The 230,686-nt window shown below is 65.1% G+C and carries 214 protein-coding genes, 1 tRNA gene and 3 pseudogenes (2 of these 218 only partly in view); 139 read left to right on the top strand and 79 right to left on the bottom strand.

The window, feature by feature from the left end; all coding sequences use genetic code 11:
- A protein-coding gene (locus BRW65_RS01360) for a cytochrome P450 (protein WP_244167949.1) crosses the window boundary here: on the bottom strand, nt 1-1,309 show its 5' portion. The gene continues 32 nt to the left of window position 1, outside the view; the window shows 1,309 of its 1,341 coding nt (coding positions 1-1,309); its start codon is at nt 1,307-1,309; its stop codon lies off the left edge, out of view.
- 435 nt (nt 1,310-1,744) lie between these two features.
- Here BRW65_RS01360 and BRW65_RS01355 point away from each other — a divergent pair, with 435 nt between their 5' ends.
- The 3 genes from BRW65_RS01355 to BRW65_RS01345 all read left to right on the top strand — a co-directional run bounded on the left by BRW65_RS01355 (nt 1,745) and on the right by BRW65_RS01345 (nt 4,442).
- Nucleotides 1,745-2,509 (top strand): SDR family oxidoreductase, encoded by a 765-nt coding sequence (locus BRW65_RS01355; protein ID WP_073870328.1) that lies wholly within the window; start codon nt 1,745-1,747, stop codon nt 2,507-2,509.
- A gap of 125 nt (nt 2,510-2,634) precedes the next feature.
- Nucleotides 2,635-4,143, top strand: a complete 1,509-nt coding sequence (locus BRW65_RS01350) for a class I adenylate-forming enzyme family protein (RefSeq protein WP_073870326.1) — start codon at nt 2,635-2,637, stop codon at nt 4,141-4,143.
- Nucleotides 4,140-4,442: a hypothetical protein gene (locus BRW65_RS01345; protein WP_073870323.1), complete on the top strand. Its 303-nt coding sequence runs from the start codon at nt 4,140-4,142 to the stop codon at nt 4,440-4,442. The genes BRW65_RS01350 and BRW65_RS01345 overlap by 4 nt, the downstream gene beginning before the upstream one ends.
- A gap of 107 nt (nt 4,443-4,549) precedes the next feature.
- Here the strand turns inward: BRW65_RS01345 and BRW65_RS01340 are convergent, their stop codons facing one another.
- Nucleotides 4,550-4,741 (bottom strand): ferredoxin, encoded by a 192-nt coding sequence (locus BRW65_RS01340; protein WP_073870320.1) that lies wholly within the window; start codon nt 4,739-4,741, stop codon nt 4,550-4,552.
- Nucleotides 4,742-4,825: 84 nt separating this feature from the next.
- Entirely contained in the window at nt 4,826-6,025 is a 1,200-nt protein-coding gene (locus BRW65_RS01335; RefSeq protein ID WP_073870318.1) for a cytochrome P450, read from the bottom strand.
- Nucleotides 6,026-6,653: 628 nt separating this feature from the next.
- Between BRW65_RS01335 and BRW65_RS01330 the strand changes: the two genes are divergently transcribed.
- The 10 genes from BRW65_RS01330 (at nt 6,654) to BRW65_RS01285 (ending at nt 16,676) form a co-directional block, all read left to right on the top strand.
- Entirely contained in the window at nt 6,654-7,925 is a 1,272-nt protein-coding gene (locus BRW65_RS01330) for an amidohydrolase family protein (protein WP_073870315.1), read from the top strand.
- Nucleotides 7,926-7,956: 31 nt separating this feature from the next.
- Nucleotides 7,957-9,117, top strand: a complete 1,161-nt coding sequence (locus BRW65_RS01325; RefSeq protein WP_073870312.1) for an amidohydrolase family protein — start codon at nt 7,957-7,959, stop codon at nt 9,115-9,117.
- Between the two features lie 42 nt (nt 9,118-9,159).
- Nucleotides 9,160-10,206 (top strand): dihydrodipicolinate synthase family protein, encoded by a 1,047-nt coding sequence (locus BRW65_RS01320; RefSeq protein WP_073870310.1) that lies wholly within the window; start codon nt 9,160-9,162, stop codon nt 10,204-10,206.
- Between the two features lie 33 nt (nt 10,207-10,239).
- Nucleotides 10,240-10,641: a Zn-ribbon domain-containing OB-fold protein gene (locus BRW65_RS01315; protein ID WP_073870307.1), complete on the top strand. Its 402-nt coding sequence runs from the start codon at nt 10,240-10,242 to the stop codon at nt 10,639-10,641.
- Nucleotides 10,642-10,683: 42 nt separating this feature from the next.
- Nucleotides 10,684-11,886 (top strand): thiolase family protein, encoded by a 1,203-nt coding sequence (locus BRW65_RS01310; protein ID WP_073870304.1) that lies wholly within the window; start codon nt 10,684-10,686, stop codon nt 11,884-11,886.
- 363 nt (nt 11,887-12,249) lie between these two features.
- Complete coding sequence (locus BRW65_RS01305; protein WP_073870956.1) at nt 12,250-13,695, top strand: aldehyde dehydrogenase family protein; 1,446 nt, start codon at nt 12,250-12,252, stop codon at nt 13,693-13,695.
- Between the two features lie 140 nt (nt 13,696-13,835).
- Nucleotides 13,836-14,963: an ABC transporter substrate-binding protein gene (locus BRW65_RS01300; RefSeq protein WP_073870301.1), complete on the top strand. Its 1,128-nt coding sequence runs from the start codon at nt 13,836-13,838 to the stop codon at nt 14,961-14,963.
- A gap of 72 nt (nt 14,964-15,035) precedes the next feature.
- Nucleotides 15,036-15,800: a hypothetical protein gene (locus BRW65_RS01295; protein ID WP_073870298.1), complete on the top strand. Its 765-nt coding sequence runs from the start codon at nt 15,036-15,038 to the stop codon at nt 15,798-15,800.
- Nucleotides 15,801-15,877: 77 nt separating this feature from the next.
- Complete coding sequence (locus tag BRW65_RS01290; RefSeq protein ID WP_244167948.1) at nt 15,878-16,393, top strand: cytochrome c oxidase subunit 3; 516 nt, start codon at nt 15,878-15,880, stop codon at nt 16,391-16,393.
- A gap of 1 nt (nt 16,394) precedes the next feature.
- Nucleotides 16,395-16,676 carry a cytochrome C oxidase subunit IV family protein gene (locus tag BRW65_RS01285; RefSeq protein ID WP_073870293.1) on the top strand — a complete coding sequence of 94 codons (282 nt, stop codon included), beginning with the start codon at nt 16,395-16,397 and terminating at the stop codon, nt 16,674-16,676.
- A 76-nt stretch (nt 16,677-16,752) separates the two neighbouring features.
- Here the strand turns inward: BRW65_RS01285 and BRW65_RS01280 are convergent, their stop codons facing one another.
- The 7 genes from BRW65_RS01280 to BRW65_RS01250 form a co-directional block, all read right to left on the bottom strand.
- Complete coding sequence (locus BRW65_RS01280) at nt 16,753-17,706, bottom strand: SDR family NAD(P)-dependent oxidoreductase (RefSeq protein ID WP_167373974.1); 954 nt, start codon at nt 17,704-17,706, stop codon at nt 16,753-16,755.
- 201 nt (nt 17,707-17,907) lie between these two features.
- A complete protein-coding gene (locus BRW65_RS01275; RefSeq protein ID WP_073870290.1) occupies nt 17,908-18,681 on the bottom strand; it encodes an SDR family oxidoreductase in 774 nt (257 codons plus the stop codon).
- A 37-nt stretch (nt 18,682-18,718) separates the two neighbouring features.
- The gene (locus BRW65_RS01270) at nt 18,719-19,789 is read right to left on the bottom strand and encodes an NAD(P)H-dependent amine dehydrogenase family protein (protein WP_073870288.1); all 1,071 of its coding nucleotides are present in this window, start codon (nt 19,787-19,789) and stop codon (nt 18,719-18,721) included.
- On the bottom strand, nt 19,786-20,874 hold the full coding sequence (locus BRW65_RS01265; protein WP_073870285.1) for a hypothetical protein: 1,089 nt from the start codon (nt 20,872-20,874) through the stop codon (nt 19,786-19,788). The genes BRW65_RS01270 and BRW65_RS01265 overlap by 4 nt, the downstream gene beginning before the upstream one ends.
- Complete coding sequence (locus tag BRW65_RS01260) at nt 20,871-21,908, bottom strand: Rieske 2Fe-2S domain-containing protein (RefSeq protein ID WP_073870282.1); 1,038 nt, start codon at nt 21,906-21,908, stop codon at nt 20,871-20,873. The genes BRW65_RS01265 and BRW65_RS01260 overlap by 4 nt, the downstream gene beginning before the upstream one ends.
- A 126-nt stretch (nt 21,909-22,034) precedes the next feature.
- Nucleotides 22,035-23,333, bottom strand: a complete 1,299-nt coding sequence (locus tag BRW65_RS01255) for an amidohydrolase family protein (RefSeq protein WP_073870279.1) — start codon at nt 23,331-23,333, stop codon at nt 22,035-22,037.
- Nucleotides 23,334-23,637: 304 nt separating this feature from the next.
- Nucleotides 23,638-24,960 carry a cytochrome P450 gene (locus BRW65_RS01250; protein ID WP_244167947.1) on the bottom strand — a complete coding sequence of 441 codons (1,323 nt, stop codon included), beginning with the start codon at nt 24,958-24,960 and terminating at the stop codon, nt 23,638-23,640.
- A gap of 274 nt (nt 24,961-25,234) precedes the next feature.
- Between BRW65_RS01250 and BRW65_RS01245 the strand changes: the two genes are divergently transcribed.
- Nucleotides 25,235-26,464, top strand: coding sequence for a CaiB/BaiF CoA transferase family protein (locus BRW65_RS01245; RefSeq protein ID WP_347876608.1), 1,230 nt, complete (start codon nt 25,235-25,237; stop codon nt 26,462-26,464).
- A 42-nt stretch (nt 26,465-26,506) separates the two neighbouring features.
- On the opposite strand, the gene BRW65_RS01240 is transcribed toward BRW65_RS01245, so the two are convergent.
- A complete protein-coding gene (locus BRW65_RS01240) occupies nt 26,507-27,049 on the bottom strand; it encodes a TetR/AcrR family transcriptional regulator (protein ID WP_073870276.1) in 543 nt (180 codons plus the stop codon).
- A 315-nt stretch (nt 27,050-27,364) separates the two neighbouring features.
- On the opposite strand from BRW65_RS01240, the gene BRW65_RS01235 reads away from it, so the two are divergent.
- The 14 genes from BRW65_RS01235 to BRW65_RS01170 all read left to right on the top strand — a co-directional run bounded on the left by BRW65_RS01235 (nt 27,365) and on the right by BRW65_RS01170 (nt 39,162).
- Nucleotides 27,365-28,237, top strand: coding sequence for a mycofactocin-coupled SDR family oxidoreductase (locus BRW65_RS01235; protein WP_208611735.1), 873 nt, complete (start codon nt 27,365-27,367; stop codon nt 28,235-28,237).
- A 143-nt stretch (nt 28,238-28,380) separates the two neighbouring features.
- Nucleotides 28,381-29,244: an ABC transporter permease gene (locus tag BRW65_RS01230; protein ID WP_073870272.1), complete on the top strand. Its 864-nt coding sequence runs from the start codon at nt 28,381-28,383 to the stop codon at nt 29,242-29,244.
- A gap of 89 nt (nt 29,245-29,333) precedes the next feature.
- Nucleotides 29,334-30,113, top strand: a complete 780-nt coding sequence (locus BRW65_RS01225) for an ABC transporter permease (protein WP_073870269.1) — start codon at nt 29,334-29,336, stop codon at nt 30,111-30,113.
- A 15-nt stretch (nt 30,114-30,128) separates the two neighbouring features.
- On the top strand, nt 30,129-31,172 hold the full coding sequence (locus BRW65_RS31120) for an MlaD family protein (RefSeq protein ID WP_073870947.1): 1,044 nt from the start codon (nt 30,129-30,131) through the stop codon (nt 31,170-31,172).
- A complete protein-coding gene (locus BRW65_RS01215) occupies nt 31,166-32,230 on the top strand; it encodes an MlaD family protein (RefSeq protein ID WP_073870266.1) in 1,065 nt (354 codons plus the stop codon). The genes BRW65_RS31120 and BRW65_RS01215 overlap by 7 nt, the downstream gene beginning before the upstream one ends.
- The gene (locus tag BRW65_RS01210; protein WP_208611734.1) at nt 32,218-33,186 is read left to right on the top strand and encodes an MlaD family protein; all 969 of its coding nucleotides are present in this window, start codon (nt 32,218-32,220) and stop codon (nt 33,184-33,186) included. The genes BRW65_RS01215 and BRW65_RS01210 overlap by 13 nt, the downstream gene beginning before the upstream one ends.
- Entirely contained in the window at nt 33,186-34,283 is a 1,098-nt protein-coding gene (locus BRW65_RS01205; protein ID WP_084187678.1) for an MlaD family protein, read from the top strand. Before BRW65_RS01210 ends, BRW65_RS01205 begins: the two co-directional genes overlap by 1 nt.
- A complete protein-coding gene (locus tag BRW65_RS01200; RefSeq protein WP_208611733.1) occupies nt 34,280-35,284 on the top strand; it encodes an MlaD family protein in 1,005 nt (334 codons plus the stop codon). The genes BRW65_RS01205 and BRW65_RS01200 overlap by 4 nt, the downstream gene beginning before the upstream one ends.
- Before the next feature lie 38 nt (nt 35,285-35,322).
- Nucleotides 35,323-36,228, top strand: coding sequence for an MlaD family protein (locus BRW65_RS01195; RefSeq protein WP_139272808.1), 906 nt, complete (start codon nt 35,323-35,325; stop codon nt 36,226-36,228).
- 48 nt (nt 36,229-36,276) lie between these two features.
- Complete coding sequence (locus tag BRW65_RS01190; RefSeq protein WP_139272807.1) at nt 36,277-36,966, top strand: hypothetical protein; 690 nt, start codon at nt 36,277-36,279, stop codon at nt 36,964-36,966.
- Nucleotides 36,967-37,092: 126 nt separating this feature from the next.
- Nucleotides 37,093-37,638, top strand: a complete 546-nt coding sequence (locus BRW65_RS01185) for a hypothetical protein (protein ID WP_244167946.1) — start codon at nt 37,093-37,095, stop codon at nt 37,636-37,638.
- A gap of 67 nt (nt 37,639-37,705) precedes the next feature.
- Nucleotides 37,706-38,137, top strand: coding sequence for a hypothetical protein (locus tag BRW65_RS01180; protein WP_073870256.1), 432 nt, complete (start codon nt 37,706-37,708; stop codon nt 38,135-38,137).
- 12 nt (nt 38,138-38,149) lie between these two features.
- Nucleotides 38,150-38,533 carry a hypothetical protein gene (locus BRW65_RS01175; protein ID WP_139272806.1) on the top strand — a complete coding sequence of 128 codons (384 nt, stop codon included), beginning with the start codon at nt 38,150-38,152 and terminating at the stop codon, nt 38,531-38,533.
- A gap of 59 nt (nt 38,534-38,592) precedes the next feature.
- Nucleotides 38,593-39,162: a hypothetical protein gene (locus BRW65_RS01170; protein WP_073870253.1), complete on the top strand. Its 570-nt coding sequence runs from the start codon at nt 38,593-38,595 to the stop codon at nt 39,160-39,162.
- A gap of 280 nt (nt 39,163-39,442) precedes the next feature.
- Here the strand turns inward: BRW65_RS01170 and BRW65_RS01165 are convergent, their stop codons facing one another.
- Genes BRW65_RS01165 through BRW65_RS01155 form a run of 3 tightly spaced genes read right to left on the bottom strand, consistent with a single transcriptional unit; the run spans nt 39,443 to nt 42,205 of the window.
- Nucleotides 39,443-40,264, bottom strand: coding sequence for an SDR family NAD(P)-dependent oxidoreductase (locus tag BRW65_RS01165; protein ID WP_073870251.1), 822 nt, complete (start codon nt 40,262-40,264; stop codon nt 39,443-39,445).
- A gap of 10 nt (nt 40,265-40,274) precedes the next feature.
- Nucleotides 40,275-41,300, bottom strand: coding sequence for an NAD-dependent epimerase/dehydratase family protein (locus BRW65_RS01160; RefSeq protein WP_208611732.1), 1,026 nt, complete (start codon nt 41,298-41,300; stop codon nt 40,275-40,277).
- A gap of 2 nt (nt 41,301-41,302) precedes the next feature.
- Nucleotides 41,303-42,205 carry an enoyl-CoA hydratase gene (locus tag BRW65_RS01155; RefSeq protein WP_073870245.1) on the bottom strand — a complete coding sequence of 301 codons (903 nt, stop codon included), beginning with the start codon at nt 42,203-42,205 and terminating at the stop codon, nt 41,303-41,305.
- A gap of 202 nt (nt 42,206-42,407) precedes the next feature.
- Between BRW65_RS01155 and BRW65_RS01150 the strand changes: the two genes are divergently transcribed.
- The 5 genes from BRW65_RS01150 to BRW65_RS01125 all read left to right on the top strand — a co-directional run bounded on the left by BRW65_RS01150 (nt 42,408) and on the right by BRW65_RS01125 (nt 47,478).
- The gene (locus BRW65_RS01150; RefSeq protein WP_073870244.1) at nt 42,408-43,538 is read left to right on the top strand and encodes an acyl-CoA dehydrogenase family protein; all 1,131 of its coding nucleotides are present in this window, start codon (nt 42,408-42,410) and stop codon (nt 43,536-43,538) included.
- A complete protein-coding gene (locus BRW65_RS01145; RefSeq protein WP_347876607.1) occupies nt 43,499-44,803 on the top strand; it encodes an acyl-CoA dehydrogenase family protein in 1,305 nt (434 codons plus the stop codon). The genes BRW65_RS01150 and BRW65_RS01145 overlap by 40 nt, the downstream gene beginning before the upstream one ends.
- Before the next feature lie 138 nt (nt 44,804-44,941).
- Nucleotides 44,942-45,364: a hypothetical protein gene (locus BRW65_RS01140; RefSeq protein ID WP_073870242.1), complete on the top strand. Its 423-nt coding sequence runs from the start codon at nt 44,942-44,944 to the stop codon at nt 45,362-45,364.
- A gap of 525 nt (nt 45,365-45,889) precedes the next feature.
- The gene (locus BRW65_RS01130; protein ID WP_084187636.1) at nt 45,890-46,315 is read left to right on the top strand and encodes a Zn-ribbon domain-containing OB-fold protein; all 426 of its coding nucleotides are present in this window, start codon (nt 45,890-45,892) and stop codon (nt 46,313-46,315) included.
- On the top strand, nt 46,312-47,478 hold the full coding sequence (locus BRW65_RS01125; RefSeq protein ID WP_073870239.1) for a thiolase family protein: 1,167 nt from the start codon (nt 46,312-46,314) through the stop codon (nt 47,476-47,478). Before BRW65_RS01130 ends, BRW65_RS01125 begins: the two co-directional genes overlap by 4 nt.
- Nucleotides 47,479-47,606: 128 nt before the next feature.
- Here BRW65_RS01125 and BRW65_RS01120 read toward each other — a convergent pair whose 3' ends face one another.
- Complete coding sequence (locus tag BRW65_RS01120) at nt 47,607-48,473, bottom strand: oxidoreductase (protein WP_073870237.1); 867 nt, start codon at nt 48,471-48,473, stop codon at nt 47,607-47,609.
- 198 nt (nt 48,474-48,671) lie between these two features.
- Here BRW65_RS01120 and BRW65_RS01115 point away from each other — a divergent pair, with 198 nt between their 5' ends.
- From BRW65_RS01115 to BRW65_RS01020, 19 genes and pseudogenes are all read left to right on the top strand, one after another.
- A complete protein-coding gene (locus tag BRW65_RS01115; RefSeq protein WP_073870235.1) occupies nt 48,672-49,874 on the top strand; it encodes an amidohydrolase family protein in 1,203 nt (400 codons plus the stop codon).
- Entirely contained in the window at nt 49,871-52,471 is a 2,601-nt protein-coding gene (locus BRW65_RS01110) for a CaiB/BaiF CoA transferase family protein (RefSeq protein WP_073870232.1), read from the top strand. The genes BRW65_RS01115 and BRW65_RS01110 overlap by 4 nt, the downstream gene beginning before the upstream one ends.
- 59 nt (nt 52,472-52,530) lie before the next feature.
- Nucleotides 52,531-53,388, top strand: coding sequence for a mycofactocin-coupled SDR family oxidoreductase (locus BRW65_RS01105; protein WP_073870229.1), 858 nt, complete (start codon nt 52,531-52,533; stop codon nt 53,386-53,388).
- Between the two features lie 163 nt (nt 53,389-53,551).
- The gene (locus BRW65_RS01100; RefSeq protein WP_073870226.1) at nt 53,552-54,184 is read left to right on the top strand and encodes a TetR/AcrR family transcriptional regulator; all 633 of its coding nucleotides are present in this window, start codon (nt 53,552-53,554) and stop codon (nt 54,182-54,184) included.
- Between the two features lie 301 nt (nt 54,185-54,485).
- Nucleotides 54,486-54,938, top strand: a complete 453-nt coding sequence (locus BRW65_RS01095; protein ID WP_167373972.1) for a Zn-ribbon domain-containing OB-fold protein — start codon at nt 54,486-54,488, stop codon at nt 54,936-54,938.
- Nucleotides 54,939-54,940: 2 nt separating this feature from the next.
- Nucleotides 54,941-56,110 (top strand): thiolase C-terminal domain-containing protein, encoded by a 1,170-nt coding sequence (locus tag BRW65_RS01090; protein WP_073870220.1) that lies wholly within the window; start codon nt 54,941-54,943, stop codon nt 56,108-56,110.
- Between the two features lie 66 nt (nt 56,111-56,176).
- The gene (locus BRW65_RS01085; protein ID WP_073870217.1) at nt 56,177-57,670 is read left to right on the top strand and encodes an aldehyde dehydrogenase family protein; all 1,494 of its coding nucleotides are present in this window, start codon (nt 56,177-56,179) and stop codon (nt 57,668-57,670) included.
- 23 nt (nt 57,671-57,693) lie between these two features.
- The gene (locus BRW65_RS01080; protein WP_073870214.1) at nt 57,694-59,493 is read left to right on the top strand and encodes an acyl-CoA dehydrogenase; all 1,800 of its coding nucleotides are present in this window, start codon (nt 57,694-57,696) and stop codon (nt 59,491-59,493) included.
- 173 nt (nt 59,494-59,666) lie between these two features.
- Entirely contained in the window at nt 59,667-61,010 is a 1,344-nt protein-coding gene (locus BRW65_RS01075; RefSeq protein ID WP_244167945.1) for a cytochrome P450, read from the top strand.
- Nucleotides 61,011-61,061: 51 nt separating this feature from the next.
- Nucleotides 61,062-61,509 (top strand): annotated as a pseudogene (locus tag BRW65_RS30835) (phosphotransferase); the annotation flags it as partial.
- 238 nt (nt 61,510-61,747) lie between these two features.
- Nucleotides 61,748-62,959 carry an acyl-CoA dehydrogenase family protein gene (locus BRW65_RS01060; protein WP_073870926.1) on the top strand — a complete coding sequence of 404 codons (1,212 nt, stop codon included), beginning with the start codon at nt 61,748-61,750 and terminating at the stop codon, nt 62,957-62,959.
- Between the two features lie 87 nt (nt 62,960-63,046).
- Nucleotides 63,047-65,437 carry a CaiB/BaiF CoA-transferase family protein gene (locus tag BRW65_RS01055; protein ID WP_073870208.1) on the top strand — a complete coding sequence of 797 codons (2,391 nt, stop codon included), beginning with the start codon at nt 63,047-63,049 and terminating at the stop codon, nt 65,435-65,437.
- Entirely contained in the window at nt 65,434-66,690 is a 1,257-nt protein-coding gene (locus BRW65_RS01050) for a CaiB/BaiF CoA transferase family protein (protein ID WP_073870206.1), read from the top strand. Before BRW65_RS01055 ends, BRW65_RS01050 begins: the two co-directional genes overlap by 4 nt.
- Nucleotides 66,691-66,759: 69 nt before the next feature.
- Nucleotides 66,760-67,962, top strand: a complete 1,203-nt coding sequence (locus tag BRW65_RS01045; protein ID WP_073870203.1) for an FAS1-like dehydratase domain-containing protein — start codon at nt 66,760-66,762, stop codon at nt 67,960-67,962.
- 58 nt (nt 67,963-68,020) lie between these two features.
- On the top strand, nt 68,021-69,190 hold the full coding sequence (locus BRW65_RS01040; protein WP_073870200.1) for a thiolase C-terminal domain-containing protein: 1,170 nt from the start codon (nt 68,021-68,023) through the stop codon (nt 69,188-69,190).
- Nucleotides 69,187-69,624, top strand: a complete 438-nt coding sequence (locus BRW65_RS01035) for a Zn-ribbon domain-containing OB-fold protein (protein WP_073870197.1) — start codon at nt 69,187-69,189, stop codon at nt 69,622-69,624. The genes BRW65_RS01040 and BRW65_RS01035 overlap by 4 nt, the downstream gene beginning before the upstream one ends.
- Nucleotides 69,621-70,427, top strand: coding sequence for an enoyl-CoA hydratase-related protein (locus BRW65_RS01030; RefSeq protein WP_073870194.1), 807 nt, complete (start codon nt 69,621-69,623; stop codon nt 70,425-70,427). The genes BRW65_RS01035 and BRW65_RS01030 overlap by 4 nt, the downstream gene beginning before the upstream one ends.
- Before the next feature lie 16 nt (nt 70,428-70,443).
- Nucleotides 70,444-71,505 (top strand): NAD(P)H-dependent amine dehydrogenase family protein, encoded by a 1,062-nt coding sequence (locus tag BRW65_RS01025; protein ID WP_073870192.1) that lies wholly within the window; start codon nt 70,444-70,446, stop codon nt 71,503-71,505.
- Nucleotides 71,506-71,543: 38 nt separating this feature from the next.
- Complete coding sequence (locus BRW65_RS01020; protein ID WP_073870189.1) at nt 71,544-72,008, top strand: nuclear transport factor 2 family protein; 465 nt, start codon at nt 71,544-71,546, stop codon at nt 72,006-72,008.
- Nucleotides 72,009-72,038: 30 nt separating this feature from the next.
- Here the strand turns inward: BRW65_RS01020 and BRW65_RS01015 are convergent, their stop codons facing one another.
- From BRW65_RS01015 to BRW65_RS01000, 4 genes are all read right to left on the bottom strand, one after another.
- Complete coding sequence (locus BRW65_RS01015; RefSeq protein ID WP_084187634.1) at nt 72,039-72,524, bottom strand: SRPBCC family protein; 486 nt, start codon at nt 72,522-72,524, stop codon at nt 72,039-72,041.
- Between the two features lie 252 nt (nt 72,525-72,776).
- A complete protein-coding gene (locus BRW65_RS01010) occupies nt 72,777-73,643 on the bottom strand; it encodes a mycofactocin-coupled SDR family oxidoreductase (RefSeq protein ID WP_073870184.1) in 867 nt (288 codons plus the stop codon).
- Nucleotides 73,644-74,233: 590 nt separating this feature from the next.
- Nucleotides 74,234-75,064, bottom strand: a complete 831-nt coding sequence (locus BRW65_RS01005; RefSeq protein WP_073870182.1) for an acyl-CoA thioesterase domain-containing protein — start codon at nt 75,062-75,064, stop codon at nt 74,234-74,236.
- Between the two features lie 107 nt (nt 75,065-75,171).
- Nucleotides 75,172-75,981 (bottom strand): thioesterase family protein, encoded by an 810-nt coding sequence (locus BRW65_RS01000; RefSeq protein ID WP_073870923.1) that lies wholly within the window; start codon nt 75,979-75,981, stop codon nt 75,172-75,174.
- A gap of 143 nt (nt 75,982-76,124) precedes the next feature.
- On the opposite strand from BRW65_RS01000, the gene BRW65_RS00995 reads away from it, so the two are divergent.
- The 12 genes from BRW65_RS00995 to BRW65_RS00940 all read left to right on the top strand — a co-directional run bounded on the left by BRW65_RS00995 (nt 76,125) and on the right by BRW65_RS00940 (nt 88,832).
- Nucleotides 76,125-77,054 carry an alpha/beta hydrolase gene (locus tag BRW65_RS00995; RefSeq protein ID WP_073870179.1) on the top strand — a complete coding sequence of 310 codons (930 nt, stop codon included), beginning with the start codon at nt 76,125-76,127 and terminating at the stop codon, nt 77,052-77,054.
- A 145-nt stretch (nt 77,055-77,199) separates the two neighbouring features.
- On the top strand, nt 77,200-78,105 hold the full coding sequence (locus BRW65_RS00990; protein ID WP_073870920.1) for an SDR family NAD(P)-dependent oxidoreductase: 906 nt from the start codon (nt 77,200-77,202) through the stop codon (nt 78,103-78,105).
- A gap of 124 nt (nt 78,106-78,229) precedes the next feature.
- Nucleotides 78,230-78,814: a histidine phosphatase family protein gene (locus BRW65_RS00985; protein WP_073870176.1), complete on the top strand. Its 585-nt coding sequence runs from the start codon at nt 78,230-78,232 to the stop codon at nt 78,812-78,814.
- A 201-nt stretch (nt 78,815-79,015) separates the two neighbouring features.
- On the top strand, nt 79,016-80,785 hold the full coding sequence (locus BRW65_RS00980) for a thiamine pyrophosphate-binding protein (RefSeq protein WP_167373971.1): 1,770 nt from the start codon (nt 79,016-79,018) through the stop codon (nt 80,783-80,785).
- Nucleotides 80,786-80,787: 2 nt separating this feature from the next.
- Nucleotides 80,788-81,867, top strand: coding sequence for a ketopantoate reductase family protein (locus BRW65_RS00975; protein ID WP_073870170.1), 1,080 nt, complete (start codon nt 80,788-80,790; stop codon nt 81,865-81,867).
- An 18-nt stretch (nt 81,868-81,885) separates the two neighbouring features.
- Nucleotides 81,886-83,379: an aldehyde dehydrogenase gene (locus BRW65_RS00970; protein WP_073870167.1), complete on the top strand. Its 1,494-nt coding sequence runs from the start codon at nt 81,886-81,888 to the stop codon at nt 83,377-83,379.
- A gap of 62 nt (nt 83,380-83,441) precedes the next feature.
- Nucleotides 83,442-84,077, top strand: coding sequence for a TetR/AcrR family transcriptional regulator (locus BRW65_RS00965; RefSeq protein ID WP_073870164.1), 636 nt, complete (start codon nt 83,442-83,444; stop codon nt 84,075-84,077).
- A 129-nt stretch (nt 84,078-84,206) separates the two neighbouring features.
- Entirely contained in the window at nt 84,207-85,238 is a 1,032-nt protein-coding gene (locus BRW65_RS00960) for a phosphotransferase family protein (RefSeq protein ID WP_167373970.1), read from the top strand.
- A gap of 162 nt (nt 85,239-85,400) precedes the next feature.
- On the top strand, nt 85,401-86,543 hold the full coding sequence (locus tag BRW65_RS00955; RefSeq protein WP_084187632.1) for an amidohydrolase family protein: 1,143 nt from the start codon (nt 85,401-85,403) through the stop codon (nt 86,541-86,543).
- Nucleotides 86,540-86,956 carry a Rieske (2Fe-2S) protein gene (locus BRW65_RS00950; protein ID WP_139272803.1) on the top strand — a complete coding sequence of 139 codons (417 nt, stop codon included), beginning with the start codon at nt 86,540-86,542 and terminating at the stop codon, nt 86,954-86,956. Before BRW65_RS00955 ends, BRW65_RS00950 begins: the two co-directional genes overlap by 4 nt.
- Nucleotides 86,934-88,019 carry an amidohydrolase family protein gene (locus BRW65_RS00945; RefSeq protein ID WP_073870159.1) on the top strand — a complete coding sequence of 362 codons (1,086 nt, stop codon included), beginning with the start codon at nt 86,934-86,936 and terminating at the stop codon, nt 88,017-88,019. Before BRW65_RS00950 ends, BRW65_RS00945 begins: the two co-directional genes overlap by 23 nt.
- Complete coding sequence (locus BRW65_RS00940) at nt 88,020-88,832, top strand: SDR family NAD(P)-dependent oxidoreductase (protein WP_244167943.1); 813 nt, start codon at nt 88,020-88,022, stop codon at nt 88,830-88,832. It begins immediately after the preceding gene.
- 57 nt (nt 88,833-88,889) lie between these two features.
- On the opposite strand, the gene BRW65_RS00935 is transcribed toward BRW65_RS00940, so the two are convergent.
- Nucleotides 88,890-89,357, bottom strand: a complete 468-nt coding sequence (locus BRW65_RS00935; protein WP_073870155.1) for a nuclear transport factor 2 family protein — start codon at nt 89,355-89,357, stop codon at nt 88,890-88,892.
- Nucleotides 89,357-90,346 (bottom strand): LLM class flavin-dependent oxidoreductase, encoded by a 990-nt coding sequence (locus tag BRW65_RS00930; protein WP_084187630.1) that lies wholly within the window; start codon nt 90,344-90,346, stop codon nt 89,357-89,359. The genes BRW65_RS00935 and BRW65_RS00930 overlap by 1 nt, the downstream gene beginning before the upstream one ends.
- A gap of 249 nt (nt 90,347-90,595) precedes the next feature.
- On the opposite strand from BRW65_RS00930, the gene BRW65_RS00925 reads away from it, so the two are divergent.
- Together BRW65_RS00925 and BRW65_RS00920 are read left to right on the top strand one after the other, a co-directional pair.
- Nucleotides 90,596-91,321 (top strand): hypothetical protein, encoded by a 726-nt coding sequence (locus BRW65_RS00925; RefSeq protein ID WP_139272802.1) that lies wholly within the window; start codon nt 90,596-90,598, stop codon nt 91,319-91,321.
- A gap of 16 nt (nt 91,322-91,337) precedes the next feature.
- Nucleotides 91,338-92,024, top strand: a complete 687-nt coding sequence (locus BRW65_RS00920; RefSeq protein WP_073870152.1) for a hypothetical protein — start codon at nt 91,338-91,340, stop codon at nt 92,022-92,024.
- On the opposite strand, the gene BRW65_RS00915 is transcribed toward BRW65_RS00920, so the two are convergent.
- Nucleotides 92,010-93,152, bottom strand: a complete 1,143-nt coding sequence (locus BRW65_RS00915; RefSeq protein ID WP_084187629.1) for a zinc-binding dehydrogenase — start codon at nt 93,150-93,152, stop codon at nt 92,010-92,012. The two genes, BRW65_RS00920 and BRW65_RS00915, sit on opposite strands and share 15 nt — an antisense overlap.
- A gap of 173 nt (nt 93,153-93,325) precedes the next feature.
- On the opposite strand from BRW65_RS00915, the gene BRW65_RS00910 reads away from it, so the two are divergent.
- The 7 genes from BRW65_RS00910 to BRW65_RS00880 all read left to right on the top strand — a co-directional run bounded on the left by BRW65_RS00910 (nt 93,326) and on the right by BRW65_RS00880 (nt 102,273).
- Nucleotides 93,326-94,990 (top strand): flavin-containing monooxygenase, encoded by a 1,665-nt coding sequence (locus BRW65_RS00910; RefSeq protein WP_073870909.1) that lies wholly within the window; start codon nt 93,326-93,328, stop codon nt 94,988-94,990.
- 44 nt (nt 94,991-95,034) lie between these two features.
- Nucleotides 95,035-96,216, top strand: coding sequence for an acyl-CoA dehydrogenase family protein (locus BRW65_RS00905; RefSeq protein ID WP_139272801.1), 1,182 nt, complete (start codon nt 95,035-95,037; stop codon nt 96,214-96,216).
- Nucleotides 96,213-98,261, top strand: a complete 2,049-nt coding sequence (locus tag BRW65_RS00900; protein ID WP_073870148.1) for a CoA transferase — start codon at nt 96,213-96,215, stop codon at nt 98,259-98,261. Before BRW65_RS00905 ends, BRW65_RS00900 begins: the two co-directional genes overlap by 4 nt.
- Nucleotides 98,258-99,409 (top strand): acyl-CoA dehydrogenase family protein, encoded by a 1,152-nt coding sequence (locus BRW65_RS00895; protein ID WP_073870146.1) that lies wholly within the window; start codon nt 98,258-98,260, stop codon nt 99,407-99,409. The genes BRW65_RS00900 and BRW65_RS00895 overlap by 4 nt, the downstream gene beginning before the upstream one ends.
- Before the next feature lie 351 nt (nt 99,410-99,760).
- Nucleotides 99,761-100,840, top strand: a complete 1,080-nt coding sequence (locus tag BRW65_RS00890) for an NAD(P)H-dependent amine dehydrogenase family protein (protein ID WP_073870144.1) — start codon at nt 99,761-99,763, stop codon at nt 100,838-100,840.
- A gap of 41 nt (nt 100,841-100,881) precedes the next feature.
- Complete coding sequence (locus BRW65_RS00885) at nt 100,882-101,790, top strand: NAD-dependent epimerase/dehydratase family protein (protein ID WP_084187627.1); 909 nt, start codon at nt 100,882-100,884, stop codon at nt 101,788-101,790.
- Between the two features lie 33 nt (nt 101,791-101,823).
- Complete coding sequence (locus BRW65_RS00880) at nt 101,824-102,273, top strand: nuclear transport factor 2 family protein (protein WP_073870142.1); 450 nt, start codon at nt 101,824-101,826, stop codon at nt 102,271-102,273.
- 40 nt (nt 102,274-102,313) lie between these two features.
- On the opposite strand, the gene BRW65_RS00875 is transcribed toward BRW65_RS00880, so the two are convergent.
- Together BRW65_RS00875 and BRW65_RS00870 are read right to left on the bottom strand one after the other, a co-directional pair.
- Complete coding sequence (locus BRW65_RS00875; RefSeq protein WP_073870140.1) at nt 102,314-103,126, bottom strand: SDR family NAD(P)-dependent oxidoreductase; 813 nt, start codon at nt 103,124-103,126, stop codon at nt 102,314-102,316.
- A 70-nt stretch (nt 103,127-103,196) separates the two neighbouring features.
- Nucleotides 103,197-104,384, bottom strand: a complete 1,188-nt coding sequence (locus BRW65_RS00870) for a cytochrome P450 (protein ID WP_073870905.1) — start codon at nt 104,382-104,384, stop codon at nt 103,197-103,199.
- 369 nt (nt 104,385-104,753) lie between these two features.
- On the opposite strand from BRW65_RS00870, the gene BRW65_RS00865 reads away from it, so the two are divergent.
- The 10 genes from BRW65_RS00865 (at nt 104,754) to BRW65_RS00820 (ending at nt 117,091) form a co-directional block, all read left to right on the top strand.
- On the top strand, nt 104,754-106,277 hold the full coding sequence (locus BRW65_RS00865) for an aldehyde dehydrogenase family protein (RefSeq protein ID WP_073870138.1): 1,524 nt from the start codon (nt 104,754-104,756) through the stop codon (nt 106,275-106,277).
- 149 nt (nt 106,278-106,426) lie between these two features.
- The gene (locus BRW65_RS00860) at nt 106,427-106,876 is read left to right on the top strand and encodes an FAS1-like dehydratase domain-containing protein (protein ID WP_073870136.1); all 450 of its coding nucleotides are present in this window, start codon (nt 106,427-106,429) and stop codon (nt 106,874-106,876) included.
- A complete protein-coding gene (locus BRW65_RS00855) occupies nt 106,873-107,355 on the top strand; it encodes a MaoC/PaaZ C-terminal domain-containing protein (RefSeq protein ID WP_084187626.1) in 483 nt (160 codons plus the stop codon). Before BRW65_RS00860 ends, BRW65_RS00855 begins: the two co-directional genes overlap by 4 nt.
- A 52-nt stretch (nt 107,356-107,407) precedes the next feature.
- The gene (locus BRW65_RS00850) at nt 107,408-108,520 is read left to right on the top strand and encodes a thiolase domain-containing protein (RefSeq protein ID WP_244167942.1); all 1,113 of its coding nucleotides are present in this window, start codon (nt 107,408-107,410) and stop codon (nt 108,518-108,520) included.
- Entirely contained in the window at nt 108,517-108,948 is a 432-nt protein-coding gene (locus BRW65_RS00845; protein ID WP_073870132.1) for a Zn-ribbon domain-containing OB-fold protein, read from the top strand. Before BRW65_RS00850 ends, BRW65_RS00845 begins: the two co-directional genes overlap by 4 nt.
- The gene (locus BRW65_RS00840) at nt 108,945-109,781 is read left to right on the top strand and encodes an enoyl-CoA hydratase-related protein (protein ID WP_073870130.1); all 837 of its coding nucleotides are present in this window, start codon (nt 108,945-108,947) and stop codon (nt 109,779-109,781) included. Before BRW65_RS00845 ends, BRW65_RS00840 begins: the two co-directional genes overlap by 4 nt.
- Nucleotides 109,782-109,797: 16 nt before the next feature.
- The gene (locus BRW65_RS00835) at nt 109,798-111,729 is read left to right on the top strand and encodes a flavin-containing monooxygenase (protein ID WP_073870128.1); all 1,932 of its coding nucleotides are present in this window, start codon (nt 109,798-109,800) and stop codon (nt 111,727-111,729) included.
- Nucleotides 111,726-114,041 (top strand): hydantoinase B/oxoprolinase family protein, encoded by a 2,316-nt coding sequence (locus BRW65_RS00830; RefSeq protein WP_073870126.1) that lies wholly within the window; start codon nt 111,726-111,728, stop codon nt 114,039-114,041. The genes BRW65_RS00835 and BRW65_RS00830 overlap by 4 nt, the downstream gene beginning before the upstream one ends.
- Nucleotides 114,038-116,161 carry a hydantoinase/oxoprolinase family protein gene (locus BRW65_RS00825; protein WP_073870124.1) on the top strand — a complete coding sequence of 708 codons (2,124 nt, stop codon included), beginning with the start codon at nt 114,038-114,040 and terminating at the stop codon, nt 116,159-116,161. The genes BRW65_RS00830 and BRW65_RS00825 overlap by 4 nt, the downstream gene beginning before the upstream one ends.
- Nucleotides 116,162-116,173: 12 nt before the next feature.
- Nucleotides 116,174-117,091 (top strand): SDR family NAD(P)-dependent oxidoreductase, encoded by a 918-nt coding sequence (locus BRW65_RS00820; RefSeq protein ID WP_073870122.1) that lies wholly within the window; start codon nt 116,174-116,176, stop codon nt 117,089-117,091.
- 6 nt (nt 117,092-117,097) lie between these two features.
- Here the strand turns inward: BRW65_RS00820 and BRW65_RS00815 are convergent, their stop codons facing one another.
- Complete coding sequence (locus tag BRW65_RS00815) at nt 117,098-117,994, bottom strand: amidohydrolase family protein (RefSeq protein WP_073870120.1); 897 nt, start codon at nt 117,992-117,994, stop codon at nt 117,098-117,100.
- Between the two features lie 194 nt (nt 117,995-118,188).
- Between BRW65_RS00815 and BRW65_RS00810 the strand changes: the two genes are divergently transcribed.
- Both BRW65_RS00810 and BRW65_RS00805 read left to right on the top strand, forming a co-directional pair.
- Nucleotides 118,189-118,449 (top strand): hypothetical protein, encoded by a 261-nt coding sequence (locus BRW65_RS00810; RefSeq protein ID WP_073870118.1) that lies wholly within the window; start codon nt 118,189-118,191, stop codon nt 118,447-118,449.
- A gap of 338 nt (nt 118,450-118,787) precedes the next feature.
- Nucleotides 118,788-119,990: a nuclear transport factor 2 family protein gene (locus BRW65_RS00805; RefSeq protein WP_208611731.1), complete on the top strand. Its 1,203-nt coding sequence runs from the start codon at nt 118,788-118,790 to the stop codon at nt 119,988-119,990.
- Here the strand turns inward: BRW65_RS00805 and BRW65_RS00800 are convergent.
- Complete coding sequence (locus BRW65_RS00800) at nt 119,984-120,877, bottom strand: TIGR03619 family F420-dependent LLM class oxidoreductase (protein WP_084187625.1); 894 nt, start codon at nt 120,875-120,877, stop codon at nt 119,984-119,986. The genes BRW65_RS00805 and BRW65_RS00800 overlap by 7 nt on opposite strands.
- A 192-nt stretch (nt 120,878-121,069) precedes the next feature.
- Between BRW65_RS00800 and BRW65_RS00795 the strand changes: the two genes are divergently transcribed.
- The 3 genes from BRW65_RS00795 (at nt 121,070) to BRW65_RS00785 (ending at nt 125,096) form a co-directional block, all read left to right on the top strand.
- Entirely contained in the window at nt 121,070-122,332 is a 1,263-nt protein-coding gene (locus BRW65_RS00795; RefSeq protein WP_208611730.1) for a cytochrome P450, read from the top strand.
- 215 nt (nt 122,333-122,547) lie between these two features.
- Nucleotides 122,548-123,474, top strand: a complete 927-nt coding sequence (locus BRW65_RS00790; protein ID WP_073870115.1) for an alpha/beta hydrolase — start codon at nt 122,548-122,550, stop codon at nt 123,472-123,474.
- Nucleotides 123,471-125,096: a flavin-containing monooxygenase gene (locus BRW65_RS00785; RefSeq protein WP_073870113.1), complete on the top strand. Its 1,626-nt coding sequence runs from the start codon at nt 123,471-123,473 to the stop codon at nt 125,094-125,096. The genes BRW65_RS00790 and BRW65_RS00785 overlap by 4 nt, the downstream gene beginning before the upstream one ends.
- Before the next feature lie 5 nt (nt 125,097-125,101).
- Here BRW65_RS00785 and BRW65_RS00780 read toward each other — a convergent pair whose 3' ends face one another.
- Both BRW65_RS00780 and BRW65_RS00775 read right to left on the bottom strand, forming a co-directional pair.
- A complete protein-coding gene (locus tag BRW65_RS00780; RefSeq protein WP_073870111.1) occupies nt 125,102-125,296 on the bottom strand; it encodes a ferredoxin in 195 nt (64 codons plus the stop codon).
- Nucleotides 125,293-126,525: a cytochrome P450 gene (locus tag BRW65_RS00775; RefSeq protein ID WP_073870109.1), complete on the bottom strand. Its 1,233-nt coding sequence runs from the start codon at nt 126,523-126,525 to the stop codon at nt 125,293-125,295. The genes BRW65_RS00780 and BRW65_RS00775 overlap by 4 nt, the downstream gene beginning before the upstream one ends.
- A 94-nt stretch (nt 126,526-126,619) precedes the next feature.
- Here BRW65_RS00775 and BRW65_RS00770 point away from each other — a divergent pair, with 94 nt between their 5' ends.
- Nucleotides 126,620-127,093, top strand: coding sequence for a VOC family protein (locus BRW65_RS00770; RefSeq protein ID WP_073870107.1), 474 nt, complete (start codon nt 126,620-126,622; stop codon nt 127,091-127,093).
- A gap of 24 nt (nt 127,094-127,117) precedes the next feature.
- The gene (locus BRW65_RS00765) at nt 127,118-127,855 is read left to right on the top strand and encodes an SDR family NAD(P)-dependent oxidoreductase (protein ID WP_073870105.1); all 738 of its coding nucleotides are present in this window, start codon (nt 127,118-127,120) and stop codon (nt 127,853-127,855) included.
- Nucleotides 127,856-128,026: 171 nt separating this feature from the next.
- On the opposite strand, the gene BRW65_RS00760 is transcribed toward BRW65_RS00765, so the two are convergent.
- From BRW65_RS00760 to BRW65_RS00745, 4 genes are all read right to left on the bottom strand, one after another.
- Nucleotides 128,027-128,842, bottom strand: a complete 816-nt coding sequence (locus tag BRW65_RS00760; protein ID WP_244167941.1) for a GGDEF domain-containing protein — start codon at nt 128,840-128,842, stop codon at nt 128,027-128,029.
- Nucleotides 128,843-129,418: 576 nt separating this feature from the next.
- Nucleotides 129,419-130,858, bottom strand: coding sequence for an aromatic ring-hydroxylating oxygenase subunit alpha (locus tag BRW65_RS00755; RefSeq protein WP_073870103.1), 1,440 nt, complete (start codon nt 130,856-130,858; stop codon nt 129,419-129,421).
- Between the two features lie 19 nt (nt 130,859-130,877).
- Complete coding sequence (locus tag BRW65_RS00750; protein WP_244167940.1) at nt 130,878-131,789, bottom strand: SDR family NAD(P)-dependent oxidoreductase; 912 nt, start codon at nt 131,787-131,789, stop codon at nt 130,878-130,880.
- A gap of 76 nt (nt 131,790-131,865) precedes the next feature.
- A complete protein-coding gene (locus BRW65_RS00745) occupies nt 131,866-132,762 on the bottom strand; it encodes an enoyl-CoA hydratase/isomerase family protein (RefSeq protein ID WP_073870099.1) in 897 nt (298 codons plus the stop codon).
- A gap of 76 nt (nt 132,763-132,838) precedes the next feature.
- On the opposite strand from BRW65_RS00745, the gene BRW65_RS00740 reads away from it, so the two are divergent.
- From BRW65_RS00740 to BRW65_RS00705, 8 genes are all read left to right on the top strand, one after another.
- The gene (locus BRW65_RS00740) at nt 132,839-133,270 is read left to right on the top strand and encodes an SRPBCC family protein (protein WP_073870097.1); all 432 of its coding nucleotides are present in this window, start codon (nt 132,839-132,841) and stop codon (nt 133,268-133,270) included.
- A gap of 42 nt (nt 133,271-133,312) precedes the next feature.
- On the top strand, nt 133,313-134,623 hold the full coding sequence (locus BRW65_RS00735; RefSeq protein ID WP_084187622.1) for an amidohydrolase family protein: 1,311 nt from the start codon (nt 133,313-133,315) through the stop codon (nt 134,621-134,623).
- A complete protein-coding gene (locus BRW65_RS00730; RefSeq protein WP_073870095.1) occupies nt 134,620-135,813 on the top strand; it encodes an acyl-CoA dehydrogenase family protein in 1,194 nt (397 codons plus the stop codon). The genes BRW65_RS00735 and BRW65_RS00730 overlap by 4 nt, the downstream gene beginning before the upstream one ends.
- Nucleotides 135,803-136,888 carry an acyl-CoA dehydrogenase family protein gene (locus tag BRW65_RS00725; RefSeq protein ID WP_073870093.1) on the top strand — a complete coding sequence of 362 codons (1,086 nt, stop codon included), beginning with the start codon at nt 135,803-135,805 and terminating at the stop codon, nt 136,886-136,888. The genes BRW65_RS00730 and BRW65_RS00725 overlap by 11 nt, the downstream gene beginning before the upstream one ends.
- Nucleotides 136,889-136,920: 32 nt before the next feature.
- Nucleotides 136,921-139,020 (top strand): CoA transferase, encoded by a 2,100-nt coding sequence (locus BRW65_RS00720; protein WP_073870091.1) that lies wholly within the window; start codon nt 136,921-136,923, stop codon nt 139,018-139,020.
- Nucleotides 139,010-139,240: a hypothetical protein gene (locus BRW65_RS00715; RefSeq protein ID WP_073870089.1), complete on the top strand. Its 231-nt coding sequence runs from the start codon at nt 139,010-139,012 to the stop codon at nt 139,238-139,240. Before BRW65_RS00720 ends, BRW65_RS00715 begins: the two co-directional genes overlap by 11 nt.
- Nucleotides 139,237-140,355: a thiolase family protein gene (locus BRW65_RS00710; RefSeq protein ID WP_073870087.1), complete on the top strand. Its 1,119-nt coding sequence runs from the start codon at nt 139,237-139,239 to the stop codon at nt 140,353-140,355. The genes BRW65_RS00715 and BRW65_RS00710 overlap by 4 nt, the downstream gene beginning before the upstream one ends.
- Nucleotides 140,356-140,419: 64 nt before the next feature.
- The gene (locus tag BRW65_RS00705) at nt 140,420-141,634 is read left to right on the top strand and encodes a cytochrome P450 (protein WP_073870085.1); all 1,215 of its coding nucleotides are present in this window, start codon (nt 140,420-140,422) and stop codon (nt 141,632-141,634) included.
- A gap of 211 nt (nt 141,635-141,845) precedes the next feature.
- On the opposite strand, the gene BRW65_RS00700 is transcribed toward BRW65_RS00705, so the two are convergent.
- The 4 genes from BRW65_RS00700 to BRW65_RS00685 are packed head-to-tail and all read right to left on the bottom strand — an operon-like array spanning nt 141,846 to nt 146,598.
- On the bottom strand, nt 141,846-143,192 hold the full coding sequence (locus BRW65_RS00700) for a phosphotransferase (protein ID WP_139272799.1): 1,347 nt from the start codon (nt 143,190-143,192) through the stop codon (nt 141,846-141,848).
- 8 nt (nt 143,193-143,200) lie between these two features.
- Nucleotides 143,201-144,058 (bottom strand): mycofactocin-coupled SDR family oxidoreductase, encoded by an 858-nt coding sequence (locus BRW65_RS00695; protein ID WP_073870083.1) that lies wholly within the window; start codon nt 144,056-144,058, stop codon nt 143,201-143,203.
- Between the two features lie 53 nt (nt 144,059-144,111).
- Entirely contained in the window at nt 144,112-145,332 is a 1,221-nt protein-coding gene (locus tag BRW65_RS00690) for a CaiB/BaiF CoA transferase family protein (RefSeq protein WP_073870081.1), read from the bottom strand.
- Between the two features lie 60 nt (nt 145,333-145,392).
- On the bottom strand, nt 145,393-146,598 hold the full coding sequence (locus BRW65_RS00685; RefSeq protein WP_073870079.1) for a cytochrome P450: 1,206 nt from the start codon (nt 146,596-146,598) through the stop codon (nt 145,393-145,395).
- A 107-nt stretch (nt 146,599-146,705) separates the two neighbouring features.
- On the opposite strand from BRW65_RS00685, the gene BRW65_RS00680 reads away from it, so the two are divergent.
- The 6 genes from BRW65_RS00680 to BRW65_RS00655 are packed head-to-tail and all read left to right on the top strand — an operon-like array spanning nt 146,706 to nt 153,020.
- Nucleotides 146,706-147,941 (top strand): CaiB/BaiF CoA transferase family protein, encoded by a 1,236-nt coding sequence (locus BRW65_RS00680; RefSeq protein WP_084187673.1) that lies wholly within the window; start codon nt 146,706-146,708, stop codon nt 147,939-147,941.
- Nucleotides 147,938-149,140, top strand: coding sequence for a CoA transferase (locus tag BRW65_RS00675; protein ID WP_073870075.1), 1,203 nt, complete (start codon nt 147,938-147,940; stop codon nt 149,138-149,140). Before BRW65_RS00680 ends, BRW65_RS00675 begins: the two co-directional genes overlap by 4 nt.
- Complete coding sequence (locus BRW65_RS00670; protein WP_073870073.1) at nt 149,137-149,586, top strand: VOC family protein; 450 nt, start codon at nt 149,137-149,139, stop codon at nt 149,584-149,586. The genes BRW65_RS00675 and BRW65_RS00670 overlap by 4 nt, the downstream gene beginning before the upstream one ends.
- A 46-nt stretch (nt 149,587-149,632) precedes the next feature.
- The gene (locus tag BRW65_RS00665; protein ID WP_073870071.1) at nt 149,633-150,832 is read left to right on the top strand and encodes a cytochrome P450; all 1,200 of its coding nucleotides are present in this window, start codon (nt 149,633-149,635) and stop codon (nt 150,830-150,832) included.
- Nucleotides 150,833-150,834: 2 nt separating this feature from the next.
- Nucleotides 150,835-151,878, top strand: coding sequence for an acyl-CoA dehydrogenase family protein (locus BRW65_RS00660; protein ID WP_073870069.1), 1,044 nt, complete (start codon nt 150,835-150,837; stop codon nt 151,876-151,878).
- A 2-nt stretch (nt 151,879-151,880) separates the two neighbouring features.
- Complete coding sequence (locus BRW65_RS00655) at nt 151,881-153,020, top strand: acyl-CoA dehydrogenase family protein (protein ID WP_073870067.1); 1,140 nt, start codon at nt 151,881-151,883, stop codon at nt 153,018-153,020.
- A 9-nt stretch (nt 153,021-153,029) separates the two neighbouring features.
- On the opposite strand, the gene BRW65_RS00650 is transcribed toward BRW65_RS00655, so the two are convergent.
- Nucleotides 153,030-153,248, bottom strand: a complete 219-nt coding sequence (locus BRW65_RS00650) for a hypothetical protein (RefSeq protein WP_073870065.1) — start codon at nt 153,246-153,248, stop codon at nt 153,030-153,032.
- 117 nt (nt 153,249-153,365) lie between these two features.
- On the opposite strand from BRW65_RS00650, the gene BRW65_RS00645 reads away from it, so the two are divergent.
- The gene (locus tag BRW65_RS00645; RefSeq protein WP_073870063.1) at nt 153,366-154,661 is read left to right on the top strand and encodes an amidohydrolase family protein; all 1,296 of its coding nucleotides are present in this window, start codon (nt 153,366-153,368) and stop codon (nt 154,659-154,661) included.
- A gap of 21 nt (nt 154,662-154,682) precedes the next feature.
- On the opposite strand, the gene BRW65_RS00640 is transcribed toward BRW65_RS00645, so the two are convergent.
- The 6 genes from BRW65_RS00640 to BRW65_RS00615 form a co-directional block, all read right to left on the bottom strand.
- Nucleotides 154,683-156,176, bottom strand: a complete 1,494-nt coding sequence (locus BRW65_RS00640) for an adenylate/guanylate cyclase domain-containing protein (protein WP_084187621.1) — start codon at nt 156,174-156,176, stop codon at nt 154,683-154,685.
- Nucleotides 156,173-157,120 (bottom strand): SMP-30/gluconolactonase/LRE family protein, encoded by a 948-nt coding sequence (locus BRW65_RS00635; RefSeq protein ID WP_073870061.1) that lies wholly within the window; start codon nt 157,118-157,120, stop codon nt 156,173-156,175. The genes BRW65_RS00640 and BRW65_RS00635 overlap by 4 nt, the downstream gene beginning before the upstream one ends.
- The gene (locus tag BRW65_RS00630; protein ID WP_073870059.1) at nt 157,117-157,653 is read right to left on the bottom strand and encodes a nuclear transport factor 2 family protein; all 537 of its coding nucleotides are present in this window, start codon (nt 157,651-157,653) and stop codon (nt 157,117-157,119) included. The genes BRW65_RS00635 and BRW65_RS00630 overlap by 4 nt, the downstream gene beginning before the upstream one ends.
- A 5-nt stretch (nt 157,654-157,658) precedes the next feature.
- Nucleotides 157,659-158,474: an SDR family NAD(P)-dependent oxidoreductase gene (locus tag BRW65_RS00625; protein ID WP_073870057.1), complete on the bottom strand. Its 816-nt coding sequence runs from the start codon at nt 158,472-158,474 to the stop codon at nt 157,659-157,661.
- A gap of 144 nt (nt 158,475-158,618) precedes the next feature.
- Nucleotides 158,619-159,416 (bottom strand): enoyl-CoA hydratase/isomerase family protein, encoded by a 798-nt coding sequence (locus BRW65_RS00620; RefSeq protein WP_073870055.1) that lies wholly within the window; start codon nt 159,414-159,416, stop codon nt 158,619-158,621.
- The gene (locus BRW65_RS00615) at nt 159,413-160,609 is read right to left on the bottom strand and encodes a cytochrome P450 (protein ID WP_073870890.1); all 1,197 of its coding nucleotides are present in this window, start codon (nt 160,607-160,609) and stop codon (nt 159,413-159,415) included. The genes BRW65_RS00620 and BRW65_RS00615 overlap by 4 nt, the downstream gene beginning before the upstream one ends.
- A gap of 101 nt (nt 160,610-160,710) precedes the next feature.
- Between BRW65_RS00615 and BRW65_RS00610 the strand changes: the two genes are divergently transcribed.
- Nucleotides 160,711-161,523 (top strand): enoyl-CoA hydratase/isomerase family protein, encoded by an 813-nt coding sequence (locus tag BRW65_RS00610; RefSeq protein ID WP_073870053.1) that lies wholly within the window; start codon nt 160,711-160,713, stop codon nt 161,521-161,523.
- Between the two features lie 2 nt (nt 161,524-161,525).
- Entirely contained in the window at nt 161,526-162,728 is a 1,203-nt protein-coding gene (locus BRW65_RS00605; protein ID WP_073870051.1) for an acyl-CoA dehydrogenase family protein, read from the top strand.
- 2 nt (nt 162,729-162,730) lie between these two features.
- On the opposite strand, the gene BRW65_RS00600 is transcribed toward BRW65_RS00605, so the two are convergent.
- The 5 genes from BRW65_RS00600 to BRW65_RS32745 are packed head-to-tail and all read right to left on the bottom strand — an operon-like array spanning nt 162,731 to nt 167,389.
- The gene (locus tag BRW65_RS00600) at nt 162,731-163,489 is read right to left on the bottom strand and encodes an enoyl-CoA hydratase/isomerase family protein (protein ID WP_073870049.1); all 759 of its coding nucleotides are present in this window, start codon (nt 163,487-163,489) and stop codon (nt 162,731-162,733) included.
- Nucleotides 163,486-164,286: an enoyl-CoA hydratase/isomerase family protein gene (locus BRW65_RS00595; protein ID WP_073870047.1), complete on the bottom strand. Its 801-nt coding sequence runs from the start codon at nt 164,284-164,286 to the stop codon at nt 163,486-163,488. The genes BRW65_RS00600 and BRW65_RS00595 overlap by 4 nt, the downstream gene beginning before the upstream one ends.
- A 6-nt stretch (nt 164,287-164,292) precedes the next feature.
- On the bottom strand, nt 164,293-165,144 hold the full coding sequence (locus BRW65_RS00590) for an enoyl-CoA hydratase/isomerase family protein (protein ID WP_073870045.1): 852 nt from the start codon (nt 165,142-165,144) through the stop codon (nt 164,293-164,295).
- Nucleotides 165,141-165,374, bottom strand: a complete 234-nt coding sequence (locus BRW65_RS00585; RefSeq protein ID WP_073870043.1) for a lipoyl domain-containing protein — start codon at nt 165,372-165,374, stop codon at nt 165,141-165,143. The genes BRW65_RS00590 and BRW65_RS00585 overlap by 4 nt, the downstream gene beginning before the upstream one ends.
- Entirely contained in the window at nt 165,371-167,389 is a 2,019-nt protein-coding gene (locus BRW65_RS32745) for an alpha-ketoacid dehydrogenase subunit alpha/beta (RefSeq protein WP_073870041.1), read from the bottom strand. Before BRW65_RS32745 ends, BRW65_RS00585 begins: the two co-directional genes overlap by 4 nt.
- A gap of 113 nt (nt 167,390-167,502) precedes the next feature.
- On the opposite strand from BRW65_RS32745, the gene BRW65_RS00575 reads away from it, so the two are divergent.
- Nucleotides 167,503-168,777 (top strand): serine hydrolase domain-containing protein, encoded by a 1,275-nt coding sequence (locus tag BRW65_RS00575; RefSeq protein ID WP_073870039.1) that lies wholly within the window; start codon nt 167,503-167,505, stop codon nt 168,775-168,777.
- Between the two features lie 80 nt (nt 168,778-168,857).
- Here the strand turns inward: BRW65_RS00575 and BRW65_RS00570 are convergent, their stop codons facing one another.
- Genes BRW65_RS00570 through BRW65_RS00550 form a run of 5 tightly spaced genes read right to left on the bottom strand, consistent with a single transcriptional unit; the run spans nt 168,858 to nt 173,377 of the window.
- On the bottom strand, nt 168,858-169,256 hold the full coding sequence (locus tag BRW65_RS00570; protein ID WP_244167939.1) for a nuclear transport factor 2 family protein: 399 nt from the start codon (nt 169,254-169,256) through the stop codon (nt 168,858-168,860).
- The gene (locus BRW65_RS00565) at nt 169,253-169,648 is read right to left on the bottom strand and encodes a Zn-ribbon domain-containing OB-fold protein (protein ID WP_073870037.1); all 396 of its coding nucleotides are present in this window, start codon (nt 169,646-169,648) and stop codon (nt 169,253-169,255) included. The genes BRW65_RS00570 and BRW65_RS00565 overlap by 4 nt, the downstream gene beginning before the upstream one ends.
- Nucleotides 169,645-170,811, bottom strand: coding sequence for an acetyl-CoA acetyltransferase (locus tag BRW65_RS00560; RefSeq protein ID WP_073870035.1), 1,167 nt, complete (start codon nt 170,809-170,811; stop codon nt 169,645-169,647). Before BRW65_RS00560 ends, BRW65_RS00565 begins: the two co-directional genes overlap by 4 nt.
- Complete coding sequence (locus tag BRW65_RS00555) at nt 170,808-172,307, bottom strand: class I adenylate-forming enzyme family protein (protein ID WP_073870033.1); 1,500 nt, start codon at nt 172,305-172,307, stop codon at nt 170,808-170,810. The genes BRW65_RS00560 and BRW65_RS00555 overlap by 4 nt, the downstream gene beginning before the upstream one ends.
- On the bottom strand, nt 172,304-173,377 hold the full coding sequence (locus BRW65_RS00550) for an LLM class flavin-dependent oxidoreductase (RefSeq protein WP_073870031.1): 1,074 nt from the start codon (nt 173,375-173,377) through the stop codon (nt 172,304-172,306). The genes BRW65_RS00555 and BRW65_RS00550 overlap by 4 nt, the downstream gene beginning before the upstream one ends.
- Nucleotides 173,378-173,480: 103 nt before the next feature.
- Here BRW65_RS00550 and BRW65_RS00545 point away from each other — a divergent pair, with 103 nt between their 5' ends.
- From BRW65_RS00545 to BRW65_RS00515, 7 genes are all read left to right on the top strand, one after another.
- Nucleotides 173,481-174,308 carry a MaoC/PaaZ C-terminal domain-containing protein gene (locus tag BRW65_RS00545; protein ID WP_073870029.1) on the top strand — a complete coding sequence of 276 codons (828 nt, stop codon included), beginning with the start codon at nt 173,481-173,483 and terminating at the stop codon, nt 174,306-174,308.
- Nucleotides 174,305-174,949 (top strand): TetR/AcrR family transcriptional regulator, encoded by a 645-nt coding sequence (locus BRW65_RS00540; protein ID WP_244167937.1) that lies wholly within the window; start codon nt 174,305-174,307, stop codon nt 174,947-174,949. Before BRW65_RS00545 ends, BRW65_RS00540 begins: the two co-directional genes overlap by 4 nt.
- Complete coding sequence (locus tag BRW65_RS00535; protein WP_073870027.1) at nt 174,939-175,688, top strand: SDR family NAD(P)-dependent oxidoreductase; 750 nt, start codon at nt 174,939-174,941, stop codon at nt 175,686-175,688. Before BRW65_RS00540 ends, BRW65_RS00535 begins: the two co-directional genes overlap by 11 nt.
- 70 nt (nt 175,689-175,758) lie before the next feature.
- Nucleotides 175,759-176,526: an enoyl-CoA hydratase-related protein gene (locus tag BRW65_RS00530; protein ID WP_073870025.1), complete on the top strand. Its 768-nt coding sequence runs from the start codon at nt 175,759-175,761 to the stop codon at nt 176,524-176,526.
- A gap of 15 nt (nt 176,527-176,541) precedes the next feature.
- Entirely contained in the window at nt 176,542-178,182 is a 1,641-nt protein-coding gene (locus BRW65_RS00525; protein ID WP_073870023.1) for a class I adenylate-forming enzyme family protein, read from the top strand.
- On the top strand, nt 178,179-178,820 hold the full coding sequence (locus BRW65_RS00520; protein ID WP_073870021.1) for a nuclear transport factor 2 family protein: 642 nt from the start codon (nt 178,179-178,181) through the stop codon (nt 178,818-178,820). The genes BRW65_RS00525 and BRW65_RS00520 overlap by 4 nt, the downstream gene beginning before the upstream one ends.
- 1 nt (nt 178,821) lies before the next feature.
- Nucleotides 178,822-179,949 carry an acyl-CoA dehydrogenase family protein gene (locus tag BRW65_RS00515; protein WP_244167936.1) on the top strand — a complete coding sequence of 376 codons (1,128 nt, stop codon included), beginning with the start codon at nt 178,822-178,824 and terminating at the stop codon, nt 179,947-179,949.
- Nucleotides 179,950-179,954: 5 nt separating this feature from the next.
- On the opposite strand, the gene BRW65_RS00510 is transcribed toward BRW65_RS00515, so the two are convergent.
- Nucleotides 179,955-180,764, bottom strand: coding sequence for an SDR family NAD(P)-dependent oxidoreductase (locus BRW65_RS00510; protein WP_084187619.1), 810 nt, complete (start codon nt 180,762-180,764; stop codon nt 179,955-179,957).
- A 152-nt stretch (nt 180,765-180,916) separates the two neighbouring features.
- Between BRW65_RS00510 and BRW65_RS00505 the strand changes: the two genes are divergently transcribed.
- The 3 genes from BRW65_RS00505 to BRW65_RS00495 are packed head-to-tail and all read left to right on the top strand — an operon-like array spanning nt 180,917 to nt 183,695.
- The gene (locus BRW65_RS00505) at nt 180,917-181,528 is read left to right on the top strand and encodes a TetR/AcrR family transcriptional regulator (RefSeq protein ID WP_073870019.1); all 612 of its coding nucleotides are present in this window, start codon (nt 180,917-180,919) and stop codon (nt 181,526-181,528) included.
- Between the two features lie 51 nt (nt 181,529-181,579).
- Nucleotides 181,580-182,392 carry an SDR family oxidoreductase gene (locus BRW65_RS00500; RefSeq protein ID WP_244167935.1) on the top strand — a complete coding sequence of 271 codons (813 nt, stop codon included), beginning with the start codon at nt 181,580-181,582 and terminating at the stop codon, nt 182,390-182,392.
- Nucleotides 182,393-182,414: 22 nt separating this feature from the next.
- A complete protein-coding gene (locus BRW65_RS00495) occupies nt 182,415-183,695 on the top strand; it encodes a DUF427 domain-containing protein (protein WP_073870017.1) in 1,281 nt (426 codons plus the stop codon).
- Between the two features lie 23 nt (nt 183,696-183,718).
- Here BRW65_RS00495 and BRW65_RS00490 read toward each other — a convergent pair whose 3' ends face one another.
- A complete protein-coding gene (locus BRW65_RS00490; protein WP_073870015.1) occupies nt 183,719-184,318 on the bottom strand; it encodes a TetR/AcrR family transcriptional regulator in 600 nt (199 codons plus the stop codon).
- A gap of 233 nt (nt 184,319-184,551) precedes the next feature.
- Here BRW65_RS00490 and BRW65_RS00485 point away from each other — a divergent pair, with 233 nt between their 5' ends.
- From BRW65_RS00485 to BRW65_RS00470, 4 genes are read left to right on the top strand one after another with little or no spacing between them, the layout of a single operon-like run.
- On the top strand, nt 184,552-185,349 hold the full coding sequence (locus tag BRW65_RS00485) for an SDR family NAD(P)-dependent oxidoreductase (RefSeq protein ID WP_073870878.1): 798 nt from the start codon (nt 184,552-184,554) through the stop codon (nt 185,347-185,349).
- Nucleotides 185,350-185,380: 31 nt separating this feature from the next.
- Nucleotides 185,381-185,797 carry a Zn-ribbon domain-containing OB-fold protein gene (locus BRW65_RS31965; protein WP_073870013.1) on the top strand — a complete coding sequence of 139 codons (417 nt, stop codon included), beginning with the start codon at nt 185,381-185,383 and terminating at the stop codon, nt 185,795-185,797.
- A complete protein-coding gene (locus BRW65_RS00475) occupies nt 185,797-186,972 on the top strand; it encodes a thiolase family protein (protein WP_073870011.1) in 1,176 nt (391 codons plus the stop codon). The genes BRW65_RS31965 and BRW65_RS00475 overlap by 1 nt, the downstream gene beginning before the upstream one ends.
- Before the next feature lie 46 nt (nt 186,973-187,018).
- Complete coding sequence (locus BRW65_RS00470) at nt 187,019-187,891, top strand: NAD(P)-dependent oxidoreductase (RefSeq protein ID WP_073870009.1); 873 nt, start codon at nt 187,019-187,021, stop codon at nt 187,889-187,891.
- A gap of 156 nt (nt 187,892-188,047) precedes the next feature.
- Here BRW65_RS00470 and BRW65_RS00465 read toward each other — a convergent pair whose 3' ends face one another.
- Nucleotides 188,048-188,392, bottom strand: coding sequence for a metal-sensitive transcriptional regulator (locus BRW65_RS00465; RefSeq protein ID WP_073870007.1), 345 nt, complete (start codon nt 188,390-188,392; stop codon nt 188,048-188,050).
- Nucleotides 188,393-188,509: 117 nt separating this feature from the next.
- Between BRW65_RS00465 and BRW65_RS00460 the strand changes: the two genes are divergently transcribed.
- Both BRW65_RS00460 and BRW65_RS00450 read left to right on the top strand, forming a co-directional pair.
- Nucleotides 188,510-188,827, top strand: coding sequence for a hypothetical protein (locus BRW65_RS00460; RefSeq protein WP_073870005.1), 318 nt, complete (start codon nt 188,510-188,512; stop codon nt 188,825-188,827).
- Between the two features lie 313 nt (nt 188,828-189,140).
- Nucleotides 189,141-189,701 (top strand): hypothetical protein, encoded by a 561-nt coding sequence (locus BRW65_RS00450; RefSeq protein ID WP_073870001.1) that lies wholly within the window; start codon nt 189,141-189,143, stop codon nt 189,699-189,701.
- 135 nt (nt 189,702-189,836) lie between these two features.
- Here the strand turns inward: BRW65_RS00450 and BRW65_RS00445 are convergent.
- From BRW65_RS00445 to BRW65_RS00410, 8 genes and pseudogenes are all read right to left on the bottom strand, one after another.
- A pseudogene (locus BRW65_RS00445) lies at nt 189,837-190,148 on the bottom strand (helix-turn-helix domain-containing protein); the annotation flags it as partial.
- Between the two features lie 110 nt (nt 190,149-190,258).
- Nucleotides 190,259-190,334, bottom strand: a tRNA-Arg gene (locus BRW65_RS00440).
- Between the two features lie 40 nt (nt 190,335-190,374).
- A complete protein-coding gene (locus BRW65_RS00435; RefSeq protein ID WP_084187618.1) occupies nt 190,375-191,199 on the bottom strand; it encodes an LLM class F420-dependent oxidoreductase in 825 nt (274 codons plus the stop codon).
- 21 nt (nt 191,200-191,220) lie between these two features.
- Complete coding sequence (locus tag BRW65_RS00430) at nt 191,221-192,276, bottom strand: poly-gamma-glutamate hydrolase family protein (RefSeq protein WP_073869999.1); 1,056 nt, start codon at nt 192,274-192,276, stop codon at nt 191,221-191,223.
- Nucleotides 192,277-193,518: an Nramp family divalent metal transporter gene (locus tag BRW65_RS00425; RefSeq protein ID WP_139272797.1), complete on the bottom strand. Its 1,242-nt coding sequence runs from the start codon at nt 193,516-193,518 to the stop codon at nt 192,277-192,279.
- Nucleotides 193,519-193,823: 305 nt separating this feature from the next.
- Nucleotides 193,824-193,949: a hypothetical protein gene (locus BRW65_RS32600; protein ID WP_279627609.1), complete on the bottom strand. Its 126-nt coding sequence runs from the start codon at nt 193,947-193,949 to the stop codon at nt 193,824-193,826.
- Between the two features lie 93 nt (nt 193,950-194,042).
- On the bottom strand, nt 194,043-195,116 hold the full coding sequence (locus tag BRW65_RS00415) for an NAD(P)H-dependent amine dehydrogenase family protein (protein ID WP_073869992.1): 1,074 nt from the start codon (nt 195,114-195,116) through the stop codon (nt 194,043-194,045).
- 24 nt (nt 195,117-195,140) lie between these two features.
- Nucleotides 195,141-195,932 carry an SDR family oxidoreductase gene (locus BRW65_RS00410; RefSeq protein WP_073869990.1) on the bottom strand — a complete coding sequence of 264 codons (792 nt, stop codon included), beginning with the start codon at nt 195,930-195,932 and terminating at the stop codon, nt 195,141-195,143.
- 308 nt (nt 195,933-196,240) lie between these two features.
- Here BRW65_RS00410 and pstS (BRW65_RS00405) point away from each other — a divergent pair, with 308 nt between their 5' ends.
- The 4 genes from pstS (BRW65_RS00405) (at nt 196,241) to pstA (ending at nt 200,551) form a co-directional block, all read left to right on the top strand.
- Nucleotides 196,241-197,347, top strand: coding sequence for a phosphate ABC transporter substrate-binding protein PstS (gene pstS, locus BRW65_RS00405; RefSeq protein WP_073869988.1), 1,107 nt, complete (start codon nt 196,241-196,243; stop codon nt 197,345-197,347).
- Between the two features lie 184 nt (nt 197,348-197,531).
- Nucleotides 197,532-198,647 (top strand): phosphate ABC transporter substrate-binding protein PstS, encoded by a 1,116-nt coding sequence (gene pstS / locus BRW65_RS00400; protein ID WP_073869986.1) that lies wholly within the window; start codon nt 197,532-197,534, stop codon nt 198,645-198,647.
- 6 nt (nt 198,648-198,653) lie between these two features.
- Nucleotides 198,654-199,652 (top strand): phosphate ABC transporter permease subunit PstC, encoded by a 999-nt coding sequence (pstC, locus tag BRW65_RS00395; RefSeq protein WP_073869984.1) that lies wholly within the window; start codon nt 198,654-198,656, stop codon nt 199,650-199,652.
- On the top strand, nt 199,649-200,551 hold the full coding sequence (gene pstA / locus BRW65_RS00390; RefSeq protein ID WP_073869982.1) for a phosphate ABC transporter permease PstA: 903 nt from the start codon (nt 199,649-199,651) through the stop codon (nt 200,549-200,551). Before pstC ends, pstA begins: the two co-directional genes overlap by 4 nt.
- Nucleotides 200,552-200,563: 12 nt before the next feature.
- On the opposite strand, the gene BRW65_RS00385 is transcribed toward pstA, so the two are convergent.
- The 5 genes from BRW65_RS00385 to BRW65_RS00365 form a co-directional block, all read right to left on the bottom strand.
- Nucleotides 200,564-201,472 (bottom strand): Ku protein, encoded by a 909-nt coding sequence (locus tag BRW65_RS00385; protein ID WP_073870874.1) that lies wholly within the window; start codon nt 201,470-201,472, stop codon nt 200,564-200,566.
- An 89-nt stretch (nt 201,473-201,561) separates the two neighbouring features.
- Entirely contained in the window at nt 201,562-202,473 is a 912-nt protein-coding gene (locus tag BRW65_RS00380) for a carbohydrate kinase family protein (protein ID WP_073869980.1), read from the bottom strand.
- Nucleotides 202,470-203,882, bottom strand: coding sequence for a mannitol dehydrogenase family protein (locus tag BRW65_RS00375; protein WP_084187669.1), 1,413 nt, complete (start codon nt 203,880-203,882; stop codon nt 202,470-202,472). The genes BRW65_RS00380 and BRW65_RS00375 overlap by 4 nt, the downstream gene beginning before the upstream one ends.
- A 74-nt stretch (nt 203,883-203,956) precedes the next feature.
- Nucleotides 203,957-204,814 carry an HAD family hydrolase gene (locus BRW65_RS00370; protein WP_073869978.1) on the bottom strand — a complete coding sequence of 286 codons (858 nt, stop codon included), beginning with the start codon at nt 204,812-204,814 and terminating at the stop codon, nt 203,957-203,959.
- The gene (locus BRW65_RS00365) at nt 204,811-206,319 is read right to left on the bottom strand and encodes a mannitol dehydrogenase family protein (protein WP_208611729.1); all 1,509 of its coding nucleotides are present in this window, start codon (nt 206,317-206,319) and stop codon (nt 204,811-204,813) included. The genes BRW65_RS00370 and BRW65_RS00365 overlap by 4 nt, the downstream gene beginning before the upstream one ends.
- A 135-nt stretch (nt 206,320-206,454) precedes the next feature.
- Between BRW65_RS00365 and BRW65_RS00360 the strand changes: the two genes are divergently transcribed.
- Nucleotides 206,455-208,710 carry an ATP-dependent DNA ligase gene (locus BRW65_RS00360; RefSeq protein WP_073869974.1) on the top strand — a complete coding sequence of 752 codons (2,256 nt, stop codon included), beginning with the start codon at nt 206,455-206,457 and terminating at the stop codon, nt 208,708-208,710.
- Nucleotides 208,707-210,656 (top strand): fumarylacetoacetate hydrolase family protein, encoded by a 1,950-nt coding sequence (locus BRW65_RS00355; protein WP_073869972.1) that lies wholly within the window; start codon nt 208,707-208,709, stop codon nt 210,654-210,656. The genes BRW65_RS00360 and BRW65_RS00355 overlap by 4 nt, the downstream gene beginning before the upstream one ends.
- A 95-nt stretch (nt 210,657-210,751) precedes the next feature.
- On the opposite strand, the gene BRW65_RS00350 is transcribed toward BRW65_RS00355, so the two are convergent.
- Entirely contained in the window at nt 210,752-211,669 is a 918-nt protein-coding gene (locus tag BRW65_RS00350; RefSeq protein WP_073869970.1) for an SAM-dependent methyltransferase, read from the bottom strand.
- Nucleotides 211,670-211,754: 85 nt separating this feature from the next.
- On the opposite strand from BRW65_RS00350, the gene BRW65_RS00345 reads away from it, so the two are divergent.
- Nucleotides 211,755-212,552, top strand: coding sequence for an enoyl-CoA hydratase/isomerase family protein (locus BRW65_RS00345; protein WP_208611743.1), 798 nt, complete (start codon nt 211,755-211,757; stop codon nt 212,550-212,552).
- A 20-nt stretch (nt 212,553-212,572) separates the two neighbouring features.
- On the opposite strand, the gene BRW65_RS00340 is transcribed toward BRW65_RS00345, so the two are convergent.
- The 4 genes from BRW65_RS00340 to BRW65_RS00325 form a co-directional block, all read right to left on the bottom strand.
- Entirely contained in the window at nt 212,573-213,439 is an 867-nt protein-coding gene (locus BRW65_RS00340) for an LLM class flavin-dependent oxidoreductase (protein ID WP_073869966.1), read from the bottom strand.
- Between the two features lie 87 nt (nt 213,440-213,526).
- Nucleotides 213,527-214,291 (bottom strand): STAS domain-containing protein, encoded by a 765-nt coding sequence (locus BRW65_RS00335; protein WP_073870870.1) that lies wholly within the window; start codon nt 214,289-214,291, stop codon nt 213,527-213,529.
- Nucleotides 214,292-214,736: 445 nt separating this feature from the next.
- Entirely contained in the window at nt 214,737-215,726 is a 990-nt protein-coding gene (locus BRW65_RS00330) for a DUF4873 domain-containing protein (protein ID WP_432206392.1), read from the bottom strand.
- Between the two features lie 236 nt (nt 215,727-215,962).
- Nucleotides 215,963-216,868 carry an AurF N-oxygenase family protein gene (locus BRW65_RS00325; RefSeq protein ID WP_073869964.1) on the bottom strand — a complete coding sequence of 302 codons (906 nt, stop codon included), beginning with the start codon at nt 216,866-216,868 and terminating at the stop codon, nt 215,963-215,965.
- A gap of 120 nt (nt 216,869-216,988) precedes the next feature.
- Here BRW65_RS00325 and cobF point away from each other — a divergent pair, with 120 nt between their 5' ends.
- The 4 genes and pseudogenes from cobF to BRW65_RS00310 all read left to right on the top strand — a co-directional run bounded on the left by cobF (nt 216,989) and on the right by BRW65_RS00310 (nt 219,436).
- Nucleotides 216,989-217,732 carry a precorrin-6A synthase (deacetylating) gene (cobF, locus tag BRW65_RS00320; RefSeq protein ID WP_073869962.1) on the top strand — a complete coding sequence of 248 codons (744 nt, stop codon included), beginning with the start codon at nt 216,989-216,991 and terminating at the stop codon, nt 217,730-217,732.
- Between the two features lie 5 nt (nt 217,733-217,737).
- A pseudogene (locus tag BRW65_RS32090) lies at nt 217,738-217,980 on the top strand (DNA-formamidopyrimidine glycosylase family protein); the annotation flags it as partial.
- Nucleotides 217,981-218,133: 153 nt separating this feature from the next.
- The gene (locus BRW65_RS32085; RefSeq protein ID WP_244167962.1) at nt 218,134-218,601 is read left to right on the top strand and encodes a zinc finger domain-containing protein; all 468 of its coding nucleotides are present in this window, start codon (nt 218,134-218,136) and stop codon (nt 218,599-218,601) included.
- Nucleotides 218,602-218,686: 85 nt separating this feature from the next.
- Nucleotides 218,687-219,436, top strand: a complete 750-nt coding sequence (locus tag BRW65_RS00310) for an SDR family oxidoreductase (RefSeq protein ID WP_073869958.1) — start codon at nt 218,687-218,689, stop codon at nt 219,434-219,436.
- Nucleotides 219,437-219,450: 14 nt separating this feature from the next.
- On the opposite strand, the gene pgi is transcribed toward BRW65_RS00310, so the two are convergent.
- Nucleotides 219,451-221,115: a glucose-6-phosphate isomerase gene (gene pgi, locus BRW65_RS00305; RefSeq protein WP_073869956.1), complete on the bottom strand. Its 1,665-nt coding sequence runs from the start codon at nt 221,113-221,115 to the stop codon at nt 219,451-219,453.
- A gap of 218 nt (nt 221,116-221,333) precedes the next feature.
- Nucleotides 221,334-221,666 (bottom strand): chorismate mutase, encoded by a 333-nt coding sequence (locus BRW65_RS00300; RefSeq protein ID WP_073869954.1) that lies wholly within the window; start codon nt 221,664-221,666, stop codon nt 221,334-221,336.
- 544 nt (nt 221,667-222,210) lie between these two features.
- Here BRW65_RS00300 and pcrA point away from each other — a divergent pair.
- Complete coding sequence (pcrA, locus tag BRW65_RS00295) at nt 222,211-224,544, top strand: DNA helicase PcrA (RefSeq protein ID WP_073869952.1); 2,334 nt, start codon at nt 222,211-222,213, stop codon at nt 224,542-224,544.
- Nucleotides 224,545-224,667: 123 nt separating this feature from the next.
- On the opposite strand, the gene BRW65_RS00290 is transcribed toward pcrA, so the two are convergent.
- A complete protein-coding gene (locus BRW65_RS00290) occupies nt 224,668-225,234 on the bottom strand; it encodes a hypothetical protein (RefSeq protein ID WP_073869950.1) in 567 nt (188 codons plus the stop codon).
- 1 nt (nt 225,235) lies between these two features.
- Nucleotides 225,236-226,285, bottom strand: coding sequence for a M23 family metallopeptidase (locus BRW65_RS00285; protein WP_139272796.1), 1,050 nt, complete (start codon nt 226,283-226,285; stop codon nt 225,236-225,238).
- Nucleotides 226,286-226,608: 323 nt separating this feature from the next.
- Between BRW65_RS00285 and sucC the strand changes: the two genes are divergently transcribed.
- The 3 genes from sucC (at nt 226,609) to BRW65_RS00270 (ending at nt 230,322) form a co-directional block, all read left to right on the top strand.
- Complete coding sequence (gene sucC, locus BRW65_RS00280; RefSeq protein WP_073869948.1) at nt 226,609-227,772, top strand: ADP-forming succinate--CoA ligase subunit beta; 1,164 nt, start codon at nt 226,609-226,611, stop codon at nt 227,770-227,772.
- 12 nt (nt 227,773-227,784) lie between these two features.
- Nucleotides 227,785-228,687: a succinate--CoA ligase subunit alpha gene (sucD, locus tag BRW65_RS00275; protein ID WP_067758157.1), complete on the top strand. Its 903-nt coding sequence runs from the start codon at nt 227,785-227,787 to the stop codon at nt 228,685-228,687.
- 111 nt (nt 228,688-228,798) lie between these two features.
- Complete coding sequence (locus tag BRW65_RS00270; RefSeq protein WP_073869946.1) at nt 228,799-230,322, top strand: acetyl-CoA acetyltransferase; 1,524 nt, start codon at nt 228,799-228,801, stop codon at nt 230,320-230,322.
- Nucleotides 230,323-230,425: 103 nt separating this feature from the next.
- Here the strand turns inward: BRW65_RS00270 and BRW65_RS00265 are convergent, their stop codons facing one another.
- Nucleotides 230,426-230,686: the final stretch of an LLM class F420-dependent oxidoreductase gene (locus BRW65_RS00265; RefSeq protein ID WP_073869944.1), read on the bottom strand. It continues 588 nt past the right edge of the window; only the last 261 of its 849 coding nucleotides appear in the window; its start codon lies beyond the right edge, outside the window — the gene reads right to left on this strand; it ends in the stop codon at nt 230,426-230,428.

The raw sequence follows: 230,686 nt of genomic DNA, 5'->3' as shown, positions 1-230,686 counted from the left end.
CGGTGGCGGCGTCGCGCCGGGTCAACCGCACGTTGAGTTTCGCCAAACCCCGCAGTGTTGGATTGGTGCGCCAGCCGGGCTCTCCCACGACCTCGATGCTGTCCACGTGTTTGACGATCTGACGCAATACGGTGTGGCCCTCGAGCCGTGCCAACTGCGCACCCAAGCACAGGTGCACGCCCGAGCCGAACGACAAGTGGCCGGTGGGGTTGCGTTCGACCCGAAATTCGTCGGGGTTGTCGAACTGACGTGGGTCTCGATTGGCCGCGCCCCACAAGAGCAACACCCGTGAACCCGCCGGGATCGTTGTCTTCTCGACGACATAGTCGACGCGCGCCGTACGGTACAGACCTTGGATTGGCGCGAAGTACCGCAGCTGCTCTTCGATGGCGCTGGGGACCAGCTCTGGGCGATCTTGAAGAAGCCGCAGCTGGTCAGGGTTGTTGGACAACGTCAAAAAGAGCGTGCCGAGCATGTTGGTCGTGGTTTCGTTGCCTGCCAGCAACAGCAGGAACGCAAAGAAGAACAGCTCGTCGTTGCTGAGTTTGCCGCTGTGAGCGTTGGCGACCAGTCGGCCCAGCACGGTGTGCTCGTCGAGCAGCTGTCCTTGGCGCAACTTGTTCGTGAAGTAATGATGAAAATGGCCGATCGCCCGCATGCCCGCGATCCCCTGCTTAAGCCCCGAGAGCGACATGTTCGCGTTGGCCAGGCGCACGGTTTCGTTGGACCATGCCTTGAAGGCGGCCAAGTCGTCGCCGGCGATTCCGAGAATGTGGGCGATCACAGCGGTGGGCAATGGTTCGGCGAGTGTAGTGACCACGTCCACTTGACGATGAGAGAACAGCGCGGCGGTGTGATCGATCGCAAGCTGCTCGACCATGGCTTGCCATGATTCCAGTGCGCCCCGAGTAAATGCTGGCTGAGCTTGCTTTCGCATTCCGGTGTGCCGGGGAGGATCCACCGTCAGCAGCGAGGGTGAGCGCATGCGGTTGTAAGAAATGCCGTCAGCGCTCGACAACACATCGGAGGCTCGGGCGCCGGCGCGCACATGTTCGTAATGACTGAGGATGTAGATGCCTCTGCGTGGGTTGTATTGGACGGGGCCGCGCGCCAGGAGCTCACGGTAGTGGGGATAGGGGTCCGCCGTCGTCTCCGCATCGAGCGGATCGAAGTCGGTGATTTGGACGCCGCTCGGGATCGGCCTCCTGCGGGCCTTGCGCACGACGCCGTTAGCCATGTCATCGAGAAAACCCGTGGCGAGGCTTGGCCCGTACATCTTGAGGAATCGCAGCTGGGATCGGATCGGCATGGTGACCAAGCCTAGGTTGGAGGCCAGCCGCTGTAAATATCTAAGCAGCATAAACTTCCCGCGCCCACGCTGTGCTGGATGGCCGCAGAGACACTTTCCCGTCGGCAGACGAGCGGGTGCTAGCTGCGCTGATGGGGCAGCTGACGATCCCAAGTGCCCGTGTGGGGTCCGGCCTGCATTGCGGGGGCGATGGCAAACTTGACCCTCCGTCGGGCGAGCTCAGACGTGTAGCGAAGACAAGCGATTTCGAGACATTCGAGAACACGGTGGAACCCTGCGGCTTCGCTCGCCTATAGGGGGTCAGCAGCTTGACTTATTTATCCGAATTAGGAAAATACAAGGGAGCGGCTAGCGGATGTTCCGACCGGTCAATGGTCACACGGAGTTGTTTCTCCGCTGTCGCCGACGTTCGGTTTGCACTGGAGGAGCGGGTAAGTGACGGACTGGGGCGCGGACCTCGAGGGAGTCCGCACACTCGTCATCGGCGCGTCCTCCGGCATCGGTGAGGCGGTGTCGATCGCGGCGCGTGCCCGCGGCGCTCGGGTGTGTGTGGCTGCTCGGCGCTTCGACCGGCTGGAACGGCTGTCGAAGTCCCTTGGCGGATCGGCCCACGAGCTCGACGTGTCCGACCCCGCAGCGATCGAAAAAGTGCTCAGGGCCGTCGATGCCGACCTTGGCGGGCTCGATGCCCTGATCTACACCAGCGCCGTCGTCCCGTTCGCCCGCATCCAGGAGACGGACTTCGCCACGTGGATGCACGCCTTCGCTGTCAATGCCGTGGGCGCATCTCATGTGATGCGAGCGGCCGCGCCTTACTTCGCCCCCGACGCCGTCGCCCTGGTTACTTCTAGCCACGAGGCCGGACGTCCGCGCGTTGGTGTCGCAGCCTATAACGCGAGCAAGGCCGCCCTCGAGGAAATTTGGCGGTCGTGGGGCGTCGAGCACCCTTCGGTGAATGTGATCCGGGTAAACCTCGGCCCCACAAGCGGGACCGAAATCCTGCGTGGGGCCGACCGGGATGTGCTTGCCGATCTGAACCAGACGTGGACACAGCAAAAAATCACAACGGACTCCGTATCCGATGTCGTTGACGTTGCCAACACCTTGCTGTCACTGATCGCAAATGCTCGGCGCACGCCGTCAGTGCGGACGGAGACGGTCCACATCGTGCCGCGACCAGGCCCGAGTAGCCGGGCATAACCTCGAGATGGGAAAACAACATCCTCAATGGCTTGGAGATCGGATGGCGACACCGTGGCTCGACGTCAATCCCGTGACGGATGTCAAGCCGTCACCGACCAACCCAGAGCTGGTCGGGTGAGGCAATGAGTATTTCGTTGTTATTGGAGATGGCTTCGTCAGCGGATCCTGACCGGACCGCTGTGGTGTCAGATGGGCTGCAGCTGACGGTGACGCAGTTGAGCGATTTGGCCGACGGCGGCGCCGGGGTCATCGCGTCCTCGGGCGCCGAACACGTCGCCTACGTCGGCACTGGTGGGGCAATGCTGCCGCTACTATTGTTCGCCTCGGCACGGGCTGCTGTTCCGCTGACCCCGCTGAACTACCGGCTGTCCGCCGACGGCCTGCGTACCTTGATCGGTCGACTCCCGGAACCGCTGGTGATAGTCGACGACGAGTATCGAGAGATGATCGGCGACGCCGGCAAGCAGGCGCTTTCCTCGGCCGAGTTCCTCGACGCCGCACGCCGCGCCGAACCCGCGGCCGAATTCGCCGATCCGGACGCGGTTGCCGTCGTGCTCTTCACCTCGGGCACCACCTCGGCACCGAAAGCCGTTGAGCTAAAGCACACTAACCTGACCAGCTATATCACCGGCAGCGTGGAGTTCGGCTCAGCCGATCGCGGTGACGCCGCTTTGATCTGCGTTCCGCCGTACCACATCGCCGGCGTCTCGGCGGCACTGTCCAACCTCTACGCGGGCCGGAAGATGGTTTACCTGACCAACTTTGATGCGCACGCCTGGGTGAGGCTGGTGGGCGATGAAGGAGTGACGTCGGCGACTGTCGTGCCGACTATGCTCGATCGAATCGTCGCCGTGCTCGAAGAGTCTTCATCTGATGGGCCGACATTGCCCACCCTTCGGACCCTGGCCTACGGGGGCTCAAAGGTTGCCGCGCCGCTCGTGCGCAAGGCGCTTTCGCTGCTACCCGAGGTCGGGTTCGTCAACGCTTACGGACTCACCGAAACCAGTTCCACCATCGCCGTTCTCACTCCCGAGGACCATCGGGCCGCGCTAGTATCCGATGACCCGGTCGCCGCGCGTCGGCTCGGTTCGGTCGGTCAACCGGTGCCAAGCGTCGAGGTGCAGATCCGCGCTGAGGACGGCACGGTGCTCGGGTCCGGCGAGGTGGGTGAGCTTTTTGTCAGGGGCGAGCAGGTGTCGGGCCGCTACACAGGCGTCGGATCCGTACTGGACGAAGACGGCTGGTTTCCGACCAAGGACGTGGCCTATTTAGACGACGAGGGCTACCTATTCATCGGTGGGCGGTCGGACGACACGATCATCCGAGGCGGAGAGAACATCGCGCCGGCTGAAATCGAGGAGGTCCTGGTCGAGCATCCGCACGTGCACGATTGCGCGGTGGTCGGGGCCGACGATCCTGAGTGGGGTCAGATCATCGTCGCCGTCGTGGTCCCCACCCCGGGCGCCACGCCTGACGCCGAGGATCTGCGCTCCCACGTTCGCCAACAGCTTCGCGGGTCGCGGACTCCGGACAAGGTAGTTTTCCGCGACGAATTGCCCACCAACGCGACCGGCAAGGTGCTGCGCCGCGACCTCGTCACCGAGCTGAATTGCAGTAAGGAGCACGCATGATCAAGAACGGAACTCGTCTTCAGAGTCAGGTATGCGACACCCAGGTCATTGTCGTCCGCAGCGCCGACAGTCTCGACGATCTTCGCGCCGGCGGGGTACCGATGATCCCCATTGGTACGCAGGCTACCGCGGGCGCAACCATCGATCCCGAGTTCGCGGGAGGCACGCTCATGGGTAAGCGCTACACCGACGAGGCCGGGGCCGAGGTGCTTGTTACCAAGGCGGGCAACGGTTCGCTGTCTATCGGGACCACGCCTTTGGTCGTCAAGGAAGCCAAACCGCTACCCGCCAGTGACTGAGAGCGCGCGTCCTAGCCGAACTCTCGCGTCGTCCACGCCGCGCATTCGAACCCCTTGCGGCCGTTAGATCCGCGATGCCGGTCCAAGGGGCTGGGGGGTGTCGGCCGTCAATCGCGTATTCGAATAGCCTGCTTGGGGCAAGCGTGAGCTGCCGCTACTACTTTCGCGCGCAGCGACTCGTCGGGTTCCTCTTGCAGGACCTTCATAGTGTCGTCCGGCTGCATCTCGAACACCTCCGGCGCCTCGGCCATGCACAACGCGTTACTTTCGCAAATTTCCCAATCCACAACGACTTTCACAGCTATGTCACCCTATCTTCACCATGAATCGTGATATCTGAGGCCGCGACCCTCGCCCGTTGCGAGAACGGGAATCCGTATGTCTCACAAGGTGATAGGTACCGAACTCCAGCCGCGGACAGTGCTGGTATGTACCTGTACGGCGGCGGAGATGTCGGCGTCCCAGTCACGGAAACGGCGAACCGTCTCCTGGAGGGCGATTCGACCCTCGAGTCGGGCCAGTGCGGCACCAAGGCAGTAGTGGGCTCCGATCCCCAAAGAGACGTGCTGTTTGGGGTCGCGCGTGATGTCGAATTTGTCCGCGTCGGGGTACTGGCGCTCGTCGCGACCGGCGGATCCCGTTAGCAGCAGCACTTTGGACTCCGCGGGGACCACCGTCCCATGCATTTCCACCTCGTTGAGTGTCCATCGCCCTTGTACGGGTGAGGGCGCCTCGTAGCGCAGCAGCTCTTCGACGGCTCCCGGGATGCGGCTATGGTCCTCGGCCATCAACCTGAGTTGGTCACGATGCTTGGGAAACGTGACCGCAGCCCAACCCAAAAGTCGTGCAACGGTTTCCGTGCCGGCAGTGACGAGCAGACCCCCGAAGTCAGCGGCCTCGTCGTCGGTCAGCTTGCGGGTGACACCCTCCTCGCCAGACAGTTCGGCCTGGGTCAGAGCGGTGAACATGTCGTCCTGAGGATTCTTGCGTCGCTCGTCAAGCGCGTTAAGGATGTAGCTCCTTATCCACAGGCGCGCATTGATGGAGATCTCGTTCATCATCCCGGCCTGCGGGTCGATATGGAAGATCTCATCGATCTTGAGCCTGACCTCTTCGTTCTCGGATTCCGGCACTCCGAGCATTGACGAGATCACCATCGAAGGCAGTTGCTGGGCGAAGTCCCTGACGTAATCGAAGCCAGAGCTTCCGACGTGTGGGTCGAGCAGTTTGCCGCAGATGGCGCGGATCCGGTCCTCCATCGCCGAGGTTCGCTTGGGAGTGAACGCCCGAGAGATCAGGGCCCGCAACGCGGTGTGCGCCGGTGGGTCCATGAAGATGAGGACTTCCATATCACCAAAGTGATTGCCCATGTACTCGAGCACGGTGCCGTGAGAGGACGAAAACGTCTTCGAGTTATGGGATGCCGCCTGAACATCGGCGAAGCGGCTCAGCGCCCAGAAATCGTGCTTGTCGTTGCGATACACGGGAAACTCGTCGCGCAATCGCCGCCAGACCTCGTACGGGTTTTTGTCGAGTTCGGCGTCGTACGGATCCCAGTAAACCTCTTCGACGGGCGCGACCACGTGCACTCTCCTCGTGTCTATTCAATTCGGTGCCCCGTGCTGGCGTCAGATATGCAATGCCGCGCGAGCACCGTACCCCCGTCCCGCTGGCGTGCGTGCCCTGGCGGGGCTAGAAGCTCAAACTTGGGGTTGATGGAGATTATAATAGGTGACTAGAAAAGTCAATGTAGTGCGGGTGGAATCCGCTCGAATGCCTGCCGGTGACGGTATCGACGGGGAGGCCATTAAAGCCCCCGGAGCAGGTGGATTCGCCGACGCCGGCAGTTCTCCCAGGTGAGTGCCCGCCACCCTCGGAGGTCCGGTCGGGTGTACGGCTCCCATCGGGGGTACTCGACAGAGTTCCCGAATTAGTATAGAAAAGAGGCTGTTACTTGGTTTCAGCTCTCGACCTGCGGGCCGGGATGGGGTTGTGAAGTGACCGTGAAGTGACCTTTCGCGCGCGAACCTGTGGCGGCACGGGCGCGGGTGGCGTGTTCGACGCGGCGGATCGCACCGCCAGGAGGCGAATGCTGACGGCTGTCAGCGCCGCTTCCGACGTCGAACGGCCCAGGCGCCTTACGAGCGGACGGCTACCAAACACCTCAAGTGATCTCGGTCCATTTTGGGCCACACACGACAGGAGCTTCCCATGGAAATGAACGACATGATCATGGTCAGCATCGACGATCACTACATCGAGCCGCCCGACATGTACGACAACCACGTGCCCGAGAAATACAAGGATCAGGCGCCCAAGCTCATCCGCAACGAGCACGGCATCGACGAGTGGGTTTTTCAGGGCGACAAAGCCTCGACCCTGCTGGGGCTGGGCGCGACCGTTGGATGGCCCAAGAACGAGTGGGGCTTCAACGCGGGCAGTCTGTCGGAACTGAGGCCGGGATGTTTCGACGTCCACGCGCGGGTGCGGGACATGGACGCCAACGGCATGCTGGCGTCGCTGAACTTCCCGACCATGGCGGGGTTCAATGCGCGGACATTTGCCGAGGCGCCGGACAAGCCGTTGGCGTACATCATGCTGCAGGCATACAACGACTGGGTCGTCGACGAATGGTGTGCTGAGTACCCGGGACGATTCATCCCGCAGGGCGTCGTCCCGATGTGGGACGTGGAACTGGCGGCGGCCGAGGTCCACCGGATGGGCAAAAAGGGCCACAAGGCGATGTCCTTCCTCGAGACCCCGCACAGCAAGGGTTACCCGAGCTTCCTGTCCGGCTACTGGGATCCGATGCTCAAGGCGTTGTGTGACGAGAACATGGTGCTCTGCCTGCACATCGGTGCCGGCTACGACGTCATCCAGACGCCGAAGGAGGCCCCGGTCGACCACATGATGGTGCTCGCCTGCCAGATCAGTGCGATCACGGCGCAGGATCTGCTCTTCGGGCCCACGTTGCGAAACTTCCCGGACTTGAAGGTAGCCCTGTCCGAGGGCGGAATCGGCTGGATCCCGTTCTACATGGACCGGATCGATCGCCACGTCGACAACCAATCCTGGCTCGACCACGGTAATGACTTCAACGGCAAGAAGCCGTCCGATATCTTCCGCGAGCACATTTTGGCGTGCTATATCACCGATCCGGCCGGACTCAGGCTGCGCGATCGAATCGGCATCGACAACATCGCCTGGGAGTGCGACTACCCGCACACCGACACGACGTGGCCCTATTCCCCCGAGCTGGCCTGGGGTGAGTTCATGGATGCCGGCTGCACTCCAGAGGAAATCAACAAGATCACCTTCGAGAACGCGTGCCGGTTCTTCGACTGGGATCCATTCAAATACACGCCGCGTGAGGAGGCCACCGTTGGCGCGCTTCGCGCCAAGGCCACCGACGTCGACGTGAACCGGATGCCGCGCGCCGAGTGGAAGAAGCAAAACGAGGCCGCCGGAATCGGAGTCTGGTGACCCCGACCGGCTTCTGAGGAAGGGAACAAATATGACGAACGTCGTGGCGCCCGAGGCGCCGCAAACCGACGATTCGATCACCTCGATCGGATTCATCTCAGCGGACTCGCACGTCAACGAGCCGCGCGACCTGTGGTCGTCGAATCTGCCCGCTTCGCTGAAGGATCAGGCGATGCACGGGCTCGCGTCCTCGGGCGACGGTGGCTGGAGTCTCATCATGAACGGCCAGCACGCGTTTCAGAAGGACATGCAGGCCGAGGAGGACCGGTTGGCGGTCCTGAAGCCCGAGAAGCGACTCGAAGTCATGCGGGAAGACGGCGTTGCGGGCGAGTGCATCTTTCCGACCATCGCCCTTCAGGTCTGGATGCTGGAGAGCGCCGAGGGTGGTCAGGCCAGTTGCCGCATCTACAACGATTACATCTTCGACCAATTGCACCGGCACTCGCCGCGGTTTTGTTGTGCCGGCATCGTGCCGACGTGGACTCCAGAGATGGCGGTCGCGGAGGTTGAACACATAGCCGAGATCGGGCTGGGTGCGATCATGCTGCCGGCGATGGCCAACCCGATGTGGAATCACCGGCAGTGGGGTCCCATGTGGGATGCGATCGAGCGCACCGGCCTTCCGGTGGCCATGCACCAGGGGACCGGACATCCGATGCGGGCATTCCGCGGGCCCGGTGCGACGGTCGCCAACAACCTCTACATCCAGTCGATGGCCCCCCAGGTCGCCACCCTGCTCGCGACCTCTGGAGTGCTCGCCGACCATCCGGGAATCCACGTGGTGCTGGTGGAGTTCAATGTGGGCTGGATGGCGTGGACCAACGAGACAATGGACAACTCCGACATCGCCTTCCGCCGCTACGACGAATTCGTGTCGTACGGCGGTCAGAAGGGTCAGCCGTCCGTCTATCCCGACCTCGAGCATCCGCCTAGCTACTACGCGAAGCGCCAAGTCCATTCCACGTTCGCCAGAGACACCGTAGGAATCGGCAACATCGCGCTCACCGGCCCGTCGATGCTGATGTTCGGCAACGACTATCCGCACGAAGAGGGAACGTATCCGCACTCGCGCGAGGTCGTCGCCGAGCAGGCCAAGCTCATTGCGGACCCTGCCATCGCACGAAAGGTGTTCCGCGAGAACGCGCTCGAGGTCTTCAACTTCGACCCCGCTGAGGTCACACCACTCGTCTGAGGGCGATGGCACGGCGGTATCTGGGATGACAGGAGGTACACCATGGTCGCGGCACGCGATGCGCAACAGTGGGTGAAGGACGGCGGTCTACACGGAATCGGAGACTCGCTCTTCACGCCGTTCAGCGGTAAAGACGGCGACGACATCGATTGGGATGCCTACCGCGTGCTGATTCGTTATTGCATCGGCGACCTCGGCCACAACATGCTGTGGCTGACCAGCGGGTGTGCCGAATGGTGGGCGTTGACGCTCGATGAGCGCAAGCGACTCCTCGAGGTCGCGGTAGAGGAGGCGCGCGCAATCAATCCCGCTGTGGTGATCCAGGCCTGCACGACCGCCGAATGCGCCAAGGACGTGGCCGAGTTGACGCTGCACGCCCAGGAGAACGGCGCCGACATCGCCTTCATCCAGACGCCGACGATGGAGGTGCACGGCGGCGAGGGGGTAAAGCGCTTCTTCCAATATGTCGCCGATCGAACAGACATCGCCTTGGGCATGTTCAACAGTAATTCGTCCGGTTACGTCATGACGGGTGAGGAGATGGCCGCTGTCCATCACGCCGTTCCCGCCGTGGTGGCCGTCAAGGAGGGCGTAATGGACAGCACGGTGAACACCACGGTGCTGCACGCGCTAGCTCCCGACATCGCCATTTGGGAGTGCGACACGCTGGTCTACGAGGCGGGCTGGTTACAACAGGGCATCGTCTGTTCCGGACAGCTCGGGAACATCGCGTGGCTGTACGAGAGCGCGGACAACAAGTGGTTCAGCGCTTACTGGCAGCTGATCTGGGACGGGAAGCTGGACGAGGCGCGCGCTCACCGCGGCGCAAACGTTGGCGGAATGCCGTTGTCGCCAAAATTTGGCGAGTTCCCAGGCAGGCCTGGGTATCTCACGCATTGGGGTGAAGTGGTGAAGGTTGCGGCGAGCACGATTGGCCTGCCGGTAGGCGACTATCCGTATTCGCGTCCGCCTCAAGCGCGCCTCGGCGAAGCAGGGCGCAAGGAGATCGCTGATCTCTTCGTCGCCGCCGGACTGGAAGGCAAGGCGTTGACTAGTTCTGCCGTGACCGGGGCGCTGGAAAGTGCGTAACGAAATGGTGCGTCGCCGCGAGGATGGTCCGTCATGACAGCGCCTGTGCCACTGGTCGACTATTTGGTGCTCGGTGACGATCCGCATCTGGTAACCCACAAGTGCGCGTCGTGCGGTGCCCAATTCTTCGACCGCCGCAACGCGTGTGCCAGTTGCGGTGGAACAAGATTCGAGATCGCGAGGGTGGCGCAGACCGGCATACTGCGAACGTTCACGATCGTCAATTTCGCCATGCCCGGGATTCCCGTTCCCTTCGTCGCCGGCGTCATCGACTGCGATGGCACAAGCGTGCGGGGAAACGTGATCAACATCGAACCCCACCCCGACCACATCAAGACCGGTATGAAGCTCCGGTTGGCGACGTATTCGATCGGTAAGGACGGGGACGGCGTCGAGGCTGTGGGGTTCGGCTTCGAGCCGATCAACGTCGCGTAACACGTAGTGCTTTCTCTTTCTGAGTCGAAATAAGAGGTATCGATGGCGGCCGACGACATTTACATTCTCGGTATCAACATGACGAAGTTCGGAAAACACCCCACGCTGGATGTCGTTGACTTGGCTTCCGAGGCGACGTTGGGCGCGTTGGCTGACGGGGGTGTATCCATTCGCGACATCGGCGTGATTGCGGCCGGAAACCTGTCGGGCATGGGAACCGGACTCGGCCAGGATGTGCAGAAGCAGGTTGGCCAGACCGGAATACCGGTATTCAACGTGGCGAACGCGTGCGCGACCGGCGCCACTGCGCTGCGGACGGTGATGATGGCGTTGAAGGCCGGGGAGACTGAGATCGGTCTAGCGGTCGGTGCCGAAAAGCTCTCAGGGGCAGGCATGCTCGGTCTCGCCGAGGCGCCCAGTGAAGACCGTTGGGTGCCGAAGGGACGGTTTGGTGCCGTTGCGCCGCTCGACGGCCGAATCGGTACGGCCGCAATGCCAGGCGTTTTCGCACAGGTTGGCCTGGAATACGGCCACCGGTACGGGGAAGTGAGTTTCGAGTTGTTCGCCCGGATATCGGCGAAGAACCACGATCACTCGACGCTCAATCCGCTTGCCGCGTACACGAAGTCGATGACTGTCGAGCAGATCATGGCCGAGCCGATGATGGCATACCCGAATACCCGCGCCATGTGCTCGGCGAACTGCGACGGTGCGGCGGCCGCGGTCCTGGTCAGCGGGGAACGGCTCAAAACGATGTCAGCCGAACAGCGGAAGCGGGCGGTGAAGGTGTCGGCGTCGGTCCTGACGACCGACCCATGGGAGGAGGGCTGCCAAGTCCTGCCCAACATCAACACGCTGACCCGGAACGCCGCGAAGCTGGCCTACGAACAAGCAGGCGTCAGTCCCGAAGATCTCGACCTCGTCGAACTGCACGACTGCTTCGCCACCGCCGAGTTGGTCCACTACGACAACCTGATGCTCTGCCCCGAGGGCGGCGCTGTGGATTTCTTCGAGTCTGGAGCACCAACCAGGGAGGGCAAGACACCGGTCAACGTGTCGGGTGGCCTCGAGTCGAAAGGACACCCGATCGCGGCGACCGGAATCGCGAATGTCTGGGAGATCTGCCACCACCTCCGTGGGGAGGCCGGCCCCAGGCAGATCCCGAATGCGGTCGTCGGTCTGGCTCATGTCATCGGTCTCGGCTCAACATGTGGCGTGCACATCCTGGAGAAATCCGCCGCGTAGCACACGCCTGAATCGCTCGCGGGTGACGAGCGTGCATGGCAACGGCTGCTCTTCCTACGGAGGCCAACGACGTTCGCGATCAACGCTGACCTCGTGAGGCGTTCCAGGGCACGAGGGCGCTCGGTATCGCGCGGGAGTGGCTCAGGGTGACGGCACCTCCTGGTCCGGGCTGATTCTCCAGCTAGCTTGCGTGCAGGAGGAGGACCGCACAGCGATCGCTGAGCCCGTTTGCTCGACGCCGGGGCGTGCCGACCGTTCGTGCTCGTTCACTTCGACGATCGCCCTTGGCAAAAACAACTGCTCAGGAATTATTGAATATCCATTACTAATTTGGTTAGGCTGCTTCCCATGGGTGAAATGCGCATGCTGATCGACGGCAAACTCGTTGAGGCAGAGGGCGGAAGCGTCTTCGACAACATCAATCCGACGACCGAGGAGTCGTTGGGACAAGTTGCCAACGGTTCGGCGTCGGATATGGCGAACGCGGTGGCCGCCGCACGGAACGCCTTCGACAACACCTCCTGGGCGACCGACACGGAACTTCGCAAGCGTTGTCTCGATCAGCTTCAGGCGGCGCTGGAAAGTGAGCAGGAAGAACTTCGACAGGAGCTCGTCGCCGAGGTGGGCGCCCCGATTGCCTTGACCTACGGCCCGCATCTCGACGCGCCGCTCAAGCACGCCATCACCTGGCCACGCGAAATGATCGACAAGTTCGAGTGGTCTCGCTCGTTGGGTCCGGCCGACGCGCTCGGTTGGGGTATGCAAACCGAGCGGGTGGTGTGGAAGGAGCCGAAAGGCGTCGTCGGAGCCATCGTCCCGTGGAACTTTCCCGCCGAGCTGACTCTCACCAAGCTCGGGCCAATCCTGGCCATGGGAAATACGTGCGTACTGAAGCCGGCCCCCGACACCCCGTTCAACGCGACCCGCATCGGTCGACTCATCGCCGAGAAAACCGAGATCCCGCCAGGCGTCGTCAATGTGGTGCCTTCGAGAGACCACGCGGTCGGCGAGGTACTCACCCGGTCGCCCGACGTCGACATGATCGCTTTCACCGGGTCGACCGCTACAGGACGTCGGATCATGGAGGCGGCGGCATCCACCATCAAAGACGTGTTCCTCGAGCTGGGTGGTAAGTCGGCACTCGTCGTGCTCGATGACGCGCCGCTCGAGGAGGTATTGGCCACCGCGGCAATGGCGTGCATCCACGGCGGTCAGGCGTGCGCACAGGCTTCTCGATTGCTGGTGCCCCGCAACAAGTACGACGAAGCGGTCGAGATCTGCAAGACCAGTTTCGAGAACTGGAAGTACGGTGATCCCAGCGTATTCGAGAACATGCAGGGGCCGCAGATCAATCAGACCCAGCAACAGCGAATCATCGGCTTGTTCGACAGCGCGCGAGAGCAGGGGGCTACCACCGTGTTCGGCGGGGGAATCCCGGCGCACCTCGAGAAAGGCTTCTTCGTTGAGCCGACGCTGTTCGCCAATGTGACCAACGATATGCGCATTGCGCAGGAGGAGGTCTTCGGCCCGGTGCTGTGTGTGATCGCTCATGACGGTGACGACGACGCCGTTCGCATCGCCAACGACAGCACTTACGGCCTCTCCGGCGGCATCCATTCGGGCGATCTCGACCGGGCGCTTGCGGTCGCCCGCAGAATTCGGACCGGCACCCTGAGTGTCAATGGTGGAATCTGGTACGGCGCGGACGCGCCGTTTGGCGGATACAAGAGTTCGGGTATCGGCCGCCAGTGCGGAATCGAGGGGCTCGAAATCTTCACGGAGACAAAGCTTGTGGGGTGGCCCGTCTGACGACGGCGGGTGTCTGAGATGGGTCAATCGGGGTGCGGCCGCGGTCGAGGCCGATGCGCCCGCGGGCCGAAATGCACCGTAGTTGTCGTAATGGGGCCGCGCGCCATGCCGCGCTTGTCGTGATGTGAAGAATGTCTGACATGTCCAGCAACGCGGCCGGGGTCGAACCGATCAAAATCGGTTTCCTGACCGACTACATCGCAGGCAGCGCGGCGATCGACGACAAGACGATCTATACCCAGCCGATGGAGTTGGTGTTCGGCAAAGGCTTTGAGTCAGGGGTCATTCACCGGCCAATCGAGCTAGTGTCCAGGACGGTTCAGGGTCTCCCGAGGGGCAACGTGAGGGCGGTGATCGACGCGTTCGGCGAGCTCGTCGACGAAGGGTGCCTGGCCGTCATCGGCCCGGGCATCAGCGACAACGCCATACCTCTCCGTCCTGAGATCGAACGCCGGTTCCGCGTGCCGGCCATCAGCGTATGCGGTTCGGAGGAGTGGCTCGGCAAGTGGACCTTCGTGCTGCCGAACGGTTCGATGACCGACGAGCCGATCTTCTGGGCGCAGATGTTGAAGAAGCACGGCCATTCGACTGTCGGACTGCTGATCGAGCAGGCGTACATCGGCTTCAACTACGCGGACAACTTCCGTCGCGCTGCCAGCGCTGAGGGCATCACGATCCTGGCCGAGGAAACCGTATCGCAGACGGGCCAGGATGTATCGGAGGTGATCGCACGGATCCATCGCACCGGAGCGGAAGCGCTTGTTCACTGCGGATTTGGACTCGGCCATGCTGGGATCAACGCTGCTCTGGACGAATTGGGCTGGGACCCACCTAGGTACATCGGCACTGCATTCGAGACTGCGTTCAACGAGCACCTGTGGGACGCAACCAGAGGCTGGATCGGACTCGAGCAGTACGACGAGGGCAATCAGGTCGCTCAACAGTTCCTCGATGATTACGAGACTGCGTACGGCCATCGGCCCGCGTTCTACGCTCCGTTGCTCTTTCGTGACTTGGCAACCGTTGTCCTGCACGGATTAGCCGGGGCGAAACCGCTGTCGCCGCGGGGTGTGCGGGAATCCCTCGAACAATTGAAGATGCTGCCTGCGGCGTGCGGCTCGGCCGGCACCCGCATCTCTTTCGGGCGATTCATGCACCGTGGCTGGGTCGGTTCCCGATATCTGGTCGCGCGGAAGCTGGACGCGGACGGAAAGGAGCTCGGGCAGTACTGGAAGTCGACGCTGGTCGACCGCTTCGGTGACGAATGATTATCTCCTGACATCGATTTCCGGTCAGGATTCTCGCAGTTGCGTCTCAAGCGGAATTAAGGATGGTGCCGAATGGACGGCAAGAAACAAAGAATCCTCCTGGTGTGGATGTGGGCGTTCTCGTCCGTGCAAGGTGCGGCGCTCATCTCCCTGACACGGGTTTTTCCACCGCCTAGCGCGACTTGGACGGCCGAGCGGGTCGCGCAGTGGTATCAGGGGCACAGCACCGCAATCTTGGTAGCAGCGATGTTGCTCGCCTGGACGAGTGCGCCATTGGTTCAATTCTCCGTCGTATTGTGGCACCAGGCGCGCCGCGTCGAGATCGGTGCGAAGATCTGGTCGACGCTGATCTTGATCGGCGTCGCGCTCACATCAGTGTTCATCGCCATACTTGGAATGTGTTTCGGGACAGCCGCATACAGCCCTTACCGGGCGCCAGAGATCACCGAAATCATGCATCAGTTCGGGGTCTTGTTCATGGTCACAACGGAGCAGTTCTTCATCGCGGGGTGGGTGGGGGTGGCCCTGGTGTGCTTCACCACACCGGACCGACCGGATAATCCGTTTCCCCGGTGGTGGGGCTGGGCGACGGTGTGGGCGATCCTTCTGTTCGAGCCGGGAGCAGTTGCCTTCCTTTTCAAGACCGGGCCGCTCTCGATCAACGGCGTCTTCGCCTTCTGGATCCCGGCCATCGGGTTTGCACTGTGGACGGTGGGTCAGACCGTCCTGATCTGGCGCGCGTTACGGATTCAAGACCGGATCGATGATCCGGGCGGCGAAGCGATTGCCGCCGACGCCGCCGGCGACCACATGCCAGCCGAAGCCGGTACCCGATGACGACAGCTCAGACCGAGGTCCCCGCGACGGCGGATGTGCGGCGCGGCCGGGTACCGGGGGAGCCGGGCGTCTGGATCATGATCCTGGGTGATCTGATCGTCTTTGGCGTCTTGTTCGTGCTGTTCATGAGCCAACGCGGCAGCGATCCCGACCTGTTCAATCGGTCGCAGCTAACGCTCCATCGAGCATTCGGCGGTGTCAACACACTTGTGCTCGTCACCAGCTCGTTGTTGGTGGTCCTGGCTGTCGGGGCTATTCGGGCCGGAGAGAGAGTCGCACGCCTGCTACTTTGTGGGGCTCTCGCGTGTGCCGGGATCTTCTTAGTCAACAAGGGGATTGAATGGACGGCGTTGATCGCCGATGGAAACGGGCTGTCGTCGAACAGCTATTTCACGTACTTCTTCGTCATGACGGGATTGCACGCCGCCCACGTCATATTCGGGGCGGCCCTGCTGATCGCGATGGTGGTGCTGTCCGGCAAAGATCGGCTCAGCGAAACTCCCATCGGGTTGATCGAATCATTCGGCTGCTATTGGCATCTCATCGACATACTTTGGCTCATCATCTTCCCGCTCCTTTATTTGGTGCACTGAGATGACGGGACTATTCGCCGAGCGCACTGCGAAGCGCAGTGTTGTCGTATGGGCCGCACTCGTCGTCGCAACGCTGATTTCGTGGAGCGTGGGGATCGACCACGGAATCGACTATCGAATCTCAACAGTCCTCGTCCTGCTCGTGACCCTGGTCAAGGTGTACCTCGTCGGGATGAACTTCATGGAACTTCGGGAGGCTCCCTCGTGGTTGCGGGTAAGCTTTAACGCAATATGTATAGGCATCTGCACCGCTTTGGCCGCAATCTACCTGGCGGCCGGATGACGCACACCGGACGACCATTGCGCTTTGCCTAGCTGGAGTCGTCGGGTATATCGCCGTCGCAGCGGTCAACGCGATGTCAGGACGCCGCCGGCGGGAGAGCACCACCCGTCATAGCCACGGTGTGCGCTATCTCATCGAAGATATTCTCCGGCTGTAGCAGGCCGGACGTATCGCTGATCTCGGCAAGGTGGGATTCGACATCCTCAGCGGTGAATTGCCCTGTAGGACTGAGCCAGCCGTTCGTTACCCCAATGTGCAGCTGCGCGACCCTTCCCCGAAAAGCACTGAGGACGGTGCGCGTCGCCGTGCAGCGCGCACTGGCCAGGTATGCGACAACGGGCGCGACCTGATCGATCCGCAGAGAGTCCAGAAACTCGCGGGCCTCTGGCGCCTCTATTGCCTCACCGAATAGGGCGGCGGCCATGCGAGTCGCGGCCATCGGCATGATGGCGTTCGCGGTGATGCCGAATTCTGCTCCCTCGATGGCGGCGACGTTCATCATGCCGAGCATCCCAGTCTTCGCGGTCGCGTAGCCGAGCAGGCCGGGTTGCCCGAAGACACCGGCCGCTGATGCGACAAAGACCAGCCGTCCGTATCTGGCCTCTTTCATGACAGCGAAGCCCGGTCTGACGACGTGGAAAGCGGCCAACAGATGGTTGGTCAAGGCCGAGGTGAATGATTGAGTCGAGTATTCGGAGAACGGCGCCGAATTGATGTTGCCGGCGTTCGCGATGATGATGTCCAGTTTGCCGAACTCGCTCAACGCGAGTTCGACCGCTTCGGCGCCGCCAGACTCGGTGCTCGCGTCGGTGGTGCAAGGGACCGCTTGACCACCCGCGGCAACAATCGCCTTGGCGACGGTGTTCGCCGGCCCGGGATCGAATCCGTTGCCCGCGGGATCGGACCCGTTGTCATGGACGACCACCTGCGCGCCTCGACGAGCCAGTTCGAGAGCATAACCTTCGCCCAGACCTCGACCGCCGCCGGTCACTATCGCCACCTGGCCGTCGAGCGTTATGCCTTCGCTCACTTGGCACTCCTCCCTGTCGGTTCCCGGTTCGCCGCGGCCCGGCAGGCCGCGCGGGCGCAAAAGGTCTGGCTCCCAAGGTATTCGGACGCGGACTGGCAGTCCCCGGCTGCTCGCCGACGGGGCTTAGGGCACTCCACCAGGTCGGGTGCGACGGTGTTGAAGAGGTCACCCATGTGCAAGCCTAGTCGTGGTGAAGGCGATTTACGTCGCGGCGGCAGGCTGCACGCGAGCGACAACGCTGAGGTGCGGAATGAAGCAGCTGTTACCGCAGCGAACGACGGATTCCACCACGCCGGTGAGATGCTCGACATCGACGAGCCCGCCGTTGAGATGGCCGTCCTGTATCCAGGATTGAATTGCTTGCTCGAGAACAGCTGGATCCCAGTTCTTGTTGATCTCGGTTGTCGAGTCACCCTCTCCGCCGGGGCAGTCACCGATTGCAATGCTGGTGAATCCAACTTCGGGGTGTTCGACCCGCCACGCCACCACGAGCTTCTCGAGTGCGGCTTTGCTCACCGCGTATGCGCCGAGTAACGGCCAGGGGGTGTCGTACGCCGCGGTGAGTGAAGAGAGGTAAACCGCCGAGCCGCTGCTACGACCAAGGTGCTCAAGCATCGCAGCGGTGACCAGCGACGCACCGGTTACGTTGGTGGCGAACAACGATGCCCATTGCTCTGCGGTAGTTTCCGCCAGCGGAGTCAGGACCCCCATGCCGGTGCTGTAGACGAGTGTGTCCAAACCACCGAACTCGGCAAGCACCTCGTCGGTAGCGGTTTGGCATGAGTCGGGATCGGTGACGTCACACACCACGGCGATCGCGCCGTTGCCAGCCTCGTGCGCCGCCTTGGTCAGACGTTCGCGGCGACGTGCCAGCAGAGCAACCCGATGGCCGCGCTTGCCCAAGTCGATCGCGATGCTGCGGCCCAGCCCACTCGAGGCGCCGACCACCGCGATGCGCTTTTGCTCGGAAGTCATAGCGAATGCTCCGTTGTTCGGTGCTTCTGTGGGATCCTCACTTGCCGAAATCGGCGCGGCCCCAGACGGGCATATCCAAACTGCTGTACAGCCCTGGTGCCGCGTCGCAGACGGTGGGGATGGCGTTCACGACGCGACCCGCGGTGGCGTCGACGCCGGGTTGGTCGCCGCCGGAAAGGCTCAGGACCACATCCACCTTCGGCGTACCGTCGATGACCACCTGGCTGGTGCGCACATTGATGTCCGGCGTTCCTACGATGACGGGGGCCCACTCGTCGACGACCTTGTCGATCATCGAATAAACGATGCTCATGGTGACCCGTGGTTGACCGCCGACGAAGGCTTCGTGAACGAAGCGAACGGTCGCCACCGTGCCCTCCGGGATAGCGCCGGCCGGACAGACGTAGTCGGCGTCGGCGACCGCGACTTCGCGTCGGGTGCGGATGTCGTCGAACGTCGTGCCGAGCGTCTTGGCCACCGCCAAGAACGGTCCCAAGAATCCGCCGGTGCCCACGCTCTCGACCATCGCGGGCTGGTCGGGTGGCCTGCCGAACCCGAGATAGTTGAACACCATCGGATCCTGGTAGGTCGCCATGAAGACGCGCTCGGAGAGAGTGATCGACTTGATCGCATGTGAGACGCTGCCGCAGGCGATGATGAACGCATCGGTGGTGTACCCAGGTGCGATGCCGCTGCAGAAGAACGAAGAGTTACCTGCCTTGCAGCCGTCCTCGAGGCGGTCGGTGATCTCGCTTGGCATTTGGGGTGGATAGGAGAGCGCAGGCATCGTCGAGGTGACGATGTTCTTACCGGACGCGAGTATGGCCGCCATCTCGTCGATGACTTGGCTCTCCTCGCGCCCAAAGTCCGTCGCGAAGTACGCCACGCAGTCTGCGTCGCAGGCGAGAAACTCATCGAAATCAGTTGTCGCGCTCAGCCCGACGGGATTGACGCCGACGAGTTCTCCTGAATCGCGGCCCGCCTTCTCCGGCGTGTGTACCAGATGCGCGACCAACTCGAGGTCGGGGCGGGCGATCACCTCCCGCAGGGCTTGCGCGCCGGTGTCACCCGTGCCGTAGTGCGCGACGCGGTAGGTCTTCGGGCTCATGACCGTTGCGATCCCGCGCGCCGGGTGGCGTAGAACGGCAGATCAACCGGTGACAGGTGCCCCGGCCGAGCGGCGACGACCGCCGGGATCGCGTTGGTCGCAGCCAGCGCGGTCATCGGAAGGCCGGACGTGATGCCGTCTTCCATCGGATCGGGCATCAAGAGTGCTCGATACGTCGGGCGTCCTTCCACCGTGTAGGCGATCGCACCGTCGATGCCCGCAGGAAGCCGGGGCCAGTGATCGGGAACCTTCGCATCGCGGGTGATCTGCGCGATGTATTCGATCGAGACCACTGGCTTGTCCGCCACGACGCCGGCAAGCCGCCAGTAGTACCCACAGACGGTGCCGGCCGGGTAGGTGCCGACCATCGTGGTGACGATGTCGACGGGCGTGGCCGCCGTCTCCCAATCCAGCCTGATGCCGTCGAGCTTGATGCCCAACAGGTCCGCAATGAAATGGATCTCCGGTGTCCACCGAACCTCGACCGTGCCGTCGGTGACCCGTGGTGGTGCGGTGCCGTCGGGCTTGCCGAAACCCATCGAATCGCGCAGCACGGACTCCAGCGGGTAATCGTTTGCGAGATCGGGGGTGAACTGTTGCTCCTTGTATCCGGTCACCTCACCGGACATGGAGAGCAGCGCCGCCGGCACGTTCATGCTCATCGCTCCGGGCTCGCTCCCCGTGGCGTACAGCGACGTTCCGCCTGCTTCGCAGGCCGACTCGATGACTTCCTTGAAGTCAGCCGGGGTCGCACCTGGATAGCTGATCTCCACTACGGCGAAGGTCACCACGTTGGTGCCCGCGCGCAGGAACTTCGCCATCTCCTCGACGGCCTCGAGCTCGCGACCGACGGCGTTGCCGGCATAGCAAAGGCAATCAGCCTTCAGCTCCACCACAGCGTCAAGATCGCCTGTGGCGAGGACCCCGGTGGTAGGGAGCCCGCAGAGCTCGCCGGCATCTTTACCGACCTTTTCCGGTGTGCTGACGTACTGGCCGACGAGTTCGAGTGCTGGATCCTCGATGATGGCGCGGAGCGCCTCCCGACCTGTGACCCCGGTACCGCAGTGAACGACCCGTAGCGTCACTGTGTGCCGCCCGCTGCCTGCGAAGCGGCATAGACTTCCGCGGCGCTTCCGCCGATGCCGTCGGGGTAGAACTGCTTGGCCCACTGGCGAATTGCGGTGAACCCCGCATGTTCCGCGGTCGCCAACGCGGGCGGGTCCGAGTAGCGCTGGTGCTGCCAGATGACGATGTCCTGCTCGAATTGCCTAATCACCTCTTGGCCGAAGACCTGCGCATCGGCTTCGGAGTAGGCATCGTCATCTCGACCGATGTATGCGGTGAATCGGACGTCGCTGGTGCAGTCATCGACTGGAGTGATCCCCTGGACCGTGCGGCCTTCAAGCAGGCCGTAACTCTTGGTGACCGTGACCCCAAGGCCGCCGTTGATGGCTTCCACGCAGCTTTCGGCAACTTCGGTTTCTGCGTCGTCGCTGTCTGCCCCGCCGAAGGCGAACGCGAGCCTGAAGTCGACGAAGGAGACCGGTTCGGCGAAGTCGTGCCGCGTGAAGACTGCCTCGGGAGTGCCATGCACATACTTGAAGTGGGCGAAGTCAACGCCGTTTTCCTGCACGTATTGCGGATGTATTTCCAGTCGCTCGCGGTACAACCTGCGCGGTCGGTGGAATTCGTCGGGGTTGCGACCGTCGTTGAAGTCGGCGAACACGTCGGGCACGTCGAAATACGGTTCCCGACCCGCTACGTCGTGCCAGACGTAGACCGACTCGTTGCGCTCCACCACCGGATAGGTGCGAATCCGCCTGCCTCGATTCGGGCGATTCTGGTAGGGGATACAGACGTTGCGGCCCTCCTGGCTCCATTGCCAGCCATGAAACCCGCACTGCAACACCTCGCCGACGACTCTTCCACCGAAACCAAGGTGTGCGCCGAGGTGTTCGCAGAAGGCGTTCATGACCGTCAATCGGCCGGACTCGGCCCGCCAGGCGATCAATTCTTCGCCGAAGTACGTCATCCTGTGGACGTCGCCAACGCCGATCTCATCGGACCAGCCAACCTGGAACCAGCCCGTGGGCTTCATCGACAACGGCGGTTTGGGCATGCGAAAAAGGCTAGCCGAGTGCACTCGGCATTTTCTAGTGGTTCTAGAAATCCGCCTCTGGCCGCGGTGGGCCAGCAGCCCATGATGTGATCGGGTCAAGGTTTGCCCGTGCGCTGGGGTAGTGCGTCAGTCTTGGATGCCGGAGAGTTCTTTCTGAATAGCGACCACATCGACGACCGACGAGCCTGACTTCGTACCCTTGTGATGGCTGAGCGCCTGAATAGATACGTCGTGGCCCTCTGCGGCCGTGCGCAGAGCACCGACGGTCGCCTGGTCTCTGTTGATGTGGGCGAACGGGTCGAAGGAATACCAGCGCATCGCATTCTCGTGGGTCAACTTGTCGATCTCGTCGTCTGGCACATTGTTCTCCGACAGCACGGCCCACAGCTCTTCCGGCGCGCCGGGCCACATCGAGTCGCTATGCGGATAGTCGGCTTCCCAGCAGACATTGTCGATGCCGATCATGTTGCGCAGCGTGACGCCGACCTTATCGCTGATGAAGCAGGTGAGAAAGTGCTCGCGGAACACCTCGCTGGGCAGCTTGCCCTTGAAGTCCTGGTGCGTCCACGCCGAGTGCATTTCATAGGTGCGGTCGGCACGCTCGAGGAAGTAAGGAATCCACCCGGTGCCTCCCTCAGACAGGGCGATCCTCAAATCCGGGTATTGCTTGATCGGCTTGGACCACAACAGATCCGCCGCAGCTTGGACAATGTTCATCGGCTGAAGGGTGATCATCACGTCCAGTGGTGCATCGGGTGCCGTGATCGCGAGCCGGCCCGAGGAGCCGATGTGGATGTTCATCACAGTGTTGGTGTCGCACAACGCATCCCACAGTGGCATCCAGTAATCGTCGTGGAAGCTCGGGTAGCCCATCGCGGCCGGGTTCTCGGTGAAGGTCAGTGCGTGCACGCCCTTCTTCGCGACCCGCCGCACCTCTTTGGCGCACTCCTCGGCGTCCCAGATCACCGGGATTGCCATTGGGATGAATCGTGCCGGATAGGCGCCACACCATTCCTCGATGTGCCAGTCGTTATAGGCCTGCACAAGCGCGATCGAGAAGTCGCGGTCTTCAGTGGCGAACAGCCGCCCGGCGAAGCCGGGGAAAGAGGGGAAGCAGATCGAGGCAAGGATGCCGCCGGCGTTCATGTCCTTGACGCGCTCGTCGACGTTGTAACAGCCAGGCCGGATCTCGTCGAGGCCCTGGGGTTCCAGCCCGTACTCCTCTTTGGGACGACCCGCTACCGCGTTCAGCGCGACGTTGGGGATGACGGTGTCACGGAACTTCCAGACGTCGGAGCCGTCCGGGTTGTGCACCAGCCGCGGCGCGTCATCGGCATACCGTTGTGGCAGATGATTCTTGAACATGTCCGGTGGCTCGACGGTGTGGTCATCGACACTGATCAAGATCATGTCTTCTTTTTTCATGGACCGTTCCCCTCTGTCGCTGGTTTAACCGTTCGCTTAATGTCGAAAGTGATCTCATCAACTAGTTCGACACGTTCGGCCTCTTGTGTTCGAGGCCAGGATGATGACACGCCCCGCTCGAAGCTGGCGACGCTGCGACCGAGAACGGCGCACGTCGACCGCCCACGAGCGTCACGACCGATGATCGGTGCCCACGCGCCGAAAGACGTTTGGAGCTCGGTGCCAATTGCCCTATGAGTTATTGGAATTCGCCAAGCTGAATTGCAATCAGTCAGTCCGGACATCGGAAGTCAGTCTGCGGCAGTCATGTCTGGGCGTCCGCCAAATCGGCTGGTTCGATGGCTGCGTCGCGGCGAGTTAGCCGCACGTCGAGTTTTGCGAGTCCCCGCAGGGTGGGATTCGTGCGCCAGTTGGGAGCGCCCAGGATGTCGATGCGATCAACATGATTGACGATCTCGCGCAGCACGGTGTGGCCTTCCAACCGGGCCAGATGGGCGCCCAGGCACAGGTGGATTCCCGAGCCGAACGCGACGTGGCCGGTGGGATTGCGTTCCACTCGAAACTCGTCGGGATCCTCGAACTGACGGGGGTCGCGGTTGGCCGCCCCCCAGAGCAGCAACACGCGCGACCCGGCGGGGATCGTCGCTCTACCCACAACGTAGTCGGAACGCGCTGTGCGGTATAGGCCTTGGATTGGTGAAAAGTAGCGCAGCTGCTCTTCTATGGCGCTGCCGACCAGCTCTGGGCGCTGTTGCAGGAGCCGCAGCTGGTCGGGGTTTTCGGACAACGTGAGAAACAGTGTGCCGAGCATGTTCGTGGTGGTCTCGTTGCCGGCGAGAAGCAGCAAGAAGGCAAAGAAGAACAATTCGTCGTTGCTGAGTTTGCCGTCGTGGTTGTTCGCCACCAGTCTGCCCAAGACGGTGTGGTCGTCGAGCAACTCTCCCTGGCTCAGCTTCCTGGTGAAGTACGCATGAAAGTGGCCAATCGCTCGGACCCCCGCTACCCCCTGCCGCAGCCCGGACGGCGACATATTCGCGTTGGCCAAGCGAACAGTCTCATTGGACCATTCTTTGAAGGCGGCGAGGTCGTCGTCGGCGATGCCGAGGATGTGCGCAATCACGGCCGTGGGCAGTGGCTCGGCGAGTATCTGTACGACGTCTACCGACGAGCCGGTGAACAGAGGGGCCGTGTGGTCGACGCAAAGCTTCGCAACCGTCTCTTGCCACGACTGCAGGGCCCCGCGGGTGAAGGCCGGTTGGGCCTGCTTGCGCATTGCGGTGTGCCGCGGCGGATCCACCGTCAATAGAGCGTCCGCACGCATCCGGCTGTAAGCGATGCCATCCGCACTGGACAGCACGTCGCTGGCCCGGGCACCAGCGCGCACGTCCTCGTATCGGCTCAGGATGAAGATGTCGCGTCTCGGATTGTAGTGAACAGGTCCGCCCGCCAGGAGGTTCCGATAGTGGGGATAGGGGTCTGCGGCCATCCCCCGATCAAGTGGATCGAAGTCGGTGATCTCAACACCAGCCGGCGGTGGTTTCCTGCGCACCTTGCGAGCGATTATGTGCGCCGCGTCGTCGGCGAATCCGACTGCCAGGCTTGGCGCGTACATCTTGAGGAACCGCATCTGGGACCGGACCGGCACATGGTGAGTGTAGATCCGCACGCGGGCAGTTGTAAAACATGATTAGAAAACAAGTCGGGACGCACCACAAGCATTTTCTCTAGGGCGGTCCTAATCCGGATATGGCTAGGACCTTGACGGGCGGGCCGTAGCAGCGGCTAACCTTGGGCTTTCTAGTAGTATTAGAAAACTGCGCCTGCGGTCATGCGTCTCGGGGTGCAGACGTTCGTTGTCAGCGGCACGTAGAAAGATTCGGCTACCGGCACAAGGAGGTTCCGTGGTTCATCTGCCCATGACGGGAATCAAGGTGTTGGAGGTGGCCCAGTTCACTTTCACGCCGGCGGCCGGCGCCGTGTTGACGGAGTGGGGCGCCGACGTCATCAAGGTCGAACATGCCGAGACGGGGGACGCCCAACGCGGTCTTCGCATCGGCCCCTACGCCCCGGCGGAGGGTTCATTCGCGCCAATCATGGACCATCCCAATCGGGGGAAGCGCAGCATCGGCCTGGCGATAGACACGCCAGCCGGCCACGAAGTGCTCATGGATCTCGCCCGCACGGCAGATGTTTTCCTCACCAATTTCCTCCCGGATGCGCGTCGTCGGCTGAAAATCGATGTCGACGACTTGCGGGAGGTGAATCCCAACATCATCTACGTTCGCGGCAGCGCAAACGGTCAGCGAGGTCCCGATGCAGAGAGTGGCGGCTTCGACGGCACAACGTTTTGGTGTCGCGGCGGCAGCGCGTGGAGTGCCACGCCGCCCGACTGCCCCCGCCCAATTTCGATGCCGGGAGGTGCGTACGGCGACACCATAGGCGGAATGACCATTGCTGGCGGAATAGCAGCCGCATTATTTGCCCGCGAGGCGACCGGCGAGCCATCCGTGGTCGACGTGTCACTGCTGGGGGTCGGGCTGTGGTCTATGGCGTTGAATGTGTCGAATGCCTTGATGACCGGAACGAATATCGAACCCCCGCCGCTGAACGCACCGGTTGCTGCCGTGGCCAACCCGTTCGTCGGATTGCTGCGCACGTCGGACGATCGCTGGCTCTCCTTGGCAATCCTGCAACCGGGGCGGTACTTCGCCGACACTTGCAAACACCTCGGCCTCGACCATTTGCTCGAGGATCAGCGTTTCGCGACGGCCGAGGGGATTATGGAGCATACGAAAGAAATTGCGGACGAAGTCGCGCGGGCGATTGCGGCCCAGCCTCTGTCCTACTGGATGAAGCGACTGCAAACGCTGGAGGGCCAGTGGGCCGCACTGCAGAATCAGCTAGAGGTCGGCGCTGATCCGCAGGTGCTGGCCAACGGCTACCTCGTCGATGTCGTCGACGCCGAGGGAACCAGTCGCCAACTGGTGGCCAATCCTGTTCAATTCGACGAACGTCCGCCGTCGAGCGCGCGCGGCCCACTCTTCGCCGAGCATACTGACGATATTCTTCGGGAGCTCGGCAAGACCGAGGGCGAACTGATCCAGCTCAAAGTGGAGGGCGCCTGTACGTAACGAGCGTGCAGGCCTCACTGGACGTCTGCTCCGAAGAGTCCTTCAGGGAAGCAAGCGCCTTCGAACGCCGTCGATGACGCGAGCCAATCCGTACTCGAACAGGTCGTCGCTATCGAACGCCCCATCGGCGCCCGACACGCTGAAATAAGTGGCTTCTCCGCTCTCCGGATTTCGCGTCGAGTTGTCGAACCACAGCTGACCGGTCATGAAGGCGGCCACGGTCGCGTAGGCCAGCATCACTTCTTGGACGTCAGCACCCGTTTCTGAAATTATCTTCACGCCCGTCTCGAACAGACGTTGGTATGCGGCGCGGGGCTTTCCGGCTTCGAACGTCTCCGGCAGCATCAGGCGGATGCGTCGCAGCTCGCTTCGCACTGAGCGCTCAAAGGTGCGAAGCCGAAGATCCCATGGGCCCGGTGGCGGCTCTTTGACCCGGTCCAGAGCCGCGTCAACTACCAAAGCAACTAGTGCTTCCCTACTGGGAATGTAATGGTAGAGCGCGGCCGCGGTCACGCCGAGGCTCTCGGCAAGCAGGCTCATGGTCAGCTGGCCAACGCCGACCCGCCCTGCCTGTTTGGTGGCCATCTCTAGGATTTCCTCGAGGCTGATGACCGGGGGACGCCCCAGGGACGCGGGCTGTTGTGGTGAGCCACGTTTGCGGGTTGCTCGCGCCATGCTGGGATCAGCACCTCCTGATCGAATCGCCAAACTTCGCACAATATCTAACGACAACAAAGTATCGTCGAACCGCAATAAGTATCGCACGTCAGAGCGCTTCCGCGCGGGACGCATCTGGAGCGGAAACGCCCGGATGGAGCTGCGGCCGCGGTGACGACCGGGGCCTCCCTTGACTTTTCTAGTTGACTTAGGAAAAGTGTCGGTCGACGTTGTTTCCGAAAGATGACAGGAGAAGTGATGCGTCTTAAAGGCAAGGTCGCATTCATCACCGGCGCCGCGCGGGGGCAAGGGCGCGCACACGCGATCCGGCTTGCCGAAGAGGGCGCGGAGATCATCGCCGTCGACATCTGTGAACCTGTACCCAGCGTGCCCTATCCGATGGCATCGAAAGAGGATCTCGAGCAGACGGTCAAGGAGGTCGAGAGCCGGGGAGGTCGCATCGTCGCTCGCGTCGGCGACGTCCGATCGCGGGAACAATTGGCTGCGGCGCTGAGGGCGGGCCTCGACGAGTTTGGTCGGCTCGACATCGTCTGCGCCAATGCGGGTGTCCAGTCGATGTATGACGAGTACCTTGGCCAGTCATGGATCGACGGCGTCGATATCGACCTCGTGGGCGTGCACCACACGATGGCGGTCACTTTCCCCCACCTTGGGGAGAATGCGTCGATCATCATTACGGGATCGACGGCCGGCATGATCCCGGGGCTGGTAGACAACCCGGCGCTCGGCTTCGGCGGAGCGGCCTATTCGTGGTCGAAGCAGATCCTGGCCCGATACACCGAGGTGGTGGCGCTGCACTTAGCCCCCAAGTTCATTCGGATCAACTGCATCCACCCGACCAACTGCGACACCCAGCTGCTCAATCACGAAACCGTGTACAAGGCGTTCCGGCCGGACATGGAAAACCCGACCAAGGAGGACGCGATCCCCGCTTTCACCATGATGCAGGCTATGCCGATCCCTTTCATACAGCCCGAGGATATGTCGAAGCTGGTCGTGTTCCTCGCCAGCGATGACTCTCGATTCATCACCGGTCAGAACATTCGCGTCGACGCCGGGTCGATGTTGAAGTCGGGCCGTCCCATCGGCACATAACGCTGGAGGTGCCGCGTGCTGGTGATCCTCGGCAAATCTTGGCACGCGCAGTGTCGACGTGTGAAGTTCAGGGGGTAGGGGCCGATGACGCAGCGTTGCGTCAACACGCATCAGGCCAATAGCCGAAATGCCGGCGCTCAAACATGACCATTTCCCACGCAGGCAAGCCGCAGCGAGCATCGCCTCACATCGTCGCCGGTGCGAGACGTGCGGCATCTCGCGCGGGCGGCATTCCGATGCGAAGCGCGGCGACGACTGGTCGCGGTTTGCAGTTGCTCGTTGACGTGCTGCGCTACTCGGTGACCGATGCGCTGTCGCTCAAGTTTCCGTTTGGCGAGGCGGTCGTACAGGCTTGGACTCTGTTCAAGGTGACAGCGGTACCCGCGCTTCTGATGGCCATCCCGTTCGGCGCGTTGGTAACGGTCGTGACGTCCGGCTTGGTGAACCAGCTAGGGGCGACGTCGTTGCTGGGCGCTGCGAGCGGGGTGGGCGTCATTCGGCAAGGCGCACCTATCACGGCGGGCTTGTTGATGGGCGGGGCCGCGGCGTCGGCGATTGCCTCAGACCTGGGGGCACGAGAGATTCGTGAAGAACTCGACGCGATGAGGGTGCTGGGGATCGATCCCGCGCGCCGTTTGGTAATGCCGCGCTTCTGGGCGTTGATGGCGATCGCTCCAGTTTTGGGGATTCTGATCATGGTGTCGGGGACGGCGACCGCGTTCATCATGTCGGTGAACTTTACCCAGGTGACCCCAGGTGGCTTCTGGCTGTCATTCGGATCGTTCGCGAAGATGGTCGATGTTTATTTTGCCATCAGCAAGACCCTCGTCTTCGCCGCGATTGTTGTCACGGTTTCTTCGCTCCGGGGGATGGAGGCTAAAGGCGGTCCGCGGGGTGTCGCCGACGCTGTGAATTCATCGGTTGTTCTGAACGTAGTCTGCATCGTTTTCGTGAATCTTGCCATAACACAACTCCAGACCATGTTCTTTCCGATGGAAGTGGCATAGTGACGGCCGAGAAAGCCGCGGCGCCTTCGGCGTATTGGGCAACGTCGCTAGTAACAGCGGCGGTGGCGTCGCCGCTTCGAGGTCTTCGGATGATAGGACAAGTGACGTTCTTCATCGGTCAAGCATTGGTGCTGTTGCCGCTGACGGCTCGCAAATATACGAAGGAAACCCTGAAGCAGGTTAATGGTCTTGCGTGGGGGCGCGGTTCAATCATTGTCGACGGTGGTGTCATATCCGTATTGCTCCTCCTCGGTGTCGCACTCGGCGGCTCGCTCGCCATCGAGGCGCTCTCGATTTTGAATCAAATCGGGTTCGGCGCGCTGTCGGGATTGATCTCCGGTGTGGGGTGTGTCAGAGAAATCGCGCCGCTGGTAGGAGGGATCGCGTTTTCGGCACAGACTGGTTGCCGTATGACGGCCGAGATTGGTGCGATGCGAATCGGCGAAGAAATTGAGGCGCTTGAATCGATGGCAGTACGCCCAATACCGTTCGTCGTGGGCACGCGCCTCATCGGCTCAATGACATGCGTAATTCCAGGATATATGCTGACACTGATCGCGACTTTCGTAGTAATGGACACAGTCGTTGTCAGGTTCTATAACCAGCACGCGGGGACCTTCAACCACTACTTCGTAGAGTTTCTGACCCCCCGCGACCTCGCGTACTCGGTAATCAAAGTCGCCGTCTTCTGCGCCGTCGTGACACTGATCCACTGTTACTACGGGTACTTCGCTGCAGGTGGTCCCGAAGGTGTCGGTCGGGCGTCCGGGCGTGCTGTGCGGGCAAGCATGGTCATGCTGATGGTGATGGATTTCACACTCACCGTGCTACTGTGGGGCCTCCAGCCAGTATTCGTGTTCAAGGGCTAGGTGATCCGTTTGCTAATGCATGTATCGGCGGAAACTGAGACACGGAGGCTGACAATTATCGGCGCGGTTGTGGCGGGCGTATTAGCCGTTACGGCGGGGTTGGTGATTGCAGATCCGTTTCGTGGTCAGCCCGCCGATCAGCTTTCTATAGCAATCGACACCCCGTATATCGCCCAGGGCGTCATCGAAGGCACTCCAGTGGTCATGCACGGCGTCGAAATAGGGCGGGTGTCGGGAATTACCAGTGTTCCGGGGGGCCGTATCCGGGTGGTTGCTGATCTTGAAAAGACGCCTGTCGCAGGTTTGACCGACACAATGCAGATTGACTTCCGGCCGATCAACTATTTCGGCGTCAGCGGAATTAATATAGCGCCGGGTGTCGGCGGCCGGGCACTTCATAATGGCGTGCTTATAAGCGCCGTACCGAAGGGTAATTACACGCTGCAAGCGATGCTGACACGTTTTGGTGAACTATCGAACAATGTGATCACACCGCGTTTCGTCAGCGTGGTCGACCGAATCACCAGGTATACAGACGCATTAAATCCGTTCATCGAGACGGTGTTCATCGCCACCAATACACTCGCCGAGGTGCAAACAGTGCCGACAAGACGGCTGCTGGCGAATGCGACTGGTATAAGCGTGACCCTTCCCGGTCTGTTGAATGCTATTACGGATTCAGGCGACGCCGTCACGCATGGAGATAACAACTGGATGCACGAAGGCATGGGCGATCTCAGCGATAGGCAATGGTACAAGGAATGGGGGGTTCCGCACTGGAATGCGATTGTCGACGGAATCTTCGGGTCGGTCGGCAAGGTCGAGTCTTCGCATGTGGGTGACCTGCTGCCGCTGATCAACGGATTTCAATCGATCATAAACACGGCCTCCCCGTTGCTGCGGCCCGAGGGCGTTGGCGACACATTGGTCGAACTTCGTCGCCGCTTCGAAGCTCTCTACGGCGGGACTCCTGAGCAACGAGCCCTCCAGGTTCGGATCGTCCTTGACAAACTTCCCGGTATAGCCGCTCCCATAGACGCCCTGGGGGGGCCATCGTGAAACCCATTGCCGCGGTATGGCGACTCGTCTTGACCGGCGTGGTCGCGGTTGTCTGCCTCATTTTGCTCGCCAGTGCCATCACGCGGCCGGTGGCATCACAGGTGCGCTCCTACACTGCGGAATTCACCGACGTGTCCGGGTTGTACACGGGCGCCGACGTGCGAGTCCGGGGAGTCCCTGCCGGAAAAGTTCAATCCATCGACTTGGAGCGCCACAACGGGCAGAGCGTGGCCGCGGTCAGGTTCACCCTCGACCGCCGCTTTGGATTGGTGTCCGACACGAGGCTCGCCATCAAGTATCAGTCTCTGACGGGCTCGCGGTACGTCGATGTCGTGAACTCGGCGGAGACATACAAGGAAGCGGACCTGGTCCAACACCTACCTGTGGCGATGACTTCGCCGTCTTTCGACGTGACCAGATTGTTCAACGGGCTCCAACCTGTGCTCGCGACTCTCGATCCCGAGGAAGTCAACAGGTTTGCCCAGAATGCCGCGTCTTTTCTGGCCGGTGACGGCGACGGCCTCGGGCCCATGCTGAAGAGCATCCAGAATCTCACCAGGTTCGTGTCCGATCGCCAAGAAGTCATTGCCATGCTGATGCGCAATCTCTCCGTCGTCGCCGACGCAATGGGTGGCAAGTCACAGGACATGGTCCAGATGCTCGAGTGGATCAACCGGCCGCTGGACGGGGTGCTTGACGTGTTGGACGAATTCCGCAAGACCGAGCTATACAGCACCGATTTCTTGAAGCCCCTAACGGCGGTTCTGACCAACATCGGATTCCCGGTGCAGGGCAACAGCGCCGAAAGCTTCATCTATCAGAACCCCGATGTCGCTTTGGACTCCAACGTCACGAACATCAACCAAGGAATGGACCGGTTTTTCGGCAACATCGATCAGTTCATCGATGCGTTCAAGCTCGTGCCGGTCATGTGGGAGACCATCGGACCGCCGGCTGCGCCCAATGAGCCGCTGCCGTGCTCCCGGGGCCGTTTCCAACTTCCAGAACAGATGGATGTCCTGTTGAACGGACAAAGGGTGGTGCTATGCAACCGCTGAAACTGTTGCGAAACCCGACCGCGTGGGGGGCCGGCGCGTTGGTGCTCGCCACCGTGGTGTCGCTCGTCGCCGCTTGGCTTTACATAAGTCCTCCTGGTCAGAAGATGGTGACCTTCTACACCGACGATGCCGCGTCGGTCCACTCGGGCGACGTGGTGCGGATTGCAGGCATCAATGTCGGCAAGGTATCGGATCTGTCGTTGGAACCAGACCGGGTGCGTGTCCGGGCAAAAGTCGACGGTCACGCATTCGTCGGGGATCAATCGCAGGTAGAGGTCCGCATGCTCACCGTCGTGGGCGGCTACTACGTGAACCTCGTGTCGTTGGGCGACAAACCCCTGGGTTCTGAACCAATTCCGCTGGCGCGGGTGAAAATGCCCTACAACTTGATGACTGCGCTCGCGGACACCACCAAGCTCACCGACAATCTCCAGGGTAACCCGCTCAAACAAACACTGGATCAACTCCAAAAAGGGCTCACCGGTGACAACGTAGAGGCTATCTCCTCACTGATCGACGCGGGCAACAGCTTAGTGTCGACAATTCAGAAACAACGTGGTCAGCTCACTGAGATCCTCAAGTTCTCCAACGAGTACGTCAGCGCGTTGAACGGCTACCGGGATGGAATCAGAGTACTTGTTCGCAAGATCTCGATCGCCATTCAAACGCTTGTGATCTACGGGAAGAAATTTGGTGACGGTATAACGGCGTTCGCAGACGTTCTCGGTCAGCTATCTCCCATCGCATATTTTTACCGGGACCATCGCGCCGACTTTATGGAGAAGGTGCGACATTACCTCGAAACCGCGCGAATGTGGGCGGAGCACAACGGTGCTGTAATCCGGTCACTACGGCTAATCGAGAACAAATTCCAGCGAGTGTTCGACGCCGAGAATGCGCCGCCGGACTTGCTGGCCACCGATCTGTGTATGCCGATGCCTGGGAGTCCGTGCTGATGGTATGCCCACTCTCACGCCATATGCGTCGTGTCGCTGCCATCGCGGTGGCCGCCGTCGTGGCGGTGCCCATTGCCAGCTCGTGTAGCTCGTCGAAGTCTACGAGCGTCGACTATTGCGCGATAATGCCCGATGCTGTCGGTCTGTACGCGGGAAATCCGGTTACGCAGATGGGTTACCCGATCGGCACTGTCAAATCGGTCTCGCCGGGAAACTCCGGTATCCGAGTGGAATTCACCGTGACCCAGCCCCGCCAATTTCCCGCAGACGTCAAGGCTGTCATCAGATCGACTTCACTTCTCACCGATCGAACCCTGGAATTGGTCGGGACCCCGGGATCGGCTCCAAAACTTGCCGCCGGCACCTGCATCCCTCTGAACCGTTCCTTTACACCCAAGAGCCTGTCGCAAGTGGTCGCCTCCACCACTAAACTGATCAACTCGATCAGCCCCGATGGTTCGACAAACGTGGCCGACACCGTTCGTGGACTTGATCAGGCATTGCATGCGACGGGCCCGCGATTCAACCAGCTGATGACCAATATGGCAGCTGTCCTCGACAGCCCTGACCAAGCGATTAGTTCGATCGCGTCCGTGATTGCCAATCTCGCTCAACTGACGACATTTGTTAGAGAATTGAGCGGACCGATAAAGGAAATCTTGCTGGATCTGCAAAGGACGCTGCCCAACATCATCAGGGTGGTCAAACCTGTTGGTCAACAGCTTTTTGGCACCCTATACCTTTTCAAGATGGCTTCGGATATCGAAGTCACGCTTGGCGAGCCCATGCAGTCTACTTTTGATGCGACGTCGGTGGCGTTGCGGAAGTTGTCCGCGCACGCCCCCCGGCTGGCCAACCTTCTCAATCCTGTGCCGTGGTGGATCAATACGGCCGCCAATTACTTAAACGCGCACGCGGCTCGCCACGTCATTAGGTATCGGCCTCCCATGTACCGCATCCGGACGCCCGACGGAGTTGGGATGTGCAACATCATGAATGCACGCATGCCCGGTAGCTGCGCCAACGTCCAGGGCACGCCGTATGCCGTCGACGTCGCACTTTTGCAATACGTGCTGACCCAGGCGGCGAATCGATGAACCGCCGGTTGCGTACCGTCGCGGCGGCCGTCGCCACCACCGTAGTGGTGTCCGCCACGTCATCGGCGTGTAGCGCCCTGAATGTGAATTCGTTGCCTCAACCGGGCAAAAGCTACCGGGGCGGATACGAGATCACGCTGCAATTCGAGAATGTGCTCAACCTGCCTGATCGCGCAAAGGTGGTGATGGGTGGTACTGAGGTCGGCACCGTCACCGGTGTCAAGGTCACTAGTCGGCAGGTGGATGTCACGGCGAAGATCGACCCCAGCGTTTCTATCCCGTCAAATATCCACGCCGCCTTGGAACAAGCCACCGTCCTCGGTGACATCTATCTGAGCCTCAGCCCACCTGATGACCAACCGCCGGCACCGCGATTGACGCCCGGCAGCACAATTATGCTGGGGCAGACCACATCTCCGCCGCAACTGGAAGACACGCTGGCGCATCTCGCCGACTTTGTGTCGAGCGGGTCCATCCAGCGGCTGCAGAATACGATCATTGGCGTAAACCGGATAACGCCACCGGAACCCGCGCTTCGCAACCTGGCTTCGCGGGTCTCCGCTGACCTCGGCGATCTGTCGGACAACATCGATGTTGTTGACCGTCTGCTCAACAGCGTGTCCGAAACCGGAACGATCCTGCACGATCGCCTTTCGTCGGCGCAGTATTGGTTTTCCCCCAGGGGAATGCGGGGTTTCGACCGTGCGATGCAGACTTCCAACTACTTAGGGCGGCTCTTCCCATCCGTCGGAAGCGTTTACACAGGCGGATACTGGCTGGTGCCATTCCTGGAGTCAGCCGTTGCGTCGACCGATGCATTACGACGTTCCAAATGGGCCTTCGAGGACGAGTGGCCGGCGTGGCACAAGCTGTTCACCGATACATTCCTACCGGAAGACAAGTACCCGGCGATCAACATCACCTCGATCGTTGGCCCCGACGGTCGTGAACTATCGGGAAATGTGACGGATGTGTTGCGGATTTTGGGTGCGGCGCCGTGAGAAAACGAGATTTCCTCACATTTATTGCATTCGCGGGGATGATCATTCTCGGCGTCGGGTATATCTGGTCGCTCGGTGTCCGAATTGCGCCGCCGTCTAAGCGAACGAACCTCTCCATGCAGGTCGCCGACATCAACGGAATCCTGCTAGATTCCAACGTTCTGCTGCGAGGTGTTCCCGTCGGCAAAGTAACCGGCATCAAGTCATCTTTGAACGATGCGACCATAGATTTCTACATCGACGACCGGTACCAGGTCCCTGTGGATACCGAAGTGCGACTCGAGAGCCTTTCAGCGCTGGGTGAGCCGTACATAGGATTGGTTCCGCGGGTCGAACACGGCCCCATGTTGCGCGACGGTCAGCGCATCGCCACGGAAAGGATCGCCCAAGCACCGTCAATTTCGGAGTTGGCCGTCAGCATCACCCGAGTCTTGAATCAGGCCGATCCACAAGCGCTCAAGCGGGTCGTCGGCGAATTAGACAGCGGACTGCCCGATCCGAGCCTTGTGCTGCCCAATCTTTCGCGCACGGCGTTGTTGCTCAGGAACGTCACTGCGGACATGAACGGCCGCGGTCGTGCTCTGCTCGACAACTTCCAAACGCTGCTGCGGAACGCCAACTGGGTTGGGCCGTTGCTTGCCGACATCAGCCCTGGGTTCCGGACTGTCGGCCTGTCTGCCGGAATTCTTTTCTCAGGTCTGGAAATTGACCGGCCCCTGGGGGGAGTCGCCATCTACGACGAGGTGAATCGTCTGATCGACCGGATCCAGAAGCTCCTGGACGACAACGGCGGTGATATCAAGGTGCTCGGCGAAGCGCTTCTGCCGCACCTTCAGGGCATTGCAGGCTCCCTGATGAACTTCGATACCGGTCAGATGTTGTCCAACGTTCTGGAGTCGGTGCCTGCCGACGGCACCATCACCTTGCACGTCGACGTTCCTTAGGACCGTTGAGACCCCACGTTGAGTAACGAATGAGAGTCCAGAAATCCCATGATGACCGATGAAACGGCAGACCACAAAGAACAAGCCGCGTCCGAGGCAGTCGGTCAGGAGACCGACGAGCACGAGACGACCGCGACCGATGCGCCCGAGCAGGACGCGTCGAAGGATGACGGAGAGCCTCGCGTCGTGGATGAACCCAAGGCCGAACGAAGGCGATTGCAGGCCTCGATTTCGGTTCGCACACTTCTCGTCGGTGGCTTGATCGCTGCTCTCGTTGCCGGCATCGGCGTGATGACGTGGTTGTACATCGGCGCGAAACGTGACCTCGACGGACAAGCGCGAGAAGTGGCGGACACCAAGCGAGCCGAGAAGATCGCCCTCGACTACGCGACAAACGCCGCGGCGATGAACTTCAAAGACCTTCCGGCCTGGAAGGCCAAGCTCGTAGCCGGAACCAGTCCTGAACTCAAGGAAAGGCTTGGCGCAGCGGCGGACCAGATGGAGCAGATCCTCGTTCCGCTGCAATGGAATTCGACCGCACGGCCACTTTCGGCCAAGGTGCGGTCGAAGGTCGGCGGCGCTTATATCGTCGATGCGTTCGTCAGTGTGATGACCAGGACGGCGCAGGGTCCCGACCCCCTCCAGTCCACTGCCACCTACAGCGTGACCATCGACAGCGGGAAAAACTGGCAGATAACCGACGTAGGCGGTATCGGCGCCGCGGTAGAGGGACGATAGGAGGCCGCCATGGCGACGGCTCTTCGGCGGGAAACGATCGCGTTCGCCCGCCGCATCGTGGCTGTGCTCGCGGTCGCAATGGCGTCCTGTGCCACGTCAGGGGCCGACCCAGGGTCCGGTGGCGAGATGCCGTCCGATGACCAACTGATCCGGCCGCTTCCGGTCGTCGTCGTGAAGCCCACGAACTGGGTGCCAAAGTTTCCGTTTCCCTACGACAAGACACGCCATCTCGTCACCGAAGCAGACATCAATGCTGAGCGTGAACTGTGCCAGTGGTACACCCCTCAATACGGAGTTCTGATCGATCAAATCGACAGGCTGCAGTTCAACCGCTTACAGCAGAACGGGCCGGGTATCCGGACCGGAGCGGCCACCGACTCGGATTACAGCTTCGGTTCCGTCCAACAGCAGGCCGACATCGTCACTGGAAATATCGATCGGTCAATGGATTTCATCACCCCACGAGTGCAGGCATTCACGATAAACAACGACTACGCGGGCGACATTTACCTGCCGCTGTTTCAGGCGCACAGCTTTTACGTGTTGTGGCAAAACCTGGGCAACGTCAACAACGGCATCAAGGCCCACCAGCCCGACTGGTTCACAGGACCGTCGGTACAGCTGCTCAAGCGTGCGGGCAGCGAGATCAATCGATCGCACGTGTGCTGGTGAGCGCGTTGTGAGAGAACAAATGTTGAGGCGAGTGGATGGCCGGCGTGGGCGCGGGATCGCGCCGGTCATGGCGACGATCATGCTCCTAGGCGTCGGTTTCGCGCCAGCGCCTTCCGCGGGTGCTGACGCTACCGACAATCTGCGCTCGGCGGTCGATCAGGTCCGCGCCGGAACCTCGTGCGGAGCGCTTCGCGGCGATCCGATTATCGAGAAGGTTGCGACCAAGATTAATCAGTCGACGCAGAACTACATCGATCACCAGGCGACGCAAACGCCGATCACCGACCCGCTGACGGGCCTGAAGATCCTTGGCTACCGCGGCACGAAGGCCACCCTGCTCCAAGGGGCCTCAACGAACGATGCCGACTCGATCAAGGCGCTGATATTGCAGGGATACAACAAGATTCCCGATTGCGCCTACACGGATTTCGGCGCGAACATGCAGTTGAATGAACGAACTGGTTACTGGTTGACCGCAGTGGTGTTAGCCGGCGCGTGAGGGAGTGGATTGATGAGTCGCTTTCCCGCAGTGGTTGTTGGGACAATCGCGCCCGTTTGCGACCTGTTGTCCGCCCCAACCGCTCACGCCGCGGTCCCCGTCACCTACGAGGTCGTGTCAGCCGACATCGGCTCGGCGAACGTTGAATTCTTCGACGGACACGCGCGCGAAGCTCGGCCGAAGGTGCCACTTCCGTGGCGAACGACGGTGATGCTGGACAATCCGGCAAGCTTGGGAACCGATGTCGCCGAGATCCGGGCTGACTGGCGGTGGGCTGCCGCACCGAACAGGTGGGTGACGGTACGCGTCTACTTCGGGAACGTCGTTCGCTGCGCGAACACCCTCGATGTGGGGGACGCGGCCTGTTACGGCACGACTGGCTTCGAGAACTCGTGACCGCCATGAAAGGCAACATTCACTGTGCCGCAACGTCGTTTACCAGGAGGACGCGCTCAATGCCACTGCGCCCTCGATGGCTGATAGCGATCGGTTCTGCCATCGCGTTGACGCTGAGCGCTGCGATTCCCGGGCGCGCCGATCCGGCCCCTGATCCATCGATATCGCCCTTCCCGGCTGTGGACACGATCACGGCGTGGTACAACCAACTGCCCGCCGACGATTTCTTCCTTCCCAACAATTCTGGTGTCTGGTTCTTGTCGCCCACCGGTCTCAATTGCGGCATCTGGACTTGGGGAAGCTTCGGCTGTACCGGTGATATCCCCGGAATGCCTCCCGGTGAACGCCACATCGCCTGGTTCAACGGGAACCGCTCGGTGCACCACGGCTGGACGGCCGCCATCCAGTTTCCCGGCGGTCAAGCCCAACGTCCGCTGCCGCCGGGCAGCTATGTCACCTACGCCACCCCGGGCTCGGGTGAGACGACCTGTGCGGTCACTCCCGAGGGAAACACCTACTGCGAACACGGCGAATTCAAGTTTCTGACGACGCCGAATGGGACGTGGTTCAAATCGTGGGGCGACAGGAACTCCTATATCTGCAACAGTTACGGGACCTGCCCCCCGTGATGACGTTCAGCCGTTGTCCAGTCGGATTGCAATCGGTCCTTGAACCATCATGGGCGGATGCCGCCCCCCACTTGGTCAACGGTGGGACGTATGGGCCGACATGACGTTCATCGGGCTGCCCCTGACGGGGCCGGGTGGCCACAATGAGTGGCAGCATGCCGGCATGCCGTAGCGGTCAGCCTCTGAATGGACTGTGGCGCCGGAGAATTCGCCAGCGTCGCGCTTCCTGCATCTGTCGGGTGGTATGCCGGCCGACAAGCCAACAGCTCGGGCCCGCCGGTCAATGGAGCCGCGCGCTCGAGCCCAGTCCGATCTCCATCACCACGCCGGAAAGCACGCCGGGGTCGGTGACGAGGTGCACGACTGCTCGTGTGACGTCCTCGGCCTCGAGCCACGGTTCCGGTATCGGGTTGACCCGGGTGGCTCGCGCCACGATCGCCTCGTCGGGGATCCTTCCTGCCGGCATCGCCATCGGGGTGTCCACCGTGCACGGGCATACCACGTTGACGGTGACGCCCTCCTTCGCAACCTCGAGGGCGAGCGATTTCGCCATGCCGATGACCCCCCACTTAGTGGCGCTGTAGGCACTGATGTCGGGCAAGCCCATGCGTCCGCCCATTGACGACGTGACGACGATGCGGCCGAAGCCCAACTCACGCATGGGTTTAACGGCGGCGCGCAGGCAATGAAAGACGCCCGTCAAATTCGTGCCAACCAACTCGGCCCACATCGTGTCCGTGGTCTCCCAAAGCTTCGCCGGCGGCGAGACGATTCCGGCATTGGCAACGAGCACATCGAGGCTTCCGAGATCGGCCACTGCGGTACGCACAACGGCGTCAACGGCGGCGGCGTCGCGCACATCGGCCTCCACCGGGACGCACGCCCCGCCGGCCGCGGTGACGAGAGCGCAGGTTTCTTTCAGGTCATCGCTGCTGGCTAGCGGATATCGGATGCTGCTCATCGCGGCCGGGACGTCCAGCGCGACGACGGTGGCGCCCAGGCCGGCCAGGGCGAGAGCGTGCGAGCGGCCTTGGCCACGCGCCGCCCCCGTCACGAGCGCAACTCGCCCTTCCAGGCGACCGTCGCCGCTGCGGTCAATCATTGTTGGCAGTCTAGCTATCGGTGCTCGTGGCACCCGATTTAGTTACCAGGGTGTCGACGTAGGTGTCGACGACGTTCCATTTGGGTGTCCAGCCGAGTCGTTGTTTCGCCTTCGTGGAATCCATGATGAGCGGCACGCTGTACAGCTCGGCGACCGACGCGAAATCCGGGACGAAGCGGAATCGAGTGGAGGCGGCGATCCGGCTCATCGCCCGATAAAGCAGATTCTTTCCGAACGGCAGTGGACGAAAGCCGAAGATGCGGGCGATGTCCTCGCTGCTGATCACGCCTTCGCTACAGATGTGATACACCCCGGGTTCGCCGGCACCGAAGATGCACTGCACGAACGCCGACCCGACGTCGTCCTCGTGAATGGCCTGAGTCTCGAAGCGAGGCACGGGCATTGGGATCCGGAACGGCAGTCGGCGATTGCGGTCGATGAAGCCTCGCAGGCGCCGCAAGCCGTTGCCACTGCTCTTGTGCCCGATGAGGTGGGGACCCATCACGCCCGGCGTACGGAGCATGTAGAGATCGATACCAGGGGTGTCGGCTTCGAGTTCGGTAAGAGCTCGTTCGAGGTCGGCTTTCTGGCGCGCGTAATCGAAGTATTTGATCGGCCTGGGTGCCCACTCCTCGGTGACCCCGTACGGCATCTCTGGGTCGAATCCGATCGCCGAGATCGTCGAGGCGAACACAAAGCGCTTCGCACCTGCGGCTGCGGCCGCCTTGAAGGTATTCAAGGTGCCATCGATGTTGATCGCATAGGTCGCGGGATCTTTCGGCGAACCGGTGATGGCGAAGGCGAGGTGTACGACGACGTCGGCGCCCTCGAACGCCGCGGCCAGCTGGTCAGGGTTGCGTACGTCCCCCGGCCGGTAGATCATCTTCGACCAGCCGTGTTCGCTGGGTTCGAAAGGACTTCGGGCGATCCCAATGATTTCACCGATGCGGTCGTCTGCCTCCAGAAGCGGGATGAGACCGAAGCCGAACGTACCGGTCGGTCCGGTGACCGCAACCCTGAGTGACTTCTCGGCCACGATTAGTCTCTGACCTTGTCGCGCTGCGCCCGCACCACCGGAGGTGTCTTACCCCATTCGGGTACGCCGTCTTCGGGCTTGGCCATGGGATTTCCATCGTCGTGCAGCTGTGCCCAGTGCGCATGGTTGAGCTCGTGCAGTGAGAAGCATGCGTTGAGCGAGTTGTGAAAGCCCATGTTGTCGACGGTTTGATTAACCGATTCCTTGACCAACAGGGCCGCCACCGTCGGAACCTCGGCAACTCGTCGGGCGAAGTCCAGCGTCATGTCGCCGAGGTGATCGGTGGGAAAGACCTTGGCCACCATGCCGAGCGCGAACGCGTCGCTCGCGGATATGGAGTCGCCGGTCAGCATCAGCTCTTTGGTTTTGCGGGGGCCGAATTCCCATGGATGAGCGAAGTATTCCATGCCGCACATGCCCATGCGGGTGCCGACCACATCGGCGAACTCTGTGTTGTCGGCGGCCACGATCAGATCACATGCCCACATCAACATGAGGCCGGCGGAATAGACCTTGCCGTGTACCTGGGCGATGGTGATCTTGCGAAGGTTGCGCCAGCGCAGCGTGTTCTGAAAGAAGTAGTGCCATTCCTGCAACATCAGGGACTCCGCGCCTCGCCGGGTGCCGCCGTTGACCTTCCACGACGGATGCTGATTCGGGCCGGGAAGATATTCCTCCTGGGCTTCGGGAGACACCACGTCGTGACCGGCGGAGAACATCTTCCCGGTGCCGCCGAGAATGATGACCCGTACGTCGTCGTCGGCCTCAGCCTCCAGGAATGCTTCGTTGAGCTCGACCAGCATGCCGCGGTTCTGGGCGTTTCGCGTTGCCGGACGGTTGAGCAATATCCTCACCACTCGCCCGTCGTCGTGCCGCTCGACGAGCAGGTACTTGTAATCGGCCATAGCCGTCCCTCTTTTCCGATGCTGTTCACCGTGTATGCGCCCGCGGTCGATATCTGGGCTGCCGTCCGTGAATGGATGATCACCGACCGGCTATTATCTACGCGGTATAAACTTTAGCGTGCCAGACGTGTGGGGCAAACCACTTCGCCGCGGTCCGCCGGACTCGTGCGGCGGCGACGACGGACTAGAGGGACGCCGCAAAATGTACGACGAGAACCTGACCGAAGAGCAGCGGATGCTGCGTCAGACCACCACCCAGTTCATCGAAGCGCAACTGCCGCTGTCGGTTGCCCGGACGCTGCACGACGATCCGAGCGGCTACGACAGAACGTGGCTGTCCCAAACGGCGGACCTGGGGTGGTACTCGATGTTGATCGCCGAGAAATACGGCGGGGGCAGCATGACAAATCACCCGCTCATCGACGTCGCGACGATCGCTGACTCGGTGGGGCGCTACCTACAACCAGGACCGTTCATCCCGATGAATGTGGTCGGCGCTGCGATTTCGGAGTTCGGCACTGATGCGCAACGCGAAGATTTTCTGCCCAAGATCGCCGCCGCTGAAGCCGTTATGACGTGGGCGCCTTTCGACTCCGGGGGTGAGTGGGACTCGGGAGGGGGGCTGGAGGTGTCGCGGGATGGCTCGCAAGTCGTGCTTCGTGGCGTGCGCGGCTTCGTCCCCGAAGCGCAGTCGGCCGACTACTTGCTCGCGGTCGGTCGGTGTGACGGCGAGCCGGTTCAGGTTATTGTGCCAACCGGGTCCGCCGGCGTGGGTGTCGAAGCGCTGACGTGCTACGACCTTTCCCGGCGCATCGCAGACGTGTCATTCGACGATGTGCGCCTTCCGGCCGCGGCTCTCCTCGGCGCGGACGATATCGACGCGCACGAAAGCCTGGAGCGCCAGCTGCAAATCGCTGTGGTGCTGGCGTGCGCGGAAACCGTGGGCGCGCTCGATGCGATGTTCTCCATGACGGTTCAGTACTCGAAAGATCGGATCGCCTTCGGTCGCCCGATCGGGTCGTTTCAGGCGATCAAACACATCATGGCAGACCTGCTGCTCTACCTTGAGAGCTGCAAAGCGGCCACGGCCGAGGCCGCACAAGTGGTCGACCGCCGCGCCGGCGATGCCGCCGAGATCGTCTCGATGACCGCGGCGTATGTGGACGAGTACGCCACTGAGATTGCCCAAGAGTGCCTGCAGGTGCACGGCGGTATCGGCTTCACGTGGGAGCACGACCTTCATCTGTACATGCGGCGCATTCGGACCACGACAAGCATGTGGTGTGAGAAGGCGTGGCACTACGAGCGAATCTGCGAGGCGTGTGCGTTGTGAGCAAGGCGAACGAACTAGACGCGTACCGTGCCGCGATGCGGGAATGGCTGTCGGCGAATCTCCCGCGGCGCAGTGGTGAAGCCGACGGTATTCCGACCGAGGTTGCCGCCGAGGAAGTCGCCGCAGGTCGAATAGCGCAGAGGAAGGTGTACGACGCGGGTTACCTCGGCATCAATGTCCCGACTGAATACGGCGGTCAGGGGCTCAGCAACGCCCATCAGCAGGTCTGGGTCGACGAATCCGCCGGCTACGATGTTCCGCTGCCTGCAGGCATCGCCTCGATCGTGACGATGCGGGTCGTTCTGCCGACCTTGCTGCACAATGCCGCTGAGCAGCAAAAGTGCGAGTGGATTCCGCGCGTGCTGCGGGGTGAGGACATCTGGGTCCAGCTCCTGTCCGAGCCAGACGCTGGGTCGGACCTCGCCGGGATTCGCACCCAGGCCCGTCGCGACGGCGACAAGTGGATCCTGCAGGGCACCAAACTGTGGTCGTCTGGCGCAATTCACGCCGACTACGGGATCTGTTTGGCCCGAACGGATCAGAATGTGCCCAAGCACCGCGGGCTCACGTGGTTCAAAGTGCCGTTGCGTGACGAGCACGTCACTGTGCGCCCGGTACGTCAGGTCAACGGCAGCGAGGAGTTCTGCGAGGAATTTCTTGACAACGTCGTGCTTGGCGACGAGATGGTCATCGGTTCAGTGAACGACGGCTGGAAGGTCGCGAATTCGATGCTCATGTTCGAGCGCGGAGCCGGCCACATCGACCTGTCCCCATCTACCTCGGAATCCCGCAGTAAGCATGCTTCTGATCTCGTCGAGTTGGCGGGCAATGGTATTGCGTCCCGCTGCGAAACGGCGCGCGGCCGCGGATCGGGTCCGGCGATCGCGGCGCAACGCACCAAGGACTGGGTCCATGAAGTCCTCACCCGCCGAGTCACCGCGCGCCTCATGAGCGGTGCGGCCAACCCTGCCACGTCCGCACTGATCAAGTTGTCGATCGGCACACGGGGCCCTGACCGCGCAATCGCCGGCATGCAGATCGGTGGACGCAACGCCATCGCCTGGCGCAGCCCCGGTTCGGCAGGCGACAGGGCGGCCAGCAACTACGTCTACGGGCGACAGTTCGCGATCGCGGGCGGCAGCAACCAGATCCAGCGCAACATCATCAGTGAACGCGTCCTGGGCCTACCCCGTGAGCCGAGCTACGACAATGAAAAGCCGTTCAAAGACGTCCTGCGCGACGCCCAGAAGTGGACAGCTGGCTGACATGACGCGCAGGAACGGGCGACCAACCGCCAAAGCCGGCTTACCTAAATTACGTCAGAAATTTGTCTCGGGACCTCGAACGTTTCGCGCGGACCTTCATTATGGTGGTCGAATTGCAGGCCCGAGGAGCGCAATCCCATGACCACCACCTTGCGAGTCGCGATAGCGCTGATCGTGGGCTGCTTCGCGGCGGTGAGCACCCCTGGGGTCGCTCGCGCCGAGGAGTTCGTGACATACGAAGTAGTGGCACAATCGCCCTCTCTCACTTCGGTGAACGTCGACTACGCCGACCTCTCCGGGCCGGTCGCCCTGCAGAACGTTGCGCTGCCGTGGCGAATGAACGCCGCAGTGGCTGACCCTCACAGCGTCGACACGACGCTGCACGTCACGTGGCAATCTCCGGTGCGCTACAAGTGGGTGATCGTCCGAATCTGGACCCGCGGAAGCCTGCTGTGTGAGGCCATCGCTGATGCAGGAGAAACCACCTGCACGGCTAAGGGGTATTACAAAGGCGAGATGCCGAGATGGATGCCGCCCATGTCTCCTCCCGGCGCTAGCTGAGCGTCGCGGCCCCAACCACTTCCTACGGGGGATGAGAAATGAGACAGCGATTCGCATGCCGGTTGATGATCGGAGTGGTGACTGCGTGGCTCACGGCCGGTTCCGTGCTCGTACCCACGCCGGCCTCTGCGGCCCCTTGTGATGGACCAAATTGTGTCGAACATCTGAGGACCGGCGCAGTCGAAGGTGCACAGTGCCAGGCCGCCAGGCTCTACCCATTCGGGCTGGACGCGAACGGCAATACCTTCATTTGCTACGCCACGTACCGTAACCCCACAACGGCGACCTGGGTGGCGGTTCCCGGGCTCGTGGGTGTGCGAGATTTTGGGGCTCTGTGCTCTGGCCCTGGGGTCGCACAGTCGCTCGACGGAATCCCGATGGTCTGCAGAGATGGCATCTGGGATCGCTATACGCCTGCCCTCCCAGTGAACTGAGAAGCTACCCTGGGGGAACTTAATTATATATATTTAAAAACCCTGCGGTTCGCGGCCGCCGTAAACACCTGCCTCAGGAGGGGATTCGAACATGAGTGATGCGGTGCTTTACCCGCCGATGCCAAAGCCCGACAGTGTGAGCGAATTCTTCTGGAGCGGGGTGGATCGGCATGAACTGCTGATCCTGCGGTGTCAGGCATGCGGAACATATCTGCATCCCCCGAAGGAGGTGTGCCGAGCCTGCCTGAGCACAAACCTGGAGCCAGAGCGGGTGTCCGGTGACGCCACACTCGTCACCTGGACAGAGCCCCGCAAGGCTTACGATCCGTACTTCGCTGCCCATCAGCCCTACATCTTCGCCACTGTCAACCTCGTCGAGCAGGAACCGCTGCGCTTCGCGACTAACCTCGTCGACTGCACCGGTGACGAACTGCGGATCGGACAACCGCTGGCCGTGACGTTCCGTGAGGTTGCGCCGGGCTGTACGCTGCCGCTGTTCGAGGTCGTCGGGCGATGACCGCGATGCAGAATCGCGTGGCGATCGTCGGCGTCGGGTATTCGGAAACCGGCCGTATGCTGCCGTTTTCCGACGATCAGCTCGTGACGCAGGCCGTCGCTGCCGCCCTCGACGACGCGGGGCTGAAACAGGGTGATGTCGATGGGATTTCAACCACCGGCGGCGTCTCGATGTCGATAGGTTCGCTACTCGGAATCTTGCCACTGAATTGGTTTTTCACCTCGAGCCTATACGGACCGTCTTTCGCCGAGACCGCAGTAATGGCGATGGACGCAATCGCTTCCGGATCGTGCCACACCGCTCTGGCCTTGCGTGTCATCCGCCAGCCGCGGGCCGGGGACCACCCGATCGCCGCGATCACCGCGGGCGGGCCCGCGGACGGCCCGACTCGCGTCGGCGGCCAGCAGCAGTGGACAGCGCCGTTCGGCGGCAGCCTACCGGCGGCGTTCATCGGCGGCCTCCAGATGCAGCGGTATATGAGCGAATTCGGTGCCAAGGAAGAGGATTTCGCGCGACACGCCGTCGTCCAGCGCGGTCACGCGATGCGAAACCCCGAAGCGCTATTTCGTGAGCCGCTCGACGTCGATGAGTACCTGGCGTCCCGCTACGTCAGTAAACCGGTGCGACTCCTCGATTGCGACTACCCGGTTGATTCCGCGTCCGCGGTCATATTCACCACCCCCGAGCGCGCCAGGGAATGCCGTAAGCCCGCCGTGTTGGTCGATTCGTGGGCGATGTCGGCGGTAGCCGACATCGACATGGCATTGCTCGATGACTTCACATCGAACGCAATCGGCCACTGCAGTGACACCCTGTGGTCCCGAACTGATCTGCGGCCCGCTGATGTCGACTGCGCGGGACTGTATGACGGCTTCTCAATCATTACGTTCGAATGGCTTGACGCTCTTGGCTTCTGTGGTCGTGGGGAGGCGCCACAGTTCATCAACGACGGCCACACCGGACCTGGCGGGTCGCTCCCGACGAATACAGACGGGGGCGCCTGCAATGTCGGCCGTCGCCACGGGGCCAACTTCTGCATCGAATCGGTCAGACAACTTCGTGGTGAGTGCGGTGAGCGCCAGGTACCCGAAGCCGAAGTGGCTGTATGGTCGAACGCCACCGGGTCGTTCGCGGGCGCTGCGATCCTCACTGTTGATCGATGATGATGATGCTCAGCCGATGAGCGCCAGGATCAGGTGCTTTAGGCCCCAATCCAATCCGACCAAGAACTCGAGCGCCGCGCCAACGCGCCTTTCGGTTACGTTGGATCGCCAGCCTCAAGCGTGATTGCTCATAGCGGAAACTTTGTTCCCGTGAGTTGCTCCGACAACTCCCAAAGCGCGGCAGCCGTCGTGACGTTTCGAGCCGCCGGACTCCGGCCGACTGGCTTGCTGCGGCCCAGCATCCCGAAACGTGGACCGATGAAGGTATCGCCCGGCAGGTCCTGCGACACCGCGTACAACGTCTGCCGGGCACCGAAATCGGCGCTGGTGGACATCCGCTTCGTGGCCGCAGCCAATACGTCGCCGAGGCGACGCCCAGATGTGTTCATCAAGTTGGTTTGCGAGTAGCCGGGGTGGGCCGCGATCGAACGCAGCTGCGAACCGGCGGCGTCAAGGCGGCGTTGCAGCTCGCCCGTGAACAGCAGGTTGGCCAGTTTCGACTGGCCGTAGGCGAGATAAGCGGCGTACTTTCGCGCCTTCCAGTTGAGGTCATCGAGGTCGATGCCCCCGCGCCAATGGGTGATCGAGGAGATAGTTACGACTCGGTCGCTGAGCTTGGGCAGCAGTAGGTTGGTCAGCGCAAAGTGCCCCAAATGGTTTGTGCCGATGTGGCGTTCGAAGCCATCAACCGTCATCGAGTAGGGGACAGCCATGATGCCCGCGTTGTTGACCAGGACGTCGGCCGCATCGACGCTGTCTGCGAACTTTCGGACGGACGACAGATCTTGCAGATCGAGTTCACGTACCTCGGTATCGCCGGCGATCTGCTGTGCGGCGGCTTTGCCCTTATCTGTGTTACGCACGGCCATAATGACTTTGGCTCCAACCCGAGCCAATTCGCGAGCCGTCACCGCGCCTAGGCCGCTGTTGGCCCCGGTGATGACGACGGTGCGTCCGAGGAATGACGGCAGATCGTCTGCGGTCCAATTGGTCACTCCCCGAGTATTCCCTTCAGCACTCGACGTGCAACTCCGGGTGTTGAGTTCGGGCAATGTGGTCGATTCGGGAGTGCCTCCGACGGACGTCTTAAGCGGCAGGCGTGGCGATGCCCGCTGCGCTGTTGACACGGTTAGTGGCGAGTGGTAGACACGAATACAGAATCTGTCTGCGTGTCTACCGCTGAGGAGCGTACAGTGCCTTTGCAGGACGATGTACAGATCGTGTCGGTGGACGATCACCTGATCGAGCATCCCCGCGTGTGGCAAGATCGCCTGCCTTCCAAATACCTGGAGGACGGCCCGCGAATTGTCGAGGATGAGCATGGGCACCATCTCTGGGCATACGAGGGTGAACTGCACGCGCAGGTTGGCCTGAACGCGGTGGCGGGTCGGCCATACGAGGAATACGGGCTCGAGCCTATGAAATTCCAGGACATGATTCCGGGCTGCTATGACCCGGTAGAACGCGCCAAAGACATGGATCTGGACGGAGTGCAGGCGGCACTGTGCTTCCCCTCGTTCCCGGGCTTCTCCGGTTCGACCTTTCACAAAGCCAAAGACAAAGCGCTGGCACTCGAATGCGTGCGCGCCTGGAACGACTTCTCTCTTGATGAATGGTGCGGTTCGGCGCCGGACCGCTACGTTCCGGTCGTCATGGTGCCGACGTGGGACGTCGACCTGGCTGTCGCCGAGGTGGAGCGGACAGCTTCAAAAGGCGCACGCACGATCAGTTTTCCCGAGAGCCCGGTGCCCCTGGGGATGCCGTCCCTGCACTCTCGGTACTGGGACCCACTGTGGAGCGCCGCTGAGGCCACCGATATGCCGCTGAGCATGCACTTCGGCACGTCCACGTACCTGCCCGGATACAGCTTCGGCGCGAGCGGGGTGACCACCGATGACCAGGACCAATATGACCAGCACAGCGGGCAGGAGGACATTCCGTTCGCGGTGGCGATCACGCTCTTCGGCACCAATCTGATGTGGACCACCGTCGATCTGCTGCTGTCGGGTGCATTGCAGCGTCATCCCAACCTGAAGATCTCGCTGGCCGAGGGCGGCATCGGATGGATTCCCTACATCCTCGAGCGCACGGACTACGTGTGGGACCGGCATCGCTGGTACCAGAAGATCGACAAGGACACTCGGCCCTCCGATCTGTTCAAGAAGCACTTCTACGGCTGCTTCATCGACGACGAATTCGGACTGAAGAACCGCGACGCGATCGGGGTCGATCGGCTGCTGCTCGAAGTGGATTATCCGCACTCCGATTCGAGCTGGCCGAATTCACGCAAGCGCGCCCAAGAGGTTCTTGTCTCGGTGTCGGATAGCGATGCACGCAAGATCGCCGAAGACAACGCCCGGCAGCTGTTCCGCTACCCGCGGTCGGGCTGGAAGTGACACCTGATACCCAAGCCGGCGCCAAGCGAAGCGAGGGCTTCCTCGCCGGTGTCACCGTCGTCGAGCTTGCCGACGAGACCGGCGAGTACGTGGGCAAGCTGCTTGCCGGGCTCGGCGCGAACGTCATCAAGGTCGAACCGCCAGTCGGTGAGATCACCCGGACCTATGGGCCCTTCAAAGATGACATCGAGAATCCCGAACAGAGCCTTCACTTTTGGCACTCCAACATCGGCAAGCGAAGCGTGGTCTTGGATCTCGACGAACCGGCAGATCAGGCACGACTGCGGGACTTGGTCTCCCGCGCCGACGTCTTCGTGCACACCCGATCTTTGGATTACATGCGTACCCGTGGCCTCGACCAGGAAGCATTGCGCGCCAACGTGCCCGGACTGATCTACTGCCGAATATCGCCGTTCGGTGACGACGGCCCATGGGCCGACTATCCCGGCAGCGACCTCGTTCATCTCGCACTGGGCGGCGTAGCCATGAACTGTGGCTATGACCCCGAGCCGTCAGGGCACTACGACACGCCTCCGATCGCGCCTCAGATGTGGCAGGCGTACTGCATCGCCGGCGAGACGACATCGATCGCCATCATCACGGCGTTGATCTATCGGCAGTCTTCGGGGCGGGGCCAATACCTCTCGGCATCGATCCATGATGCGGTCAGCAAGAACACCGAGACCGACGTTCCGAACTGGGTATACCAACGCCTCACCAATCTGCGACAGACGTGTCGGCATTCGATGCCGACGGCGGCTGTCCCAGCGCTCGCGCTGACCAAAGACGGTCGTTGGCTGCTGCCCTACCGGACCTACCTGCCGGGTGGCAGCGCCCTGTTCAAAGCTCTGGTCGACATGCTGGCGCGCCACGGGATGCAGGCCGATCTGGACGATCCGAAATACCTTGACGACGCCTACCGCGCCCAACCCGTCGTTGCCCAGCACATCGGCGACGTCACTGACCGGCTCATCGGCCGGTTCCTTGCCAATCGGGAGATCTGGCAGGAGGCGCAGCAGGTCGGAATGCCCTGGGCGCCAATCCGTTCGCCGCACGAGAATGTCACCGATCCGCACTTCAGCGCCCGAGAGGCGTTCAAGGTCGTCGAGCATCCCGAACTCGGCGAGAGCTATACCTACACCGGGGCGCGGTGGTACTGCCCGGAGGTGCCGTGGCAGTCGGACACGCGGCCACCGATGCTCGGTGAGCACACAGCGGAGGTCTTCGAGGAGATCTCCACCCAAGGCGCACCCGGGCCCCGCGCGAGCCATGTGGCCCACCGCGCGGCCGCCGAGGTGTCCCCGTCGGGGAAGCCATTCGCGTTGTCGGGGGTTCGCGTGGTCGACTTGTCCTGGCTGCTTGCCAGCGCCGGTGCGGGGCGGTTTCTCGCGGCGCACGGCGCGGAAGTGGTCAAGGTCGAACACTCCAGCCGTTGGGACACAATGCGTTTCGGTGCCGGATTCGCTCCGGAGGGCGGCCGTGCCGAGCGTGACAAGGCCCAGGGGCCGATTGCCGTACCGGCCGGCGACCGTGGGCCGAACAAGTCCGGCGCGTTCATGGAGATCAATGCGGGCAAGCTCGGGGTGAGCTTGAACCTGAAATCAGCCGAGGGCAAGCAGATTCTCGAGCGCCTGATCGCCGAAGCCGACATGGTGATCGAGGGATTCTCACCGGGAACCATGGAGCGCATGGGATTCGGGTACGAGAGGTTGAAAGAAATCAACCCCGAGATCATCTATGTTCAGCAGTCCGGTACCGGGGAGCACGGCTGCTACAAGGGCATGCGAACTTACGGGCCGACGGCGGCCGCGTTCGCGGGCAATAGCGAAATGTCCGGCATGCCCGCGCCTTTCCCGCCCGCCGGCATCGGATACTCCTACCTCGACTGGTTCGGCGCCTACAACATGGCCACAGCCATGCTGGCAGCGCTCTTCCGCAAGCAGCGGACCGGCCTCGGCTGCCACATCGACGCCTCTCAGATCGAAATCGGTATCTATCTGACGGGCACCGCGGTTCTCGACCACAGCGTCAACGGGCGCGTCTATGAGCGCACAGGTAACCGCTCTCCATACAAGCCTGCGGCTCCGCACGGCATCTATCCGACTCGGGGCGTGGACCGCTGGATTGCGCTGTCATCTTTCACCGATGAGCATTGGACGACATTGGTCGAAGTACTGAACAAACCAGAACTCGGGGCCGATGCGCGGTTCGCCACACTGGCCGACCGCCTGGCGCATCAGGACGAACTTGACGCGGTCGTCGCTGCGTGCACGGCGGATTGCGACGGCTACGAACTGATGTACGCGCTGGCGGGCCGCGGGTTTCCGGCGGGTGTCTGTCAGACGGCACAGGATCGTTGCGAAAACGACCCTCAACTCGCTCACCTGGGCTGGCTGGAGGAGGTTCCACAGTCCGAGATCGGCACCTGGCCGGTAAGGACGCTGCCGGTTGTCTTCAGCGAAACACCCTCATATATAGGGGGTTTCGTCGGCCGATCGGGTCCGAATTACGGCGAAGACAATCTCAGCTTTTACCCAAGTCGGCTCGGGTTGACTATGGCGGAGGTCGAGGAGCTGTTACGGACTGGTGTCTTCTAGGAGCAAGCCCTCGCGGATCAGAAAACTGATCGCGACACCCACCGAGACAGGAGATTGACATGGGACGAGTGCAGGACAAGGTCGTCTTCATCACCGGTGTGGCGCGCGGCCAAGGACGCGCACACGCTGTCCGTCTGGCCGAAGAGGGCGCGAACATCATCGGTATCGACATCGCCGAGAACATCGCGACGGTGCCGTATCCGATGGCGTCCGAGGCGGAGCTGGACGAAACCAGGGACCTCATCAGCGATGCAGGCGGAAAGCACCACCTCGTCAAGGGTGACGTACGCGACAAGCGTGCGGTCGCTGATGCTTTGCGCGAGGGTGTCGAATTGTTCGGCGGCCTTCATGGCGTCGTCGCGCAGGCCGGCATCATGGCCGTGGGCAACACGGACCCGATATCTTTCAACGACACCGTGGACGTGAATCTGGTCGGAGTACTCAACACGGTAAGCGCCGCGTATCCCTTCCTGAAGGACGGCTCGTCGATCGTGATCACGGGCTCCTACGCGGCGTTCACGTCGGCCCTGAAAGCCGATCCGAACGGCGGCGCCGGTGGTTTGGGTTATGTCGCCTCGAAGCGTCTGCTCGCCGCGTACACCCACGAACTCGCGCTTGCCGTCGCGCCGCGCCGGATCCGCGCTAACGCGGTGCACCCGACGTCGGTCGATACGGCGATCATGCGCAATGAACCGCTGTACAAGTCATTCCGGCCCGATCTGGAGTCGCCGACGCTCGAGGATGCGCTGCCGGCCTTTCCAGCGCTCAACCTGTTTCCGGACCCGTGGGTCGATGTTTCGGATGTTGCACACGCGGTGGTGTACCTCATCTCTGACGAGTCGCGCGCGGTGACCGGCACACAGATGCGAGTGGACCTGGGCGCTTGGATCAAGTTGCACGATTACACGTTCCCGTGATCGGGGTGAGGAATCGAGATTGAACTGCGCCTCTCATGTCGCCACTGGGGTCCACCGACACCGGGCTGTCTCTGGGTCGGGACAACACGCTCATGCTGTTACGCTGGTTATTCGTGAGCGGCGATATTCCGGCGTGGCAGGGTAGCCCGGTCGGCGGCGCCCGATGACCGCTCACCAGGACACCGCGTTCGGCGGTCGGTTCAAGGTGTTCACATCTCGCGCCGCCCAGGTTGCCGACGATGCACCGCGCGGGGACCGCATTCTCGACGCAGCTCGCCGGTGCTACGTGACCATCGGCTGGGACAAGACCACCATGGAAGACGTCGGGCGCATCGCTGGGATGTCGCGTGCCACCCTGTATAAGCACTTCCCGACCAGCGAAGGACTGCACAAGGCGGTCCGGGCCCAAGCCGTCGACATGATGCGTCGGGACTTCGAAGATGCACTCGCCGACGGGAAGAACCTCGCGGACAGTCTGGGCAATGTTGCAGCTGCGCTTACGGTTTGGTGTTCGACGATGCGGTCGGTCGACAATCCGAATGCGTTGTACTTTCGCATTCATGCCGAGGAATCGGCTGTGATCATCGATGTGCTGGAGGAGGTCTTGGCCCCTCGAATGGCACAGGCGCGAAAGGCCGGTGAGGTCAGCAAGGGCCGTGACATCGGTCGGGCGGTGGAATGGGTCGCCCGATGCATCGCCGGATTCGCATTATTGCCCACCGGGCGCGATGCAGAGAACGACTATCCGTTCGTCGCTCGCGAATTCATCAGCGAATTCGTGGTGCCGCCACTGTAGCCGGAGGTAACCGCCGCCGCGCTGGTGGCTGGAACACGACGAACCTGGGTCGCTTGTACGGCGAAAGCCCCTCCGGTCAAACGTCATTGAACAACTTCGCTCGATCGGGCCGATAACCTGTCATCGGCCTCGCGGTGAGCCCATAGACACGGCAGCCCTTTCGGCGCGGAAAGCCGCCGCTGCGCGCCGTTCGGCTGCCCGGTTGCGCTCGGCTTCCTCGTCCACCCACGCTCCGCCCATTGACGCGTAGACAAAAATCGTATTAGCGTCTACGTCGTGCTATCCGATGGGGAGGGGCGCCGTGCAACCGCGCTCTGAGTCCGCCCGCACCGACGTGGTGGATAAGTCTTTGAAGTTCATCGGTCCCGGCGTCGATGACACCAACCGGTTCTTCTTCGACGCCACCAGCAACGGTCAACTGGCATTTCAGCGATGTCGCCTGTGTGCGACATGGTGGAGTCTGCCGGCTTATGCGTGCTACGCCTGCGGTGCAACCGAATTCGACGTAGTAGCGACGTCGGGGCGCGGGTCGGTCCATACCTACGCCATCCCGCGCCGTCCCAGCGCCGCTCTCATCGACGAAGACCTCGTGTTCGTCGTGATCGAACTGGACGAGGGGTTGCGATACTTCTCCCGGCTCGTGGGCATCGATCCTGCCGCGGTCAACTTCGGCATGCGCGTTGAGGTTCAGTTCGCGGCGGCCGATTCCGGTGTGATGGTTCCGGTTTTTGCCCCCGCCGGAGCTGAACGGTAGCCATGCCGAACTCAGACACCGATGTGGTGATAGCCGGAGTAGGTATCACCGAGATGTCGACGGACTCCGGCGTGTCGTCGTCGACTCTGGCGATGCGTGCGATTGCCATGGCCCTCACCGACGCAGGACTGGCGACGCGGGATGTCGACGGGCTGGTGACGTACGAGGCCGATCCGACCTCGCCCTTCCTGCTCGCACAGCTACTCGGATTGCCTGAGCTGAATTGGTTTTCGATTACGCTGGCCGGCGGCGGTGGCGCATGCATGACATTTCAGGACGCTGCGCTCGCGGTGAGGACGGGGTTGGCCGAGGTCGTTGTGATCTACCGTGCTGAGAATCTGCGTTCGGGACGTCGATTCGGGCAGGGAATCTCTGATTCCGATGCGGGCACGACACAGGCTGTGTTGCGTCAAGTTTTCACCTACGGCTCGATCACGCCGGCGTGGTGGGAGGCGCCCACTTTTCATCGTTATCTTCACGACTACGGCAAGACCAACGCCGACCTCGCGCATGTCGTGGTATCGGCTCGTAAGTGGGCGGAAACCAACCCAGCGGCTCGTTTCTTCGGAAGGCCCTTGACGATCGAGGACCACCAAGCGTCCAAGTGGGTGGCCGAACCCGTCCTGCGCGTCAACGACTGCTGCTTGGAAAGCGACGGAGGTGCAGCATTCGTCGTGACGACCGCGGCGCGTGCGCGTGACCTGAAGGCGGCTCCCGTCAAGATTCGCGGCGCGGTCAGAGGAATGGCGCACCAGTCGACGCTGATGCAGAACTATTACGCGCCTGACATCAGCGGGGTGCCGGATCTGGACGTCGTCGCCAAGAACCTCTACCGGCACACCGGCATGAACGCCAAGGACTTCGACGCCGCGATCATCTACGACTCCTTCAGTCCACTCATCCCGATGTCGCTCGAGGCGCTCGGATTCTGTGGACGCGGGGAAGGGATTGACTTCATTGCGGAGGGCCACACGTCTCCAGGCGGTGCCCATCCCGTGAATCCAAACGGGGGCCAGATTGGCGAGGGCTATCTCCATGGTTTCAATGGGATAGTCGAAGCGGTCCGCCAGATCCGCGGCCATTCGGTCAATCAAATCCCCGACACCAACACCATGGTTGTGACTTCCGGTCCTGCTTTGCCAACGAGCGCCATGGTCCTGCAAGCGTGTTGACGACTCGGGTCAGGACTGATCCTTGCGACCGAACCGGTAAATCACTACGGAGAATCGGAGTGTGATATGGCGAAACTGTCGCTGAACCCGGGGACGCCCTACGTCAACGGCCAGTGGGACAAGGGCGGCGGCGACCACATCACCACGATCATCAATCCGGCAACCGAGCTTCCCATCGGGCAGGTGCAAGAGTCATCCGTCGATGACGTCAATCGAGCCGTAGACGCAGCCTATCGGGCCTTTGAAGACGGCCGTGGCGCATGGCCGAAGATGTCGCCGAAGGAACGGTCTCGATTACTGCATCGCTTCGCCGATGCCGTTGCCGCGCGCCGCGAGGACCTGGTCTTCCTTCTCGAGAATGAGATCGGGTGCGCTGGAATGGCCGGCAAGGTAAGCCAAGTCGAAGAGGCCATCCGCTTTGCCTACTTCTGGGCCGATAAGGCGGCGGAGTTGAAGTTCGACGAAGCCCTGCCGCCGACCGTGGGCTTGACCGGAATGGGCCAGGCGCTGGTACGCAAGGAGCCGGCAGGCGTCGTGGGGGCCATCACCCCGTTCAACTATCCGATCCTGTTGAACCTGTGGAAGATTGGCCCGATCCTGGCCACCGGCAATACCATGGTGCTGAAACCCTCGCCAAACACGCCTTTCTCGGCATTGATCCTGGCAGACGCGGCGGCAGAGGCAGGAATCCCGCCGGGTGTCCTCAACGTGGTAACCGGTGGTATCGAGGAAGCGCGCGCGCTCACCGAGCATCCACAGGTCGCCGTCCTGTCCTTCACGGGCTCCAACACCATCGGCCGTGAAGTGATGCGCCAGGCCGCGGGCACGCTGAAGCGTGTCGTGCTCGAACTCGGCGGAAAATCACCCAACATCGTCTTCGCCGACACCGACATCGACAATCCGATGATGCTGATGTCGCTGGTGATGGGGTTTACTGTGCACGCCGGACAAGGCTGCGTGCTACAGACCCGGCTCCTGGTCGAGCGGCCTGTCTACGACGCCGTCAAGGAGCGGGTGAGCGCCGCCATCCAGGCCATCAAGGTCGGCGACCCGGCGGATCCGGAATCGGAAATGGGTCCGTTGATCAGCGCAACCCAACGCGATCGGGTCCTGGGCTACATCCAGTCCGGTCTTGACGAAGGGGCGACACTTGTCGCCGGCGGTGGCCGTCCGGCGCATCTGGACCGCGGCTTCTTCGTTGAACCGACCCTGTTCAGCGACGTGACGAACGACATGCGGATCGCCCGAGAGGAGATATTCGGCCCGGTGGGCGTGATGATTCCCTTCGACGGCCCTCAGGAGGCCATTGCGATCGCGAACGACACACCGTTCGGCCTCGGCGGCTCGGTATGGAGCGGCGACTCGGTCAAGGCCTTCGAGGTGGCCGGAGCCCTGCGGGCCGGCTACATCCACATCAATGGCGGCGATCAGAGCTTCGGCGGCCCGATCGGTCCCGCGCCGTTCGGCGGTTACAAACAGTCGGGCATCGGGCGCGAACACGGCGCCGCCGGCGCCGACGAGTATATGGAAATCAAGACCATGCATTACCCGGTTGGCTGATTCGCGTCGGGGAGCGTAGGTAAATGAAGTCCACCCTGCTGTCGCGCCGCGACCTGGATTTCCTGTTGTTCGAGTGGCTGCATGTGCAGGATCTGGTGCAGCTACCGCGATTCGAAGATCATTCCCACGAGACCATGTCTGCCGTCCTCGATCTCAGCGCGGACCTGGCCGAACGGTATTTCGCGCCACACAACAAAAAGGGCGACGCCACAGAGCCAACCTTCGACGGTACGAAGGTGACAGTGATCGACGACGTCAAGGAAGCGCTTGGCGCCGCCGCAGCAGCGGGTCTGATCGGGATGAGCTTGGATCACGAGCACGGTGGCCTTCAGCTGCCCACCACGATCGCGCAGGCGAGCGGCGCCTGGCTGGCGGCGGCAAACGTGAGCACTTACGGCTACCTCATGCTCACTAACGCGAACGCAAACCTATTGGCCAAGTTCGGAAGTCAAGACCAGCGGGACACCTGGGTCGGGCCGATGATCGCCGGCCGCTTCAGCGGCACGATGGCGCTGTCGGAGACCCAGGCCGGCTCTTCCCTCGCTGACGTCCAGACCCGCGCGGAACCCCAGGACGACGGAACGTACCGCCTGTACGGCTCCAAGATGTGGATCTCTGGCGCCGAACACGAATTGACCGAGAACATCGTGAACCTGGTGCTGGCGCGGACACCGGGAGCGCCCCCGGGCACCAAGGGGATCTCCCTGTTCATCGTGCCGAAGTTCTTGGTCACCGAGAATGGTGAACTGGGCGAGCGCAATGATGTGACCATCTCTGGGCTGAACCACAAGATGGGCCAGCGTGGCATCACCAACACCGTACTGAATTTCGGGGACGGCACCTACACACCGGCAGGCAGCGCCGGTGCGATCGGCTACCTCGTCGGCGACGCCCACCGCGGCCTCTTCTACATGTTCCACATGATGAACGAGGCTCGCCTCGGCGTCGGCACCGGCGCAGTCGCCCTGGGCTACACCGGCTTTCTGAAATCGGTGAAATACGCGCGCGAGCGCGAACAGGGCAGACCCATAGCCGCCAAGGATCCCTCGACACCCCAAGTGCCCATCGTCGAGCACGCCGATGTGAAGCGAATGTTGTTGGCACAAAAGGCGTATGTCGAAGGCGGCCTGGCGCTGGAGCTCTATTGTGCGCGCCTCATCGACATCGAGCAGGGGAGCGAGTCGACTGGCGACCGCGAGTCGGCAAGGCTCCTGCTCGACATCTTGACACCAGTCGCCAAGAGCTGGCCGTCGCAGTGGTGTCTTGCGGCAAACGATCTGGCGATTCAAGTCCACGGTGGCTACGGCTACACCCGCGAATACGATGTCGAGCAGCACTACCGGGACAACCGACTCAACCCGATTCATGAAGGGACGGTAGGGATTCAGAGTTTAGATCTGTTGGGTCGCAAGGTGACTCAGCACGGCGGTGCCAGCTTGACCGAGCTGGGAACGGCGATCGCAACGGCCGTCGCCACCGCAACGACATCGGGCGACGAAGCCGCCGCCCTGGCGGTACAGCTTGACGCGGTGTGGCATCGGGTGCTCGGCGTGACAGCGTCGATAGCGGGTTTCGCAGACCGTGCGGTGGCAATGGCCAACAGCGTCGCCTACCTGGAGGTCTTCGGCCATATGGTCGTCGCATGGATGTGGCTGGAACAGTTCGTCGCCACCGGCGAGCATCAGGGCGACTACTACGAGGGGAAGCGCCAGGCGGCGCGCTACTTCTTCTCATACGAGCTGCCGCGCACCGGCCCGCAACTCGACTTGCTCGAAACCTTTGATCGGGTAACGGTGGACATGCGATCTGAATGGTTTTGTTGAGCCGCAACGATGCGTCCAGCGCCTACCAGCTGGGATTCTCAACACGCTCGTCCCTGGCGTCGGCCGCCGGCTTCCTGCCCGGCGCCGCAGATGCAGTTGTCAGGGCCCGAATTGACTAAATTCTACGCGGCATAGATATTTACAGCGACGGGCGCGGAAATTACATTGATTGAGTGCCGATCAGATCCCAGCTGAGCTTCCTGAAAATGCACGGGCCGGGCACGGCCAGTGGCGTCATCACCGACGTACGGGAAGCCGTGGCTCGGAAACTTGGCCGCAGGCCGGTCGGACGGGGTGTCGAACTCACCGACTTCGATCCGCTTGATGCGGCGACGCTGGCGGACCCGTACCCGTACTATCGGCGACTCCTGGCCAGCGGGCCGGTGCACTACAACCCCAAACGCGGCATCTACATCCTCAGCCACTATGAAGACGTGCGGGCTGGTGCGCGCGCCAGCGACGTGTTGTCCAGCGCCGACGGTATCTCCTTCGGCCGAGTGCGGGCCCCTTCGCTGCTGACGACCGATCCGCCTCGGCATACCCAGATGCGCAAGCAAGCTCAGCCGGCCTTCACCCGTGGGGCATTGGAGGATTGGCACCCGATGGTCGAAAAGCTCGCCAAGGATCACGTCGCCAGCTTGATCAGGGATCGACCGGTGGACGTTGCGCCACTGCTGGCCGAGCCGCTACCCACCGCGGTGATCGCGCACATCCTCGGCATCGCGAATGACGATCTGGCCGCGTTCCGGGAGTGGTCCGACGAGACCTCCCGGTTGGCTCACATGAGCCTTTCGTTGAGCGGGTTGCGGGAGGGGGTGAAGGGGATGAGGGCGATCAGCCGCTTCCACGCCTACTTCACTGAGAAGCTGAGGCAGGGCGACTTGCTCGGCGAAAAGACGGTGCTGGGCAGGCTGGTGGCGAATACCCAAGACGGCAAGCTGTCCAACGACGAACTCTTCTTCTTCGCGTTCCTGCTTTTGCTTGCCGGCAACGACACCACCGTGAACATGCTCAGCACACTGTTTCTCACGTTCGCCAACAACCCGGATCAACTGCGGTTGCTGCACGAGCGGCCCGAGCTGATCCCCAGCGCCATCGAAGAACAGCTGCGCTACTACGCCCCGATCCAGGGCTTGTACCGCACAGCGCTGTCCGACTACACCGTCGGCTCGGCGACGATCCCTGCCGGGTCACGCGTACTGCTCGCGTGGGGCGCGGCCAACCGCGACCCCGACCAGTTCGAAGATCCCGACGCGTTCAAGGTGGAACGCAATCCCACGGGTCACGTGGCTTTCGGCTCGGGGGTGCACCTGTGCTTGGGTGCCCAGCTGGCCCGGCTGGAGGGCACTGCGGTGTTGCGTGAACTCGTCGATCACGTGGAACGCATCGAGGTTGTCGGCGAGCCTCGCTGGCGGGTCAACCCGACGTTGCGGGGGCTGTCCTCACTCAAGGTGTGGCTGACTCGGCGCGACAGCACGGCTAGCGATCTGCCCCTGGCGGCGGGCACCGCCACGTGACCCGAAGCTGACCGGGCCAAGTTTTCTACGAAACCGGAGCACCGGTGACACTGGCTCGCCGAGCATCGTCCTCTGGATTACCAGCCAGGGCAGATGCACGGTGACTACCCGTTCGCCAATGTGATGTTTCGTCACGGCGGTCCAGCGACACTGGCAGCCACCGTGGACTGGGAAATGGGCAACGCGGGCGATACCAAAATCGATCTGGCATGGATGCTGCACGACTGGCCCGAGACCCGGTGCCGAGAGCAGCTACGTTGACACTACTGGAATGGCAAGCCGCAGTGCACTTCTCGAACGCTATGCGCGGGTATCGAACCGCCGGGTCGAGGACATCGACTACTACGTGATCCTCGCCAAGTGGAAGATGGCGATCGTGCTTGAACAGAGCATTCAGCGAGCGGGGGGCAGCGCCATGCTACCCGCGCTGGGGACGATGGCGGTCGAACAGATGGCACTCGCCGCGGAACTGGCCGAAACCACCGACTATTCGGGTTGACCGGTCACCGGGTGTGCAGGGCGCCGACGAAAGGGTCAATTCCTGTGCCGCTGAACGCGATTGCGATGATCTTCAGCGCGCCTGCCGGGCGGCATGGGCATTTGCGAGCGTGCGCGGAATCGGGCACTGGCAAGTCGAGCCAAGGGAGGACCTACGACCGACCGGTCGGTCCGCTCTGATACGTTGCGAAGTGGTTCGGGCCAATTGGCGGGACGCCACCGAGACATACGAGGGCACGATGGACTTTGAGGTGAGCCGCCGCTGCGCCGCATTCGTTGAGGAACTGTCGGGGTTCATGGACGAGCGCGTCTATCCGGCCGAGCGGATCTACGCGCGCGAGCTCGAGGCTGCCGGCCAGCCGCACGCGCAACCCGCGGTCATGGAAGAACTCAAGGCCGAGGCGCGGCGGCGCGGGCTGTGGAATCTCTTCCACCCCGACCCGGATTACGGCCCCGGGTTGTCGTACACCGAGTACGCGCCGCTGGCAGAGATCCTGGGCCGCAGCGCGATTGGGTCCGAGGCGTGCAACTGCTCGGCACCCGATACGGGCAATATGGAGCTCCTCACGCAGTTCGGCTCCGCCGAACAGAAGCAGCGCTGGCTTCGGCCGTTGCTTGACGGTGAAATTCGTTCGGCGTTCGCCATGACCGAACCCGACGTCGCATCCTCGGACGCCACGAATGTCCGCATGCGCATCGAGCGCCACGGCGACGAGTATGTGCTCAACGGACGTAAGTGGTGGATCACTAACGCCATGCATCCGCACTGCCGCGTGTTCATCGTGATGGGCAAAACGGACCCCGACGCCCCGACCCATCGCCAGCAGAGCATGATTCTGGTCCCGCGGGACACGGCGGGGGTGACCGTGACGCGCAACCTGTCGGTGTTCGGCTATGCCGACCAGGAGAGCCACTGCGAAGTCGAGTTCTCGAACGTCCGCGTTCCGGCGGACAACATCATCGCCGAGGAGGGCGCGGGCTTTCGGATTGCACAGGCCCGCCTCGGGCCGGGGCGCATTCACCACTGCATGCGCGCGCTGGGTGCGGCCGAACGGGCGCTGGAGCTGATGTGCCGGCGTGCCTCCGAACGGGTGACTTTCGGCGCGCCGGTGGCCTCCCGGGCCAACATCATGGACTGGATTGCTGAGTCGCGATCCGAGATCGAGATGGGCCGACTGCTGACGCTGAAGACCGCCTGGCTGATCGACACCGTCGGCAATCGCCAAGCACGCACGGAGATCGCCGCCATCAAGGTCGCCGTCCCGCGGATCGCGGCCAAGGTGATCGACCGGGCAATCCAGGTGCACGGCGCCGGCGGCCTGTGTGACGACTTCCCGCTGGCAGCAATGTATGCGCTCGTTCGGTGTCTGCGCCTGGCCGACGGGCCGGACGAGGTGCACAACGTCACGATCGCCCGCCGCGAGCTGGATAAATACTTGCCGACGAGCTGACCGCAGGACCGTGTATTCGCCCGACCAGTCGTGCGGTACAGGTACACGTTTTCGACCGTCCAGTCGGTCTGATACGCTCGTCACGACATGCACGGAGAGGACGGGCCAGAGGTGACGATCCCGAGCCTGCTTGACGGGGTGCGGGTGGTCGAGCTCGCCGGCCGTCCATCGATCAGGGTCGCCGCTTCGATCTGCGCATCGATGGGCGCCGACGTCGTCCGCGTCGAGTCCGCGATCAGTGCCGGGGCATCGATCAGCGGCGTGCATCCGCTCGTCGACGAACGCGCGATGGGCGTCGCCTGGGACCGCGAGAAGCGAACGATCACCGTCGACGGCGATCTTCCGCCGGGTCTCGGCTCGCTGATCGCGGACGCCGACATCTTGCTGACATCGGCGGAAACCGGTGCGGGCGAACCGTTCTCGAGCAGCCGCGGCGGAGTCCCCTACGACGGCGTGCAGCTACTCATCACCCCGTTCGGCACCACTGGGCCCTACGCCGCATATCGCGGCGACGAACTCAACGTCTGCGCCTTCGGAGGCCCGGCCGTGTACGTCGGTGAACCCGGGCGCGAGCCGCTCGTCCCGCCGTTCATGCTCGCCACCTTCCAGGCTGCGCTTTCCGGACTCGCCGGCACGCTCGGCGCGTTACTCGGCGGGCGGGGCGCCCAAATCGACGTCGCCGAATATGAGGCGCTCGCCACCAGCCACATGACCGGCCTGTACAGCCTGTCGTTGTTCTCCGGACAGGTGCCGCGCCGAGCCGGCCACCGTAAGCCCAACCCCTACCCATTCACGACGCTGCCGTGCGCGGACGGTCGTGTCTGCTTGGCGTTCCTCGCCGGCCACCAGTGGAAGCGCCTGCTCGACGCGATGGGCCAACCAGAGTGGTCAAAGGACCCCCGATTCGCCGACCGCCGCCGTAACGGTGAGCTGTATGCCGACGAGCTCGACGAGCTCGTCTCCGGGTGGCTGGCGAACCACACCAAGGACGAGCTGCGCGCACTCAGCGTGCAACGCGGCATCCCGCTCGGCCCGATGGAGACCATCGACGATCTGCGTGAGTCGAAGCAGTTCCGGCACCGCGGATTCCTGCGCTCGGTGACTGTCGGTGGACGCGAGATCGATATGCCCGGCCTTCCATTTCAAGACCGCCCGGCCTCGGGCCAGGGCGCGAGCGCACCGAGCCGGCGAGTCAGCGCACGCTCTTCGCGCCCATCCGGGTTGCCGCTCGCCGGTCTGCGAGTCGTCGACCTCAGCTGGGTGATGAGCGGGCCGATGGCCGCTCAGTTCCTCGCCGACATGGGGGCCGACGTGATCAAGGTCGAGTCCCGGACCCATCTGGACGCCTCCCGCCAGGGCCTCCCGCTGATCGAAGACGTTGAATCCGGCGACGCCGGTGGGACGCCGAACATGATGCCCCACTTCAACGCCGTGAACCGCGGTAAGCGCAGCGTTCAACTGGACCTGCGCTCCGAGGCGGGTCGATCGGTGTTGACGCAGCTAGTCGCGGGGGCCGACGTCGTGGTCGAGAATATCGGCGCAGGCTCGCTTGAGCGCCTCGGGCTCCCGATGGAAGAGCTGCAGCGGATTCGCGCCGGGCTCGTCGTGCTTCGGATCAGTATGGCGGGCCAGGAGGGTCCCGACGCTGCGTTACCTGGCTACGCACCGCAAAGCACGGCGATCGGCGGGCTCGACGTCCTCGCCGGCTATCCGGGCGAACCACCGCTCGGGATGGTCGCGCTCAACCTCGGCGACATCACCGTTGCCTCCTTCGGGGCGGTGGCCCTGCTCGCCGCGCTGCATCGGGCCCGCACGCGCGGCGTCGGCACCGTCATCGACTTGTCGATGATCGAGGTCCACGCCGCGACGATCGCCCCACTATTCGCCGCGCGGCAGCTCGACGGCGCCGACCTCAGTCCCATCGGCAACGGCCACCGCATGCACTTCCCGCATGGCATGTACCCGAGCCAAGGCGACGACGCGTGGATCAGCGTCGCGGTGCGCGACGAGCGGGAGTGGGCCGCGCTCGCCACCATCGTGGCGGCGCCCGCCGAGATTGCAGCCCGCACCGGTGCCGCAAGCCGCCGCGAGGTCGCCGACGACATCGACAAGCTGATCTCCGAGTGGACGCGGACGCGGTCCGCCGACGAGGCCACCGAGCAACTGCAGGCGGCCGGGATCGCCGCGGCACCGGCTTACGGCGTCGAAGAGCTGATGATCGACGCGCATGTGCGCGAACGCGACGTGGTGGTCGAGCTCGACCACCACCTGATCGGCTTCGTTCCGGTGTACGGCTCACCGCTGCACGGCCAGCCGGCCATATCGGCGGTGACCATGCGCGCGCCCGATCTCGGCGAGCACACCCTCGAGGTTCTCCGCGAGCTCGGGCTTACCGAGGACGACATCGCGGAGTTGGCCCGATCCGGCGCGTTTGACGGACTGGACCCGTTCGGCGCGGCCATTAAGGAGACCGCATGACTGAGTCATCTGCGTCAGCTGACACCAGCCGCGAGCGGCCCGGCCCCCTCAGCGACATCAAGATCATCGACCTCACCCACTGGGCGGCGGGGCCCGTCGCGTCGATGGTACTCGGCGACTTGGGTGCCGACATCCTCAAGATCGAGCCACCCGCGGGCGAGCCGCAGCGCGGGATGGGTGTGACGTTCCCGGGCGGCTGGAGCACCTTCTTCCTCGCCTGTCAGCGCAACAAACGGTTCGTCAGCATCAACTACCGCGACCCGCGCGGTCGCGAGCTCATCCAGAAGCTGGCCAGCACCGCCGACGTCGTGATGGAGAACGCCCGGCCCGGGACCTGGGAGCGCCACGGCCTGGATTACGACACTCTGCGCGCCCTCAACCCGAGGCTGATCTACGCGTCCATCACCGGCTTCGGCCAGACGGGCCCGATGCGCGACTGGCTCGCGATGGATCCGATCGCTCAGGCCGCAGGCGGCGTCGTCGGGATCACCGGCTCGCCGGAGGGTGGCCCCGCGAAGGTCGGCGCCGCCATCACCGACGTCGTGTCGGGGCGCCTGGCGGCGTTCGGTGTCGTCACCGCGCTGTACGACCGCATGCGCACGGGCGTCGGCCAGCGAGTCGACGCCTCGCTGTTCTCGACCGCGGTGGGCCTTCTCACCATGCGCGAAACCGAGTTTCAGTTCACCGGCGAGAACCCGCCCCTGCTCGGAACGGCCCACGGGCAGATCGTGCCCGCCGAAGCGTTCACGACGCGCGACGACCGACGGGTGATGGTCTGCATCTACAGCGACTGGCATTGGGCCCGCTTCGCCGAGTTGGCCGGGATGCCTGCGCTTGCATCCGACGATCGGTTCACGACCAACGCCGCGCGATGCGAGCACCGGGTGGCGACGATCGCCGCGGTGCAGGACGTGATCCGCCAGCGCACCGAGGCCGAGTGGACGGAATTGTTGGCCGGCGAGATCCCCTACGGACCGGTGCTCGAGTTCGACCAGCTGTGGTCGCACCCGCAGCTCGACGCGAACGAGCTCATCGCGCGTTACGACATGCCTGGCGTTGGCGAGGTTCGGGCCATCGGCAGCCCCATCCGTTTCTCGGGCTTCACCCAGCCGGTGAGACGCGTGCCGGCACCCACGGGGGCCGACACGGTCGAGGTCCTACGCGAGCACGGACTTTCGGAGGGGGAGATCGGCGATTTGGTCGCCGCCGGGGTCGTCCATACGGCCTCGTCGGCCAGCGTCTCGACCGTCTAGCCCGTACGACCACAAATCGCGCAAGAGACAAGAACACATTCGGTTGAAAGATAGAGAGGAATACCAAGCATGACCGAAGTATCGGAGAAGCGGACGGACTTGCCGTGGGGCGAGATCACCGACGAGACCATCGCCTACGCAGCCGAATTGCTCGGGACTCAGTTGCGGCGTGACCGGATGGCGGGCTGGGTTACCGAGGTCAACGTCGACGCGATCCAGCATTTCGCCCAGGGCATCGGTGATCGCAACCCGCTGTGGCGCGACCCCGAGTACGGCAAGGGCACCCGGTGGGGCGCCATGCTTGCCCCGCCGACCATCCTCTATTCGGTCGACGGGACAACCGTGGCACCGCGCCTTGCCGGCGTGCAGTGGCTCTACGCCGGCACCGACTGGATCTGGTACGACGTGATCAAGCGCGGCGACGCGTTCGACGCCCCCGCGGTGTTCTATAAGCAGGACGTGAAGGGCGGCGAGTTCGCCAGCCGTTGGTTGCTGCAGACCGGCCACATCCGCTACCTGCGCCGGTCCGACGGTTTGATGGTCGGCGAGGCGTTCGGCAAGTGCGCGCGGACCCCACGCGGCAACGCGCTGAAGAAGGAAGGCAAGCAGAAGTACAAGGCGCGCGAAGAGTACGAGTACACCGCCGACGAGCTTGCCGCGATCGAACGGGCCCTGATCGAGGAGATGCCACGCGGCGCCAAGCCGCGCTACGCCGAGGACGTCGAAATTGGTGAGGTGCTGCCGCCTAGGGTCAAGGGCCCGCTGACCTCCACCGACATGATCGCCTGGTACGCGGGCTGGTCGGGCGCGGGTCCGTACGGCGGCGCGCACGGTGACGCCGTGCGCTACCGCACCCGGCACCAGGACTACCACATTTCCGAGAGGACCGGCGCAAAAGACTCCGCCGGACGTGGTCACCTGGAGAAGAAGACCGGTGAGGACGTCGGCATGGGCGGCGCGTATGACATTGGCCCTCAGCGCATCTCGTGGGGTGCCCACATGCTCACCGACTGGATGGGCGACGACGGCTTCCTGCACACGCTGTCGGCGACGGTCAAGCGGCCCAACCTGCTCGGCGACACGACAACCTGGCACGGAACTGTGACCGGCAAGGAAGTCGTCGACGGTTACCACCTGATTTCGATCGACATGCATGCCGACAATCAGCGTGGTGAGACGAACTCCACAGCCAAGGCCACCGTGCTGTTGCCGTCGAAGGCGGACGGTCCGGTCGTGACGCCGATCCCGCGCAATCTCACCGCGGACAAGTGATGTCAGCAGTGCGCCACGGGCGGCGCTTCGGCGCCGGCCGTGGTGACCGGGGGCGCGCATGACCACGCTCAAGAACGACGTGCAGGCCGCGATCGTCGGCATCGGTGAGACTGAGTTCTCCAAAGAGTCAGGCGTTTCGGATCTTCGGCTGAGCCTCGAGGCGACCAAAGCGGCGTTGGCCGACGCTAAGCTCGGCGCGCACGATATCGACGGCATCATCATCCCGACGGTCGTCGGTGCCACCACCGAGGACCTGACGACCAACCTGGGAATCGAAAACCTGCGGTACCACGCGGCCGTGGTGTTGGGCGGGGCCGGGCCCGCGGCGGCGCTCATCCACGCCAAGACTGCGATCGAAAACGGTTTGGCTTCGCGGATTTTGGTTTGCTACGGGTTCAACGGCCGGTCCGGGGCGCGGCTCGGACGCCGGGGCCCGACGCTGATGTTCGGCGAAGCCCCCAGCATGCGCCGCAACTACGAGGGTGTGCACGGCCTGCTGGTGCCGGCCCAGTACTACGCGATGTGGGCGCAGCGCTACATGTACGAAAACGGCTGGAAGTCGACCGAGCCGATGGCGCACGTGGCTGTTGCCCAGGCCAGGCACGCACTGATGAACGGCAAAGCCGTTGGCGCCAAAGAGATCACCGTCGAGGATCACCAGTCCTCGCGCATGATCAGCGCGCCTTTCCGGCTGTACGACTGCAGTCGCGAAACTGATGGAGGTGCGGCCTACATCGTCGCGGCGGCCGAGCCCGGCGACCGCAACGCCGTCGCCATCCGGGGCGCTGCCGAGGGACACCCCGGCCAGGCCGACCAGCCGACCACTCGGCGGCGGTTCCTGCACACCGGCATGGCCGAGGCGGGCAAACGCGCCTTCGCTCAGGCCGGCTGGAAGCCCGGCGACGTCGACTTCGCCGAGCTCTACGACGCATTCACGTTCAACGTGCTGTGGCAGTTGGAACTGTTGGGGCTGTGCGGTCAGGGCGAAGCCGCGGACTTCGTGATGGCCGGCAGTACCCGGGTGGGCGGTTCGCTGCCGGTCAACACGCACGGAGGTCTGCTTTCGCAGGCGCATCTGTGGGGCATCAACCACATCACCGAAGCCGTCAAGCAGCTGCGTGGAACCGCGGGCGAGGCGCAGGTGACGGGCGCCAAGCGGGGACTGGTCACGGGCAGCGGTGACTTCGGCGACAACGCCGTGGTTCTGTTGGAAGGAGGCCTGAAGTGAGTGACGTCGAGTACAAGAAACCGCTGCCGAGGCCGACGGAAACCGACCAACCGCATTGGGAGGGCCTCAAGCGCCACCAGGTTCTGGTGCAGCGGTGCGACGACTGCCAGACGTGGCTGTGGTACCCGCGCCAAATGTGCAGCAACTGCACCAGTTTCGCGCTGTCGTGGACCGAGGTCGACCCGACGGGAACGATCTATTCGTTCACGACCCAGCACCACGCGACCGGATCGAAGTTCGATTCCGAACTGCCGTATTCGGTTGCGGTGGTGGAGCTGGATGCTGCCCCCGAGGTCAAGCTCGTGGGCCCGGTGAACAACGTGACCCCCGAGGAGATCCACATCGGGCAGCGGGTCCGCGGCACCTTTCTCGACGCGACCCCAGAGGTGACGTTCCTGCACTTTGAACCAACCGACACAGAGAGTGACACATGAGCGAAACAGAGGCGCCCAAGGTTCTCGTCGAGCGCGAGGAATGGGTCGGCATCATCACGATCAACCGGCCCGACGCCCGCAACGTCATCGACCCGGATGTCGCCGCCGGAATCGAGGCGGCGCTCGACGATCTCGACGCCGACCCCAAGGTGCGCGCCGTCGTGCTGACCGGGGCGGGGGAGAAGGCCTTCTGCGCGGGAATGGATTTGCGGGCGTTCGCCAAGGTCGGGCCGAAGGGCGGCTTTTTCACCGAGAAGGGGGGGTTCGCCGGCATCACGTCGCGCAAGCTGGTCAAGCCGCTGGTGGTCGCGGTGAACGGCACCGCGTTCGGTGGCGGCCTGGAGATCCTGCTCGCCGCCGACTGCGCGATCGCCGCGTCGAGCGCGAAGTTCGCCCTGCCCGAGGTCAAGGTCGGTATGCACGCCGGCGCCGGCGGGGTGATTCGGCTGGCCAAGCGCATCCCGCGGTCCGTCGCGCTGGAGATGGTGATGTCGGGTGAGCCGATCAGTGCTCAGCGGGCGCTCGAGCTCGGACTGGTCAACGAGGTGGTGGCCCCCGATCAGGTGCTGCCCGAGGCGCTGCGGCTGGCGCGCAGCTTTGCTTCTGCCTCGCCGACTTCGGTGCTGGTGTCGCGCGAGCTGATGCTTCGGTCGCTGGAGGCCACCGAGGCCGATGCGTGGGAGTTGAATAAGGCCGCCGCCCGCATCGTGCTCAAGTGCGGCGACGCCAAGGAGGGGCCGAAGGCATTTGCCGAGAAGCGGGAGCCCGTTTGGGCCGATGCGGGGCCGATCGACCTCGGCTAGCCGGCGCGGTCAGCGTATGACTTACCGGGTGGTGCTCTGGGGAACCGGCAACGTCGGTCGCATGGCCCTGAAGGCCATCATCGAGCACCGGGATCTCGAACTCGTCGGCGTCGTCGTGCACAACGCCGAAAAGATTGGGGTTGACGCCGGCGAACTGTGCGGCCTCGACAAGGTCGGAATTCTCGCGACGAGCGACCCGGCGGAAGCGCTTGCTTTATCGCCAGACGTCGTGTGCTACACAGCCGCCGGCGACCGCCGTCCCTACGATGCCGTCAACGACATCTGCTTCGCGCTCGAAACCGGTGCCAACGTGGTCTCCACATCCGTGGTGAGCCTGCTGCATCGAGGTAGTGCCGAACCAGCGGTTCTCGCGCAGATCGAAGCGGCCTGTCAGGCCGGCGGCACGTCGTGTTTCACGTCCGGTAACGATCCAGGGTTTTCGACGGAGGTCATTCCGCTGGCCCTGACAGGTGCGGTTGAGCGACTGGATTTCATCCGGGTCCAGGAGGTATCGAGTTACGCCACTTACGAACAGCCGGAGATCCTGTTCGAGATGATGGGCTTCGGCAAACCGCCGCAGTACGTCCCCCCGTTTCTTGCGCCGGGTGTGCTCAAGCGCCTCGGGGGCGGTTCGGTCCATAGCATCGCGGAAGGACTCGGGGTCGAGCTCGACGACATCGTCGAAGTCGTCGAGCGCTGGAATACCGAAGTGGAACTTCACCTTTCGTCTGGCCGAATCATCCCGGCGGGTACAACCGCGGCGTTGAGATTCGAACTCCAGGGCATCGTCGCGGGGCGCCCATTGATCGGCGTCGGGCACGTCAACCGCATGCACGACGACGCGGCGCCTGACTGGCCGCAGTCCTCCGGAAAGGCCTACACCATCACCGTGGAGGGATCGCCGGCCATGCGGGCAGAGATCGAGATGGTCGGCGAGGACGGCGATCACAATACGGCGGGCCTGCTCATCACCGCCATGCGTGTGCTGCACGCGATCCCCAAGGTCTGCCAAGCGGCGCCGGGGATGCTGGGCGCCAACGATGTCGGACTGATCACCGGGCGTGGTGTCGTGCGCTAGTCGGGGCGCGAATCACTAAGTAATGCAAGGAGTTACGCGTGGACGATGTGCAGGAGTGGCTGGAGCGCCTCAAAATCAGGGACGTCATCGAAAGATACATGCGTTACAACGACGACGGTGACGCCGAACGCCTCACGTCCCTGTTCCATGAGGACGCCACGTTTCAGACCGCCGGCCAGACCCATCACGGCCGCGACGCCATCGGCGCACTGTTCGAGGGCGCCTTCTCGGGCGGCACGCCCGGTCGCTGGACAGATGAAGGAAATCTCTTCACCCAGCCGCGCTCACTTCATATCGGCTCAAACCCCGTGATCGATCTCGACGGGGACCGCGCGACCGTGGAGACCGACTTTCAGGTTGTGGTCCGCAACGCGGAAGGGCGGGCCGCCCTCAGCCTCATCGGTCGTTTCAGAGACCGGATGCGGCGAGACAGTGACGGAGCTTGGCTGATCGAGTGCCGCACCATCGTTTCGGTGGCCAGACAAGGTGGCGACGCGCACTGATGCGCTATTGCGCTCTGGTAACGCCTTGACTTATGTGGTCTTCGTTGTCAATTCGCGTTCTAGGCGGGTTACCGCGCGCCTGAAAACCGGACCTCCCGTGATACTCATACCGAAGTGAGCAGCGCGAGATCCCTCTATCGCTACCGTCCATGTGAATCTGGTCTTGCCGACAGCCGGTTCGAAACGGTAATCCTCGGCAAAGGCCTGGCCGGGTAACTGGCCGGGCAGAACATAGAACGCCCAGCGGTGAGGTTCATCCCAGACGATGATGCGCTCTCGAATCGTCCAACCGAATGAGGTGATATACCGTTCAGAACCCACACCGTGCGGTGGCGGTGTCGTGTACCGGCAGTTCTTGCCCACCATGGGATACCACCGATGCCACGTCTCGGGGTGAGCCGCAACTGCGTCGAATACTCTCTCAACGGGCGCCGCGATCACCGCTTCGAACACGAGAGGGTGCGGATTGGTCGTAAAGATTGACGGGTCGACAGCCTCAGCATTTTGGTCGGTCATCGTTCCTCCGATCTGGGTCTACATACGGCTGCCCTATCCGACGTTATTAAAGTTCATTAACTTAAAGCGGGCGTGGTTTCGGCGAAATCAATCCGAGTGTGTCCCGCAGCCGCCAAGCCAGAGTCGAATGCACCCGAAACCATCCGGCAGCGTGGCCGTTCCGAGTGCGTTTCCGCGTTCGCTAGCGGTGGTACCCCGATGGGCGGCTCGCTACGGGCAGCCACCGGTCCGTGCGGAGAAAGTAACCGCCTCTCAGGGCTTGTTCGTGCAACCGGCATCAACTGGCATCGTGATCCCGGTGATGTAGCGAGCCTCATCCGATGCGAGGAAGAGCACCGTATGCGAAACCTCGTTCTCGGTGAGACCGGGGACGCCTTGATAGGGCTCATCCGGGTCGGTATCGAGGTCGGGAAGCAGGTTCGTTGCCTGCATCGCCATCCTGGGGTTGGCCATGAAGATCTCCATCGCCCCGACCCCGCAGGCAAGACCCATCCCGGGTGACGCGACGCAGGTGGGGTGAATGCTGTTCACCCTGATCCGGTGCGGCGCGAGCTCGTTCGCGAACGCTCGCATGAGCCCGACAACGCCATGCTTGGCTGCCGCGTAGTGGGCATACCCGAGGTGGCCTCGGAGGCCGGCAGCCGAACTGACCAGGATCATCGAGCCGCCCACTTTCCGCTCGATCATCCCCGGCGCGGTCGCGAGGATGGTGTTCCAGACGCCCTTCAGGTTGGTATCGACGACCATGTCGAAGGTCGCGTCGGAAACCTCGAGCGAACTGGCGTGCACCGATAGGACCCCGGCGTTGGCGACGACGACGTCGATCGGGCCGACCGCGGCGGTGCCCGCGTGGACCGCGGCTTGCAGCGCGTCGCGGTTCCGGACGTCGGCCGCCATGGTGAAGCACTTGCGGCCCGTCGCCTCGACAAACGCGCGCGTTTCCTCCAGCTGTTCTGGAGTTGCGGGGTCATAACTCAGCTGCCCCGCCGGATCATACGGAACCCCAAGATCGGTCGCGATGATGTCGGCACCCTCCTCGGCGAGCCGCACCGCGTGCGATCGTCCCTGACCCATTCCCGCGCCAGTAATGAACGCGACCTTTCCCGCGACTCTGCCCATGATCGTCGTTCCCTACCCGGTCGGCCTGAGTGTGATGTTGCCGTGAGCGCTGCTCAGTCGCATACCATACCTATGGCCATTAGATAATGGCCGAGGATTAGCTAGACTTTGAAAGCGGGCGTCTTAGTTTCCCGCGATCGCATGTCGGCGGGAAACGCGCCAGGCAAGTGACGGGGCAGCAGCCCCGAAGAACAAGACAACTCTCTGGAAATCCTGGATGGGAGAACACGCGATAGCCGTTCTCGCCCTCTTGTAGGTGTCCGCGTCGTCGGTACCGAAACGCATTTCAGCGCGCCGCACGGCCGGCGGCTTCCCGGGGGTCCAGGAGCGCGTCCCGCGCGTTCTCAGGTGACGGCGGGGCGCCCACCTCACGCGACTGGATTAAAGGCACCAATACCATCACCGCGCCTCACCACCACGGTTTACCCGATCTCGGTGAGCCGTACTGGAATCCATTTGTGGGAGGTCATCACACCTGTACGCACCCCAACGGGCTCGATCTGGCCGCACTCGCGCCTGGCTGATTGCAACGACTCGGTTCGTCGAAAGTTGACGGACGGCAACGCGGCGCCGTTACCACCTTGCTGCCCTTATTGACCTGAGGCAGGGCTGGTTTCAGCGAAATCTATCTGAGCATGCCGATTGCTCAACGCAGTCACCAATCCAGACCCGAATGCGCCGGCATTATCCAACAGCGTGGCCGTACCGACGGCGATGCCGTCTGACACCGAGTGAGTGTCCGCGTGCACACAGATCCAGTCGCTGCGGGGCAGCCGGGCGAGCGCTACGGTTAGATCTCCGTTGATGTAGCCGACACCGGCAGTGCCCAGGTTCGTGACCAGGCTGGTTGCTTCGGCGGCCGCGGCCGCTTGCACAAATGGCGTATTCGGTTGGCCGGCAACGATATCTACGCTACGGATGACGACGCGCTTGCGGGCCACGTTCTGGTGATCGGCAATCTTTGACGTCCATCCGAGTTCGGTGCTCTGCAGTTGCCGCACCGATCCGTTCTGCGCGGTCAGACCCTCCAGACTGGGCGCCTCCAGCTTTTCCGCCTTTGGCGTCCACTCATGACCGTCCGGCGCCTCACTACGGCGGTACTGCACGAGCACGGCTCGAGCGACGGTGACACCCTCCTGCTCAATGGTGCACACCGAGTTTCGGACCCGACGGCCGTCGCGTACCAAATCGACCGTCGTGGTCATGGGAACCCTCCGGGGCGATTTGAACAGATCGACCGTCAAGCGTGCCGGGGTGAAGTCGGGCAGGCCGAAAGCGGTGTCAAGCCTGAGGGCCGCGAGCCCGGCAACGGCGGCACCGACGACATGATCCTCGCCCCATAGACTCTGTACTTCGGCGTAATCCGTTGGCACGAAAACGTTGGTGTCCGTTTGCCAGAAGTGGGCGCTACCTGAATCCATCGACACTTCCTCGCCCAGCTTCGGTCTTCACAAGGTTGCCTTCTCGTCCGCATTGTCGGTGGCGAGCCTGGTCTCGATCAGCAGCACCGGCCACCGCTGGTTTTGCTTCACGAATTGTCTGAAGGCGTGCTGGCGAAGTCAATCTGAGCGCTTCGGTTGCTCAGGGCCGTCACGAGACCAGAGCCGAACGGCCCGGTATCGTCCAACAGCGTCGCAGATCCGACCGCGATGCCATCGGATGCCCAATGCGTGTCGGCCTGCATGAAGATCCACTCGCCTCGGGGGAGGCGCGCAAGGGCGAGAGTGACGTCGCCGTTGATGTAACCCAGGCCCGCAGTGCCGAGATTGGTGACCAGACTGGTGGCATCTACGGCTGCCGCTGTCCGCACGAAAGGTGTATTCTCCTGACCCGCAACGACATTGACGCCTCGAACGGCGACACGTTTGCGCCTGGCATTCTGGTGATCGGAAACGGACGACGTCCAACCGACGTTCGCGCTGTATATCTGTACGAACGAATCATCATCGTTTAGGGGCGGCACGACTGGCGGCTCGGAGACCCACTCTTCACCGTATGGTGGGTCGCTACGGCGGTATTGGACCAGCACGGCACGCGCGACCGCGACGCCGTCCTGTTCGACGATGCACACCGAGTTCCGTATCCTTCGACCGTCGCGAACCAGCTCAACCCTGGCGGTGGTCGGTACCGTCCGAGCCGACTTGAATAGGTCGACCGTCAGCCGGGCCGGTGTGAAATCTGGCAATCCGAAACGTGATTCCAGAGCAACAGCCGCCAGCCCAATAATGGCGCCCCCCTGGAGATGATCGTCGGACCAACGACTCCGAGTCTCAACGCGGTTGATCGGAACGAAACGATCAGCGTCGGTCTGGGTGAAAATGGCGCGCTCTGAGTCCATCAATTCTTCCTCGGGAGAATCTGCGGCGCGGATCTTCGACGTCATTGACCGCTCATCGTCCGTACCGACGGATAGACTACACAGCCGGGCCCGATCGTCCGACCGGTCAGTCGGTATCCCGGTAATATCGTCGCGTGCCCTCCATGCCGCTGCATCCGCGTTCCCAGGAGTTGATCGACATGTTCCTGTCCGCGGGCGCGCCGCCGGCACCGCATTGCACGCCCGCGCAGCGCCGCGAGCGAGCGGCCAATCTCCCCACAATGCTGGGCCCCGGCCCGGACGTCGAGGAGGTCCGCGACGTCTGCGTCCCCGGCCCCGCAGGGGACCTTCCGGCGCGCATTTACCGCCCCGCCCGCCCTCATGCCACGATCCTTTATCTCCACGGCGGCGGATGGGTCGTCGGGACGCTCGACATGTTCGACGCCTTCGCCCGCATGCTGGCCGCCAAATCCGGTTGCAAAGTCGTCAGTCTCGAGTACCGGCTCGCCCCGGAACACCCCTTTCCGAGTGCCGTCCAGGACGCCCATGCCACGCTGGGCTGGGTGGCCGCCGAAGAACTCGAAGGGCCCCTCGTGGTCTGCGGAGACAGCGCAGGCGGCAACCTGGCGACCGTGTGCGCGCGCCTTGCCCGAGACGAGGGTGCTCCGAGGATCGCGATGCAGGTGCTCGCCTACCCGGTCGTCGACCACGACTTAGACACCGACTCCTACCGCGAGCAAGCCGACAACCCGCTGATGGGTCGCAACGACATGGCTTGGTACTGGGACCTTTACGCGCCGTCGGCCGCGGACCGCGTCCGGCCTGACGCGTCGCCGCTGCGTACCGAGAACCTGTCGGGCATGCCACCGACGTACCTGATCATTCCCGCCCACGACCCACTCCGCGACGAAGTGCTCGCCTATGGGCAGCGACTACAGCAGGCCGGCGTCCCGGTGATCCGGCGCCATTACGACGATCAGGCCCACGGGTTTCTGACGATGGTGAACTTCCTGCCGACTGCCGACGCAGCGGTCGCCGAACTCGGCGACCTACTGCGCGAGCGGTTCGGCGCCGATGCCGCGGCCCTTCCTTGATTCCCGCCCGCAGCAGCGGCTACCATCCGACCGATCGGTCGGGAAGGTAGAGTCGTCGAATCGGCCACGGACAGCGGCATTCGTCGGGCGCGGGCTGACGGGCATTAGCGAGTGGCCATCACAAAGGAGCGTAAGCGTGGGCGGGATGCTGCAGGATCGGGTGATCGTCGTGACCGGGGCCGGTCGCGGAATCGGGGCGGGCATCGCCCGCCTCGCCGGCCGCGAGGGTGCGTCGGTCGTCGTCAACGACCTCGGTGCGGCAGTCGACGGTGAAGGCGCCGACCCGACACCCGCGAGCAAGGTCGTCGATGAGATCGTCGCCGCCGGCGGCCGGGCCGTCGTGAACGGGTCCGACGTTGCCGACCACGATTCGGCGGGGGAACTGATCCAGCAGGCCATCGACACCTACGGTCGGCTCGACGTGCTCATCAACGTCGCCGGCATCCTGCGGGACAAGATGATCTTCAACCTCGACCCCGAGGACTGGGACGCGGTCGTCAACGTGCATCTCACGGGCACGTTCAACACCATCCGCCACGCCAGCGCCTACTGGCGGGGACTCCGCGACGAGACCGCCCACCACCGCATCATCAATTTCACTTCGGCGTCGGGCATGCACGGGGCGCCCACCCAGCCGAACTATGCGGCGGCCAAGTACGGAATCGTCGGGCTGACCTACTCCTGCGCCAACGCGTTGAGCCGCTACGGCGTCACGACCAACGCGATCAGTCCTTGGGCGAGCACGAGGATGACCGACGTGATACCCGAGGACCAGTCCGGGCATCACGACCTCGGGTGGCGGGCGCCGGAGAACGTCGCGCCCGCGGTTGCCTACCTGGCCAGCGAGCGGTCGGACTGGTGCAACGGCCAGGTGCTGCTCTCAGGCGGATATCACATCGGCCTGTACGACCAACCGCATCTGGTCAGCCGCATCTCCACCCTCGGGTCGTGGGACCTTCCGAAGGCGTTCGACCTGATCGAGGAGGCGTTCTCGCGCAACGTCGGCATGGTCGGTCCCGAGGCACTTCCGCCCGTCATGCTGGCGCACTAGTGTCTTCGGTTGCCCAGCCGTCCGCAGTCCCCGGCGGCGGCAGGTTGGCGGACATCGGCATCAGGCGCATGGGGCTAAATAGCCCCTCCTGCAAGGCATTTCACGCAACCGTTTGGCGGCATTCATGCAACTACTCCTGATCAGAAACGCGAAACCGCAGAGCGGCGCCGGCGCGGGGTCAGAACCCAATCTCTCGTATGACGGCAACGAGCAGACGCGACGCTTGCCCGACGCGCTGAGCAAGTTTTCTCTTGCGCGGATCGTGAGCAGCCCACAGCTGCAAGCGGTGCAGACGGCAGCACCCGTGGCTGACCAGCTTGGCATGTCGATCGACATCGACGAGCGGTTCGCCGAGTACGACTATGGATTGGCGAATACTAGGTCGGTTGAACAGGCGGCTGATCGGCAGCTGCCGGGCGACGCGCCTGCAAAAAAGTTCGTCGATCGGGTCAAGGCGGCCGTCGACGACGTGATCGCAGCGGGTGAGCACGATCAGACGGTGGCGGTGTTCACCCACAGCGGCGTGATCAACGTCATGGTGCACACCGTGCTGAAGACCGAGCAATTGTTCAGCGTTCAGCCGGACTATGCGAGTGTGACCCGGCTGCTCGTTTCCGAGGACGCTGGCCTCAGCCTCGCTTCGCTCAACGTAACCGATCACGTCTGGGACCTGCTGTATCGAACGCAGTGGTGGTCCGAAGAGCACTGACTCGCGTCGGCGGTTCTCCCTCCGCCGTCATTTCATGGCAGAACCGCTGCGGCGCTTCGGAAGCCGGCATGGCCCGGTGGCGGCGTCGGCCGGGCAATCGCGCGCCGCCTGGTAGTGCGCGAAAACAAACAACTCACCGGCCGATCCGGGGAACCGGCGTCGGCTTGACGGGCGCGTACGTAGACAGCTTGAATGGAACTCATGTCGACAGACCGGTCGGTCGAATCACCACCCGAGACGCCATTGTCAGGAGATGATGGCTTCGCCGCTGCGCTCGCCGCGCGCGACGTGCCATTCCTCTTCAACCTCCCTGGGACGCAAACGCTCTCGCTGCTGCGCAAGATGGCCGAGAACCCCGGCGGCCCGCGCGCGATCTTCATCCGCCACGAACAGGCCGCCGCGTACGGCGCGGTGGGCTACGCGAAAGTCACCGGCCGCCCGGCGGTATGCCTCGCCGTACCTGGACCGGGTGCCACCAACATGCTGACCGGGGTCGCGTCGGCGCAGGCTGACGGGATCCCACTCGTGGTCGCGACGCCGCAGGTGCCCTCCGAATTGCTCGGCCGTGGCGTCCTGCACGACGCCGACCTGGGCGCATTGTTCGCTCCGACCGTCAAGGGCGTGGTCGAAGTCGTCGCACCCGAGGACCTCGGCCCCGGCCTCGCCCGCGCGATCGACCTGTCGCTGACCCCTCGCCAAGGCCCCGTACAGCTGCTGTTCCCCTCGAGTTTCCTGGTGACGCGCATCGATGGGTTCGAGCTGCCGGACGTACCCGAGGGCGTCGCGCAGCCGGCGACGACCGATCTAGACGCGGCGCGGGCCCTGCTGCAGACGGCGCGGCGACCGATCATCTGGGCCGGCGACAGAGTCCACTTCGCGGGCGCCCGGGCGGCGCTGCGGGAGCTTGCGGAGGTGCTCGGCGCGCCGGTCGTCACCGACGAGATGGCCCGCGGTGTCTTTCCCGAGAATCATCCGCTCGCGATGGGAACGGCGTCGTTTCGGGCGATGCCAGAAGTGCTCGCGGAGGCCGACGTATGCGTCGCGGTGGGAACGGCCTTCCCGGAGTGGTCGACGGTGTCGTGGACGATGCCGGTGCCGCAATCGCTCGTGCACCTCAACGACGAGCCCGGCGTCTTCAACCTCAACTACCCGGCCGCCGTCGGGGTCTCCGGTGACCTCGCCGCGTCGCTTGCCCACCTCGTCACCGCCCTGGCGGGCCGGGCCGCGCCGGGCGACGACTGGGGATCTGCACGCGTCACACGGGCCAGGGAAAGCGGCCTCGCGGCCATCGCGGCCGATCGTGCCGATTACGTTGACGCGGGTCGCGGCATGCATCCCGGCGACGTCGTGAGCGCGCTGCGCGCGGCGCTCCCGGCAGACGTCCTGGTCTGCACCGACGGCTCTGCGACGGGCAACTGGCTCAGCGAGGAAAGCTTTCCCGTCCTGGCGAGTTCCGGGATGCTGCAGTCCGACGTCTTCAAGGAGACCGGTTCCGCACTGTGCGCCGGGATGGGCGCCAAGCTCGCCGCACCCGAGCGCGAGGTGGTCGTCGTGCAGGGGGACGGCGGCCTGCTGTTCCAGCTCGGCGAGCTGGCGAGCCTGTGCCACAACGAGATCAAGCTCATCGTGGTCGTCTTCGATGACGGCTTCTTCAATGCCGATCGCATCTACCAGGAATACGTTTTCGGCGGGCGGGAGTCCGACTGTGCCCTGTTCAACCCGGACTTCGCCGCGGTGGCGACGGCGTTCGGGCTGCACGGCGAGAACGTCACGTCGGTGGCCGAGCTCGGCGCGTCTTTGCGCGATGCCCTCAAACGCAACTCGTCGACGGTCATCGCGGCCAAGATCGATCCGATGGCGCTGCCGTACCGGTTGCGCTCCCGCATCGAGGTGTGGAAAAAGCGAACGGCTGCCGCTCAGGCCGCATCCACCGACTCCGGGCGTAACGGCGCCCGCGTCACCGCGTCGTAGTCATGTCCCAAGCTGATCCGAGCGTCTGGGTCGTCGGGATCGGCGGCATCGGCGCCACTCTCGCGGGTCGCCTGGCCCGCGGAGGCGGCGTGTTGCTCGTCGACGGATGGGAAGAGAATGTCGCCGCGATCCGAGACCGCGGCTTGGCGGTGGAGTATGCGGACGAGACGGTCGTCGTGCCGGCGCCTGTGGTCGCCCTGGATCGGCTGGCGGGCGCGGGGCTACCGGCTCCGCGCGTGGTGATCCTGGCCGTCAAGTCCTATCAGACCGCGGACACGGTCAAAATTCTCGAGCCGTTGATCGGGTCCGACACTCAGGTGGTGTCGGCGCAGAACGGGCTCAACGAGGATACGATCGCCGACCTGATCGGAGTCGAACGCACGGTCGGCGCGATCTGCCTGTTCGACGGCCAACTGGTGGCGCCGGGCAGGGCCCGTCAGCGGCGTACCGACGGCAAGATGGTGATCGGCGACTTGGGCGGCGGCGATGGGCAACGGCGGCAAGTTCTGCACGACGTCGCACAGCGACTCCGCACGGCCGTGGCGGTCGAAGTCAGCGACAACATCTACGGCGAGTTGTGGACCAAGGTCATCCGCAACGGGATGATCAACGGGGTGTGCGCGCTGGCCGGCGCCGACGTCGGAACCGCCGTCGGTGACGACGACATGCTGAGCATCATCGTGGCGCTCGGCGTCGAGGGCGTGGGCGTCGCGCGCGCCCTCGGCGTGACGTTGATCGAGGCCGATCTCTATGGCGCCAGCGTGACCGACTTCGAGCGGGGCTTCGATGATCCGGGGAGCTATGAGCGCGCGGCGGCCAAGGTCCGCGCGGAGTATCTTCGCTTCGCGAAAGTGATTCCGTCCATGGCTCAAGACGTTGCGAAGGGCCGGCCGACTGAGATCGATTTTCTCAACGGCGTCGTCGTCGCCAAGGGCGCGGCGTTAGGGCTCGAGACGAGGGTGAGCGCGGCGCTGATCGAGGCCGTCAAACGGATCGAAGGTACCGAGCACCGGCCCGGTGACAGCGGCTCGGCGATTGAGGCGCTGGCCGCGTTGGTCGCCCGGCTGAGGAACGGAGGCTGACCGGATGGGGCCGACGCCATGAGCGTGATCGATCGACCGCCGATCAATCTGCGCCATCTCGACAAGCTCTTCATCGACGGGCAGTGGGTCGCGCCGTCCGGCGACGCGACAATCACCGTGATCGACTCCGCCACCGAGACGCCGGCGTTCACCGTGGCCGAGGCGCAGTCGGCCGACATGGCACGAGCCGTGGCGGCCGCTCGCCGGGCGTTCGACACGGGGCCATGGCCGCGCCTGACCCACGAGGAGCGCGCCTGGTATCTGCGCGCGATAGCCGCCGGGTTACGCGAGCGCAGCGAGGAGATCGGCGGCCTGTGGCCCCGCGAGGCCGGAGTGCTGCACAGCATGGCCCGCGGGGTCGCCGCGGGCGCCGCCTGGCGTTTCGACTTCTACGCCTCGCTAGCCGACACCTTCCGGTTCGAGGAGGAGATGACGCCGACCGCGGGGGGCGAATTCGGTCTGCTCGTCCGCGAGCCGGTCGGAGTCGTCGGTGCGATCGTGCCGTGGAACGCGCCGCTCGGGCTGATGTCGAGCAAGCTGGCGCCCGCACTGCTGGCCGGCTGCACCGCGGTACTGAAGTTGTCACCCGAGGCTCCCGGCGAGGGCTACGTGCTTGCCGAGATTGCCGAGGACATCGGGCTGCCGCCCGGCGTGCTCAACGTCCTGACCGCGGACCGCGAGGTGTCCGAGCTCCTGGTGCGCAATCCGGATGTCGACAAGATCTCGTTCACCGGGTCGACGGCGGCGGGGCGACGAATCGCCTCGATCTGCGGCGAGCGGATCGCGCGCTGCACGCTCGAACTAGGGGGCAAGTCGGCGGCGGTCGTCCTGGACGACATCGATCTCGGGCGCGCGGCCCAGGCAATCGCGTCGGCCGAATGTTCGATTTCAGGTCAGGTGTGCTCGTCGCTGACGCGCATCGTCGTCTCGCGACACCGCCACGACGAAATGGTCGACGCCCTCTCGTCGATCTTCTCGGAAGTGCGGGTCGGCGATCCCTTCGATCCCGAATCTCAGATGGGACCCCTGGCCTCCGATCGCCAGCTCGAGCGCGTGCTCGGCCTGATGGGCACCGGGATCGACGAGGGCGCGACCCTCGCGACGGGTGGCGGCCGACCGGCTGGTCTTGAGCGGGGCTACTTTGTCGAGCCTACCGTGTTCGGCAACGTCGACAACGCCTCGACGATCGCGCGCGAGGAGATCTTCGGCCCGGTATTGAGCGTCATCCCGGCGGCAGACGAGCGCGACGCCGTGCGGATCGCCAACGACACGATCTACGGACTCAACGCGTCGGTGTTCACCGAGGACGTGGAAAGGGCGCGATCTGTGGCGGCGCAGTTGCGGTCGGGTACGGTGGGACACAATGCGTTCCGTACCGACGTCGGAATCGCGTTCGGCGGTTTCAAACAGTCGGGCATCGGTCGCGAAGGTGGTCGCGAGGGCCTGTACCCGTACCTCGAAACCAAGACCGTCATCCTCGACGGGCGACCAAATCGATACGCGCCGGGATGACAATCCTCGACCGTCTATTCGGTCGGCTTGACCATCCCAATTCCGGCTGTTAACCTGCGCCGATGGCTCCCCGGAATAATACCGCGGCCGCTGCGTCCGGTGGGGCAGACACCACAGGCTATGACCGCAAGCGCCGCGACATCGCCAAGGCGGCCGCCAAGGTGTTCTACAAAAAGGGCTACCTGTCGACGAACGTCGACCAGATCGCTGCTGCGGCCGGTCTGCGGAAACCGTCGCTTTACCACTACTTCAAGAGCAAGAGCGACATCTTGTTCGCGATCCACGAGGAATTCATCGACGTCCTGCTCGAGAAGCAGCAGGCCAGGCACGACCCTGCGCGGACGGTTCGGGAGTCGCTGACGCAGGATATGGCCGACGCTCTCGGTCTCCTGGACAGCCACCACGGCCACCATCGCGTCTTCTACGAGAACTTCGACGAGCTGCCCCGCAACCAGCGCAACACCATCCTGGCCAAAAACCGGGATTACTACGCGGCTATCGAGGACAAGATCGAGCGCGGAATCGCCAACGGCGAGATACGCGACCTGCCCCCCCGGATGATCGCACTGGCCATGTTCGGGGCCTGCAACTGGGCATACCAGTGGTACCACCCTGGCGGGGCGATGACGACGCGGGAGATCGCCGAGATGTTTGCGACCATCTTCTTCGACGGCATCGGCCTTTCCCCCGCGGAGTGACGCCGCCCCCGGGAAGACCTCGGTGTTCGGCGAAGAAAGACCTCGGCTAGGCGCGCCTGGAGGCGACCGTTCCGCCCGGTCCCGCTACCGACCGTCTGGACGGTCGATGGTGTGATAGCGTGGCCCGCCGTGGCGCCTTCGAAGCCGTCGTTGTCCGAACCAGAGCTGACGGTCGGGCTGCAACGGCTGTGCCGCGCTCGTACCGGAGATCGAGCCGCGCGGGTGAGCGATCTTCGACCGGTGGGTGGGCACGCCGGCCTGACTCTGGGATTCGACCTGCATTGGACGCCCGAGGGGCGTCCCGCGCGCAATGAGGCACTGATCGTACGGCTTGCGCCCCCCGGGGTCCGAGCCGCAGGTCCGGCTGACGTCGTACGCCAGGCACGCCTACTGCGCTGCCTGCGCTCGCTGGGTGTGCCGGTCCCTCGGGTGCGCTGGTCCGGCTCGGACACACGGTTTTTCGGCACGCCGTTTCACGTCGTCGACCGTGTTCAGGGGCGGACGTTCGGGCTTGATGAGCCGGACGGGACGCGGGGAATGGGCGACGTACACAAGGTCGGCCGCGACGTGATCCGCCGCCTGGCGGAGTTGCACGCGCTGGACCGGGCCCGCGCCGCGTCGGTGCTGGGGGAACCGCTGGACCTACCGGCGGATATCGCTCGCTGGGATCGGTTCATCGAACGCGCGGGAGACGCGCAGCTCGTCGTCGACGTCCCCGAGCTGCGCTCGAGGTTGTGCGCGCACATCCCGCGGGCACCGCGGGTTGGGATTCTGCACGGCGACTATCAATGGTCCAACGTGCTGGTGTACGACGAGCAGGTCGCAGCGATCCTCGATTGGGAGTTGGCGGCCGTCGGACCGGTATTGAGCGATCTCGGCTGGTTGTGTCTGTTCAGCGATCCGCAGTGTTGGACCCCCCCGATCGTGTTGCCCCCGTTGCCCAGTCCACGCGAACTCGTATCCGAATACGCGCGCCAATCGGGCGATGATGTCGGCGAGATCGACTGGTACCGCGCGCATGCCGCCTACAAGTTCGGCATCATTGCGGCCCTCAACCTTGGGCTGCACCTGCGCGGCAAGCGCCACGACCCGTTCTGGGAGGAGCTCGCCCCCTCCGTTCCCCGGATGATCACGCGCGGAATCGAGCTGCTCGCCGGCTGAGCCAAAATGGTGTTTGCCGCACCCGGCCTGTTGACTTTCCGGCATGCCGCGATAATATAGAGGGACTATCAATCCGACCGAACAGTCGGGCGAAAGTGACTGACCTCCGGGAGAGAACGTGATCTGCCGTAACCGTTTCCGTCCTGAGCCGGTGATGTCCCAATGACGTCGACAATCGCGCAGGGCCCCATCGAAGTCCGACCGCACGGCACCCCCGATTCGGGTGGCAAAGCGCCGAATCGACCGCTGACCATCGACTGCGACGTCCATCCGACGCCACACGATTTCGACGAATTCCTCAGCTACGTACCGGAGCCGTGGCGCAGCCGCGAGGCGATGGCCTTCAGCACGCGCGGCGAAGGCAGCTCCTATAGCTACTACGTCCCCGGCGGCTCGACCCGCAAGGAGGCCATCCCGAACACCGGTGGCCCCGCGGCCTCCGACCCCTACCTGACCGCCGAGCAACTGCTCGAGGGCATCGGCGTCGACATCGCAATCCTGTTGTCGCTCGTCGCTCGCCCCGTGGCCAACCCGGTGCACGAGTCGGCGTTGTCCGAGGGTTCCAACCGGTGGCTCCAGGAGCGTTGGCTGCACGGCGAATTCGGCAGCCGATACCGGGGTGCGATCCGCGTGTGCGCGGACGCCCCGGATCGCGCCGTCGCCGAGATCGAGCGAGCGCACGAATCCTCCGACAGGTTCAACTCGGTGCTCGTCGTGCCCAACGTGCTCCGGCCGCTCGGGCACGAGCCCTACATGCCGATCTACGAAGCTGCCGCTGAGCGCCGCCTTCCGGTGGTCATGCACCTGACGCGGCCCGCCGGGATGGCGCTCGGCACCCCGGCGGGGTTCCCGCAGCACTTCGTGGAAGTTCAGCCGATGTACTCCCTGCTCTACGCCACCCACCTGGTCAGCATGGTCTTCAACGGCGTCTTCGAGCGCTACCCGGATCTGCGTGTGGTCTACGTCGAGGGCGGCATCGCCTGGCTGCCCGCGCTGATGCGCCGGATGGATCGCAACTGGGAGGGGCTGCGTTCCGAGGTTCCATGGGTCAAGAAACCGCCGTCAGAGTACGTCGCCGAGCAAGCCTTCTTCACCACTCAGCCGATCGAAGAGCCACTCGAAGGACCCGGTCCTCTGATGGACGCGTTCGCCGGCGCCGAGCATCTGCTTTCCCGCAACGTCCTGTTCTCCACCGACTATCCGCATTGGGACGCCGACGAGCCCCGTTGGGTGCTACGCCAATTCCCCTCCGAGTATCACGACGCGATCCGCGGTGGCAGCGCTCGCGCGCTCTACCGACTGTGAGCGCGCCCGCCGGACCCCGGGTGGAGCGCGTCGACTGCGGTCCGCTCGCCGACCTCGAAGACGGGGGCATGACACTCGTCGATGGACCGGACGGCAGTATCGGCCTGTTTCGGCGCGGAGACACGGTGTACGCGCTGCGCAACTGGTGCCCACACAACGGGGCGCCAGTGTGCCTGGGGCCGGTCAGTGGAACCAATGTCAGCAAGGGCGGCTACGAGGTCGAGCATGTGCGCGAAGGCGAAATCCTCGTATGTCCTTGGCACAAGTGGGAGTTCGAGCTCGCGACGGGAATGTCGATCACCAAGCCCGTCAAGAAGGTCGAGTCCTACAAGGTCGTCATCGAGAACGACCGGGTCTACCTGGTTATCAGACGCCTGAGAAAGCGAAAGAATGTCGACACGACCCACGATTGATTGCGTTGTCCATCCCTGGCCGGGCGCCTCCGAGGACATCCGCGAGTTCCTGCCCGCCCGCTGGGACGAGCAGCCCATCCCGATGATCGGGCGCTACTTCTATCCGCCGTCCATCCCGGAGTGGACCCCGATCGGCGATCATGACGCACGCCCAGCGACGTCGAGCCCTGAGCTGCTGGCCGAGTCGTGGGACACGGCGATCGGCACGGACGGCGCCGTCCTCGTCCCACTGACGCGTGGTCTCATCCCGGAACCAGACCTCGGGCCGGCGGTATGCCGGGCGACCAACGAGTGGCTGCGCGCCAAGTGGCTCGACCATCCGGCACTGCGTGACCGCGTGGCCGGCGCGGTCCGGATCGACCCGGAGGATGCCGCCGCCGCGGTTGCCGAGCTGGATCGAATCGCCGGCGATCCAGACTTCGTGACCGTCGCGGTCCCACTGCAGGGCCGCGAACCGTACGGTTGCCGGCGCTACCTGCCGGTGTGGAAGAAGGCCGCCGAACTCGGGTTCACCGTGACGGTCGTGGCCGACGGTGGCTGCGGGATCAACCAATTCCCGACCATGGCCGGGTACTGCGACTACTACGTGGAATACAACTCCCTGCTGCCGTGGACCGCGTCGATGGTCCACCTGGCCAGTTTCGTCGGTGGTGGAGTGTTCGAACAAATCCCCCAACTGCGCGTGGTCTTCCTCGACGGCGGCGCCGACGTGGTGTTCCCGTTCATGTGGCGGATGGACAAGCCGTGGCGCGGCGTCCGCAATCAGGTGCCATGGATCGAGAAGCACCCGACGGAGTATCTCGCCGACCATGTGCGCTTCTGTGTGCAGCGCGCCGAAGGCGCGGCGCTGCCGTCGGCTAGCCTCACCCCGCTGGCGGCCGAACTGACGGTGTACGGCAGCCGCTTTCCGCACTGGGACGCCATCACCCCGGAAGAGGCCAGGGCTGGTCTGGAAGCCGATGCAGCCGAGCAATTGCTGAGCGGCGCCGCCGACTTCTACGGAGGCCGTTTCGCGCGTTGGGCCGCCCGGCTTCCGGCGCGACCCGGGTTATCGGTGAGCTAGTTGACCGGAGCTGGCTCGACGGGCGTGACTCCGCCGAACTTCGATCTCGCAGGTCGGGTGGCGATCGTGACCGGCGGTAGCCGCGGACTCGGACGCTCGATCGCTTTCGGGCTTTCTCGGGCCGGCGCCGACGTCGTGGTCACCAGCCGCCGCATCGACAGCTGTCGCGACACCGCCGAGGCGATCACCCGGGAAACCGGGCGCAAGACACTGCCGGTGGCGTGCCACGTCGGCGAATGGGGTCAGATCGACAACCTGCTGGCCGAAACCGAGAACGCGTTCGGCCGCATCGACATTTTGGTGAACAACGCTGGACTGTCTCCGACGTACGAGTCGGCGGCCTCGGTCAGCGAGGAGCTGTTCGACAAGGTCATCGCCATCAATCTCAAGGGGCCGTTTCGTCTGATGGCGCTCGTTGCCGACCGGATGGTCCGGAGCGGGGGAGGGGCCATCGTCAACGTCAGCAGCGTCGCTGCGCAATGGCCGCGGGGCGACGCGATGCCTTACGGCGCCGCCAAGGCCGGGCTGAACAACCTGACGACGGCATTCGCCCACGCCTATGGCCCCGACGTTCGCGTCAACGCCGTCCAACCCGGTGCGTTCTTCACGGACGTGGCCAAACACTGGGACATGGAAGCGTTCGCCCGGCATAGCAAGGGCATCGCCCAGCGTCGCGGCGGCGAGCCCGACGAGATCGTCGGCGCCGTCCTGTATCTCGCCAGCGACGCCTCCAGCTACACCACCGGGGTGACCATTCCTGTCGATGGTGGTTATTGGCAGCCGTTCGAGCTCGCCGCCCGCCCGGACGCGTGAGCCGGCTCGCCGGGGATCCGCTTCCGGCCGGCGGGCCGCGCCTCGGTGCGACTCCGTCTAGCCGGGTTGCTGTGGCCGCGCCCGCATCTCCCGTAACCGGCTCGTCAGGGGAGCGGGGTTGCCCTCCGACCACGTGACCCGCAACCGCCGATGCGCGATGCGCCAGCCTTCGGGCGTCCGCTCGAGCGAGTCGTCGTAGCGGCCACCGATGACGTAGTGCTCACCGCCCGGCGCGCCCCTGGTGACGTGCTGGGCGTGCAGGTCGCAGACCGACTCGGCGCGATCGCCGTGGATCGTGGTGCGCGGGTTGGCGATCAGATGTTGAGTGACGTCAAAGCCCGACAGCACGCCCTCGGCGAAGGCGATGATGGCGTCGATCCCGACAAGCGTGGCGCCGACCTCGCACACGGCATCTTCGGTGAAACACGTCCGCAGCAGCTGCGAATCGCGATCATCCAGTGCGTGCGCATACCGGAACAGCACATCCTGGATGGCGAGTCGGTCGGCGATGTCCTCAGGCGGCATCAGTCGCCGAGCCTGGGCAGCACCTTGGACTCGAAGAGCTCGAGCGACTCCCAACCCAAGGCCGGCGGCATGCCGCCCATCAGCGGCTTGAACAGCGCACCACGGCGCTCGGTGATGGCCGTTACCGCATCCTCGGGTGTGACCACCTCGTACATGCACGGCGCCCGCAGTTGGTCGGGGTCGGAGATCTTGGAGTAGGGGGATGCGCTGTTAGTCGCCGCCCAACGCCCATATTCGTTCGTCTCATGCATCGCGTGCTTGGCGATGGTGGCCCACGCTTTGTCGGGGTCCTCGGCGATGTGGAAGAACAGCACCATGCGCGCGCGGTTGTCCGGTTGGGGCAGCGCAGTCTTGCCCAGTTTCTGGCATTCGGCGACGTAGAGGTCGTACAGGTCCGGGGGGCCAAGCGGTTCGTACCCGTCGGCGAACCGTGCCGCGCGTACCGCGGTGGCGGGTGCCGAGCCGCCGAGATAGAGCGGCGGCGAAGGGTTCTGCGCGGGACGCGGCAGGATGCGCACCGTCTTGCCGCGGAATTGGAAGGGCTCGCCGGTCCAGGCCTGCTTCACCGCCTGGAGCGCCTCCTCCATCATCGACGGGCGCTTCCTGATGTCCAAGCCGAACTGCTCGTACTCCTCGACCCGGTAACCGGCGCCAACGGTGAAGAGCGTTCGGCCATTGGAGATCAAGTCGAGCACCGCCGCGTCCTCGGCGAAACGCAGCGGGTGGTACAGCGGCAGGAGCGCGACGTTGGTGCGGATCCTAAGGGTCTCGGTGGCCGCGGCGATTCCGGCACCGAGGACGAGCGGCGAGGGTAGGTAACCGTCGTTCGAGGCGTGGTGCTCAAGGAGGTTCACGTCCCGGAAGCCCCGTTTGTCGGCCCACGCCGACATCTCGATCGCGGCCCGGTACAGCTCGGCGGCCGGGGTTCCGAAGTCCGGGGCGCGCATGTCGAAGAGGAGGGAGAACGTGTACGCGCCGGGATCCTGCACGTGGGAGATCCTAGCGTGATTGTTGAATGGTTTTAGAATAACGGCCGCGCTGCCGCCGAATCCGGGTTAAGTTGCCTTCAATTCGATGTTGATCGGACGGGAGGGCGATGCCCGATCCCGAGGAGGTCGCGTCTGGTGCCCGTTAAGGCGCTCGCACGTCGTCACGGCCGTCGAGGGACTCCGCGCCTGTCCCCGGAGGCGGCACGTCACGGCCGGGACCGGACGCACGGCCGGTTGTAGGAGGCTCGGGTGAGTATGTCTGTCAACCGGATCTGCATCTGGTTGGGGCCGATCGGGACGGTGATCATGTTCGTCGGGCTCGCGATAGCGGGTCTCCAGGTGGCGCCGCCGCCGGATGCGCCCGTGACCTTCTATACCGACAACCGGGGGACGATGCAGGCGGGACTGATGATCGCCATGTTCGGGGGCGCGCTGTACCTGCCGTGGATGGCGATGCTGGCTCGGTCGTTCAAGCTGGCCGAAGGCGATCGCTCCGGGATGGCCTACCTGCAGTTGGCATTCGGGGTCATCTTCACGATCCTGGTGGAGTTTCCCTACCTGTTGCTGGAAGTTGCGGTCTACCGGGCGGGCGCCCCGGCGGCTGTGATCCAAGGATTCGTCGACACCGCATGGGTGATGGCGGCCGGGTTCGGTTACACCCATTTCATCGCGCTGCTGGTGACCGGCATCTACCTGGTTCGCGAGCGACGCGCGCTGGCAGTGTTCCCGGGCTGGCTCGGCTGGCTGAACATCGCCTGTGCGATCTTGTCGCTGCCGTCCTTCTTCGCGGGAACCGTGACTTCGGGGGTGATGGCCTGGAATGGCATCGTCGCGTTCGGCCTCCCGTCGGTGGGCTTCTTCCCGTGGTACGTCGCCTGGACATACGTGCTGCTGCGCCTGGAGCGCTCGGCGTCGGCAAGCGTGGACACCGGCGAGGTCACGACCCCAACCCACCGCCTTATTGATGGAATCTAGATAAGACGGGTGCCCAGTGAATCGCATCTGCATCTGGTCCGGCCCGCTCGGTACGGCGATCGTGTATGTCGGGCTGTTGATAGCGGGCCTGGCCGTCGCGCCGTCTCCGAACGCTCCGGTGGAGTTTTACACCGACAATCGGCATGCGATCCAGGTGGGAATGGTCATCGCGATGTTCGGCGGCGCCCTCTACGGGCCGTGGTTGGCGATGTTGGCGCGTGCGTTCAAAATGGCCGACCAGGGGCGATCCGGGATCGCCAACTTCCAGATCGTGTTCGGCGTTTTCTTGATGTTCGCGACGTTGGTGCCGTTTTACCTGCTAGAGGTCGCCGTGTTTCGGCCCGGCGCCCCGCGCGGCATCGTTCAGGCGTTTGTCGATGCGGCGTGGATCATGGTGCTTGGATTCGTGTACGTCCACGTTTCGGGCGTCCTCCTGACCGGCGTGTACATCCTGCGTGAGCGCCGCGCCGCACCCATGTTTCCGCGCTGGCTCGGGTGGTTGAACGTCGTCGTGGCGCTGCTCAGCCTCCCCGGGTTGTTCGCAGGCACCGCCACCACCGGGGTGCTGACGTGGAACGGCGTCGTGGCGTTCGGCCTGCCGTCTGTCGCGTTCTTTCCGTGGCTCGCCGCATGGACCTACGTGCTTTTGCGCATCGAGCGGCTTGCGCCGGAGTCCGGCCGATGGCCGTCAGCCCTGGCGTGAAAAGTCGATCGCAACGCGGGCGGACTCGCCTCGGTGAATCAATTCGATGCCTTCGTTGATCTCTTCCAGCGCAATCGTGTGCGACACGACGTCGTCGAGACTGATCTTGCCTTCGACGTACCAGTCGACGTAGCGTGCGGCGTCCTCGACCGTCGCGCTGCCCATCTGCGAGCGCCGCCAGGTGCGATTGCGCAGGGTGTTGAGGGAGATGCCGAGCGGCGCGCTCTCGGGAATCATCCCGACCGACACCACCTGTCCCCATCCGACGCTGACGCACGCGAAGGCCTGCTTGGTCAGCTCGACGCTTCCGACGCACTCCAAGGCATGGTCGGCCCCGATGCCGGTCAGCTCGATGATGCGGGCCACGGCATCGACCTCTTTGGCGTTGATGAAGTCGGTGGCGCCGAACCGCCGCGAAATCTCCTCTTTCGCAGGGTTGACGTCGACGGCGATGATGCGGCTCGCGCCGGCCAGCGCCGCGCCCTGGATCGCGGCCGCCCCGACGCCGCCGGCCCCGAAGATCGCGACCGAATCGCCCTGGCCGATTTGGGCGGTGAGCATCGCGGAGCCGAGGCCGGTGGTCACCCCGCACCCGATGCAGCAGGTCGGAATCGCCGGTGGGGCGTCACACACCTTCGCGATCTGATCGTCGCGTATCACGCTGTACTCGGAGAACGCCCCCACGCCGAAGAAGTCGGCGATCGACCGTCCGCCGGCCGAGAACCGCGTCATCTCCGGGTCGCGGAACGTGCGCTGGAATTCCGCACAGAAGTTCGTCCGTCCGGAGCGGCAGTAGGCGCAGTCCCCGCAGTGCGGTATCACGAACGGCACCACGCGATCTCCCGGCGCGAACCTCGTAACCGAGCTTCCGCACGAGACGACGCGCGCGATCCCCTCGTGCCCGAAGATGACCGGAAAGGCGTGCGGGAAGGCCCCGGACGCGAAGTTGAGGTCGGTGTGGCAGATGCCCGCCGCCTCGAACTGGACCATCACCTCGTGCTCGCCGGGGGCGGCGACATCGACCGTCACGATCGCGAGCTCGGCGCCGGGCTCGAAAGCCACGGCGGCGCGCGACGTCACCCCCGTCGGTGCGGCGCTGCGCTGTTCGGCGGCTTCCTGCCCATGCATCTAGAGACTCCCTCGTCGTCAGCTACGGCGCCGATCGCGGCCCGCGCAACAGCAACCGCAGACGCCCGCCTCCATGTTATGTTAGACCGACCAGACGGTCGAAAAAGTACGAAATGAATGGCGCGCTGGACGGCGAACCACGTACCGGCAGTGCGCTTGAGGGGACAGAGATCATGGTGTCAAGCAGCGCCGCGGCTTCCAACGGCGGACAGTCCCGAGCCGACCGCCACGCCGACGTCATCGTCATTGGCGCGGGCTTCGCAGGCCTGTACGCGTTGTATCGGTTGCGCGGAATGGGGCTGTCGGTGGCCGTGCTCGAAGCGGAAGACGACATCGGGGGCACCTGGTACCTGAACCGCTATCCCGGCTGCCGTTGCGATGTGGAGAGCCTCGCGTACTCCTACTCGTTCTCGCCGGAACTCGAACAGGAATGGAACTGGTCGGAGCGCTATGCCACCCAGCCCGAGATACTCAGCTACATTCACCACGTCGCCGACCGATTCGACCTTCGTCGCGACATCCAGCTGAACACGCGTGTGCGATCGGCCATGTGGGATCAGGACGGCCGCTGCTGGCATGTCATCAGCGAGCAAGACGACCGATGGACGGCACCGTTTCTGATCACCGGCGTCGGCTGTATCTCGGCGCCGAAGTTGCCCGACATCGACGGTCTCGACAGCTTCGCGGGCGAGCGGTACCACACCGCCGAATGGCCGCGCGAGGGCGTGGATTTCGCCGAGAAAAGCGTTGCCGTCATCGGCACCGGATCGTCAGGCGTGCAGGTGATTCCGATCATCGCGGAGCAGGCCGACCAACTCACCGTCTTCCAGCGGACCCCGGTTTTCACGATCCCCGCGCGGAACCGTCCGTACACCGAGAGCGAGCTCGCCGAGATGAAGGCGCGCTACCAGGAGTACCGGGAGGAGTCGCGGTGGACGACGTTCGGGACCGCCGGCCACACGCCCACCGAGGCGGCCCTCGAAGTCGACGAGGAGACCCGCCGCAAGACCTATGAGGCGGCGTGGCGGGTAGGCCGGGTCAACGAATTGTTAGGTGCCTTCACCGATCTCATGGTGGACAAGGCCGCCAACGAAACCGCGGCCGAGTTTGTCCGCGAAAAGATCCGCACCATCGTCAAGGACCCCGACGTCGCCGCGTCGCTGATACCCACGAGTTATCCGTTCGGCGCCAAGCGGCCCTGCATGGACACGAACTATTACGAGACATTCAACCGGCCCAACGTATCGCTCGTCGACTTGCGCAAGGAGCCCATGGAGCGGGTAATACCGGACGGCATCCGCACGGCGAAAGCCGATTACAAGTTCGACACCCTCGTGCTCGCGATCGGATTCGACACCTTCACGGGATCGTTGCTGCGGATGGACATCCGTGGACGCGACGGTGTTTCGCTTCGCGACCACTGGGCCGACGGCGCGCGTTCTTACCTGGGACTGGCCGTCGCCGGCTTCCCGAACATGTTCACGATCACCGGGCCCGGCAGCCCCTCGGTGCTCAGCAACACGATCGTCTCGATCGAACAGCACGTCGACTGGATCAGCGCCTGCATCGGCCATCTCCGCGAGCGCTCGATCGCGACGATCGAAGCCAACCCCGACGCCGAGGACGGCTGGGTGAGGCTGGTCAGCAAGTTCGCGGACAAGACGTTGATGACCGAGGCGGACTCGTGGTACCTGGGTGCCAATGTCCCCGGCAAACCCCGGGTCTTCATGGCCTACCTGGCCGGAGTCGGGAACTACCGGAAGACCTGCGACAGGGTCGCCGAAAACAACTACGAGGGGTTCACGTTGACGCCGACCGGAGCGACTGTCTACGCATGAGATCGTGACGGCTCAAGGATGCGCCGACCGAAGGGACTGGACACGTGCGAGGACTGACTAGCGGGTTTCCGCTGAGTGACGCCCAGCGCGCGATGCTCGACGAGCTCAAGGCCTACCTGGACGAGAACTTCCCCGACGACCGCGCGGTAGCAGCCGACCTGACGGCGGAGTGGGCCAGCGACGAGGAATACGAATGGCTGCATCAGTTCAATCGCCGGCTCGCCAAAGATGGCTGGCTGATCCCGCACTGGCCGACCGAATGGGGTGGCCGCGGGCTGACCGACGTCGACCAAATGCTGATCCGCGAAGAGCTGGCCTATCGGCGCATTCCGCTGGTGAACGTCAACGGTCTGGACATGTTGGCGCCGATCTTGCTGCGCTTTGGTACCGAGGAGCAAAAGCAACGCCACCTTCCCGGCATCGCCTCGGTGGATACGATGTGGTGCCAGGGCTTTTCGGAGCCGGAGGCGGGCTCCGACCTGACCTCACTGCGCACGACGGCGGTCCGCAATGGCGATCACTACGTCGTCAACGGCAGCAAGGTCTGGACGGGCCACGCGATGCGGTCGACGTGGATGATCCTGCTGTGCCGCACAGGTGAAGGCTCCACCGGCAGCCGCGGTCTGAGTCTGCTGTTGGTCGACATGGCCAACACGCCCGGCGTCGAGATGACGCCGACGGTCGCGATGACCGGCGCAGTGACGTTTTGCCAAGAGTTCTTCGTCGACGCAAAGGTGCCCGTCGAGAACATCGTCGGCGCCGAGAACGAGGGCTGGGCGGCGTCGCGAGCGCTGCTGGAGCACGAGCGTGGGGGACCGGGCGTCGCCGCCAAGCTGCGGCGAATGCTCGACGATTTACTCGACCTTGTCGGCGAGGCGCCGAACGGCGTGTCGGACGCCGATGTGGTCCGGCTCGGCGGCCTTATCGAAAAGGTCGAGGGTGCACGGGCGATGGCCTACGAGATGGCCGAAGCCAGGAGCCACGCTGAGATGTCGCCACACATGCCCTCGGTATTCAAGCTTTTCAGCTCCGCGCTCGGCGTCGAGCTATCCGAGATAGGTGTCGATCTGCTCGGCCTGGATGCGCCGGCGCATCGCCCCGACGTCGGCTCCTGGACACACTGGGAGGACTACCTGTACTCGTTCCTCATGCCGATTGCGGGCGGCAGCAACGAGATCCAGCACGAGATCATCGCGTCGAGCTTCCTCGGGGTCGGTCGCAAATGACGTCCCGCGTCGATTACCTCGCCGGCTTCCACAGTGTGGTGCTCGGTGACGGCGCGGTCGCCCTGACCGCGCACGACACGCTCGCCAGTCTGGGCGCCGACGTTGCCACCGCCACCTCGGTGGCCGGCGACGCGGACATCGTCATCTGCGACCGCGTCGCCGAGGTGACCGATGACTCCTACCTGTCGCAGGTTGCCCGGTGGGTTGAGAACCGCCCCGGCCGCCCCGGAACGTGGGTCACCGTGTCGGCCTTCGGGCTTGACGGCCCGGCCGGCGGCCGGCCGGGCTCCGACCTGGTGTGCGCGGCGGCCGGCGGCATGCTGGCGGCGCTGACCGACGGCGACGGCCGGTTCCATCAGATGCCCGGCGAGCAGGCGTTGCAGGCGACCGGGCTGCTAGCGGTTCTCGCTGCACTGCACGGGATTTCGCTGAGCCGCAGCGACGGGATCGCCGTGCACCTGGACCTGTCCGCGCAGGAGGCGACCGCGTTCTCTTCCGTGCAGCAGGAGCTCGCTCACATCTTGTACCGGTGCGGGGGTGCCGGCGGCGCGGCCCGCTACTCGGCGCCCGCAGGCGTGTTCGAATGCGCGGACGGGTTGATCAACATCATCGTCATCGACGACCACCAGTTCGCCCGTGTCGCCGAGGTGGTCGGCCGGCCGGAGTGGATATCGCTGTACCCGACGCTTCCCGACCGAGTCGCCAACGGGGAGACCATCAACGCGGCCGTGGCGCAGTGGCTCGCGGCTCGGCCCAAGGTCGAGTGTGAACGACTGATGCAGGGCAACGGGGTTCCGGCGACCGCCGTGCGCACCGTCGCCGAGGTCAACACTTCCGACCAGTTCCAGGAGCGGGATTGGCAGGCCAGGTGTGTCGGATTCGATCCCGCCGTCCCTCCGCTACCTGCCGTGGTCACCCGGCACGCCGCAGCCTCGTCGCCCAACCCCGAAGCGGCAGGCGAGCGCAGCCTCGATGACCTGCGGGTGGTGGAGGTTACCAACGTGCTCGCCGGCCCGCTCAGCGGCGCGATCTTGGGGGCCATGGGCGCGAAGGTGGTGCGGCTGGAGGATCAAGGCCGACTCGACGTCTACCGACGCAATGGCCCGTTCGCCGACGGTCAAGCCGGCATCGAGCGCGCGGCTTATTTCATGTGTGCGAACTATTGCAAACAGAGCGTGACAGAGGGCGTCGGTGAGGATCCGGAGATTGCGCGCCTGGCGCTTTCCTGGGCGAACGTGTTGATCGAGAACGTCGGCTCGAGCCGACTGGCGCGCCTCGGGACGGGTTCGGTAATGGTGGGCAGCGGAGCCGGGGGGATGGTGGCGTCGATCTCCGGCTACGGCCGCAGCGGACCGCACGCGGACTTCCGGGGCTATGCACCCAACGTGCACGCGTACGCCGGCCTCACCGAAGCGATCCACGAGGCCGTTGGATCCAGGGTCTACTTGATCGGCGCGCTGGCCGATTACGCCGCAGCGATCTGGGTGGCCACGCTGGCCGCAGCCTGGTACCTCGGCGGTGCGAACGACGAAGAGCGCGTTGACCTTTCGATGGCCGAGGCGGTAGCCGTCAAACTGCGCCATCTGCACGGCGAGGTCGGCAGGGCCACGCGGGATCTGCTGGTGGACACCGCGGACGGGCGTACCGTCGCGATCTCGTTTTCCGAGGGCGACGCCGAGCGCGTTGCGCGCGCCCTGGGGCGGCAGGATTCCGGTGCCGACATCGAGTCGGTCGTGTCCCGAGCTGTCACCGAGGATCCCGATGCCGTGATGTCGTCACTCCAGGCGGCGGGGATCGCCGCGTATTTCGTCAGGTTGACCGCGGACGTGGTCACTGATCCGCAGCTGCGTGCACGCCAATTCTTCCTGCCCGTCGAGCATCCGGTGGTCGTCCCAGCGGAGATCATCACCCTGCCGTGGAAAGTGGCGGGCTCGGCGCGTTCCGGCTATCGCCCAGCTCCACTGCTGGGCGCGGACGACGCCGGGGCGCGCGCGACGTTTGCCGCCGACGACGCAGCCAGTTCTCGACAAGGGGCGACGAGGTGACGAAGAACATCGCTCATGGTTATCGCGAGAGTGACGAGCGGCGACAGTTCCGCGCCTCAATTAGCGGGATGCTGTCCCGGGTATGGCGAAACGACGTACTACGCGACTTTCCCGATACCGCGGAAAGCAAACTGGCCGAGCTCAACTCGGATATCCACCGCAACCTGGGCCTGGGTGGAATTCTCGTCGCCGAAGAGCACGGCGGCCTCGGTGCAACACGCGAATTTGCGACGGTCGCCGCCGAGGAACTGGGCGCTGGGCTGGCCCCTTACGATCTGATCGGCACGTGCATGACCACCCAGGTTCTCGCGGCCGCGCAAGGGACGGACCGCGACGCCTGGTTGCGGCGGATCGCCGGCGAGCCGCGTCCGTTCGTGTTCGCGTGGCCGGGAGCGAACGCGTCATGGAGCGTCCGTCATGTGAGCCCGGCATCGGTCACGGACGGCACGGTCTCGGGTCGCGTCGACTATGTGCCGGGCCTGCTGGCCGACGCGCTGCTGGCCGTTCCGGCCAGTCGGGGTGGCGCGCTTGGCGTCGCATTGCTCGAAGGTGCGGCAGCGGCCGACGGGGTCTCGCTGACCGAGGTTCCCCGAGCCGACACACTGCGCGCGATCAGCCATTTGTCGATCGAGGGCGCCGAGTGCACGTTCTTGCCCGTTCCCGAACGCGCTTTCACTGAGGCGCTTACGGTCGGGGCGATCTTGCTCTCGGCGGAGATGGTCGGCGCCGCGCGCTCCTGCATCGAGCGCATGGTCGAATACGGGTTGTTGCGGCGCCAGTTCGGTCAGCCGATCGTCACTTTCCAGGCCCTCAAGCACGACGTCGTCGATGCCGCCGTTGACTTCGAGCGCGCGAGAGCGAGCGTCTACCGTGCCGCTCGACGAGCCGACGCGACGGCCGCCAACGGTTCCGATGGTGACCTGGCGGAGGCCGTTATGTCGGCCAGGATCGCCAAGGCGTCGGCCGGCGCGGCGCTGCGGTCGGCGGCCAAGCAATCGATTCAGCTTCATGGCGGGACGGGCTTTACCTGGGAGAACCTGTCACACCGATATTTGAAGAAATGGGTCACGGGCAACGAGCTTTTCGGCTCCGCGGACGCACAGCGCCGTTTGATCTATGCCCAGGCGCAGTCCGATGTCCGCCAGTAGCGCGTAGCGCAGCTGCATTAGCGCGCATTCACGTTCCCAATCCCGTGTCGGCGTAAGCGTTTACGCCCGAATCGTCCGTCTCGTTGGTCGCTACGGCGCTGATTATCATCGCGTCGCACTGACCGGACGCGTGGGTCGGACACGGTCTTGGTATTGGACTGCGCCGCCCTACCAACATCAGGTACTCGGAATTCCTTGACAAGGATTATCTACGGTGATAAAAATCATAATCTACGGTGTTTAAATTACTCTGGCGAGTGGAGTAATGGCAGGACAGTGGCGAATGCGCGGGCGCAGCCGGGGAGCTCGTAGATGTCGCTTTCAACCGGTTATTAGTGGAGGAGACGTTCGATGCTTCGGGTAGTGCAGTGGGCGACGGGATTCGTTGGAAAGTTCTCCCTGACCGCGATGATCGAGGATCCGGATCTCGAGGTGGTCGGGGTGCGCGTGTACAGCGACGACAAGCACGGCAAGGACGCCGGTGCGATCTGTGGCCTGGATCCGATCGGCGTCACGGCGACCAAGGACCGCGACGAGATCCTGGCCCTCGACGCCGACTGCGTCGTCTACATGGCCGATGCCGAGACCAATCCCATGGCGGGCCTCGACGACATCTGCGACATCCTGGCGTCGGGCAAGAACGTGGTGTCCACGGCGGTCTCCCCCCTGATCTATCCGGCCGTCATGGGACCGGAGGCCGTGGCGCGCATGGAGAAGGCGTGCGCCGAGGGTAATTCGAGCTTTCACGGCACCGGATTCAACCCCGGCTGGGCGTCGGGGGTGCTGCCGCTGTCCATGTTGTCCTGCATCTATCGCCTGGACTCCATCCGGTACCAGGAGATCCTCAACTATGCCCACTGGGACAACGCCGAAATGCTCTTCAACAACATGGGTTTCGGGCAAGGGCCCGATTACGAGGCCCTGTGGACCAGGCCCGAGGTCATGGGGGCGTTCTTCCATGCGCCGCTCTCGCTCATCGCCGCCGGCATCGACGCCACCATCGACAAATTCGTGTACGACCGGCAGACATGGCTGGCCAAGGAGGACTTCGACATCGCGGCGGGAACGATCAAGGCGGGAACCGTAGCCGCGATGAAGTTCTCGGCGACGGCCGTCGTCAACGGCAAACCGATGATTACCGGAGAGCACGTCACACGGCTACGGCCGGACGCCGCTCCCGAGTGGCCAGACGGGCGGGGGTTCAAGTTGATGGTCGAGGGCTCCCCGTCATTGATGGTGGAGGCCAAGATCGACATTCACGGCGACGACGAAGCCAATCAGGCCTGCCTGGCAACGGCCATGCACGCAGTGCATTCGATCGCGCCGGTGTGCGCTGCCGAGCCGGGAATAAGGACCATCCTCGACTTCCCGATGGTCGTCGGCCGTCACGTGGCGGACGCGCCGAACCGCCCGCTGGCCCGGCGGGATTAGCCCGCAACTACCGAACGTCTTGAAACCCTGAAGGAGCAAAGGTGCTGAAAGGCAAGAAGATTCTGGTCACCGGCGGAACCGGGCAGATCGCAGGCCCCATCGTCGAGGACTTCGCCCGGGACAACGAGGTGTGGTGCGCCGCACGCTTCAGCGACCCGGCGCGCAAGGCCGAGCTCGAGAGTATGGGCGTCCACACGTGCACGTGGGACATGAGCGACGGTGACATGTCGGCGTTGCCGGATGACTTCACCCACGTCGTTCACTCGGCCATTTATCCGGCCGTCGAACACGAAGACTCCATCCACCGCAACGCCGAGTCGTCCGGCCTGCTGATGAAGCATTGCGAAAACGCAGAAGCATTCCTGTTCGTCTCAAGTTTCTGCATGTACCTCGAGCACGAGGATCATCCCAACCATGCGTACTCCGAGACTGACAAACTCGGCGGATCCGCCAGTTACAACGATTCCTATGCGGTCGGCAAGCTGGCGGCCGAAGGCGCGGTCCGGTCGGCATGCCGAATCCTCAATCTGCCGACGACGATCGCGAGAATGAACGTCGGATACAGCTGGACCGGGCATGGTGGGCTGCCGGTGGCGTACTACTACCTCATGTCCCAGGGCCAACCGGTGCCGGTTCCCGTGGGTTCGTCGAACATGAGCTCGCCGATCGCCGGTGAGGACATCGCCCGCCAGGCTCACCTATTGCTCGAAGCGGCGACCGTTCCGGCGACGATCGTGAATTGGGCTGGGGATGAGGCCGTTTCGGATCGCGAGATCTGCGACTACGTGGCCGAGCTGACGGGCGTGACCGCGACCTACGTCGAGAGCCCGATCAGCTTCGACAGCTTCATTTCGGACAACACCCGTCGTGAGAAGCTCATCGGCAAATGCGAGGTCCACTGGCGCGACGGCATTCGCAACACGTTCAAGCGGCGGGGCATCCTGACCTAGCGAGAAGCCGCTGTTTCAACGACAGAATTTCGGATGGATGACATCGAGGCGATCAAACGCCTGAAGGCTCGGTACTGCCGCCTGATGGACACCAAGGAGTGGAACGCCTACCGCGAACTCTTCACCGACGACGTCACGGTCAACCTCGAATCCGCAGGGGAAGCCGTACCTGGTCAAGATCAGGAGTCGACGGAATCGGCGGGGGCCGTGATCGTCGGGGCCGATGCATTTCTCGCCATGCTGGTGCCCACGCTTGGCGAGGTAGTCACTGTCCACCAGTGCCACACCCCTGAGATCGATCTGCTGTCGCCGTCAACGGCGAAGGGCATCTGGGCGATGGAGGACTTACTCCGCTTCCCGGATGGCACAGAATTGCACGGTTTCGGGCATTACCACGAGACGTATGAAAAGCAAGGCGACGACTGGCTGATCAAGTCGACCAGGCTCACCCGCCTGCGCACGGACGTGGTCCCTGGTTCATGAGCGGCGGCGCCGGTCAACGTCAGGAGTCAAGTTGGCACGGTCAGATCGCGGAGTAGCCGCCGTCGACGACGAGTGACTGTCCGGTGACGTAGCTGGATCCGGGGCCCGCCAGGAACAGCAGAGCGCTGTCGAGCTCGTCGTCTCGACCCGCGCGCCGCATCGGCACGGTGCGGTCGATGAAGGCAAGACTTTTCTCGTCAGCCATCATCGCCGCGGTCATCTCGGTCGGAAACCAGCCCGGCGCAAGGCAATTGACCCTGATGCCGGTGCGGGCCCATTGGGCGGCCAATTCCCGGGTGAGGTTGGCGACGCCGCCCTTCGATGCGCAGTAGGACGCCTGGGGGATGCGGCCGATGCCGATTTGTCCGAGCATCGACGAGACGTTCACGATGCTGCCGCCGCCGTTGTCGCGCATCGGCCCGTACGCCTCCCGGCAGCAGGTGAACACCGCGACCAGGTTCGTGGTGATCACCTGCAGGAAGTGGGCGGTCGACTCTTCCTCCGCCCGCACCATCGATCCGGTTCCGGCGTTGTTGACCAAGACGTCCAGCCGGCCGAACCGGTCGACCGTCGCCTTGACGAGCTGAGCCGGGAACGCCTCGTCGCTGATATCGCCGCCCACGACGTGGACTCGGTCGCGGCCCAACTCGGTCCGCAGTTCCTCGAGACGGTCCGCGCGCCGTGCGGTGATCGACACCAGCGCTCCGGCTTCGACGAGTACCTTCGCGAAGCGCCTGCCGAGGCCGGAGGACGCGCCGGTGACGATCGCGACCCGACCCTCGATGCCGGTGTCGGCGGACGGCGACGCGTTGCGGTTGGTGTCAGGGACGTGGTCGACGGGTTCGGCAGCCATGCGTCAACGATAGGCGACCGTCCGGACGGTCGAAGAGCGTGTTGGTGAGCGGCGGCGAACGGACTGGGCACTAGCCCGTGAACACGGGCATCTTCGACCATCCCCGCACGCTGGTCGTGTGTGCCCTGGTGGCGTTGGCGTAGTCGATCTCCCAGTCCGGCCAGCGCTTGATCACCTCCTCCAACACCACCCTGGCCTGCATGCGCGCCAACGCCGAACCCAAGCAGAAGTGCAATCCGTGACCGAAACTGAGATGCGCGGCGCCGCGCTGGATGTCGAACGTGTCCGCGTCGGGATACTTCCGTTCGTCGCGATTGGCTGACCCGTTGAGCAGCAACATCACCGAGCCCTCGGGCACCAGGGTGCCGTGGCATTCGACATCACGGGCGACATAGCGCGCCTGCACCGGCGATGGCGCCTCGTAGCGCAGAACCTCCTCGATGGCCCCGGGGATCAGCGACGGGTCGGCCACGATCTCACGGCGCTGGTCCGGGTGCTCGGCGAGCAGCTGACCCATGAATCCGATCAGGCGTGTGGTCGTCTCGTTGGCGGCGCCGGCGATGCCGGCGGCATAGCACAGCACCTCGTCGCGAGTGAGTGCGCGCTTCCCCTGGTCGTCCTCGAGTTCGGAGTTCAGCAGTTGCGTCATCAGATCGTCGGAAGGATGCTCTATCCGCCAGTCGATGTAGTCGGCGAACAACGCATAGCTGTGCGTCATGAAGTCGTCGGCGACCTGCCTGAATGTGCCCTCGTCGAGGCTCAGCCGCCGCCCGCCGCGGTCACGGATCTCCGCCTGGTTTTCTTCTGGAATGCCCAGCAGGTAACCGATGGTACGCATCGGGACAGTCGCGCCGATGTCGTCGACGAAGTCGAACCGCCCGGTGCCCACCAGCGGATCCAGCGCACGCACGCAAAAGTCGCGGGTGAGGGGTTCAATCGCCTCCATCCGGCGAGGCGTGAAGACCCGTGAGACGACGCGACGATGGTAATCGTGGCTCGGCGGGTCCTCGAAAAGGATGCTGCCAGGGGGGAACTCCATGTTGCTCATGATGATGTCCAAGGTGGTTCCGCGGCCCGATCGGAAAGCCTCCCAGTTGGTCAGTTGGGGAGCAACATCGTCATAGCGGCTCAGCGCATAGAAGTTGTATTTGTCGTTGCGATATAGCGGGGCCTCGTCACGCATCCTCTTCCAGATCGGGTGAGGATCGTCGTCGATGTCGAAATCAAAAGGGTCGTAATATATTTCGGTCTGGCTCATGCCCAACTCCTGATCTCCCATCGCACTTCCTTCGAAGGAGTGCGCATCTGCCGAACAAACCGGCGCGCTGTGAGTGTTTCGGCCGCCTCGCATGGTGTGGTGGGCTCGTTGTCCTCGCCCATGGGTACACGTTCCGCCCGTCGGCGCCCCCAAGCCGGGTGGCGATGGAGCCCCGCCGGGGGGAGCGCATCTCAGCCACGCTGCCCTCCGATCTTTAGCGCTGAGCGGCCCAATTGCTGGGATGCGGGTGACGATCTCGGCGACCTGTCGGTCTGCCCAATATGGTAATGTCCAACCGACTGGTCGGATGGGAATTGGCCAATTATCAGCAGGTTTGGAGCGCCACAAATGTCTGCCGTACGAACACGGATGTCCGAAGGGGTTCGTGACCTGGTCGCAGGACCTGCCGGCTACGTCAACGGTCGCTGGCTCACCGGCGGCGACAGCCAGATTGACGCCATCGACCCGACGACCGAGCAAGTTCTGGCGAAGGTGCCGGTGACCTCTGTCGGACAGGTACACGAGGCGGTCACGGCAGCACGCAAGGCCTTCGACGAAGGGCCGTGGCCGCGGATGCGTCCACGCGATCGCGCTGCGGCGATCAACCGACTGATCGATCGGTTGCGTGCCCACCGCGATGACCTGGTCGAGCTCGGCATGCTCGAGGTCGGCTCGCCGAGAATGCTCAGCGAGGCGATGCACGCCGACCTCCCAATCAACTTCTGGGAATGGTTCGCCGATGCCGCGATCCGCGGCCCGCGCGGTGGCTGGGAGAACGGGATCGGCCTGCACTCGTCCCCGGTCCTGTCGACGAGCATCCTGTTCCACGATCCGATTGGGGTCGTTGCCGCGATCACGGCGTACAACACCCCACAGCTGATCACCGCCTTCAAGGTTGGCGGCGCACTGGCCGCCGGCTGCACGAGTGTGCTGATGCCGTCGCCGCGAACGCCGCTCGCAGCGGTCGCGTTCGCCCGCATCGTCGAAGAGGCGGACCTACCTGCCGGCGTCGTCAACGTCGTCATCGGCGAAGCCGAGGTCGGGCGCGCGCTGACCGAGCATCCCGCCGTCGACCTCGTCACCTTCACCGGGTCGGTCGCCGTCGGCCGACAGGTCATGCGCCAGGCCGCCGACGGACTCAAGAAGGTCGTGCTCGAACTCGGCGGCAAGTCACCGAACATCTTGTTGCCCGGCGCCGACGTGGAGGCGGCGGCGGCACCGTCGATCCTGCGCTTCACCCGCAATAGCGGACAAGCCTGCGGGGCGACGACCCGCACGCTCGTGCCGCGCGCCGACTACGAGCGCTTCGTGGCCGCGGCCGCCGCATTCATGGACACGGTCGTGGTTGGCGATCCTTTCGAGCCGTCGACGGTGCTGGGGCCGCTGATCCGCCGCTCCCAGGTGGACAGCGTCCGAGGTTACGTCGATCGCGCCTTGGATCGGGGCGCGAAGATCGTGGCGGGGGGCAAGCCCGTCGACGCAGAGCGCGGGTTTTTCATGGCTCCGGCGCTGATCGGCAACGTCGGCAACGCCGACGAGATCTGCCAGGAGGAACTCTTCGGGCCCGTCGGTGCGGTGATGCCGTACGACACCGTCGACGAGGCGGTGGCGATGGCCAACGGCACCCGCTACGGGCTGAACGCGAACATCTGGGGACCGGCGGACGAAGCGATGCGGATCGCGCGCCGTCTGCGTACCGGAACCGCCACCATCAACGGCGGTGGCGGCGACCGGCCCGACGCGCCTTGGGGAGGTGTCGGCGAAAGCGGCGTCGGGTTCGACAGGGGCGAGGCCGGATTCGCGGAGTTCTTCACCGTCCAGCATGTGCAATGGCCACTGGCCGGAGTGGGTCGAGCCAGTGGCCTTCCGCCGGGCCGCGGACTGGAAAAGTAGGGCCGCGTGGACGCCGTACAGACCGCGGCCAGCGGCTTGACCCTGCGCCTTCGACGTGATGAAATGCCGAATATGTCGACAGACCGGTCGGTCGAAAACATTCGTCCCAATACATCGTTCGGCGGCGCGATTAGCCAGGGTGGTGCGACATGCTGACCCTCGAAGCGGCGGTCGAGAAAGCTCGTCAGTACGTCGGTCTCGTCGGGCCCGCGGTCTCCATGAAGGTCGAGCGCACCACGATCCGGCGGTTTGCCGAATCGATCGGTGATGCCAACCCGCTGTACTACGACGAGGAGTTCGCCCGGGCGACCCGATGGGGTGGCATCATCGCTCCTCCCACCTTCCTCTGCCTACTCCTGCCGCCGCTGCCCGCACCCGACATCGACTTCGGGACCGTCAAGCTCAACGGCGGCAGCGTCTTCGAGTCGTTTCGCCCGGTTCGGCCCGGCGACGTCATCATCGGGCAGGCCGAATACGCCGAGGTCCAGGCCAAGCAAGGAAAGGGTGGCAGCATGCTGATCTTCCAGGGCCGGACGCGATACACCGACGGCGACGGCCATCTTGTCGCGATCGGCACCGGCACCGGAATTCAGAGATGAGCACCGAGCAGGGCGTAAATGGGCGGCCCGAAGCGATTGTGCCGCCACGCACGCTGGACCCAACAACCCTGGCTGTCGGCGATCGGCTTCCGACCGTCACCAAGCTGCCGACGACGCGCCAACTCGTCATGTTCGCGGGGGCTTCCGGCGACTTCTATGAGATCCATTACGACAACGCGGTCGCCGTCGAATCGGGTCTGCCGGGTGTCATCGTCCATGGCTACTTGAAAATGGCGTGGCTCGGCGAGCTCGTGTCGACGTGGGCCGGTCCCGACGCGTTCGTACAGCGCGTCGACGTGTCCTATCGAGGTACCGACGTCCCGGGCGACGAATACCGGCTCGAGGGTCAGGTGACTGCGATCGCTCCCGGCGACGGCGTGACCACGGTCGAACTCGAAATCTGGGGCGAGGGCCCTGCAGGTGCAAAGACGACAATCGGCACTGCCGCCGTGCAGCTGCCCGCGGCCGGCGGTAGGTGAGACGATGTCCATTCGGGGGAAAGCCTGTATAGCAGGGGTTTTCGAGCATCCAATGCGCAAAATTCCTCATCGCACGACCGCGCAGATCCACGCCGAGGTCGCCGTGGGCGCGCTCGCGGACGCCGGCCTCACGCTGGCGGACGTCGATGGCTACTTCTGCGACTCGACCGCAGGCTTCGGCCCGATCTCGATGACCGAGTACCTGGGGCTCAAACCCCGCTTCGTCGACTCGACAGAGACCGGTGGATCGTCGTACATCGTCCATGTCGGCCACGCCGCCGCGGCGATCGCGGCCGGTAAGTGCCGAATCGCCCTGATAACGATGGCGGGCCGGCCGCGCAGCGCCCCTCAGGGCATGCCCGCTCCGGCCGAGCCGTCCCCCGAGACGACGTTCGAGGAATCATGGGGGATGTTCGGGATCGCCCCGGCGTATGCCCTTGCCGCTCAACGGCACATGTACGAATACGGGACAACCTCGGCTCAACTCGCCGAGGTCAAAGTGGCCGCGGCGCACCACGCGCAGCACAACCCGAACGCCATGCTGCGCGATCCGGTCACCGTCGAGCAGGTCCTGGAGTCGCCGATGGTCAGTGATCCGCTGCACCGGCTGGACTGCTGTGTGGTGAGCGACGGCGGCGGGGCAATCGTCGTGGTAGACCCTTCTGTCGCAAAGGATCTCGGGGATCGCTGCGTTAGTGTCCTAGGCCAGGGCGAGGCGGTCAAGCACACCGACAACGGCAACGTCGACCTCACCTACACTGCGGCGGTGGAGTCTGGTCCAAGGGCATTCGCCGAAGCCGGCGTCACCCCCGACGACATCGATTACGTGTCGATCTACGACTCGTTCACGATCACGGCCCTGGTTGCGATCGAGGATCTGGGTTTCTGCCCCAAGGGCAAGGGCGGTGTATTCGTGCAGAATGGCGCGCTGCAGGCGCCGCATGGGGTGCTGCCCTTCAACACCGACGGCGGCGGCTTGTGCAACAACCATCCCAGCAACCGCGGCGGTGTCACCAAGGTCATCGAGGCCGTCCGGCAGCTGCGCGGCGAGGCGCACCCGGAAGTCCAGGTACCCGACTGTGAACTCGCACTGGCCCACGGCACCGGCGGTTCGATCGGCACCCGGATGGGCAGCGCCACACTGATCATGGGGAGGTCCTCGTGACCGCGGCAGGCCTGCCGGTTCCGGCACCATCGGTGACCGAAGAGACTCGCGAATTCTGGGAAGGGCTGACGAAATCCCGCTTCCTGCTGCCACGCTGCAGCGGCTGCGCCTCCTGGATCTGGTACCCCCGAGGGTTCTGCCCCGGGTGCGGGAGCCTGGACACGGCGTGGCAGGAGGCCAGTGGCCGCGGACGCATCTACAGCTACACGGTGGTGCGCAAGAGCGGCCTTCCCGGCTGGAGCGAGGCGGTGCCCTACGTGATCGCCTACGTCGAGCTCGACGAGGGGCCGCGGGTGATGAGCAACATCATCGGCTGCGATCCCGACGCGGTGACGATCGGAAGCCCAGTTCGCGTGGTGATGCCGGCCGACGACAACGGTCATGCGCTGTTTCGTTTTCAACCCGATGGTGATCCGCCGGCGCGATGACCTACCAGACGATACGCACCGAGGAACACGGCCGAGTCGCGACCGTGCTGCTCAACCGCCCCGACCGGATGAACGCCTGGACGCGGCGGATGGAAGCCGAATTAGCCCATGCGATAGCGGGTTTCGAGGTTCGCGACGACATCGGCGCGATCATCGTCACGGGTGCAGGTCGAGCGTTTTGCGCCGGGGCCGATCTCGACGAGGACCAAACCAGTGACGCCACGCTTCGGGAGCTCTTTCGGCCCGCGACGGACCGGCCCTATTGGGAGATGCGGACGCCGACGATCGCCGCGATCAACGGCGCGGCCGTCGGAGTCGGCATGACCTTGCCGATGAAGCTCGACATCCGAATCGCCGCCGAGGACGCGAAGCTCGGATTCGTCTTCACCAGGCGCGGGTTGACCCCCGAATTCGGTGCCAGCTGGATCCTGCCTCGGTTGGTAGGTGCCGCCAACGCGATGGAACTGCTGCTGACCGGCCGCATCTTCGACGGCCGCGATGCGGTCAGACTGGGCTTGGCCAATGAGGCGCACCCTGCCGATCGCGTATTGGACCGCGCGCGGGAGATCGCCGACGACATCGTGCGCAACGTCTCGCCGGTGGCCGCGGCGGTCACCAAGAGCCTGGTGTATCGCGGGCTCGAATCGGACGATCTGTCCGCGCACGCACGGCTGGAGCAGAAGCTGTATGACTGGGCACTCGGCGGCGCCGACTTTCCAGAGGGGATGGCGTCATTCGTCGAGAAGCGGGCGCCCGAGTGGCGTCTGAGGAAGAACACCTCGTTTCCCGCGGAGTTGTTTCCGGGACGGTACGGCGGCGGCGAGCGCGAGTGACGTCGGGAAGGCAATTATGAGCATTGCACAGCAAGCGCAGTCCGAGCTCCTCGAGACGACCGACGAACAACTCGAGGACATCGTCCAATTCGCCGATCCACTTGTCTTGCGCGGCGTGCTGTATCAGCTCACTGGCGACGAGGAACTCAGGACCAAGGTGCAGACGCTGCGCGCACAGGTCATGTTCGCCGAAGCGGCAATTCCGGCCTCCGAGGATGACATCGCGCTGATCCAACGCAAAGCCGTGGCGTTCCTGAAGTCCTACCGTGACTCCGGCGGCGGCCATCTCGATATCGGCCCGCTCGACCGCCTCGAAGAGTCGATCCGGCTGGCGACCGGCAGCGAACCGGGACCGGACCAGATGGCCATGCTGATCGAGGATTTGGGGCTCGACCCCTGGGCGCGCGCCCACAAGTGGTCGCAGACACCAGATCCCGCCAAACTCGCGGACTTCTCGGTGACGGTCATCGGCGCGGGCTACGGCGGCCTCAACGCGGCGGTGATGCTCAAGCGGGCAGGCATTCCGTACACGCACCTCGAGAAGGACGGCGGCGTCGGCGGCACGTGGTATCGAAATCGCTATCCGGGGGCCCGCGTCGATTCGCCAAGCCGCGCGTACACGCATGTCTTCGGCACGAACGTCGATCTCGAGTACGCGTTCTGCCCCCGCGCCCACAACCAGGCCTACTTCGATTGGGTCGCCGACGAGCACGATATTCGCGACCACATCGAATTCGATACGGAAGTGCGCGCGCTCACCTGGGATGACGATCGAGCCAAGTGGAAGATCGACGTCCGCGGTCCCAATGGTGACCGCACCATCGAGTCCAACGCTGTCATCACCGCGGTCGGCTTCCTGTGCCAGCCGAACATGCCGAACATCCCGGGAATGGACGCCTTCAAGGGCCAATCGTGGCACTCGTCGCGCTGGCCCGAGGAAGTGAAGCCGGACGGCAAACGCATCGCCGTGATCGGGACCGGGTCCACCGGCTACCAGATGGTCCCCGAGTTGGCGCTGACCGCCGAACATGTCGTCGTCTTCCAGAAGGAAGCGTCGTGGGTGTTCGGAATTCCCGGTTACCGTGCGCCTTATCCTTGGCAGGTGAAGTGGCTGGAGCGCAACCTTCCGTTCCACAAGAACTTCATGCGCCTGCGCGGTGTGGATGTGACAAGCGGTTGGGACATCACCACCGACCGCGATCCCAATTACAGCGGGGATCCCCAGGCGATCAGTGAATTCAACAAGCAGATGCGCGACAACGCGATCGAGTTCCTGGCGGAGAAGCTTCCCGACAGCGAGCTGAGGGCCAAGATGACGCCGGACTACCCGGTGTGGTCACACCGGCCCGTTCTCGTCGACACCGATTACAACGTGTTGGACGCCCTGAACCGCGACAACGTGACGCTGGTGACCGATGCCATCGCCGAGGTCAACGAGACCGGCATCCGGACCGTCGACGGCCAGCAACACGACGTCGACATCATCGTCTACGCGACCGGCTTCCGCGCAAACGACTACCTCTTTCCGATGCGCGTCACCGGCCGGAAGGCGACGCTGGAGCAGACCTGGGCGGAAACCGGCACGTGTGCGTACCGGTTCTGCATGGTGCACGGCTTCCCAAATCTGTGGATGCTGCACGGCCCCAACACGATTGGCGGCGTCACGCCCGGTCCGTGGGTGGAGCTTGTCACCCAGTTCGCGCTGAAGTGCATCGACCGTCTCATCAACAATGACGAAAAGTCAATCGACGTCAGCGAACAGGCATACCGCAAGTACATGGCCGAAGTGTTCGAGCGGCAGAAGACCAAGGCGTGGAGCGATCCGCGCGCCAACAGCTATTACCAGGGACAGGGCGGCGCTCCGTCGGCGGTCATGTCTCCGTACCCGCCGGGGATCATTTTCCGGCTCCTGCGGTATCCGGATTTCGGTGACATGGAGATCCGATGACCACAATCGGCGCGAGCGCCGAAGACGTCGTCTGGGACGGTCTGATCCACAGCTACCGGCCGGCCGACGACTGGCAGACCCGGGTGTCGCCGAAGCTGAAGCTCGCGACCCAAGCCGCGGACGACATTGACCCGGTGACCTTCGAGGTGCTGCGGAATCGGTTGTGGACCATCAACATCGCGCACGGCGACACCCTGACGCGAATGTCGGGCTCCCCGGTGTTCCAGGGCCTGGACTTCAACATGTCGATCCTCACCGAGGACGGTGAGGCCGTCATGAGCGCGCCGTTCGTCCAATACCTCAACTCCGGGGCGCCGCTCGTCGTCCGATACCTGATGGAACACTTCAGCGACGCGCCGGGCATCGAGGAGGGGGACGTCTACCTCGCCAGCGATCCGTGGATCGGTGCCGCTCACCAGATGGACGTCTGCGTGGCCGCACCGCTGTTCATCGACGGCGAGTTGTTCGCCTGGGTGTCCAACGCCGCTCACCAGTACGACCTCGGCGGCATCGTCCCGGGCGGTTGGCCGCAGAACGCGCCCGACGTGTACAGCGATCCGGTCATGTTCAGGCCGTTCAAGCTCATCGAACGCGGCATCCTGCGTGACGACCTCGAGCAGATGTACCGGCGTCAGTCGCGTATGCCCGATATGGTGGCGCTCGACATGCGGGCACAACTGGCCGGCTGTCAGTTCGCCATCCGCCGCCTGCGTGAAACGTGCGACGAGTTCGGTGCCGGGGTTGTCAAGGCGGCGATGCGGCGGATTCTCGACAACGCGCAATTGGCATTCGCGCGCAAACTCGAGCGCATCCCCGATTGCACCGTCAGCGATGTGTTCTACTTCGACGAAGAGATGCCAGGTGACCGTAAAACCCATCGGGTGCAGTTCAACCTGACCAAACGCGGCGACCGGCTCATCGTCGACAACGCAGGCACGGACGCCCAGGGGATAGGCCCCAACGGTTTCACCTTCGTCAACTTCATGGGGATCGTGCTGGGCCTGTCGGCGCTGACGCTGTTACACGAACACACCTTCTCGGTCGGCGGCGCCTACCGTCAGATCGACTTTCATCCCACGCCGGGAACGCTGACCTGTTGTGACTATCCCGCCGCGGTGAGCGGTGGCGTGATGAACATCATCGACTCCTTCGTCCGGGTGCAGAATTCTTTCGCTCGGCTGATGGCCTGCGATCCCGAGTTGAAGCGGGACCTCGTCGTGTGCGGTGCGGATCACCCGCTGCTGGTTCTCGCGGGCACGGACGATCGCGGCAGCTTCTTCGGAACGGCGGTGTTGGAAGCAGTTGGCGCAGGCGGAGGTTCGCGCGCGCACGCCGACGGTGTCGACACCACGGGTCTCGTCATTGCGCCGATGACCAAGATGCCGAACGTCGAAGACACCGAGCAGTACTACCCAGTCCTGATGATGTACCGAACCGAGGCCACCGACACGGGCGGCCCGGGTCGCTACCGCGGTGGGGTGGGCATCGAAGTAGCCTTCACCCCTTACCGTTCCGCGCAGATGGAAGCTATCACCAATGCCGGCGGCCAAGGCGTGTCGACGAACCAGGCGATGGGCTTGTTCGGCGGCTTACCGTCCCCGACGGCGGAGTACCAGGTGTTCGGCGGCACGGACGTGGCGCAGCATTGGAAGGCGGGGCACATGCCCCGATCGGTCGCGGAACTGACCTACGGCGAGCATCACCGACTGCGGACCAAGTCGAACGGCACACCACTGGAAGACGGTGATGTGATGAAGATGGTCTGTTGCGGTGGCGGTGGCTACGGGGATCCCCTCGAGCGTGAGCCCCACAGGGTCGCCGACGACGTTGCCGGAGGCTACGTTTCGGCCGCGGCCGGTTCCGACCTGTACGGCGTCGTTGTAGGGGACGACGGTCGTGTCGACGACGAGGCGACCCGCGCGCGACGCGAAGAAATCCGCTCCGAGCGCCGCACCTGGACACCGGTCGCCGAACGATTCGGCCGTATCGGTGACGAAAATGTCAGCGCCGCAACGGGTGAGCCACCGCGGTCGGTGCACGAGTACGTCGTCGCCCGTGACGACGGCGATCGCAGGGTGCTGGCCTGCGCGCGCTGCGACGCGGTGCTGTCCGACTACCGCGCCAGCTACAAACGCGGCCTGGCGGTCAGCGAGACCGGGGTGGAAATCCTGCCCCGCGTCGAGAATCCCAACTTTTTCCTCGATGAGGACATGGTGCTGCGTCGGTACTGCTGCCCCAGCTGTCAGGTCCTGATGACCGTCGAAATCGCGCGGCGCAGCGAGCCGGCCCTGAACGAAATCCTGTTTCTATGAGCGGCTATACGGTAGGCATCGACATCGGTGGCACGTTCACCGATTGCGTGGCCGTGGACGCGGACGGCAACGTCGCTATCGGCAAGGTGTCGTCGACCCCGCCGGCGTTCCAGCAAGGGTTCATCGGATCGATCGGCGAAGTCGCGAACCGGATTGGGCTCACGCAGGCCGACCTGCTCGCCCGGACCGACGCGATTCTGCACGGGTGCACGGTCGGCACGAACGCGCTCGTGGAGAAGCGGACCGCGAAGGTGGCGCTGCTGGTCACCGCCGGGCATCGGGACACCATCTACATGATGCGCGCCGGGGAACGGCTCGTCGGGTCGCATGCCCAAGAAATCGCCCATTTAGCAGGGCATTACAAGCCCGAGCCGCTGGTGCCCAAGTCCCTTGTGGTGGAGATCGACGAGCGGGTCGCGGCCGACGGACAGATCATCATGGCGCTTGACGAGGGTCGCGCGCGTGAGACGATCCGCTCGTTGGTCGCCGACGGGGTCGAGGCGTTCGCGATCGCGCTGCTGTGGTCGACCGCCACCGATGTGCATGAGCGGGCACTCGCCCGCATCGTCGCCGAAGAGGCGCCCAGCGCATTCGTTTCGGTCAGCTCGGAGGTCGTGCCCCGGGTCGGTGAATACCAGCGCACCGTCGCGACGTTGATCAACGCGATGATCGGGCCGGTCACCAGTGACTACCTCGCGCGTCTCGAGGACGAATTGGCCGCGCTGGACTATCCGGGGTCGCTGTCGATCATGACGTGCGCCGGCGGCTTGATCGATATCGCGCATGCCCGCCGGATGCCCCTGCTCACCATCGGCTCCGGCCCGGTGGCGGGGTTGATCGGTGCGGGCCGGCTCGCGCGTGTCGCCGCCGTCGGCGCCCCTACTGACATCAACGTGCTGACCGGGGACGTCGGCGGCACAACGTTCGACGTCGGGGTGATCCGTCGCGGCGAACCGGTGACGCGAACGACGACGCGCTATGACCAGTACGAGTACTTCGTGCCGACACTCGACGTGCGCTCGATCGGCTCCGGCGGCGGTTCGATCGTCGCCTTCGACGAGGACACCCGCAGCCTGCGCGTCGGACCGCGCAGCGCCGCCGCCGTGCCCGGGCCCGCGGCTTACGGGCGCGGCGGCGAGCAGGCGACGGTGACCGACGCCGCCGTGGTGCTGGGCTACCTCAATCCCAAGCACTTTCTCGGCGGTGCGCTCTCCTTGGATACCGACGCGGCGGCGGCCGCCCTCGAACGCGCAGGAGCGCCACTGGGTTTCACGGCAGTCGAGACGGCCGCAGCCGCCATGCGGATCGTCGACGACCAGATGGCGGACGCGATCCTGCTGTCTAGCACCCAACAAGGCTACGACCCTCGCGCCTGCGTCATGTACGCGTTCGGCGGTGGGGGTGGGACGCACTGCCCGATGGTCGCGCAGAAGCTCGGCATCTCGACCACGGTCATTCCGCTCGGAGACCTGGCTGCCGGCTGGTCGGCGTTCGGGGTGGCAGCAGCCGACGCGGTGATTGTCCAAGACATGGCGCTGCTCACGCCGTCGCCGTTCGATCCCGAGCAACTCAACAAGGCATGGGCGGAGTTGGAGGGCAAGGTCCGAGCTGCGTTGCCGGTCTCGCTCGCCGACGCCGACGTGCGGCTCGATCGCTTCGTCGAGATGCGCTATCGCCAACAGGTCAACGAGCTGAGAATCCCCGCCCCGCCCGGCGTTTACCGGCAGACCGAGCTCGACCAGTTGATCGTCGCCTTCGAGCGGGAGTACGAGCTCTTGTTCGGTCCCGGAAGTGGCTACCCGGCAGCGGGTTTCATGATCACGTCGCTGCGGGTGACGGCTCGTGCCAGCGTCACCGAGCACGAGTTCGTCGCCGCCGACGCGGGCACGGCAGTCGACGTCGAGCCCAGTGGCTGGCGGGAAGTGGTCTGGTACGAACTGGGCTCCATGCCGAGCCGAACGCCGGTTTACGAGGGTGGCCGGTTGAAGCCGGGTGACCGGGTAACCGGCCAGGCCATCATCGAGTTCATCGACACGACCGTCGTCCTTCGTCAGGGCCAGCGGGCCACCGTCGACGCCCGAAGCAGCATCGTCATCGAGCCGATCGACGTCAACGAATAAGGGGAGACAGAAATGACCGGACTGCTGCAAGATCGCGTTATCGCTATTACCGGGGCCGGGCGGGGGATCGGTGCCAGCATCGCGGTGATGGCCGCCGCAGAGGGGGCGCGCATCGTGGTCAACGACCTCGGCTCGGCGGTCGACGGGAGCGGGGCCGACAAGGAGACGGCGGCCGGTGTCGTGGCGCGGATCACCGAGGCCGGCGGAGTCGCGGTCGCCAACAGCGGCGACATCTCGGACTACGACGACGCCGGTGCGCTCGTCCAGCAGGCTGTCGACTCCTACGGCCGGCTGGACGTCCTGATCAACGTCGCTGGAATCCTGCGCGACAAAATGATTTTCAACATGACACCCGAGGAGTGGGCCGCGGTCATCGCCGTCCACCTGCGCGGTACCTATAACACGACCAAGCACGCGAGCGTCTATTGGCGTTCGCTCAAGCAAGCGGATGCCCATCACCGTTTGATCAATTTCACGTCCGGCTCGGGCCTGCACGGCGCGCCGGGGCAGCCGAACTACGCGGCGGCCAAGATGGGAATCGCCGGGCTGACCTATTCCTGTGCCGCCGCACTGAAAAGGTATGGCGTCACGTCGAACGCAATCAGCCCCGACGCGAGCACCCGGATGACCGACTCGATGGGCGAGCATCGGCGCGAGGACCAAGACGTGCGCTCGCCCGACAACATCGCGCCGATCGTGCTGTACCTCGCTAGTGAACGCTCGGACTGGTGCAACGGTCAGATCCTGTACACGTCCGGGCCCGACATCGGTCTGTTCAACGTCCCGTCGCTGGTCAGTGAGATATTCACGGACGGCCCGTGGGAACTGCCCGCTGCCTTCGATCAGATCGAGAGTGCGTTCCCGTCCGCCGTCATGCCGAACCGTGTGCCCGCGATGACCGGCGCCGCGACACCGAACGCGGCGCCGTGAGGCGTACTAACCGAGTTTGAAGACCTCGAGACAGTTGTCGTGGCAATAAGCCTGCATCGCATCGTCTTTCAGAGGTAGCTCGAGAGCGTCGCTGGCCGCGCGCTCGACGCTGAGCAGGGGGAAGTCCGACGCCCACATCACTTGGTTCTTGCCGCGGGTGTTCATGAAGTGGACGATCTCGCCCGGAATGTACTTCGGCGACCACCCCGACGTCATCAGGTAGAAGTTCGGGTGCTTCTGCAGCAGCGCAAGGGTTTCCAGGTGCCACGGATGGCCGATATGGGTTCCGACGACCGTCAACTCGGGGAACGCCAGCAAGATGTCGTCCAGCAAAGCCGGGTGCTGAAGCTTGGCGCTGCGCATCGGGCCCGGGAAGCCGAGGTTCATGGTGATCGGGACACCAAGCTCGGCACACTTCGCATAGATCGGGTAGTAGAGCGGGTGGTCATAGGGCTCACCAAACATCGCCGCCATGACGCGAATCGCCACACACCCGTAGTCCTTCACGGCCCGGTCGAGCTGTCGATAGGCCCGCAGCCCGCCCATCGGATCGATCAGGGCGCTGCCGTACAGACGGCCCTTGTGGTTGGTGGTCGCCGTCGCCATCTGTTCCAAGAACCCATCGAAAATGTCGTCGGGCTGCCCGGCGGTCGCCTGGAACACGCCACGCGGACGGGTGTCGGGATGCGACCAGCTGTGCAGCGCCGAAATGATTGTTTTCTCGACCCCGGTCGCGTCCATCATCGCCACCAGTTCCTCGGCGCTGGTGCCCGGCCCTCGGGATCCCCCACTGGTCTTGAACCACTTGTTGACGTTGCTGTTCAGGACCTCGTCAGCGAACTCGTTGACGAGCTCGTCCTTAGTGAGCATCGGCATGTTGGACCAGCCATCGATGAACTTCACGCTGAAAAGTCCTTTCTGTCCCGCCCGCCCGTTTTACGCGTGTGCGCAGTGACGAACTCGGGGCCGCGGGCGCATTTTCGACCGTCTGGTCGGTCAAATCTAACACATCGCGCGCGCCGCGAGCTGGACCTTAGAGCCTCATTGGCGATCACGCGTTGTTGACATGTATGCGGCTACTAATTGACCATGAGCTCATGGTTGATGACCAGCCGGTAGCGCCTCACGACGACTACGACCTGCTGACTCAGTACGAAGCCGGCAAGCGGCTGACCGATGACATCGAGCGCGAACGGCGGCTTTGTGACGACCTGCTGGGTGCCGAGGGGGAGGTGCACCGCTTACGGCTCAGCGCATTGGAGGACGCGGCGAGACGGCATCGCGAGTGCCGCCCGGCCGACCGGCCGACATTTTTCAACGCGGCCGGCGTTGTGGAACGGGTCCGAACAGCGAAATAGTGTCGCCCGCCGCCTCCGCGTAGCCGCTCATCCGAACACCCATCAGCGTGCTCCCGGACTTCATCGCCGGCTTATCGGTGGATGCGGCTGCGACCGGGCGTCGGCAGTTCGAGCGGCTGCCGGGCGGGCGGCCCGGAGGCGCGGTTGGGGTGCGCGAAAGACAGTGCGCCGGCGGCCGATTCCACGCCTGGGTGCTCCCCGTGGCGAGTGATGAGCGAGCCCGCCCGCCGCAGTATCGATGGGTGCTGTCGGTGTCGGCGTCGCCCATTTGCCCGTTGTCGATTCCGATCGTCGAGGGTGTTCCGGGTCCTGAATATACGCTGTATAAATAAGCCGTGGTGCCCGCCCCGCAGACCGAGTTGACCGACATCGCTGCCATCGAGCGGTTGCTCAATCCGGAGATCGACCGCGGCGAGAAGTTGGTCGTCCGAGAACCAAGCCTGATTCGGGTGTCCGGCTGCGCAGCGACGGCGCGGCACTACGTCCTGGAGTACGACCTGGCGCGTGCGCGGCTGGCCGACCTGCGATATGCGGCATGGCGGTTCGCAAAGGAAGCTGACGGGGCCTGGAGGGCGGTCGAAGTGAGTGAGGTCGCGGCGGGCGATGCCCGCGGGCCCGAGTTCCTCGGTGACGGACTCGACCGTGATTTCGCTGCCCTGGATGTGTGTTGCGACTACACCGGCGCCGTCGCGAACGCCCTTGACGCGGAGGCGATCCGAGCAACTCTGGCCGCCTACGGGCTGGCCGCCGACGCTGGCGACGCGGACCTGGTCGGCGCGCTGTACACCGCGGACACTGTGGTGGACATCGTCGGCGACCGCACGTATCACGGGCGCGAGAGTATGGCGGAGATGATCCGCGGCGACTTTCACCGTTCCCTGTTGCCGTGGGCCGGTCACACGATGGGGCCGGCCCTCGTTTCGGTCAGCGGTGACCGGGCCGTGTCGCTGCACGTGGCGCGCACCTACGGGCCGCCGCCGCGATCGGTGACTGACTTGTCACGGTGGAACCGCCGGCCGTTTCGCTACAGCGTGAACCGTTGGGAGCTGCTGCGCGGCGACGGTGGGCGCTGGCAGGTCGCCGGGCGCCGGTCATGCCCGGCTCCGGGTCCCGATTGGCGCGGACTGCTCGCCGAGGGTGTCAGCGAGTGGCGCGCTGCGACAGCTCATTTCGGCCAAGCGAAACCGCAATCCGCCGAGCTGGATGCGTTCCTTGACAGCAGGCGCGCGCTCGACGCCGTTACGGCCGCGTCGTTCGCCTTGACCGCTGATGCCCACACTCGGGCCTGGCCGCTCGCCGACGGGGCCCGGATCGAAATCGGTGAGCACCCTGGCCCGCGCACTGTCGGGATGCTACCGACACCCGGGGTCGTGCGCGTCGACGGCGGGTCCGCCGCCGTGACAAACGTCGTCGTCAGCTACGTCGATGACGGTTCGGGAAGGATCTGTCCATCCCGGCTCGACCGGTGCCGCTGGATCCTGGTGCGCGACGACCGGTCGTGGGTCGTCCGCGGTGTCCACGGCCGGCCCGCGGGTCAGTGACCCAGGGCGTCCGCGAGTTCCTTCAACCGCTGGATCGACGTGGTGATGTCTGCGCCCGGAGCCAGGACCCGCACCCAGTCGACCCCCGCATCGCGGTATTCGCCGAGTGAGCGGGCCAGTTGCGAATCGGCGATCCGCCCGAACAGCCCGGAGCAAATGGTCAGCGGAGCTAAACCCGTTGCCAAGCGTAACTTTTGGGCCTCGTCAATACGCTCGGCAAGGGCTGCCAGCGAGCCCAGGGCCGGTGATAGGGAGGTGGCCACCCGCGCACGCGGTTGGGGAAACGGCATCCACCCGTCGGCTTTCTTCGCGGCGCGTCGCATGGCAGCGGTGGAATTACCCCCGATCCAGAACGGCGGCCTGGGCCGCTGAATCGGGATGGGCCGGCAGACGTTTCCCGGTGCCGGAAAGGGGCCTGCGACCTCCACCACTTCTTGCCCGGTGAGCGCCCGGTACACGGCGTCCAAGCATGCGTCAAAGCGCGCCCCACGGTTCTCGAAACTCGCGCCGAGGGCCTCGAATTCGCCGCGCTGGTATCCCGACGCGATGCCGACGCACAGCCGTCCGCCGGACACAACATCCAACGATGCAATTGATTTGGCCAGCAGATACGGGTTGCGGTAGCCCGCCACCAAGACATCGGTGATCAGACGAACCCGCTGGGTCGCGGATGCCATAGTCGCCAGCGCGACGAAGGGGTCCAGGGCGTGGTGCCCGGTGGGCAGCCACGACGTCGTCGGGAACGGGTGGTCGGTGACCGAAATGCCGTCGAAGCCAGCCTCCTCGACAGCCGCGGCCCAAGACCCCAACGCCGCGCCCTGGGTCCAAGTCGCAGGATCGGCGCTCGCCTCGAACGGGAGTACCACCATGAGCTTGGGCAGGGTCACCGTGCCTCCTTGATGGGCGACTCGGCCGGAACCCTACGCGCCAGCATGCTGCTTTTTACACGGTATAGTACTGGTGCCGATGCGCCTCGGACCGACAACGCCCATTGACCTCCGAAATTTTTACTTTGTACAGTTACTCTCGGGCGGTGCAATACCGAGGTTGAACTTCTCGACGACGGACGGAGGCGGGCCGTGACGGCGTCCGACATCCGCTTGGGCGACATTGATCTCTTGGCGGGTACCTGGGGCCGGGGTGTCCCGCACGATCAATTCGCCCGACTGCGTCGCGATGCTCCCGTGTACTGGCATGCCGAGCCGGGCGACGGACGGGGCGGCCCCCAAGGCCGGGGCTTCTGGGCGATCACCAAGCACGCTGACATCAGGTCGATCAGCCATGACTACCAGCTGTTCTCCTCGGAACTCGGCGGCGCGCTACTAAAGGACGCCGGCGAGGACGAGCTCGTCAACATGCGGCTGACCATCCTGGGCATGGATCCGCCACGGCACAACCGTTATCGCAAGCTGGTGTCACGCGGGTTCACCGCGCGCATGGTGCAAAAGCTGGTCGACGAAATCGAGCGCCGGGCGGTGTTGGTTGTCGACGACATCTGCGAGCGCGGCGAAGTCGACTTCGTCAGCGACATTGCCGCCCAGGTGCCGGTGCAAATCATCTGCGAGATGATGGGCCTCGACAAAGAACTGTGGCCGCGGTTCATCGAGTTGTCCGACGCGATCATGGGCTCGCCGGACGACCCCGACTACACCGGGGGCGAGGACGGCCCGCTGTTGGCGTCGGCCGAGCTCTACATGCTGTGTGACGCCACCGCTGCGGACCGCCGCAAGAACCCACGCGACGACCTGATGACCGCGCTGGTCAACGCCGAGATCGACGGTGAACGGCTCAGCGACATGGAACTCAACCTGTTCTACGTCACGCTCGTCGTCGCCGGAAACGAGACCACTCGCAACGTCATCAGTCACGCGATGCTCGCGCTGATCGACAATCCTGGCGAAGCGCAGCGCCTTCGGGAGGACCCGTCGTTGTGGGACACCGGCGTAGAGGAAATGCTGCGGTGGGGGCACCCGATTCACAACCTGCGCCGGACCGCCACCCGAGACACCGCGCTCCGTGGCGTTCATATCCGAGCGGGCGACAAGCTGGTCCTGTACTACGCTTCGGGCAATCACGACGAAGAGGTCTTCGACGAGCCAGGCCGCTTCGATGTCAGCCGAACTCCCAACGACCACTTGACCTTCGGCGGGGGAGGCGTGCACTACTGCCTAGGCGCGAACCTGGCCCGGGCCGAGGCCCGCGCAATGATGCGCCAACTCGTGGAGAGGCTGCCCGACATCGAGTTGGCAGGCCCTGTCGAACGTTTGCACTCCGACTTCGTGCATGGCATCAAGCGCATGCCCGTGGCCTTTACGCCCACTGCGCCGCGGCGACCGAGCTAGTCCGAGGCGAATTCCCAGGGTGGCGGGGACGGCGGCGGCGCTGGCCCCGTCGGCGTCGATGTCGGCGAGCGCGGTCTCATTTCCGCCCACTTCGGGACCATTCTCTTACTATGTATAGTTGACTTGTCCGTGTGGCGTCGAATCCGCAACATGACGCGGAAAGGTGGGAAAAGCGGGTGACTCTTGACGCGAGGACACAATTGATTGTCGCCGAGATGTCGGCCCATTTTCCCGACCTGGGTGGCGCCGTCACCGACGCCCCGACGGCCCGGGCGATGCTGGCCGCTGCGCCGCGCCCGCCCGCTCCCGAAGTGCCGCTGCGCCGAGTCAACGACGTCGAACTGCCCGTCCCCGGTGCGCCGCCCGCTCCGGCGCGCATCTATTGGCCAGACCATGACGGGCCGCTGCCGGGGATCGTGTTCTTCCATGGTGGTGGCTTCGTGGTGAGCAGCGTGGAGGGCCACGACGCGTTCGCGCGCAAGCTGGCGGCCGGGGCCGGGGCGGTGGTCGTGTCGGTCGATTATCGGCTGGCACCCGAGCACCGCTTTCCCGCCGCCGTCAACGATGCCGTGGCCGCTACCTCTTGGGTATTCGACCACGCGGCCTCGCTCGGTATCGATCCGGCGCGCATCGCGGTCGCCGGTGACAGCGCCGGTGGCAACCTCGCCGCGGTCGCATGTTTGCGTGCCCGCGATCACGGCGGGCCGCCGTTGACCGCCCAGTTGTTGATTTACCCGGTTCTGGATGCGCGCCGAGACAGCGCGTCCTATCGGCGCAACGCCACCGGCTATTTCCTGACTGCCGCCCACATGACGTGGTTCTGGGACCAGTATCTCGATGGTGCCGACCCCGACGACCCCGACGTATCCCCCTTGTGCGCGCCCAATTTGACCGGGCTGCCCCCGGCGATCATCGTCGTCGCCGAGCATGACCCCCTTCGCGACGACGGGCGGACCTACGCCGAATTGCTTTCCGGTACCGGCAATGACGTTCGGCTGTTGGACTATCCGGGAATGTTCCACGGCTTTTTCGGGCTGGTCGATCAGCTGCCCGCGGCGCGCCAAGCCAACGACCAGGTGTTCGCCGCCCTGCAAGAGATCTGGACTGCGAAGCCGTCGGACACACACGGGAACCGGTCATGAGCGCCCCTGAACGCGAATCAGATTTCGACGTCGCCATCGTCGGCGCGGGGTTCGGCGGACTGTACGCCGTGCACCACCTGCGCCAGCTCGGCCTTCGGGTGGTCGCCCTCGAAAAGGGGGACGGCGTCGGGGGCACCTGGTATTGGAACCGCTACCCCGGCGCCCGCTGCGACGTGCCCAGTCTTGAGTACTCCTACGGTTTCTCCAAAGAACTCGTCGAAAAGTGGGAGTGGACCGAGTTCATGGCCGGGCAGGAGGAGATCGAACGTTACCTGAACTTTGTGGCCGACCACTTCGATCTGCGGCGGGACATCAGGTTGGGCGTCGAAGTAGTGGGCTGCGCCTTCGACGAAGCCAATGCAACGTGGGATCTGCAGAGTGCCAACGGCGATCATTACCGCGCCGAGTTTCTCGTGATGGCCACCGGCTCGCTGTCGGTACCTATCGAGCCCAAGTTTCCCGGCGCGGAAGACTTCACCGGTACCTGGTTGAGCACCAGCAAATATCCGCGGCGCCGACCGGATCTCTCCTCCTCCCGGGTTGGCCTGATCGGCACGGGCTCCTCGGGCGTGCAAGTGGTCACCGCGCTCGCCGAGGACGCCGGCCACCTCACGGTGTTCCAGCGCACGGCAAGTTATGTCTTTCCGTCGCACAACCGCCCGATGGACCCGGCCATGCAGCAGCGGGCCAGAGACCTGCACGACGAGCTCCGGCCGGTACAGCGCCAAACTGCGTTGGGGCTAGGAGGTTTCGCGGGCTTCACCGGACCGCCGCAGGGGACCGAGCCGATCCTGGGATCCACCGTTGAACAACGCCTGGCAGTCATTGAGGAAAAGCAGTGGATGGCGTCGCGCGTGTGGTCGGATGTGTCCAAGGATCCACAGGCGAACGAGCTCGCCGCGGAGATGTACCGGGAGATGGTCCGGCGTACCGTGCGCGATCCTGAAGTCGCCGAGGGGCTATGCCCGCGTGGTCTGCCGTTGGGCTGCAAGCGGGTGATCTTGGCCAACGGCTACTTCGAGGCATTCAACCGCGACAACGTATCGCTGGTCGACCTGCGCACCGACCCCTTAGTCACGGTGACTCCCAACGGCATCCGAACCGAGCGCGGTCACCATGATCTCGACGCCATCATCTTGGCCACCGGATTCGACGGCATGACAGGAGCTTTGACCCAGATCCCCATCACCGGTCGGGGCGGGCGGAAACTGAGCAAGGTGTGGGCCGAACACGGGGTCAAGTCATTGTTGGGGTTTCAGGTCGCGGGCTTTCCCAACATGTTCACCCTGTCCGGACCCGGCAGCACGTCGGTGTTGTCCAATGTCGTTGCCAATCTCGAACACCACGTCGAGCTGGTCGGAGAGTGCATCGCTGAACTGCGCCGCCGCGGCGCTCGGACGATCGAGGCGTCCGCCGACGCCCAGCAGGCCTGGTCCGACCGGGTCAATCAGCTTGCCGAAGGCACGATGTACACCGCGGCCAGTTGTCATTCGTGGTACCTGGGCAGCAACGTCACGGGCAAGCGCCGCCAACTGCTGGCCTACGTCGGCGGCTTCGACAAGTACATCGCCGAATGCGACGCCATCATCGCCGACGATTACGCGGGGTTCGTCTTCGACTGAACGATTCAGTCGGTCGACAGTGTTATCGCCCGTTCGGGGCAGGCCAACGCGCCCTTGTGTGCCGCTTCACGAAGATCGTCCGGGACGTCGTGTCCGTCCGCCGCACAGTATCCGACGTCGTCGAGCACATATACCTCGGGCGCCACCGCGGCGCACAACGCATGTCCGCTGCACAGATCGGTGTCAACGTGGATCCTCATGTCAGCTCCCCGGGGGTGAAGACGACGGGGATGCTAGACCAGCCGCCGATCATGGCCCACGACGGATACTCCACCGCACCGTCGCCGTCGATTTCGAAGTCGGGTATCCGCTGCAGCACTGCGGTGACCATCTCGGTGAACTCGACGCGCGCCAAATGCGAACCGGGACAACGATGCCGGCCCATGCCGAACGACACGTGTCGGTTCGGGAAGCGGTCCGCCTTGAACTCGTGCGGATCGTCGAATGCCAGCTCGTCGTGGTTGGCCGAGACCTCGCTGAGCAGGATGCGGTCACCCGCGCGCATCGGGCAGCCGGCGACGGTCGTGTCGCTCGCCACGGTGCGCGTGTGGGTGCGTGCCGGCGGGTAGTAACGCAGGAACTCTTCGGTCGCGGTCGTGAACAACCCGGGGTCGTCGCGCAGCGCGGCGCGCAGCGCGCGGTCCTGGCCGAGGTGGACCAACGCCGCGGACACCAGCGAAGTCGTCGTATCGACACCGCCGCCCAGCACCATGAAGACGAGCAGGGTCGCCATGGTGTCATCGATAGGCGCGCCATCAACGGTCGCCCGGGCGATGACGGTCAGTGCGTCCTCGCGCGGTTGCGTGCGCCGCTTCGCGAGTTCGTCGGCGACCGCATCCAACACCCCGGCGTACCGCGGGAGCGCCTCTTCGCGGGTGGGGTGCCCCGGCGGGTAGGCGCTGACGTCGTGGAACACTGTTGCCACCGGCAACCACTGCGCTGGCGCGAATCCCAGGAACTCCATGATCACGGCGGCGGGCACTGGCACCGCGAGATCGGTCACCAGGTCGCATCGCCCCTGTCCGATCACGTTGTCCAGGAACCGATTACTCCAATACCTGGCACGGGGTCGCAGTGACTCGGCAACGCGCGGCGGCAGCAGTTCGGCGATGATCTTGCGGTAGCCCTGCCATTGTGGCGGGTCGAGCTCCTCGGGAACCAGCAACGGTGCGGGCCCCGCGCTGACGGCCACCGAGGACAGCTTCGGATTAGTGCGGGCCGAGGAGAAAGTCTCCCAGTCCCGGAATGCGGCGCAGACCTCTTCGTAACGGGTCATCATCCACAGCCCGTCATGTTTGTTGCTGCGTACCACCGGACCCATGCGTCGGGCCTCGCGCCACGAATCGTTCGATTCCGACCTCGTCGTTGCCTTGAACACGTCGAAGTCCATGACCGGGATTTCGCTGACCTCGGAAGAATCGGCCGTCATGGAAATGCCTCCTGGGTTCGCGAAGCCCATCCTGCGAGGGCATTTTACATAGTAAAGTAATCGCGCGGTCGGAACACTCGAAGGAGGCGTCGAATTGAGGGGACTCCCACTGCACCATGTGGCGTTGACGCCGTGCGACCACGAGCAGAGCCTGCGTTTCTACTGCGACGGTCTCGGCCTGAAGGAGTTGATCGACCTCGACGGCTTGACCGGCAACTGGAAGCATATTTTCGGCGCCCCGGCCGACGAGTTGCGGTCGATCTTCCTGGGCAGCCCGGATTTCGGGAATGCCGGGGTCGTCGAGCTCGTGGTCTTCCCTGGCGACAACGCCGGCGGTCGTGGGCAATCAGCTCCCGGCATTCTCGACGGATTTTTTCTGCTGTCGTTCTACGTCTGCGATGTCGAAGCGACGATCGCCAGGCTCCAGGGCCTCGGCGTCGCCAACGATGTCCGGACCACCACGATCGGCGAGGGCGAGAGTTCGTTCACGGTGGGGACCGTGCGAGATCCCGACGGCGTGCTGATCGAACTCGTGGGACTGCCCCCCGAGCAGGGCTTCGGGGATTGACTAGCTGCCCGAGGGGAGCACAGGGTGAGCATCCTGATTACCGGCGGCACCAAGGGAATTGGGCTCGCCATCGCCGAGCGGTTTGCCGCGCCGGGGGTGGAGGTTTTCGTGGCGTACTCGACCGACGTCGACGCGGCCGATAAGGCCGCCGCAGCGATTGCCGACAACGGCGGCGAACCGCACCTGCTGCAATGCGATGTGGGCGAGGCGGGTGAGTGCCGTCGGCTGATCGAGTGGGTCGCCCAGCACACACCGGCGCTGCACCAAATCGTGCACTGCGCGGTCGCCGCGCCATGGGGTCCGCTGCTAGATGTTCCCGCCGCCGACGTGATGCGCTCGGTGCGTGTCAACGGGTTGGCGCTCATCGACCTGGTCCGGGAGGCGCGGCCACTGCTCGCCCGGGGAGCGGTCGTGGTCGCCGTGTCCAGTCGTGGCTCGTCGACGGTGATCCCTGGCTACGGGCCGGTTGGCATTGCCAAAGCCTTGATGGAGGCCGCGATGCGGTACCTCGCGGTTGAGCTGGCGCCCAAGGGCATCAGGACGCATGTCCTCGAGGTGACGGCGGTGCTGACGCCGACGTATCGCGCCATCGTGCCGAACGCCGAGCAGCGGATCGCAGAACTCGGCGCCAGCTCGCCGTCGGGCCGCGGCGTTTCCACCGATGACATCGCCGACGCCGTCGAGTGGCTGGCTTCGGATCGCGCTCAGATGCTGACCGGGCGTTCCATCGTGCTCGACGGCGCCGCCAATCTCGTAGTCTGAGGCGACGTCGGTCAGCTCGCTCGGGGAGCGGCTGGGCGGACCCGACCAGCGAAACGGCTCGGCATTAGCAATGTTGGAGCCGGTGGACACGCGCCATGCTGTGGGGGTCACGGAGCCCCGCCCGGCGAGCTGGGTCCGGGTCACGTGTCGGGCGTGGACGAGGCGGAGCCCCTAAGGCCTCTTCGGCAACGCCACCGCGGGCCTGCAGACGCATATTTGGTTGCCGCCCTTGCGTTTAGCCACGTACATGGCGCTGTCGGCCGCATGTATGAGTTGACCTATGACCGATGGCGGATCGGTGATCTCCGTCCATCGGATCAAAGCCGCCCCGACGCTGGCGGTCACCGGATGCGGCAGGTCGGCGATGGCGTCGCACAACTGCCGAGGTAATTCTTCGGCCGACTCCGCCGTCGCCGCGTCGAGGACGATGAATTCTTCGCCCCCGAACCGGCCGATCAAGGCGCCGCCATGGACCTTCTGGCGCAGGACCCAACCGATCGCCGCAAGTGCCTGGTCCCCGGCGACATGCCCGAAGGTGTCGTTGAGCGTCTTGAATCTGTCTAGGTCGATCATCGCAACGACGAGGTGCATATCGGCAGGCGGCGAAGGCATCAGCGCGGTCGCGCGTTCGTAGAATGCCCGGCGGTTCAACACCCCGGTGAGAGGGTCGTGATCAGATCGCACCACGTCAGCACCCAGGGTGCGCATGATGGTTTGGATGGCCAGCGGAACCGCGATGCTCAACTCAATGACCAGCCACAGTCCAATGGCCGCCAAAACGGCGTGATGGCCAGCACTGACGCGCCATGCGCACACGGCTCCGGCGGCGATAGCCACGGCAATGTTGAAGAGGATGGGTTTGGTGCTGTGGAAAAACGCCAGGTATCCGCCGACGATTACTATTCCGGTGCACCCCATGAGGGCGATCGCTGGATCCGGCTGCAGCACGCATCCCGCGGCGATGAGCACGCTGCCGAGCAGGCCCATAGCCAAGGACTCCTTTCGGGTGGGCCAGCGTCGTATCCACAAGATCGTGTAGCCCAGGCCCACGGCGACAGCCAGGATGCATATGCCAAGTGAATACGGGTGCCAAGTGCCTCCCGCCGAGAAGATCCCTACCGGCATGAGCATCAGGGCAGCCGAAACAAGGGCCATCAACAGCCGAGTCGGCCAGGCTAGTCCACGTGCCTGCAAGTATTTCGTCAGCCACTCGTATTGATCGGTTTGCTGCCACCAGCCGACGACCGAATCCGTGGCCGGGCCTCGCTGCCAAACGTTTGGTCCAGGCTCGCTGCGGCCTCCCCATCCACCGGGTTGCATAGCTCAGCGTAAAGATTCGATACCCAAAGCGGGGGCGATCTTCTAGATCAACCGTCCGTGACGCCGCAATTTGCTCTGTGCTCGACGGATGTGGCGAGGTCGGCGAGTAAAGCTGTTCAGGGTCGGTTGATGGTCGACATTTCTGGCCCCGATTGATTGGGAGCGATCCACCAACCCGTCGTGGCCCAGTGTTGCTGCTGTCGCACGAATGCGGCTGGGGACCGCCGGCGATGACCAGAACCCCTAGCGCTGCTCCGAAGTCGACGCGGAGGAACCCTTCTGAGCGCGATGGCCGCCATCGTCAGAGTCGCCTGAGCCAAAAAGAAACCTGTCGGCGATCGCATGCTCGTTGCGTATGGACATCTCTTGGGCGGTATTGAGCCAGAGTCCGTCAAACCCCGCCGAATGCATGCCGGCGTGGATAGCGCCGATGTTTCTCAGGTCCTGTGAGGGCAGCTCGCCCCAGCTGTCGTGATCCTGCCAGCGCTCGAAGACCTGCCATTGCGTCTCGGGCACCTCGCCGGGCGCAAAATGCTCGAGAGAGAACATTTCGAACGTGCACCGATTCGGGTCCTCCGCGTCGGGCAGCACGCGGTATCCCAGCAGGCAGGACTTCTCGACGAGGATGACCATGGTCGGAAACATGTGCCAGTCGCCGTTCCCGGCGAAGTACTGTTCCATCGACATCTGTGGGAAGTCCACGCCTTCGGCACGTGCCAGTTCCTCGCACATCTGGTGGTACAGGACAAAGGGTGGGACGTCGCTGGGTTCCATTGTGGCCAGCTTCTGCGCGGCCCGATAGTCACGTTCGGTGACCAGCGATCCGACCTCCAGGTATTGGTACTTCATCGAATTGGCGAACACCTCGGGTCGGGCCGCCTGTTCCTGGCGGCCCTTGTCGCGACCGGCGTGCTCGGGGCGTTGCGTGTAGACGAATCGGGAATGGTTCTTATACGTGATGGTTGGGGTGTACGGAGCGTAGACATACTCCTGCGGCGATGCGGGCTCCGCCGACGGCCGCGGCCCCTGTGCCGATCGCATCGTCTGCGGATGGGTGCCGGGTGTGTGGTAGCCCTCGATGAAGGCGTCGATGACGGTCTTCCAGTTGGCCGGCAAGAATGTGCGCTTGCGCCAGCGGTAGCGCATGTCCTGCAGCCGGAACGGTTCCAGCGCGGTCGGAAGCGGGTCCAGCCACTCGAGGAGATCCGGCGGGTCGTCGGCCATGCTGACGAACACCCAGCCACCCCAGGTTCCAACGGCGACGGGACGCAAGCCCCACTGTTGGCGTGGACGCGGAGCGAACTCGTCGCGACACGGAACGAAGGAGGACCGGCCATCCAAATCGTAGCGCCAGCCGTGAAACTCACAGCGCAACTCTTTATCGGCCGAACATCCGCTGCCGCGCACAACTTTCATGCCGCGGTGGGCACAAGTGTTGTGGAATGCCTTGACGCTGCCGTCCTTTTGGCGCACCACGGCAATTGACTGCCGGCCGATCGTGTACTCGTAGAAGCAGCCGGCAGCCGGGACTTCTTCCTCGCGACACGCGGGCTGCCACACCCGGGGGAACAATCGCTTGAGCTCGAGGTTCAGGAATTCTGGGTCGATGTACCGGCTCTTGGGCACGAAGGTCTCACCGCAGGCGAACTTTCGGGGCATCCGCTCGGTGGCAAGCTCGGTCATTGTCTCACTCTTCGTCGGCTCAGCTGGACGGTGGCTTGTCAAAGATGTTGGGATACAGCACCGCTTCCTTGAACGACGACTCGATCTCGGCGAACGCGGTCGGGATGTCCCACGTCCCCGACGTCGACACGATCTCCCGTTCGACGACTGGATTGGACATCAGGCTGATCCTGCCGTTGCCGGCGAAGATCACGCGACGATTGAGCCAGTCGGACTGCTCGCTGGCCAGATACACGACCGGAGGCACGCAATTCTTTGGCGAAAGGCGAACGTTCGAGTCCGAGTAATCCATGCTGCCGCCGCCTTTGATGCCCTGCGTCATCCGGGTGCCCGCGATCGGCGCGATGGCGTTGCAGCGCACCCCGTAGTTGCGCAGCGCGTTTGCGCACGAAAAGGTCAGGCCGACGATGCCCATCTTGGCCGCGGCGTAGTTCGGCTGGCTCGGCGCGCCCTGCAACCCCGACATCGACGTGAAGGTGATCAGCCGGTACTGCCCGCCCCGGTTTTCCCGCCACCAGGCGGCCGCGTGGCGCGTGACATTGAACGTTCCTTTGAGGTGCACAGACACCACCGCGTCCCAGTCCTGCTCGCTCATTTTGAAAACCATGCCGTCGCGAAGGATCCCAGCGGCGTTCACCACGACGTCCAAGCCTCCGAGCGTCTCTGCGGCGTGGGCGATGAGATCCGCGCATGCGGCGAAGTCGGTGATGTCAGTCGTATCGGCGAATGCCTTGCCGCCACGGCTGGTTATCGCCGCCGCGACGCTCTCGGCCGGACCGGAGTCGTGTCCGGTCCCGTCGACGCCGACGCCCGCATCGGAGACCAGGACCGTCGCGCCCTCGGCTGCCAAGCCCTCGGCCACCGCGGCGCCGATCCCCCGCCCGGCGCCCGTTACCAATGCGGTCCGTCCGTCCAACACACCCATCGTCATTCAGCTCCTCGTGGCCTCGCCCTAGTACGAGCATACAGAACACCCATACAATATCTGTACAGCTGTTTTGTTCGGGCTACTCGAACCCCCACTCCGCATAGCGGCGCTCCAACTCGGCCATCGCCTCCCGGCCGCCGCGGGCGCCGCGTTCCTTCATGAAGTTGAACTCGTCTTCGCGCCACATGAGGTTGCTGAACACCGTGTGGCCCATCGGAACCCAGTCACCGAACTGCGCCATCCCGACGGCGTGCCAGAACGCGATCAGAGCGTGCTTTCCCACCATCAGGCCGTCGGCCGAGTGGTGAGCGATTGCGCGGGCATACCGCAACGCTTCGTCGCGGAGCCGCTCGGCGGGCACCACCGACGTGGTTACCCCCCACTCGTGCAGTTCGTTTGCGGTCACCTTGCGCCCGGTGATCATCGCCTCATAGCCGCGGTTGGGTCCCAGTTTGAGCAGCGCGAGCGGCATGGCCGTGGAAAAGCCCGCGAACCCGATGCGCGCCTGAGGGCGGGCAAGGTACATGTCGTCGGCGACGACCAGAATGTCGGCGGCCAGGGCCAGATTCATCCCGGCACCCAGCGTGGCACCCTGGCAGCCGGCGATCACCGTCTTCGGAAACTCCAGCCAATTGGTCAGGTGCCGGTGCAGGCGTCGGGCGTTGCCCAGGCGCGCGGTCTGCGGCAATCGCTTGCCCTTGCGCAGTCCCGCTTCTTCCACCGGGAGTCGGCGCACGTCGTCGCCGCTACAGAAGTCCTTGCCCTCGGCCAGCAGCATGACGACCTTGACTTCGTCGTCGTCTTCGGCGCGGTCCAGCCGCTCCTTGAAGAGTTGATGCATTCCGGGCGACAGGATGGCGTTTCGCCGTTCTGGCCGGTTGATGGTGATCTGCGCGATGTGCGGTTCGACAACCTCATAGCGGACCCAGTCCTCGTCGACCTCGAATTGGCCCTCAGCGGCGGTGTCGGTGTCCATCCGCCCTCCTTCGCGCGTCGGCGGTACATAAGTACACTAGTCGATCAACTGTCACATCTGGTGATACGGTCGGCGAATGCCAACATTCACGGTCACCAAGCGGCTCGCCGCGCCACCGGACGCGGTGTGGGCCGTTCTTGCCGACTTCGGCAACGTCGATTGGATCCCCGGACCCAGCGATGTCAGGGTCGAGGGCGAAGGGCCCGGTATGCGGCGGTTCATCGCTGCGAGCACTGAGAAGCCGGTCGTCGAGACTCTCATCTGGATCAAGCCCGACGAACGCGCGCTGTCGTATGAGATCGCCAACAATCCGATGCCGGTCAGTCGCTTCGTGGCGGTGAACACCGTCTCCGAGAGCGCGGATGCCGCGGGGGAATCAATCGTGATCTGGGACATCGACTACGAACCCATTGGTGATGATTCCGCCGCACGCGATGCCATGGAGTCCGTCTACGGCTTGATGGCGGGCTGGGTTCAAGACTTCGCCCTAGCGCGCGAAACGGGATAGCACACTTAGACAGAAAGTGTCTAATAGTTTAGGATTTCTCAAGTGATTGATCCTCTCGATCTGGTACTCATCAGCGTCGACGACCACACCGTGGAACCGCCCGACATGTTCGTCGACCGAGTGCCCAGTCGCTTCGCCGACGACGCGCCGCGCATCGTCGAGGACGCCGACGGCGTCTGTTTCTGGGTGTACGACGGTCTGCAGCTGCCGAACATCGGGCTCAACGCGGTTGCGGGCCGGCCCAATGACGAATGGGGATTCGAGCCCTCGCGATTCACCGACATGCGGGCCGGGTGCTACGACGTCGACGCACGGGTGAACGACATGGATGCCTCCGGTGTGCTTGCCTCCCTGTGCTTTCCGTCGTTCCCCACCATCTCTGGCGCGCTGTTCACGTACCGCGGAGACCGCGACGTGTCCGAGGCGATGGTGCGCGCCTACAACGACTGGCACATCGAGGACTGGTGCGGCCGGCACCCCGACCGGTTCATCCCGATGGGGATCCTGCCGTTGTGGGACCCGGCCCTGGCCGCGGCCGAAGTGCGGCGCCTGGCGGGGCGGGGCTGCCGCGCGGTGACGGCTCCGCAGCACATCGGAAGTTACGGGCAGCCACCCTGGCAGGATCCGCACTGGGATCCGCTGTGGGACGCGATCTGCGAAGAGAACACGGTGGTGAACATCCACATCGGCACTGGCGGCGGGTTGCCCGTGCCGTCCGACCTGACCACCTATCTGGCCTATAACTCGATGCTGCCGATCGATACCCAGCGCTTCGTGGCCGACCTGTTGTTCTCGCCGATTGTGCGGAAATTCCCGTCCATCAAGTTTTCGTTGTCGGAGGGCGGCATCGGGTGGATTCCGTTCCTGCTAGAGCGCTTCGAGGACATCTACTCGCGCCAGCGGGCCTGGACGGGGGACGACCTGGGTGACGGACTGAGCCCGAGCGACGTGTATCGCCGCAATTTCATGTCCTGCTTCATCCGCGACCGGGTCGGCATCGAGATGCGGGAGCGCATCGGAGTGGAGACCATCTGCTGGGAGATGGACTACCCGCATTCGGACAGCAGCTGGCCGGATGCGCCCGAGCAGCTCGCCGCCCAGTTGGAGGGCTGCACACCCGACGAGGTCGAGGCCATCACCTGGCGAAATGCCGCCCGCGCCTTCGGATACACGGGCGTCGAGCGACGAGGCAGGGAAAACTGCACCGTCGCGGCGCTGCGGGAAAACATCGCCGACCTCGATCTGTCGGCGCCTAAGGTGGATGCGGGCCGCGCACCCAGGGCGGGCGCCACCGCGATCACCTACGGCGACATGAAGGTGCGGATGGCGTCGATCCTTCGCGGTGGGGCGTGAGCGAACCGGATTACGGGGTCGTCCTCACCGAGGCCGATCAGCAGTTCCGCGACGAGGTTCGCGCCTTCCTGGCGTCCGCACTCACGACAGACGTTCGCGGCTCCGGGCGCTCCGAGGGCGACCGGCTGCAGCGAATGCGGCTGTGGCAGAGTCGGCTTCACGATGCCGGCCTGGCAGCGATCTCTTGGCCCGTGCAGTTCGGGGGTCGCGGCGCCACGCCGGTGCAGCAGCTCATCTTCAATGCTGAGATGGCCGCCGCGCACGCACCAGAGCCCATCAACCGCAGCGCCGTCAACCAGCTCGGCCCCACCATCATTCAGTGGGGTACCGACGAGCAACGCCGACGCTATCTGCCGAAAATCTTGTCGGGCGAGGAAGTCTGGTGTCAGGGATTCAGCGAGCCCGACGCCGGAAGCGATCTCGCCGCTCTGAAGACCAGGGCCGAATTGTGCGACGACGAGGTGATCATCAACGGCCAGAAAATCTGGACGTCAAAGGCGCAGTATGCCGACTGGATCTACATCCTGGCGCGCACCGATCCGACAGCGGCCAAACACCAGGGGATCAGTTACATCCTTGTGCCCCTGAACACGACCGGGATCGAAGTGCGCCCGATCCGCCAGATCACCGGACAGGCCGAGTTCAACGAGGTGTTCTTCGATTCGGTGCGGGTGCCGGTCGCCAACCTGCTCGGGCCGCTGAACGGTGGTTGGCAGGTGGCCAAATCCACGCTGGGCTACGAGCGCGTCGGGCAGAGCCGCACCCACCGCATCGAACGGCGGTTGGGAATCCTCGTGCGGATGGCACAAGAACGGGGAGCGCTGGGGCAGCCGGGCCGCGATGACGGCTACGTGGCTGATCGGATCGTCGGTTTCGCCGCGCGAGTAGAGGCGTTGCGTCAAATTTCGGCGCAGGCAACCGCCGCGGGCGTCCGTGGTATCAGTCCCGGCCCCGAAGCATCGGTGGCCAAGCTGCTGACCTCGGAGGTCGACCAGGCGATGGCCGATTTCGGCCTGGACCTCGCCGGACCGGCCGGAACGCTGGAGCGCGGCTCGGTGGGGGCGACGAAGAACGGCAACGTCGCACAGAGCTACCTGCTGATGCGGGCCGCGACGTTCGGCGCGGGGACATCGGAGATCCAGCGCAACGTTATCGCCGAGAAGCTGTTGGGGTTGCCCCGTGACCCCTGACGGCCTGTCGTCGTTGAGCGACATCGCCCGGAGCGCAGAGGAACTGGGCAGGCTGCGCGCGTCTGCCGATGACATCCTGCGAAGGGCATGGTCGACTCGGGCATTTCGCGCTTTGCTCGACGGCCCGGGCGCGGTGTTCGACCCCAAGCTGTGGCAGACCATCACCGAAGTGGGATGGGCCGACGTCTTGGTCAGCGAGACCGGCGGCGGGGGAGGGGGTGGCCTTCGCGAACTGTGTGTCCTGGCCGAGGCCGCCGGCGTCGCGTCGGCGCCCGTCCCGCTCGCCGCGGCGGCGGTGGCCGGATGGTGTGAGGACCGCTGCGCCGACGGCGTCAGCCTGTTGCTGCTCGAGCGCGGCGAACGTGGCGCGACTGGTGTCTCGGGGGTATGGCCGCTCGTGCCGTACGGCGCGGTCGCCACCAGGTTGGTCGTGTGCGCGGGCACCGGGGCCGCCACCGTTCTGGGCGCGGTCGAACCCACCGCGCCGGGCGTACTCTGCGAACAAGTGACCCCGCTCGACCACAACCCGGCAGCACGAATCACATTGAACGACACGCCAATTCGGGTCATCGAGTCGGGCGAGTGCGCCGGACGTCGCCACCGCGAAGCGGTTCTGCGGAGTTGTGTCGCTCAGGTGGCCGAACTGGTCGGCATCGCGTCGGCCGCCAATGACGCCGCAACCGAATATGCGAAGCTGCGCGTCGCCTTCGGCCGCCCGATCGGCGCCTTCCAGGCGATCAAACACCGTCTGGTCGACCAGCGGTGCGCCATCGAAGTGGGGCGTGCGCTCGTCAACCGGGCCGCCGACGCCTGCCAGCAGCAGCATCCCGATGCCGCGGCCCTGGTATCGCTCGCCGCCTACTGGGGCATCGACGCGCTGCGGGCGGTGCCGGAGGGCGCCACCCAGGTATTCGGGGGAATCGCCTACACCTGGGAGCACGACGCGCACATTCACCTGCGCCGCGCGGCGACCGCGACGGCGAACCTGGGCACCCGCGTCTATCACCGAGACGTGGCCACACGGTGGCTGGCCGCGCGTCACCCGGCGACCGAGACCCGGGAGCGTGTGACGTGACCCCAAGGGGCGAAACGGGTTTCCTAACGGGTGTGCGGGTGCTCCAACTCGGCGACGGGATCGCCGGTTCGGCCGCCACGGCGCTGCTGGCCAGCCTCGGTGCGGAAGCGACGAAGGTGGTTAGTGCCGGCGCACCTCGTCGGGCGGGGCCTGTGATCGGGACCCCGGCCGGAGCGGTCGCCGCGGTCGACCTCACCCTTGATCGCGGCAAGCGAATCGTCCAACCACCGACGGACCTCTCAGCGTTGATCGGCGCTCACGACATCGTGATCGTCGATCATGGCCGTGCCGTCACGCCACCGGTTGCAGGGAACGCGGTCGTCGTGACGGTCAGCCCGTTTGGCCTTGACGGGCCGCGGTCGTCGCAGCCGGGCGGCGAGCTCGTCGCCCAGGCAGCCGGTGGCATGCTCGCGACGATCGAGGGGTCCGACGGAGCGCCCGTACCGGCGCCGGGCCATGTCGCGCTCAAGGCGGCGGGAGCCGTCACGGCACTGGCGGCACTGCACGGCCTCGATCGGCGCAACGACGGCCACGGCCCGGTGCTCGTCGACGTGTCGGTACAGGAGGCGGTCGCGTTCACCGCGGCGCTTCCTGAATGCGCGCACGTGCTCTATGGGTGCCCGGGAAGGGCCGGCAGCGGGCGTTACGTCGCGCCGTCTGGACTCTTTCCCTGCCGCGACGGTCTGGTCCGCATCACCGCCGTCGAGAACCACCAGTGGCGTGGACTGCTTGCGGCGCTGGGCCATCCGGCCTGGGCCACCGGTCTCGACGAACGCGAGGCCCGCATCGACCACGCCGATCTGATCAACCGACACGTAACAGCATGGGCGGCAACGCACGACAAGGAGGAATGCGCGGCAACGCTGCAGGCGCACGGCGTGCCGTCGACACCGGTGAATGCCGCCGAGGAGATCCTGAAATCACCGCAATTCGCCTTCCGGGGCACTCTCTCGACGGCGCAGCTCGGCGGTGTCGAACTCCACGTGCTCGAGTCGCCGTGGCTCACCTACGTTGGACACAGGTCGGATCACTGTCGCACCGGCCGCCTGAGCGACTTGCGGGTCGCCGAGCTGACCCACGTCTTGGCCGGGCCTATCGTCGGTGCGCTGCTCGGCGCGATGGGCGCCAGGGTGTTGCGGCTCGAAGATCCTCAGCGCCTCGACATCTACCGGCGTACGGGCCCCTTTGCCCGGGGTAAGCCCGGCGTCGACCGCGGTGCGTATTTCGCGGTGGCCAATCACTCCAAGCAGAGCTTGTTGATCGATCCCGACCGCGCCGCGGACGACGTCGCCGCGGCGTTGTCCGACGTTGACGTCCTCATCGAGAACGTCGGCAGCGCGCGACTCGCCAGACTTAAGGTGGACCCGGCCGACGTGGCCGGCTCGGGGAGGCTGGCCCTTCGGGTCTCCGGCTTCGGCTCGGAAGGCCCCATGGCCGGATATCGGGTCTACGCCAACAATGTTCAGGCTTATGGAGGGCTGGCCGGACTGACCGTCGGACCGGATGGAGCACCGGCGCGGCTCGGCACCGTGATCGCCGACCCGCTGTCCTCGGTCGTGGCCGCCGCCGTGGTCGCCGCGTGGGCCGTCGGCCCGGCGCGTGACACCGGCGCCACCGTCGATCTCTCTATGGCTGAGGTCGTCGCGTCCACTGTGGCCGAGTTCGTCGCCGCAGCCGCCGCTCCGGATAGCCGCGACGCAGGAGATTGCGTGCATCGCTGCGTTTATCGCGCCGGCGACGGCCGCTGGGTCGCCGTTGAAATCGCGGAGCCCGATGAGTGGACACGCCTGGCGGAGATCACTGCAGTATCCGATGATTTGCGGCATCCAACAATGGTCGAGATGCTGGCGGGCCTGGTTGCCGCCGCGTCGGCAGACGATGTCGCCGCGCGTCTGAGCGCGTCCGGTTTGCGCGCCGCGGCGGTGCAACGGGCCGAGAACCTGGTTGCGGATCCGCATCTGGCGATTCGCGGATTCTTCCCCGAGGTCGTTCACCCGGACCCGGACATCGGTACCGGTCGCCTGGTTGGGTTGCCATGGCGGTTCGTCGGTCAAGGACCTGTCCCGCTCATGCCGCCGCCGGCCCTGGGCAACGCAAACGCGCACGAAGGAGGCATGACTAATGTCCGATGATCGCCCCGCAACCGTGTGGGCGTCGGCCTTCGTTCCCGGGAAGTCACCGATCCCCGGGTACGGTCAGGACGGCTACAGCGTCGCCTGGGTCGACACCTCCGACGGGCGGCTGCAAGTGTTGGTATCCGGGCCTCAACCGGCCCCCGGCACCGTCGGCCGAGTCGTCGAAAATACGTTGGAGGACAACATTATCGTGCTGTTCGAGGCCCAATCAGAATGACGGGGACGCACGTCGCCGGCATCGGCGTCACAGCTTTCGGTAAACACGCCGACAAGGCGCTGGCGACGCTCGGCTTCGAGGCCGCCGAGGCGGCCCTGACCGATGCGGGTATCGGCTATGACGCCGTGGGCGAGGTGTTTGCGTCTTCCTCGATGGCGCCGCCCCAGACCGGCCTCAAGGTGGCACTTCGCCTGGGCCGCACCGGGGTTCCGGTGACCGCTGTCGAGAGCGCCTCGGCGGGAGGTATGGTCGCCCTGCGGCACGCCGTATGGGCGGTGGCCTCCGGTCGCTGCGACACCGCGCTGGCAATCGGCTACGAGAAGACCACGGCCCTGGAACCCGGCGGCGTGGTACCGGCGGCGGTTGACTTCTGGGACCGCTTTCCGCCCCAGCTCCACTACGCGATCGAGGCGAATCGGTGGCTGTATGAGACAGGTTGCGGCCCTGAGGTTTTCGGAGCGGTCGCGGCCAAGTCGTACAATCAGGCGCGGCACAATCCGCTGGCGGCGCGGCGCAACGACGACGCGGTGACGGTGGAGCAGGTCATGGCGGCGCGAATGGTCGCCGAGCCGCTCACCAAGATGATGTGTCACGCGTCCGTCGATGGCGGCGCGGCGATCGTCGTGACTGCCGGGCAGCGCCCCCGGTCCGTGTCGATCAACGCAATCGAGCAGACCAGCTGGCCGCGAGACCAGGCCTGGCCACTGGCCGGTCCGTGTGTCGGCCCACCGTCACAGATCACGCTGACCGCTCAGCGTGCGTTCGAGGCGGCGCGAGCGGCGCCGCACGACGTCGGAGTCGTGTCCCTGCATGACATGTGCGCCAGCGAGGAGGTCACCGCGCTGATCGCGCTCGGCCTCGTCGAGGTCCGGGATGTGGCCGAGCTCGCCCAGACGGGCGGCCTGGGATCCAACGGCAGGCTGCCGACCAACACCGACGGCGGCTGCCTTGCTCGCGGCCACGCGTTCGGTGCGACCGGACTGGCGCAGGTCGCCGAGGTGGTCAGTCAGCTTCGCGGAGAGGCGGATTCGCGTCAAGTTGCCGATCCCCGCGTCGGGCTGGCGCAGGCGATGGGCGGCGGCGGCTCCTGCGTCGTGGCTGTGCTGGGCCGGTGATTGTCGGCACGGCTGCGGCGCAGGCGCAACGGCTCGGCTCTCAATCCCGTACCGAGGTGGATCGATGATGACCCTTGACAACCCCGTCCAGTTCTTCGGCGCCGGCGCGCTTCAGGATCCATATCCGCTGTATGAGCGGATGCGCGAAGCGGCGCCGGTGCATCGCATCGGAAGCTCGGCGTTCTACGCGGTGTGCGGGTGGGACGCCGTGATGGAGGCGGTCGAACGGGTCGACGATTTTTCGTCGAACCTCACCGCGACGATGGTCTATCACGATGACGGGACGGTCGCCCCGTTCGAGATGGCTCCGCCCGGCGACCCTTCCCACGCCTTGGCCACCGCGGATGATCCGGTGCACGCCATGCACCGAAAGATCTTGCTACCACACCTGTCCGCGAAGAGGGTCCGCATCATCGACGAGTTCGCCGCCGATACCGCCGACCGGTTGTGGGGCGAGCATCTGCGCGGCGACCGGATTGAATGGATGAGCGCGATGGCCAACCGGCTCCCGATGATGGTGGTCGCGAGGCTGCTGGGCCTTCCGGACGGTGATGTCGACAAGCTCATTCGCCTCGGCTACGCCACCACGACCCTGCTTGACGGTATTGTCACGCGGACCCAGCTCGAAGCGGCCGGGTCCGCGGCGATGGAACTGGCCGGCTATGTTGTGGAACATTTCGAAACTCCAAGTGCTGAAGCCGAACACGGCCTGATGGCTGACCTGGCCCAACGCTGTGCTGCCGGCGAGTTGGAGCAGCGCCCAGCACTGACGATAATGCTCACACTGTTCAGTGCCGCCGGCGAATCCACTGCATCACTGTTGGGAAGCGCGGCATGGATCCTCGCCGACCGCCCCGAAATCCAGAGGCAGGTTCGTGACAATCCCGAACTGCTGGGCGCCTTCATCGAAGAGGTACTGCGCTACGAGGCGCCGTTTCGCGGCCACTACCGCCACGTGATGCGTGATACCACGCTCGGCGGAGTCGACGTGCCCGCCAATTCCCATCTGCTGCTGATGTGGGGAGCGGCCAATCGCGATCCCGCACATTTCGAGGAACCCAACGAATTCCGCCTCGACCGCAGCAACGCCAAGGGACATGTGACCTTTGGTAGGGGCGTGCACTTCTGTGTGGGGGCCGCCTTGGCCCGCCTGGAGGCCCGAATCGTGTTGGGGATGCTGCTCGATCGCACCACATGGGTGGAGGCGAGTGACGTCGGAGAGTGGTTGCCCAGCATCCTGGTCCGGCGCCGGGAGCGTCTCGAGTTGGCCGCCCGTTAGCGGTTTTCAGCCGATGGCGCCGGCATCTTTGAGCAAAGCGATGTGCTCCCGGTCGCCACCGAGTTCGAGGATGAGCGCCACGGTATGTTCGGCGGACGCACATGGACAGTCCACGAACCTGTTGTGGCTGGTGCGGTGGAAGCCGGTGACCGGGTTGCGGTGTCACGCGGGCTCCGGCGGGGTTCGCTGCGGCCGGTGAGGCGCACCGGTCTCAGCGTCCTAGTAACTGCGCCAGGGGGATCAGCGGCTGCACGCCGCCACTGCGATTGAGAACTGGTTCCAGCAAACGCATTTGCCGCATAATACGGCGGTGAAACAGCCGAATCAGTTCGGCGTCCATGTCTTCCGGCGCGCCCAGCACGAATGCCTCCAGGGCCTCATCGCCCGCACGCCAGTCGGCGCATCGGGAACCGAGCAGACGCTCGATATCGTCAAGGTTCTCGGCTTCGATCGCGGGACCGTGCTGGCAGATGTCGGCAACGTAGCGTGCGGTTTGCGCCGTCTGATGCCGACGGAAGCGCTCAATCTCGGTCTCGGCCGCTAGCTCCTCGATGATGGGCGCCAACGCGTCGACAAGGCCGCCCTGGCGGACATCTGGAGTCTGCGGGAGCAGGTAATCGTCGAGGGCGACGCCCTCGACCGCGGCCATTGCTTCGACTGCATTGAGCGAGCATTGCTGGAACCACTCCACATACTGCAGCAAGTCGCTCATCGGAAAAGGATTGTGCAGGATCATGACTAACGAAAGAGGCGTGGTGAGCGAGAACTGCGCGGTGTGGAACTCGACCACCGGCAGGTCCAGTTGTACGCCGGAGACCTCCTCATAGCGCCGAAACGCGCGCTCTAGGTCGCCGAAGGGCTCGGAGATGTCGCGCAGGCGCAGTCCTGCCAGGTCGTGTGCGGTGTCGCCCAGGTAGGCCAGCTCGACGTCGAGCAGCCCGGTCACGCGACCATCGGCGAACATGAACTGTCCGGGATCGCCAAGTACGAAGCGGGGGTCGAACCGATGCGCGGGAACGTGGCGGCGGATCCAGCCGATGCCGAACTCCAGGAACGGCTCCGGTCGCTTTTTGGTGGACCGGTACCGCTTCACGGACTCCTCGAAGCTCGACAACGCATGGTGTTGAGGATCTTTGGGTATTTTGAGCCCGACAGCCAAGAACTCACTCGGATCCAGGCGATGGATCCGCGCCAGTATTTCCATGTATTCGTCGATGACCGAGTTGCGCTCTGCTGCACTCTTCGAGCCCGACAGATTGCTGGCGCCGGGCAGGCGATCCATCACGATGGCCGGTGGTGCGTCAATCCGACCGTAGATGTGTGGAACCGGGATTCCTTGGTTTTTCAGGGCTTCAAGGATGTCCGCTTCGCGGTAGGTGGACAACGAGAACTCCATGCCCTCGCGGTCGCCGCGCACATAAAGCGGCACGATTGTGCCCTCGCGTTCGACATCGGCGAACCAGGCCGGGCGCCAACGTGGTTGGCGCTCGAAGGCCCGTACGGGCCCGATGTGACTATCCAGCCAGCTTCGTACCGCCTCATCGGGTGTCATGGTCATCCACGGAGTCAGAAACCCATTTTCAGCGCGGCACCGCCGTCGATGAACATCTGCAGTCCAGTGACGTAACGCGATTCATCGGAGGCGAGGTAGACCACGGCGTGCGAGATGTCCTCGGGCTGCACCCAGGGCACCGGCATCGCCTGGAGCATCGGGTAGACCACAAAGGCATCGTCGTGTGTCGGAGCCTCGAGGTCGGGTCGAAACGTCTTGTACATCATCGGATTGTTCATCATCGCGGTGTTGACGTTCGTCGGGTGCACAGCGTTGACTCGCATCTCGCGCGCCGCCAGCGTCATCGCCATCGATTTGACCCAGTCGCGGACGAACTTCTTGGCCAGGCCATAGCCGAGTCCGCCAGGACCCGAATTGCCGCCGCCGTTGAACATATCTTGTTGGGAGACCAGTCCGGCGATCGAGCCGGTGGCAATGATCGATGCACCGGTGTTCAGATGGTCGAACGCGGCGTTGACGGTGTTGACAACGCCGAGAAAGTTCACGTCGAACACGTCGCGGAATGCCGGATACCCTTTGTGCTCTCCGTGCGGGCAGATGCCGGCGTTGGCGACGACGACATGCAGCCCGCCCAGTTCGGCAACGCCGTCGTCAATCGCCTTCTTCAGGGCCGCCCGATCCCGCACATCGGCCACAGCGGTGACGATGCGTCGGCCTGCCTTTTCCACCAACTTCGCCGTCTCGTCGAGGTCGCTCTTGCGTGCCATCGGGTAGTCGTTGGTCGAGATGTCCTCGCAGATGTCCACGGCGATGATGTCGGCACCCTCGTCGGCGAGATGGACTGCGTGACTGCGTCCTTGGCCGCGCGCGGCGCCCGTGACGACCGCTACTTTGCCGCTGACTCGATTCATGTGCTTCCTCCGTTGTTGGCTCTTTCGCCGTCAGGCCATGAAGGTCGTCTTGGTCACGCGATGGTTCCGCTGTCCTTGAGGACAATGATGTCGTCCCAGTCCTTGCCCAGTTCGAGTAACAGCGCCTCGGTATGTTCGGCGAACTCCGGTGTCGGGCCGAGGGAAAACGGTGTCTGATCGAAAAGCACGGGGCTCGACACTAATTCGGCGGCACCGCCGCTGCCTTGGATGGGTGCGATGACGCCGTTCGCCCTGACCTGCTGGTCAGCCGCAACCTCCACGGTATTCTGTACGGGCGCCCACTGCCCTTCGAAGCCGGCCAGCGCCTTACGCCAGTGCTCGAGCGTTTGGCTCCCGAGCACCTCGCGCAGGATGGCAGTCGCCTGCGCCGCATTGCACGTTAGCAGCTCATGGCTTGCAAAGCGTTCGTCGACGGCAAGCTCGGCGAGCCCGACCCGCGCACAAAAGTCTGCCCAGTAGCGGAAACCTTGCATCATCGACAATCCCAGGTAACGGCCATCGCCGGTCCGGTAGAAGCCCACCAGCGGATTGTGCGCGGTGACGTTGGCGCCGGCCGGGTTTGCCTGCCACGGCTGCCCGGAGATCAGCGCAGCGTTGACGGCCACCCCCATCGCCCATACCCCGACTCCGAGCAGCGAAACATCCACCACCTTGGCCTCACCGGTTCGTTCACGTGCGAACAGCGCCGCGGCGATTCCGCCGGCAATGGTCATGCCGCCCAGGGAATCTCCGTACGCCGGTCCGGGTTGGGCGACGACGCCAGCCATATCGGGCGGGGTGACGCTTGCCGCGCTACCGCCTCGGCTCCAGAAGCCCGTCATGTCGTAGCCACCGATGCCCGCCTCGTCGCCGAGCGTTCCGTATGCGCTGCCGCGCACGTAGATGATGTTGGGATTGGCCGTCCGCAAGTCATGAACGTCGATCCGCAGCTTGGCGCGGGCGTCGGGCAAGAAGTTCGTCAGGAACACGTCGCTCGTGCGCGCAATGTCCATCAGCAATTCATGGCCGGCCGGTGTCGAAATATCCAGGGCGATAGATCGTTTACCGCGGTTCGCGTGCTCCATGACGGGGTTGCGATCGCCGGCGATCTGCACGTTGCCGAGCTGACGTAGGCCCCGCTGGGCATCACCGGTGTGCGGATGTTCGATCTTCAGTACGTCAGCGCCCCAGTCCGCCAACACCGCCCCGGCGGCCGGCACGAAGGTCCACTGGGCAACCTCGAGGACGCGCACGCCCGCCATCGGATTGTTCATGCACATCCGTACCGGCATGACGATGGTTGACGCGCGCGGCAAGCTGGCCTCGCTGCCATGTCAGCGATAGTCCAGCGTGACAGGCAGGTGGTCGTGCGTGTGCACCAATGTCGACACGCGGGGCACTCGGTCACCGACCACGTGAATCCCCTTGGCGCGCCGTGCCACTTCCTCCAGCAGCAGACGAGCTTCGCGTCGAGCCAGGGCGGCGCCCATGCAGAAGTGCTCGCCGACCCCAAAGCCGAGGTGATTGGCGGCGTCCTGGCGGTGGATGTCGAACTGTTCGGCGGTCGGGCCCCAGTGCTCCTGGTCGCGGTTCGCGGACGCATAGGCGAGCAGCACCCCGTCGCCTTCCTTGAGCTCCGCGCCGCGCAGACGAACGTCGCGCGCCGCCTGCCGGGCCATGCTCATCACCGGCGTCCAGTAACGCAGCACCTCCTCGACGGCGTTGCCGCTGAGGCCGGGATCGGCGAACAACACCGCCGATTGGTCGGGATGAGTGTCGAGACAGTCGGCGATTCCCGCGATCAGGCTCTGCGTCGTCTCACTGCCGGCGGCGAGCAGGGTGAGCGCGTAGATCATCACCTGCATGTCGTCGAAGGGTTCTCCGTCAACGGTCACCTGGGAGAGCATCGTGAGCAGATCGTCCTGAGGACGCTCCTTACGTTCGGCGACGAGGCCCATCAGATAGGGCCCGATGTGTTCGAAGATGAACGCGTAGTCCTCGTCGCTCGCGGCCCCGCCGCCGACGTTGGCGATCGTGGTCGCCCAGCCCGCGACCTTGGGCCAGTCTTCTTCGGGCACTCCCAGCAGGTACGCGAACACATACACGGGGATGGGCTCGGCGATCCGTTGAATCCAGTCGAATTCACCGTTCGGCAGGTCGTCGAGCACGTCGTTGACGACCTGGCGTACCCGGGCCTCCATCTTGGCGACCGCGGCCGGCGTGAACCGCACGCCGACGGCTTTGCGGTGCACCCGGTGCACCGGCGGATCCATGAACATGATGCCGCGGTGCCCGTAGCCCTGAGGGTCGCGGCCCTCCCGGTGCGCAATCAGATCCATCATGATTCCAATGCGCTCCGACTTGAACTTCTCGGGTCGAGCCGAGATGCCCTTGATGTCCTCATATTTGGTGATCACCCAGAACTTGCCCTCGTCGTACCAGTGCACGGGGTCGTGCTCGCGCAGCTGCGCGAATGTGGCGTTCGGGTCGCCGAGGTAGAACGCCGGTTCGTCGAACCTAGCGGCTGTGATCGTCACCATAGACTGAACAATAGAACATCTACTGTTAATCTGCGAGCACCACCCCGGCGGCTGGGACGCACCCGATCGCATTGGCAACAGAACAAATAATGTTCTATTGTTGCATGGTGACCGCTGGTTTATCCCACCTTCGCGTGTGCGACCTGGGCGGTCAACTGGCCGGCGCCGGGGCGACGAAGATCCTCGCGGCGTTCGGCGCCGAGGTCATTCGCGTCGAGGACCCGGCAACGCGCGGGATGTGGGATGCGTTGCGCGGCGTGGGCCCGTTCGTCGACGAGCGTCGGGGCGTGAATCTTGGCGCCGGCTTCAACAACCACAACGTGGGCAAGCTCGGCGTGACCATCAACCTGCGTCTCGAGGCCGGCAAGGAGCTGCTGCGCGAGCTGATCTCCGTCTCCGACCTCGTCTGCGAGAATTTCGCGGCCGGCGTGCTGGACAGGATGGGCTTCGGCTACGACGAGCTGCGCCGGATCAAGCCAGACATCATCTACGTCTCCAACTGCGGCTTCGGACACAGCGGCCCCTACCGCGACTTCAAGACCTGGGGTCCGATCGTTCAGGCGCTGAGCGGCCTGACCTTCACCGCCGGGCTGCCCGACCACGAGCCCGCGGGATGGGGCTACTCGTTCATGGACCACATCGCCGCCTACTACATGACGGTCGCGATTCTGGCGGCCGTGCATCAGCGCGAACGCACGGGCGAGGGCCAGCACATCGATTTGGCCACGGTGCCGGCCGGTATCGCGATGCTGCCCACCGAGGTGCTGGACTGGACCGTCAACGGACGGCCCGCGCGCCGGCCGGGGCTCCCGAACGGTAACCACGCCGACTTCGGTGAGATGGCCCCGCATGGGATCTACCCGTGCCTGGGCGAGGACCGGTGGATCGCCATCGCCTGCCGCGACGACCGGGACGTCGCGCTGCTGTCCAAAGTCCTCGATGAACCGCGACTGACGGACGATCGGTTCGCCACCCTGGAACAGCGGTTGCTCGGCGCCGACGCGCTCGACGAACTCGTCGGCGCGTGCACCCGGACCCGCGAAGCGGCCACGTTGTCAAGCGAACTCAGCGCGGCCGGGGTTCCCGCTAGCGTCGTCAAGTCGCCCCGGGAAAGGATCGACGAAGACCCGGACCTCGCCGAACGGGGACTCTTCCCGACCGTGACGCATCCCGAGATCGGGACGGTGCGCGTGGAGGGCCTTCCTCTGCGGATGTCGGACTCGCCGTGGAGCATTTCCCGGCCCGCGCCGTGTCTGGGTGAACACAACCGGAGCGTGCTCGGCGGGCTGCTCGGGCGCAGCGACGAGGAGTTGGACGACTTGACGAAGCAGGGTGTGATCTGAACGCGCTGAGCGGGGTCCGCGTCGTCGAGATCAGCGGCCAGTTCACCCCCGTCGGGGGAAGGCTGCTCGCCGAACTCGGCGCCGAGGTCGTCGTCGTCGAGCCTCCGGCCGGATCCTCACACCGGTCGCGGCCGCCGTTCGCGCACAACAACATCGGCCCGGACACCAGCCTGCGATGGTGGAGCGACAACGTGGGCAAGCGGTCGGTGACCGTCGATCTCGACACCGCGGAGGGTGTCAGCGCACTGGAGCGCCTGATCGCTAGCGCCGACATCGTGATCTCCGGCGCCGGCCCCGTCGGCGATGCCCGGCGCCCGCCCCTGATCTGGGTAGCGGTCACCCCCTTCGGGCTCGGCAGCGTGCGGGCCGACCAACCGGTCACCGACCTCACCATGCTCGCCGGTGGGGGCCCGGTCTGGAACTGCGGCTACGACGACCACTCCCTGCCGCCGGTCCGCGGCGCCGGCGAGCAGTCGGCAAACATCGCCGGCCTGTATTGCGCGATCGGAGCGCTGGTGGCCCTCGCGCACCGCGACCAGACCGGCCACGGTCAGCTCGTCGACGTCAGCGTCAACGCCGCCTGCAACGTCAGCTGTGAACAGACGACCTACCAATGGCTGGTCAACAACGAGACGTGTGTCCGGCAGACCGGTCGTCACGCGTACTTCACGCGGAGCCAACCGACTCAGGTCCGGTGCGCGGACGGCGCCTACGCCACCACGGGCGTGCTGCCCCGCAAGCCGCCCGAATTCGCGAACCTGCTGAACTGGCTCGCGGACCTCGGCCTGACCGACGAGCTTCCCGAGGCGGTGTTCTTGGAAATGGCCGCCTCTCGTGACGAGCCGGTCGACATTGCGATGATCGGCGCCGACGACGAGACCACCGCGATACTGATGGCGGCCCGCGACGCGACCACTTTGATCGCTTCCCGGATGCCGGCCAACGAGTACTTCCGGGAAAGCCAGCGACGCGGATTCCCCGCCGGAGCGGTGCTCTCACCCGACGAGGCCTTCGAGGACGAACACATCGCCGCCCGCGGGTTTCACGTGCCGGTCCACCACGCCGAACTGGGGGAGACCTTCCGCTATCCGGGCACACCGTATCTGTTCACCGCCAATCCAGCGGGCGGCCCGGTACGGCCACCCCTGCTCGGGGAACACAACGCGCTGCTCGACGAACTCGCCGACGACTCCGCATGACCCCCGGTGACCGCCTCACCCATATCGGGTTGTGTGTCAGCGATCTCGAAAGGTCGGTCCAATTCTATTGCCTGGCATTGGGATTCGACGAATGTGGTCGGCTGCGGGTCGACGGGCCCGAGACGGCGCGGCTGCTCGGCGTGCCCGGGCTGGTGCTCGACCTCGTCTACCTGCAGCACGACGGATTTCGACTCGAGTTGCTCAGCTACCCGGCGCCGGGCGTGCGCGAGAAGCGCCGGCCCCGCCGGATGAACGCGGTGGGCTTCACGCACCTGTCTTTCCGCGTCGACGACCCGGACACGTTCGTCGGGCGTATTGAGCGCCTGGGCGGCCAGGCCCGACCGGAACGAACGGTGACGTTCGAGGGCGGCAACCGGGGACTGATGGCCACCGACCCCGACGGCAACTGGATCGAGTTGATCGAACGCACGCCGCCAAGCAACTGAGCAGTTAGTCACTCAGCGTCCAATTGTTCATCGCGATGATAGAGTCATGGCTGTGCCAGCGACCAGCGAGTTGATGTATTCGCCGTTCTCCAAGGCGATCTTCGACGATCCATACCCGGTGTATCGGAGATTGCGAGACGAGGCGCCGGTCTACCGGGATCCCGAGAACCGCTGGTGGGTCCTGTCCAGATTCGAGGACGTTTCGCAGGCTCTGCGCGACTGGGAGACGTTCTCGTCCAAACGCGGTCCGGCGCCGGAGAACCCGGACAACGACGGACGCAAGTACTCGGTGATCTCGATGGACCCGCCCCGCCACGACCGCATTCGCGGGGTCCTCAAGGGTTTCTTCACGCCAAAAGCGGTCGCCGCCATGGAATCCGCCCTGCGGGTAGTGGTCAACACGCACCTGGGCCGGCTGCGACCAGGTACCACCGTCGACGCCATGGAGGCCTTCGCGTTCTCGGTACCCACGGACGTGATCGGGGATCTCCTCGGCGTGCCGCACAGCGACCGTGCGCAGCTGCGCGTCTGGTGGGAGGCCTTCCTCACCAGGGAGGAGGGGCAGGTCGCAATGCCGGCCAAGGCCATTGAAGCCAACCGCCTGATCAGCCAGTACATCGGTGACCTAATCGAACGGCGCCGCACCGACCCGGGTGACGACTTGATCAGCGTTGTGCTGCAGGCCACGTTCGACGACCCCGAAGCCGGCGGTCAGCGCTCCCTGACCGCGCACGAGGTGCTGATGTTCTGCAATCTCCTCTCGGCCGCCGGCTCGGAAACCACACAGAAGCTGATCTCCAACGGCCTCGTCGCGCTGGCCGAGCACCCACAGGAGTGGCAGCGCATCGTGAAGGACCGCAGCCTCGTTCCGGCCGCGGTGAACGAGGCGCTGCGCTACGACACGCCGAGCCACTGGGTGGCGCGCACCTTGACGCGGCCCATCGAGCGTCACGGCGTCACGATGGACGCCGGCGACTGGGTGCTGCTGCTCTTGGGCAGCGCCAACCGGGACGAACGGCGCTACCAGGACCCCGACCGCTTCATCATCGACAGGCCGCGCGGCACCGACGTGTATTTCGGGTGGGGAATTCATATCTGTCTCGGGCAATGGTTGGCGCGCCGGGAGGCGCAGCTGGTATTCGAATACATCGCCGACAAGTTCCCCGATTACGCCATCGGGGTGCGCGAACGCGTGCTCACCGCGACGGTGCGCGGATACACCAGCGTGGAGATGACCCTGCGCTGACTATGGAGATCGCCTTCACCGACGAGCAGCAACTGCTCCGCGACACCGCCGCGCAGCTGGGGGAGAGCGTGGGGGTTACCAGTGCGGACCAGATCCCGACCGGCGAGGCGCTCGACGCCCAGTGGCGCCGACTGGTGGATCTCGGTGTGCCCACGCTGCGTTCGCCGCGCCTGTGTGGACTCGAAGCGAGCGGCGTCGAAACCGTCATCGTGATCGAAGAACTCGCCAGAACCCTCAGCGCCGTGCCGGTGGCGGGCCAGGCGGTGCTCGCCACCGAACTCCTGGAGGCGGCCGGAGCCGAGAAGGAACTGGAGCTCATTGCGGAAGGCGGCCTTCGGTTGGCGCCGGTACTGGTCCCCGACCTGATGGGTTTCGGCTCGGCTCACCGACCTGGGGTGGCATTCGACGCCGCGGGCGCCACCCACGGGCTACTGGCCACCCGCACCGACGGACAACGCCGGCTTGTGTGCGCACCGCTGGGCGGCGATGACCCGCGTGGACTGGACCTGACCCGCGAATTCCGTTGCTTGCCAGCCGATTCGGCCGCTTCGGCGGTGGTGACCGGAGAGGCCATCGATGACGAACGGTGGCAGCGGGTGGAGTCGTTGGCGATGACCGCAATGGCCGCCGACTTGGTCGGCATCATGCAGGGTGCCCTGGACGACGCGGTCCGCTACGCGGGTGAGCGGGCTCAATTCGGGGTCAAGATCGGCTCGTTTCAGGCCGTGGGTCATCTGCTCGCCGATGCCCTGGTGCAAGTGGAAGGCGCCCGCAGTTGCCTCTGGCACGCCGCGTGGGCGATCGACCACTTGCCGGCCGACGAGGCCCGCCTGGCGGCGATGACGGCCAAGGCATACGCCTCGGCCGCGGGCCGGGAGGTGGTGGAGACCACGGTTCAGGTCTTCGGTGGCATCGCGATCACCTGGGAGCACGTTTCGCACCTGCGGCTGCGCCGGACTCTGTTGGACCGGCGGTTGTTCGGCGACGAGACGCTGCACTACGAGGCCATCGCCGCGCTGCGGCTGGCCAATCGGGAGCTCGCTTAACGATGGACTTCAACGACAGCGCACCCGAAGCGCAGTTCCGCGCCGAGCTCAGGCAGTGGCTGTCCGACCATGCCGCCGACGCCGCGATCCCCGACGACCCGGCCGCCCGTGCGGACGCGCAAAACGCCTGGCACCAGACCCTTTACGAAGCCGGATACATCGGGTTGTCCTTCCCCGTCGAATATGGGGGGCATGGGAAGGCGCCGGTCTATGAGGCGATCCTCAACGACGAGCTCGGGCGGGCCGGTGCCGCGCCCATCGAGGGCGTCGGTCACCTCAGCAACGCGTTGCGCCTGTTCGGTACCGAGGAGCAACGAGACACGCTGCTGCCTGGGCTGTTATCCGGCCGCGTGCGCTGGTGTCAAGGGTTCTCCGAACCCGAGGCCGGATCTGATCTCGCCGGGCTGAAAACCCGGGCCGATTTCATCGATACCGGCGGACGTGAGATGTTTCGCATCAATGGCCGCAAGATCTGGACGAGCTTCGGTGCGGTCGCCGACTGGTGTTTCCTGCTGTGCCGCACCGAGCCGGACGCGCCGAAGCACGCGGGGATCTCCGTGTTGCTGGTGCCGATGTCGACGCCCGGCATCGAGGTGCGCCCCATCGTCAACGCCGCGCGCAATCGCGAGTTCACCGAGATCACCTTCGACAATGTGGACGTCCCCGCGAGCAACCTGCTCGGCAAGCGCGGGGAGGGCTGGTCCATCGCCAACCAGTTGCTTGCCTACGAGCGCGGTCCAAGCGACATCAACTGGATCGGCCGCCTCAAGACGCAGCTACGGCGCCTCGAGGACGACGTTCGCGTCGGCTGGCTCGAAGACTCCCCGTCGGCGCGGGCCCGGCTCGGGCAGGCCTACGTGGAGTTGCGCGCGCTGCAGATCAAGGTCATGAGGTCGCTCACGGAGCGCCAAAACGGCAAGCTTCCCGGGCCGGAGGGGTCGGTGGACAAACTGCTCATGACGCGCGCCGACCAGTTCTTCGCCCGTGCCATGATGGACCTTTCGGCCGGCGGCCCGCTGCTTACCGAAGGACTGGAATGGGACATCTACGTGTGGTCGCGCGCCGCCGGCATCTACGGCGGAACCGCCCAAATCCAACGCAACATCGTCGCGCAACGGGTGCTGGGCTTGCCGCGGGCTTGAGTGGCCGGGTCAGCCCTGGGGGCCCGCGGTCAGGTGCTCGTAGGCCTCCCGAAGCCCCTTGAGTCGTCGCGTCAGGGCTTCGTCGTTGTCGTCGGACGCGCCCAGTTTGGCAGTGACCTCGGCTATTTCGGCGGCGAGGCGTTCGGCTGCCTCACCTTTCGTGAGCAGGTCCTGATCGGCCCAATCGTCGTGGGGGATGCGCGGCTGTGGGGTTTCGGGTTGTGTCACGTTTCTCCTTGATGCGTGCTGTTCGTTTGAGCTCCAACCAGGATCGGCGCTATAGTCAATTGGTCATAATCTGTTCAGTTGTACCGTATCGCACGACTTCGAGAGACGACTCCGACAATGCCGCTGCAACCCTCGATGAAACTCCTGTCCGTTGACGACCACCTGATCGAGCCACCGCAGGTTTGGGCGGACAGGCTGCCGAAGAAATTCCTCGACGACGGTCCCCGCATCGTTGATTTTCCGCGCGACGGGGCCCCGCCGGTGCAGCAATGGGTTTACGAGGGCAGGCCGTATCCGAACATCGGGCTGAATGCTGTCGCCGGCAAGTCGCCCGAGGAGTTCGGCGTCGATCCGATCCGGTACGCCGACATGATCCCCGGGTGCTACGACCCGAAAGCCCGGCTGGCCGACATGGACATCGACGGCGTACATGCCATGTTGTGCTTTCCGTCCTTCCCGCGCTTCTGTGGCACCGTTTTCCTGGAAGGCGAGGACAAGGAACTCGCGCAGCTGTCCGTCCAGGCGTGGAACGACTTCTCACTCGACGAGTGGTGCGCCACCGACCCCGCCCGGTTCATCCCGATGGCGATCACGCCGCTGTGGGACCCGGCCCTGATCGTCGCCGAGATCGAGCGGGTGGCAGCCAAGGGCGCGCGGGCGATCGGGCTGCCGGACAACCCGACCAACCTGAAGCTGCCCAGCTACCACACCGCGTACTGGGAGCCGGTGTGGTCGGCGCTCGAAGAGACCAACATGACCGCGGTGATGCATTTCGGCAGTGGTGGGTTCCCACCCCAGACCGCACCCGAGGCGCCGTTCGCGGTGATGATCACGTTGATGGGTACCACGTCGATGGCTGCGGCGACCGAGCTCATCTTCTCGCCGGTGTTCCACAAGCATCCGAACCTCAAAGTCGCGTTCTCCGAAGGCGGCGTCGGCTGGATGCCGTACCTCGTCGAGCGCGCGGACTACGTCTGGCGCAAGCACAAGTTCTACCAGAACATCCACCCCACGGTGGCGCCGTCGGAATTGTTCCGGCGCAACATCTCCGGATGCTTCATCGAAGACGAAGTCGGCATGTCGATGCGCCACCAGATTGGCATCGACAACATCACCTGGGAATGCGACTATCCGCACTCCGACTCGTTCTGGCCCAAAAGCCGCGCGCGCGCCGAGGAGATGCTCGCGGACGTGTCCGACGATGAGGCCGCCAAGATCGTCGAACTCAACGCGCGGCGCTGGTACGCCTTCCCCGAGGACGGCTTCAAATCCTGTACCGCGGATGCCGGGTGGCGCCCCAACGGTGGCAACCCGCCACAGTACGACTACGACGAGGTCATGGCCGACCACGGCGGCATCGGCTTGGAGGCCTTCCTGAACAAGATGGAAGAGCAGAAGTCGCACAAGGTTTGATCTGGCTCATGCACATGCACGTCAATCGACCGGGACGGCGATATCGGTCGACGTGGTGCGACCGCGTAGCACTCTAGAGTCGACGACTCGCCACCGCCGCGACTCCTCCTGACCGGCCATGACCAGTGCCGCGGCTGACGCGGCAACCCCGACCGACAGCTTGGCGACCTCGGTGAGCCGGGCGGCCTCGTTCACCGGGTCGCCGATCACCGTGTATTCGTAACGGCCAGGGTGACCGACGTTGCCCGCCACCGCCATGCCGGCCGACACCCCGATGCCGACCCTTATCGGCGCGCCGGGCGGATTCAGCAGGCCGTTGAGTTCACGCGCGGTCGCCAGCGCGTGCGAGGCGCAGTCGACGTCGTCGACGGGAGCGCCGAAAATCGCCAGTGCGGCGTCCCCTTCGAACTTGTTGACAAGACCCCGGTTTTGTTCGACGACGTTCACCACCACCGCGAAGAAGTCGTTGAGCGTCGCCAACAAATCGGTTGGCTCCAGCGTGGTGGCCAGTCGTGTCGAGCCGACCAGATCCACGAACAACACCGCGACTTCGCGGTTGAGGCCCCCCATCTCAATCTGGCCGCCGGCGGCGAGTTGCTCGGCCAAACGAGCCACATCGTGGCCGACGTGGCGGCCGAACAGGTCGCGCAGCCGTTCGCGTTCCCGCAGCCCGGCCGCCATCGTGTTGAAGCCGGCCTGCAACAGTCCCAGCTCGGACGTGTCGAAAACGGCTACGGACACGTCGAATTGGCCGCGCTGAACCAATTGCATGCCGCGCGTCACGTCATCGATGGGGTCGGCTATGGCCGACCCGGTGAATGCCGCGACCACCAGGCCGCAGGCCATGGCGCAGCCGCCGAGTACCAGCACGGTGAGCGCGAGACGGTGCGCCGGATAGTCGACGGCCAAGGCGCTGGCGGCGACCAGTATGACCATCAGGAGCGGTGCGCCCGTTCCGATCACCCAGGCGCTCACCGCACGCAGCCGAAGGCCTGGTCCCTCTGGTTGTGTCGGTGGGTGGCCGGTGAGCAGCTTGGCTGTTGTCGGTCGCAGCGCGATCTTGCACATCCAGTAGGACAGTGCGGTTGTCACGATCGCGCCCAGGATCATCGACACGCCCAGCGTTGCCGCCAGCCACGGTGTGCCGAGATTGATGAGCACGAAAACCGCGCTGGCCGTGGACCACACGGTCCCGTGGACGACCGCCATTCTCCTCGGTATGGCCAACACGACGCGCCGCGCGGTGGCATCGCTCGCACCCGCCGGCAGGCTCATCCACAGGTAACCGAAGATGACCGCGAGAGGCAGGCTGGTCGCGCAATAGCTTAGCGCCGCAACGATGTTGAGCTTCAGCACGTGTTGTTGTGCGAGCGCTGTGCCGGTCGGTAGGCCCCAGAGGGCCAGTGCGGCGATCACCGCCGCGCCGACAAGTGTCGGGATGACTGCGCCGGATATCAGCAGTGGTCTTCCGGCGGGAGCGAACGGCGAGCGCAGCCGCCGCCGGACCGGCCTCACGGCGACGTCGGGGCAGCGCCCACGCGTTCCCGCCAGTTCTCCACCATGACCAGTCGCCCCGATGAGGCGAGCGTCATGAACAACGTGTCGCCATCGGCGCTCACGGCGACGTTGGTGGTCATCGGGTCGTCGGCCGGAATGGCGCCCGACAGTTCGCCGGTCGGGGAGAAGACGGTGACACCGCCCGTCCCGAGGGTCGCGACGAGGATCCGGCCGGCCGCGTCCACACAGAGGCCGTCCGCCCCACCGATATTCAGCGGGCCACCGCTGGGCACCGTGGCCAGACCGCGCGCCCTGGACACCGCTCCCGGCCCGTCGAGCGTGAATTCCCAGACTCGCCGCGTGCGCGTCTCCGCCACGTAGAGCAACGTCCCATCCGGGGACAGGGCCACGCCGTTGGGCATCTCGAGCGGGTAGACGATCTCGCGAAGCCCACCGTCGACGGTGCCGTAGAGCAGTCCCGTCATGCCGCGGTTGCGGTTGCGCGTGGCGCCGCCGTCGGTGACATAGAAGCCACCATCGCCGTCAACGCAGATGTCGCTGGGCCGCATCAGCGGCACCGTGCTGCCGGAGCGCGTGGCGAATTCGGTGAACAGGGTGCTGACCCGACCGTCGGCTTCGACCAGCTGCAGCGCGGGAACGACGGGGTGGTCGGGCGGCCCCACCGGCCGGAAAAGCGTTGTGCAACCGTCGAAGTCGTACGGCCACGGGCCTTGCCCGAAGGTGGAACCGCCGTTCTGGCAGACCACCAGCCGGCCGCCCGGAAGCCGGGCCAGCCCGTTGGGGCCACCGCCGGTCTCGGCGACCGTCTCGGTGACGCCATCGGGGCGGACGCGGGTGATTCTGCCCGCCGCCATCTCCGACACCACGACGGAACCGTCGTCGTAGACGACCGGGCTTTCGGGGAAGGCGAGCCCCTCGGCTAGGCAACGGTGAGTGCTCACGGCCGCGTTTCCCCGTCGGCTTTGCTCTGCCACCAAGCCGTGAAGACCGGGTCGGCCAGCGGCAGGTCACCCACCCCGGTCTGCTTTCGTGGCCAGGATGCGGCTTCTTGTGTCAAGGGCGACGACTTGCGGCTCACGCCGTAGAACAGGCGATGCCTTCGGTGCAGGAAAAGCCAACGCCCGCAGTGCCGCTCGTAGTGGTCTTCGTACTTGATGAGCTGTTCGACAAACCCCTCGGCGTGGGTCTGCGCAAAGCACTGGGCCCAGACCTGCCCGTGAGCGCGGTCGTCGGCGTCCAGCTCGACGAGGTGGTTAGCGACAAGGATGACCGCGAACACGCTCGCGTCGAGGCTGGCCGACATCAGCCGGCGGAGCGCCTCGCGGCCCTCACCGTGCTCACCGAAGCGGGCGTGCGGGACGAACAATTCGGCCATCGCGTCGACATTCCGGGCCTCGATCGCGGCGGCATAGCGGTAGGGCAGTTGACGAATCTCTTCCTTCGTCAACAGGTCCCGGACTTCGGCGTCGTGCATCGGGACTAGGGCACCGGGGTCGGCGGGCCGAGTATGTAGCGGCCCGATTGCGGGTGGTGATACCAGCCGCCGGCCGCCGACGTTCCGCCGTCGACATGCAGCGTCTGCCCGGTCACGTACGCGCTGAGATCGCTGGCGAGGAAGATTGCGGCCCCGGCCATTTCGTCGACGTGGCCGGCCCGACCCATCGGCACCATGAGTTTGGCGTTCTCGACGCCGTTGGGCGCCATCTTCTGCAGGCTCTCGGTGAGCGTGAAGTCCGGCGCGAGCCCGTTTACGCGGATGTTGTGCGGTGCCAGTTCGAGCGCGGCGGTCTTGGTGAAGTTGACCACGCCCGCCTTGGCCGCGGCATAGGCGGCAAATCCGGGCGCGGCCCGTATCGCCTCGATCGTGCTGATGTTGATGACGCAGCCGCCTCGTCCAGCCTCGACCAGGGCCCGCGCGACGCGCTGCGTACAGAGCAGGACCTGGGTCAAATTGATCCGGATCAGCGCATCCCAGCCGTTGGGAGAGGTGTCCAGCAGGCCGGACCAGAAGACGCCGCCGGCATTGTTGACCAGGATGGTCGGAAGTCCTAGCTCTTCGACGGTGGTGGCCAGGGCCGCGTCGACCTGCTCGGCGTCGCGTACGTCGGTGGCGCACGCGAGGCCGCCGATGCGCGCGGCCACTGCCGCGGCGCTCTGCTGGTCCCTTTCCCAGATGGCCACCCGTGCACCGAATTCGGCGAAGGCCGCGGCGACCGCGCTTCCGATCCCGCCGCCCCCACCCGTGACGACGGCGACCCGGCCGTCCAGCGATGCGGCGTTCCGGTGCAGCGTCATTCGCTTCTCCTCACGCCCATCGGACCGCGTTGGGGAGGTACCCACCAGCTCGCGGCGAGTGACAGATTAACATTGAGTGTTCCGTTATCCAATCGAGTGATCGCGGGTCTGAAACTGGGTCTGTAGCGATCGGACAAACGGCAGTCAGCGGCCGCGAAAGTTCGGGTCGCGTCGCTCGGTGAAGGCCGCCATTCCCTCGGCGACGTCGTCGGTCGCGGCGACCTGCTCCACCAACAGCGCCTCGGTGCGGAAAGCGGCATCGCGGTCGACGTCGAACGCCTGGTTCAGCATCGCCTTGGCCGCCGCCAACGCTCGGGTCGGCCCGCTCGCGAGCCGTTGGGCCCAGGCGGCCGCCTCGGCTTCGAGGTCGTCGGCGGCGACGACCTTATTGGCCAGGCCGATGCGCTCGGCCTCCGCCGCGGACAGCTCCTCGCCGAAAAACAGCAGCTGCTTTGCGACGTTGAACGGGACCTTGCGCGCCAGCAGGTAGGCGGCACCGCCGTCCGGCGCGAGCCCGCGCCGCGCGAAAAGCTCGATGATGCGGGCATTTTCGGAGGCCACGATGAGGTCGCAGGCCAGCACCATGCTGGCGCCCACTCCGGCGGCGATCCCGTTGAGCGCGCACAGCACGGGCTTCTCGCAGTCCAGCAACGCGGACACCACCGCCTGAGACCCGGTGCGCAGGATACGGGCGGCGTCGCCGGCAACGCGATCCTTCTTGGGCTGCATTCCGGGGTCCCGCAGGTTCGGTCCCGTACAAAAATGCTTGTCACCGCGGCCGGTGAGCACCACTGCCCTGACACTGGGCTCGTCGGATGCCGACCGCAGGTTTTCGATGAGGGCCTGCTGCACCGCCCGCGTCACCGAATTGCCGGCCTCGGGGCGGTCCAAGACCAACCAGAGCACCGCGCCTTCGGTGCGGACTGAAAGGCCGGGAGTCACAGCCGCATCGGCACGCTGGCGGGGCCGCGCACGGAATTGGTGTGCACGTACGTCACCGCGCCCTCGTCGACATCCCAGGTGGGGAACCGCTTCAATGTCTCTTCCAGCGCGACCCGGGCCTCGAGGCGGGCCAGCGCCGCGCCCAGGCAGAAGTGGGAGCCGTGGCCGAAGCTGATGTGGCGGATCCCCGCGCGCTCGACGTCGAGGACGTCTGGATTCTCGTATTGGCGTTCGTCGCGGCCCGCCGACCCGGTCAGCAGGGCAACGCGCGAGCCCGCGGGGATGAGCGTGCCGTTGTAGGAGACGTCGCGTTTCGTGTAGCGGCCCTGTACGGGCGACGGCGCGTCGTAACGCAGCAGTTCCTCGACGGCGTTGCCGATCAGGTCGGGGCGGTCGACCAGCTTAGCCCGCTGGTCGGGGTGCCGCGCCAGTGTCAACGCGGCCCATCCCAGCAGACGCGCAACCGTCTCGTTGCCGGCGACGTTGATCATCGCGATGAACATCAAGACTTCACCATCGTCCAGGCGACGGGTCTCGCGGCCCGCCTGGACCAGGTCGGACGTCATCAGGTTGCCGACGATGTCGTCGGTCGGTGCGGCCCGCCGTTGCTGAATCTGATCGGCGTAGTAGCCCAGCAGCTTCGCGTTGGCCTGCTGGCCCTCCTCACTCAGCTGGGTCGTGCCCTCGTCGCGGTGGAGCTGGGCATCCGACCATTCGCGAAGGTTGTCGTGGTCTTCTTCGGGGAAACCCAGGAGCGAGCTGATCACCATCACCGGTAACTTCATGGAGAAGTCGCGCACGTAGTCAAACCCTTTGCTGCCGATGAACCCATCCAGGTAGGCGCAGCACAACGAGCGGACCCGGTCCTCGAGCTGGGCGATCTGGGTGCGAAAGAACGTGCGATTGACCATCTTTCGCAGCGCGGTGTGGTCGGGTGGATCCATCATGATTATCGCGCGGGGCGGCGCCCATGGCTCGTCGGTGATCGCGTCGAGCGTGATCCCGTGCGACGAGGAAAACGTCTCGGTATCCAGCGAGGCTTCCATCACGTCAGCGAACCGGCTCAAAGCGTAGAACCCGTACTGGTCGTTGTAGTAAGTTGGCGCTTCGTCGCGCAGCCGTTTCCAGACGCCGTACGGATTCTGGTGCAACGCGCGGTCGAACGGATCCCAACGTAACTCGATCGTCGTCATCGGCACCGCCCCTTCCCAAAAGAACACTAGTACATAATCTGTATAGTTGCACCATGCTGACGACGCGGTGATCGTCTGCCCGGTGTTGAGGAGGACAAACGATGGAAACGCGAGAACTCGAGCACGTGATCTACCAGAAGGACGGCCCGATTGCGCGGATCATCCTCAACAACCCCGATGCCGCCAACGCGCAGTCCTCCGAAATGGTCCACAGCGTCAACGAGGCGCTGGACGACGCGCAGTACGACTATGACATCAAGGTCGTCATCATCAAGGCCAATGGCAAAGGGTTCTGCTCCGGCCACATCCCGACCGGCGCCTACCCGGAATTCATGGCCGAACTGCAGGCGTCCGGAAAGGTATGGCGTTCCGCCGCGCAGTTGTTCCTGTGGCCGGTGCTGAAGTTGTGGGAGTTCCCCAAGCCGGTGATCGCCCAGGTGCACGGCTACGCGATCGGCGGGGGCACGACCTGGGCGCTGATCCCGGAGATCACCGTCTGCTCCGAGGACGCCTGGTTCCAGATGCCCTTGGTGCCGGGCTTCGGGCTGCCGGGCGCCGAGACCATGTTCGAGCCGTGGGTGTTCATGAACTACAAGCGCGCCGCCGAATACCTGTACACCGCGCAGCGGTTGAGCGCCGCGGAAGCGCTCGAGTTCGGTCTGGTGAACCGGGTGGTCCCCGCAGACCAGCTCGAGGCTACCGTCGAGGAACTGGCCGCACAGATCGCCAAGGCGCCCCTGATCACGTTGCAGGCCGTCAAGTCCGGCGTCATCCGTGCGTGGGAGACGATGGGGTTCCGTACCCACCAACAGGCGACCAACGACCTGCAGGCGATGGTGACCGGCAGCAAAGAGTTCCAGGAATTCATGGCGGAGCTGATGAAGAAGGGCTCCAAGCCCACCGAGCGTATCTAGCCATGCCTTTGAAACCGATCATTCGCTTCGGCGGTGACGAGCGCACCGAGTCACTGCGAGCCTCCATCCGCGAGTGGCTGGCGCACAATCTCCCGGACGAATTCCGCTGCACTGCCGCGAATCCCGACTACCTGCCGCGCGAGGCTCACGAGCGTGCGGTCGCGTTCTGCAGGAACTTGCACGAGCAGGGCTGGTTCGTGCCGCATTGGCCGGCCGAGTACGAAGGCGGCGGACGCGGGATCGTCGAACAGGTGGTCATCCGTGAGGAACTCGCTTACGCGGGCGCACCGCTGGTGAACACCAACGGTGTCAACATGTTGGCGCCGGTGTTGTTCAAATACGGCACGCCCGAACAAAAAGCGGAGCATCTGCCGACCATTGCGCGTTCGGAACGGATGTGGGCACAAGGGTATTCGGAGCCGGAGGCAGGCTCGGACCTGGCGTCGCTGCGCATGACGGCCCGGCGAGACGGCGACGACTATGTTCTCGATGGGCAGAAGACCTGGACCAGCAACGGCGTGCTGGCCGACTGGATCTTTGTGCTGGCCCGCACCTCGCCGGTGGCGGACAAGCGCCAGGCTGGGATCTCGTTCTTCCTCGTCGACCTGCAGACTCCGGGGATCACGCGCCGGCCCATCCGATCCATGACCGGCTATCCGACGTTTGCGGAGGAATTCTTCGACGGTGTGCGGGTGCCGGCCGCCAATCTTGTCGGGGCGGAGGGCGAGGGCTGGACGGTCGGGAAGGCGCTGCTCGACGCCGAGCGGTCGAACGTCACCAGGGCGGCCCAGGCGCAGCGCTATCTCGATGAGCTCATCGACTGGTGTCAGGCGCAGAAGGGCTCAACGCACGACCCGCTGTCTGATCCGGCCAACCGCATCGCGTTGGCCCGCGCCGTCGAACGCGTCGAGGTGGGCCGAGCCCTGTCGTATCGGGTCGCGTACCAACAGGCTGCCGGCGCGCTGGATCCCGCGCTGCCGTCGTTGTCGAAGCTGTATCACTCCGAACTGACCGCGGAACTGCGCGGCCTCGGGGCCCAGATCCTGGGTCCGGCAGGCGAACTCATGCCGGACGACCCCGGCGCCGTGCTCGACGGGCACTTCTCCGAGGGTTTGTTGCTGTCGCTACTTCACACGATCGGCGGCGGCACCAGCGAGATCCAACGCGACCTGATCTCGACGGTCGGTTTGGGCATGCCGCGCTGACGTCAGGAGTATCCGGCTCGTCCCTCGGCGGCCGCCGAACGTTGTTGCGCCACGGTCGCCATCGCCAGCTCGAGCGGATGGAACGCGGCGAGCTGAGCAGACTCTGCGGAATTGATCAGCCGCTTGGTCATCTCCACCGCCCCGGCATCGGCCCGGGAAAGTTCGTCAGCGATGGCCAGCGCGCGGCTGACGGCGGACCCGGGTTCAACGATCTCGGTCACCAGCCCAAGTTGCTCGGCCTGGCTGGCCGGCAATCGTGTTCCCCGTAGCAGTAACGAAGCAGCGCGGTTGCGGCCCAGCTGCTGGGTTAAGCGCCAGGCCAATCCGCCGTCGGGCACGACCGCACGCGCGACGAACGGGGCAGCGAAGAATGCATCTGAAGCACATACGACTAGGTCGCACGACAGCGCCAGGCTCCAGCCGAGGCCAACGGCGGCGCCCTCGACCGCTGCGATGGTCGGTACGGGAACCGCTTTGAGTTGCTCCATTACCCGTTGGGCGTGTTCGACGCGGGCCGCTGGTCCCAGCGGTCCGCTGCCGCGCGCCGGCCCGGTCTTCAAATCTCCTCCGGCGCTGAAAAAGTCGCCCGCGCCGGCCAAGACTACGCCGCGATCGCCGTACGCGACCACCCCGCCGAGCGCGATCGACAGCTCGGTCCAGGTTTCGTAGCACAGGGCGTTGCGCTGGTGTGGCCGGTTAAGGAAAAGGACGGCGATGCCGTCTTGGTCTTCGCGGCGGATCAGTGGATCGTTTGCTGTCACTGGCGGCCAAGGAACTTGTCGATGGCGGCCCGGTGTTCGGGTGTGGTGAAACACTCCGTCTCGGCCGAGATCCCGTATTCGAGGATGCCGGTGATCGCGCGCTGGGCGTGCAAGTTCAGCGTCCGCTTGGTGTCCTGCACCGCCCGGGGTGGCAATGCGGCGAGGCGGTGGGCAATAGACAGCCCTTCCTGCTTGATCTCCGCGTGCGGCACGACCCGGTTGGCCAAGCCCAACTCGACCGCCTTGTCGGCCTTGATGCGTTCGCCGAGCATCAGATACTCCTTTGCCTTCAGCAGGCTCATCAACAGCGGCCACAGCACAGATCCGCCGTCGCCGGCGACCAGGCCGCTGGCGACGTGAGTGTCGGCGAAGAACGCGCGATCGGACATCAGGACGATGTCGCACAACACTGCGATGCTGCACCCGAACCCGACCGCGGGCCCGTTGACGGCCGCGACGACGGGCAGGGGAAAGTCGATCATGTCGCGCACGATGCGGCGGGCGTCGCGCATGCCGGCGCGCCGCGTGACGGGGTTGTTTACGTGGGTTTCCAACCACTCCACGAGGTTTCCGCCGGCGGAGAAGTAGTCGCCCGTGCCGGTGATCAGCACCGCCCGCGCGTCCGGATCCTCGGCCAGGGTTGCCCACAATCTCGTAAATGCCGTGTGCATCCTGTTGTTGACTGCATTGGCGTCGTCGGGATTGTTCAGCGTCACGACCCGGACTGGACCGTCGGCGGCCACGAGGATCTCGTCGCAGCCGGTCAGTTCCCGCGTGCCCTGCGGTAGTTCGGTCATGGGCCGTCAGCCGTCCTCTTGCGGCGCCAGCCACGCCGATCGTCTGGTCTGGACGAACGCGTCTCGATCGCGGCTGACCGCCCAATCCGGAGATCGCTTCTGCAGGAAGGCAGTGAACGCCTCGATCTGTTCGGCGGTTCCCATTGAGGACCAGTAGCCCGTCACGTCGACTTGCGGTAGCGCGCGCGCCATTTCGCGTTTGACGGCCGCGCGCGCGGCGGGGCCCGTCTTTCGGACCCTTTCAAGCAATGCGTCGACCTCCGACCGCAGGGCGTCGTGCGCAACGACCTTGCCGACCAGCCCGAGACGCTCGGCTTCGGTCGCATCGACCCAATCATTGCCGTAGAGCAGGTGATTGGCGCGCAGGGTGCCCAGCCTCTGCGGCAGGCGGGCGGCGACGAACGCCTCATACACGCCGCGGGTAAGGTCCGGGACCCGGAACCGGGCGCGGTGGGAGGCGACGACGAGGTCGGCAAACAATGTCATTACCAAGCCGCCACCCATGGCGATGCCGTTGACGGCGCAAACGACGAGTTTCGGTATCTTGCCCAGCGTTTCGAACGGTGTTCCGTCGTAGGACTCGGTGAACGCGTCCCACCTGCGATCCGGATTCTGCACCGCGTTCATGTCGCCGCCCGCGCAGAACACGTCGCCCGTCCCGGTGATAACCAGGAAGTTCAGGTCGGGTTCGTCGGCAACGATCATCGCTGCCCGTTTGATCCCGTGATAGCCGTCCGCGGTGAGGGCGTTCTTCTTCTCCGGTCGCTTGATGGTGACGGTCAGGGTGTCGCCGTCGATCGTGCCTTCGAGCTCTGAGGCACAGAGGTCGACGTCGACGGAATCCGGTAGCGCGTTCACCGCGCCTCGATCACGGCGAGCAGTTCGCCGACGGCATAGCTTGCCCCAGCGCTGACCTTCCATGTGACGATGCCACTGGCCGGCGCCTCGATGTCCATCTCGACCTTGTCGGTGGCGATCTGGTAGAGCGCATCCCCTTCGCAGACGTGGGCGCCGTCCGCCACGTAGATATCGGTCACCTCCGCCTCGGTGATCGCGTCGCCCGGCTTGGGCATCCGCACCTCCGTCACACGATCCTCCTGACGGCTTCGACGAGTCGCGCGGCGTCGGGGCGGCAGGCGGCTTCCAGTGTCGCCGCCCGCGGGACGGGTGTGTAGGTGCCGGCCACGCGTTGGATCGGGCTCGCCAGCACGCCGAAAAGTTCCGTTCCAACGGCCGCGGCGATTTCGGCTCCCGGGCCGCAGAATCCGACGGACTCGTGGGCGACGACCAGGCGACGGGTCTTGCGGACGGATTCAAGGACGGTGGCCAGATCCAACGGCACCAGCGTGCGCAGGTCGACTACCTCCGTCGAAATACCTTGTGCGGCAAGCTGTTCAGCGGCGCCGAGCGCGGCGTGCACCAGGCTGCCGTAGGTGCAGATCGTGACGTCGGTGCCGGCGCGTTTGACGTCGGCCTGGCCGAGCGGGATCACGTAGTCGGCCGTGGGCACGGGTCCCTTGCCGCCGCCGTAATAGAGCTTCATCGACTCAATGAACAGGCACGGGTCTTGCTCTGCCAGGCAGGCGTTGAGCAACCCGACGGCGTCGGCGGCGGTGCTGGGCCACACGACCTTGATGCCCGGTGTGTGCATCGCCCAGGCCTCGAAGGCCTGGGAGTGCTGCGGGCCGGCCGCCGTGCCGACCATGGCGCGGATGACGACCGGGGCGCCCGTGCGGCCGCCGGACATGTACCGGATCTTGGCGGCATGGTTGGCGATCTGGTCCATGGCCACGGCGAGGAAGTCCATGAACATCAGCTCCGCAACCGGCCGCAGCCCGCCCAAGGCCGCACCCACCGCGGCGCCGATGATCGAAGACTCGGCGATCGGAGTGTCACGCACCCGGTGGGCGCCGTACTTCGTCGACAGCCCGGCGGTGATCTTGAACATGCCGCCCGACGGGTCGGCGATGTCCTCGCCGAGGAGCACGACCGAATCGTCGGCCGCCATCGCGCGGTCGAGCGTGCGGTGAATCGCCTGCACGAGGCCGAGGGTCTCCGTTTCCCCTTTAGGAATCGCGGCCCGCTCTGTCACCGGTGACGCGATCTCGATGGCATGCCCGGCGAACACGTCGCGGGTCAGTTCATCGGCATCGGGGGGGTCGGCGTCGCGCGCGGCGGCGAAGGCCGCGTCGATCTCGGCAACCAGCTCCACATCGATGCGGTCGAGATCGGCCTCGTCGGCCAGGCCTTCGTCGACGAGCCGCCGCCGATACCGGGCGAAGGGCGGGTCGGCGCGCTTGGCGGCCAGTTCGTCCGGATCGGCGTACGGCATCTGGTCGCCGAAGTAGTGCCCTTGCAGGCGGTAGGCGACGGCTTCGACGAACGACGGCCCGGCCCCCGAGCGGGCCCGCTCGGCCGCCTCGGCCACTGCCCGGTACACCGCATGCGGGTCCGTGCCGTCGACCGTGACACCGGGCATCGCGTAGCCCGCGGCCCGGTCGGACAATCGCGCCGTGCGGGTGTAGCCGGCCACCGGCGTGCATTCGGCCCACGCGTTGTTCTGGCAGAAGAACACCACCGGAAGCGCCCACAGCGCCGCCATGTTCATGGCCTCGTGGACGTAGCCGATGCTGGTCGCCCCGTCGCCGAAGCTCACCAGCACCACGCGGTCGCTGCCCTTGATGGCCTCCGCCAATGCGATCCCGTTCGCGATCAGCGGGCCGGCACCCACGATGCCGGTGGTCCAGGCGATGCCGTGGTCGGGGTCGTAGATGCCCATGGCGCCGGCCTTGCCCTTCGACAGGCCGGTGCCGCGGCCCAAGATCTCGGCGAAGTAGCCGGATAGGCCGATGCCCTTGGCCACCACGTCGCCGAGTCCGCGATAGGTGGTGACCAGTTGGTCGGTGCTCGACAGGGCGAGAGCTGCTCCGGCCGACATCGCCTCCTGGCCGTCCACCGGCCAGTAGCTCATCGCGATTTCACCGGAAGACAGCCCTTTTCGGATGCGCTGGTCGCTGTGGTGCACCTTGCTCATGAGGCGGTACAACTCGACCGCACGGTTGCTGCTCAGGGCCCGCGTTCCCATGTCTACCTGCGTGGCCATCACCCCTCCTTTGCGATGCGCACTCCGCCGACGAGCATACAATACAATATGACGATATTTGTTCAGTCGTTCGATGCCGGCTCAGACGCCAGTTGAGGAGAACTTCGACCACCATGCCCGAGCGACCAGCCCTGCAACCCGGTGACGGGCTGCCCACCCACGTGCACGGTGCCGCCGACCCCCGATTTGCCTGCGCAGTCAAGACGTTTGCCAAGCTGTTTCCCGGCCCACGGTATGGCGGTGGGGCGTTGTGCGTCTATGTCGATGGGGAGCCCGTCGTCGACGTGTGGACCGGCTGGTCGGATCGCGAGGGCACGGTGCCCTGGACCGCGGACGCCGGCGCAATGGTCTTCTCCGCCGGCAAGGGGGTGGCATCAACGGTCCTGCACCGGCTCGCCGACCGGGGGCTGCTTTCCTACGACGCCCCCATCGCGCAGTACTGGCCCGAATTCGGCGCCAACGGCAAGTCCGACATCGCCGTGCGCGACATGATGCGTCACACGACGGGCCTGTCCCGGCTCGGGACCATCACCACCGAGCAGTTGCTCGATCACCGGTTCATGGAAGAGCGGCTGGCCGCGGCGCCGGTTGACCGCCACGCGGGCCGGGCGGCGTATCACGCGTTCACGTTCGGATGGTTGGCATCCGGATTGGCCCGCGCGATCACCGGCAAGGGCATGCGCGAGTTGTTCCGCACGGAGATTGCGGGGCCACTGGACACCGACGGTATCCATCTGGGGCGTCCACCGGCCGACGCGCCCACGAAGGCCGCGCAGACCCTGTTCCCGCAACGCTTCTCGGGCGGTCCGGTACTCGGCCGGCTGATCTCGCTGATGGCCAGACTGCCGGTTCCCGGCCCGCTCGGCGCGACCTACGTACCCGGTATCACCTCGCTGGTGCAGGGCGACATGGCGCTGCTGGACAGCGAGATCCCCGCGGTGAACGCGGTGGTGACCGCACGGGGGCTGGCCAAGATGTACGGGGCGCTCACCAACGGAGGACGTATCGACGGGCAGCGATTCCTCTCAGAGGAATTGGTGGCGTCGCTGACGGGCAGGCGCAGCTTTCGGCCGGACCTCAACGTCTTCTTCCCGATGTCATTCCACCAGGGCTACCACGGATCACCGGTGCCGGGCCTGCTGCGGGGCTTTGGGCATGCCGGTCTGGGCGGCACCATCGGCTGGGCCGACCCCGTCAGCAAGAGCTCATTCGGCTTCGTGCACAACCGGCTGCTGACGCCGATGGTTGCCGACCAACTCCTCTTCGTGCCGCTGCTGGTACCGCTGCAGCGTGCCGTCAACGAGGCACACGGCAGCGACCTCGTCACCGTGCCACGCTTCGGCGCACGAATCTCCGGCGAGGCGCTCACCGAAACCGCTGGCCGCTGACCGGACAACGTTGGGCGTTATGGTCTGCGGCCCCGCGACGTCCCCGCACGAGTCCAGGCGGTCTGTGACGCTGTAGACGGCTAAGGCGTGCGGATCAACTCGAGCTGTTCGGCGAGCAGCATCCGGTCGAAATAGCAACGTTCGAGGACCAGGTCCGGCCCGCGGAAGCCGAAGAGGTTGACGCTCAACATGTCGAGCGGCGTGCCGGGCACCGTGGTTCGGGTCTCAACGACAAGCCCGTCCTCCCCGTGATAGAGCGCCTCGGCGGAGTACTGCAGCATGGGGAGATCCGCCCACTGCTGCAACAACATTGCCCGGACCGCCTCGCCGCCGTCGAAAACGGTGCCCGTAGGGATGATCTCGTAGCGGGGATGGGTGAACGTGGCCATCGCCGCCTCCAGGTCGTGCGCGTTCTCGGCGGCGACGTGCCGCAGCACGAGCTCTTCGCGGGTGCGCCGCAGCGCGGTGTCGGGAGTCACTTCGGTTCGAAGACAGCGAGGTTGCGGCCGTCCTCAAGCGGCACCCATGCCACTGTGACGCGGTCACCGACCGCGGGAGGGGGGCCGAACACATTCGACATCATGCGGACGCCTTCGTCCAGATCGACGAGCACCACCGAATACGGCACCTTGTCGGCGAGGGCGGGGAGCGCGGCGCGGTGGTGCACGCTGACCGCGTAGACGACCCCGTCGCCGCTCACCTTCTCCCACACCAGCGACGACCCGCCGCAGTGCGGGCAGACGAACCGTGGGTACCAGACGTGCCGCGCGCACGACTCGCATCGTTGGATGGTCAACTCACGACGCCGGGTAGCGTCCCAGAAAGGGGCGGACGCCGGGCCGGGCGCGGGAACGGGGACGGTTTCGCTCATGGCGTGGCCTCCGTTCCCAGAATCACCGTCGATGTCGCCGAGAGCACCCCGCCGGTGCCGTGTGCGACAGCGGTTTTCGCCTCTGGCACCTGGCGTTCGCCGCATTCGCCGCGCAACTGGCGCGTGGCCTCGACGAGCAGGAAGGCCCCGAACGCCCCGGGGTGGGTGTAGGCGATTCCGCCGCCGGAGGTCTGACCGGGCAGCGTACCTCCAGGTCCCAATGCGCCGTCCGCGACGAACGGACCGCCTTCGCCCTTGCTGCAAAAGCCAAGGTCTTCGAGCGCCAGCAGCACGGTGATGGTGAACGAGTCGTAGAGCTCGACCACGTCGATGTCAGCCGGGGTGAGGCCCGCGGCACGGAAGGCGGCCGGCCCCGAGACGGCCCCCGGGGTGACGGTGAGGTCGGGCATCTGGGAGATCATCGCGTGCGAGGCCGCCGACGCCGCACCCAGGACGAAGGCCGGCGGCTTGGCCAGGTCGCGGGCGCGCTCGGCGCTCGTAACCACCAGTGCCGCAGCGCCGTCGGTGACCAGGCAGCACTCTAGCCGGTGCAGCGGTTCGGCAAGAAAGCCGGAGTCCAGGACGTCGCGCACGGTGATCACTTCGCGCAGGTGAGCCCGCTCGTTCAGCGCGGCCCACCGCCGGGTGTCGACGGCGATCCGCGCCAGCTGTTCGGGCGTCGTCCCGTATATCGCCATGTGTCGGTTGGCCGCCAGGGCGTAGGCGCTGATGGGGAGCATCACCCCGAACGGCGTCTCCCATTCCAGCCGCTCGGGGGTGGCGAAGATTCCGAGTCCCTTTTCGCCCCGCTTGCGCGCGGCGCGCGGCGTCGACGCATAGACGATCACCACCGTCTCCGCCTCGCCGGCCGCGATTGCCGCGGCGGCGTGCTCGACGTACAACCCGTAGCTGGCGCCGCCGGTCTGCGTCGCGTCGGTGAAGCGCGGCGCTATCCCCAGGTACTCGGCCAGCTCAACCGAATGCATCAGCGTTCCGCCGGTGCAGGTGCAGAGACCGTCGACGTCGCGCAACGACAGGCCCGCATCGGCTAGGGCGGCGGTGATGACGCGCGCCTCGAGCTCGCGCAGGGGAACATCGATCACGCCGGTCGCCGAAACCTCGTCGGCCACACCGACAATGGTGGCCGTACCTCGGGTCGTCAACTTACTGTCCCTTCGAAGAGTTCGCGCAGCGCGGGTTGGCTGACCTTGAGCGACGGCGTGCGGGGCAACTCCTCGACCACGATCACCCGGGCCGGGACGTAGTACCGGCTCAGTCGTTCACGCACGTAGGCGAGCAGCTCCTCCGGCGTGACGCGGGCGCCGTCGGTAAGCTCGACCGCCGCGACCGGGACCTGACCGAGCCGTTCGTCGGGGAGGCCGGCCACGCCGGCATCGCGCACAGCCGGGTGGCTCCGGAGCACCCCGACGATTTCGGCCGGATTGACCTTGAAACCCCCGCGAATGATGACGTCGTCGGTACGCCCGTCGATGAACACAAACCCGTCGGCGTCGACCCGGCCGAGGTCGGTGGTCCGCACCCAGTCCCCGCCCTTGGTGCGCACCTCGATGCGGCCCTGCTCACCGCGCGGCATCTCCGTGCCGTCCTCGAGGGACATGACGCGGATCTCCCGCCCGCGCTGCGGGCGGCCCACGCTTCCGCGTTTGGCGGTCGCCCACTGCCGGTGCAAGGTGAGGTTCCAGCCGGCCACGCCGCCAGCGAATTCCGTTGCCCCGTAAGACGGCAGCACCGCGACGCTGTAGCGACACTCGAACCTCGTCTGCACGTCGACTGGAAGGTGTGCGGTGCCCGAGGTCACCACCTCGACGCTCGAGAAGGCCTCCGGATCCACGCCCGCGTCGAGCACCATCGCCATCGCCGACGGCACCAGGCTCACGGCCTTCGGTCGGTGCCGGACTAACAAGTCCACAAAGTCCGGAACCCGGAAGCGCTCCAGGAGAGCGATCTTTCTTCCTTCGCAGATGTTGAGCAGAGTGCGGAACAGCCCGGACATATGCACCAGCGGAGACGAGACGATGGCGACGCCCGAACGTAGTTTCAGTTCCGAGCCATGCCCGGCGCCAACACTGTAATGTGCGCTTGCCGCCGCGACGGTGTGCTCAAAGGAGCTGTAAGACAGCGGAATTCGCTTGGGGGGACCGGTAGTGCCACTCGTCAGCATCTCTACGGCCACGCCGTCGCCGGGTGGACGGAACGGGCCGGGTCCGGGACATTCCAGCTCATCCAGAATGGTGGCGCCGGCAGAGTCATTCGATACCCGAACGCCCAGCGCCCCGACCGCGGCGTCGACGACTCCGGGGCGTTCCCAGTCGGTCTGCAAGGCAAGCACCGCGGGCAACCGCAGCTCGCGGATGTCCGCGCAGAGCCCGGCGTCGCCCTGTGACGGGTTGATCGTGACCACGCAACCGCCGGTCAGCAGGACGCCAAGCATGGCCCCTACCATCGCGGGATGATTGCGCAGCACCAGCCCAACCGGGGATCCCGGACCCAAATTCGCTGACCTCAAACACGTTTGAATGGCGACGGCGACGTCCGACAATGCCTGCCAATCCACCCACCGGCCCTCGTACTCGATCGCGGGCGCCCGCGGGTCGAGGGCGAGCACCGCGCGGATGCGGTCGGCGAGTTGCTGGCTCAAGCCGCGGCTGCCGCGAGCTCGGTCGCCGCAGGGATCACCTCTTGGGCGAACAATTTCATCGACTCGTACACCTTCGTGCGGTCCATGGCTCCGCCGCGCGACATGCGCAAAATGATGTTGCGCCAACCCATGTCGATGACGGTGCGCATTTTCTCGACGATGCGGTCCGGGTCCCCCATCAGCGTGAGGTGCGAATTCAGCACCTGTTCGTAGCTCTGCTTGTCGTGCTTGTCGAACCAGTCCGAGTAGGCCTTGTAGTCGGCCGGTATCTCCCCGCCGCGCTCGAACGGGCTCGAATACTTGCGATGGGTCTGAATCGAGAGCTCGACACTCTCACGCGGGTAACTGCGAGCGAACGCGTCGTCCTGGTGGCAGAACGCGTTGAGCAGCGCCCATACGTTACCGGTGGCGGCGTCGAGTCCCTTTTCGGATTGCACCTTCAGGTAGATGTCCAGGGCCCCCTGCAAATCCGGGTCGACCTGATAGGGGTTTCCGATGATCGCGCCAAAACCCTTCTCGGCGAGCCACTCGAAGCTCGACGGCGTCTTCATCACGGTGCCCCAAACGGGAATCGGCTGCTGCGCCGGCCGCGGATAGATCGTGACGTCCTCGAGGTGAAAGTAGTTGCCGTGGAAGCTGACGTTCTCCTCGGTCAACAGCCGGCTGACGATTTCCACGCACTCCTGGTATCGCCCGGTGGCCTCGTCCATCGAGATACCGAAGCCCTTGAACTCGTGCGCCTGGTAGCCGCGCCCGAAGCCGGCGTCGAAGCGGCCGCCGGATAGGACGTCGACCATCGCGATCCGTTCGGCCAGCTGAATCGGCTCGTGGAAGGGCGCCACCATGCACGCGGTACCGATGCGGATGCGTTCGGTCTGCGCGGCGATGGCGGTCGCCACCTGCGGCAAATCCGGGAGCATGCCGTAGGGGGAGAAGTGGTGTTCGGCCAGCCAGATCTCGTCGTAACCGAGTTCCTCCGCCCAGCGCGCCTCCTCCAGAACGTTGGCCAGCACCTCCCGCTCGCTGAGGTGGTTGGGCTTGTCGCCGAGGATGAACACGCCGAACTTCATGTCGGTTACTCCCGCTGTTCGCATCGGTAAAAGTAGTTGCACTGACTGCCACAATAATGCACGATTGAACACATATCGTCAATCCGTCTAGCAGGGGGCGCCCGTGGCTCTGTCCGACTCCGCCGTCGGAACTGCGTTGCCGCCGAGCACCTTCCGCTGGGGCGAGACCGACGCGATCCTCTATGCATTGGGGGTCGGCGCCCGCCCGCCGGCCGAGCTGAGGCTGCTCAACGAGGCTTGTGGTCCCGATGTGCTGCCGACGTTCGCCCTCGTGGCCAACTGGTGGGCCGTCAAGGACCTGCGCAGTGTGCTCGACCTGGCGACGTATCCGATCGTGCACTCCGCGCAATCGCTGGACCTGCACCGGCCGATCGGCGCCGCCGGGGAAATGTCGGTGCAGGCCGAGGTCTCGGCCGTGTGGGACAAGGGCAAACACGCCGCCGTGGAGTTGACCAGCCGCGGCGCCGACTCGGTCGGGACTGTGTTCGTCGCAAGGTCCCAAACCATGGTTCTCGGTGCCGGGGGATTCGGCGGCGACCGTGGACCCGCCGCCGAACCGGACCCCGACGGTCCGCCGGATGCCGTGTTCGACGACGTCGTCCGGCCCGAGCAGGCCGCCCTCTACCGGCTCTCGGGCGACCGCAACCAGCTGCATATCGACCCCGAGGCGGCCCGGAAGTACGGTTTCGACGACGTCTTCCTGCATGGGCTGTGCACGCTGGGGTTCGCCGCGCGGGCGGTGATCGACCGGATCGGCGACGGGGATCCCCGGTCGCTGACATCCTTGTCGTGCCGGTTCTCCAAGCAGGTGAAGCTCGACGCCCCGCTGCGGACCGAGATCTGGCGAACCGAAGGTTCGGTGCGGTTCCGGACGCTGCAGGGTGACGCCGTCGCCCTGAGCTCCGGAACCGGCACGCTGGCAGGGGTATGACCATGGACCAACGGCGGGCCCGCGGGTTGCGCAACCGACAGGCGCTCATTCACGCGGCGATCGGGCTGTTCACCACCCATGGCTATGAGGGGACCACCGTCGACCAGATTTCGGCGGCGGCCGGGGTCGCGCCGCGCACCTTTTTCCATCACTTCGCCAGCAAGGAAGACATCCTGTTCGACGGCTACGCCGAGCGGCTGCAAGAGGCGATCCGCCGATTTCGCGCCGCGCGCTCCGACTCGCTGTGGGACGCGCTCGCCGAGACATCGATGGCGGTGGCGCAGGCGATCGTCGATCAGCCTGACATGTTCTTGGTACGCGCGCGTATGTATCACAGCCTGCCGGCGCTGCGCGCGACCATGCTGCGGATCAACGAGGACTGGATCGATCAGCTCACCGCCGAGGTGGCGCGCTGGCTGGGCAGCGAGACCGAACCGGACTTGCGGCCTCGGCTGGCCGCCACGCTGATCAACGCCGCCAACCGCGCAGCGATCGATTCGTGGGTCGCCGCCGACGGTCGGGGCGAGTTGTCCCAACTGATGGCCGAATCCGTAGAGCTCGTGCGACCCTCGATCACCGCGATCGAGCGCACCGGCGCGCCGTCTGGACCGACGCGGGGAGGCGGGAAGCGTGTCGGGTGATTCCCGCCCCCTCGCGGTCGTCACCGGGGGAGCGCGAGGCATCGGCGAATCAATTGTGGCCGCGCTCGTTTGCGGCGGACACCGGGTGGCCGCGGTCGACGTGAACGCGAAGGCCATTGCGCGCGCGCACGATTCGGACGACGCAAAGTCGGGATTGCTCGTCCCGATGAACCTATCGATCACCGATCGTCAAGCGGTCGAGGACGCGCTGAGCGGACTGAAAGACCGGTACGGGCCCGTTCGAGCCTTGGTCAACAACGCGGGAATGACGTTGCCCGGAACGTTTCTCGAGCAGACGGACGAGGACTGGGACCGCATCGTCGACGTCAATCTCAAGGGCACCTTCGTGATGGCACAGGTCGCCGCACGGCAGATGGTCGCCCACGGCGGCGGGGCCATCGTAAACGTCAGCTCGGTGTCGGCCCACGGGGTGCGCACCGGGCCGCCGGCCTACGCGGCCGCCAAGGCCGGAGTTGAAGGGCTGAGCCGGCTGATGGCCGTTCAGCTCGGTCCGCACGGCATACGGGTCAACACCGTCGTTGTCGGCACCACCGCGACACCGTGGCTGTTGTCGCGCAAGACGGAGGACGAGCTGGCACAGATGCGCCGGACGACGTTGACCGGAAACATCGGTGAACCGAAAGACATCGCCGGCGTGGTGGCGTTCCTGTGTTCGCCGGCGGCCAATCACGTCACCGGCCAGCTTATTTCGGTGTCGGGCGGGCAGTGGATGCCATGACCTCGATGCGGAACGACAAGACAGCTGCTGATGTAGTGTTTACTGCTACGAATCGATTCCAGGGGATGTCGTGGAACTGAAGAGAATCCTGTTCGACGTCAGCGAGCAGGTCGCCACCATCACGATCAACCGACCGGAGCGGCTCAACGCCACCGACGACCTGACTCGCACCGAGCTCGGCACCGCGTGGGCGCGGGTGCGTGAGGATCCCAACATCAGGGTGGCCATCATCACCGGAGCCGGCGACCGCGCGTTCTCCGCGGGCCAGGACATCCGGGCAACGGCCGAGGGCGGCATCCGCAACAAGGTTCCCGGCTCGCGGCTGCACCACAACGTGTGGAAGCCGGTGATCTGCGCCCTCAACGGAATGGTCGTCGGCGGCGGCCTGCATCAGGTCGCCGACGCCGACCTCATCATCGCGGCCGAGCACGCGGAGCTGATCGACACGCATCTGGCCGTGGGCAACGTGTTCGCGCTCGAGCCCGCGGTGCTGCTGCGCAGAATGCCGCTGTCGATGGTGATGCAGCTTGGGCTGATGACCAAGCAGGGCCGGATCAGCGCGCAGCGTGGCTACGAGATCGGCTTGATCAACGAGGTCGTGCCCGCGGACCGGCTGCAACAGCGCGCGCGCGAAATCGCCTTGGACATAGCCAAACTCTCGCCGGCGACGGTCCAGGCGTCCATCAAGGCGATGTGGAGCAGCCTCGATGTCGGGTTACGCGCCGCCAACGACGTCGCCTACCGCTACGTGCTGCAACACCAGCTGACCCACCCGGACTACCGGGAAGGGATGCTCGCGTTCGCCGAAAAGCGTGAACCTCGGTGGGTCCTCGAATGAGCGGAATGACGCGCCATGGATGACTCGGCACGAACGTTCAGCTACGACCCGCTGCCGTATGCGCCCGTCGTGCCATCGATGCTCGCCGACCTGGCCGCCGCCTACGGTGACAACGACTTCGTCGTCTCTACGGTGGGCGGGGGGACGATCGAACGAATCACCTATGCGCAGGCCGATTTTCGTTCGGCCGAAATGGCGCGCCGCCTGCTCTCGGCGGGAATCACCAAGGGCGTTCGGGTCGGAATCTTGGCGCCCAACGGACCCGACTTCGCGGTCGCCTTCCTGGCTGCCACTCGGATCGGCGCCGTGGCGGTGCCGATCAACACCTTCTTTCAGCCGCCGGAGTTGGGGTGGCTGCTTCGCGACGCCGACATCCACACCCTGCTATCGGTCGACTCACTGCTCGGCAAGGACATGCTGGCACGCGTCACAGATGCAACGGGCGAGTTTCCGCCCCCCGGCGCGCCGCTGACCCTCGAACGGCTGCCGCAGTTGCGCAACATCTTTGGGCTCGGCGACACCCGGCGGCCCTGGCCCAGCGCCTGGCCGGACCCGGTGCCCGAAGCGTTCCTGCGCGCATGCGAAGCCACTGTCCGCCCGTCCGACGACCTGGTCGTCATCTACACATCGGGAAGCACCTCCGACCCGAAGGGCATCATCCACACGCACGGCACCGCGATCACACACTCTCGCTTCGTCGCCAACCAGCACGAGTGGAAACCCGACGACCGGGTCTACATCCCGATGGTGTTCTTCTGGGTCGCCGGGTTGGTCTTCGGTCTGCTCGGACCGATGCAGACCGGCGCCACCATTCTCACCGAGCACAAGTTCGACGCCGGCGACGTGCTGCGCCTGCTCGAAGCCGAACGAGCCACTTACGCAACGGGCTTCCCACACGTGGGCCGGGCGCTTGCGAATCATCCCGACTTTGCGTCCGCCGATCTGTCAAGCCTGCGTGCGGGATACCATCAGGTTTTGCTACCGCCGGAACTGCGCGCGGCCGATCCGTCACTGCTGGTGACTCAGTTGGGGATGACCGAAACGTGCAGTTCCCACACCTGGTGGCCACCACACGAACCGGTGCCCGAAAGCAAGCGCGGTTCACTCGGGGTCGCCGCCCCCGGCTACGAGCACAAGATCGTCGATGAATCCGGTGCGCAGGCGCCCAATGGCACCATCGGGGAAATCTGCGTGCGGGGGGTCGCGATGATGCGCGGCATGGTCGGACGGCAGCACCGCGACCTGTTCGACGCCGACGGCTGGTATCACACCAAAGACGCCGGATACCTGGACGACGACGGTTTCCTCTTTTTCACCGGGCGCACCGACGACATGATCAAGACCTCGGGCGCCAACGTCGCGCCGGTGGAGGTCGAGTCGGTGATCGGCGGCGTCGACGGCGTCCGGATCGCCTATGTCGTCGGCCTTCCCGACCCGGACAAGGGTGCGCTCGTCTGCGCCGTGGTCGTGCTCAATCAAGGGCGGCGCGCGTCGCAAGACGAGCTTGCGGCAGCGTGCCGAAAGGAACTGGCCGCGTACAAGATTCCCAAGCGGTGGGTGATCCTCTCCGACGCCGATCGGCTGCCGTACACCACCACGAACAAGATCGATAAGCCCCGCCTGGTGCAGTTGCTGACGTCGGGGGAGCTGGCGTGACCGGACTGGAGGAGCGAATCGCCCGCTTGGAGGCCATCGAAGAAATTCGTCAGCTGGCGGCGCGGTACGCGGTGGCATTGGACATGCGTGACTTCGATTCCTTGGCAAATCTTTTCGTCGACGACGTCGGGGTGCCGGGCAAGCGCCGCGGCCGCGACGCGCTGCGCCAATGGTACGACGCAGAGGTGCGTCCGACGTTGCTGGGCAGCGCGCACGGCGTCCTCGGTCATGTCATCGACGTCCACGGCGACGACACCGCGAGCGGACTTGTCTACTCGCGCAACGACTTGGAAACCGAGACGGCGTGGTTCATCGAGATGCTGGCCTACCTGGACCGCTACGAACGGCGCGGCGGCCATTGGTATTTCGCCCGCCGCACCCCGCTGTTCTGGTACCGGAGCGACATTACCGACCCGCCCGTCGGTCCACAGAAGGTGCGTTGGCCCGGCAGCCCCAGCCAGGACGGCTCGTTCCACGACGCGTTTCCCTCGTGGGAAGAGTTCTGGGCCGCCGATCCGGGACGCTTCGACGCACCGGTCCCGGCCCCCGCCGCCGTCGGTGAGTGGCTGCGCACTTTGCGCCGGGGCGCCGGGGCGCCGCGAGTCAGCCCGACCGGACGCGGGATCGCGGGGTCTTGAAATGTCGAGCAATGCAATGGGATTCGGCTTCACGGACGAGCAGAACGAGTTGCGCCGCGTCGTGCGCAGCTTCTTCGAGAGCAAGGCCGACGAGGCGCAGGTGCGCCGCCACATGGAATCACCGCTGGGCTACGACCCGCTGTTGTGGGCGCAGATGTCCGACGAGCTGCGCCTGGTGGGGCTCGCGATCCCGGAAGAATTCGGCGGACAAGGCTTCACCTTCGTCGAACTCGGTATCGTCGCCGAGGAGCTGGGGCGGGCCCTGGTTCCCTCTCCGTACTTCGCGTCGGCGGTACTGGCGTCGAGCGCGCTCCTCGGTTCCGGCGACGACGCGGCCCAGCGGCGATACCTGCCGGGCATCGCGTCCGGAGCGACAATCGCCAGCCTCGCGGTCACCGAGGAGTCGGGCCACTGGGAGGCCGGCGCGATCCAAGCGCGGGCGCGAGAAACGGCCGACGGGTGGGTGGTGGACGGAGCCAAAGCCTATGTCCTCGACGGCTGCAGCGCCGACGTGCTGTTGGTAGCCGCCCAGACTGACTCCGGATTGTCGCTGTTCGCCATCGACCGCTTCGAGAGCGTCGCTCGGCGCGCGCTGTCCACCCTGGACCAGACCCGAAAACAGGCCCGCATCGAATTCAGCGCTACGCCGGCGTCGCTCGTCGGTCGTGAAGGCGGCGCGGAGGCGGTGTTGCGGTCGACGCTCGCACTCGGCTGTGCCGCGCTGGCCGCCGAACAGGTCGGCGGCGCGCAACGCTGCCTCGAGATGTCCGTCGCCTACGCGAAGGCCCGCAGACAGTTCGGCAAGCCCATCGGCTCATTCCAGGCCATCCGCCACAAGTGCGCCGACCTCTTCCTGGACATCGAATGTGCGCGCGGGGCAGCCTATTACGCGGTGCGCGCCGCCGCCCAACGCGCGCCGGAATTGCCGGCGGTGGCGTCGTTGGCCAAGGCGTGTTGTTCCGAGGCGTATGCGCGCGCCGCTGCCGCCAATATCCAGATTCACGGCGGCATCGGATTCACCTGGGAGCATCCCGCCCATCTTTATTTCAAGCGGGCTCAATCGTCGGGGCGCCTGCTGGGCGACGCCCCCTATCATCGGGGACTTCTCGCCGACGAAATCGGGCTCTGAGAGGGTTAGAAGTCCGTGCCCCCGTCGATGTTGACAGCCGCGCCCGTCATGAAAGCTGCCCTGTCGCCGAGCAGAAAGGCGATCAGCTCGCCCGCTTCTTCGGGACGCCCGCCGCGGCCGAGGGCGACACGCATATTCCAGTCCGGGTTGCTTGCCAGGTGCGTGTAGATCGCGTCGTCGAGCGCCACCCCGTACTCTGCTGCCCGCCGGGCGCGGATGAAGTCATTCACCTCGGTGTCGAACAATCCCGGGCACACGGTGTTCACCCTGATGCCGTCCCGACCGTGCGTTTTCGCCAGGATCTTTGACAACGTCAACACGGCTGCCTTCAAAGCGTTGTAGGGCGGAATCAGGACCTTCGGCGCACGAACGGAATACGCGGCCGTCGTCACGATGGTTCCGCCGCCATTGCGTTGCAGGTGCGGGATGACGGCGCGGCAGGAGCGCACGGTTCCCATCAGAATCAACTGGTAATACCAGTCCCACGACTCGTCGCCGTGTTCGAGGAACGGCCCTTGCTGCTTCATCGGTCCCGCGGTGACGGCCAGGCCGCGCAGCGGTCCCAGGCTCGCGGCCGCGCGGTCGACAGCGCGATCCACCCCGTCACCCGTGGCCGCCGCGTCGACGGCGATCCCGACTGCACCAACCCCGTAGTCTGCGGTCAATTGCTCGGCACGCGCTCGGGCGCGCTCTCCGTCGCGAGCCAGCAGCGCCACGTTGGCACCGTTGACGGCGAGCTGCTGGGCGGCGGCGAACCCGATACCGGTCGTCCCGCCGACGACCACGAAGTTGCGCCCCGCCACACCAAGCTCCACGCTGCCCTCGTTTCTGGCGTCATGCCGACGACAGCCATACTAGACAGCAGTACGCCAAGTGTCGCAATGACCACTTTGTGGCCGCAGTTTAGCGACTGATCGGCCCGCGGACGGAACACAGCGCCCGAATGTGTCGCGTAGCATAGAGCGACATGTCGACGAAACCTGCCCCGGCCGAACTTGAATCGGAGGGGGAATTCGTTCGCAGGGACCAGATTCTCGAGGCGGCGAACGAATGCTTCACTCAGCTCGGCATTGAGCGCACGAGTGTGCAGGACGTCGCGAGAAAAGCCAACGTGTCACGGGGCACGGTGTACCGGTACTTCGAAGACCGCAACGTGCTCATCGATGCCGCGATCGAATTCGGCGCGCAGCGGTTCTATCGCGAGGTCGCTTCGGCGATGGCGAAGAAAAGCACGCTGGCGGAGCAGGTCGGCGCGATGGCGCAAACCCACGCCAAAATCCTTCTCGACCATCGGACACGGAACCGTTTGAGGGCCGACGACGCCGAGCTGATGCGCCACATGATCTCCGACGGTGACACGGCGGTCCGGCGAACCACCAATTTCCTGGAACCCTATGTGCGCGCCGCGCGCGAGCGCGGCGAGGTGGGCACCGGCGTCGACGTCACTGCGGCCAGCGAATGGCTGGCCCGCATCATCTGGTCATTCTCCACCGTTAACGAGGCCCAGACGTTCGACATGTCAAAGCCGGATACTGTCCGGCGCTATGTGGAAGCTTTCGCCATCAACGGGCTTCGCTGAAGGATCTGCATAGGCCGCTCAACTGAACAATAGATGTACTATTGTTCTCCAATGTCGGACGGGTTTACGCATGGGTTCTCGATCGGTGGTCAGCACATGGGCGAACGGACGTTAGCCGGCAAGCGGGTAGTCGTGGTGGGCGCATCGGCTGGAATCGGGCGGGCATTCGCCATCCGCGCCGGCAAGGAGGGCGCTGACCTGCTCATCGTGGCGCGCCGGCGAGACCGTCTCGAAGAGGTCGTTGCCGAAGCCGGTTCCGGCGCGGCCATCGGCGTGGACGTGCGTAATCCTGACGATTGCGCCCGGCTCGCCGAGATGGCCCGCCAGCGCTTTGGCGAAATCGACCTGCTGTTCATTTCGGTGGGATACGCGCCGTTGAGAATGTTCGCTGACACCTCTACCGACGATTGGATGGACGTGATGCAGACCAACGTCGTCGGTGTGCATCACGTCATCAGGTCCTGTCTGCCGGTGCTCTCGCCCGCCGCGATCATCAGTGCCCTGTCCTCCGAAACGGTCGGACAGCCCCGAACCGCGCTGGGCGCCTATTCCTCCAGCAAGGCCGCGCTGTCGGAAAGCCTCAATGCCTGGCGCACAGAGCATCCGCGCTTTCGTTACTGCTGTGTCACCGTAGGCGGCACCGTTCCGACGGAGTTCACCGCGTCGTTCGACCCCGAACTGCTCGGCGTGGTCGTGCAGGATTGGGTCGCGCGCGGCCTCTTGCAGGAGACATTGATGTCGCCCGACGACGTCGCCGACATGCTGGCAGGAACATTCGCGAGCGCGTTGGACTTTCCCGCCGTAGGGCTCGAGCAGCTCGTGATTCGTCCACCGTCATCGCCGCGTCGTGCGGTGACGGCATGAGGCCGGCGACGAGAGGGCAGCGATGACGGCGCAAGTGGAGTCGGCCTGGCCCGATCACCCCGACTACCGCATTGATGCGACCCTCTGTCCTCACCGAGGCCAGGTGTGGTCCGGCGACGTGCTTGTTGCCCAGAGCGACCGGTGCCTTGTGGTGACCGAGACCGACCACGAGGACCGCTTGTACTTTCCGGAGTCAGATGTGCGGTGGGAGCTGTTCCGCCCGTCGGATCACAGCACCGTCTGCCCTTTCAAGGGCCGGGCAAGTTATTGGAGCCTCAGCGAATCGGACTCCGCCGTCGAAAACGTCATGTGGGCCTACCCCAACCCGTTGCCGGAGGTCGCGGCGATCGCGGGACACGTCTGTTTCTACGACGACGCGGTGCGTGTGGTAGTCGTCGAAGACTGGCCAGACGGCTCGGCAGTTCCGGTAACGTTCCCGCTGTGGGGAGACGCCGCCGAGCTGTCCAGGATCATCGACGTCCAGCAGGTGACCGATAACCGGTTCGTCGGGCCAGCTCATGGGCCAACTCATCGCAACGTCGTCGAGGGCGGCCAGCTGCTCGGCGAGGCCATCGTGGCCGCTTCGAAAGCACTTCCAGGGCAACGGGTTACGTCGGCATCGATGATCTTCGCCAAAGCGGCCTCGTTCGACGCGCCCGTAGATCTCTCCGTCGACGTGCTACGGCGCGGCAGGTCGTTTTCGTCGGCCGAAATACGCATCAGCCAGAGCGGGGTGCTGCGCAGCGCAGGCTTGGTGCTCGCGGACTCGGGAGCCGGCGACGTCATGCGGGCCGTAGAGCCCATGCCGGACGTTCCGGGACCCGATTCGGCGGTGCCGTTCCACGGCTTTGGGATGACCGGCCGCGAGATTCGGGTGGTCGACGGTGCCTATGACCCGGATCCCGATCGGGTGGGCCCGCCGATTATCAACGCCTGGGTGCGTTTTCGCGATGCCCCACCGAGCCCCCATCTGAACGCCGCATTGCTTGCCCAGTCGACGACGCATTGGACGATCGCCGCCGGCATGTTGCCGCATCCGGGGTTGGGCGAGGCGCGCGCGCATGCCACCTTGTCGACCGGGATCATGAAGGCGACTATCGCTTTTCACGACGACGTCGACGTCGCGGACTGGCTGCTGTACACCAACCACGCCTTCTGGTCGGGACGCGGGCTTGTGCAGGGCGATGGCCGGGTCTTCGCCCGCGATGGACGGCTCGCCGCGTCGTACACCATCCAGGCGATGGTGCGCGAGTTCGCGACCGAGCCCGCGGCGATGGGCCGCGATAGCCGCACGGCTATGTGACGGACATGCTGAGCTCGACCGCGTCAGCGCAGGCCGTTGATCGCGAACTTCTCGACGTAGCGGCGGACAGTGGCCGGCTTGGTCATATCGAAGGTCAGACCCTGATTGACAGTCGAGAAGGAATAGATGATGCGGGCCAGCCATTCGCTGCCGGCCGTGACGTCCACTCCGGCGCCGACCTCGCCGCGCTTCTGGGCATCGCGGACATAAGGTTCCAAAAACTTGGTGGTGCGGCGGACGGCGGCGTCGCCATCGGCGACCATATGGCGCATCAACTCCGCATCGTCGGCCATCAGCCGGTTGCGAGTCCGGTGGTCCAGCAGGATCTTCGCATGGGTTTCGGCCATCGCGCCGAGTTGTTCGGCCAGCGTTGATTTCTTCGCCATCGCCGCGGCGACCTCGCGGTAGAAGCGTTGGGCGCCATACTCGATGGCCGCCTCGATCAGGACGTCACGATCGACGAAGTACCGGTAGATAGTGCCCCGGGAGACCTTGGCCATTCGCGCCACGTCCTGCACACTGGTGCGCTGGATGCCCAGCTGTGTGAAGCACTCGTTCGCCGCGTCGAGAATCTGGTCACGGCGGTCGACCTCCGCTTCGCTGGTGACCGGATCAGTCAACATCTCACTCCTACGAGCTCAAGGGCAGCCATCTCAGCCCCTCATGCTACGCGACCTGCGGGGTCGCAGCCGGTATCCGCAGCGGGGCGAGGACGGCTGTGTCCGGTGCACTATGCGCATCTTCGCTGCCGGCGGGGGACTCTGGGCGGGTGCCGTAGGGAGCTTTGCGGCGATCTGCGATCATTGAATAATTGAACGTATGATGTTCCATTGTTACATCGCAGCAAGGAGTGGCCTTGTCTCGTCTCGAGGACAGATACGCGCTGGTTACCGGCGGAGCTCAGGGGCTGGGAGGAGCCATTGCCGAGGAGTTGGCAGGCCTGGGCGCCCGCGTCACAATCGTTGACCTGAACGAGGAGAAGGGTCTTGAGCGCGTCGAGCGCATTCGTGGCAACTCCGGGCGGGCCTCTTTCATCAGGGCGAATGTGGCCCACCGCGATGCGATTCAAGCCGCCGTGCACGAGGTGGCCGAAACCGGGGGTGGCCGCATCGACATCTTGGTGAACGCGGCGCAGTTCTTCGCGATGCCGAAGGCGCTCGAACTGGTCACCGACAAGGATTGGGAACTCTCGGAGGCCACCGGGCCCAAGGCGACGTTCCGGTTCATGCAACTTTGCTTTCCGTTCCTCCGTGAGTCGGGGCGGGCGTCGGTGATCAACTTCGTGTCGGGCTCCGCCCTCGCCGGTATCGCCTACACCGCTCCCTACTCGGCGGCCAAGGGCGCGGTGGCGGCGCTGACCAAGGTCGCCGCCAACGAGTGGGCTCGTCACCGCATCCGAGTCAATGCGGTGTGCCCGTTCGCCCTTACGGAGGCCCAGGAAAAGCTGATCGGAACCGAGTGGGACAACTACACGCGGACCGCGGCGGCTTCGCCCATGAAGCGCGGTGCCAGCCCCGTGGAGATCGCGCCCGCGGTGGCCTTTTTGGCTGGGGATGACGCGGCGTTCGTGACCGGGACGGTGCTGCACGTCGATGGTGGCATGACCGAATTGTCGACGGTGGACTACTCGCAATCGCCGGGAGTGTTTGGATAGCCGTCGATTTCATCCGATACGAGCGACTCACATGCCAGACCTTCACCGGCCGGTTCCGGCGCTGACCGCTCTGAATCGACCCTTCTGGACCTCTGGTGCCGACGGCGTGCTGCGCATGCAACGCTGCACCCGCTGTCGGCGGCTGTGTCACCCGCCTGCGTTGCTGTGCCCTGTTGACCACGAGACCACCGAGTATGTCGATCTCAGCGGCCGCGGGTTCGTCGAATCCTGGACGGTGAACCGCCATCAATGGTTCCCCGGGTTCGCGCCGCCCTACTTGATCGCATTCGTCAACCCGGTCGAGGACAAGCGGGCGCGCCTGCTGACCAACCTGGTGAATGTCCATCCCGACGAAGTCACCGCAAATATGCCAGTAAGGGTCACGTTCGATCGATGCATCGATGGCGACGACGAGGTGTTCATCCCATTGTTCGAGCCGGAGCGCTGATGAACACCACGGTGACCGATCGGGCCATCATCAGCGGCATCGGCCAGTCGGCAATCGGTCGCCGGCTGGGGCGGGACCCACTGGAGCTCACCGCCGAAGCGTGTCTCGCCGCGGTTGCCGACGCCGGCTTGTCGTTGGCTGACATCGACGGACTCACAACCTATCCCGGGTCGTCGCAACCCGGCGTCGGGTTCTCCGGGGCGTCGCTGCGGGACATCCACGACGCGCTGGGAATCAACCCGAACTGGGTCGCCGGGGGAGTGGAATCCCCGGGGCAGCTGGGCGCCGTGGTGGACGCAATGCTCGCTGTCGCAGGCGGGCTCGCCGACCACGTCCTGTGCTGGCGCAGCATCTGGGAGGGCACCGCTCAGGGCGCCGGCCGGCGCAAGGGCTACGGGTCTGGCGGCGGCCGCCCCGCCGGAATGTTGGGCTGGCAGATGCCATTTGGTGCGACGGCGGCCAACTTGGCGGCGCTGCAGATTAATGCGCGAATGCTGCGGTACGACCTGACTCGGGAGCAGCTCGCGTCGATAGCGATCGCGCAGCGGGCGCACGCAGCACGCAATCCCTCGGCGATCTATCGCGACCCACTCGACCTGGACGCCTATCTGAGCGCGCGCATGGTTTCCGACCCGTTGTGCATGTTCGACTGTGACATCGCCTGCGACGGGGCGACCGCGTTCGTCATCTCGCGTGCCGAGCACGCCGGCGGCCTCGACCATGCGGGGGTGGTCGTCGAGGCCCTCGACTGCGCGCACCACGACCGGTTCACCTGGGAGGGGGGAGACGATATCACCCGCATCAGCTCACGCTGGTCCACGATCTGGGGGCGCACCGATTTCACCGTCGCCGATGTTGACGTGGCCGCGTTGTACGACGGGTTCAGCGTCTTTGTGCTCTGCTGGCTGGAGGACTTCGGTTTCTGCCCGGTCGGCGAATCCGGCGCGTGGGTCGCGGACCCGGCGCACATCTCTCTGGGCGGACAATTGCCGATCAACACTGCGGGAGGACAGCTGTCCGGGGGCCGCCTGCACGGCTTCGGGCATCTCCATGAGGCATGCCTGCAGGTCCGTGGCGAGGCCGGCGCGCGACAGGTCGACGGCGCGAGGCTGGCCGCGGTAGGCGTCGGAGCGGCCAACAGTGGCACCACCGCGATGCTGCTGCGGCGGGCGTAAGAATGCCGTCGTGCACAATGATCATGCGACTCTGAGGAGGATATCCATGGCCGACGATCAGGCGCCGACGTTGGGCTTCATCGGGTTGGGCAATCTGGGTGCGCCCATGGCCAAGAGGTTGATCGGCTGGCCGGGCGGGTTGATCGTCTTCGACGTAAGGCCCGATGCGACAACGCCATTCGTCGATGCCGGAGTGCAGGTCGCCGACACCGTGGCTGACGTGGCGGCCGCCGACATCATTAGTGTCATGGTGCTGAACGACGAGCAAGTGCGCGATGTGGTGGCGCGGCTCGCCCCGCGTGCCAGGCGTGGCGCCGTTATCGCGATCCACTCGACGATCGACCACCGAACCGCAGTCGAACTGGCCGCGGAACTGGAGCCGACGGGCATTCACGTCATCGATGCACCGGTCAGCGGCGGCGTGGAAGCGGTGAAGACGGGTGATCTGGCCGTCATGGTGGGTGCCGAACGCGAGGTCTACGAGCGCGTCAAGCCGGCGTTCAAGCAGTGGGCATCCATGGTGGTCCACGCTGGAGAACCCGGCGCGGGGACCCGGATGAAGCTGGCGCGCAACATGCTGACTTTCACGTCATTTGCGGCGGCCTGCGAAGCGATGAAGCTCGCCGAGTCGGCAGGTCTTGACGTGCAAGCGTTCAGCCGGGTCGTGCGCCACACCGACGCGCACAGCGGTGGCACCGGCGCAATGATGTTCCGCGACGACATGAGCAAGCCGCTGGCCTCAGACCACTTCCTTTACCAGCCCTTCCTGCACACCCGCGACTTGGGAGAAAAGGACCTCAGCCTGGCGTTGGGGCTCGGCGGGGAAGTGGGAGTGGATCTGCCGCTGGCGCAGATCGCGCTGCAAAATCTTGCCGAAGGGCTCGGTGTGCCGCGCGCCACTGTGACCGAATCTCAGTGATCAAGAACCGCGCCGCTCCGCTGCATACATCGTCACAGTGGGGCAAGGCATTCGGATGGTCCATGAGGGGCGAGCGGCACTTTGGTGGGAAAACTATCGACGTACCGGGGCCTGTCGCGCACAGTGGGTACGCGCGGGCCGAACATGTGTTGACCGCTACGGCGCGCCAGTTGTCACAGCCTCGTCGGCTCTGGGATCGTTCAAACCGGCGTCCGGCCCGGTTAATGCCGGACTGAATTTGAGCGCATCGACAAGTTCTTCGATGGCGATTGCTGCCCGCCCATCCAGAACGGCCTCAGAGAAACACGTCTCTAGGTGGTTATGCAGCATCACCCTGTTCGTACGCTCCAGCGCCGATTGCACGGCGGAAATCTGCTTCATCACATCCACGCAGTATGCGTCGCATTCGAGCATCCGAATAATCCCGTCGATATGACCCCGCACAGTCTTTAGCCGGTTCAGTGCCGCGCGCTTCTTCGTTGTCAGCTCTTCTTCCGCCATCGCTTGCCCCTCCTCTCGCAGCTCCTGGTGTCCGTCTTATCGTCAGTGTAGCCCACCCCACCCAGGGTGGGGTAGCATGACCGTGTTCGGATCCAACCACGACGGGAGATCTCTACCATGACGACTCAGACCGACGCTGAACCAACCGATGAGGGCGGCGCATCCCAACCCATCGCTTCCGGTCCTTCGCGCAGTCGCCTCATACAGGCGTTGGCTTGGGTAGGAATCACCGCTGGTGGCCTGTTCATCGTCGCTGCGATCTTCTTCTCGGGGTTTTTCCTGAGTTGGAGCGAACGCTCGGGGATGGGGCATATGGGCATGGGCCACGGATCATCGATGGACTGCTGTAGCCAGATGAAACCGGGCGACCAGATGATGAAACCGGAAGAGCACATGAAACCCGGCGCGATGATGCCGAGTGGGATGGCAAAGTGACCATGACGTGGCTTCACGGAATAGGTTGGGGCTGGGCTGGATGTGCCCAGCAGATTGCAGTGATGGTAGTGCTTTGGGGTACGGTCGCGACCGCCGTCGTTCTTGCGGGCCAGTTCCTTACCCGCCAACGAAACAGCCCACTGGCGCTGAGGGGCACGAGTCCTATCCAGATCAAGGGTGTGCTTACGGAAGGCTCGGCTCAACCCGAGGCGGACAACGATCAATGGCATCGCCGATTGATGTAGTTGCACGAACGGCCTTGAGCACCAAGCACTTCACCGCGGACGCATGACGACCGAAGGGTCATCATCGTATGGCTAGATTCACGCGACGGGCAGCCCTCGCTGTGCTCGGTGCTAGTGCGGTAATGGCGACGGGCCATGCGCTGCGCGGAACTCTTGGCTCAGCCGTCCTGGGCATCCGCTTGACCGACGGCGACGGCATGGTGGGTGCCAGCCCTGCGGACATGAACGTCTACATGGAGATGTTCAACCGGCACAACGAAATAACCCGCACTGTTGAAGAGATCCCTGGTGGGATACGTACCGCTACGCAATCGAATTCGCCTGACCTCGTTGCGCAGCTGCAAGCGCATGTGTCGAGCATGTACTCACATCTCGAACACGGTGCGGAGGTCACGTGCATGAGCGGCAGCCTGCCCACGCTGTTTGGACACGCAAATGGCTATCGCCGCCAGCTGACATTTACTCCCACCGGGGTGATAGCCGAAGAAACCGCCGATGATCCGGCCCTAACGCAAGCGATCCGCGCACACGCCCAGGAGGTCACAGGCTTTGTGCGCGATGGGATGCCGGCAATGATGCGAGGCATGATGGGCGGGATGATGGGGCCGGGAATGATGGGGCACCACTGAGGTTCAAAGACTCTGCGAATTGTCCGCTCCAAGGCTGATGGCACATGCGGGTGAGCCCGAATTGCTTGTAGCAACCTCGACTTCGCTTGGTCTTCACGCGACCATCGCTTCTGCTCACGCCGAAGATCCCCGACGGCGGCGGCAGCGGCTTCACACCTCGCTTGCCCAGCTCAACACCAACCGACGCGGCCCCCATTACGGCCGTGATCGCCGCAACTCCAGCAGCATCGCTTCCACCGGCGCCGATATCTGGTGCGGACAACTCATCGGCCGATGCGACCGGTCCATCAACCCCTCCAAGCCCGCAGCTTCATAGCGGGCTAACCAGGAGTGCAGCGTCTGACGCGACACCCCAAACTTCTCGGCGACCTGCGAAATCGACAGACCGTCGCTGATCACTGCCAACACGGCCTGATACCGCTGCTCGGCCACGCTCAACTCCCTCATCCAGGGAGTGTCAAGGATCAGCCGAAGCAACTGTCAAGCATCAACCGAAACACTGTCAGGCATCACCCGAAGGTGAAATGTCCAGCATCAACCGACGTCATACACCCAAATGGTGCCCCCGGCAGGATTCGAACCTGCGACACCGGCTTTAGGAGAGCCGTGCTCTATCCCCTGAGCTACGAGGGCGGACGGCCTGAGCTTACCGGGAGACTGTTGGTGCGACGGGTCAGCGCAGTTCCGCGATGACCTTCGCGAAGTTCTTCATGTGGTTGTCCTGCACGGTGACGGACGTGACCCCGTACTTCTCGCGGTAGAAGTTCAGCCTGTCGGCCATCTCCCGCGGCGTTCCGCTCAGCACCGAGGTCTGCTCCAGCAACTCCTCGTCGGACAGCTCCGGGGCATATTGCCGGGTCATCCTTAGGTCGGGCATGGTCTCACCTTCGGCCGGCAGAGCGGTGATCGCCAGGTTCAACTCCAGCGAGTCGAATCGGTCCCCGGCAGCGCGGCGGACGAACTCGATGCGTTCGCTCAGCGGGTCGTCAGCCTCTTTCACCCGCGAACCGGTCAGCCCGATGATGTGGGCGTGCAGGGCGGCGATGGTCAGCACCCGGTCGCCGTTGCCGGCGATGAGGATCGGCGTCTTAGGGTGATGCTCCTCGAGGTAGGTCGTCATGTGCTCGAGGTAGTCGACCCGGGCGCCGGCGCTGGGGTAGGGCAGCTCGGCCGCCTCGAATTCCTCTCTCACGTAACCGGTTCCAAGCCCGATCTCGAGACGCCCATCGCTCAGCTTGTCAAGGTCGCCGAGGTCCCGGCTGAGCAGGGCCGGCTTGTAGAATGCGGCGTTCAGCACATACATGCTGAGCTTGAGCTTCGTCGTGACTATGGCGGCCGCGGTCAGCGCGGCCATCGGGGATGCCGCGCCCAAATGATCCGGCACACAAAGGATGTCGAATCCAACGTCTTCGGCGCGCTTCACCTTCTCCACGAATGCCTCGCGCGACTTGATGAAGCGCATGCTTACTCCGAAGCGAAAATCCTTGGCCACCAACACTCCTTCGACAGATGAGGACAATTACCACCTACGAGCCGCTTCCGCCAGGCTGTGCACCAGGGCGCTGGTGACCGGCGACAAGCCGTCGTCACCGGGCAGCGGACTGCGCGGGCTGATGCCGCGAACGCGAGGCGACAGCTCCAGCTGGGTCCCGCCGCCGCGCACCCGGTTCACCGGGTTGCCCGGATGCAGCCCGCGTAACTCCGGCGGGATGTCCTCGAGGTCGGTGATCACCTGGTAGCCGGTCAGCTGAATGTGGCGGGCCAGGTGCGCGGCCAACGCGCGGTTGCGGCCGCCGGCCAGCAGTTGGGCGCTGCGCCCGATGCGGCCGTAGCCGTGCAGCGACACCGCAACGTCGACGTGGTCGAGGAATTCGGCGAGCCGGGGTGACTCGGCCGGATCGAACAACGCCGACGGCAGGTGGTGGGGGTAGCGGTCGGGATGACGCAGCACGTACACCGACGCGTCGGAAGCGTCGGCGGCGCGCTGGGCGATCACGTCGGTCATCTCTTCCAGTCCACCACCGTGGATGGCGAGAAAGCCGAAGCGCGAACGCAATTGGCTGGCCTCGCTGATCCCGGGCTCGCTCAGCAACGCTGAAAGCGATTGCGGTGCAGGCCCGGACGCGGTCGCCCGGCGCGGCCAGCGCGAGGGGTCCCAGCGCTGCAGGAAGTCGATCCAGCGTTGCGGCAAGCCGTGGTGCACGGCGCCGTCGATGATCTTGGGCAGGTAGCCCGGCCTGGGCGCACCGGGCGTCACGCGATGGTCGATGTAAACCCAGGCTGGCGACGGCCCGTCGTTGGAGTGCACGGTCAGCCGGTCGCGCCGGTAGCGCACCGGCACGCCCTCGGCGCTGTCGAGGGTTGCCAGGTCGCCCTCGGAGATCTGCCAGATCACGCCGTGCACCTGATTGCCGACGGACGGTTCGACCGTGGCCACGCCGCGCTGGTTGATCAGCCAGTCGTGATCGCACAAGACCGCCGGCCGCGGATCGGCGGCGTCGGGACACCGCAGCGCCATTTGCCTGACGCACAGGTTTGAGCCATATGCGAAGTAGGCGTGCCGGCGGGCCGGCATTTAGCCGGTCACCGTCAGCCAGATGAGCACCACGTTAAGCAGACTAATCATTACGCCGACGGCCCAGCCAAGAACGGTCGTGACGCGACGATTGGTGTCGTCGCCCATCAGCTCGCGGTCGCTGGTGAGCTTCACCAGGGGAAGGACGGCAAACGGTATCCCGAACGACAGCACGACCTGGGACAGCACCAAGGCGCGCGTGGGGTCGAAGCCGAACGCGAGGATCGCCAGCGCGGGGCACACGGTGATCAAGCGGCGCACCAGCATCGGAGTTCTGCGGTGCAGCAGGCCCTGCATGATCATCGCGCCGGCGTAGGCGCCCACCGACGACGAGGCCAGCCCGGACGCCAGCAACCCGACGGCGAAAAGCACCGCGATGGTGGGGCCCAGGGTGTTGTGAATCGCGGAATACGCGCCCTCGATGGACGCGCTGATGTCGCTGTGCTGCAGGTTGATCGCCGCGACCAGGAGCATCGCGGCGTTCACCGTTCCGGCGACGGCCATCGCCAGCACGACGTCCAACCGGGTCACCCGCAGCAGCAGGCGTCGATGCGAGCCCTCGGCGGGATGCCCGTGTCGGTCGAGCACCAGCCCGGAATGCATGTACACGGCGTGCGGCATCACGGTGGCGCCCAGGATGGCGGCCGCGAGCAGCACGCTTTCGGTGCCCCGGAACCGCGGCACCAGACCGCCGAGCACGGCGTCGGGCGGCGGGGTCTTCACGAAGAAGCTGGCCGCGAACCCGATGGCGATGACCAGCAGCAGTCCAGTGATGACGCGCTCGAAGATGATCTGCCCGCGCCGGTCCTGGATGGCCAGCAGCAGCAGGGACACCACCCCGGTGATGACCCCGCCGAGCAGCAGCGGCAAGTCGAATAGGATCCGCAGGGCGATTGCGCCGCCGACGATCTCGGCCATATCCGTCGCGATCGCCACCAGCTCGGCCTGGGCCCAGTAGACCAGCCGGACCGGGCGGCTCATCCGCTTGCCGATGGCCGCGGGCAACGAGCGTCCGGTCACCAGGCCGAGCTTCGCCGACAGATACTGCACCAGGCCAGCCAGCGCGTTGGCCACCACGATGACCCACAGCAGCAGGTACCCGAACTGCGCGCCGGAGCTGACGTTCGCGGCGACGTTGCCCGGATCGACATAGGCGATGGCGGCGACGAAGGCAGGCCCGAGCAGATACCAACTGCTCTTGAGCGTGGCCTGGCTGCTCTGCGTCAACGTGTCGCCCTCGATTCATACGGCCGAATAAGAAAGTGAGGTTAGCCGAACACTCGGGACACACCGAAAGGCCACCCGGAATTCGCTCACCTATCTCTATACCGCCGACGACGCGACGGTGCCGCTGCGGTCCCCGCCGACGCGAACGCGCAGACCGCTCATTTAGCCCGGATGGTCGCGCAGCAACATGGGCGTATCACAAGGGTGGGCAGGAGGCACTCGTCTCGAGCAGGCACGTTGCTTGGTGTGCGACCCAAGCAGCCGTGGGACGCTGCCAAACGGGCGTGGGAAGTCGCGCCGCCGGCGATCAGCAGCGGCGTTCAGCAGCCGACCGGGCCGCCGCCCGCGGGGCAGCTGGGGATGTTGATCGGTATGCAGCTCACCGAGGTCGTTGAGACGGCGAACGCGAGCAGCAATGCAAAGAACACCCTTTTCCCCCTAGTCATAGCCGAAAAGCGTACGCCCGAGAGAGGATCCGCGTAGCGGTTTGCCGAAACATCAGACGTGCCAGGCCCACCGTCACGCGTACTCCAACGCGGTCACAGACCGTAGAGCCCCTTGCCGGTGATCAGCGGCAGGTCGAGGGTCGTCACGATTCCCGGCTCGGCTGCCACCACCGCGGGGATCGCGTTGACCAGCCGCATCGCGGTGGCGACCAGCCCGGCGTGGTTGTGGTCGCCCTTGCGGCTGCTCAGGCAGATGTCCATGGCGTAGGACGGTTCGCCGGTGATCTCGATGCGGTAGGACCCGCCGGGCTGGGCGGGCTGTGGCCACTCGGGGCACAGGTCCTCGCGCAACCGGGTGACGTGTTCGAGGACCACGACGGGGTCGCCGTTGACCAGGCCGAACACCTCGAAGCGAAGCGCCGCGGCGCTGCCTTTCGGGATATGCCCCGAGGCGATGTCGAAGTCCTCGGGCGCCGGAACGCGCACGTACTCTTGCGCGACCGCGTGGAGCGAGATGCCCAGGCCGGCCGCCAGCTGGCGCACCACCGATCCCCATGCCAGGCTCAGAACGCCGGGCTGCAGCAGCATCGGGATCTCGTCGAGCGGCTTCCCGAAACCCATCACGTCGAACATGACGGCGGCGCTGTCATAGGTGGCGTAGTCGACGATCTCCATGCAGCGGATCTGCTGGATGTTCTGACAGGTGCCGGCCAGCGCCAGCGGCAGTAGGTCGTTGGCGAAGCCGGGATCGATCCCGTTCACGTAGACGCTCGAATTACCCTCGCGCGCAGCGTCTTCGATCGGCTTGATGAGCTCCTCGGGGATGACCTCCCAGGGGTATTGCAAGAAGACCGGGCCGCTGCCGACGATGTTGATTCCGGCCGCCAGGACGCGCCGGTAGTCCTCCAGCGCCTCGGGTAACCGGTTGTCGGCGAGCGCGTTGTAGACCGCGCACTGCGGTGCGGTGGCCAGCACGGCGTCCAGATCCGTGCTCGCCAGCACCCCGGTCGAATCGGGAAGTCCGGCAAGTGATGCCGCGTCCCTGCCGGCCTTGGCGTCCGATGACACCCAGACGCCTCTGAGCTCGAACTCCGGGTTGGTGATGAGCGCTCGCAGCGCATGGACGCCGACGTTGCCGGTGCCCAACTGGACGACGGGGATGGGCATGATGGGCTCCTTAACGGCAGTCGGTCACAGATCCGGGACGGGGATGTCGAGGTTGGGATAGGTGAGGCCGCCGTCGACCTCCAGCGTCTTGCCGGTCAGGAAACTGCCCGCTGGGGACGCCAAATACACCGCGGCGGCGGCAATGTCGACGGGGTCGCCGAGGCGCCGCAGGGGGGTGGCCTTTTCCATCGGGGCGCGCAGCTCGTCGTTGGACGCGACGACGTCCAGCGCGGAGGTCAGGATTGATCCCGGCGCGATCGCGTTGACCCGGATGCGCGGGCACAGGTCCAGGGCGGCCGACCGGGTGTAGTGCGCCAGCGCGGCCTTGGCGGTCGCGTAGGCGGCGAAACCCCGTCCGGCCAGCCGACCCATGGTCGAGGTGATGTTGATGATGCTGCCGCCGCCGGAGTGCTCCAGCATCAGCGGCACCGCCGCGATGGTGAGCGCGTGGGCGGTGGCGACGTTGAAGGTGAACGCGTCCTTGAGGTCCTTGGTCGAGGTGGTCAGCAGCGTGTTGGGCATGGTGCCGCCGACGTTGTTGACGACGATGTCTAGTTTCCCGAAGGCCTCGACGGCCTGGCCGGCCAGCTGGGCGGTCGCCTCCGGGTGGGCCAGGTCGGCGGCGACGATGTGCGCCCGCCGACCGGCGGCGCGGACCTGTTCGGCGACGGCTTCTAGTTGCGATTCCGTGCGCGAGGCGATCAGCACATCGGCGCCCGCCTCGGCGAAAGCCAGCGCCATGGCCGCCCCGAGGCCGCGGCCGGCACCGGTGATGACGGCGACTTTGTCGTCGAGACGAAATCTGTCAAGGATCATCGCGGCCTCTCTTCGCCCAAGTTGTCAGCCGACACGGTAGCAAGCCGCGCCGTGTCGGATGTCGCATTTCTGAAACAGGTTCTACTTTTGCATATGGGTGGGCCGATGCAATGGACCCGCCCCCGCTTGCGGCCCTTGAGAACCGCGGTGCTCGAAATTGTTTGAATGCCGCATGAGATGGCCCGGCGCATCTCGCGTCCACTGCGAGAACATTGACCCGGCGCTAGCCTTAGTGCTGACCGTTTGGTCGGCGCGCAAAGATATTGAATGGTGGCGATCATGTCTGTGCTCTCTCGTCGGGGATCATATTGGGGCTGAACCGATTTGGCGCTACGCTATGCGCCGCGACCGTCCTGGCACTGTCCGGCTGTGGGAGTAATGACAACTCGGCGGGGGAACGTCCGGCGCCGGGCACGCCGGCCGCCAAGGTGAGCTGTGGCGGGGCCAAGTCGCTGAAGGCCAGCGGGTCGACCGCCCAAGCCAACGCGATGACCCGCTTCATCAAGGCGTTCGAGCAGGCTTGCCCGGGCTGGACGCTGAACTACACACCCAACGGCTCCGGTGCGGGTATCGGTGAATTCACTGGCAACCAAACCGATTTCGCGGGGTCGGACTCACCGCTTGCTCCCATCGAATACTTCGCGGCGCGGCAGCGTTGCGGTTCGCCGGCGTGGAATTTGCCGGTGGTATTCGGTCCGATCGCGATCAGCTACAACGTCAAGGGCGTGACGTCGCTGAATCTGGATGGTCCGACGACCGCGAAAGTATTCAAGGGCGCCATCACGACATGGAACGATCCGGCCATCGCTTCGCTGAACCCGGGCGTCGCGTTCCCCGACGAGCCGATTCGGGTGATTTTCCGCAGCGACCAATCCGGCACTACCGACAATTTCCAGAAATACCTGGATTCCGCGGCCAACGGCGTCTGGGATAGGGGCATCGGGAAGACATTCAACGGCGGTGTCGGTGAGGGAGTCAGGGGCAACGACGGCACGTCGGCGGCGGTCAAGGCCACCGAGGGGGCCATCACCTATGACGAGTGGTCGTTCGCCCAGGCGCAAAAGCTCAATATGGCCAAGATCATCACCTCGGCCGGGCCGGACGCGGTGGCGATCAGCGCCGATTCGGTGGGCAAGACGATCGCGGGTGCCGACTTCACCGAGGAGGGCAACGACCTGGTCGTCGACACCTTCTCCTTCTACAAGCCGGCCCAGGCCGGGTCCTACCCGATCGTCCTCGCGACGTACGAGATCGTCTGCTCGAAGTACCCGGATCACCAGGTCGCCGCGGCCGTCAAGGCCTTCCTGCAGAGCACCATCGGTGCGGGTCAGAACGGCCTGGCCGACAACGGCTACATCCCCGTTCCCGAGTCGTTCAAGTCCAGGTTGTCGGCGGCGATCGACGCCATTTCGTGAGCCCTCCCGCCCCGCCATGCGGCCCGCCCACAAGCCGCCATGGCCAGCGACAATCGGCCGACGGCAATTTGCCCAACGTTAACCTTCTTGCTGTTAGCTTCCTTGCTGCGAGAGACGGCTCATCGCCGGGCAGCGGCTAGAGGACGTTGCCAATCATGTTTCATCCCTACCGTTAGGAAGTGACTTGAAACTCAACCGATTCGGTGCCGCGCTGAGCGTCCTGACCGCCGCTGCGCTGGCGTTGTCGGGGTGCGGGAGCGACAACAATGCCAACGGCGGCAGCAGCGGGACGAACGGTTCGGCGTCGGGCAAGGTCGGCTGCGGCGGGAAGAAGACGCTGAAGGCCAGCGGGTCGACCGCCCAGGCCAACGCGATGACGCGCTTCGTCAACGCCTTCGAACAGGCCTGCCCGGGCCAGACGTTGAACTACACGGCCAATGGGTCGGGCGCGGGAATCAGTGAATTCAACGGCAACCAAACCGATTTCGGCGGTTCGGACTCGCCGCTCGGGGCAAAGGAATACGCCGCGGCGCAGCAGCGTTGCGGCTCCCCGGCATGGAATCTGCCGGTGGTGTTCGGCCCGATCGCCATCACCTACAACGTCAAGGGTCTGAGTTCGCTGAGCCTGGACGGGCCGACGGCGGCCAAGATCTTCAACGGCGCCATCACGACGTGGAACGACCCGGCGATCGCGGCGCTGAACTCCGGTGTCACGTTGCCGGCCGAGCCGATCCATGTGGTCTTCCGCAACGACGAATCCGGCACCACCGACAACTTCCAGAAGTACCTTGACGCCGCCTCGAACGGCGCGTGGGGCAAGGGCGCCGGGAAGACGTTCAAGGGCGGCGTCGGCGAGGGCGCGAAGGGCAACGACGGCACGTCGGCGGCCATCAAGGCCACCGAGGGGTCGATCACCTACAACGAGTGGTCGTTCGCCGAGGCGCAGAAACTGGACATGGCCAAGGTCGTCACGTCTGCCGGCCCGGACGCGGTGGCGATCAGCGCCGACTCGGTCGGCAAGACCATCTCCGGCGCCAAGATCAGCGGGCAGGGCAACGACCTGGTGCTGGACACGCTCTCCTTCTACAAGCCGACCCAGGCCGGGTCCTACCCCATCGTGCTGGCGACATACGAGATCGTTTGCTCGAAGTATCCCGACTCCCAGGTCGGCACGGCGGTCAAGGCGTTCCTGCAAAGTACGATCGGTGCGGGGCAGAGTGGCCTGGCCGACAATGGGTACATCCCCATCCCGGATTCGTTCAAGTCGAGACTGTCGGCTTCGATCAACGCCATCACGTGATTTGAGGTGGTCGTGACCCGAGGAGCGGTAGCCAGCCCGTCGACCACGGAAAAACCTGCGTTCACCGCGTTGGGCGCACCGTCGGGTCGACGGGGTGACCGGCTGTTCAAGTTGGCGGCCGCCGCTGCGGGTTCGACGATCGTGGCCGCGATCCTCCTGATCGCGGTGTTCCTGCTGATTCGTGCCGTTCCTTCGCTGCGGGCCAACCACGCGAACTTCTTCACCAGCGCCCAGTTCAGTACCACCGACCCGGGCAAGCTGGCGTTTGGCATCCGCGACCTGTTGATGGTCACGGTGCTCAGTTCGCTCACCGCGCTGGTGCTCGCGGTCCCGATCGCGGTGGGTATCGCGGTGTTCCTCACCCAATATGCGCCCAAGCGGCTGGCTCGCCCCTTCGGGGCGATCGTCGACCTGCTGGCCGCGGTGCCCTCGATCATCTTCGGGTTATGGAGCATCTTCGTGCTGGCGCCCAAGATCGAGCCCGTCGCGGCGTTCCTCAATCGCCACCTGGGCTGGTTCTTCCTGTTCAAGCAGGGCAACGTGTCGCTGGCCGGTGGCGGCACCATCTTCACCGCCGGCATCGTGCTTTCGGCGATGATCCTGCCGATTATCACGTCGGTCTCGCGGGAGGTGTTCCGGCAGACCCCGCACATACAGATGGAAGCGGCGCAGGCGCTGGGGGCCACCAAGTGGGAGGTGGTGCGGATGACCGTGCTGCCGTTCGGCCGCAGCGGTGTGATCGCGGCGTCCATGTTGGGGTTGGGCCGAGCGCTCGGCGAGACGGTGGCGGTGCTGATCATCTTGCGTTCGGCCGCGCGCCCCGGAAACTGGTCGCTGTTCGACGGCGGCTACACGTTCGCCTCGAAGATTGCCTCGGCGGCAGCCGAATTCAGTGAACCGTTGCCCACCGGGGCCTACATCGCCGCGGGGTTCGCGCTGTTCGTCCTGACGTTCGTCGTCAACGCACTGGCTCGCGCCGTCGCCGGCGGGAAGGTCAACGGATGACGGCCAACGTTTTCGACCGGCCGGTCAAAGCCCAGGCGTTCCGGCCCGTCAGCATCCGGCGGCGGCTCACCAACGACGCCGCGACGGTCTTCTTCGTCGTCTCGTTCCTCATCGCGCTGGTGCCACTGGTGTGGGTGCTGTCGGTCGTGGTAGCCCGGGGCTGGTATGCGGTCACCCGGACGGGCTGGTGGACCCACTCGCTGCACGGCGTACTGCCGGAGCAGTTCGCCGGCGGGATCTATCACGCGCTGTACGGAACCATTGTGCAGGCCGGGGTGGCCGCTTTGCTGTCCGTGCCGCTGGGGCTGATGACCGCGGTCTTCCTGGTGGAATACGGGTCCGGACGGCTGGTGCGGCTGACGACCTTCATGGTCGACGTGCTCGCCGGGGTGCCCTCGATCGTGGCGGCGCTGTTCATCTTCAGCCTCTGGATCGCCACGCTGGGATTTCAGCAGAGCTCGTTCGCCGTCTCGCTGGCGCTGGTTTTGCTGATGCTGCCGGTGGTGGTGCGGTCCGCCGAGGAGATGCTCAGATTGGTGCCCGACGACCTGCGGGAGGCCAGCTACGCCCTCGGTGTTCCCAAGTGGAAGACCATCATGCGGATCGTGTTCCCGATCGCCATGCCCGGCATCGTCTCCGGCGTCTTGCTGTCGGTTGCGCGGGTCATCGGGGAAACGGCCCCGGTGCTGGTGCTGGTGGGCTACAGCCGCTCGATCAACGTCGATATCTTCCACGGCAACATGGCCTCACTGCCGTTGCTGATCTACACCGAACTCACCAACCCCGAGCACGCCGGCTTCCTGCGCATCTGGGGTGCGGCGCTGAGCCTGATCGTCATGGTCGCCGTGATCAACCTGATCGCCGCGGCGACCCGGTTCCTGGCGACCCGCCGGCGCTGAGCACGCGCCCGGTCAGGACTTTGATGCGGCCTTCTTGGCGGGTGCCTTCTTCGCCGTCGTCTTCTTCGCGGTGGTCTTCTTGGCAGCCGTCTTCTTCGCCGGGGTCCTCTTGGCCGGAGCCTTACCGTCGCCCGAACGCGCCTTCACGCTGGCCTCCAGCTTGGCCAGCAGGTCGGAGACATCCTCGGTCTCGTCGAGTTCCTTAGGCTGCTCCTCGGTGGTAAACGCTTCGCCGCCTTCGAGTTTCGCGTCGATCAGCTCTTGCAGCTGCTCCTGATAGGTGTCGTGATAGCGGTCCGGGTTGAAGTCTTCGGCCATCGACTCCACCACCTGACCGGCCATTTTCAGTTCCGCGGGCTTGATCTCGACCTCCTTGTCGAGTACCGGGAAGTCCGGGTCGCGGATCTCGTCGGGCCACAGCAGGGTGTGCACCATCATCACGTCGCGCTTGCCGAAGTCCTTGACGCGCAACGCCGCCAGCCGCGTCTTGTTGCGCAGGGTGAAGTGGACGATCGCCATCCGATCTGTCTCGGCGAGCGTCTTCGCCAGCAGCACATACGATTTCGACGACTTGGAATCCGGCTCCAGGAAGTAGCTCCGGTCGAACAGCATCGGGTCGACCTCATTGGCCGGAACGAATTCCAGCACCTCGATCTCCCGGCTGCGTTCTTCGGGCAAGGTGGCGATGTCGTCGTCGGTGATGATGACCATCTGGCCGTCGTCGGATTCGAAGGCCCGGGCGATGTCTCGATATTCGACGACCTCGCCGTCCACCTCGCACACGCGTTGGTATCGGATGCGGCCGTTGTCCTTGGCGTGCACCTGATGGAACTTGATGTCGTGGTCCTGGGTGGCGCTGTACACCTTGACCGGGACGTTGACCAGCCCGAATGCGATCGAGCCCTTCCAGATGGAGCGCATGTAAGTCAGTATGCCCATACTGTTCGCCGGCTAACAGGACGCGGGGCCGTTGCGCCCAGCTCGTGACCGCATCGAAGCCGGCCGGGAAGCTACCGCCGGTTTGCCTGGGCCCGCAGCTCGGCCCGGTCGGGCAATTGCGCCCCGGCGCGGCCCACGGTCGCCGCAGACGACAGCGTGGCCGCCTCGAGCGCTCCGGTCAGGGTGTCGATCGAGATGCGGCGCAGGGCGGCCCGCCGGTCGGCGCCCAACACATCCATCCCCCAGAGCGCGTCGAGCAGGCCGACCATGAAGGCGTCGCCGGCGCCCACGGTGTCCACCACCCGGACCGGCCTGGCGGCCACGCGCGCCTCGCCGGCCGAGCACAGCGCAACCGCGCCGCCGGCGCCCATCGTCACCACGACGATCGCCGGTCCCGAGGCCAGCCACGCCCGGGCCGTCTGTTCCGGCTCAACCTCGGGGTCGATCCAGCGCAGGTCTTCGTCGCTGACCTTGACGATGTCGCTGCGCTCGGCCAGGTGCTCGATACGCGCGCGGGCCGAATCGCGGTCGGCGATCAGCGAGGGCCGCACGTTGGGATCGAAGGTGACCGTGGCCGAAAGGCGGTAGGTGTCGACCAACGCCGCGACCGCCAGGCAGCCCGGCTCGCGCACGGCGGCGATGGACCCGGTGTGCACCAACACCGGCGGCGGTACCTCGGGTGTGCCGGAAAGCCGCCACTGAAGGTCAAACGTGTAGGTGGCGGAGCCATCCTCGGTCAGTGTCGCTACCGCGGTTGGTGTCCGGGCGGCCGCAACGCTGCCCGGGACAAGCTGTGCGCCGGCACTTTTCACGTAGTCGGCGATGTGCCGGCCGTGTGGGTCGTCGGCGATGTGGGTCAGAAAATCGATATCGCGGCCCAGCCGGCCGAGTCCGACGGCGACGTTGAGAGGACTACCACCGACATGCTCGTCGCCGTCGACGATATCGATCAGCGATTCGCCGATCACCAGCCCGCGGGTCATCGCACCAGAGCCTCCAGCGTCGCCCGAGCACCCTTGTGGTGCAACGAATCCAGCGCCCAGCAATACGCATCGACGAACCGTGGTTGGTGGGCCAGATCGCAGAACACGGCGGTCACCTCGACGAAGGCGGTGGGATTCTGGTGTTGCGACCGGGCGATCGGGATGAGCGAATCCGCGAGCTGGTCCACCACCTCGTACGGCTTTCCCCATTCGTCGGTGCCCTCGGCGTAGCGCGCCCAGCTGGCCACCGCCGCGGCCGCCAGCTGAACCGGCCCGTCGTTGGCCAGGTTGTCACAGATGACGGGGAACAGCCATTTTGGGATGCGATCCGACGAGTAGGCGCAGATGCGCGCGACGGTGTCGCGCACGGCCGGGTTGGCGAACCGCTCGACCAGCGTGTGGCCATACTCGTGCAAATCGATTCCCGGCACCGGCGGCAGGGTGGGGATGGCCTCGGTTTCGAAGTACGAGAGCAAGAATGCGGCGAAGAGTGGATCTCGCGCCGCCTCGTGGACGAACCGGAAGCCGCAGAGATGAGCGAAGTAGGCCAGGCACTGATGCCCCGCGTTGAGCAGCCGCAGCTTCATCAGCTCGTATGGGCGCACGTCATCGACCATCAGGACGCCGGCCTGCTCCAGGGGGGGCCTGCCGTCGGCGAAGTCGTCCTCGATCACCCAGGCGGTAAAGGGTTCGGCCACCACCGGCCACCGGTCGTTGACGCCGAAGTCGCGCCGCACCTCCGCGGCCATCTCCAAAGTCGTTGCCGGAGTGATGCGATCGACCATCGAACTGGGGAACCGGGCGTTCTGCGCCACCCACTCGGCCAACGCGGGATCCCTGTGTTCGGCGCTGGCGATCACGGTGCGCTTGGCGACCTCGCCATTGTTCTCGATGTTGTCGCAGGAAACGACCGTCGGCGCGGGGATTCCTTGATCGCGCCGCCTGGCGAGCGCCTCGGTGATCAACGCGAACGCCGGCCCATCGGGGTCGCGGTACCCACCTTCGGTGATGGTCAGCGAAATGATCCGGGTGGAGGCGGCGGCAAGCACCTCTAACGCTGATTCCGGATCGTCCGGGGCGTAGCGGTAGTCGACGATCGACCCGATCACTTGCGCGTCCCGGCTTCCGTTGGGATTCTCCAAGATCAGGGTGTACAGCCCGTCCTGATCGTTGAGGACGTCGCGCATGGTCCAGTCGGTGGGCATCACGCCGACGCCGCAGATGCCCCAGTCGCGTGCCAGCCCCTGCTGCAGCAGCAGGTTGATGTACGCAGCCTGATGCGCCCGGTGGAAATGACCGGCGCCGATATGCGCGATGCCGACGGTCACGTCGCCCCGGTCATACTTCGGTGCCTCGATCGGCAGTTCGGAAAGCGACGCATTGTTCAGATTGATCGCGCTAGCCACTATCGGCCAACTCCTCACCGGGCCACGGTCCCGATTGTTACGGGGCTCGCAGCACCTCTCGTCGGTTTGTCGATGCCCTACGCGAGCGGGGAACCAGCGGTCGGCACGGCCGACAACAGCAGTACATCGGCGAGCGCACGCCACGAATCGGTTATCGCCACGGCACCGGCATCGATCAAATCCGCTCGGCGGCAATCCCGTTCGTCGGGTGGCACGAACATCAGGTTGCCCACGGTGGCGTAACCGGCTGCAACCGCGGAGCTTACGCCGGCGACGGAATCTTCGATGGCCAGCCCCTGTTCCGCCGCGACGCCCATCACCTGACCGGAATGCAGATACACCGCCGGGTCGGGTTTACTCGTCGGCACCGGGAGCGAATCCTCCGCGCTGAAGGTCACCGCCTCCGGTATCAGCGAGTCGATGCCGGTGGCGGCGAAGCAGGCGCGCAGGCGCTTGGTGGCGCTGGAGCTGACGGCCGCGAGCGCGTAGTGCCCCGCGAGGTCGCGGAGCGGTTCGAGCACTTGCGGGTCGGGGGTCAGCGTGACGGCGAGGTGCGCGGTGACCCGTTCGCGCTCCTCACGCACCCACTGCTCGAGTTCGTCGGCGGACAACGCGCTGCCTTTCGCCACGTCGTCGGTGGACGCAACCACCGCCGCGGGAAAGCCGTGCGCCAACGTCTGCTCGAACGGCAGCCGGCACTGGTTCGCCAGGTCGAGAGCCATGGCGCGGAAGTTCTTCCCGACGGCCCGCTTACGCAACTCCTCAGAGTCGAGTGGGGCGCTCACGCCGAACCTGGCCAGGAAACGATTCATCACGTCGGTCGACGCTTCGAACGCCGGGCGCTCCGAAGCGAACAGGTTGTCGTCGGCGTCACATAGCAACGTCGTGATCGGCGCCGGGTCGAAGGCGCGCACAAAGGTCAGGCCAGCATTCATCGTGACACCAACTCTCGCTCGTCGTTGCGCATCGCGTCACGCAGCGTCGGCACCACGCCGCGCGTATCGATGTCGGCGATCATGTCGCCGAGGCGGCGCGCGAACCCCGGAACCGCGCGAAGCTCGGCGAACATCGCATGTCGCAGCAGGGGGTCAGGGTTGTTGCCGGCCATGTTGGCCAACTTAGCCACCGGTATCGCCTGAGAGTCCTCGAGGCGGAGCCGGCGGCCCCGGAGGTCGTGGCCGCGCATATAGCGTGCCCAACCGGCAACGGCCAGCGTCAGCAGCGTGTGTGGTCTGCCCTGCGCGATCGCCTCCTGCAGCGATGGCAGCACAAAGCAGGTGATCTTGTTGGTCCCCCGCCGGGCGAGCCGCGACAACTGGTCGCTCATGCTGGGATTGCTGAGCCGATCGAGCAAGGTGGCCCGGTACTCCGGGGTGTTCATCCCGGGGACCGCGGGCAGCAACGGCTGAATTTCGTCGCGCAGCAGCGTCTCGACGTAGTCGAATATGATGCGGTCCCGCATCGCCTCGTCGGTGCGCCGGTAACCGGCCAGCGTCGCCAAGCAGGCCAGGGCGATATGGGTCCCGTTGAGCAGACGCGTCTTGACCAGCTTGTGCTCACTGACATCGGCAACGAACTCGGCACCGACCTCCTCGAGCGGCGGCCGTCCGTTGCTGAACGAATCCTCGATCACCCATTGGCGATACGGTTCGGTCACAACCGGGCACTTGTCGGCCACCCCGAACGTCTGCTCGACAAACTTGCGCTCCGAATCCGAGGTTTGCGGAGTGATGCGATCGACCATCGTCGACGGGAACGCGACGTGCCTTTCGATCCAGCGGGCAAGCCCGGGGTCCTTGCACGCCGCGAACGAAACCAGCGCGGTTCTCGCCGGCCGGGTGTCGCCGGCGACGTTGTCGCAACAGAGCACGGTGAACGGCGCGCAACCCGCGCGGCGGCGGCGGTCGAGAGCTTCGGCCAGATACCCCCACGCGGTGGCATAGCCATGCGACGCGACCAGATCGGCACGCACGTCGGGGTGGTTGGCGTCGAACTGGTCGGTGACCGGGTCCAAGAAGTATCCGTTGTCGGTGATTGTCAGGCTGACGATGCGGGTTTGAGGGTCTGCCAGGGCGGCGCGGACCGCCGCCCCATCATTCGGTGCGAAATGGACGGAGCCGATGGAGCCGACCACGCGGGCGGTCTGGCCGTCATGACCGCGCTGGACAACGGTGTACAGCCCGTCCTGCGCCGACAGCAGGTCTTTGGCCCCCGGTGAGTGGAGGCTGACGCCGGTGACACCCCAGCGATGCGAAATGCCCGATCGGGCAAGGTCGTCGAAGTAAACAGCCTGGTGTGCGCGGTGAAAATTGCCCGCGCCGATATGAACGACACCGCGCTGCAGGGCCGACCTCTCGTAGGTCGGTACCGCGATCCGTTGGGAGTGCAATGGCAATGTGGCATTACTGAGTGGGACGCCGCCTTCTGGACGCCTGGACATTATGCGCATTGCCCACGCGTGCCCGTGGTGGCCCCGGGTCTAACGCCTTCGTAACCGAGGTCACAAAAATTTACGTTTGAGTCATACTCCGTGGTGGGTAAGAAAGATCACTCTTCAGACGCGTAGGTTGACAACATGGCACCGCGGGTGAAACTCACCAATGCCGACAAGGTGCTCTACCCCGCCACCGGGACCACCAAGCGGGACGTCTTCGACTATTACACCCGGATCGCCAAGGTGATGATCCCGCACATCGCGGGGCGCCCGGCCACCCGTAAGCGCTGGCCGAATGGGGTTGAGGAGTCGTCGTTTTTCGAAAAGCAGCTGGCTTCCTCAGCCCCGGAATGGTTGCCCCGTGCCAGCGTCGCGCACCGTTCGGGAACCACGACGTATCCGATCATCGACAGCCCCGACGGGCTGGCCTGGATCGCGCAGCAGGCGGCCCTGGAAGTGCACGTGCCGCAGTGGCGGTTCGTCGCGGAGTGGACCCGTAGCAACGCCGAGGAGCTCAAGCCCGGCCCGGCGACCCGACTGGTGTTCGACCTCGACCCCGGCGACGGCGTGACCATGGCCCAGCTGGCCGAGGTGGCCCACGCCGTCCGTGACCTCATCGACGGGATCGGGCTGACCCTTTTCCCGCTCACCAGCGGAAGCAAGGGCCTGCACCTCTACGCGCCGCTGGCGGAGCCGGTGAGCAGCAAGGGCGCGACGGTGTTGGCGAAACGCGTTGCCCAGCAACTGGAAAAGTCGATGCCCAAGCTCGTCACCGCGACTATGACGCGAAGCCTCAGGGCGGGCAAGGTGTTCCTCGACTGGAGCCAGAACAACGGCGCCAAGACCACGATTGCCCCGTATTCATTGCGTGGACGCGAACAGCCCACGGTCGCGGCCCCGCGCACATGGGAGGAGATCGACGACCCCGGGCTGCGGCAGTTGCGCTACGACGAGGTGCTGGACCGGGTGGCGCGCGGCGGCGATCTGCTGACGGCGCTGGACAACGATGTCGCCGTCCCCGACCGGCTGTCCAAATACCGCAGCATGCGGGACGCGTCGAAGACGCCCGAACCTGTACCGCGCGCGAAGCCGGTTACGGGCCAGGGCAATTCATTCGTGATCCAGGAGCACCACGCCCGTCGGCTGCACTACGACTTCCGGTTGGAGAAAGATGGCGTGCTGGTGTCGTGGGCGGTGCCGAAAAACCTCCCCGAGACCACATCGGTGAACCACCTGGCGGTACACACCGAGGACCATCCGCTGGAATACGCAGCGTTCGAGGGCAACATTCCCAAAGGGGAGTACGGCGCCGGGAAGGTGATCATCTGGGACGCCGGGACCTATGAGGCGGAGAAGTTCCGCGACGACGAGGTGATTGTCAATCTGCACGGCAACAAGGTTTCCGGTCGTTATGCGCTGATCCAAACCAACGGTGACCAGTGGCTGGCCCACCGCATGAAGGACCAAAAGACCTTCGACTTCGACGGGATCGCGCCCATGCTCGCCACCCACGGTTCGATCGGTGCGTGCAAGGCGACCCAATGGGCGTTCGAAGGCAAATGGGACGGCTACCGACTGCTCGTCGAAATCGACCACGGCAGCCTGCGGGTACGGTCCCGCCGGGGCCGAGAGGTCACCAACGAATACCCCCAATTGCAGTCGCTGGCGGTCGATCTGGCCCAGCATCACGTGGTGCTCGACGGGGAGGCCGTCGTCCTGAACGCCTGCGGGGTGCCCAGCTTTCACGCGATGCAGAACCGCGGCCGTGGCAGCCGCGTGCAGTTTTGGGCGTTCGACCTGCTCTACCTCGACGGCCGATCGCTGCTGCGGGCACGCTACCAGGATCGCCGAAAGTTGTTGGAAACGCTGGCCAGTGGCAGCGAGCTAATCGTGCCCGAGTTGCTGCCCGGTGACGGGAAACAGGCACTCGAGCACTCCGGCAAGCATGGCTGGGAGGGTGTGGTCGCCAAGAAGCGCGACTCCACCTATCAACCGGGCCGGCGCTCGGCGTCGTGGATCAAGGACAAACATTGGAACACCCAGGAAGTCGTCATCGGCGGCTGGAAGGCCGGCGAGGGCGGACGCAGCAGCGGCATCGGCTCTCTGCTGATGGGCATCCCGACCGACGGCGGCCTGCTCTTTGCGGGGCGAGTCGGTACCGGGTTCACCGAACGCGACCTGGAGAGCCTGAAGAAGACCCTGGCGCCCCTGCACACCGACCGGTCTCCGTTCACCCCGCCGCTTCCCCGCAGCGAGGCCAGGGGCGTGACGTTCGTCGAGCCGGTGCTGGTGGGGGAGGTGCGCTACAGCGAGTGGACGCCGGATGACCGGTTGCGCCAATCGAGTTGGCGTGGTCTGCGGCCGGACAAGGAACCGAGTGAGGTGGTGCGCGAATGAAATGGGTGACCTACCTTGGCGCCGACGGTGAACGCACCGGGGTGCTCTCCGATGACGGTGACACCATCCACGCCATGCCCGCGGGTGTGACGCTGCTGGACCTGATCGGCCGTGGCGCCGACGGGTTGCGCGCCGCCGGCGAAGAGGCGCTGCGCGCCCCCGCGGCGACCGTGCCGCTGGATGCGGTGCGGCTACTGGCGCCGATCCCGCGGCCGCCGTCCATCCGCGACTCGCTGTGCTTTCTGGATCACATGCGCAACTGCCAGGCCGCGCTGGGCGCAGGACGCACGCTCGCCGACACCTGGTATCGCATACCGGCTTTCTATTTTGCGTGTCCGGCAACGGTTTTAGGCCCTTACGACGACGCCCCCGCCGCCCCCGGAAGCGCGTGGCAGGACTTCGAATTGGAGATCGCCGCCATCATCGGAACCGGTGGGCGCGACCTGACGGTCGACGAAGCCGAACGGGCCATCATCGGCTACACCATCTTCAACGACTGGTCGGCGCGCGACCTGCAGCAGATGGAAAGCCAACTCGGGATCGGGCAGGGCAAGGGCAAGGACAGCGGTGTCACGCTGGGTCCGTACCTGGTGACACCAGACGAGCTCGAGCCGTACCGGCGCGCCGGCCGACTGGATCTGCGGGTGACCGCACTGGTCAACGATGCCGTGATCGGTTCGGGCTCGACCGCCCAAATGGATTGGAGCTTTGGCGAAGTCATCTCCTATGTCTCGCGCGGCGTGACCCTCGCCCCCGGCGACGTCATCGGCTCCGGCACGGTCCCGACGTGCACGCTCGTCGAGCACCTCAACCCGGCGGCGCTGGAAGCGTTCCCCGGCTGGCTGCACGACGGCGACGTCGTCACGCTCCAGGTCCAGGGACTCGGGGAGACGCGGCAAACCGTGCGCGCCAGCCCCGCACCGCACCCGTTGGCGGCCCGGCCCAATCCGGACGCCGCGCCTCCGACGCCGCGGGTGAACCGGGCGCCCGCGAAGGTGCCCTACACCCGCGGCCTGCACGAGGTCGCCGATCGGGTATGGGCGTGGACGCTACCGGATGGGGGCTACGGCTGGAGCAACGCCGGACTGGTCGCCGGCGGCGGGGCGTCGCTGCTCGTGGACACCCTCTTCGACCTCGCGCTGACCCGCGAAATGCTGACCGCGATGCGGGACATCACCTCGTCGGCGCCGATCACCGACGCGCTGATCACCCACTCAAACGGGGACCACACCCACGGCAACCAACTGCTCGACGCCTCGGTGCGGATCATCGCCGCGCGGGGCACCGCCGAGGAGATCGCGCACGGGATGGCGCCCGAGATGCTGGCGATGGCGCAGACCGCGAACCTCGGCCCGGTGGCGACCCCCTACACGCGAGACCGCTTCGGACACTTCGACTTCAGCGGCATCACCGTGCGCAATGCCGATGAGACGTTCGACCGCGAGCTGAGCGTCGACGTGGGTGGGCGGCGCATCGACCTGTTGAACCTGGGTCCGGCGCACACTGCCGCGGATTCGGTGGTACACGTGCCCGATGCGGGGGTGCTGTTCGGCGGCGATCTGCTGTTCATCGGCTGCACCCCGATCGTGTGGGCGGGTCCGATCGCCAACTGGATCGCCGCGTGCGACACGATGATCGCGCTCGACGCGCCGACGGTCGTGCCCGGACACGGCCCCGTCAGCGATCCCGACGGAATCCGGTCGGTGCGTGGATATCTCGCGCACGTCTCCGAACAGGCCGAGGTCGCTCACGGCAAGGGGCTGTCGTGGTCGGAGGCGGCCGACACCATCGACCTCGGCGAGTACGCGAGCTGGCTGGATGCGGAGCGGGTCGTCGTCAACGTCTATCAGCGTTACCGCGAGCTGGACCCCGAGACACCGCAGCTACCGGTCATGGCCCTGCTGGTGATGCAGGCCGAGTGGCTGGCCAAGAGGTCTAGCGGCTAAACCCGCACGGCCGCGGCAGCGCCGAGCGTGGGCCCTAAGTACGGATACCGGCTCAGAACCGTCCATAGGCCCCACGCTCGGCGGTTTCGAAGCGGCTAAACCCGCACGGCCCGAACGAATTTGATCGTGCTGGCCGGAACCTGTTGCGCCACTTGCCCGAGCTCCGGCAGGCCGGCGGCGGAGAACAGGTCGGTGAGCCGGGACACCGTGGTTTCCCACCCGTTCTCGTGCAGCAGCGCGGCGACGTCGGTGTGCTCGCCGGGGTACGTCAAGGCGGTGAGATCCATCTCGAGTCCCCACCGTCGCCAGCCCTCGGTCGTCAGCCGGGCTTGTTCCTTGGCTTCGGGTGAACTTCCCGTCACCGTCCCGAAGTCGGCGGCGAACCGGCTGCCCTCGGCGGACAGCGGAATGATGGAGTCCAGCAGCCGAACCTCGGCCTCCGCTGGGAGCCATCCGATGAGGACACCCTCGGCGAGCCACGCCGTGGGGTGGGCCGGATCGAAGCCCGCCTCCTGTAGCGCCGCGGGCCAATCCTCTCGCAGATCGATGCCCACGGTGCGAAGCTGCGCGGTGGGGGCCGCCCCGATCTCCGCCATCGTCGCCATCTTGAACGCGATCACCTCGGGCTGATCGATCTCGTACACCGTCGTCCCGATCGGCCAGCGCAGCCGGTAGGCGCGGGAATCCAGCCCCGAGGCGATGATCACCACCTGGAGCAGGCCGGCCTGGCCGGCCGCGGCGAAATAGTCGTCGAAGTACCGGGCGCGGGCGGCGAAGGTGTCGACCATCCGGAGAAACCCGACGTCCCGCTCGAGGTCGTCGGAATCCAGTTCCCCGCTGGCCAGCTTGGTGAACACGTCCAGTCCCACGGCACGCACCAGCGGTTCGGCGAAGTCGTCGGTAACCACCGGTTGCGGATGCCTGGTGGCGGCGGCCCGAGCGGCGGCGACCATGGTGGCCGTCGCTCCCACACTGTTGGCCAGGTCCCAGCTGTCACCCTCGGCTCGTGCCATGCTTTCTCCTTCGATGTGGTGGCCAGACCACCGTATGCCCCGTCGGTCGACATTGGCGTCGCCTACGGTTCCTTCTATGTCCGCAGTGGAATTCGAATCCCTCGAAGACGACATCGCCCGTGTCACGCTGAACCGCCCCGAGCGCCTCAACGCCATCGACGGATCGCTGATCGACGGCGTGCACCACGCCCTAGACCGGCTCGTCGGCGGCGAGTTCCGGGCCGCGATCCTGACCGGCGCCGGACGCGGATTCTGCGCCGGGGCGGATCTGAGCGGCACCGGTGAACCGTGGACCAAGCCCAAACCGACGACCCCGCCCTTCAAGGTCAACTACGACGCCCAGGTTCGATTGGCCGACCTGTTCACCCGGATCTACGAGCTGCCCATCCCGGTAGTCGCCGCCGTCAACGGTGTGGCGGTCGGGGGAGGGCTGGCGTTCACGCTGGTGTCCGACGTCCGGGTCGCCTCCGAACACGCCCGGTTCGGGTCCGCGTTTATCAAGGCCGGCTTCTCGTCGATGGACATGGGCACCAGCTACCTCCTGCCAAAGATCGTCGGCGCCGGGGTGGCGCGCGAACTGATGCTTTCCGGCCGCATCATCGACGCGGCCGAGGCACACCGCATTCACCTGGTGCACGAGGTGGTGGCTCCCGACGCCCTGATGCCGGCCGCGCTGCGGGTGGCCCGATCGATCACCGAGAACAACGCCTACGGCGTGTGGCAAACCAAGATCGGTCTCAACGCGGCGCTGGATGCGCCCAGCCTGCGGCACGCCATCGAGATCGAGAACCGCACCCAGATCCTCAGCGGCTTCACCAACAACCCGGTCGAGGCGGCCACCGCCCATATGGAGAAGCGCGCTCCGAAGTGGGATCCGCTGTAGCGCCAGATGTAGCCGGTCAGCTAGACCTTCGCGATGACGTTCTCCGCGAACATCTCGAGGTTGCGGATCTTGTTCTCCAGCGGCTCGGTGTCCTTGCCCTTGATGTAGGGGATGCGGAAGCCGACGATGGCGTCGGTGACGCCCTTGTCCTCGAGGCGTTTGATCCCGTCGACGGTGTAGGCGTCGGCCGAGATGACGTGAATCTGGAACGGTCCCGTCTTGCCCGCCTCCTCGCGGTACCGCTTGAGCTTGGCGATGAGCCCGTCGAGTTCCTCCGGGTCGCCGCCCCCATGCATCCAGCCGTCCAGGCGGGCCGCGCGGCGCAGCGCCGCGTCGGCATGGCCGCCGATCAGGATCGGGATCGGCTGGCTGGGAGCCGGCGACATCTTCGTCTTCGGGATGTCATAGAACTCGCCGTGGAACTCGAAGTAGTCGCCGGTGGTGAGCCCCTGGATGATCTCGATGCATTCGTCCATGCGCTTGCCGCGTTTGGCGAAGGGAACGCCCAGCAGTTCGTAGTCCTCCGGCCACGGGCTGGTGCCGACGCCGAAGCCCACCCGGTTGTTGGTGAGCGCGGCCAGCGAACCGATCTGCTTGGCCACTAGCGCCGGCGGCCGGATCGGCAGCTTGAGCACGAAGAAGTTGAAGTGCAATTTCGTCGTCACCGCTCCCAAAGCGGCTGTCAGCACGAAGGTTTCGATGAACTCCTTGCCGTCCAGAAACTCGCGATCGCCGTCGGGCGTGTACGGGTACTTCGAGTCGGACTCGAAGGGGTAGGCAATGCTGTCGGCGATCGTCATCGCGTGGTACCCGGCCGCCTCGGCCGCCTGGGCCAGCGGGATGTAGTACCTGTGATCGGTCATCGCCTCCGCGTAGGTGAACCGCACGTCATCTGCCTTCCTGGAAACCGGTCGTCACGAGATTAGAACGTGTTCTAGTTCTACCCGTGGCCGGGTTCCCAGCACAACAAGGCGTCAGAGCTGGTTTTCGGGGCCGATGACCGCCCAGACCGTCTTGCCGCTTGCGGTGGGCGTGCTGCCCCAGGCGCGCGAGAGCGCTTCGACGATCGCCAGTCCGGAGACGTCGATGCCGGTCGTGGGCGACGGCAACCGCACCGCCGGGGCGTGGCTGCTGTCGGACACTGCGATGGTCGCCGTCGCGCCGTGGCTCTCGAGCCGCATGACGGGAACGCTCGGGGTGTGCTCGAGGACGTTCTCGACGAACACGTTGACCACCACCAAGGCGACGGGGATCAGCGTGGATTGCGACCAGGTGGTGAGCCACTCGCGGACCAGGCGGCGTGACTCGCGCAGGCTGGTCAGGTCGGCGGGCAGCTGGGCGTCGGCGCGACGCACGGCGCGCCGGCTCTGCTGGCTGAGCGCCTTCAGCGCCGCCTTCTCGGTCGAGTACACCGGCATGAAGTAGGAGACGCCGCTGCGGGAAATCGCCTCACGCGTTCCGCGGTGCGCGCAGACCAACACGATCGGAACGTTCGGATTGCTGCGGGCCTGCCAGTGCGCGCCGATGAAAGTGGACCACGCCAATTCGGCGATCACCTTGAGCGCGGAGATGTTGACGATGACGGCGGCCGGCTCGTCCAGCGTGGCCTGCAGGATGTGGTCGCGGAGCGTCGGGGAGTTGCTGGCGTCGAGGACACCGTCGACGGTCAGGACGGTCGCGGATTCTTCGGTCCGCGACGCGACGGCCAGCGAGCTGGGGGACTCAGCTACCGAGCTCACCACAGCAACCCCTTTCCCGGTGGGGCCCCTGGTGTCGAGGCACCCGGACGCCCAGCTGGGCCGACGACGGATGGGACGTCGCAATTCGGCTTCCCGGCTGGGTCGTGTCGTCCGGTTCCATCACCGCTCCTCGAATCACACCCGGGCCAACCGCTTGAGTATCCGCCCTTAGCGGCAAAAGTCTAATCCGGGCCGAGCGGCCTGGCCGCCTCGGGAAAGCGCAGCACTCGGGCGTCATGTCGGGAGCGCGCGCGGCAAGCGGCGAGGTGTGAGTGAGGCGCGTGCTCGTCCCCACCCGTTCGAGGCCCCCGCCTCTACCGCGCCGAACACATTGTTCGTTTCTGCTGCGCAGCACGCGCATCCCCCGGGACTACCACCTTCCGCGTTCCCTCAAACGCCCTGACGACACCCGGAAACCGCGGGCCGGGCAGGGAAAGCGGGCGGGTCAGCTCGATGCGTACGGCGGGGTGCCCACGCCGGCGACCGAGTGCGTGCCCCACGGCGTCCGTTCCACGATCCGGGCGGCCGCGCTGCGCAGGCCCACGGACAACGTCGCGGTCCGGGCTTGCCCGAGCGCTTCGTCGGGCAGCGGCTGCGACGGCGACGCGAACACCGTCCCCTGCCAGTGGTAGCGGCCGTCGATCGGGTCGAGGTGTCCGGTGAGGCGGACCCGCACCGGATGGCGTGCGCCGGCGACCTCCAGCGTCGCGGCGCCGTCGTAGGTGTCGTCGCGCTCCGGTGCGCTGGCCGACAGGTCGAAGGCGGAGGCCACCGGCGGGCCCTGCCCGGGTGCCAGCTGCGCGCGCTCGTTGAACACCTGCTGGCTGCTGGCCCGCACTTCGATGCGGCTGCTGGCCGTGCGCTCCATCAGGTGCAAGCACTCGGCGATGTAGCGCGCCTGCGCTCCGGCGTCGGGCCCGGTGATGAAGAAGTAGTTGGGAAAGCCGCGAACCGCCACACCGTAGAACGGCTCCATGCCGTCGTGCCAAGCCTGCCGGATGGTCAGCCCGCCGGCGCCGACGAGTGCCCGTTCGGGGAGTCCTTCGGGGACCGAGAACCCGGTGCCGTAGACGATGGCGTCGACGCGGTGGTCGACGCCATCGCGGGTGCGGATGCCAGACGTGGTCACCGCCGCCATCGGCGACCCGGCCAGCTTGATCGACGCGCGATGGGCGTTGGCAGGCCGAAAGGCGTGCCGCAGCCGGCGTTTCGCGCGGGTGGACCACAGCGGTACCTCGGTGACCACGCGGCGCGGCGAGTGGGCGAAGACGGTGACCGACGCCGCCAACCCGGTCAGCCGGCCGATGTGGTGGCCGGCAGTGCCGTCCGTGCCGACGACCGCGATGTGCTTGCCGGACGGGTCGAACCGGGGTGCCCAGGCGGCCGCGTGAAACGACGGGCCCGGGAAGTCGTCGCGGCCCGCGATGTCCGGCAGCCACGGGGCGAATGGCGGCTCGGCGGTGATGACGGCCCGCGCCCGCACGACCTCGCCGCCGGGCGTCGTCAACAGCCAGGTGTCCGTCGCGTCGTCGAACGCCGACTGGACCTGCGCGACGGGGTCGTCCAGGACGACGAAGTCGGTGACGCCCGCGGCCGCCAACGCAGCGGCGCCGCCGTGCGCGCCGAGAACGGCCACGGGGAGGCGGGAGTCAGCGAGGCCGCGCGGTCGCGTCACAAAAACCTGCTGCGTTTCCACCCGCGGCGTGCGATCGGGCCCAGCAGACCCACCTCGGTCAGGAACGTCGCCAACGGGGCGAATCCGGCCACCTGCATCTCGCGCCGGTGCGGGCTGGTCCGCGCGATGTGTCGCGCCCGCTTCGGGTCCAGACCCGTGCGCGCGTACGGGATCGGATTGCTGAACAGGTAGTTGAAGAAGTAGCCGCCCAGCCCGTTGATGTTGGCCATGAGCCAGCGGTTGATACGGGGCATTTCGGCCACGCGTTTACGGGCGCCGTCGCGGGCGAATTGGATGTGGCGCGCCTCCTCGGTGACGTGAATCCGCATGAGGCGCTGGATTATTGGCTGCAACTCCGGATCGTCCATCATCTGCCGCTGCAGCGAATCGAAGATCTCTTCGCCGATCAGCGCGGCCACCCACAACATCGAGCCCCGCTGAAACGCCAGCGGAAGCGCGTTGATGATCATCCGGTGAAACAGCCGCGGCCGCACGGGCTTTGCGCCGATGCGCTCGATGGCCTTGCCGAACATCACCATGTGGCGGGTCTCGTCGCCCAGCTCGGTCAGCTTGTAGTGGGTCGACTTGCTCGTGGGATCCTCGTGCAGGATCGTCCGCAGCAACGATTGATTGAGCATGTTCTCGAACCAGATCCCGGCCGACAGCGTGTTGACCAACTCCTGGCGCGAGAGCTCGATCTGTTGCTCGCGGGTCATCTCGTCCCACATCGGGGTGCCGTACAGCGACACCAGGCGCGGCGGCAGGTAGAACTTGTCCGGATCCAGCGGGGCGTCCCAGTCGATGTCGACGACCGGTTCGTAGGACTTTTTGACCGAGCCCCTGAGCAAGCGCTCCGAGAACTCTTCACGACTCGGCCCGCCTGGCTTCACCGCAGTTGTCATGCGCTGGCGTCCCTTCATTGGGTGCTTCAGACGGTACCCATGGTACTGGGTACTTTTGGTCCCGACTAGGCCCTTGAGGTTTCGATTCGGCAATCTGATGCAAGCGACGAGGAGGGTTTCTTGGGCCGGCATATCCACGTCATCGGCATCGGCGCCGGCGACCCTGACTACATGACGGTTCAGGCGATCGAGGCGCTCAACCACACCCAGGTCTTCTTCGCGATGGACAAAGGTGAGGCGAAAAGCGACCTGGTGGCGCTGCGACGCGAGGTCTGCTCCCGGTTCATCCGTGCGCCCGGCTATCGCTTCGTCGAGCTGACCGACCCCAAACGGTCCGTCGGCTCCGACTATCGCGAAGCCGTCTCGGACTGGCACGCCGCGCGGGCGCGGGTCTGGGCGGCGGCGATCGCCGCCGAGCTCGGTCCCGACGGCGTCGGCGCCTTTCTGGCCTGGGGTGACCCGTCGCTGTACGACAGCACTCTGCGCATTTTGGCGGCGGTGGCCGCCGAGCTCGAGTTCACCTTCGACGTGATTCCGGGCATTACCGCGGTGCAGGCGCTGACCGCCCGCCACCGCATCCCGCTCAACGAGGTCGGGGAACCGGTGCTCATCACGACCGGGCGGCAGCTGCGCGCGAACGGGTTGACCGGATCGGCGGTCGTCATGCTCGACGCCGAATGCTCCTTCCAGGCGTGCCCTCCCGACACCCGCATCTGGTGGGGCGCCTACCTGGGCACCGCCGACGAGCTGCTGATGGCCGGCACCGTCGGTGAGGTCGCCGCCGGCATCGCGGCGCTGCGGGCCGAGGCCCGCGCACGGCACGGCTGGATCATGGACACCTATTTGCTCAGACCGGCAGACTGAAGAGCGTGCCCGAACTGCCCGAGGTCGAAGCCCTGGCCGACCATCTGCGCCGCCATGCCGTCGGCCTGACGATCGGCCGCGTCGATGTCGGCGCGCTGTCGGTGTTGAAAACGTTCGACCCGCCCCTCAGCGCACTGCACGGCCGGGCCGTGACCGGGGCCCACCGCTGGGGCAAGTACCTCGGGCTGCAGGCGGGAGAGCTGTCCTTGATCACCCACCTGTCGCGGGCGGGCTGGTTGCGATGGTCGGACAAGCTGGCCGCGGCACCACTGCGGCCCGGCAAGAGCCCGATCGCCCTACGCGTGCACCTGGGCACGCCCGGCGAGGCGCCCGGCTTCGACCTCACCGAGGCCGGCACCCAGAAGCGGTTGGCCGTCTGGCTCGTCGGTGACCCGCAATCCGTGCCCGGCATCGCCGCCCTCGGGCCCGACGCGCTGGAGCTCACCGCCGACGACCTCGCCGGCCTGCTGGCCGGCAACACCGGGCGGATCAAGACGGTCATCACCGACCAGAAGGTGATCGCCGGCATCGGCAATGCCTACAGCGACGAAATCCTGCACGTCGCCAAGATCTCCCCGTTCGCCACAGCGGGCAAGCTGACCCATGAACAGCTCACCACCCTGCACGATGCGATGGTGTCGGTCCTGCGCGACGCGGTGAGCCGATCGGTGGGCCAGGGGGCGGCCACGCTCAAGGGCGAGAAGCGCTCCGGGCTGCGGGTGCATGCCCGCACCGGCCTGCCCTGCCCGGTATGCGGAGACACCGTGCGCGAAGTCTCGTTCGCGGACAAGTCTTTTCAATACTGTCCGACATGCCAGACCGGCGGCAAGGTGCTGGCCGACCGGAGAATGTCTCGGCTGCTCAAGTAGGCGACGAGCGTCGACGTGTTGCGTCGAAAACCCCATTTCGGGCCCGACAACCCGACGTTGGACGGGCACTGGATATGCTGCGCGGATGACTCGTCAGAAGATCCTCATCACCGGTGCCAGCTCCGGGTTGGGCGCAGGCATGGCGCGGGCATTCGCCGCCAAGGGCCGCGACCTCGCGCTGTGCGCTCGGCGCACCGACCGGCTTGACGAGCTGAAAGCCGAACTTTCGCAACGGTATCCGGAAATCAAGATCGCCGTTGCGGCACTGGATGTCAACGACCATGAGCAGGTGCCGAAGGTCTTCGGTGAACTCAGCGACGATCTTGGCGGAATCGATCGGGTCATCGTCAACGCCGGCATCGGCAAGGGCGCGAAACTCGGCTCGGGCAAGCTATGGGCCAACAAGGCGACCCTGGAGACCAACCTGGTGGCCGCGCTGGTGCAGATCGAGACCGCGCTGGAGATGTTCAACAACGCCGGTTCGGGCCACCTGGTGCTTATCTCATCGGTGCTCGGCAACAAGGGTGTGCCGGGCGTCAAGGCCGCCTATGCCGCAAGCAAGGCCGGGTTGAGCTCGCTCGGGGAGTCCCTGCGCGCCGAATATGCCAAGGGCCCCATCAGGGTTTCGGTCATCGAACCCGGCTACATCGAGTCGGAGATGACGGCCAAGTCGAACAGCACGATGTTGATGGTGGACAACGAGACCGGCGTCAACGCGCTCGTCGCCGCCATGGAACGCGAGCCCGGCCGGGCGGCGGTGCCGTGGTGGCCGTGGGCGCCGCTGGTGCAGGTGATGCGGGTGCTGCCGCCTCCGCTCACCAAGTGGTTCGCCTAGCTCGCCTGCGCGGACTAGCTGGTGCGCCCGCGTTCGGTCCGGTAGCGGCGCACCAGTGCGTCGGTCGAGCTGTCGGACTGCGGCGCCGGCGAGCTGTCCGACGTGATCACCGGGAGCAGCGCCTTGGCCTGCGTCTTGCCCAGTTCCACGCCCCACTGGTCGAACGAGTCGATGCCCCAGATGACGCCCTCGGTGAAGGCTTGATGCTCGTAGAGGGCGATCAGCTGGCCCAGCACCGACGGCGTGAGCCGGTCGGCCAGGATCGAGGTCGACGGCCGATTGCCGGGCATCACCTTGTGCGGCACGATCTCGGCCGGCGTGCCCTCGGCGGCGATCTCCTCGGCGGTCTTTCCGAACGCAAGCACCTGGGTCTGGGCGAAGAAGTTGCTCATCAGCAAGTCGTGCATGCTTCCCGTGCCCTCGACGGTGGGCAGGTCGTCGAGGGGCTGGCTGAATCCGATGAAGTCGGCCGGCACCAGGCGGGTGCCCTGATGCAGTAGTTGGTAGAACGCGTGCTGGCCGTTGGTTCCCGGTTCGCCCCAGAAGATTTCGCCGGTGTCGGTGGTGACCGGGGTGCCGTCGGCGCGGGTCGACTTGCCGTTCGATTCCATGGTCAGCTGTTGCAGATAGGCGGGGAAGCGGGACAGGTCGTTGGAGTAGGGCAGTACCGCATGCGTCTGTGCGCCCATGAAGTTGGCGTACCACACCCCGATCAGGCCCAGTAGCGCCGGCGCGTTGGACTCCAGCGGGGCGGTCCTGAAATGCCGGTCCACGATGTGGAATCCGGACAGGAAGTCGGCGAAGGCCTCCTTCCCGATGGCCGCCATCACCGACAGGCCGATCGCGGAATCGACCGAATACCGTCCACCGACCCAATCCCAGAAGCCGAACATGTTGTCGGTGTTGATGCCGAAGTCGTCGACCAGGCGTTTGTTGGTGGAGACCGCCACGAAATGCTTGGACACGGCGGCGTCGCCGAGCGCGTCGGTCAGCCAGCGGCGCGCGGCGGTCGCATTGGTGAGGGTCTCCAGCGTCGAAAACGTCTTCGATGCGACGATGAAAAGCGTTGTGGCCGGGTCCAAGTCGGCCAGGGTGGCGATGAGGTCTGCCGGGTCGACGTTGGAGACGAAGCGGGCCGAAATCCCCGCGTCGGCGTAATGGCGCAGTGCCTGATACACCATCACCGGACCCAGATCCGACCCGCCGATGCCGATGTTGACCACGGTGCTGATCTTTTTCCCGGTGGCCCCGGTCCATTCACCGCTGCGTAACCGGTCGGTGAAGTCGCCCATCCGGTCCAGCACGGCGTGCACGTCCTCGACGACGTTGTGGCCGTCGACGATCAGCTCGGCGTCGCGGGGCAGTCGCAGCGCGGTGTGCAATACCGCCCGGTCCTCCGAGACGTTGATGTGCACGCCGGCGAACATCTGGTCGCGACGCTCCTCAAGATTGGCTGTGCGCGCCAGTTCGATGAGCAGCCGCAGCGTTTCTCGGGTGATGCGGTGTTTGCTGTAATCGATGTAGAGGTCGCCGACCGAAGCGGTGAGTTCGCGGCCGCGGTCGGGATCCTCGTCGAAGAACTGGCGCAGATGCGTCGCGCCGATTTGTTCGTGATGCCTGCGCAGGGCGTCCCACGCTGGGGTGGCGGTGATATCGGGGAGGCTTTGCACGGGGGTCATACTTCGACCCTAGTGACGGTCGCAAGCGAGGCGGTGCCGGGCGCGGCGGGCCGTCGCCGTCGAGTTAGTGACGGTCGCAAGCGCGGCGGTGCCGGGCGCGGCGGGCCGTCGCCGTCGAGTTAGTGACGGTCGCAAGCGCGGCGGTGCCGGGCGCGGCGGGCCGTCGCCATGTCGCTGACGCGGATGCGCAGCGAGCCGGCCAGGCGTGACTGGCGACCTCAGTGGCCGAGTCGGCCCCTGCCCAACCGCAGCAGCAGGATCGCGAGGTCCTTGCCGTCGGGACCGAGCTCGCTGTACCGCTCGATGACCTTCATCTCGCGACTGTGCACCAGCCGCGTGCCGCCGGATGCCATTCGCACCTTGCCGATCGCCTGGGACACCTCGGTGCGCCGCTTCACCGCGGCCAGAATCTCGCCGTCCAACCGGTCGATCTCGTGGCGCAAGTCGTCGATGCTCAACTGTTCGGCGTCGGCCGTCTGTGGGGGTTCCACCGTCTCAACCTTCATCTCTGCTAACTCCGGATTCTCGTGATGTGGGGGTTGTGGTCTCATCCGGTTTCGGGCCTCACAAACGAGACGAGCCCCGGCCTTGAGGAAACGGACCACGGGGCTCTGACGAAAGCAGCTAGACCACGGGGACCGCGAACCGGTACCCGTAGAAAAATCGGCGGCAGTTCGGGGTGGTGCACTGCCGACGGCACTGCGCGTTGAGCACCAAACGAGTGTGCCACTAAGATCCGCTCACGCGCAAAAACGTCGGCGTGAACTGGCCATTACGCGTCGGGTGGCCGGGCGGGACTCGGTTGGGCCGGCGCCCAGTCCACGGTTGCTTACCGGTGTGGATTGCATTAACGCCGGGCGAAATTGAGCGGCGATGGTGATTGCGCGCCATTGACTCGATGCAAACTCCCGGCCGATTATCATCCGCTTTTAGACGCGGGTGTAATTGTTTTCCATTCCAAATGGGGTTGCGCATTGGATTGCCAAACACCATTTATGTCGGCGTGGATTTGGCCGGCGCAGGGCGTTCGGGGCACTAGCCTGGTCTGACGCCTGGACGCGTTGCGTCGGTGGGCGGCGGTAAGTTTGGACCAACATGAGTGTGTATGCAACCGATGCCAATCTGGCCTCCGAGGCAGATCAGCTGCTCGAAGGCCTCAACCCGCAACAGCGCCAGGCGGTGGTGCACGAGGGCTCGCCGCTGCTGATCGTCGCGGGGGCCGGCTCGGGCAAGACTGCGGTCTTGACGCGCCGCATCGCCTACCTGATCGCTGCGCGCGGTGTCGGGGTGGGCCAGATCCTGGCCATCACGTTCACCAACAAGGCGGCGGCCGAAATGCGTGAGCGCGTGGTGCGGCTGGTGGGCAACCGGGCCCGCGCCATGTGGGTGTCCACCTTCCACTCGACGTGCGTGCGCATCCTACGCAACCAGGCGTCCTTGATTGAAGGCCTCAACTCCAACTTCTCGATTTACGACGCCGACGACTCCCGCCGCCTGCTGCAGATGATCGGGCGCGACATGGGGCTCGACATCAAGCGCTACTCGCCGCGGCTGCTGGCCAACGCGATCTCCAATCTGAAGAACGAGCTGATCGACCCCGCGGAGGCGGTGGCCAAGCTGACGGATGACTCCGACGACCTGGTTCGCACCGTGGCCTCGGTATATGGCGAATACCAGCGGCGGCTGCGCGCGGCCAACGCGTTGGACTTCGACGACCTGATCGGCGAGACCGTCGCGGTGCTCCGAGCCTTCCCGCAGATCGCCCAGCACTACCGGCGCCGGTTCCGTCATGTCCTGGTTGACGAGTATCAGGACACCAACCACGCCCAGTACGTGCTGGTTCGGGAACTGGTCGGGCATGACGTCACGGAATCGGCCGACGACGTCCCCCCGGCGGAATTGTGCGTGGTCGGCGACGCCGACCAGTCGATCTACGCCTTCCGCGGCGCCACCATCCGCAACATCGAGGACTTTGAGCGCGACTACCCGGACGCGACAACCATTCTGCTGGAACAGAATTACCGCTCGACGCAAAACATTCTGTCGGCGGCCAACTCGGTGATCGCCCGCAACTCCGGCCGGCGCGAGAAACGGCTGTGGACCGACGCCGGTGCCGGCGAGCTGATCGTTGGCTACGTCGCGGACAACGAGCACGACGAGGCCAGGTTCGTCGCCGAGGAAATCGATGCGCTCGCCGACCGTGGCGAAATCACCTACAACGATGTTGCCGTGTTCTATCGCACCAACAACTCCTCGCGGTCGTTCGAAGAGGTGTTCATCCGCGCGGGCATTCCGTACAAAGTCGTTGGTGGCGTGCGCTTTTACGAGCGCAAAGAGATCCGCGACATCGTCGCCTATCTGCGGGTGCTGGACAATCCGGGCGATGCGGTCAGCATGCGGCGCATCCTCAATACCCCGCGCCGGGGCATCGGTGATCGCGCCGAGGCCTGCGTGGCGATCTACGCCGAGAACACCGGCGCGAGTTTCAACGACGCGCTGGTGGCCGCCGCCGAAGGCAAAGTGCCGATGCTCAATTCGCGCGCGGAGAAGGCGATCGCAGGCTTCGTCGAACTCCTCGATGAACTCAGGGGCCGCCTCGACGAGGATCTCGGCGATCTGGTCGAGTCGGTCCTCGAACGCACCGGCTACCGTCGCGAGCTGGAATCCTCCACCGATCCGCAGGATCTGGCCCGGTTGGACAACCTCAACGAACTCGTCAGTGTGGCACACGAATTCAGCACCGACCGGGCCAACGCCGCCGCGCTGGACGAGTCGTTGCAGGCCCCGGACGACGAGGACGTGCCGGACACCGGTGTCCTGGCGGAGTTTCTGGAACGGGTTTCGCTGGTTTCCGACAGCGACGAAATTCCCGACGACGGCGCCGGCATGGTCACCTTGATGACGTTGCACACCGCCAAAGGGCTGGAGTTCCCGGTGGTTTTCGTCACCGGCTGGGAGGACGGCATGTTCCCGCACATGCGGGCGCTGGACGACCCGACTGAGCTGTCCGAGGAGCGGCGGCTGGCCTACGTCGGTATCACCCGCGCGCGCCAGCGCCTGTATGTGAGCCGGGCCATCGTCCGATCGTCCTGGGGGCAGCCGATGCTGAACCCGGAATCGCGCTTCCTGCGTGAGATTCCGCAGGAACTCATCGAGTGGCGGCGCACCGCGCCTGCCCCGTCGTTCAGCGCACCGGTGAGCGGCGCCGGCCGGTTCGGTACACCGCGCGCGGCCCCGACCCGCTCGGGCGCGGCCAAGCGGCCGCTGCTGGTGCTCGAACCCGGCGATCGGGTGACTCACGACAAGTACGGGCTCGGGCGGGTCGAGGAAGTGTCCGGCGTCGGCGAATCGGCCATGTCCCTCATCGACTTCGGCAGCGCGGGGCGGGTCAAGCTCATGCACAACCACGCGCCGATCAGCAAGCTTTAGTTGCGGCCTACTGCCCGTATGCGGATGGCTACCCGACCATGAGGCGATCCGCGAATTTGATATCGCGGGTGATATCAGACTCTCAAGTCTCCGATTGGTCGCGACGCCGGGCCCGGTTGGCGGTCAGGCCTCCAGCCAGCGTTTGGTGCGGGGATGCATGGCCAGCACCACGCTGGCGATCGGCAGCAGCGGCAGCAGGTGCACGATCCACGCGACACGGGCGCCGGCGATGAACACACCCAGGTACGTCAGCACGGCGACCGCGGCGCCGACCACGATGAGGTAGCGCCCAAACGGTCGGTGCTGCAGCAGCATGATCACGCCCGAAATGGTGGTCACGGCGAACACCAGGGCGAGAAACGCGACCGCGATGCAGAAGAGCCGGTCGGACCGCCACCAGCCGGCGACCAGGTCGGTCGCCACCACCGACGTGGCCCACCCGCTGACGATGCTGACGGCGCACGCTGCGACGGCAGTCCGGTCGCTCGGCGCACTTGGAGTTCCCCGCAGCCCCGTACGAGGCGCGCCCTGGTAGGGCGGCGGCTGTGCGGGAACGTGGGTGGTCGGGGTTTCCGGCGCTATCGGGATAGGTCCGGTGGGCGCCCGGCGGATGATCCGGGTCTTCGAGTCCGACGGAGAGTCGGATTCGGGCGATCGCGGACCGGGTGGTGGTTGGTTAGGCGCGGTCACCTCAACCAGCGTAGTTACCGACCATAAGTCCCCGCTTAGCGAGCCACGGGACTGGATCGATTCGTTCGGTGCCCCCTTGGAGCACCTCGAAGTGCAGGTGAGGGCCTGTGGAGTTACCCCGGTTGCCCATGGTGGCGATCTGGTCGCCGGCCATCACGCGCTGGCCGACGCTGACCAGCGTGGTGTTGATGTGGCCGTAAAGCGTGACGGTGCCGTCGGCATGGCGCAGTTTGACCAGCATGCCGTAGCCGGCGGCGGGGCCCGAGTCGATGACGACGCCGTCGGACACCGCGTAGATCGGCGTCCCGATCGAGTTGGCCAGATCGATGCCGGCGTGCAGCACCCCCCAGCGGTAACCGAAGTTGGAGGTGAAGATGCCCTTCGTCGGCATCACGTACAGCGGCTGCTGCAACCGCGCCTCACGCTGAGCGCGGTCGTTGGCGAACGCGACGCCCTTGGCGAGCTCCTGGTTGTGCACCGCGGCGGTCGCCACCGGCTGGAGCGCGACGACCTGGGCGCCGCGAATGGTGTTGTTGGCCGAACCGCCGGTGAGCGCCGACGCGTTGGCGGTCAGCACGGCCTCGGTCTTCGGTGTATCGGCGTGGCTGGTCGCGGTGTGCGCCGCCGCCGCGGCCGCGCCGGCGGCCATCGCGGAGATCAGCAGGCGACCCCTGGCCGCGCTCGTCGGCTCCTTGCGATGCGCTCCGCCGTGCCGGGCAACGGCGACGACGTCGGTGGCATGCACGCGACGGGGGCGCGCCTCGGTGGCCGGTTCGATGACCACCCGCGGCAGCACCTCGGTTACGGGAGCGGCGAGCCACAGCGGCGTCGGGTCATCGGCCTCGTCGAGGTCGTCGAGCTCCGGGGCCAGCAAGACCTGCGCCTCGTTGTCGAAGGTGGAGTCGTTGCTGTAGTCGAGGTCGCCGAGATCGCTGACCTCGTCGCGCCAATCAAGGTCATCGAAGTTGAAACCGTCGAGCGGGAGGATCTCGGTGACCTCGTTGCGATGGGGCTCGGTACCGCGGCCGCCCGCCGCGCGACCAACTCTCACCACACCTGCTGTTTCAGCAGTAGAAGAAGTCAAACGGTGCTGGGACAAGCTGGAATGTCCTCGTATCGTGACCATAACGTTATCTGGACCCTAGGAAGGTATCCGCTAACTCGCGGAACTGGCAACCTCGTCGAGCAATCCCGTGGAAATTGTGATTTGGCTCACGAACGGGGTATGTCGCTAGGCCGTGAGCTGTGCCACATCGCCGGACGCGCCCGAAACGGGCGGTTGGCCGGTGGATACAGTTCCTCCGTGCGAGTTGCCGATCACGGCACCGCCCGTCAAGAGGCCTAGCAGTTGAGTCGAGCGAAGACAGAGAGTCCATGGACCTTTTCGAGTATCAAGCCAAAGAATTGTTCGTCAAGCACAACGTACCGACCACGCCGGGGCGAGTGACGGACACCGCCGAGGGCGCGAAGGAAATCGCGACCGAGGTCGGCGCCCCGGTGATGGTCAAGGCCCAGGTGAAGGTCGGCGGCCGCGGCAAGGCCGGCGGGGTCAAGTACGCGGCCACCCCTGACGACGCGTATGAACACGCCAGGAACATCCTCGGCCTCGACATCAAGGGGCACGTCGTGAAGAAGCTGCTGGTCGCCGAGGCCAGCGACATCGCCGAGGAGTACTACATCTCCTTCCTGCTCGACCGCGCCAACCGCACCTACCTCGCCATGTGCTCGGTCGAGGGCGGCATGGAGATCGAAGAGGTCGCCGCGACCAAGCCCGAGCGGCTGGCCAAGGTGCCGGTGAACGCCGTCAAGGGCGTCGACCTGGCGACCGCGCGTTCCATCGCCGAGCAGGGCCATCTGCCGGCCGAGGTGCTCGACGCCGCCGCGGTGACCATCAACAAGCTGTGGGAGCTCTTCGTCGCCGAGGACGCCACCCTGGTCGAGGTGAATCCGCTCGTCCGCACCCCCGACGACCGGATCCTGGCGCTGGACGGCAAGGTCACCCTCGACGCGAACGCCGACTTCCGGCAACCCGGTCACGCCGAGTTCGAGGATCGCGACGCGACGGACCCGCTGGAGCTCAAGGCCAAGGAGCACGACCTCAACTACGTCAAGCTGGATGGCGCGGTCGGCATCATCGGCAACGGCGCGGGCCTGGTCATGTCCACCCTTGACGTCGTCGCCTACGCCGGCGAGAAGCACGGCGGGGTCAAGCCGGCCAACTTCCTCGACATCGGGGGTGGCGCGTCAGCCGAGGTGATGGCCGCGGGCCTCGACGTCATCCTGAACGACAAGCAGGTCAAGAGCGTGTTCGTGAATGTGTTCGGCGGCATCACCTCCTGCGACGCCGTCGCCAACGGCATCGTGACCGCACTCAACATGCTCGGCGACGAGGCCAACAAGCCGCTCGTGGTGCGGCTGGACGGCAACAACGTCGACGAAGGCCGGCGCATCCTGGCCCAGGCCAACCACCCGCTGGTGATCCAGGCCGACACGATGGACGCCGGAGCCGACAAAGCCGCCGAGCTGGCGAACAACTAAGGGAGCCAACACATGTCGATCTTCCTGAACAAGGATTCCAAGGTCATCGTCCAGGGCATCACCGGCGGCGAGGGCACCAAGCACACTGCGCTCATGCTGAAGGCGGGCACCCAGGTGGTGGGCGGGGTGAACGCCCGTAAGGCGGGCACCACCGTCTCGCACGTCGACCCGGTCGGCAAGGACGTCGAGTTGCCGGTGTTCGCCACCGTCGCGGAGGCGATGAAGGAGACCGGCGCCGACGTGTCCGTCGTCTTCGTGCCGCCGAAGTTCGCCAAGGACGCGATCATCGAGGCCATCGACGCCGAGATCCCGCTGCTGGTCGTCATCACCGAGGGAATTCCGGTGCAGGACACCGCTTACGCGTGGGCCTACAACGTCGACAAAGGGCAGAAGACCCGCATCATCGGGCCGAACTGCCCCGGCATCATCACGCCGGGCGAGGCGCTGGCGGGTATCACCCCGGCCAACATCACCGGCCCGGGTCCGGTCGGTCTGGTGTCCAAGTCGGGCACGCTGACCTACCAAATGATGTACGAGCTGCGCGATTTCGGGTTCACCACCTCGATCGGCATCGGCGGCGACCCCGTCATCGGGACGACGCACATCGATGCCATCGAGGCGTTCGAGAAGGACCCCGACACCAAGGTCATCGTGATGATCGGCGAGATCGGTGGCGATGCCGAGGAGCGCGCGGCCGACTACATCAAGGCCAACGTCTCCAAGCCGGTCGTCGGCTACGTCGCGGGATTCACTGCGCCGGAGGGCAAGACGATGGGCCACGCCGGCGCCATCGTGTCCGGCTCGTCGGGCACCGCGGCCGCCAAGAAGGAGGCCTTGGAGGCGGCCGGCGTCAAGGTGGGCAAGACCCCGTCGGAGACGGCGGCCCTGGCGCGGGAGATCCTGCAGAGCCTGTAGCCCCCAACCGAGACCGTTGGTCGGCTCGCGACTCCGCGAACCGACCGCGGTTTCGTTTCGACCCCGGCCATCGGTTAGCCTGTCGAACTAACAGTTGCCAGGAGGTTCGTCATGCCGGTGGATCCGCGCACTCCGGTGCTCGTTGGGGTCGGACAGTTCACCGAGCGCATCGACGACCCCGACTATCGGGGCATGTCGGCGGTCGACCTCGCGACCGCGGCGACGCAAGCGGCTCTTGCGGACACCGGCGCCAAAGGCGTTGCCAAGGTCGTCGACACGGTCTTCGGGCTCCGGCAGTTCGAGATCTCCGGACCGATGCCGGCGACGCTGGGTAAGTCCAACAACTACCCGCGTTCGGTGATGAATCGGCTGGGCGGCGACCCGGCCCGCGTGGTGCTCGAACCAGTAGGGGGGCAGGGCCCGCAGAAGCTGGTCACCGAGGCGGGCAACACGATCGCGGCCGGCGATGCCGATGTCGTGCTGATCATGGGCTCCGAGCCGGGGTCGACGGCCCGTTATTTCGCGAACCGCGATGACAAGCCCGACTTCACCGAACACGTCGAGGGTCAGCTGGAGGATCGCGGCCACCAGATCTCCAGCTATATCGACGAATACACGATCCAGCACGGCCTGACCGGCGCGCCCGTGCAGTACGGGCTCCTAGAGAATGCCCGGCGCGGCCGCCTCGGGCGGAGCGTGGCCGACTATCGACGCGAAATGGCCGAACTGTTCGCGCCGATGTCGAGAATTGCTGCCAAGAATCCGTTTTCGTCGTCACCGGTCGAGCGGTCGGTCGACGAGATCATCACGATCACCGAGGACAACCGGATGATCGGTGACCCCTACCCGCGTCTGCTCGTCGCCCGCGATCAGGTCAACCAGGGCGCCGCGGCGGTGCTGATGTCGGTGGAGGCCGCGACCCGCCTCGGGGTGACCGAGGACAAGTGGGTGTATCTGCATGGCCATTCGGACATGGTCGAGCAGGCGATGCTCGACCGCGCCGACCTGGGCGCCAGCCCGGCCGCCGTCCGTGCGGCGCAGGAAGCGTTGCGGGTGGCCGGGATCGGCGTCGACGACATCGCCACGTTCGATCTGTACAGCTGCTTTCCGTTTCCAGTCTTCGTCATCTGCGAAGCCCTGGGCATCGACGCCGACGACCCGCGCGGCCTCACCCTCACCGGCGGATTGCCGTACTTCGGCGGCCCCGGCAACAGCTATTCACTGCACGGTATCGCCGAGACGGTAGCCCAGATGCGGGACAGGCCAGGGGAATTCGGGTTCGTCGGCGCCAATGGCGGCATCATGAGCAAGTACTCGGTCGGCATCTACTCGACCACGCCGGTGGAGTGGCGCGCCGACAACTGTGCGGAGCTGAGAAAGGAGATCGCCGCACTGCCCAAGGTCAACGTCACGAAAAAGCCGGACGGTGCGGCAACCATCGAGACATACTCGGTGCGCTACGACTGGCCGGTCCGCACCGGCATCATCGTCGGCAGGCTCGCCGCGGACCACACGCGATTCATGGCCACCACCGACGACGAGGATCTCGTGGCGTTGATGTGCGACGGCGACCCACTCGGTGCGGAGATCTTCGTGTGGTCAACCGGCAACGGCAACCGGGCTTCGCTGGGGTAGGTCAGGCGTCGCGCCTTTGCTGCGCGACACGTAACCCAGACACACGACACGCCGGGCACGGTCGCTCTGACTTATGTCTGGCGAAGATGCGGGAGGAATTCAGTCAGACCAGGGCGGCCAGCTTGCCCGCCAGCCGCTCGACGTAGGCGGCGACCTCGTCCTCGGCCTTGTCCGGCAGGCCGAACAGCACCTCGGTCACGCCCAGCTCGGCCCACTTGGCGAGCTTCTCGGGGATCGGCTTGAAGTCCAGCGCCACGATCTGCGGGGCGCCGCCGCGGTCGGCGGCCGCCCAGGTGTCCTGCAGCAACTTGACCGGTTCGTCGATGTCGAAGTCGCGCGGGGTGGTGATCCAGCCGTCGGCGCT

Origin of the sequence: Mycobacterium paraffinicum, from assembly GCF_001907675.1 — a bacterium.
In the GTDB taxonomy this organism is placed as follows: Bacteria; Actinomycetota; Actinomycetes; order Mycobacteriales; family Mycobacteriaceae; genus Mycobacterium; species Mycobacterium paraffinicum_A.
This window is presented reverse-complemented; position numbering and strand designations above follow the sequence as displayed.

What these genes read in the sequence shown, in the direction of transcription:
- BRW65_RS01350 (WP_073870326.1), top strand. Translation starts at nt 2,635, where the DNA reads ATGAGTATTTCGTTGTTATTGGAGATGGCTTCGTCAGCGGATCCTGAC.
- BRW65_RS01345 (WP_073870323.1), top strand. Translation starts at nt 4,140, where the DNA reads ATGATCAAGAACGGAACTCGTCTTCAGAGTCAGGTATGCGACACCCAG.
- BRW65_RS01330 (WP_073870315.1), top strand. Translation starts at nt 6,654, where the DNA reads ATGGAAATGAACGACATGATCATGGTCAGCATCGACGATCACTACATC.
- BRW65_RS01325 (WP_073870312.1), top strand. Translation starts at nt 7,957, where the DNA reads ATGACGAACGTCGTGGCGCCCGAGGCGCCGCAAACCGACGATTCGATC.
- BRW65_RS01320 (WP_073870310.1), top strand. Translation starts at nt 9,160, where the DNA reads ATGGTCGCGGCACGCGATGCGCAACAGTGGGTGAAGGACGGCGGTCTA.
- BRW65_RS01315 (WP_073870307.1), top strand. Translation starts at nt 10,240, where the DNA reads ATGACAGCGCCTGTGCCACTGGTCGACTATTTGGTGCTCGGTGACGAT.
- BRW65_RS01310 (WP_073870304.1), top strand. Translation starts at nt 10,684, where the DNA reads ATGGCGGCCGACGACATTTACATTCTCGGTATCAACATGACGAAGTTC.
- BRW65_RS01305 (WP_073870956.1), top strand. Translation starts at nt 12,250, where the DNA reads ATGCTGATCGACGGCAAACTCGTTGAGGCAGAGGGCGGAAGCGTCTTC.
- BRW65_RS01300 (WP_073870301.1), top strand. Translation starts at nt 13,836, where the DNA reads ATGTCCAGCAACGCGGCCGGGGTCGAACCGATCAAAATCGGTTTCCTG.
- BRW65_RS01295 (WP_073870298.1), top strand. Translation starts at nt 15,036, where the DNA reads ATGGACGGCAAGAAACAAAGAATCCTCCTGGTGTGGATGTGGGCGTTC.
- BRW65_RS01290 (WP_244167948.1), top strand. Translation starts at nt 15,878, where the DNA reads ATGATCCTGGGTGATCTGATCGTCTTTGGCGTCTTGTTCGTGCTGTTC.
- BRW65_RS01285 (WP_073870293.1), top strand. Translation starts at nt 16,395, where the DNA reads ATGACGGGACTATTCGCCGAGCGCACTGCGAAGCGCAGTGTTGTCGTA.
- BRW65_RS01275 (WP_073870290.1), bottom strand. Translation starts at nt 18,681, where the DNA reads ATGACTTCCGAGCAAAAGCGCATCGCGGTGGTCGGCGCCTCGAGTGGG.
- BRW65_RS01270 (WP_073870288.1), bottom strand. Translation starts at nt 19,789, where the DNA reads ATGAGCCCGAAGACCTACCGCGTCGCGCACTACGGCACGGGTGACACC.
- BRW65_RS01260 (WP_073870282.1), bottom strand. Translation starts at nt 21,908, where the DNA reads ATGCCCAAACCGCCGTTGTCGATGAAGCCCACGGGCTGGTTCCAGGTT.
- BRW65_RS01255 (WP_073870279.1), bottom strand. Translation starts at nt 23,333, where the DNA reads ATGAAAAAAGAAGACATGATCTTGATCAGTGTCGATGACCACACCGTC.
- BRW65_RS01250 (WP_244167947.1), bottom strand. Translation starts at nt 24,960, where the DNA reads ATGCGGTTCCTCAAGATGTACGCGCCAAGCCTGGCAGTCGGATTCGCC.
- BRW65_RS01240 (WP_073870276.1), bottom strand. Translation starts at nt 27,049, where the DNA reads ATGGCCACCAAACAGGCAGGGCGGGTCGGCGTTGGCCAGCTGACCATG.
- BRW65_RS01235 (WP_208611735.1), top strand. Translation starts at nt 27,365, where the DNA reads ATGACAGGAGAAGTGATGCGTCTTAAAGGCAAGGTCGCATTCATCACC.
- BRW65_RS01230 (WP_073870272.1), top strand. Translation starts at nt 28,381, where the DNA reads ATGACCATTTCCCACGCAGGCAAGCCGCAGCGAGCATCGCCTCACATC.
- BRW65_RS01225 (WP_073870269.1), top strand. Translation starts at nt 29,334, where the DNA reads ATGATAGGACAAGTGACGTTCTTCATCGGTCAAGCATTGGTGCTGTTG.
- BRW65_RS31120 (WP_073870947.1), top strand. Translation starts at nt 30,129, where the DNA reads ATGCATGTATCGGCGGAAACTGAGACACGGAGGCTGACAATTATCGGC.
- BRW65_RS01210 (WP_208611734.1), top strand. Translation starts at nt 32,218, where the DNA reads ATGCAACCGCTGAAACTGTTGCGAAACCCGACCGCGTGGGGGGCCGGC.
- BRW65_RS01205 (WP_084187678.1), top strand. Translation starts at nt 33,186, where the DNA reads ATGGTATGCCCACTCTCACGCCATATGCGTCGTGTCGCTGCCATCGCG.
- BRW65_RS01200 (WP_208611733.1), top strand. Translation starts at nt 34,280, where the DNA reads ATGAACCGCCGGTTGCGTACCGTCGCGGCGGCCGTCGCCACCACCGTA.
- BRW65_RS01195 (WP_139272808.1), top strand. Translation starts at nt 35,323, where the DNA reads ATGATCATTCTCGGCGTCGGGTATATCTGGTCGCTCGGTGTCCGAATT.
- BRW65_RS01190 (WP_139272807.1), top strand. Translation starts at nt 36,277, where the DNA reads ATGATGACCGATGAAACGGCAGACCACAAAGAACAAGCCGCGTCCGAG.
- BRW65_RS01185 (WP_244167946.1), top strand. Translation starts at nt 37,093, where the DNA reads ATGCCGTCCGATGACCAACTGATCCGGCCGCTTCCGGTCGTCGTCGTG.
- BRW65_RS01180 (WP_073870256.1), top strand. Translation starts at nt 37,706, where the DNA reads ATGGCGACGATCATGCTCCTAGGCGTCGGTTTCGCGCCAGCGCCTTCC.
- BRW65_RS01175 (WP_139272806.1), top strand. Translation starts at nt 38,150, where the DNA reads ATGAGTCGCTTTCCCGCAGTGGTTGTTGGGACAATCGCGCCCGTTTGC.
- BRW65_RS01170 (WP_073870253.1), top strand. Translation starts at nt 38,593, where the DNA reads ATGCCACTGCGCCCTCGATGGCTGATAGCGATCGGTTCTGCCATCGCG.
- BRW65_RS01165 (WP_073870251.1), bottom strand. Translation starts at nt 40,264, where the DNA reads ATGATTGACCGCAGCGGCGACGGTCGCCTGGAAGGGCGAGTTGCGCTC.
- BRW65_RS01155 (WP_073870245.1), bottom strand. Translation starts at nt 42,205, where the DNA reads ATGGCCGATTACAAGTACCTGCTCGTCGAGCGGCACGACGACGGGCGA.
- BRW65_RS01150 (WP_073870244.1), top strand. Translation starts at nt 42,408, where the DNA reads ATGTACGACGAGAACCTGACCGAAGAGCAGCGGATGCTGCGTCAGACC.
- BRW65_RS01140 (WP_073870242.1), top strand. Translation starts at nt 44,942, where the DNA reads ATGACCACCACCTTGCGAGTCGCGATAGCGCTGATCGTGGGCTGCTTC.
- BRW65_RS01130 (WP_084187636.1), top strand. Translation starts at nt 45,890, where the DNA reads ATGAGTGATGCGGTGCTTTACCCGCCGATGCCAAAGCCCGACAGTGTG.
- BRW65_RS01125 (WP_073870239.1), top strand. Translation starts at nt 46,312, where the DNA reads ATGACCGCGATGCAGAATCGCGTGGCGATCGTCGGCGTCGGGTATTCG.
- BRW65_RS01105 (WP_073870229.1), top strand. Translation starts at nt 52,531, where the DNA reads ATGGGACGAGTGCAGGACAAGGTCGTCTTCATCACCGGTGTGGCGCGC.
- BRW65_RS01100 (WP_073870226.1), top strand. Translation starts at nt 53,552, where the DNA reads ATGACCGCTCACCAGGACACCGCGTTCGGCGGTCGGTTCAAGGTGTTC.
- BRW65_RS01090 (WP_073870220.1), top strand. Translation starts at nt 54,941, where the DNA reads ATGCCGAACTCAGACACCGATGTGGTGATAGCCGGAGTAGGTATCACC.
- BRW65_RS01085 (WP_073870217.1), top strand. Translation starts at nt 56,177, where the DNA reads ATGGCGAAACTGTCGCTGAACCCGGGGACGCCCTACGTCAACGGCCAG.
- BRW65_RS01080 (WP_073870214.1), top strand. Translation starts at nt 57,694, where the DNA reads ATGAAGTCCACCCTGCTGTCGCGCCGCGACCTGGATTTCCTGTTGTTC.
- BRW65_RS01060 (WP_073870926.1), top strand. Translation starts at nt 61,748, where the DNA reads ATGGACTTTGAGGTGAGCCGCCGCTGCGCCGCATTCGTTGAGGAACTG.
- BRW65_RS01055 (WP_073870208.1), top strand. Translation starts at nt 63,047, where the DNA reads ATGCACGGAGAGGACGGGCCAGAGGTGACGATCCCGAGCCTGCTTGAC.
- BRW65_RS01050 (WP_073870206.1), top strand. Translation starts at nt 65,434, where the DNA reads ATGACTGAGTCATCTGCGTCAGCTGACACCAGCCGCGAGCGGCCCGGC.
- BRW65_RS01045 (WP_073870203.1), top strand. Translation starts at nt 66,760, where the DNA reads ATGACCGAAGTATCGGAGAAGCGGACGGACTTGCCGTGGGGCGAGATC.
- BRW65_RS01040 (WP_073870200.1), top strand. Translation starts at nt 68,021, where the DNA reads ATGACCACGCTCAAGAACGACGTGCAGGCCGCGATCGTCGGCATCGGT.
- BRW65_RS01030 (WP_073870194.1), top strand. Translation starts at nt 69,621, where the DNA reads ATGAGCGAAACAGAGGCGCCCAAGGTTCTCGTCGAGCGCGAGGAATGG.
- BRW65_RS01025 (WP_073870192.1), top strand. Translation starts at nt 70,444, where the DNA reads ATGACTTACCGGGTGGTGCTCTGGGGAACCGGCAACGTCGGTCGCATG.
- BRW65_RS01015 (WP_084187634.1), bottom strand. Translation starts at nt 72,524, where the DNA reads ATGACCGACCAAAATGCTGAGGCTGTCGACCCGTCAATCTTTACGACC.
- BRW65_RS01010 (WP_073870184.1), bottom strand. Translation starts at nt 73,643, where the DNA reads ATGGGCAGAGTCGCGGGAAAGGTCGCGTTCATTACTGGCGCGGGAATG.
- BRW65_RS01005 (WP_073870182.1), bottom strand. Translation starts at nt 75,064, where the DNA reads ATGGATTCAGGTAGCGCCCACTTCTGGCAAACGGACACCAACGTTTTC.
- BRW65_RS01000 (WP_073870923.1), bottom strand. Translation starts at nt 75,981, where the DNA reads ATGGACTCAGAGCGCGCCATTTTCACCCAGACCGACGCTGATCGTTTC.
- BRW65_RS00995 (WP_073870179.1), top strand. Translation starts at nt 76,125, where the DNA reads ATGCCGCTGCATCCGCGTTCCCAGGAGTTGATCGACATGTTCCTGTCC.
- BRW65_RS00990 (WP_073870920.1), top strand. Translation starts at nt 77,200, where the DNA reads ATGCTGCAGGATCGGGTGATCGTCGTGACCGGGGCCGGTCGCGGAATC.
- BRW65_RS00985 (WP_073870176.1), top strand. Translation starts at nt 78,230, where the DNA reads ATGCAACTACTCCTGATCAGAAACGCGAAACCGCAGAGCGGCGCCGGC.
- BRW65_RS00980 (WP_167373971.1), top strand. Translation starts at nt 79,016, where the DNA reads ATGTCGACAGACCGGTCGGTCGAATCACCACCCGAGACGCCATTGTCA.
- BRW65_RS00975 (WP_073870170.1), top strand. Translation starts at nt 80,788, where the DNA reads ATGTCCCAAGCTGATCCGAGCGTCTGGGTCGTCGGGATCGGCGGCATC.
- BRW65_RS00970 (WP_073870167.1), top strand. Translation starts at nt 81,886, where the DNA reads ATGAGCGTGATCGATCGACCGCCGATCAATCTGCGCCATCTCGACAAG.
- BRW65_RS00965 (WP_073870164.1), top strand. Translation starts at nt 83,442, where the DNA reads ATGGCTCCCCGGAATAATACCGCGGCCGCTGCGTCCGGTGGGGCAGAC.
- BRW65_RS00955 (WP_084187632.1), top strand. Translation starts at nt 85,401, where the DNA reads ATGACGTCGACAATCGCGCAGGGCCCCATCGAAGTCCGACCGCACGGC.
- BRW65_RS00945 (WP_073870159.1), top strand. Translation starts at nt 86,934, where the DNA reads ATGTCGACACGACCCACGATTGATTGCGTTGTCCATCCCTGGCCGGGC.
- BRW65_RS00935 (WP_073870155.1), bottom strand. Translation starts at nt 89,357, where the DNA reads ATGCCGCCTGAGGACATCGCCGACCGACTCGCCATCCAGGATGTGCTG.
- BRW65_RS00915 (WP_084187629.1), bottom strand. Translation starts at nt 93,152, where the DNA reads ATGCATGGGCAGGAAGCCGCCGAACAGCGCAGCGCCGCACCGACGGGG.
- BRW65_RS00910 (WP_073870909.1), top strand. Translation starts at nt 93,326, where the DNA reads ATGGTGTCAAGCAGCGCCGCGGCTTCCAACGGCGGACAGTCCCGAGCC.
- BRW65_RS00900 (WP_073870148.1), top strand. Translation starts at nt 96,213, where the DNA reads ATGACGTCCCGCGTCGATTACCTCGCCGGCTTCCACAGTGTGGTGCTC.
- BRW65_RS00890 (WP_073870144.1), top strand. Translation starts at nt 99,761, where the DNA reads ATGCTTCGGGTAGTGCAGTGGGCGACGGGATTCGTTGGAAAGTTCTCC.
- BRW65_RS00880 (WP_073870142.1), top strand. Translation starts at nt 101,824, where the DNA reads ATGGATGACATCGAGGCGATCAAACGCCTGAAGGCTCGGTACTGCCGC.
- BRW65_RS00875 (WP_073870140.1), bottom strand. Translation starts at nt 103,126, where the DNA reads ATGGCTGCCGAACCCGTCGACCACGTCCCTGACACCAACCGCAACGCG.
- BRW65_RS00870 (WP_073870905.1), bottom strand. Translation starts at nt 104,384, where the DNA reads ATGAGCCAGACCGAAATATATTACGACCCTTTTGATTTCGACATCGAC.
- BRW65_RS00865 (WP_073870138.1), top strand. Translation starts at nt 104,754, where the DNA reads ATGTCCGAAGGGGTTCGTGACCTGGTCGCAGGACCTGCCGGCTACGTC.
- BRW65_RS00860 (WP_073870136.1), top strand. Translation starts at nt 106,427, where the DNA reads ATGCTGACCCTCGAAGCGGCGGTCGAGAAAGCTCGTCAGTACGTCGGT.
- BRW65_RS00855 (WP_084187626.1), top strand. Translation starts at nt 106,873, where the DNA reads ATGAGCACCGAGCAGGGCGTAAATGGGCGGCCCGAAGCGATTGTGCCG.
- BRW65_RS00850 (WP_244167942.1), top strand. Translation starts at nt 107,408, where the DNA reads ATGCGCAAAATTCCTCATCGCACGACCGCGCAGATCCACGCCGAGGTC.
- BRW65_RS00840 (WP_073870130.1), top strand. Translation starts at nt 108,945, where the DNA reads ATGACCTACCAGACGATACGCACCGAGGAACACGGCCGAGTCGCGACC.
- BRW65_RS00835 (WP_073870128.1), top strand. Translation starts at nt 109,798, where the DNA reads ATGAGCATTGCACAGCAAGCGCAGTCCGAGCTCCTCGAGACGACCGAC.
- BRW65_RS00830 (WP_073870126.1), top strand. Translation starts at nt 111,726, where the DNA reads ATGACCACAATCGGCGCGAGCGCCGAAGACGTCGTCTGGGACGGTCTG.
- BRW65_RS00825 (WP_073870124.1), top strand. Translation starts at nt 114,038, where the DNA reads ATGAGCGGCTATACGGTAGGCATCGACATCGGTGGCACGTTCACCGAT.
- BRW65_RS00820 (WP_073870122.1), top strand. Translation starts at nt 116,174, where the DNA reads ATGACCGGACTGCTGCAAGATCGCGTTATCGCTATTACCGGGGCCGGG.
- BRW65_RS00810 (WP_073870118.1), top strand. Translation starts at nt 118,189, where the DNA reads ATGGTTGATGACCAGCCGGTAGCGCCTCACGACGACTACGACCTGCTG.
- BRW65_RS00790 (WP_073870115.1), top strand. Translation starts at nt 122,548, where the DNA reads ATGTCGGCCCATTTTCCCGACCTGGGTGGCGCCGTCACCGACGCCCCG.
- BRW65_RS00785 (WP_073870113.1), top strand. Translation starts at nt 123,471, where the DNA reads ATGAGCGCCCCTGAACGCGAATCAGATTTCGACGTCGCCATCGTCGGC.
- BRW65_RS00780 (WP_073870111.1), bottom strand. Translation starts at nt 125,296, where the DNA reads ATGAGGATCCACGTTGACACCGATCTGTGCAGCGGACATGCGTTGTGC.
- BRW65_RS00775 (WP_073870109.1), bottom strand. Translation starts at nt 126,525, where the DNA reads ATGACGGCCGATTCTTCCGAGGTCAGCGAAATCCCGGTCATGGACTTC.
- BRW65_RS00760 (WP_244167941.1), bottom strand. Translation starts at nt 128,842, where the DNA reads ATGGGCCTGCTCGGCAGCGTGCTCATCGCCGCGGGATGCGTGCTGCAG.
- BRW65_RS00755 (WP_073870103.1), bottom strand. Translation starts at nt 130,858, where the DNA reads ATGACCGAGCTTGCCACCGAGCGGATGCCCCGAAAGTTCGCCTGCGGT.
- BRW65_RS00750 (WP_244167940.1), bottom strand. Translation starts at nt 131,789, where the DNA reads ATGACGATGGGTGTGTTGGACGGACGGACCGCATTGGTAACGGGCGCC.
- BRW65_RS00745 (WP_073870099.1), bottom strand. Translation starts at nt 132,762, where the DNA reads ATGGACACCGACACCGCCGCTGAGGGCCAATTCGAGGTCGACGAGGAC.
- BRW65_RS00740 (WP_073870097.1), top strand. Translation starts at nt 132,839, where the DNA reads ATGCCAACATTCACGGTCACCAAGCGGCTCGCCGCGCCACCGGACGCG.
- BRW65_RS00715 (WP_073870089.1), top strand. Translation starts at nt 139,010, where the DNA reads ATGTCCGATGATCGCCCCGCAACCGTGTGGGCGTCGGCCTTCGTTCCC.
- BRW65_RS00710 (WP_073870087.1), top strand. Translation starts at nt 139,237, where the DNA reads ATGACGGGGACGCACGTCGCCGGCATCGGCGTCACAGCTTTCGGTAAA.
- BRW65_RS00705 (WP_073870085.1), top strand. Translation starts at nt 140,420, where the DNA reads ATGATGACCCTTGACAACCCCGTCCAGTTCTTCGGCGCCGGCGCGCTT.
- BRW65_RS00700 (WP_139272799.1), bottom strand. Translation starts at nt 143,192, where the DNA reads ATGACCATGACACCCGATGAGGCGGTACGAAGCTGGCTGGATAGTCAC.
- BRW65_RS00695 (WP_073870083.1), bottom strand. Translation starts at nt 144,058, where the DNA reads ATGAATCGAGTCAGCGGCAAAGTAGCGGTCGTCACGGGCGCCGCGCGC.
- BRW65_RS00690 (WP_073870081.1), bottom strand. Translation starts at nt 145,332, where the DNA reads ATGAACAATCCGATGGCGGGCGTGCGCGTCCTCGAGGTTGCCCAGTGG.
- BRW65_RS00685 (WP_073870079.1), bottom strand. Translation starts at nt 146,598, where the DNA reads ATGGTGACGATCACAGCCGCTAGGTTCGACGAACCGGCGTTCTACCTC.
- BRW65_RS00670 (WP_073870073.1), top strand. Translation starts at nt 149,137, where the DNA reads ATGACCCCCGGTGACCGCCTCACCCATATCGGGTTGTGTGTCAGCGAT.
- BRW65_RS00665 (WP_073870071.1), top strand. Translation starts at nt 149,633, where the DNA reads ATGGCTGTGCCAGCGACCAGCGAGTTGATGTATTCGCCGTTCTCCAAG.
- BRW65_RS00660 (WP_073870069.1), top strand. Translation starts at nt 150,835, where the DNA reads ATGGAGATCGCCTTCACCGACGAGCAGCAACTGCTCCGCGACACCGCC.
- BRW65_RS00655 (WP_073870067.1), top strand. Translation starts at nt 151,881, where the DNA reads ATGGACTTCAACGACAGCGCACCCGAAGCGCAGTTCCGCGCCGAGCTC.
- BRW65_RS00645 (WP_073870063.1), top strand. Translation starts at nt 153,366, where the DNA reads ATGCCGCTGCAACCCTCGATGAAACTCCTGTCCGTTGACGACCACCTG.
- BRW65_RS00630 (WP_073870059.1), bottom strand. Translation starts at nt 157,653, where the DNA reads ATGCACGACGCCGAAGTCCGGGACCTGTTGACGAAGGAAGAGATTCGT.
- BRW65_RS00625 (WP_073870057.1), bottom strand. Translation starts at nt 158,474, where the DNA reads ATGACGCTGCACCGGAACGCCGCATCGCTGGACGGCCGGGTCGCCGTC.
- BRW65_RS00615 (WP_073870890.1), bottom strand. Translation starts at nt 160,609, where the DNA reads ATGACGACGATCGAGTTACGTTGGGATCCGTTCGACCGCGCGTTGCAC.
- BRW65_RS00610 (WP_073870053.1), top strand. Translation starts at nt 160,711, where the DNA reads ATGGAAACGCGAGAACTCGAGCACGTGATCTACCAGAAGGACGGCCCG.
- BRW65_RS00605 (WP_073870051.1), top strand. Translation starts at nt 161,526, where the DNA reads ATGCCTTTGAAACCGATCATTCGCTTCGGCGGTGACGAGCGCACCGAG.
- BRW65_RS00595 (WP_073870047.1), bottom strand. Translation starts at nt 164,286, where the DNA reads ATGACCGAACTACCGCAGGGCACGCGGGAACTGACCGGCTGCGACGAG.
- BRW65_RS32745 (WP_073870041.1), bottom strand. Translation starts at nt 167,389, where the DNA reads ATGGCCACGCAGGTAGACATGGGAACGCGGGCCCTGAGCAGCAACCGT.
- BRW65_RS00575 (WP_073870039.1), top strand. Translation starts at nt 167,503, where the DNA reads ATGCCCGAGCGACCAGCCCTGCAACCCGGTGACGGGCTGCCCACCCAC.
- BRW65_RS00565 (WP_073870037.1), bottom strand. Translation starts at nt 169,648, where the DNA reads ATGAGCGAAACCGTCCCCGTTCCCGCGCCCGGCCCGGCGTCCGCCCCT.
- BRW65_RS00550 (WP_073870031.1), bottom strand. Translation starts at nt 173,377, where the DNA reads ATGAAGTTCGGCGTGTTCATCCTCGGCGACAAGCCCAACCACCTCAGC.
- BRW65_RS00540 (WP_244167937.1), top strand. Translation starts at nt 174,305, where the DNA reads ATGACCATGGACCAACGGCGGGCCCGCGGGTTGCGCAACCGACAGGCG.
- BRW65_RS00525 (WP_073870023.1), top strand. Translation starts at nt 176,542, where the DNA reads ATGGATGACTCGGCACGAACGTTCAGCTACGACCCGCTGCCGTATGCG.
- BRW65_RS00515 (WP_244167936.1), top strand. Translation starts at nt 178,822, where the DNA reads ATGTCGAGCAATGCAATGGGATTCGGCTTCACGGACGAGCAGAACGAG.
- BRW65_RS00505 (WP_073870019.1), top strand. Translation starts at nt 180,917, where the DNA reads ATGTCGACGAAACCTGCCCCGGCCGAACTTGAATCGGAGGGGGAATTC.
- BRW65_RS00500 (WP_244167935.1), top strand. Translation starts at nt 181,580, where the DNA reads ATGTCGGACGGGTTTACGCATGGGTTCTCGATCGGTGGTCAGCACATG.
- BRW65_RS00495 (WP_073870017.1), top strand. Translation starts at nt 182,415, where the DNA reads ATGACGGCGCAAGTGGAGTCGGCCTGGCCCGATCACCCCGACTACCGC.
- BRW65_RS00490 (WP_073870015.1), bottom strand. Translation starts at nt 184,318, where the DNA reads ATGTTGACTGATCCGGTCACCAGCGAAGCGGAGGTCGACCGCCGTGAC.
- BRW65_RS31965 (WP_073870013.1), top strand. Translation starts at nt 185,381, where the DNA reads ATGCCAGACCTTCACCGGCCGGTTCCGGCGCTGACCGCTCTGAATCGA.
- BRW65_RS00475 (WP_073870011.1), top strand. Translation starts at nt 185,797, where the DNA reads ATGAACACCACGGTGACCGATCGGGCCATCATCAGCGGCATCGGCCAG.
- BRW65_RS00470 (WP_073870009.1), top strand. Translation starts at nt 187,019, where the DNA reads ATGGCCGACGATCAGGCGCCGACGTTGGGCTTCATCGGGTTGGGCAAT.
- BRW65_RS00465 (WP_073870007.1), bottom strand. Translation starts at nt 188,392, where the DNA reads ATGGCGGAAGAAGAGCTGACAACGAAGAAGCGCGCGGCACTGAACCGG.
- BRW65_RS00460 (WP_073870005.1), top strand. Translation starts at nt 188,510, where the DNA reads ATGACGACTCAGACCGACGCTGAACCAACCGATGAGGGCGGCGCATCC.
- BRW65_RS00450 (WP_073870001.1), top strand. Translation starts at nt 189,141, where the DNA reads ATGGCTAGATTCACGCGACGGGCAGCCCTCGCTGTGCTCGGTGCTAGT.
- BRW65_RS00430 (WP_073869999.1), bottom strand. Translation starts at nt 192,276, where the DNA reads ATGCCGGCCCGCCGGCACGCCTACTTCGCATATGGCTCAAACCTGTGC.
- BRW65_RS32600 (WP_279627609.1), bottom strand. Translation starts at nt 193,949, where the DNA reads ATGACTAGGGGGAAAAGGGTGTTCTTTGCATTGCTGCTCGCGTTCGCC.
- BRW65_RS00415 (WP_073869992.1), bottom strand. Translation starts at nt 195,116, where the DNA reads ATGCCCATCCCCGTCGTCCAGTTGGGCACCGGCAACGTCGGCGTCCAT.
- BRW65_RS00410 (WP_073869990.1), bottom strand. Translation starts at nt 195,932, where the DNA reads ATGATCCTTGACAGATTTCGTCTCGACGACAAAGTCGCCGTCATCACC.
- pstA (WP_073869982.1), top strand. Translation starts at nt 199,649, where the DNA reads ATGACGGCCAACGTTTTCGACCGGCCGGTCAAAGCCCAGGCGTTCCGG.
- BRW65_RS00385 (WP_073870874.1), bottom strand. Translation starts at nt 201,472, where the DNA reads ATGCGCTCCATCTGGAAGGGCTCGATCGCATTCGGGCTGGTCAACGTC.
- BRW65_RS00380 (WP_073869980.1), bottom strand. Translation starts at nt 202,473, where the DNA reads ATGACCCGCGGGCTGGTGATCGGCGAATCGCTGATCGATATCGTCGAC.
- BRW65_RS00370 (WP_073869978.1), bottom strand. Translation starts at nt 204,814, where the DNA reads ATGAATGCTGGCCTGACCTTTGTGCGCGCCTTCGACCCGGCGCCGATC.
- BRW65_RS00365 (WP_208611729.1), bottom strand. Translation starts at nt 206,319, where the DNA reads ATGTCCAGGCGTCCAGAAGGCGGCGTCCCACTCAGTAATGCCACATTG.
- BRW65_RS00360 (WP_073869974.1), top strand. Translation starts at nt 206,455, where the DNA reads ATGGCACCGCGGGTGAAACTCACCAATGCCGACAAGGTGCTCTACCCC.
- BRW65_RS00355 (WP_073869972.1), top strand. Translation starts at nt 208,707, where the DNA reads ATGAAATGGGTGACCTACCTTGGCGCCGACGGTGAACGCACCGGGGTG.
- BRW65_RS00350 (WP_073869970.1), bottom strand. Translation starts at nt 211,669, where the DNA reads ATGGCACGAGCCGAGGGTGACAGCTGGGACCTGGCCAACAGTGTGGGA.
- BRW65_RS00325 (WP_073869964.1), bottom strand. Translation starts at nt 216,868, where the DNA reads ATGACAACTGCGGTGAAGCCAGGCGGGCCGAGTCGTGAAGAGTTCTCG.
- BRW65_RS00310 (WP_073869958.1), top strand. Translation starts at nt 218,687, where the DNA reads ATGACTCGTCAGAAGATCCTCATCACCGGTGCCAGCTCCGGGTTGGGC.
- pgi (WP_073869956.1), bottom strand. Translation starts at nt 221,115, where the DNA reads ATGACCCCCGTGCAAAGCCTCCCCGATATCACCGCCACCCCAGCGTGG.
- BRW65_RS00300 (WP_073869954.1), bottom strand. Translation starts at nt 221,666, where the DNA reads ATGAGACCACAACCCCCACATCACGAGAATCCGGAGTTAGCAGAGATG.
- pcrA (WP_073869952.1), top strand. Translation starts at nt 222,211, where the DNA reads ATGAGTGTGTATGCAACCGATGCCAATCTGGCCTCCGAGGCAGATCAG.
- sucC (WP_073869948.1), top strand. Translation starts at nt 226,609, where the DNA reads ATGGACCTTTTCGAGTATCAAGCCAAAGAATTGTTCGTCAAGCACAAC.
- sucD (WP_067758157.1), top strand. Translation starts at nt 227,785, where the DNA reads ATGTCGATCTTCCTGAACAAGGATTCCAAGGTCATCGTCCAGGGCATC.
- BRW65_RS00270 (WP_073869946.1), top strand. Translation starts at nt 228,799, where the DNA reads ATGCCGGTGGATCCGCGCACTCCGGTGCTCGTTGGGGTCGGACAGTTC.